179 protein-coding genes and 5 pseudogenes (2 of these 184 running past the window's edge) are annotated in these 230686 nt (G+C 70.8%); 94 read left to right on the top strand and 90 right to left on the bottom strand.

Features of this window, described 5'->3' with window-relative positions; translation table 11 throughout:
- Positions 1–1120: the 3' portion of a phosphoenolpyruvate carboxykinase (GTP) gene (locus AC4BEG_RS12205; RefSeq protein WP_490705912.1), read on the top strand. The gene continues 722 nt to the left of window position 1, outside the view; only the last 1120 of its 1842 coding nucleotides appear in the window; the start codon falls outside the window, past its left edge; its stop codon occupies positions 1118–1120.
- A 115-nt stretch (positions 1121–1235) separates the two neighbouring features.
- On the opposite strand, the gene AC4BEG_RS12200 is transcribed toward AC4BEG_RS12205, so the two are convergent.
- The 4 genes from AC4BEG_RS12200 to AC4BEG_RS12185 all read right to left on the bottom strand — a co-directional run bounded on the left by AC4BEG_RS12200 (position 1236) and on the right by AC4BEG_RS12185 (position 6128).
- The gene (locus AC4BEG_RS12200) at positions 1236–1646 is read right to left on the bottom strand and encodes an SCO4983 family protein (RefSeq protein WP_490705911.1); all 411 of its coding nucleotides are present in this window, start codon (positions 1644–1646) and stop codon (positions 1236–1238) included.
- Between the two features lie 109 nt (positions 1647–1755).
- A complete protein-coding gene (locus AC4BEG_RS12195; RefSeq protein WP_490705910.1) occupies positions 1756–2967 on the bottom strand; it encodes a pyridoxal phosphate-dependent aminotransferase in 1212 nt (403 codons plus the stop codon).
- A 128-nt stretch (positions 2968–3095) separates the two neighbouring features.
- On the bottom strand, positions 3096–4718 hold the full coding sequence (locus tag AC4BEG_RS12190; protein ID WP_490705909.1) for an N-acyl-D-amino-acid deacylase family protein: 1623 nt from the start codon (positions 4716–4718) through the stop codon (positions 3096–3098).
- 108 nt (positions 4719–4826) lie between these two features.
- The gene (locus tag AC4BEG_RS12185) at positions 4827–6128 is read right to left on the bottom strand and encodes an amino acid deaminase (RefSeq protein ID WP_490705908.1); all 1302 of its coding nucleotides are present in this window, start codon (positions 6126–6128) and stop codon (positions 4827–4829) included.
- Positions 6129–6261: 133 nt separating this feature from the next.
- Between AC4BEG_RS12185 and AC4BEG_RS12180 the strand changes: the two genes are divergently transcribed.
- From AC4BEG_RS12180 to AC4BEG_RS12170, 3 genes are read left to right on the top strand one after another with little or no spacing between them, the layout of a single operon-like run.
- Entirely contained in the window at positions 6262–7380 is a 1119-nt protein-coding gene (locus tag AC4BEG_RS12180; RefSeq protein ID WP_490705907.1) for a sugar kinase, read from the top strand.
- Positions 7377–8216 (top strand): IclR family transcriptional regulator, encoded by an 840-nt coding sequence (locus tag AC4BEG_RS12175; RefSeq protein ID WP_490705906.1) that lies wholly within the window; start codon positions 7377–7379, stop codon positions 8214–8216. The genes AC4BEG_RS12180 and AC4BEG_RS12175 overlap by 4 nt, the downstream gene beginning before the upstream one ends.
- On the top strand, positions 8213–8626 hold the full coding sequence (locus tag AC4BEG_RS12170) for a RidA family protein (protein ID WP_490705905.1): 414 nt from the start codon (positions 8213–8215) through the stop codon (positions 8624–8626). Before AC4BEG_RS12175 ends, AC4BEG_RS12170 begins: the two co-directional genes overlap by 4 nt.
- Before the next feature lie 58 nt (positions 8627–8684).
- On the opposite strand, the gene AC4BEG_RS12165 is transcribed toward AC4BEG_RS12170, so the two are convergent.
- Positions 8685–10040: a M14 family metallopeptidase gene (locus AC4BEG_RS12165; RefSeq protein ID WP_490705904.1), complete on the bottom strand. Its 1356-nt coding sequence runs from the start codon at positions 10038–10040 to the stop codon at positions 8685–8687.
- 146 nt (positions 10041–10186) lie between these two features.
- On the opposite strand from AC4BEG_RS12165, the gene AC4BEG_RS12160 reads away from it, so the two are divergent.
- Positions 10187–11074 carry a S1 family peptidase gene (locus tag AC4BEG_RS12160; RefSeq protein WP_490705903.1) on the top strand — a complete coding sequence of 296 codons (888 nt, stop codon included), beginning with the start codon at positions 10187–10189 and terminating at the stop codon, positions 11072–11074.
- Between the two features lie 118 nt (positions 11075–11192).
- Positions 11193–12476: a lipase gene (locus AC4BEG_RS12155; RefSeq protein WP_490705902.1), complete on the top strand. Its 1284-nt coding sequence runs from the start codon at positions 11193–11195 to the stop codon at positions 12474–12476.
- A gap of 58 nt (positions 12477–12534) precedes the next feature.
- Here the strand turns inward: AC4BEG_RS12155 and AC4BEG_RS12150 are convergent, their stop codons facing one another.
- Complete coding sequence (locus AC4BEG_RS12150) at positions 12535–13542, bottom strand: chitinase (protein WP_490705901.1); 1008 nt, start codon at positions 13540–13542, stop codon at positions 12535–12537.
- A gap of 246 nt (positions 13543–13788) precedes the next feature.
- Between AC4BEG_RS12150 and AC4BEG_RS12145 the strand changes: the two genes are divergently transcribed.
- The 11 genes from AC4BEG_RS12145 (at position 13789) to AC4BEG_RS12095 (ending at position 23423) form a co-directional block, all read left to right on the top strand.
- Positions 13789–14697: a hypothetical protein gene (locus AC4BEG_RS12145; RefSeq protein WP_490705900.1), complete on the top strand. Its 909-nt coding sequence runs from the start codon at positions 13789–13791 to the stop codon at positions 14695–14697.
- Positions 14698–14733: 36 nt separating this feature from the next.
- Positions 14734–15438, top strand: coding sequence for a Flp pilus assembly protein CpaB (cpaB, locus tag AC4BEG_RS12140; protein WP_490705899.1), 705 nt, complete (start codon positions 14734–14736; stop codon positions 15436–15438).
- A gap of 23 nt (positions 15439–15461) precedes the next feature.
- Complete coding sequence (locus AC4BEG_RS12135) at positions 15462–17255, top strand: CpaE/TadZ family protein (protein WP_490705898.1); 1794 nt, start codon at positions 15462–15464, stop codon at positions 17253–17255.
- A gap of 145 nt (positions 17256–17400) precedes the next feature.
- Complete coding sequence (locus AC4BEG_RS12130) at positions 17401–17772, top strand: TadE/TadG family type IV pilus assembly protein (RefSeq protein ID WP_490707066.1); 372 nt, start codon at positions 17401–17403, stop codon at positions 17770–17772.
- Positions 17769–19148 carry a TadA family conjugal transfer-associated ATPase gene (locus tag AC4BEG_RS12125; RefSeq protein ID WP_490705897.1) on the top strand — a complete coding sequence of 460 codons (1380 nt, stop codon included), beginning with the start codon at positions 17769–17771 and terminating at the stop codon, positions 19146–19148. The genes AC4BEG_RS12130 and AC4BEG_RS12125 overlap by 4 nt, the downstream gene beginning before the upstream one ends.
- Before the next feature lie 6 nt (positions 19149–19154).
- Positions 19155–20093, top strand: a complete 939-nt coding sequence (locus AC4BEG_RS12120) for a type II secretion system F family protein (protein WP_490705896.1) — start codon at positions 19155–19157, stop codon at positions 20091–20093.
- A 24-nt stretch (positions 20094–20117) separates the two neighbouring features.
- A complete protein-coding gene (locus AC4BEG_RS12115) occupies positions 20118–21011 on the top strand; it encodes a DUF5936 domain-containing protein (RefSeq protein ID WP_490705895.1) in 894 nt (297 codons plus the stop codon).
- 274 nt (positions 21012–21285) lie between these two features.
- Complete coding sequence (locus AC4BEG_RS12110) at positions 21286–21450, top strand: hypothetical protein (protein ID WP_490705894.1); 165 nt, start codon at positions 21286–21288, stop codon at positions 21448–21450.
- A gap of 8 nt (positions 21451–21458) precedes the next feature.
- On the top strand, positions 21459–22151 hold the full coding sequence (locus tag AC4BEG_RS12105) for a pilus assembly protein TadG-related protein (protein WP_490705893.1): 693 nt from the start codon (positions 21459–21461) through the stop codon (positions 22149–22151).
- 40 nt (positions 22152–22191) lie between these two features.
- A complete protein-coding gene (locus AC4BEG_RS12100; RefSeq protein WP_490705892.1) occupies positions 22192–22782 on the top strand; it encodes a hypothetical protein in 591 nt (196 codons plus the stop codon).
- 8 nt (positions 22783–22790) lie between these two features.
- Positions 22791–23423: an OmpA family protein gene (locus AC4BEG_RS12095; RefSeq protein ID WP_490705891.1), complete on the top strand. Its 633-nt coding sequence runs from the start codon at positions 22791–22793 to the stop codon at positions 23421–23423.
- A gap of 91 nt (positions 23424–23514) precedes the next feature.
- Here AC4BEG_RS12095 and AC4BEG_RS12090 read toward each other — a convergent pair whose 3' ends face one another.
- Positions 23515–23925: a cold-shock protein gene (locus tag AC4BEG_RS12090; protein WP_490705890.1), complete on the bottom strand. Its 411-nt coding sequence runs from the start codon at positions 23923–23925 to the stop codon at positions 23515–23517.
- Between the two features lie 88 nt (positions 23926–24013).
- The gene (locus AC4BEG_RS12085; RefSeq protein WP_490705889.1) at positions 24014–24421 is read right to left on the bottom strand and encodes a DUF192 domain-containing protein; all 408 of its coding nucleotides are present in this window, start codon (positions 24419–24421) and stop codon (positions 24014–24016) included.
- Positions 24422–24487: 66 nt separating this feature from the next.
- On the opposite strand from AC4BEG_RS12085, the gene AC4BEG_RS12080 reads away from it, so the two are divergent.
- Positions 24488–25234 (top strand): prepilin peptidase, encoded by a 747-nt coding sequence (locus tag AC4BEG_RS12080; RefSeq protein ID WP_490705888.1) that lies wholly within the window; start codon positions 24488–24490, stop codon positions 25232–25234.
- Positions 25235–25421: 187 nt separating this feature from the next.
- On the opposite strand, the gene mgrA is transcribed toward AC4BEG_RS12080, so the two are convergent.
- Complete coding sequence (mgrA, locus tag AC4BEG_RS12075; RefSeq protein ID WP_490707065.1) at positions 25422–26417, bottom strand: L-glyceraldehyde 3-phosphate reductase; 996 nt, start codon at positions 26415–26417, stop codon at positions 25422–25424.
- A 256-nt stretch (positions 26418–26673) separates the two neighbouring features.
- Between mgrA and AC4BEG_RS12070 the strand changes: the two genes are divergently transcribed.
- From AC4BEG_RS12070 to AC4BEG_RS12055, 4 genes are all read left to right on the top strand, one after another.
- Positions 26674–27435 (top strand): isoprenyl transferase, encoded by a 762-nt coding sequence (locus tag AC4BEG_RS12070; RefSeq protein ID WP_490705887.1) that lies wholly within the window; start codon positions 26674–26676, stop codon positions 27433–27435.
- A gap of 404 nt (positions 27436–27839) precedes the next feature.
- Positions 27840–29177: an RNA 5'-3' helicase PhoH2 gene (phoH2, locus tag AC4BEG_RS12065; protein ID WP_490705886.1), complete on the top strand. Its 1338-nt coding sequence runs from the start codon at positions 27840–27842 to the stop codon at positions 29175–29177.
- Positions 29178–29618: 441 nt separating this feature from the next.
- Positions 29619–30335: an aggregation-promoting factor C-terminal-like domain-containing protein gene (locus tag AC4BEG_RS12060; protein WP_490705885.1), complete on the top strand. Its 717-nt coding sequence runs from the start codon at positions 29619–29621 to the stop codon at positions 30333–30335.
- 136 nt (positions 30336–30471) lie between these two features.
- Positions 30472–31938 carry an AI-2E family transporter gene (locus tag AC4BEG_RS12055; protein ID WP_490705884.1) on the top strand — a complete coding sequence of 489 codons (1467 nt, stop codon included), beginning with the start codon at positions 30472–30474 and terminating at the stop codon, positions 31936–31938.
- Between the two features lie 127 nt (positions 31939–32065).
- On the opposite strand, the gene AC4BEG_RS12050 is transcribed toward AC4BEG_RS12055, so the two are convergent.
- Both AC4BEG_RS12050 and AC4BEG_RS12045 read right to left on the bottom strand, forming a co-directional pair.
- Positions 32066–32605 carry an alkyl hydroperoxide reductase gene (locus tag AC4BEG_RS12050; protein ID WP_490705883.1) on the bottom strand — a complete coding sequence of 180 codons (540 nt, stop codon included), beginning with the start codon at positions 32603–32605 and terminating at the stop codon, positions 32066–32068.
- Between the two features lie 11 nt (positions 32606–32616).
- The gene (locus AC4BEG_RS12045; RefSeq protein ID WP_201876514.1) at positions 32617–33171 is read right to left on the bottom strand and encodes a peroxiredoxin; all 555 of its coding nucleotides are present in this window, start codon (positions 33169–33171) and stop codon (positions 32617–32619) included.
- A 138-nt stretch (positions 33172–33309) separates the two neighbouring features.
- On the opposite strand from AC4BEG_RS12045, the gene AC4BEG_RS12040 reads away from it, so the two are divergent.
- Positions 33310–34263 (top strand): hydrogen peroxide-inducible genes activator, encoded by a 954-nt coding sequence (locus AC4BEG_RS12040; RefSeq protein ID WP_490705882.1) that lies wholly within the window; start codon positions 33310–33312, stop codon positions 34261–34263.
- Positions 34264–34293: 30 nt separating this feature from the next.
- Here the strand turns inward: AC4BEG_RS12040 and AC4BEG_RS12035 are convergent, their stop codons facing one another.
- From AC4BEG_RS12035 to AC4BEG_RS12015, 5 genes are all read right to left on the bottom strand, one after another.
- Complete coding sequence (locus tag AC4BEG_RS12035; RefSeq protein WP_490705881.1) at positions 34294–36705, bottom strand: FtsX-like permease family protein; 2412 nt, start codon at positions 36703–36705, stop codon at positions 34294–34296.
- Complete coding sequence (locus AC4BEG_RS12030; RefSeq protein WP_490705880.1) at positions 36702–37388, bottom strand: ABC transporter ATP-binding protein; 687 nt, start codon at positions 37386–37388, stop codon at positions 36702–36704. Before AC4BEG_RS12030 ends, AC4BEG_RS12035 begins: the two co-directional genes overlap by 4 nt.
- The gene (locus AC4BEG_RS12025; RefSeq protein ID WP_490705879.1) at positions 37385–37909 is read right to left on the bottom strand and encodes a PadR family transcriptional regulator; all 525 of its coding nucleotides are present in this window, start codon (positions 37907–37909) and stop codon (positions 37385–37387) included. The genes AC4BEG_RS12030 and AC4BEG_RS12025 overlap by 4 nt, the downstream gene beginning before the upstream one ends.
- A gap of 106 nt (positions 37910–38015) precedes the next feature.
- Positions 38016–38303, bottom strand: coding sequence for a type II toxin-antitoxin system antitoxin (locus AC4BEG_RS12020; RefSeq protein ID WP_490705878.1), 288 nt, complete (start codon positions 38301–38303; stop codon positions 38016–38018).
- Positions 38300–39229: an SPFH domain-containing protein gene (locus AC4BEG_RS12015; RefSeq protein ID WP_490705877.1), complete on the bottom strand. Its 930-nt coding sequence runs from the start codon at positions 39227–39229 to the stop codon at positions 38300–38302. The genes AC4BEG_RS12020 and AC4BEG_RS12015 overlap by 4 nt, the downstream gene beginning before the upstream one ends.
- A 236-nt stretch (positions 39230–39465) precedes the next feature.
- On the opposite strand from AC4BEG_RS12015, the gene AC4BEG_RS12010 reads away from it, so the two are divergent.
- A complete protein-coding gene (locus tag AC4BEG_RS12010) occupies positions 39466–41706 on the top strand; it encodes a transglycosylase domain-containing protein (protein WP_490705876.1) in 2241 nt (746 codons plus the stop codon).
- 69 nt (positions 41707–41775) lie between these two features.
- Here the strand turns inward: AC4BEG_RS12010 and AC4BEG_RS12005 are convergent, their stop codons facing one another.
- The 6 genes from AC4BEG_RS12005 to AC4BEG_RS11980 form a co-directional block, all read right to left on the bottom strand.
- Entirely contained in the window at positions 41776–43980 is a 2205-nt protein-coding gene (locus AC4BEG_RS12005; RefSeq protein ID WP_490705875.1) for a SpoIIE family protein phosphatase, read from the bottom strand.
- 57 nt (positions 43981–44037) lie between these two features.
- Positions 44038–44757 (bottom strand): class I SAM-dependent methyltransferase, encoded by a 720-nt coding sequence (locus AC4BEG_RS12000; protein WP_490705874.1) that lies wholly within the window; start codon positions 44755–44757, stop codon positions 44038–44040.
- Positions 44758–44890: 133 nt separating this feature from the next.
- Positions 44891–45592, bottom strand: a complete 702-nt coding sequence (gene fomD, locus AC4BEG_RS11995; protein ID WP_490705873.1) for a cytidylyl-2-hydroxypropylphosphonate hydrolase — start codon at positions 45590–45592, stop codon at positions 44891–44893.
- Positions 45593–45660: 68 nt separating this feature from the next.
- Positions 45661–47052 carry a class II fumarate hydratase gene (locus AC4BEG_RS11990; RefSeq protein WP_490705872.1) on the bottom strand — a complete coding sequence of 464 codons (1392 nt, stop codon included), beginning with the start codon at positions 47050–47052 and terminating at the stop codon, positions 45661–45663.
- A gap of 129 nt (positions 47053–47181) precedes the next feature.
- On the bottom strand, positions 47182–49446 hold the full coding sequence (locus AC4BEG_RS11985; protein WP_490705871.1) for a bifunctional polysaccharide deacetylase/glycosyltransferase family 2 protein: 2265 nt from the start codon (positions 49444–49446) through the stop codon (positions 47182–47184).
- Positions 49443–50402, bottom strand: coding sequence for a hypothetical protein (locus AC4BEG_RS11980; protein WP_490705870.1), 960 nt, complete (start codon positions 50400–50402; stop codon positions 49443–49445). The genes AC4BEG_RS11985 and AC4BEG_RS11980 overlap by 4 nt, the downstream gene beginning before the upstream one ends.
- 174 nt (positions 50403–50576) lie before the next feature.
- On the opposite strand from AC4BEG_RS11980, the gene AC4BEG_RS11975 reads away from it, so the two are divergent.
- Positions 50577–51701, top strand: a complete 1125-nt coding sequence (locus AC4BEG_RS11975) for a chitinase (RefSeq protein WP_490705869.1) — start codon at positions 50577–50579, stop codon at positions 51699–51701.
- Positions 51702–51794: 93 nt separating this feature from the next.
- Here the strand turns inward: AC4BEG_RS11975 and AC4BEG_RS11970 are convergent, their stop codons facing one another.
- The gene (locus tag AC4BEG_RS11970; protein WP_490705868.1) at positions 51795–53471 is read right to left on the bottom strand and encodes a fumarate hydratase; all 1677 of its coding nucleotides are present in this window, start codon (positions 53469–53471) and stop codon (positions 51795–51797) included.
- Between the two features lie 166 nt (positions 53472–53637).
- On the opposite strand from AC4BEG_RS11970, the gene AC4BEG_RS11965 reads away from it, so the two are divergent.
- Together AC4BEG_RS11965 and AC4BEG_RS11960 are read left to right on the top strand one after the other, a co-directional pair.
- Positions 53638–54354, top strand: coding sequence for a DUF1707 SHOCT-like domain-containing protein (locus AC4BEG_RS11965; protein ID WP_490705867.1), 717 nt, complete (start codon positions 53638–53640; stop codon positions 54352–54354).
- Between the two features lie 180 nt (positions 54355–54534).
- Entirely contained in the window at positions 54535–54891 is a 357-nt protein-coding gene (locus AC4BEG_RS11960; RefSeq protein ID WP_009715345.1) for a WhiB family transcriptional regulator, read from the top strand.
- A gap of 273 nt (positions 54892–55164) precedes the next feature.
- Here the strand turns inward: AC4BEG_RS11960 and glpX are convergent, their stop codons facing one another.
- The gene (gene glpX, locus AC4BEG_RS11955) at positions 55165–56196 is read right to left on the bottom strand and encodes a class II fructose-bisphosphatase (RefSeq protein ID WP_490705866.1); all 1032 of its coding nucleotides are present in this window, start codon (positions 56194–56196) and stop codon (positions 55165–55167) included.
- A 188-nt stretch (positions 56197–56384) separates the two neighbouring features.
- Between glpX and AC4BEG_RS11950 the strand changes: the two genes are divergently transcribed.
- Complete coding sequence (locus AC4BEG_RS11950; RefSeq protein WP_490707064.1) at positions 56385–56918, top strand: DUF4245 domain-containing protein; 534 nt, start codon at positions 56385–56387, stop codon at positions 56916–56918.
- Positions 56919–56966: 48 nt separating this feature from the next.
- On the opposite strand, the gene AC4BEG_RS11945 is transcribed toward AC4BEG_RS11950, so the two are convergent.
- The 3 genes from AC4BEG_RS11945 to xseA form a co-directional block, all read right to left on the bottom strand.
- Complete coding sequence (locus tag AC4BEG_RS11945) at positions 56967–57557, bottom strand: malonic semialdehyde reductase (RefSeq protein ID WP_490705865.1); 591 nt, start codon at positions 57555–57557, stop codon at positions 56967–56969.
- A 120-nt stretch (positions 57558–57677) separates the two neighbouring features.
- A complete protein-coding gene (locus tag AC4BEG_RS11940) occupies positions 57678–57968 on the bottom strand; it encodes an exodeoxyribonuclease VII small subunit (protein WP_490705864.1) in 291 nt (96 codons plus the stop codon).
- Between the two features lie 46 nt (positions 57969–58014).
- A complete protein-coding gene (gene xseA / locus AC4BEG_RS11935; protein ID WP_490705863.1) occupies positions 58015–59244 on the bottom strand; it encodes an exodeoxyribonuclease VII large subunit in 1230 nt (409 codons plus the stop codon).
- Positions 59245–59298: 54 nt separating this feature from the next.
- On the opposite strand from xseA, the gene AC4BEG_RS11930 reads away from it, so the two are divergent.
- Both AC4BEG_RS11930 and ppgK read left to right on the top strand, forming a co-directional pair.
- Positions 59299–60315, top strand: a complete 1017-nt coding sequence (locus tag AC4BEG_RS11930) for a 4-hydroxy-3-methylbut-2-enyl diphosphate reductase (protein WP_490705862.1) — start codon at positions 59299–59301, stop codon at positions 60313–60315.
- Positions 60312–61091: a polyphosphate--glucose phosphotransferase gene (gene ppgK / locus AC4BEG_RS11925; RefSeq protein ID WP_490705861.1), complete on the top strand. Its 780-nt coding sequence runs from the start codon at positions 60312–60314 to the stop codon at positions 61089–61091. Before AC4BEG_RS11930 ends, ppgK begins: the two co-directional genes overlap by 4 nt.
- Here ppgK and AC4BEG_RS11920 read toward each other — a convergent pair.
- On the bottom strand, positions 60997–61659 hold the full coding sequence (locus tag AC4BEG_RS11920) for a DUF6542 domain-containing protein (protein ID WP_490705860.1): 663 nt from the start codon (positions 61657–61659) through the stop codon (positions 60997–60999). The genes ppgK and AC4BEG_RS11920 overlap by 95 nt on opposite strands.
- A gap of 197 nt (positions 61660–61856) precedes the next feature.
- Between AC4BEG_RS11920 and ychF the strand changes: the two genes are divergently transcribed.
- The 4 genes and pseudogenes from ychF to AC4BEG_RS11900 all read left to right on the top strand — a co-directional run bounded on the left by ychF (position 61857) and on the right by AC4BEG_RS11900 (position 65874).
- A complete protein-coding gene (ychF, locus tag AC4BEG_RS11915) occupies positions 61857–62945 on the top strand; it encodes a redox-regulated ATPase YchF (protein ID WP_490705859.1) in 1089 nt (362 codons plus the stop codon).
- Between the two features lie 438 nt (positions 62946–63383).
- The gene (locus AC4BEG_RS11910; protein WP_490705858.1) at positions 63384–64802 is read left to right on the top strand and encodes an ATP-binding protein; all 1419 of its coding nucleotides are present in this window, start codon (positions 63384–63386) and stop codon (positions 64800–64802) included.
- 403 nt (positions 64803–65205) lie between these two features.
- Positions 65206–65457: a type II toxin-antitoxin system VapB family antitoxin gene (locus tag AC4BEG_RS11905; RefSeq protein ID WP_490705857.1), complete on the top strand. Its 252-nt coding sequence runs from the start codon at positions 65206–65208 to the stop codon at positions 65455–65457.
- A pseudogene (locus tag AC4BEG_RS11900) lies at positions 65454–65874 on the top strand (PIN domain nuclease). The gene AC4BEG_RS11905 and the pseudogene AC4BEG_RS11900 overlap by 4 nt, the downstream one beginning before the upstream one ends.
- 254 nt (positions 65875–66128) lie before the next feature.
- Here the strand turns inward: AC4BEG_RS11900 and AC4BEG_RS11895 are convergent.
- The 3 genes from AC4BEG_RS11895 to AC4BEG_RS11885 are packed head-to-tail and all read right to left on the bottom strand — an operon-like array spanning position 66129 to position 68662.
- Positions 66129–66854, bottom strand: a complete 726-nt coding sequence (locus tag AC4BEG_RS11895; RefSeq protein ID WP_490705856.1) for a WbqC family protein — start codon at positions 66852–66854, stop codon at positions 66129–66131.
- A 22-nt stretch (positions 66855–66876) separates the two neighbouring features.
- The gene (locus tag AC4BEG_RS11890; RefSeq protein ID WP_490705855.1) at positions 66877–67566 is read right to left on the bottom strand and encodes a YdcF family protein; all 690 of its coding nucleotides are present in this window, start codon (positions 67564–67566) and stop codon (positions 66877–66879) included.
- A gap of 13 nt (positions 67567–67579) precedes the next feature.
- The gene (locus tag AC4BEG_RS11885; RefSeq protein WP_490705854.1) at positions 67580–68662 is read right to left on the bottom strand and encodes a helix-turn-helix domain-containing protein; all 1083 of its coding nucleotides are present in this window, start codon (positions 68660–68662) and stop codon (positions 67580–67582) included.
- Positions 68663–68782: 120 nt separating this feature from the next.
- Between AC4BEG_RS11885 and AC4BEG_RS11880 the strand changes: the two genes are divergently transcribed.
- Genes AC4BEG_RS11880 through AC4BEG_RS11865 form a run of 4 tightly spaced genes read left to right on the top strand, consistent with a single transcriptional unit; the run spans position 68783 to position 71297 of the window.
- The gene (locus AC4BEG_RS11880; RefSeq protein WP_490705853.1) at positions 68783–69202 is read left to right on the top strand and encodes a hypothetical protein; all 420 of its coding nucleotides are present in this window, start codon (positions 68783–68785) and stop codon (positions 69200–69202) included.
- On the top strand, positions 69189–69647 hold the full coding sequence (locus tag AC4BEG_RS11875; RefSeq protein ID WP_490705852.1) for a hypothetical protein: 459 nt from the start codon (positions 69189–69191) through the stop codon (positions 69645–69647). The genes AC4BEG_RS11880 and AC4BEG_RS11875 overlap by 14 nt, the downstream gene beginning before the upstream one ends.
- Positions 69619–70743: an adenosylhomocysteinase gene (locus tag AC4BEG_RS11870; RefSeq protein WP_490705851.1), complete on the top strand. Its 1125-nt coding sequence runs from the start codon at positions 69619–69621 to the stop codon at positions 70741–70743. Before AC4BEG_RS11875 ends, AC4BEG_RS11870 begins: the two co-directional genes overlap by 29 nt.
- Before the next feature lie 11 nt (positions 70744–70754).
- Positions 70755–71297 carry an NUDIX hydrolase gene (locus tag AC4BEG_RS11865; protein ID WP_490705850.1) on the top strand — a complete coding sequence of 181 codons (543 nt, stop codon included), beginning with the start codon at positions 70755–70757 and terminating at the stop codon, positions 71295–71297.
- Positions 71298–71623: 326 nt separating this feature from the next.
- On the opposite strand, the gene AC4BEG_RS11860 is transcribed toward AC4BEG_RS11865, so the two are convergent.
- Complete coding sequence (locus AC4BEG_RS11860) at positions 71624–73108, bottom strand: aminotransferase class I/II-fold pyridoxal phosphate-dependent enzyme (protein WP_490705849.1); 1485 nt, start codon at positions 73106–73108, stop codon at positions 71624–71626.
- Positions 73109–73210: 102 nt separating this feature from the next.
- Here AC4BEG_RS11860 and AC4BEG_RS11855 point away from each other — a divergent pair, with 102 nt between their 5' ends.
- Positions 73211–74158: a LysR family transcriptional regulator gene (locus AC4BEG_RS11855; protein WP_490705848.1), complete on the top strand. Its 948-nt coding sequence runs from the start codon at positions 73211–73213 to the stop codon at positions 74156–74158.
- Between the two features lie 13 nt (positions 74159–74171).
- On the opposite strand, the gene AC4BEG_RS11850 is transcribed toward AC4BEG_RS11855, so the two are convergent.
- Positions 74172–74609, bottom strand: a complete 438-nt coding sequence (locus AC4BEG_RS11850) for an Lrp/AsnC family transcriptional regulator (RefSeq protein ID WP_490705847.1) — start codon at positions 74607–74609, stop codon at positions 74172–74174.
- Between the two features lie 171 nt (positions 74610–74780).
- Here AC4BEG_RS11850 and AC4BEG_RS11845 point away from each other — a divergent pair, with 171 nt between their 5' ends.
- Positions 74781–76055, top strand: coding sequence for an ArgE/DapE family deacylase (locus AC4BEG_RS11845; RefSeq protein ID WP_490705846.1), 1275 nt, complete (start codon positions 74781–74783; stop codon positions 76053–76055).
- Between the two features lie 143 nt (positions 76056–76198).
- Positions 76199–77626, top strand: coding sequence for an amino acid permease (locus AC4BEG_RS11840; protein ID WP_490705845.1), 1428 nt, complete (start codon positions 76199–76201; stop codon positions 77624–77626).
- A gap of 318 nt (positions 77627–77944) precedes the next feature.
- On the opposite strand, the gene AC4BEG_RS11835 is transcribed toward AC4BEG_RS11840, so the two are convergent.
- From AC4BEG_RS11835 to AC4BEG_RS11825, 3 genes are all read right to left on the bottom strand, one after another.
- A complete protein-coding gene (locus AC4BEG_RS11835; RefSeq protein ID WP_490705844.1) occupies positions 77945–79288 on the bottom strand; it encodes an MFS transporter in 1344 nt (447 codons plus the stop codon).
- Positions 79289–79462: 174 nt separating this feature from the next.
- Positions 79463–80485, bottom strand: coding sequence for an ornithine cyclodeaminase family protein (locus AC4BEG_RS11830; protein WP_490705843.1), 1023 nt, complete (start codon positions 80483–80485; stop codon positions 79463–79465).
- A gap of 94 nt (positions 80486–80579) precedes the next feature.
- Positions 80580–81812 (bottom strand): PucR family transcriptional regulator, encoded by a 1233-nt coding sequence (locus AC4BEG_RS11825; protein WP_490705842.1) that lies wholly within the window; start codon positions 81810–81812, stop codon positions 80580–80582.
- A gap of 651 nt (positions 81813–82463) precedes the next feature.
- Between AC4BEG_RS11825 and AC4BEG_RS11820 the strand changes: the two genes are divergently transcribed.
- Positions 82464–83024, top strand: coding sequence for a tetratricopeptide repeat protein (locus AC4BEG_RS11820; RefSeq protein WP_490705841.1), 561 nt, complete (start codon positions 82464–82466; stop codon positions 83022–83024).
- 133 nt (positions 83025–83157) lie between these two features.
- Here AC4BEG_RS11820 and putP read toward each other — a convergent pair whose 3' ends face one another.
- The 19 genes and pseudogenes from putP to AC4BEG_RS11725 all read right to left on the bottom strand — a co-directional run.
- Positions 83158–86739, bottom strand: coding sequence for a sodium/proline symporter PutP (gene putP, locus AC4BEG_RS11815; RefSeq protein WP_490705840.1), 3582 nt, complete (start codon positions 86737–86739; stop codon positions 83158–83160).
- A 126-nt stretch (positions 86740–86865) separates the two neighbouring features.
- Positions 86866–87174: a DUF4326 domain-containing protein gene (locus AC4BEG_RS11810; RefSeq protein ID WP_490705839.1), complete on the bottom strand. Its 309-nt coding sequence runs from the start codon at positions 87172–87174 to the stop codon at positions 86866–86868.
- Positions 87175–87508: 334 nt separating this feature from the next.
- Complete coding sequence (locus AC4BEG_RS11805) at positions 87509–88666, bottom strand: acyl-CoA dehydrogenase family protein (RefSeq protein ID WP_490705838.1); 1158 nt, start codon at positions 88664–88666, stop codon at positions 87509–87511.
- An 11-nt stretch (positions 88667–88677) separates the two neighbouring features.
- Positions 88678–96897, bottom strand: a complete 8220-nt coding sequence (locus AC4BEG_RS11800; protein ID WP_490705837.1) for a type I polyketide synthase — start codon at positions 96895–96897, stop codon at positions 88678–88680.
- 163 nt (positions 96898–97060) lie between these two features.
- Positions 97061–107686, bottom strand: coding sequence for an SDR family NAD(P)-dependent oxidoreductase (locus AC4BEG_RS11795; RefSeq protein WP_490705836.1), 10626 nt, complete (start codon positions 107684–107686; stop codon positions 97061–97063).
- Positions 107683–114054, bottom strand: a pseudogene (locus AC4BEG_RS11790) (type I polyketide synthase); the annotation flags it as partial. The gene AC4BEG_RS11795 and the pseudogene AC4BEG_RS11790, both read right to left, overlap by 4 nt.
- Before the next feature lie 615 nt (positions 114055–114669).
- Entirely contained in the window at positions 114670–115707 is a 1038-nt protein-coding gene (locus AC4BEG_RS11785) for a methyltransferase (RefSeq protein ID WP_490705835.1), read from the bottom strand.
- Positions 115704–116933, bottom strand: coding sequence for a cytochrome P450 family protein (locus AC4BEG_RS11780; RefSeq protein ID WP_490705834.1), 1230 nt, complete (start codon positions 116931–116933; stop codon positions 115704–115706). The genes AC4BEG_RS11785 and AC4BEG_RS11780 overlap by 4 nt, the downstream gene beginning before the upstream one ends.
- Positions 116934–116938: 5 nt before the next feature.
- Complete coding sequence (locus AC4BEG_RS11775) at positions 116939–117520, bottom strand: carboxymuconolactone decarboxylase family protein (RefSeq protein ID WP_490705833.1); 582 nt, start codon at positions 117518–117520, stop codon at positions 116939–116941.
- A 23-nt stretch (positions 117521–117543) separates the two neighbouring features.
- Complete coding sequence (locus tag AC4BEG_RS11770; protein ID WP_490705832.1) at positions 117544–118488, bottom strand: MBL fold metallo-hydrolase; 945 nt, start codon at positions 118486–118488, stop codon at positions 117544–117546.
- A gap of 31 nt (positions 118489–118519) precedes the next feature.
- Complete coding sequence (locus tag AC4BEG_RS11765; RefSeq protein ID WP_490705831.1) at positions 118520–119956, bottom strand: cytochrome P450; 1437 nt, start codon at positions 119954–119956, stop codon at positions 118520–118522.
- Entirely contained in the window at positions 119956–129213 is a 9258-nt protein-coding gene (locus tag AC4BEG_RS11760; protein WP_490705830.1) for an alpha/beta fold hydrolase, read from the bottom strand. Before AC4BEG_RS11760 ends, AC4BEG_RS11765 begins: the two co-directional genes overlap by 1 nt.
- Positions 129214–129221: 8 nt before the next feature.
- On the bottom strand, positions 129222–134708 hold the full coding sequence (locus AC4BEG_RS11755; protein ID WP_490707063.1) for a type I polyketide synthase: 5487 nt from the start codon (positions 134706–134708) through the stop codon (positions 129222–129224).
- Between the two features lie 5 nt (positions 134709–134713).
- Positions 134714–134878, bottom strand: a complete 165-nt coding sequence (locus tag AC4BEG_RS11750) for a hypothetical protein (RefSeq protein WP_490705829.1) — start codon at positions 134876–134878, stop codon at positions 134714–134716.
- A 513-nt stretch (positions 134879–135391) separates the two neighbouring features.
- The gene (locus AC4BEG_RS11745) at positions 135392–136498 is read right to left on the bottom strand and encodes an NAD(P)-dependent alcohol dehydrogenase (protein ID WP_490705828.1); all 1107 of its coding nucleotides are present in this window, start codon (positions 136496–136498) and stop codon (positions 135392–135394) included.
- Positions 136499–136895: 397 nt separating this feature from the next.
- A complete protein-coding gene (locus tag AC4BEG_RS11740; protein WP_490705827.1) occupies positions 136896–137291 on the bottom strand; it encodes an NUDIX hydrolase in 396 nt (131 codons plus the stop codon).
- Between the two features lie 76 nt (positions 137292–137367).
- A complete protein-coding gene (locus AC4BEG_RS11735; protein ID WP_490705826.1) occupies positions 137368–137637 on the bottom strand; it encodes an SDR family oxidoreductase in 270 nt (89 codons plus the stop codon).
- 602 nt (positions 137638–138239) lie between these two features.
- A complete protein-coding gene (locus tag AC4BEG_RS11730; RefSeq protein WP_490705825.1) occupies positions 138240–139019 on the bottom strand; it encodes a GntR family transcriptional regulator in 780 nt (259 codons plus the stop codon).
- A pseudogene (locus tag AC4BEG_RS11725) lies at positions 139016–139459 on the bottom strand (GntR family transcriptional regulator); the annotation flags it as partial. The pseudogene AC4BEG_RS11725 and the gene AC4BEG_RS11730, both read right to left, overlap by 4 nt.
- A gap of 55 nt (positions 139460–139514) precedes the next feature.
- On the opposite strand from AC4BEG_RS11725, the gene AC4BEG_RS11720 reads away from it, so the two are divergent.
- Complete coding sequence (locus AC4BEG_RS11720) at positions 139515–139805, top strand: hypothetical protein (RefSeq protein WP_490705824.1); 291 nt, start codon at positions 139515–139517, stop codon at positions 139803–139805.
- 226 nt (positions 139806–140031) lie between these two features.
- Here AC4BEG_RS11720 and AC4BEG_RS11715 read toward each other — a convergent pair whose 3' ends face one another.
- Together AC4BEG_RS11715 and AC4BEG_RS11710 are read right to left on the bottom strand one after the other, a co-directional pair.
- A complete protein-coding gene (locus AC4BEG_RS11715) occupies positions 140032–140211 on the bottom strand; it encodes a hypothetical protein (RefSeq protein WP_490705823.1) in 180 nt (59 codons plus the stop codon).
- A 498-nt stretch (positions 140212–140709) separates the two neighbouring features.
- Positions 140710–141345: a DUF2867 domain-containing protein gene (locus AC4BEG_RS11710; protein ID WP_490705822.1), complete on the bottom strand. Its 636-nt coding sequence runs from the start codon at positions 141343–141345 to the stop codon at positions 140710–140712.
- 171 nt (positions 141346–141516) lie between these two features.
- Between AC4BEG_RS11710 and AC4BEG_RS11705 the strand changes: the two genes are divergently transcribed.
- Positions 141517–142116 (top strand): TetR/AcrR family transcriptional regulator, encoded by a 600-nt coding sequence (locus AC4BEG_RS11705; RefSeq protein WP_490705821.1) that lies wholly within the window; start codon positions 141517–141519, stop codon positions 142114–142116.
- Between the two features lie 233 nt (positions 142117–142349).
- Here the strand turns inward: AC4BEG_RS11705 and AC4BEG_RS11700 are convergent, their stop codons facing one another.
- Entirely contained in the window at positions 142350–143765 is a 1416-nt protein-coding gene (locus tag AC4BEG_RS11700; RefSeq protein ID WP_490705820.1) for a M1 family metallopeptidase, read from the bottom strand.
- A gap of 187 nt (positions 143766–143952) precedes the next feature.
- Here AC4BEG_RS11700 and AC4BEG_RS11695 point away from each other — a divergent pair, with 187 nt between their 5' ends.
- From AC4BEG_RS11695 to AC4BEG_RS11670, 6 genes are all read left to right on the top strand, one after another.
- Positions 143953–144705: a GntR family transcriptional regulator gene (locus tag AC4BEG_RS11695; RefSeq protein ID WP_490705819.1), complete on the top strand. Its 753-nt coding sequence runs from the start codon at positions 143953–143955 to the stop codon at positions 144703–144705.
- 504 nt (positions 144706–145209) lie between these two features.
- Complete coding sequence (locus tag AC4BEG_RS11690; RefSeq protein ID WP_490705818.1) at positions 145210–146895, top strand: APC family permease; 1686 nt, start codon at positions 145210–145212, stop codon at positions 146893–146895.
- A 161-nt stretch (positions 146896–147056) separates the two neighbouring features.
- Positions 147057–147242, top strand: coding sequence for an SPOR domain-containing protein (locus AC4BEG_RS11685; RefSeq protein WP_490705817.1), 186 nt, complete (start codon positions 147057–147059; stop codon positions 147240–147242).
- 82 nt (positions 147243–147324) lie between these two features.
- Positions 147325–147744, top strand: a complete 420-nt coding sequence (locus AC4BEG_RS11680; protein ID WP_490705816.1) for a (deoxy)nucleoside triphosphate pyrophosphohydrolase — start codon at positions 147325–147327, stop codon at positions 147742–147744.
- 98 nt (positions 147745–147842) lie between these two features.
- On the top strand, positions 147843–148277 hold the full coding sequence (locus AC4BEG_RS11675) for an ATP-binding protein (protein ID WP_490705815.1): 435 nt from the start codon (positions 147843–147845) through the stop codon (positions 148275–148277).
- Between the two features lie 170 nt (positions 148278–148447).
- Positions 148448–151159 carry a SpoIIE family protein phosphatase gene (locus tag AC4BEG_RS11670; protein WP_490705814.1) on the top strand — a complete coding sequence of 904 codons (2712 nt, stop codon included), beginning with the start codon at positions 148448–148450 and terminating at the stop codon, positions 151157–151159.
- 40 nt (positions 151160–151199) lie between these two features.
- Here AC4BEG_RS11670 and AC4BEG_RS11665 read toward each other — a convergent pair whose 3' ends face one another.
- The 4 genes from AC4BEG_RS11665 to AC4BEG_RS11650 all read right to left on the bottom strand — a co-directional run bounded on the left by AC4BEG_RS11665 (position 151200) and on the right by AC4BEG_RS11650 (position 155380).
- Positions 151200–151970 (bottom strand): succinate dehydrogenase/fumarate reductase iron-sulfur subunit, encoded by a 771-nt coding sequence (locus AC4BEG_RS11665; protein WP_490705813.1) that lies wholly within the window; start codon positions 151968–151970, stop codon positions 151200–151202.
- 211 nt (positions 151971–152181) lie between these two features.
- Entirely contained in the window at positions 152182–154128 is a 1947-nt protein-coding gene (locus tag AC4BEG_RS11660) for a fumarate reductase/succinate dehydrogenase flavoprotein subunit (RefSeq protein WP_490705812.1), read from the bottom strand.
- Between the two features lie 16 nt (positions 154129–154144).
- On the bottom strand, positions 154145–154990 hold the full coding sequence (gene sdhC / locus AC4BEG_RS11655; protein WP_490705811.1) for a succinate dehydrogenase subunit SdhC: 846 nt from the start codon (positions 154988–154990) through the stop codon (positions 154145–154147).
- 105 nt (positions 154991–155095) lie between these two features.
- On the bottom strand, positions 155096–155380 hold the full coding sequence (locus AC4BEG_RS11650) for an Rv0250c family protein (protein WP_490705810.1): 285 nt from the start codon (positions 155378–155380) through the stop codon (positions 155096–155098).
- A 272-nt stretch (positions 155381–155652) separates the two neighbouring features.
- On the opposite strand from AC4BEG_RS11650, the gene AC4BEG_RS11645 reads away from it, so the two are divergent.
- From AC4BEG_RS11645 to AC4BEG_RS11585, 13 genes are all read left to right on the top strand, one after another.
- The gene (locus AC4BEG_RS11645; RefSeq protein ID WP_490705809.1) at positions 155653–157740 is read left to right on the top strand and encodes an ABC transporter family substrate-binding protein; all 2088 of its coding nucleotides are present in this window, start codon (positions 155653–155655) and stop codon (positions 157738–157740) included.
- 166 nt (positions 157741–157906) lie between these two features.
- Positions 157907–158527, top strand: coding sequence for a hypothetical protein (locus AC4BEG_RS11640; RefSeq protein WP_490705808.1), 621 nt, complete (start codon positions 157907–157909; stop codon positions 158525–158527).
- Between the two features lie 152 nt (positions 158528–158679).
- Positions 158680–160575 (top strand): translational GTPase TypA, encoded by a 1896-nt coding sequence (gene typA, locus AC4BEG_RS11635; RefSeq protein WP_490705807.1) that lies wholly within the window; start codon positions 158680–158682, stop codon positions 160573–160575.
- A gap of 471 nt (positions 160576–161046) precedes the next feature.
- Positions 161047–162693, top strand: coding sequence for a peptide ABC transporter substrate-binding protein (locus AC4BEG_RS11630; protein WP_490705806.1), 1647 nt, complete (start codon positions 161047–161049; stop codon positions 162691–162693).
- 152 nt (positions 162694–162845) lie between these two features.
- A complete protein-coding gene (locus AC4BEG_RS11625; RefSeq protein WP_490707062.1) occupies positions 162846–163772 on the top strand; it encodes an ABC transporter permease in 927 nt (308 codons plus the stop codon).
- Entirely contained in the window at positions 163765–164736 is a 972-nt protein-coding gene (locus AC4BEG_RS11620) for an ABC transporter permease (protein WP_490705805.1), read from the top strand. Before AC4BEG_RS11625 ends, AC4BEG_RS11620 begins: the two co-directional genes overlap by 8 nt.
- Before the next feature lie 11 nt (positions 164737–164747).
- Positions 164748–165806 carry an ABC transporter ATP-binding protein gene (locus AC4BEG_RS11615; RefSeq protein WP_490705804.1) on the top strand — a complete coding sequence of 353 codons (1059 nt, stop codon included), beginning with the start codon at positions 164748–164750 and terminating at the stop codon, positions 165804–165806.
- On the top strand, positions 165799–166962 hold the full coding sequence (locus tag AC4BEG_RS11610) for an ABC transporter ATP-binding protein (protein WP_490705803.1): 1164 nt from the start codon (positions 165799–165801) through the stop codon (positions 166960–166962). The genes AC4BEG_RS11615 and AC4BEG_RS11610 overlap by 8 nt, the downstream gene beginning before the upstream one ends.
- Before the next feature lie 203 nt (positions 166963–167165).
- Complete coding sequence (locus AC4BEG_RS11605) at positions 167166–168815, top strand: peptide ABC transporter substrate-binding protein (protein ID WP_490705802.1); 1650 nt, start codon at positions 167166–167168, stop codon at positions 168813–168815.
- 2 nt (positions 168816–168817) lie between these two features.
- Positions 168818–169741, top strand: coding sequence for an ABC transporter permease (locus AC4BEG_RS11600; protein ID WP_490705801.1), 924 nt, complete (start codon positions 168818–168820; stop codon positions 169739–169741).
- Positions 169734–170753 (top strand): ABC transporter permease, encoded by a 1020-nt coding sequence (locus AC4BEG_RS11595; protein WP_490705800.1) that lies wholly within the window; start codon positions 169734–169736, stop codon positions 170751–170753. Before AC4BEG_RS11600 ends, AC4BEG_RS11595 begins: the two co-directional genes overlap by 8 nt.
- A 103-nt stretch (positions 170754–170856) precedes the next feature.
- A complete protein-coding gene (locus AC4BEG_RS11590; RefSeq protein WP_490707061.1) occupies positions 170857–171858 on the top strand; it encodes an ABC transporter ATP-binding protein in 1002 nt (333 codons plus the stop codon).
- Positions 171851–172909 carry an ABC transporter ATP-binding protein gene (locus AC4BEG_RS11585; protein WP_490705799.1) on the top strand — a complete coding sequence of 353 codons (1059 nt, stop codon included), beginning with the start codon at positions 171851–171853 and terminating at the stop codon, positions 172907–172909. The genes AC4BEG_RS11590 and AC4BEG_RS11585 overlap by 8 nt, the downstream gene beginning before the upstream one ends.
- Before the next feature lie 84 nt (positions 172910–172993).
- Here AC4BEG_RS11585 and AC4BEG_RS11580 read toward each other — a convergent pair whose 3' ends face one another.
- The 3 genes from AC4BEG_RS11580 to AC4BEG_RS11570 form a co-directional block, all read right to left on the bottom strand.
- Positions 172994–173416: a hypothetical protein gene (locus AC4BEG_RS11580; RefSeq protein WP_490707060.1), complete on the bottom strand. Its 423-nt coding sequence runs from the start codon at positions 173414–173416 to the stop codon at positions 172994–172996.
- A gap of 157 nt (positions 173417–173573) precedes the next feature.
- Positions 173574–173939 (bottom strand): hypothetical protein, encoded by a 366-nt coding sequence (locus tag AC4BEG_RS11575; RefSeq protein ID WP_490705798.1) that lies wholly within the window; start codon positions 173937–173939, stop codon positions 173574–173576.
- Positions 173940–173953: 14 nt separating this feature from the next.
- On the bottom strand, positions 173954–175216 hold the full coding sequence (locus AC4BEG_RS11570) for a helix-turn-helix transcriptional regulator (RefSeq protein ID WP_490705797.1): 1263 nt from the start codon (positions 175214–175216) through the stop codon (positions 173954–173956).
- A 155-nt stretch (positions 175217–175371) separates the two neighbouring features.
- On the opposite strand from AC4BEG_RS11570, the gene AC4BEG_RS11565 reads away from it, so the two are divergent.
- The 3 genes from AC4BEG_RS11565 to AC4BEG_RS11555 all read left to right on the top strand — a co-directional run bounded on the left by AC4BEG_RS11565 (position 175372) and on the right by AC4BEG_RS11555 (position 177685).
- The gene (locus AC4BEG_RS11565; protein WP_490705796.1) at positions 175372–175551 is read left to right on the top strand and encodes a DUF6415 family natural product biosynthesis protein; all 180 of its coding nucleotides are present in this window, start codon (positions 175372–175374) and stop codon (positions 175549–175551) included.
- Positions 175552–176069: 518 nt separating this feature from the next.
- Positions 176070–177245: a methyltransferase domain-containing protein gene (locus AC4BEG_RS11560; RefSeq protein WP_490707059.1), complete on the top strand. Its 1176-nt coding sequence runs from the start codon at positions 176070–176072 to the stop codon at positions 177243–177245.
- 53 nt (positions 177246–177298) lie between these two features.
- Entirely contained in the window at positions 177299–177685 is a 387-nt protein-coding gene (locus AC4BEG_RS11555; RefSeq protein ID WP_490705795.1) for a hypothetical protein, read from the top strand.
- 25 nt (positions 177686–177710) lie between these two features.
- Here AC4BEG_RS11555 and AC4BEG_RS11550 read toward each other — a convergent pair whose 3' ends face one another.
- From AC4BEG_RS11550 to AC4BEG_RS11530, 5 genes are all read right to left on the bottom strand, one after another.
- A complete protein-coding gene (locus AC4BEG_RS11550) occupies positions 177711–178865 on the bottom strand; it encodes an ABC transporter ATP-binding protein (RefSeq protein ID WP_490705794.1) in 1155 nt (384 codons plus the stop codon).
- A gap of 13 nt (positions 178866–178878) precedes the next feature.
- Positions 178879–179955 carry an ABC transporter ATP-binding protein gene (locus AC4BEG_RS11545; protein ID WP_490705793.1) on the bottom strand — a complete coding sequence of 359 codons (1077 nt, stop codon included), beginning with the start codon at positions 179953–179955 and terminating at the stop codon, positions 178879–178881.
- A 12-nt stretch (positions 179956–179967) separates the two neighbouring features.
- Entirely contained in the window at positions 179968–180945 is a 978-nt protein-coding gene (locus AC4BEG_RS11540; protein ID WP_490705792.1) for an ABC transporter permease, read from the bottom strand.
- A 99-nt stretch (positions 180946–181044) separates the two neighbouring features.
- Complete coding sequence (locus AC4BEG_RS11535; protein ID WP_490705791.1) at positions 181045–182832, bottom strand: ABC transporter substrate-binding protein; 1788 nt, start codon at positions 182830–182832, stop codon at positions 181045–181047.
- A gap of 88 nt (positions 182833–182920) precedes the next feature.
- Positions 182921–183925, bottom strand: coding sequence for an ABC transporter permease (locus tag AC4BEG_RS11530; protein ID WP_490705790.1), 1005 nt, complete (start codon positions 183923–183925; stop codon positions 182921–182923).
- A 449-nt stretch (positions 183926–184374) separates the two neighbouring features.
- Between AC4BEG_RS11530 and AC4BEG_RS11525 the strand changes: the two genes are divergently transcribed.
- The gene (locus AC4BEG_RS11525; RefSeq protein WP_490705789.1) at positions 184375–185553 is read left to right on the top strand and encodes a hypothetical protein; all 1179 of its coding nucleotides are present in this window, start codon (positions 184375–184377) and stop codon (positions 185551–185553) included.
- Between the two features lie 39 nt (positions 185554–185592).
- Here AC4BEG_RS11525 and AC4BEG_RS11520 read toward each other — a convergent pair whose 3' ends face one another.
- Positions 185593–187755, bottom strand: coding sequence for a S9 family peptidase (locus AC4BEG_RS11520; protein ID WP_490705788.1), 2163 nt, complete (start codon positions 187753–187755; stop codon positions 185593–185595).
- A gap of 437 nt (positions 187756–188192) precedes the next feature.
- On the opposite strand from AC4BEG_RS11520, the gene AC4BEG_RS11515 reads away from it, so the two are divergent.
- The 4 genes from AC4BEG_RS11515 (at position 188193) to AC4BEG_RS11500 (ending at position 192139) form a co-directional block, all read left to right on the top strand.
- Complete coding sequence (locus tag AC4BEG_RS11515) at positions 188193–188387, top strand: hypothetical protein (protein ID WP_176180810.1); 195 nt, start codon at positions 188193–188195, stop codon at positions 188385–188387.
- Between the two features lie 116 nt (positions 188388–188503).
- Positions 188504–189388, top strand: a complete 885-nt coding sequence (gene mshB / locus AC4BEG_RS11510; RefSeq protein WP_490705787.1) for an N-acetyl-1-D-myo-inositol-2-amino-2-deoxy-alpha-D-glucopyranoside deacetylase — start codon at positions 188504–188506, stop codon at positions 189386–189388.
- Complete coding sequence (locus AC4BEG_RS11505; RefSeq protein ID WP_490705786.1) at positions 189385–189753, top strand: DUF6113 family protein; 369 nt, start codon at positions 189385–189387, stop codon at positions 189751–189753. Before mshB ends, AC4BEG_RS11505 begins: the two co-directional genes overlap by 4 nt.
- Positions 189754–189949: 196 nt before the next feature.
- A complete protein-coding gene (locus tag AC4BEG_RS11500) occupies positions 189950–192139 on the top strand; it encodes a peptidoglycan binding domain-containing protein (protein WP_490705785.1) in 2190 nt (729 codons plus the stop codon).
- 116 nt (positions 192140–192255) lie between these two features.
- Here the strand turns inward: AC4BEG_RS11500 and AC4BEG_RS11495 are convergent, their stop codons facing one another.
- Together AC4BEG_RS11495 and AC4BEG_RS11490 are read right to left on the bottom strand one after the other, a co-directional pair.
- The gene (locus AC4BEG_RS11495) at positions 192256–193095 is read right to left on the bottom strand and encodes a transglutaminase-like and tetratricopeptide repeat-containing protein (protein ID WP_490705784.1); all 840 of its coding nucleotides are present in this window, start codon (positions 193093–193095) and stop codon (positions 192256–192258) included.
- 17 nt (positions 193096–193112) lie between these two features.
- A complete protein-coding gene (locus tag AC4BEG_RS11490) occupies positions 193113–194129 on the bottom strand; it encodes a GNAT family N-acetyltransferase (RefSeq protein WP_490705783.1) in 1017 nt (338 codons plus the stop codon).
- 114 nt (positions 194130–194243) lie between these two features.
- Between AC4BEG_RS11490 and fdxA the strand changes: the two genes are divergently transcribed.
- Positions 194244–194570 (top strand): ferredoxin, encoded by a 327-nt coding sequence (gene fdxA, locus AC4BEG_RS11485; protein ID WP_014054705.1) that lies wholly within the window; start codon positions 194244–194246, stop codon positions 194568–194570.
- Positions 194571–194716: 146 nt separating this feature from the next.
- Positions 194717–195838 (top strand): succinyldiaminopimelate transaminase, encoded by a 1122-nt coding sequence (gene dapC, locus AC4BEG_RS11480; RefSeq protein WP_490705782.1) that lies wholly within the window; start codon positions 194717–194719, stop codon positions 195836–195838.
- A gap of 73 nt (positions 195839–195911) precedes the next feature.
- On the opposite strand, the gene AC4BEG_RS11475 is transcribed toward dapC, so the two are convergent.
- Positions 195912–196451 (bottom strand): ATP-binding protein, encoded by a 540-nt coding sequence (locus tag AC4BEG_RS11475; RefSeq protein WP_490705781.1) that lies wholly within the window; start codon positions 196449–196451, stop codon positions 195912–195914.
- A 215-nt stretch (positions 196452–196666) separates the two neighbouring features.
- Positions 196667–197575 (bottom strand): VldE C-terminal domain-containing protein, encoded by a 909-nt coding sequence (locus AC4BEG_RS11470; protein WP_490705780.1) that lies wholly within the window; start codon positions 197573–197575, stop codon positions 196667–196669.
- Positions 197576–197682: 107 nt separating this feature from the next.
- On the opposite strand from AC4BEG_RS11470, the gene dapE reads away from it, so the two are divergent.
- Together dapE and AC4BEG_RS11460 are read left to right on the top strand one after the other, a co-directional pair.
- Complete coding sequence (dapE, locus tag AC4BEG_RS11465) at positions 197683–198753, top strand: succinyl-diaminopimelate desuccinylase (RefSeq protein WP_490705779.1); 1071 nt, start codon at positions 197683–197685, stop codon at positions 198751–198753.
- A 169-nt stretch (positions 198754–198922) separates the two neighbouring features.
- The gene (locus AC4BEG_RS11460) at positions 198923–199672 is read left to right on the top strand and encodes an LOG family protein (RefSeq protein ID WP_490705778.1); all 750 of its coding nucleotides are present in this window, start codon (positions 198923–198925) and stop codon (positions 199670–199672) included.
- A gap of 13 nt (positions 199673–199685) precedes the next feature.
- On the opposite strand, the gene folP is transcribed toward AC4BEG_RS11460, so the two are convergent.
- On the bottom strand, positions 199686–200546 hold the full coding sequence (folP, locus tag AC4BEG_RS11455; protein WP_490705777.1) for a dihydropteroate synthase: 861 nt from the start codon (positions 200544–200546) through the stop codon (positions 199686–199688).
- 155 nt (positions 200547–200701) lie between these two features.
- Here folP and AC4BEG_RS11450 point away from each other — a divergent pair, with 155 nt between their 5' ends.
- Both AC4BEG_RS11450 and AC4BEG_RS11445 read left to right on the top strand, forming a co-directional pair.
- Positions 200702–201187, top strand: a complete 486-nt coding sequence (locus AC4BEG_RS11450; RefSeq protein ID WP_490705776.1) for a DivIVA domain-containing protein — start codon at positions 200702–200704, stop codon at positions 201185–201187.
- Positions 201184–201780: a DNA-3-methyladenine glycosylase I gene (locus AC4BEG_RS11445; protein ID WP_490705775.1), complete on the top strand. Its 597-nt coding sequence runs from the start codon at positions 201184–201186 to the stop codon at positions 201778–201780. The genes AC4BEG_RS11450 and AC4BEG_RS11445 overlap by 4 nt, the downstream gene beginning before the upstream one ends.
- A 65-nt stretch (positions 201781–201845) precedes the next feature.
- On the opposite strand, the gene AC4BEG_RS11440 is transcribed toward AC4BEG_RS11445, so the two are convergent.
- Complete coding sequence (locus AC4BEG_RS11440; protein WP_490705774.1) at positions 201846–202667, bottom strand: enoyl-CoA hydratase-related protein; 822 nt, start codon at positions 202665–202667, stop codon at positions 201846–201848.
- Between the two features lie 293 nt (positions 202668–202960).
- On the opposite strand from AC4BEG_RS11440, the gene AC4BEG_RS11435 reads away from it, so the two are divergent.
- Complete coding sequence (locus AC4BEG_RS11435; RefSeq protein ID WP_003966491.1) at positions 202961–203128, top strand: DUF3117 domain-containing protein; 168 nt, start codon at positions 202961–202963, stop codon at positions 203126–203128.
- Between the two features lie 127 nt (positions 203129–203255).
- Here AC4BEG_RS11435 and AC4BEG_RS11430 read toward each other — a convergent pair whose 3' ends face one another.
- A complete protein-coding gene (locus AC4BEG_RS11430) occupies positions 203256–203921 on the bottom strand; it encodes an O-methyltransferase (protein ID WP_201871509.1) in 666 nt (221 codons plus the stop codon).
- Positions 203922–204051: 130 nt separating this feature from the next.
- Here AC4BEG_RS11430 and sigE point away from each other — a divergent pair, with 130 nt between their 5' ends.
- From sigE to AC4BEG_RS11405, 5 genes are all read left to right on the top strand, one after another.
- Positions 204052–204837 carry an RNA polymerase sigma factor SigE gene (gene sigE, locus AC4BEG_RS11425; RefSeq protein ID WP_490705773.1) on the top strand — a complete coding sequence of 262 codons (786 nt, stop codon included), beginning with the start codon at positions 204052–204054 and terminating at the stop codon, positions 204835–204837.
- Entirely contained in the window at positions 204834–205796 is a 963-nt protein-coding gene (locus tag AC4BEG_RS11420) for an anti-sigma factor family protein (protein ID WP_490705772.1), read from the top strand. The genes sigE and AC4BEG_RS11420 overlap by 4 nt, the downstream gene beginning before the upstream one ends.
- Positions 205797–205966: 170 nt before the next feature.
- Positions 205967–207781 (top strand): S1C family serine protease, encoded by a 1815-nt coding sequence (locus AC4BEG_RS11415; protein WP_490705771.1) that lies wholly within the window; start codon positions 205967–205969, stop codon positions 207779–207781.
- A 101-nt stretch (positions 207782–207882) separates the two neighbouring features.
- The gene (locus tag AC4BEG_RS11410; protein ID WP_490705770.1) at positions 207883–208353 is read left to right on the top strand and encodes a sec-independent translocase; all 471 of its coding nucleotides are present in this window, start codon (positions 207883–207885) and stop codon (positions 208351–208353) included.
- A gap of 116 nt (positions 208354–208469) precedes the next feature.
- Positions 208470–209135, top strand: a complete 666-nt coding sequence (locus tag AC4BEG_RS11405; RefSeq protein WP_490705769.1) for a hypothetical protein — start codon at positions 208470–208472, stop codon at positions 209133–209135.
- Positions 209136–209262: 127 nt separating this feature from the next.
- Here AC4BEG_RS11405 and AC4BEG_RS11400 read toward each other — a convergent pair whose 3' ends face one another.
- From AC4BEG_RS11400 to AC4BEG_RS11390, 3 genes are read right to left on the bottom strand one after another with little or no spacing between them, the layout of a single operon-like run.
- Positions 209263–210417: an Mrp/NBP35 family ATP-binding protein gene (locus tag AC4BEG_RS11400; protein WP_490705768.1), complete on the bottom strand. Its 1155-nt coding sequence runs from the start codon at positions 210415–210417 to the stop codon at positions 209263–209265.
- 42 nt (positions 210418–210459) lie between these two features.
- Entirely contained in the window at positions 210460–210966 is a 507-nt protein-coding gene (locus tag AC4BEG_RS11395) for a DUF1003 domain-containing protein (RefSeq protein ID WP_490705767.1), read from the bottom strand.
- A complete protein-coding gene (locus tag AC4BEG_RS11390) occupies positions 210956–212239 on the bottom strand; it encodes a magnesium transporter MgtE N-terminal domain-containing protein (RefSeq protein WP_490705766.1) in 1284 nt (427 codons plus the stop codon). The genes AC4BEG_RS11395 and AC4BEG_RS11390 overlap by 11 nt, the downstream gene beginning before the upstream one ends.
- A 205-nt stretch (positions 212240–212444) precedes the next feature.
- Here AC4BEG_RS11390 and AC4BEG_RS11385 point away from each other — a divergent pair, with 205 nt between their 5' ends.
- Positions 212445–213203 (top strand): hypothetical protein, encoded by a 759-nt coding sequence (locus AC4BEG_RS11385; protein ID WP_490705765.1) that lies wholly within the window; start codon positions 212445–212447, stop codon positions 213201–213203.
- Positions 213204–213489: 286 nt separating this feature from the next.
- Here AC4BEG_RS11385 and AC4BEG_RS11380 read toward each other — a convergent pair whose 3' ends face one another.
- Positions 213490–214017: a hypothetical protein gene (locus tag AC4BEG_RS11380; protein WP_490705764.1), complete on the bottom strand. Its 528-nt coding sequence runs from the start codon at positions 214015–214017 to the stop codon at positions 213490–213492.
- Between the two features lie 38 nt (positions 214018–214055).
- Here AC4BEG_RS11380 and AC4BEG_RS11375 point away from each other — a divergent pair.
- Positions 214056–214547: pseudogene (locus AC4BEG_RS11375) on the top strand (EamA family transporter); the annotation flags it as partial.
- 525 nt (positions 214548–215072) lie between these two features.
- Here AC4BEG_RS11375 and AC4BEG_RS11370 read toward each other — a convergent pair.
- A complete protein-coding gene (locus AC4BEG_RS11370) occupies positions 215073–216173 on the bottom strand; it encodes a magnesium and cobalt transport protein CorA (protein ID WP_490705763.1) in 1101 nt (366 codons plus the stop codon).
- Between the two features lie 456 nt (positions 216174–216629).
- On the opposite strand from AC4BEG_RS11370, the gene AC4BEG_RS11365 reads away from it, so the two are divergent.
- From AC4BEG_RS11365 to AC4BEG_RS11350, 4 genes are all read left to right on the top strand, one after another.
- Positions 216630–217235, top strand: coding sequence for a suppressor of fused domain protein (locus tag AC4BEG_RS11365; RefSeq protein WP_490705762.1), 606 nt, complete (start codon positions 216630–216632; stop codon positions 217233–217235).
- A 154-nt stretch (positions 217236–217389) separates the two neighbouring features.
- Positions 217390–218028 (top strand): DUF6758 family protein, encoded by a 639-nt coding sequence (locus tag AC4BEG_RS11360; protein ID WP_490705761.1) that lies wholly within the window; start codon positions 217390–217392, stop codon positions 218026–218028.
- 131 nt (positions 218029–218159) lie between these two features.
- On the top strand, positions 218160–219014 hold the full coding sequence (locus tag AC4BEG_RS11355; protein ID WP_490705760.1) for a PHP domain-containing protein: 855 nt from the start codon (positions 218160–218162) through the stop codon (positions 219012–219014).
- A gap of 113 nt (positions 219015–219127) precedes the next feature.
- Complete coding sequence (locus tag AC4BEG_RS11350; RefSeq protein WP_490705759.1) at positions 219128–219733, top strand: MarC family protein; 606 nt, start codon at positions 219128–219130, stop codon at positions 219731–219733.
- Positions 219734–219824: 91 nt separating this feature from the next.
- On the opposite strand, the gene AC4BEG_RS11345 is transcribed toward AC4BEG_RS11350, so the two are convergent.
- Positions 219825–219977, bottom strand: a complete 153-nt coding sequence (locus AC4BEG_RS11345) for a DUF8834 family protein (protein WP_490705758.1) — start codon at positions 219975–219977, stop codon at positions 219825–219827.
- Between the two features lie 213 nt (positions 219978–220190).
- On the opposite strand from AC4BEG_RS11345, the gene AC4BEG_RS11340 reads away from it, so the two are divergent.
- Positions 220191–221120, top strand: a complete 930-nt coding sequence (locus AC4BEG_RS11340) for an NYN domain-containing protein (protein ID WP_490705757.1) — start codon at positions 220191–220193, stop codon at positions 221118–221120.
- 24 nt (positions 221121–221144) lie between these two features.
- Here the strand turns inward: AC4BEG_RS11340 and AC4BEG_RS11335 are convergent, their stop codons facing one another.
- Positions 221145–222011 (bottom strand): alpha/beta fold hydrolase, encoded by an 867-nt coding sequence (locus AC4BEG_RS11335; RefSeq protein WP_490705756.1) that lies wholly within the window; start codon positions 222009–222011, stop codon positions 221145–221147.
- Between the two features lie 105 nt (positions 222012–222116).
- A pseudogene (locus AC4BEG_RS11330) lies at positions 222117–224124 on the bottom strand (DEAD/DEAH box helicase).
- Between the two features lie 304 nt (positions 224125–224428).
- Between AC4BEG_RS11330 and AC4BEG_RS11325 the strand changes: the two are divergent.
- Positions 224429–225223 (top strand): ferritin-like fold-containing protein, encoded by a 795-nt coding sequence (locus tag AC4BEG_RS11325; protein WP_490705755.1) that lies wholly within the window; start codon positions 224429–224431, stop codon positions 225221–225223.
- Between the two features lie 87 nt (positions 225224–225310).
- Here AC4BEG_RS11325 and AC4BEG_RS11320 read toward each other — a convergent pair whose 3' ends face one another.
- From AC4BEG_RS11320 to AC4BEG_RS11305, 4 genes are all read right to left on the bottom strand, one after another.
- Positions 225311–225586: a hypothetical protein gene (locus AC4BEG_RS11320; protein WP_490705754.1), complete on the bottom strand. Its 276-nt coding sequence runs from the start codon at positions 225584–225586 to the stop codon at positions 225311–225313.
- A 274-nt stretch (positions 225587–225860) separates the two neighbouring features.
- A complete protein-coding gene (locus AC4BEG_RS11315; protein WP_490705753.1) occupies positions 225861–226088 on the bottom strand; it encodes a DUF3107 domain-containing protein in 228 nt (75 codons plus the stop codon).
- A 175-nt stretch (positions 226089–226263) separates the two neighbouring features.
- Positions 226264–226908 carry a TetR/AcrR family transcriptional regulator gene (locus AC4BEG_RS11310; protein ID WP_490705752.1) on the bottom strand — a complete coding sequence of 215 codons (645 nt, stop codon included), beginning with the start codon at positions 226906–226908 and terminating at the stop codon, positions 226264–226266.
- Between the two features lie 137 nt (positions 226909–227045).
- Complete coding sequence (locus tag AC4BEG_RS11305) at positions 227046–227267, bottom strand: Rv3202a family protein (RefSeq protein WP_490705751.1); 222 nt, start codon at positions 227265–227267, stop codon at positions 227046–227048.
- Positions 227268–227397: 130 nt separating this feature from the next.
- Between AC4BEG_RS11305 and AC4BEG_RS11300 the strand changes: the two genes are divergently transcribed.
- From AC4BEG_RS11300 to AC4BEG_RS11290, 3 genes are all read left to right on the top strand, one after another.
- The gene (locus AC4BEG_RS11300) at positions 227398–228432 is read left to right on the top strand and encodes an alpha/beta fold hydrolase (RefSeq protein WP_490705750.1); all 1035 of its coding nucleotides are present in this window, start codon (positions 227398–227400) and stop codon (positions 228430–228432) included.
- A complete protein-coding gene (locus AC4BEG_RS11295) occupies positions 228416–229849 on the top strand; it encodes a DUF3152 domain-containing protein (RefSeq protein WP_490707058.1) in 1434 nt (477 codons plus the stop codon). Before AC4BEG_RS11300 ends, AC4BEG_RS11295 begins: the two co-directional genes overlap by 17 nt.
- 225 nt (positions 229850–230074) lie before the next feature.
- Positions 230075–230686, top strand: partial view of a DUF3492 domain-containing protein gene (locus tag AC4BEG_RS11290; RefSeq protein ID WP_490705749.1) — the 5' end (the start) only. The gene runs 1227 nt beyond the window's last position; the window shows 612 of its 1839 coding nt (coding positions 1–612); the start codon lies at positions 230075–230077; the stop codon falls past the right edge of the window.

Raw genomic sequence — 230686 nt, 5'->3', positions numbered from 1 at the left:
CTCGGTCATGGCGCGTGACGAGGGCTGGCTCGCCGAGCACATGCTGATCCTCAAGCTCACCCCGCCGCGCGGTGAGGCCAAGTACGTCGCCGCGGCCTTCCCCAGCGCCTGCGGCAAGACCAACCTCGCGATGCTGGAGCCGACCATCCCCGGCTGGACGGTCGAGACCATCGGCGACGACATCGCCTGGATGCGGTTCGGTGAGGACGGCAGGCTGTACGCGATCAACCCCGAGGCGGGCTTCTTCGGCGTCGCGCCCGGCACCGGTGAGCACACCAACGCCAACGCGATGAAGACCCTGTGGGGCAACTCGGTCTTCACCAACGTCGCGCTCACCGACGACGGCGATGTGTGGTGGGAGGGCATGACCGAGGAGCAGCCCGCTCATCTGACCGACTGGAAGGGCAACGCGTGGACCCCGGCCAGCGGGACCCCCGCGGCCCACCCCAACGCCCGCTTCACCGTTCCCGCCGGTCAGTGCCCGATCATCGCGCCCGAGTGGGAGGACCCCAAGGGTGTGCCGATCTCGGCGATTCTCTTCGGCGGACGCCGCGCCAGCGCGGTCCCGCTGGTGACCGAGTCCTTCGACTGGCAGCACGGCGTCTTCCTGGGCGCCAACGTGGCCAGCGAGAAGACCGCGGCGGCCGAGGGCAAGGTCGGCGAGCTGCGCCGCGACCCGTTCGCCATGCTGCCGTTCTGCGGCTACAACATGGGCGACTACATGGCCCACTGGGTCAAGGTCGGCAAGACGGACGACCCGGAGACGGCGGCCAAGCTGCCGAAGATCTACTACGTCAACTGGTTCCGCAAGGATGCCGACGGCCGCTTCGTGTGGCCGGGCTTCGGTGAGAACAGCCGGGTGCTGAAGTGGATCGTCGACCGGCTGGACGGCAAGGCGGAGGGCGTGGAGACCCCGATCGGGGTGCTGCCGACCCGCGAGGCACTCGACACCGAGGGCCTGGGCATGGCCGACGCCGACCTCGATCTGCTGCTGACCGTCGACAAGGACGTCTGGCGCGAGGAGGCGGCGCTCGTTCCCGACCACCTCAACACCTTCGGTGACCACACGCCGAAGGAGATGTGGGACGAGTACCGCGCGCTGGTCGAGCGTCTGGGCTGACCGGGCTGAGACGCCGCGCGCATCGAAGGCCGGGGCCCGCACCGCACGGTGCGGGCCCCGGCCTCGTCCCGTCCCGGCCTCGTCCCCCCTCGTCCAGCCCCGCCCTCGGCCGAGCTCAGTCGGTCAGCCCCAGCGCCGCCGCGTGGACGTCCAGACGCTCGGCCGCCAGTGCCGTGCCCGCGGTGTTCTCGCGGGAGGCGGCCAGGACCAGGGCCCATCCGGCCAGGGTGTGCGCACGCTGGTGCAGGGCGCTGATCCGGGCCGGGTCGGGGGTGCTCGCCGAGGGGGCGGCCCGCAGCGGGGGGCGGCCGTCGCCGAGCCGTACGACCTGGGCGGCGATCCGCTCGGCGGCGTCGTCCAGGGCCGGGTCCGGGACGAGGGCGCGCAGCTCGTCGGTGACGGTCAGCAGCGCGGTCAGATGTCCGGCGAGCCGGATGTCGAGCTCCTCCCCGCGGGAGCGGTGGGGGAAGTCGGGCTCGGGCTCGGCCATGGTGTGGACCGACTTGGTGCGGATCGGCTCGTACATGGATGGCCTCCAAATGCTCAGGAGGCCATCCTAACTTAGACGCTGTCTAAAGTTGAGCTGTTGCTAAAAAGGATCAACAAATTCCGGTTCCGGCCCGGTGCGGCCCGGCTCAGGGCTGGCCGTAGCCGTCCAGGAAGGTGCCGATCCGGGTCACCGCGTCGGCCAGATCCTCCTTGGCCGGGAGCGTGACGATGCGGAAGTGATCAGGCTCCGACCAGTTGAAGCCCGTCCCGTGCACGATCATGATCTTCTCGGCGCGCAGCAGATCGAGCACCATCTGCCGGTCGTCCTTGATCTTGTAGACCTTGGGGTCCAGCTTGGGGAACGCGTACAGCGCGCCCTTGGGCTTGACGCAGGTCACGCCCGGGATCTGGGTCAGCAGCTCATAGGCGGTATCGCGCTGCTCCACCAGCCGCCCGCCCGGCAGCACCAGGTCGCTGATCGACTGACGGCCGCCGAGAGCGGTGGCCACCGCGTGCTGTGCGGGCATGTTGGCGCACAGCCGCATATTGGCCAGGATCGTCAGCCCCTCCAGATAGCTGCCCGCGTGGGCCTTCGGACCGCAGACCGCGAGCCAGCCGCTGCGGTAGCCCGCGACCCGGTACGCCTTGGAGAGCCCGTTGAAGGTGAGGGTCAGCAGATCCGGGGCGACCGAGGTGGTGGGGGTGTGGGTGGCGTCGTCGTAGAGGATCTTGTCGTAGATCTCGTCGGAGCAGACGATCAGCCGGTTGCGGCGGGCGATGTCGGTGATCCCGCGCAGCACCTCTTCGTTGTAGACCGCGCCCGTGGGGTTGTTCGGGTTGATGATCACGATCGCCTTGGTGCGGTCGGTCACCTTGCGCTCGATGTCGGCGAGGTCCGGCAGCCAGTCCGACTGCTCGTCGCAGCGGTAGTGCACGGCGGTGCCGCCGGAGAGCGAGACCGCGGCGGTCCACAGCGGATAGTCGGGGGAGGGGACCAGCACCTCGTCGCCGTCGTCCAGCAGCGCCTGCATGGACATCTGGATCAGCTCGGAGACGCCGTTGCCCAGGAAGATGTCCTCGACGTCGAGGTCGATCCCCTTGGTCTGGTAGTGCTGCATCACCGCGCGGCGGGCGGGCAGCAGGCCCTTGGCGTCGCCGTAGCCATGGGCGTCGCCGAGGTTGCGGAGCATGTCCTCGAGGATCTCCGGCGGGCACTCGAAGCCGAAGGTGGCCGGGTTGCCGGTGTTCAGCTTGAGGATGCGGTGCCCCGCTGCCTCCAGTCGCATCGCCTCCTCGAGCACCGGGCCACGGATTTCGTAGCAGACGTTGGCGAGCTTCGTGGACTGGATCACCTGCATGTCCGCCACCTTACGGCGGTGCCACTGGCGACGCTCGGTGTTTTTCACCACGTGGGACGGTGCGCGGAAGTGCGGGGCGGCGTGCGCCACCGTCGGCCCGGCGGCGGTGGAGCGGTTCGCCCGGCCGGTCAGACCGGGTGGCGCCGTACCGACCGGCCCGCCAGCACGCTGGTCCTGCGGCCCTCCTCCACCACGAACCGGCCGTCGATCAGGACGTGCGGAATCCCCACCGGAAGGGTGCGCGGCGCCTCGTACGTCGAGCCCGCCGCGACCGTCCGCGGATCGAAGAGCACCAGGTCCGCCCGGTACCCCTCGCGCACCAGACCCCGGTCCGGCAGCCGCAGCCGGGCCGCCGGGCGGCCGGTCAGATGGGCCACGCATTCCTCCAGTGGGAGCACCCCGAGCTCGCGCACATAGCGGCCCAGATAGTGGGGGAAGGTGCCGTACGCGCGCGGATGCGGTTTGGCGCCGTGCAGGATGCCGTCGCTGCCGCCGGTGTGCACCGGGTGCTTCATGATCGCCCGGACGTTCTCCTCATGGCCGACGTGCAGCAGGATCGTCGGCCCGAGCCGGTCCGCGAGCAGCAGCCGGCGCGCGGTGTCCCAGGGTGCCTCACCGCGCTCCCGCGCGCTCCGCGCGACCGTCCGGCCGATGTGGTCGCCGAGGCCCGGGTCGCTCACCCCGGAGATCTCGACGGTGTCCCAGTCGATCGGCACCCCGTGGCAGCCGTCCGCCCCCTCCTCCTCCAAGACCCGCCGGATCCGCTCCGCCGTCGCGTCGTCCCGCAGCCGGGCGAGCATCGCCTCCGGTCCGCCCTCGGCGGCCCAGCTCGGCAGCATCGCGGCGAGCGTGGTGCAGCCGGGGAGATAGGGATAGGTGTCCAGGGTGATGTCGGCGCCTTCGGCGAGCGCCGCGTCGAGCAGGGCGATCAGTGCGGGGGCGCGGCCCTCGTTCACCCCGAAGTTCAAGGTGGCGTGGGCCAGGTGCAGCGCACAGCCCGCCTCACGGGTGAGCGCCAGCATCTCCTCGTACGCGCGCAGGGCGCCCGCGCCGTACGAGCGGTGGTGCGGGCAGTAGTAGCCGCCGTACGCCGCGACGACCCGGCACAGCTCGGTGAGTTCCGCGTCCGAGGCGTACATCCCCGGGGTGTAGGTGAGCCCGGAGGACATCCCGACCGCGCCCTGTTCCAGCCCCTCGGCCACCAGCCGCTTCATCCGGGCGAGTTCACCGGGGTCCGCGGCGCGGTCCTCCCAGCCGAGCGCGAGCATCCGCACGGTGCCCTGCGGGACCAGATACGCGGCGTTGACCGCGATGCCCTCGCCGTCGAAGCCGCGGTCCAGACGGTCCAGGTAGCCGCCCACGTCGCGCCAGTCGAAGTCGATGTCGGTACTTCCTGGCGCACCGCCGTTCCAGCCGGTGATGGCGGTGCGGATCTGGGCGAGCGTGCGGTCGTCGACGGGCGCGTAGGAGAGCCCGTCCTGTCCGATGACCTCCAGGGTGACGCCCTGGGCGGCCTTCGCGGAGTGGTCGGGGTCGCGGAGCAGCGCGAGATCGCTGTGCGCGTGCATATCGATGAAGCCGGGGGAGAGGGCCAGGCCGTCGGCGTCCAGCACCCGCCGTCCGCCCGGCCGCGGGCCGCCGCCCTCTCGGACGACGGCGGCGATCCGGCCGCCGTCCACGGCCACATCGGCCCGGAAGGCGGCACCCCCGGTGCCGTCGATGACGTGTCCGTCGCGGATGACCAGGTCCATGGTGGATGCCGCCTCTCTTCCGTCCGCGCGGTGCGCGCGGACGGTCCGGTACGTGACGGTGCGCCCGGCCCTTGCGTACGGGGCCGGGCGGTTACCCGGGTCCCGAGGTCAGAAGAAGGTGCGGATGTAGTCCGTGACCGTCCCGTCCGCCTCGGCCACCGGGATCAGCTGCCACTTGTCGAAGTTGGTGCACGGATGGGAGAGACCGAGGCCCACCCAGTCGCCGACCTCCAGCTCCGTGCCGTCCGCGACCGCGATCCAGGCGTGCTGGTCGGAGAGGCCGGTGACGGTGAGGCCGGTGGCGGGGCGGGTGGACCCGTCCCGGGCGGAGCGGATGACCTGCGGCTCGGGCAGGTCCAGGTCGTACGCGACGTCCCGCTTGCCCGCGTTGAGGAACGCCTGGCCGGGTTCGGGGCGCGAGACGACCTGGGCCCACATCCGGAAGGCGGGGTGCAGCTCGCCCTCCGCCGGGATCCGGTTGAACGGGGTCCGCTTGCGGTAGTGGCCATCGTCGTGGGAGACGTACGCGCCCGAGCGCAGCAGCTTCAGCACCGGACGGGACAGCTCGGGAAGGTCCGCGAGGGCCTCCGCCACCACGTCGAACCACGCACTGCCGCCCGCGCTCACCACGATCTCGTCCGTCGCGCCGAGCCCCGCGAAGCGGCCCTCCGCGTCGAAGCCGGCGGCCAGCGCGGTGAGTCGGCGCATCCAGGTACGGACCCGCTCGGCGTCCGACTTCGGCACCTCGGCCTCGTATCCGGCGACGCCCACCAGCCGCAGGGTGGAGGTGGCCGCCACCGCGTCGGCGACCTCGACGCACTCGGCCTCGGTGCGCACCCCGGTCCGCGCGCCCTCGCCCGCGCCCAGTTCGATCACGACGTCCATCGGGCGGCGGGCGCCCGCCTCGCGCAGCGCCGCGTCCATCAGCTCGACACCGCGGGTGGAGTCGACGTAGGTGATGAGGTGGAAGCCGGGGTCGGCGTCGAGCTCGCCCGCGAGCCAGTGCAGGGCGGCGGCGTCCACGACCTCGTTGGCGAGGAAGATCCGCTGGATGCCGAAGGCCCGGTACATCCGCACATGGGAGGGGAGAGCGGCGGTGATCCCCCAGGCACCGTGGGCGAGTTGGCGCTCGAAGAGCTGCGGGGCCATCGAGGTCTTGCCGTGCGGGGCGAAAGCCAGCCCGTGGGCGGCGGAATAGCGCTCCATCTCCAGGAGGTTGTGCTCCAGGGCCTCGGCCGACAGAGCCAGCACCGGTGTGGTGAATCCGCCGGTGAACAGGGAGCGCCGCTCGGCGGCCAGTTCGCCGACCGTACGGCCTGCGGCGGTCGGGGGCAGCCCCTTGAAACGGTGGTCGACACGCTCCTCCGCGAGCCCCGCGAGGGGCGACGGGTCGCAGTGGTCGGTGGCCATGGAGGCTCCTCCATTTGGATCGATTGCAGCATGTGCAACATTCATTGCGTATGACGCACAGCGCTGTCTAACATCCCGCCCAGCACCCGGTCAACGGGTGGTCCCGTACCCCGACCAGCGAGGAGCGAGACCGATGGTGCCCCATGCCGTGAGCGTCGACATCGTGTGTCTCGGCGAGTCGTTAGTGACCTTCGTCCCGTCCCAGCCGGGCCGCCTCGCCGACGTCCTCTCCTTCGCGCGCGGTATCGGCGGGGCCGAATCCAATGTCGCATGTGGACTGGCCCGCAGCGGGCACAGCGCACGCTGGATCAGCAGGGTCGGCACGGACGGGTTCGGCGATCATCTGCTGACCGAGATCGCGGCCGCGGGGGTGGACGTCAGTCGGGTGCAGCGCGACCCCCGCCGCCCCACCGGTGTCTACTTCCGTACGGCCGGGGAGCGGGCGGTGGACCCCGCCCCTGTCGTCGCGCAGGACCCCGGCACCGGGGAGGGACCGGCCGGGGAGCCGCCGGCCGAAGTCCTCTACTACCGGGCCGGTTCCGCCGCCGCGGCCATGTCCCCCTCGCTGATGCCGCGGGAGCAGCTGTGGTCCGGCCGGATCCTCCATCTGACCGGGATCACCGCGGCCCTCTCCGACGGCTGTCTCGCCCTGATACGCGAACTGACCACCCCCGCGCCCGGCCGACCGCTGGTCTCCTTCGACGTCAACTACCGCATGGCGCTGTGGCAGGACGAGGAACGGCACGGCCCCGCCGTCCTCCTCGACCTCGCCCGCGGCTGCGATCTGGTCTTCGTCGGCGAGGACGAGGCGGAGGCCGCCTGGGGGGTGCGCGGTGCCGACGCGATCCGGGCGGCGCTGCCCGAACCGACGGTGCTGGTCGTCAAACGCGGCGCCGCCGGGGCCACCGCCTACGTGCGCGGGCCCGGCGGAGCGGACACCGTCACCGCCGAACCCGCCCCGCACGTCGAGGTCGTGGCGCCCGTCGGCGCGGGGGACGCCTTCGCCGCCGGGTTCCTCTCCGGTACGCTGCGCGGCCTGCCCGTCGCCGAACGGCTGCGCCACGGCCATCTGATGGCGGCCGCCGCGCTCACCGTCCCCGGCGACCTCGCCGTCCCGCCCTCCCGTGAGCGGGCCGATCGCCTGGTGGCACTCGATGCCGCCGCGTGGGGCACACTGCGATGCGGCCCCGGCCGGACGCATCCGGTGTCTTCGGGGCCCGAGACCGCAGCGGTGGAGGTACGCAACCCATGAGCCAGACCGTCGCCCGAGCGCTGTGCATCCTGCCCCTGCTGGCGGAGGGGCCCGCCAACCTGGAACAGGTCGCCACCCGGCTCGGGGTGCACAAGTCCACCGCGCTGCGGCTGCTGCGCACCTTGCACGAGCACGGCATGGTCTACCGTCAGCAGGACCAGCGCTACCGGCTCGGCGCCCGGCTGTTCGCGCTGGCGCAGCAGGCCGTGGAGAACCTGGACGTCCGGGAGATCGCCCATCCCCATCTGGCCGCGCTCAACGAACGGTGCGGGCACACCGTGCACCTCGCGGTGTACGAGGAGAACGAGGTCCTCTACATCGACAAGGTGGAGAGCCGTTACCCGGTGCGGATGTACTCGCGGATCGGCAAACCCGTCGCGATCACCGTGGCCGCAGTCGCCAAGCTGCTGCTGGCCGATCTGCCGGAGCCGGAGCGGCGCGCGGTGGCCGAGCGGCTCACCTACCCCGCGTACACGGCCCGTTCGACACCGAACGCCACCGCGTTCCTCAAGGAACTGGCCACCGTGCGCGAACAGGGCTGGGCCACCGACCTCGGCGGCCACGAGGAGTCGATCAACTGTGTGGCGGCACCCATCCGGGGAGTGGACGGCAGGGTCGTGGCCGCCTGCTCGGTGTCGGCGCCCAATGTGGTGATCACCGCGGACGAACTCCTCACCCTGCTCCCGCTGGTGCGCCGCACCGCGGAGGCGATCAGCCGGGAGTACTCCGGAAGTACTCCCGCACCGGCCCCACATGATGCGATGGCCGTAACACCCCGGGTCGCAGGGCCCGCGGGTGGCACACCCGAGACGAGAGCCGAGGAACCCCTTTCATGAGCGAGAAGCTGCACAAGACCGCGATCACTCCGGCCGGACACGCCACGCCGCCAGCCAAGTTCTCGCACGGCGTGAAAAAGGGCAACATCCTCCAGGTCGCCGGTCAGGTCGGCTTCGGCCCCGTGGCCCCGGGCCAGGCCCCGGCCCCCGTCGGACCGACCCTGCGCGAGCAGTCCCTCCAGACCCTGCGCAATGTGCAGGCCGTCCTCGAAGAGGGCGGGGCGAGCTGGGAGGACGTGATGATGCTGCGCATCTACCTCACCGACACCAGCCAGTTCGCCGAATTCAACGCCGTGTACGACGCGTTCTTCGCGGACCTCAAGGAGGCGCCGTCGGCCCGTACGACGGTGTACGTCGGCCTTCCCGCAGGACTGCTCGTCGAGATCGACGCGCTCGCCGTCCTCGGCTGATACCTGTCCCCCTCGAACCCCCGCGGTGAGCGGGGGTTCGAGGGGCGGTGTCACCGGCTCAGCCGGTGCAGTACTGGTCCTCCTTGCCGATCGACCGGTACATGCAGTCGGCGTTCTCCAGGAGTTGGAGCACCGCGTCCTTGTTGCGCTCGGTCTCGCGCTGGATCACCTCGTCGGGCGGGTAGAAACCGCCCCCGCCGAAGGACGAGGGATACATCTCGAAGGTGTAGGCGAACACCTTCTGGGTGCCCCACAGCCAGTCGTCGATGGAGCCGTCGGTGATGTAGAGGTCGCTCGACTGCTCGGGGGTGTAGCCGTTGCTCTCGGCCATCTTCTTGCCGACGGCCGCGAACGCGTCGTGGTCGTCCTGGGTCATCCCGGTGGTGGTGTCGCTGTCCGTCCAGCCGAACGGCCACAGCACCAGCTCGCTGTAGGTGTGGAAGTCGATGGCGGCCTTGAGCTGCTGCTTTCCGCCGACCACCCGGCTGCGGGCGAAGTCCGCGACCACCTTGACCTCGGGGGCGGACTCGGCGCTGGGTCCGCGGTACGTCTCGTCCCCGGGGGAGTCGGAGGAGCCGCCGCAGCAGCCCCATTTGAAGTCCCAGTTGCGGTTGAGGTCGGTGCCGACGGAGGAAGAGCCGGAATTGGGCTGGCGGTTCTTGCGCCAGCTCCGGTAATTGCCGGTGGCGATGTCGTACTCACCGCCGTCCGGATTGAGGTCGGGGACGATCCAGATCTCGCGCCCGTCGACCGCCTTGGTGACGCGGGAGTCGCTGCCGTAGCCGTTGGTCAGCTCATGCACCAGATAGAGGGCCATCTCCACCGTGAGGTGCTCGCGCGCGTGCTGGTGGGCGGTGAACAGCACCTCGGGCTCGTCCTCGTCGGTGGCCACATTGTCGCTGATCTTGAGCGCGACGATGTCCCGGCCCTCGTACGACTTTCCGATGACGCGCTTGCTCAGGATGTCGGGGTGCGCCTCGATCGCCTTGTCGATCTCGGCGTTGGCCTCGGCGTAGTTGTGGTACCCCGCATCGGAGGAGGGGAAGTCGAAGTGCTTGGCCCTGCCCTCGGCGCGGTTGGGCGGACCGCCCAGCCGGCTGAGCCGGTAGCCGAGCGCGCGCAGCCGTTGCGCCTGCGCGGCGTTGGCGGTGACCACGAGGGAGCGGGCGTCCACCTCATCGATGGATACGCCGGTGGCGGTGATGGCGGAACGCTCCGCCGGGGTGGCCGGGCCCGCGACCTCGTACTGGACGACCTGCTCGTCGTCCATGGCCGTGGATGTGCTCCCGGCCGTGGCCTCGGGCGCGTGGCCGGATGCCGGGTCGTCGGCCTGGGCGGCGATGGGGGCGGCGAGGGCGAGGGCCAGCAGGGCGGCGAGGGCGGTGGCCCGTTTGCCGCGGATGCGTCGTCGCATGAGTTCTCCTGTGGGGGGTGGTTTTCTCCTGTGGGGGTGAAAGACGAGCGATTGCTGCGCCAGTCTTCGACCATGTGCATGACACGGTCAAGGGTGGGAAATGGTCGTCGGGGAAGGAACTTCTCATCGAGGGAAGGAAACCCCCCATGAAAAGACCTCTCGCCGGTGCGCTGTCGGCCCTCTTACTCGCCGGGGCGGCCGTCCTGGGCGCCGGCGCCACCCCCACGGTGGCCGCGACCCCCACCGACTCCGCCGCCGCGTCCTCGTCATCGGTGGCCGCCCCGAAGGCGGCGGCGGCCCGCGCGGTCGACTTCGCGGGCACGGTGGCGCTCAGCAACTGCTCCGGCTCCGTGGTGCGGACCCCGGGCTCCGCCGACACCGACCCCGCGTTGGTGCTCTCCAACGGCCACTGTCTGTCCAGCGGCTTCCCGTCCGCGGGCGAGGTGATCGTCGACAAGCCGTCCAGCCGGAGCTTCACGCTGCTGAAGAGCTCGGGTGCCAGTGCGGGCACGCTCCGGGCCACCAAGGTCGCGTACGCGACGATGACCGACACCGACATCTCGCTGTACGAACTGAGCTCGACATACGCCCAGATCGAGCAGCGGTACGGCATCAAGGCCCTACAGCTGTCCGACAGCCACCCGGTCCAGGGCACCAGCATCAACGTGGTCTCCGGCTACTGGAAAAAGATCTACTCCTGCAATATCGACGGATTTGCATATCGTCTCAAGGAAGGTGAGTGGACCTGGAAGGATTCGGTCCGCTACACCTCCGCCTGTCACACGATTGGCGGAACGTCAGGGTCGCCCGTCGTGGACACCGCCTCCGGCAAGGTCGTGGCCGTCAACAACACCGGCAACGAGAGCGGCGGCCAATGCACCCTGAACAACCCCTGCGAGGTCGACGAGAACGGCACGGTGACGGTCCACCAGGGGATCAACTACGCCCAGCAGACCTACGGCATCACCACGTGCGTGACCACCGGCAACAAGATCGATCTCGGACTGCCGGGGTGTGAGCTGCCCAAGCCCTGACCGAACGGAACAGGGGTGCCGGCACCACCCCGGGCCCGGGGGCGGCCACCAGTGCGCCCCCGGAGTGCCGCGCGGAAGGCTGGGGTTCTCGTTACACCGCATCAGAAACGGGGACCCCATGCGCATCCATGTGAACCGCCGCACCACGACCCGCTCGGCCGCCCTCTGCGCCGCGCTGCTGCTGGCGGGCACCGCCGTCCCGGCCGTGGCCACGGCCGCCGCTCCCGCCGCCGGGACCTCGGTCTCCGCGGCCGACGGAAAGCGGCAGTTCGATGGACGAGGGACGCTGGTGTCGGCCGAACGGCTCTACCGGCTGGCCGGACCGGAGGACGTCGCCGACGAGCTGACCGCCGCCGGCTTCGACGCCGGGACCGTCCGCTACGGCGTGGACGCCTACCGGCTGGTCTACCGCACGGTCGACGCCCAGGGACGGCCCACCACCGCCAGCGGGCTGCTGGTCCTCCCGCGCGGCGCCGACGGCAGGCTGCGCCTGGTGTCGTTCGCCCATGGCACCGGCGCCCACAAGAGTGACGCCCCCTCGATGCGGCGGCGCGACTTCCTGACCGGCCCGCCCGTGACCTACGCCGCCGCCGGGTTCGCCGCGGTGGCCCCCGACTACCTCGGCATGGGCACCGGCCCTGGCCCCCACCCCTGGATGGACGTCCCCTCGGAGACCACCGCCTCCCTGGACATGCTCCGCGCCGCCCGCGCCTTCGCCCCGCGCACCGGCCACACCCTGGACCGCGAGGTGGCGGTCACCGGCTTCTCGCAGGGCGCCTCGGCCGCGCTCGGCCTCGCCCGCTCCCTCCAGGCGGGGGAGGACCGCTGGTTCCGGTTGGGCGCGCTGGCCCCGGTCAGCGGGGCGTACGACTTCGGCGGCAGCGAGCTGCGGGCGGTGCTCGACGGCAGGCTCGAGCCCAAGTCGAGCGTGATCTACGCGGCGTACACTCTCGTCGCCTTCAACCGGCTGTACCCGGTGTACGACAGCCCCGGCCAAGTGTTCCGGGCGCGCTACGCGAAGACCGTCGAGGCGCTGTTCGACGGAGCCCACACCGGGCAGCAGATCATGGAGGGCACCCCGGACACCCTCGACGAGCTGCTGACCCCGCACGGCCGCCGGATCCTCGGCAAACCCACCGGGGGGATGGCCGCCGCGCTGCGCACCACCGACAGCGTCTGCACCGACTGGGCGCCGCGGGCGCCCACCCGGCTCTACCTGGCGCGGGGCGACGAGCAGGCCGCGGTGGAGAACACCGCGGTCTGCCACGCCGCCCTGCGTCGTCAGGGAGTGGACGTGCCGGTCATCGACGTCGGGGCCGTCGACTACGAACGCTCCCGTCATCTGGGCTCGGGCGTCGCCGCGACCGCCGACATCGTCCGCTGGCTGCTCACCCTGCGGTAGGCCCTGGCCGGACCGCGGCGAACGGGAGCCCCGGCGGCCGTCAGCGGCAGGACAGGGCCTACAGCCCGTGGACGTGCGGGCCGACCGCCTTGGACCAGGCGTTCCCGTTCGCCGCGTCCCAGTTGGTGGACCAGGTCATCGCGCCCCGGATCCCCGGGTAGGTCCGGGAGGGCTTGAAGCTCCCACAGCTCGTGCCCGTGGCCAGACAGTCCAGCGCGGCGTTGACCACGCCCGGTTCGACATGGCCCGAGCCCGCGCCGCTCGGTGAGGCGGGGACGCCCAGGCCGACCTGCGACGGGTCGAGTCCGTTCTCCAGCTGGACACAGGCGAGGGCGGTGAGGAAGTCGACCGAGCCCTGGGAGTAGACCTTGCCGTCGCAGCCCACCATCGAACCGCTGTTGTAGTACTGCATGTTGACCACCGTCAGGAAGTCCTTGATGCCCAGGGCGGTCTTGAAGTAGGCGGTCGACGACGACTGCATGTCGATCGTCTGGGGCGCCATCGTGACCACGACATCGCTCTTCTTGTCGTGGATCGCCCGGAGCGCCTTGGTCATATAGGTGGCGTCGAGCCCGTTCTCCAGGTCGATGTCGACCCCGTCGAAGCCGTACTTGTCCATCAGCCCGGTGATCGAGGAGGCGAAGGCGTTCGCCGAGGCGTCGTCGCTGACCGACACGGCGCCGTTCTGGCCGCCGACGGAGACGATGACCCACTTCCCGGCCGCCTGCTTGGCCTTGATGTCGTCCTTGAACTGCTGCTCGTCGCTGTAGCCGACGGCCGGGTCGAGACGGAAGTCCACGGCGCCGGGCGTGCCGGTGGCGTCGGCGAAGGCGACCGCGATGATGTCGTAGTCGTCGGGTACGTCGGCGAGCTTCTGCACGGTCGCGCCGTTGTCGAAGTTCTGCCAGTAGCCGGTGACGGCGTGGGCGGGGACGGCCGCGGCGGGGTGCGCCTCGGCCGCGTCGGCGGTACCGGTCGCCAGCAGCCCGCCGGTGCCCAGCGCGATCGCGGCCGCCGCAGTGAGCAGCCTCTTCCCGAACCTTGCGCGAATCACGACTGCCTCCATACGTGGGGGGTGGGGGGAGGTGGTGCGAGTGCGCGTTCAGGGGCCCCTGAGGCATGCCGTACAAGGTGGTTCAGACCAATGCGGTTGTCAAGGGAAAGCGCGGCCCACCACTGGACCAGGTGGCGGTAGCGCAGAGGAACTGTTCACTCACGCGGCTTTCGTGGATAAAGTGACGATGCACCAGGACCGGCAGTAACGACCTGCGGCCGCGGCCGCTCGGTGCCGATGTGAGACGGGGTAGCCGACGTGCCCACCGCGATAGCAGTCACCGGCCGTGAGCTGGTGCTTCCGCCGCCCGACGGGCAGACCCCGTCGGCCGTTGTGCTCCGCCCGCCGGGGGAGCAGCCGCTCGACGACGCGCTCGCCGAGGTCGCCGCGCTGCTGGACCGGCAGGGCCATCTGGTGGTGCTCTATCCCGCCGCGACCGCACCGCCCGTCGTCCGTCGGCTGCACACCCTGCGCGCCGTGCTGGAGAGCGACCGGATGGCGCTGGTACCCCTCGAACTCCCGCCGCTGGCCGTCGCCGTGCTCGCCCGTCAGCTGCGCCAGCTCTCGCTGTCCGATTTCAGCCCCGGGGTGCTCGCCTGCTCCGCCCGGCTGCTGGCCCACTACATCCACGCCGGTGCGCTGCTCGGCAGTGTCGCCCGGCTGGACCGGGTGCCGGTCGGGCTCACCTCGCACGTCAAGTCCTGGCTGCCCGGCACCCATTTCGCGGTTCTCGCCCACCCCACCCCGCACCTGGTGAAGGCCGGTGGCGACGGGATGCTGCCCGCCCCCTCGTACACCACCCGGATGACCGTCGCCACCGGAGCGCTGAACAGCCATGGCTACCGGGACGGTTCGGTGGCCGGGCGGGAGGACTGGGTCACCGGGGCACTCGCGCCCGCCTGGGGTGTCCGGGATGTGGAGCTGGTGGAGCCGTCCGCCGACGCCGCCCGCTGGTGGGGCACGGCCAGGCTGATCGAGTTCGCGGCGGCCATCCCGGATCTGTCCGTCCTCTACCAGCTCGTGGCGTCCGTGCGCCGAGAGGAGTGCCACTGGTGCGGTTGCGAACTCATCGGGGACCGCTGTGCGTTCTGCTCCGCGCCGGTGCCGCGCGGCGATGACATCCCCGCCCTGATCCCGCCCCATCGCCCCGCCCTGACCAGCCGGTAAACATCCCCCGCGCCCCCGAACGAGGTTGTCCGTCCCATGAATTCACGCCAGCGCCGCGGAGTCGTTCTGCTGCTCCTGTCGGGCCTGTGCGCCATCGGTGCGTTCGCCGGGGTGCTCTCCGTCATCGACGACGTGGAGTCCAAGGTCGGACCCGAGACCACCGCCTACAAGCTCACCTCGGACATCCCCGCCTATCAGGCGCTGGACGCGGGGAATTTCGAGAAGGTCTCGATGCCGGAGCGGTGGGTGCCGTCCACCGCCGTCACCGATCTCGACGACCTCCGGGGCAAGATAGCGGTGACCCCACTGCGCAAGGGGTCGCTGCTCCAGAACGACATGATCGTGAACCGGCCCGCGCTCAAGGCCGGACAGCAGGAGATCGCCATCATGATCGACGCGGCGACGGGCGTCGCGGGCAAGATCAACCCCGGTGCGAAGGTGAACATCTACGCGACCTTCGAGGGCAAGGGGCAGGACGACAAACCGGTCTCCAAGCTCATCGTCGCGGGCGCCCGCGTCATCGACGTCGGCAAGCTCACCGCCTTGGAGCCGGACCAGGACGACGAACGGCGCATCGACAAGGCGGTACCGATCACCTTCGCGCTCGACACCAAGAACGCGCAGCGGGTCGCGTACGCCGAGTCCTTCGCCTCGCATGTGCGGCTGGCGCTGGTCGCCCCCGGCGGGGACGGCCCGATAGCCCCCGGCGACCGCACCTACACCCTCGACGGCGACAAATGAGTAATGAGTGAGGAGGTGCCGCGGTGACGATCAGGATTCTGCCGGCCGTCGGCGACCCCGACGCCGCCCGCTCCCTCGGCGGTCTGCTCGGCCAGCTGCCCGGTGTGGAGCCGTCGGCGCCCGTGGGCGACTCGACCCAGCTGCTCGACACCCTCGCCGCGCTGGCCGCCGCCTCCCTGGAGGAGCTGCCGGAGGTTGTCCTCGTCCATGAACGCATCGCCCCGGCACCCGCGCTGGAGGTGATCCGGGACATCGCGCTCCGCTTCCCGGCGGTGGGTGTGGTGCTGGTGACGGCGGACGCCGGGCCCGCGCTGTACTCGGCCGCCATGGACGCCGGAGCCCGCGGTATCGCCGGAATACCGCTGTCGTACGACGAGTTGGCGGCCCGTGTGCACGGCGCCGCCCAGTGGGCCGGCGGCGTACGGCGCCACCTGGGCGGCGGCGGGGACACCCTCGCCACCGGCCCCGGCGGACGGCTGGTCGCGGTGACGGGCGCCAAGGGCGGCGTCGGTACGACCGTGACCGCCGTGCAGCTCGCGCTCGCCGCTCGGGCCGCGGGCCGTACGGTCGCCCTCGTCGACCTGGACCTCCAGTCCGGCGACATCGCCTCCTACCTCGACGTCCAGTTCCGCCGCTCCATCGCCGACCTGGCGCAGATCACCGATATCTCCCCGCGGGTGCTCCAGGACGCGGTCTTCACCCACCAGACCGGCCTGGGGCTGCTGCTGGCGCCCGGCGAGGGCGAACGCGGCGAGGAGGTGACCGACCGCACCGCCCGGCAGGTCATCGGCGCGCTGCGGTCGCGGTTCGAGGTGGTCGTCGTCGACTGCGGCACCCAGATGACCTCGGCGGGCGCGGCCGCCGTCGAAACCGCGGATATCGCGCTGCTGGTCACCACCCCGGACGTGGTCGCGGTCCGTGCCGCCAAGCGCATGGTGCGGCTGTGGGACCGGCTCCAGATCCGCAAGGCGGAGGAGACGGTCACCGTCGTCAACCGCCATTCCCGACAGGCAGAGATCCAGCCGCAACTGGTCGCGCGCGCCACCGGCACCACGGTGGCGCGGACGGCGATCCCGGCCGGGTTCAAGGAGCTCCAGCCCGCCGTGGACTCCGGCCGGATGCAGGACCTGGACGCCAAGTCGGCCGTCAAACAGGCGCTGTGGGGGCTGGCCGGGGAACTCGGCCTGGTCGACGCGGCCTCCGGGAGCGGGGGTGGTGGCGGTGGCGGTGGCGGCCGCCGCGCCGCCCACCGGGGCGGCCACGCGGGCGGGTCCGGTGAGCGCACCCTGCCAGGGCTGCGGCGGCGCCGTGCCATCAGCGCGGGCGGCGCGGGCGGTGCCGGGGACTCCTCCGCGGGAGCGGAGCGAGCCACCGGTCCCGAGACGCTGAACGAGGTCCCGCCGTCCTCGTCGACGACCGGTTCCTTCCTCCGCAAGCGTGGCGACCGCGGCCAGGTCACGGTCGAATTCCTGGGCATCCTTCCGCTGGTCCTCACCGTGCTCGCGGTGATCTGGCAGTTCGTCCTCATCGGCTACACCTACTCACTGGCGGGCAACTCCGCGGACAAGGGCGCCCGCGCGGGCGCCGCCGCCGACGGTGGCCCGGCCGCCTGCCGGTCGGCGGCCGAGGAGGACATCCCGAGCGCCTGGCGGGGCAGTTCCTCGGTCTCCTGCGGAGCCGGTGCCGACGGCGTCTTCACCTCCACGGTCCGTATGAAGGTCCCCATCCTGTTCCCCGGCGGTGCCGACTTCCCCTTCACGGTCACCGGCACCGCGGGCGCGGCCGATGAATCGGGCCTGGCGGGCGGCGATGAGTAGCCCCCCGCCCGCCCCCGCACGTACGGTCCGGCCGCGCACCGGAGCGGAGCCCCCGACGAACGCCACCACGGCCGAACGGCCGGGCGGGCGCTGCGCCGCGCACCCCGCGGCGGCTCGGCGGGGCCGTGACCAGGGCTCCGCCTCCATCGAGTTCATCGGGTTCCTTCCGGTGCTGCTGATCGTCGCGCTCGCCGCCGTACAGCTCGGGCTCGCCGCGTACACCGCGCAGCAGGCCGGGACCGCGGCGCGGGCGGCCGCGCGGACCGCCTCGCTGGACGAGCCGCGGACCGGCCCGGCCGCCGCCGGGCAGGCGGCGATGAGCGGCTGGCTGGCCGACGGGGCGGAGATCACCAGCGGTGGCTGCGCGGGCGGGCAGGCGCGGGCCACCGTGACCGTGGAGATCCCTCCGGTGATCCCCGGGTTCGACTTCGGCAGTGCCAGGAGGAGCGCCACGATGCCCTGCGACGACGGTGCGGACGACATCGCCCGAGCCGGGGCCGGGGGAGAGGGCCGATGAGCCTGCGGGCCCGTATCACCGTGCCCGAGCGGCCCGGTGAGGGAAAGGGGCGTCAGGACGGACATCTCGTCTCCGTCTACCGCGCCAAGCTCCTCGAGGAGATCGACCTCGCGGAGATGTCCTCGCTCGCCGCGGCCGAGCGCCGCTCCCGGCTGGAGCGGGTGCTCGGGCACATCATCAGCCGCGAGGGCCCCGTGCTGTCCACCAGCGAACGGGCCCAGCTGATCCGGCGGGTGGTGGACGAGGCGCTCGGGCTCGGGGTGCTGGAACCGCTCCTGGAGGACGCCTCCATCACCGAGATCATGGTCAACGGACCGGACCAGATCTTCGTGGAGCGCGCGGGCCGGGTGGAGCAGGTGCCCGTCCGGTTCGCCTCCGAGGAGCAGCTGATGCAGACCATCGAGCGGATCGTCTCGACGGTCAACCGCCGGGTGGACGAGTCGAATCCGATGGTCGACGCCCGGCTGCCGTCCGGGGAGCGGGTCAACGTGATCATCCCGCCGCTCTCTCTCACCGGTGCCACCCTCACCATCCGCCGCTTCCCCCGCGCGTACACCCTGCACGAGCTGATCGGCATGGGCACCCTGGACGAGCAGATGCTGCTCCTGCTGTCCGCGCTGGTGCGGGCCAAGTGCAATGTGGTGGTCTCCGGTCCCACTGGTTCGGGGAAGACCACGCTGCTCAACGCCCTGTCCGGGCTGATCCCCGAGGGCGAGCGCATCATCACCGTGGAGGACGCCGCGGAACTCCAGCTCCAGCAGACGCATGTCATCCGGCTGGAGTCCCGCCCGCCGAATGTCGAGGGCAAGGGCCGGATCACCATCCGCGACCTGGTCCGCAACTCCCTGCGGATGCGCCCCGACCGGATCATCGTCGGCGAGGTGCGCGGCGGCGAGACCCTGGACATGCTCCAGGCCATGTCCACCGGTCACGATGGCTCACTCGCCACCGTCCACGCCAACAGTGCCGAGGACGCGCTGATGCGGCTCCAGACCCTCGCCTCCATGTCGGAAGTGGCCATTCCGTACGAGGCGCTGCGCGACCAGATCAACAGCGCCGTGGACTGTATCGTCCAGCTGGTCCGGCATGCTGACGGATCGCGCCGGATCAGCGAGATCGCGCTGCTCGACAGCCACGGCCACGAGGAGTACCGCATCGCCACCGTCTGCCGGTTCGAGGCCGAGCCGATGGCGGCGGACCGGGTGGTGCACGGCCGGTTCGGCTACTTCCCGCTGCCGGAGCGGATCGCGGGGCGGCTGCGGCTGGCGAACGAGTCGGTGCCCCCGGCGTTCGGGGTGGCCGCCTTCCCGGCCCAGCTGTCCACCCGCGGCGCCGTGTTCGACCGGTCCGCGTACGACCCGAGGGAACGGAGGTAGCCGGGCATGGACCGTCTGGCGACGGTGGCGCTCGGCGCGACGCTGGTGTGCGGGGCGCTGGGGGTCGTGGGGGCGCATACGTACGCCCGGGGCAAGGAGCAGCGACGCGCCCTGATCGACCGGCTGTCGGACTCCGGCCCGGTGGTGGCGTCCGGCCGTCCGCGCCGCTTCACCCGGATCGACCGGCGGCTGCGCGCGACCTCGGCGGGCAGTCGGCTGGAGCTGCGGCTGGCGGCGACCGGGCTGGCGCTGACACCCGGGGAGTTCGTGGTCTACACGGCCGCCGCGGCGGCCGGGCTGTGGGTGGTCGCGGCGTCCCTCCTCGCGTCGTTCTTCGGACCGATCGCGGCGGTGATCGCGGTCTGGGCCGCCTTCGCCTTCCTCAACTGGCAGCGCCAGAAGCGCATCGAACGCTTTATCAACCAACTGCCCGAGCTCTCCCGGATCCTGGCCAATGCCACCCAGGCCGGGCTGGCGCTGCGTACCGCGCTGGCGATGGCGGCGGACGAGATGGAGGCCCCGGCGGGCGAGGAACTGGCCAAGGTCGCCGCCAAGCTGGCCGTGGGCCACTCCATCGACGACGCACTGGAGGAGCTGGCGCAGCGGCTGCCGTCCCGGGAGCTGGTGGTGCTGGTCACCACCCTGGTGCTGTCCAACCGGGCGGGCGGGGCCGTGGTCACCTCGCTGCGCAATCTCACCCAGACGCTGGAGGAGCGGAAGGAGACGCGGCGCGAGGTCCGCACCCAGCTCTCCCAGGTGACCGTCACCGCCTATGTCGTCCCGCTCATGGGCATCGGGACACTGCTGCTGATGAACAGGATCTCGGCGGGCGCGCTGGACCGGATGACCTCGTCCTTCTGGGGCCAGGCCGCCGTGGTCGTGGCCTTCGTCCTCTACGGGATCGGCTTCTTCCTCATCCGCCGTATGTCGAAGATCGACGTCTGAGGATCCGAGGGAGAGGGGCGCACGATGGCAATCGCACTGCTGCTGGCGCTGGCGGCCGGGCTCTCGGTGGCGGGTATCGCCTACGGCATCGCGCTGTACCGCAGCGAGGCGAAACTGCCCTCCGATCTCGCGGTGGCGCTGGAGGTCGGCGCGACGCGCACCACCGTCGTCGGTTCGGCCGTCGACCGGCTGGGCATCCGCTACGCCCCGCTGGTGCTGCGCCTGATGGGCGAGAAGCGGGTGGCCCGGGTGCGCCGCCGGATCGATCTGGCCGGCAATCCGGGCGGGCTGACGGTCGACCGCTACGCCGCCCGGCGGGCGGTCTACGGCGCGCTCGGCTTCGGCGGTGCGCTGGTGATGCTGATGAAGGGACAGCTCCTGCTGGCGCTGCTGCTGGTGGCGTTCGGTCTGTTCTGGATCGAGGTCGGCATCTGGGCGGCGGTCCGCGAGCGCAGGGACGCGATCGAGCGCACGCTGCCGGACTTCCTGGACGTACTGGCGGTCGTGGTGAGCGCGGGGCTGAGCTTCCGTCAGGCGCTGGACCGGGTCGCGGAGAAGTACGAGGGTCCCTGGGCGGATGAACTCCGCATCACACTTCGGCAAATGGACATGGGAGTCAGCCGCCGCCAGGCCTTCGAGGAACTGCGTAAGCGCAATGACTCCGAACAGGTCGCGCAGTTCGTCACGGCCCTTCAGCAGGGGGAGGAACTGGGCGCTCCGATCGTTGAGACACTGATCGCCATCGCGAACGACATGCGCCGTACGGACGCCCAGAACGCCCGCCGCCGCGCGGCCCGCGCGGTACCGAAGGCGACCATGGTCATCACCACGTTCATGGTGCCGGGGACGATGCTGCTGCTCGTAGCCGGGTTCTTCATCGGCTCCGGCACGGACTTCGGCTCGATCACCGGTGACTGAGCTCCCAATTGAACCAATAGCCTTCGCGGTTGCAATCGGCTGTGGGACAGTCGTCGGGTGGCGGCTCCCCGGGGCCCGGAGGAGGTGAGATGGATGAGCCGTACCGGTCGCGGCGTACGGGAACGAATCGAACGCGGGGCAACGGGAAGGCAACGGAGCGTGAGGCACTGTTCCCGGGGTGGGGTTTCGGCGTACTTTGCTCCTGTCGCCTGCGACACCACGGGGGTTGAGTCGCCGGACCAGAGTGGGACGGCAGCCCATGGAGGGGAACACGATGGGGAAGCGTGCTGTGGGGAACGACCGGGGGCAGACCTCGATCGAATACCTGGGAATCATCGCCGTGGTGGTGGCCATCGTCCTGGTCCTGTCGACCACGGACTTCGGTACGGCGATCGCCAACGCGATCTCCGACAAGATCGCGCAGGTCGTCACCATCTGACCGGGCCCGTGACAGCCCGCAGGGACCTCAGAAGTGACGCGGGACAGGCCTTTCCCATCTACATCACCGCTGTGGCGGGCCTGCTCTTCCTGGCGCTCGCCCTGTTCGCGGTGGGCCAGGCCGGTGCGACCCGCAACGGCGGACAGACCGCCGCCGACGCCGCGGCGCTCGCCGCGGGCCAGGACTACCGCGACCAGTTGCGCACGGCGTTCCTCAAGGCGATCGCGGACGGCAGTGCCTGGGACGATCTGCTGAACGGCCGGGGGCTCGGCGCCGGGGGCGCCTGTGAGCAGGCCGGCTGGTTCGCGGCGCAGAACGACGCGGAGGTCACCGGCTGTACCCCGGGCTATCTGCCCGCCTCCTTCACGGTCACGGTCAGGACGCGTAAGCCCGTGGGCGACAGCGTCATCCCGGGCACCGAGAGCAAGCACGCCACGGCCAGGGCCAAGGCCGTGGTCACCCCGCGCTGCACCGCGCCCGCCGCCACGCCCGCGCCCACCACCCCGCCGCCCGCCGATGACCACGGCGAGGGCGGGAACGGCGGCGACGCCGGGGATGGTGGGAAGGACGACGGGGACGGGAAGGACAAGAAGCCCGCCGTCGACCTCCGGTGCGACGGCGAGGACGTCACGATCGACCCGGCGCACCCCGATCTCTTCCCCGACGCCAAAGACCTGTTCTCCGTGCACCTTGCCGATTGACGAGCCAATCCACCAGTAGCCGAGTGAGGGACAGCGAGCGATGAGCATGCGGCACACGACGAAGGCCCGGAGGGGGGCTGCCGCGGCGGCGCTCGTCGCGGGCTTGGCCCTCGCCGTGGCCGGATGCGGAAGCGGTGACGGCGGCGACGGGAAGAAGCCGGACGACGGCTCTCCCCCGAAGTCCACCGCGGCCAAGGACGACGGGCGCGCTCAGGAACCCGCGGCGGACTCGTCGAAGTCCATCGGCGAGCTGAAGGGCCCCAACGGAGTCGAGGTCACGTTGCATTCCGCGGTGCGCGACAGCGGTGGCTTCGTCACCGTGAGCGGCACCCTGACCAACCGTGGCAGCGAGATGTTCTTCGCCCTGAACTGGAGCTCCAAGGAACAGGAGCTGGCCAAGTCCCGCTCGTCCCTCTCCGGCGCGTCCCTCATCGACAAGGCGGGGAAGAAGCGCTATCTGGTTCTGCGTGACACCGACGGCCTCTGCCTGTGCACCACCGGGCTCTCCGGTATCAAGCCCAATGAGAGCCGCCCGGTGTTCGCCCAGTTCCCCGCCCCGCCCAAGGACGTCAAGGAAGTCGACTTCCAGATCCCCACGATGCCGTCCGTCAGCATCGAGCTCTCCGGGTGAGCCCCGCCATGACAACCCCTCCGCCCCTGCCCGCCGTCGCCCGCTACGCCCCCGTCCTCGCCGTACTGGCCTGCGCCGCGCTGTGGGTCACCGCCGTACCCGTCCCCGCGGCCCGTGCCGACACCGGCCCCGGCGCGCCCGCGGACACCACACCACCGGTCAGGATCGACGCCAAGGACCCCGATCTGCGGATGCCGGAGGGTGCCACACTGGCGCCCGGCCGGGTGCTGGACATCAAGTCGGTGGTGGAGACGGACAACGGCGACGAGCGGCGCGAGGACACCAACGCCAGGGTGAAGTTCGCCCTCCAGGCCGAGGTGCTCTTCGGCAAGGACAGCGCCAGGCTGAGCGGCGCGGCGACCGCCCGGATCGAGGAGATCGCCGAGGAGGCCGAGCGGCAGAAGGCGAAGACCGTCCGGGTCTTCGGCTTCACCGACAACCTCGGCTCCGCGGCCCACGGCGACACGCTGTCGAAGAAGCGGGCCAACGCGGTGCAGCGCGAGCTCTCCGAGAACCTCGACGCCTCCGTCAACTACGAGATCCGCGGCTACGGCGAGCAGTACCCGATCGCCGACAACGCCACCGAGGAGGGCCGCCGGAAGAACCGCCGGGTCGAGGTCAGCTTCCCCCGCACGGGCTGACGCGCACCGGCAAGCAGAACCGCCGCGCCGGGCGGACCCGGGGCGGCGGTGATGTCTGATGCTCAGGACCGGCCGGTCGGCCGGACCGGCCTCAGGACTCGATCCAGTTGTGTGCCTGCGCCAGCTCGATGATCCTCCGGCGGACCTGCTTGATCTGGTCGGCGGTCAGATTGCCGCCCACCTCGACCAGAGCCTCGGTCAGCTCGCTGCGGAACTCGGCGACCGACAGCACATCGCACATGGTGTCGTCACCCGTGTCCGGGCCCGCCGACCGCATCACCGACGGACCGGGGGCGCGCTCGACCACGCGGACCTCGGCCGCCTTGGGACCCTTGTCCCCGTACTCCGGGACGAACCGCACCTTGGATCCGGGCTGGAACAGCTGCTTGTCGTCCAGGAGGTCATTGGCGTGCATGAAGACGTCCTCGCCACCGTCGTCCGGCGCGATGAAGCCGTAGCCGCGAAACTCGTCGAACCGCAGAATCTTGCCCGTTGCCGTCAACGTGCCACCCCTACCCCTGTACCTCAACCTCGTTGACCTCGACCCTGAACGTCGAGGGATGTGTGTGCCCAACCATGACACCGACGGCTCAGCGTAGCGGAGGCGGGTGGGCCGGAGAAGGTCCGGGCGATACGGCGACCCGCGTCCCCGGCCGCAGCTCCCAGCGCTCCATCGCACCCGCCTCGGCCTCCAGCACATGGCGGGCGCGCAGCCGGGGCCGCCCGAGCCGTCCGGGCCGCAGGGTGTGAACGGCCAGTACGGTCAGCCGCCGGTCGAGATAGGCGATGTCGATGGCGAACCGCATCCGGAAGGTGTGCACCCCGCTCGCGGGGGTGAGCAGCATCGCGCCGGTCAGCCCGTCCCGGCCGAGCAGCCCGCGGGAGCGGGCCCGCCAGGAGGCGGCGATCAGCAGCGGAACGTCCTCGGCGACCCCCGGGACCCGCAGCGTCCCGGTGCCGTCCCGCAGACCGTCCGCACCGTGCGGTGCGTGCCCCATACCGCGCCCCTTTCCGCCCCTCCGGTGCAGTGTTCCACCCGAGGGGCGCTTCCGTAGGCTCGGGCCGTGCATCCGCTGCTGACCGCCCTCGCCGCCGTGTACGGCGCTGCCGCCGGGGCGCTGGTGCCCCGTCCTCTCTACCGGCTGGCCGTCGAACCCGACGAGCCCTGGCGCACCGCCTGCCCGCGCGGGCACACTCTTGCCGGCCCGGCCCGCGGCTGGCTCGGTCCCGCCCGCTGTCCGGGCTGCGGGGGCGGCGCATGGGACGGCGGGCCCGGGGCGGCGGCCGCGGTGGTGCTCACCGCGGCCGTATGCGCGGGGCTCGCGGCCGCGGTCGGCGCCCGTCCGGAGCTGGCGGTGTGGCTGCTGCTCGCCCCGCTGGGGGTGCTGCTGGCCGGGGTGGATCTGGCGGTGCACCGGCTGCCGGACGTCCTCACCCTGCCGATGGCGGCCGGGGCCGCGGCGCTGCTCGGCGCGGCGGCGCTGCTGCCGCACAGCGCCGGGTCGTGGCCGCGGGCGCTGCTGGGCGGGGCGGTGCTGGGTGGGGCGTATCTGGTGCTGTTCCTGATCAGCCCGAGCGGTATGGGATTCGGCGACGTCAAGCTGGCGCTGACGCTGGGGATCGCGCTCGGCTGGTACGGCTGGGACGTACTGGTGCTGGGTGCCCTCGCCGGGCTGCTGCTGGGTTCGTTCGCCGCGGCGGCCCTGGTCGTGACCCGGCGGGCACGGCGCGGGACGGCCATGGCGTTCGGCCCCTGCATGATCCTGGGGGCGTGCGCCGGGTTGGTACTGGGGGCCCTGGGGGCTGGATGACGTCAGCGCCGCGCTGATTGTCACCCTCGCCGATGCATGGACATCCCCTCACGAAGGGTTATGGTGGAACCCCCCCCTCGGGCCGGTCCGTACTCCCCCCCACGGACCGGCCCGCTCTATTACGGGGCCTGCGGATCCCGGCGGGCGTGGCCGCGGCCCACCGAGCCATGCGGATGATCACTGAGCGTTATGGCTTGCTGCGGGCCGCCCAGATGTTCACGCCCTCGGTGGTCTGTGCGAGGGAATCGATTTCGGCCAGCTCCTCGGCGGTGAGGGCGGGCGCGTCCAGCGCGGCGACGTTCGCCTCCAACTGCCGCACACTGGACGCCCCGCTGAGCGCCGAGGTCATCCGCGGGTCCCGCAGCACCCAGCTGAGGGCGAGCTGGGCCAGCGTCTGGCCGCGCCGCCGGGCGATCGCGTCCAGTCCGCGCAGCCGCCGGACGGTGTCCTCGGTCAGCAGCGCCGGGTCGAGCGACTTGCCCTGGGCGGCGCGCGACCCCTCGGGGATGCCCTTCAGATACTTGTCGGTCAGCAGCCCCTGGGCGAGCGGCGCGAAGCAGATGCAGCCCATGCCCTCGTCCTCCAGGGTGTCCAGCAGCCCGTCGTCCTCGGTCCAGCGGTTGATCATCGAGTACGAGGGCTGGTGGATCAGGGCCGGAACTCCCAGCTCGCGCAGAATCCGGGCGGCCTCGCGGGTGCGCTCGGAGTTGTAGGAGGAGACGCCCACGTACAGCGCCTTGCCCTGCTGGACGGCGGTGGCCAGCGCGCCCATCGTCTCCTCGAGCGGGGTGTCCGCGTCGAAGCGGTGGGAGTAGAAGATGTCCACGTAGTCGACGCCCATCCGGCGCAGCGAGGCGTCGAGGGAGGACAGCAGGTACGTGCGCGAACCCCATTCGCCGTACGGGCCGGGCTGCATCCGGTAGCCGGCCTTGGTGGAGAGGATGAGTTCGTCCCGGTACGGGCGGAAGTCGCGGGCGAAGATCTCCCCGAAGTTCTGCTCCGCGGACCCGGCGGGCGGACCGTAGTTGTTGGCCAGGTCGAAGTGGGTCACCCCGAGGTCGAAGGCGCGGCGCAGGATGGCGCGCTGGGTCTCGCGCGGGGTGTCGTCGCCGAAGTTGTGCCACAGGCCGAGCGAGAGGGCGGGCAGCAGCAGACCGCTGCGGCCGGTGCGCCGGTAGCGCATGGTGTCGTAGCGGCTCTCAGCGGCGCGATAGGGGGCGTGGATGTCGTTCACGGGGCTTCGTCCCAGGTCCGGGGATGGGAACGGATGACCCTATACGGCGCGTCCCGGGTGCGGGCTGGCCGGGAGGGGTGGCGCGTGCGCAACCCCTCCCGGCCGTGCAGCCGGGTTAGCCAGCCTCGCCGCCCCGCAGTAGTGTGTCGGACTTGGGCGGACTGCATGGCGAGCGCCATACGAGGCACTGAGGGGCTGGAAAGACGTGAAGTTGCGCGACCTGGTGTACGGGCTCTACGCACGCCGGGTGGAAGGCCGCCTCGACCACGATCAGGTGCCCAAGCACATCGGCGTCATCCTCGACGGCAACCGCCGCTGGGCCCGCGCGGCCGGCGGGACCACCGAGCAGGGCCACAAGGCCGGAGCCAGCAAGATCCAGGAGCTGCTCGGCTGGTGCAGCGAGACGGACGTCGAAGTCGTCACGCTCTGGATGCTCTCCACCGACAATCTGGACCGCCCCGAGGCGGAGCTGGTACCGCTGCTCGGCATCATCGAGGACGCGGTGCGCGACCTGGCGGCCGACGGCCGCTGGCGGGTGCACCACGTGGGCAACCGCGATCTGCTGCCCTCCCGCACCCAGACGGTGCTGAAGGAGGCCGAACAGGCCACCGAGCACATCGACGGAATACTGGTCAACGTCGCCATCGGCTACGGCGGTCGGCAGGAGATCGCCGACGCGGTGCGCTCACTGCTGCTGGACCACGCCAGCCGGGGCACCACCTTCGAGGAGCTCGCCGAGGTCGTCGACATCGACCTCATCTCCGAACACCTGTACACCCGCGGTCAGCCCGACCCGGACCTCGTCATCCGTACCAGCGGCGAGCAGCGGCTCTCCGGCTTCATGCTCTGGCAGAGCGCACATTCGGAGTACTACTTCTGCGAGGTTTTCTGGCCCGCCTTCCGCAAGGTGGACTTCCTGCGGGCGCTGCGCGACTACGCGGCCCGGCACCGCAGGTACGGCTTCTAGTTCCCTTCACTGTCAGCGCAGTTCACCGGCCGGGGCCGGACGCCGCGAAGCGTCCGGCCCCGGCCGGTGTGTGACGCTCTGGTCGCACAACGTTCATATACGCGCCGTCATATGCCGTTGCATGGCTCCGCACGTTCGAGGGAATATCCCTTGCAGGTCGACGCCCTGTCCCGGTGGACAGCGGGGACGGGGCATCGTCGGATTGCCAGCGGACGGCATCGGGCCGTCCGCCCGGGAGGCCCTTTGCACACGGACGACTGTGCGGATCGTGCGTATGACGCGGAGGGCCGGCGCACGGCCTTCCCCGGAGGGCTGAGCCCGGTCCGTTCCCTGTCTGCGGCGGGGAGACTCCACTCCCGCGACGCCGTCGCACCCCAACCTCTCCCGAGGGGGTACGTCCACCCGTGGTGACCAGCACAAAACGCCGCGAGCACGACCGGCGCACCTATGTCCTCGACACCAGCGTCCTGCTGGCCGACCCCAAAGCCATGGCCCGCTTCGACGAGCACGAAGTTGTGCTGCCCGTCGTGGTGGTCACGGAGCTGGAGGCCAAGCGGCACCACCCGGAGCTGGGGTACTTCGCCCGGCAGGCACTGCGCCTGCTGGATGAGTACCGCATCCGGTACGGCCGTCTGGACGCTCCGCTCCCGATCGGCGATCTGGGGGGCACCCTGCGTGTCGAGCTCAATCACTCCGACCCCGGTGTCCTGCCGGCCGCCTTTCTGAACCACGGCGGCCGGGTGGGGGACAACGACTCGCGGATCCTCGCGGTCGCCAGAAACCTCCAGGCCGAGGGGTACGACGTCACCGTTGTCTCCAAGGACCTGCCGCTGCGCATCAAGGCGTCCTCGGTGGGGCTGCTCGCCGAGGAGTACCGCGCGGAGCTGGCGATCACCGACTCGGGCTGGACCGGGATGGCGGAGCTCGCCATCTCCGCCGAGCAGGTGGACGACCTGTTCGCGGCCGAGACCGCGTACATCCCCGAGGCGGCCGAACTGCCGGTGCACACCGGGCTGGTCCTCCAGTCCGAGCGCGGCAAGGCGCTGGGCCGGGTCACCCCGGACGGGCAGGTGCGCCTGGTGCGCGGTGACCGCGAGGCGTTCGGGATCCACGGCCGAAGCGCCGAGCAGCGCATCGCGCTGGATCTGCTGCTGGACCAGGAGGTCGGCATCCTCTCCATGGGCGGCCGGGCCGGTACGGGCAAGTCGGCGCTGGCGCTGTGCGCGGGTCTTGAAGCGGTGCTGGAGCGGCGGCAGCACCGCAAGGTGATGATCTTCCGTCCCCTGTACGCCGTCGGCGGGCAGGAGTTGGGCTATCTGCCCGGCAGTGAGGCGGAGAAGATGAGCCCCTGGGCTCAAGCGGTCTTCGACACACTGTCCGCGGTGACCAGCTCCGAGGTGATCGAGGAGGTCGTGGAGCGCGGAATGCTGGAGGTGCTGCCGCTCACCCATATCCGCGGCCGTTCGCTCCATGACGCCTTTGTGATCGTCGACGAGGCGCAGTCGCTCGAACGGAACGTCCTGCTGACCGTTTTGTCCCGCATCGGCGCCAACTCCCGGGTGGTTCTCACCCATGATGTGGCACAGCGGGACAATCTCCGCGTCGGGCGCTACGACGGCGTGGTGGCGGTGGTCGAAAAGCTCAAGGGCCACCCGCTGTTCGCGCATGTCACCCTCAACCGCTCCGAGCGGTCGCCGATCGCGGCGCTGGTGACCGAAATGCTGGAGGACGGCCACATCTGAGCCGATAGCGGCCGGTTGGGACCGGCATGGGCGACGGGACGCCGCGCGCAAGGGCCAAGAAGCCTAGCCGCGCGGCGTCTTGCCGCGTAGGGATTTCCAGAAATCCCTAGGGGTAAACGAGGTGTGAGCTTTCACACCCAACGGGGAATTGCCTCCGGGCATGCGCGTCGGGCAGTGTGTGGGTCCTGTCAGGCCCCGCATACGGCACACCGGTACCCCCAGCGGTACCGAACCGCAGTAGCACCAGAATTGAAGAGCGTTCGCCGTATGCCGCCCGAGTACCTCAGGGCCCTCCCGTGGGAGGTCCCAGCGGGCCCGTGCCTCCCGTGGCCAGCCGACCCCACCGAGTACCACCGGGGGCGGAACAAGGGGAGGTCAGCGCCAGGGGGCACGATTGCGCCCGTGAGGTCACCTAAGCGGGCGATGCTGGAAGGAAACCGTGTGAGCCGGATTTCGGTCCGGGGATTCGCAGTGGCTTCGGCTACCGCGGTCACCACTGTGGGCGCCGTCGTCGGCGGTGTGGCTTCGGCCGGCGAGCAGAACGGCTCGTCCGACTCGATCGAGGCGACCGCTGCTGACTCGACGCTCCTCGCGGACATACCCGCCGGACAGCAGGCCGTGGCGCAGGGCGCGTCCCTGACGCAGCAGGCGGATGTGCAGTCCACCGCCGCCGACGCGGAGGCGAAGAAGTCCGCCGAGGAATCTGCCCGCAAGCAGGCGGCCAAGGACGCGCAGGCCAAGAAGGCCGCCGCGGACAAGGCAGCCGCCGAGAAGCTGGCCAAGGAGCGCGAGGAGAAGAAGCAGAAGGAGGTCGCCAGCCGTTCCGCGAAGCGTGACGCCGTCGACATCCCTCAGAAGGCTTCGTACACCATCGCCGAGACCCAGGCCATGGCGCGCCAGATGATGGCCGGCGATCAGTTCCAGTGCTTCAGCAACATCGTGGACCACGAGAGCGGGTGGAACTACAAGGCCACCAACGCCTCGTCGGGTGCCTACGGTCTGGTCCAGGCGCTGCCGGGCTCCAAGATGGCCTCGGCAGGTGCCGACTGGCAGACCAACCCGGCCACCCAGATCAAGTGGGGCCTGAACTACATGAACGACCGCTACGGCAGCCCGTGTGGCGCCTGGGACTTCTGGCAGGCCAACAACTGGTACTGATCGGGACCGGCCGCACGGCCGAACCGACCAACGCGCTTCGCGAAACCCCCGGCCGCACCCGGTCGGGGGTTTCGTCTTCCCTCAGCCGGTAACGTCGTCACGACGGCAGAGGGGAAACGGGGGTAGGAAAAGAACAATGTCCAGATTGCCGCAATGGGTGGGCAGGCTGGGAGCCGCACTGTCCCGGCTCGCCACCCGGCTCGAAACCCAGCAGGCCGCCGCCGGCGCCGACGAAGGCGCCGCGAGCGCCTCGTCCGCCGGTACGAGCGGCCCGGGTGGATCGGGCACGCCGGACGACGGCGCCGCGTCGTCGACCTCCGGGGCGCCCGGCTCCGGTACGGGGGAGGGCGGAACCGCCGGTCCGGAGCCGCCCGTCAGCGTTCCCGCTCCGCCCGCCTACGCGCCCGCCGTCACCGCCCGGCCCGATCCGGTGGCCACCGTGCCCTGGGGTGTGCGGGTCGCCGCCGAGGCCGGATGGCGGCTGCTGGTGCTCGCCGGAACGGTCTGGGTGCTGATGCGCGTCATCAGCTCCATCCAACTGGTGGTGCTCTCCTTCACGGTGGCCCTGCTCATCACCGCGCTGCTGGAGCCGACCGTCACCCGGTTCCGTAACCGCGGCGTACCCCGTGGCCTGGCGACGGCCATCACCTTCATCGGCGGCTTCGTCGTCATGGGGCTGGTGATCTGGTTTGTCGTCTGGCAGGTGATGGAGAACATCGACGAGGTCTCCAGCAAGGTCCAGGACGGTATCGACGATCTGCGCCGCTGGCTGCTGCACAGCCCGTTCCATGTGACCGAGGCCCAGATCAACCACATCGCCAAGTCGCTGCGCGAGGCGGTCGGGGCCAACACCGAGGAGATCACCTCGGCCGGTCTCGAGGGCGTGACGGTTGTTGTCGAGGTGCTGACCGGCATTCTGCTGACGATGTTCAGCACGCTGTTTCTGCTCTACGACGGACCGCGGATCTGGAACTGGACGCTGAAACTGGTCCCGGCCGCCGCCCGTGAGGGCGTGGCGGGCGCGGGCCCGCGGGCCTGGGCCACCCTGACCGCCTATGTGCGCGGCACCGTGATCGTGGCTCTGATCGACGCGATCTTCATCGGGGTGGGGCTGTTCGTCCTCCATGTGCCGATGGCGGTCCCGCTCGCCGTCTTCATCTTCCTCTTCGCCTTCATCCCGCTGGTGGGTGCGGTGGTCTCCGGCGCGCTGGCGGTCGTGGTCGCACTGGTCACGCAGGGCGTGTTCACCGGGGCGATGGTGCTGCTGGTGGTGCTGGCCGTCCAGCAGATCGAGGGCCATGTCCTCCAGCCGTTCATCCTCGGCCGGGCGGTGCGGGTCCATCCGCTGGCCGTGGTGCTCTCGGTCGCGGGCGGTTCGCTGATCGGCGGAATCGGTGGTGCGGTGGTCGCCGTACCGCTGGTGGCGGTGGCCAATACGGTCGTCGGCTATCTGCACGCGTACAACAAGGAGCATGCGATGCGGGCGGTCCCTGGACCGCACGGTGCCACCGCTGTCGCGTTGGCCCCCACCGCGCCACCGTCGGCCGCGCCGCCGGGGGAGGCAGCGGGCAAGAACGCGGGCAAGGACGACAGCGCGTCCTAGGGAAACGACGAAGAGGGGCGCCCCACCGACCGGTGGGGCGCCCCTCCTCGTATGCGCTAGTGCCGCGTCAGTCAGGGTTTGCCCGGGGCGAACCTTGGCTGATGCGGCGCTAGCGGCGCCGCTGGGCTCAGGCGCCCGCGGCGAGGGTGGCCTCGGCGTCCAGGGTGGCGCCGACGGCCTGGAGCACCGCAGCGATCTTGAAGGCTTCCTGGATCGTCTCGCGGTCCAGGCCCGCCTTGCGGAGCACCTGCTCATGCGAGTCCAGGCACATACCGCAGCCGTTGATCGCCGACACGGCCAGCGACCACAGCTCGAAGTCGACCTTCTCCACACCCGGGTTGCCGATGACGTTCATCCGCAGACCCGCGCGCAGGTTGTGGTACTCCGGGTCGGACAGCAGGTGCCGGGTCCGGTAGTAGACGTTGTTCATCGCCATGATGGCGGCGGCCGACTTGGCGGCGGTGTACGCCTCCGCCGAGAGGTTGGCCTTGGCCTCCGGCTCCAGCTCCGACAGCACCCGCGGCGAACGCGAGGCGATCGCGCAGGCGAGCACGGTGCCCCACAGCTGCTGCTGCGGCAGCTCGGAGTTGCCGATCACCGAACCGAGGTTCAGCTTCAGGTCCTTCGCGTAGTCCGGAAGCGCGGACTTCAGCGCATCGAGTGCCATATCAGCTCACCTTACTCGCCGGAGAGGAGCTTGACCGGGTCGAGGGTGTCCTCGCCCTTGCTCCAGTTGCACGGGCACAGCTCGTCGGTCTGGAGGGCGTCCAGCACCCGCAGGACCTCCTTGGGGTTACGGCCCACGGAACCGGCCGTCACCATGGTGAACTGGATCTCGTTGTTCGGGTCCACGATGAAGACGGCGCGCTGCGCGAAGCCGTCCTCGCCCTCGATGCCGAGGTCGCGCATCAGCTCGTGCTTGGAGTCGGCCAGCATCGGGAAGGGCAGGTCACGCAGGTCGGCGTGGTCCTTGCGCCAGGCGTGGTGGACGAACTCGGAGTCGCCGGAGAAGCCGAGGATCTGCGCGTCACGGTCGGCGAACTCGTCGTTCAGCTTGCCGAACGCCGCGATCTCGGTCGGGCACACGAAGGTGAAGTCCTTGGGCCACGCGAAGACGACCTTCCACTTGCCCTCGTAGGACTTGTGGTTGATCTGCTCGAACTCCTTGCCGCTCTCCAGCGAGACACAGGCGGTCAGATCGAACTGGGGGAACTTGTCACCGACAGTGAGCACGCGCTCTCCTTGCAGCTTTCGGATAGGAAACCCTTTTGATCTGGGATTCCATGGGGTTGGACGGCTCTCACCCTTGCACAGCTGACATTGATCAGTGAAATAGCTAGACTCGGTGCTGTTGATTGGAGGTGGCTATCAGTGGCTGTGCCCACCACACCCGGCAAGCCACGGCAGCCCAGCCTGTCCCAGCTCAGAGCCTTCGTGGCGGTCGCGGAGCAGCTGCACTTCCGGGACGCCGCGGCGGCCATCGGCATGAGTCAGCCCGCGCTCTCGGGGGCCGTCGCCGCCCTGGAGGAGACCCTCGGGGTGCAGCTGCTGGAGCGTACGACGCGGAAGGTGCTGCTGAGCCCGGCGGGGGAGCGGCTCGCGGCCCGGGCCCGTACGGTCCTGGAGGCGGTCGGTGAGCTGCTGGAGGAGGCGGAGGCGGCCCGAGCGCCGTTCACGGGGGTGCTGCGGCTCGGGGTGATCCCGACCGTGGCGCCGTATCTGCTGCCCACCGTGCTGCGGCTGGTGCACCGGAACTACCCCGACCTCGATCTCCAGGTGTACGAGGAGCAGACCGCCTCGCTGCTGGACGGGCTGGCCCACGGACGGCTGGATCTGCTGCTGCTCGCGGTGCCGCTCGGCGCCCCCGGCGTGGTCGAGCTGCCGCTTTTCGACGAGGACTTCGTGCTGGTCATGCCGCAGGACCACTGGCTGGGCGGGCGCAGCGACATCCCGCGCGAGGCGCTCAAGGAGCTGGATCTGCTGCTGCTGGACGAGGGCCACTGTCTGCGCGATCAGGCGCTGGACATCTGCCGGGAGGCGGGCCGGACCGAGGGCGCCCCGGTGACCACCAGCGCCGCCGGGTTGGCCACGCTGGTGCAGCTGGTCGCGGGCGGCCTCGGGGTGACCCTGCTGCCGCGCACCGCACTGCGGGTGGAGACCGGTCGCGGCGACCACCTGACCACCGGCTATTTCGCCGACCCGGCGCCTGCCCGGCGGATCGCCCTGGCCATGCGCGCGGGCGCCGCGCGGGCGGAGGAGTTCGAATCGTTCGCCTCCGCCCTGCGCGACGCCCTGCGCCCGCTGCCGGTGCGCATCACCCCGTAATGCGCACCGGCCCCTGTGGGGGGTCCACCGTCACTCGGTACGCAGCCCCTCCGGGCGCATCATCCGCCACAGGGGCGGCAGACTGACCAGGGTCACCAGGAGGATGACGCCCGCGCCCACGCCGTTCATCAGGGTCAGGCTCGACCAGTCCACGGCCCAGCGCTCGTTGACCATCTTCAGCAGCATCGTGCCCAGTGCGAGCCCGCCCGCGGTGGACAGGGCCAGGCCCAGGATCACGGGGACGGCGGTCTGCCACAGCACGGACCAGCTGAGCGTGGCGCGGCGGGTGCCGAAGGCCACCAGGACGGACAGCAGCCGCTTGCGATCGCGCAGTTGCTCCAGCATTGAGACGATCATGCTCGCCCCGATGAGCATCAGGGTCGCGGTGGCGCCGATGAACAGCCCCTTGCGGAGCATCGTGAACTGATTGGACGCCGAGGTGCTGACCAGCGTGAAGACGTCCATCGTCGGGGACAGCTCCGCACTGGTGTTGCGCGCGTACTCGATGGCATCCGGCACCTTCGGGTCCAGCCGCAGCAGGGCCTGGGCCGTGGGATCGGTGAACCGGGAGACATCGAAGGCGCCGGGTGTGGCCAGGACACCGGGGCTCTCGGCGCCCGATGCGTCCGGCTTCGTCGTCACGGTCTTGGCCGATCGTGGGACGGTCCACAGCCTCGGGTTCTTCGCGACCGGATAGCCCTCCTTGTCCAGCCGCAGATTGACCTGCGCACCGGGCTTGAGGAACGAGGGCTCATCCGCGGGGTAGGCATCGGACGTGGCCACGAAGACATCGCCGTCGGAGCAGCGGCGGAGGTTGGCCATCTCGCGCAGCGTGGCGCAGTCGGCGACCGTGACCGACTCCGTCGGGGCGTCCCTACGCACCTTCTTCTTGGGATGGGCCTCGCCCACGGACCCCGAGGTGCTGCCGAGCACCTGGCGCACACCCTTGGTGCCGCGGTACTTGGCGAAGACGGCGTTGGCCTGGGCCCCGTTGTCGACCCGGAGGCTCGCGACTATCTGGGCGCGGCGGGGGTCCTGACCGGTGGACTTCGTCTCGTGGCTCTGCACGCTGGCGAAGAGCATCTGGAGCGCGATCGCCCCGGCGACGGCGACGGTGATGCCGCTCACCGCACGGGCCGCCGTCCCGCTGCTGAGCTGGAGCCGACGGGTGGCGAGCTGCCAGGGCACCGGGCCCTTGCTGAACCGTTCGACGACCGCCTCGACCAGCCAGGGCAGCAGTGCGGTGATGCCGATCAGCAGCAGGACCGCGCCGGCCGCCGCCTGGTACCCCTCAAAGGTGCTGCTCCTGCTGGTGGCGCCGTAGCCGCCCGCGAGCGGCATCAGCAGACCGATGCCCAGCACCGGCAGCAGCAGCCGCCACCACAGCCTGCGCCGACGGGGTTTGGCATTGCGTACGACGCCCAGCGGCTCGATGGCGATGCCGCGCAGCGCGGCCAGGGTGACGAGCACGGCCGAGCTCGGCACGACAAGCGCGATCAGCAGCGCCAGCGGTACGGACGGACGGATGTCGGAGGCGAAGAAGCTGATGTCGTCCAGGGTGACCGTGCTGGCCAGCTCGCGCAGTCCCAGGAACAGCGCCGTACCGGTCAGCAGTCCGAGGAGCGAGCCGACGAGCGACTCCCCGGCCGCGACCCGCCGGGTCATCCGGCCGTCCGCGCCCACCAGGCGCAGCGCGGCCAGCCGCCGGTCGCGCCGCTCGCCGCCGAAGCGTGCGGCGGTGGCGATGAAGATCAGGACCGGCAGCAGCAACACCACACAGCCGATGATGACGAGCAGCAGGACCCCGGGGTTCAGCTGATGGGTCGCGGGAGGGGCGCCCCAGTGCTCGAGGCGTTGCCCGGTGTCGTTCCGGAACGCCGCGCCGTCGGCACCCGCGTAGTACCGCAGATCGCTCGGGCCGGACAGTCCGCTGTCGGCGATGGTGCCGACGACGCGGTAGGGCAGGCGCTGGCGGAGCAGGTCGTGGTCGGCGAGCAGCTTCTTCAGCGCGGGGGAGACCCACATCTCACCGGGGGCCGGGACGCGGTCCACCCCCGGGGGCTTGGCCGGGCTGTCCCCGTCGGGCGCGATCAACTCCCCCTCGATGTCGTCCGAGTGGAACGTGGTGTCCGCGCTGGCAACCCGTACGGTGTGCGGACCCGGCTTCGGGTGGGGGTCGATCCCCTCGCCCGAGATCGCGCGGGCCGCGCCCCGTTCGTCACGGAGGCTGTAGGCGTTGGGGGCGGAGGAGGCGAACAGCAGCAGCGCCACGCCGAGCCCCACCCCGACCGCTGTCATGATCGTCCTGGCCCAGCTCTCCCGGCCGCCGGTGACCGCGAAGCGGGCGCCCATGGCGAGATCGGCAGTCCAACGGGCGATGGCGCCGCGCGGCTCGGGCTCCAGGCGCTGAGGTGGTGCGGTGGCGGTCTCCTGGGCGGTCATCGGGCGCCCGCCATGTCCCGGGCCTTGCCGTCGCGCACCACGATCTCGCGGTCGGAGTAGGCGGCGACGCGGGCCTCATGGGTGACCAGGACCACGGCGGCGCGGGTCTCCCGGGCGGCCTCGGTGAGCAGCTCCATCACCCGCTCCCCGTTGAGGGAGTCCAGCGCGCCGGTGGGTTCGTCGGCGAACAGCACCCGCGGGTTGGTGACCAGCGAGCGGGCGACGGCGACGCGCTGCCCCTGACCGCCGGAGACCTCACCGGGGCGCTTGTCGCGGACATCCGCGACCTCCAGCCGCTCCAGCCAGGACAGCGCCCGCGCTTCGGCCTCCTTGCGCTTGACGCCGTTCAGCCGCAGCGGAAGCGCCACGTTCTCCACACAGTTGAGTTCCGGGACGAGCTGGCCGAACTGGAAGACGAAGCCGAACTCACCGCGGCGCAGCTTGCTGCGCTCGGCGTCCGACATCGCGGACAGATCGCGTCCGCCGTAGTGGACCGAGCCCGCGTCCGGGGTGACGATCCCGGCCAAGCAGTGCAGCAGGGTGGACTTGCCGGAGCCGGAGGGGCCCATGACGGCGACGACCTCGCCGGGGTGGATGGAGAAGTCCGCGCCGTCGAGCGCGGGGGTGGGGCCGTACGCCTTGTGGAGGCCGTCGGCGGTGAGGAGTGAGCCCGCGGGAGTCATGAACGTACCGCCTTGCCGAGTTGGCCGAGGCGGGCCGCGGTCAGCTCCAGCCAGCGCAGATCGGCCTCGAGATGGAACAGTGCGTGGTCGCAGATCAGTTGGTCGCTGAGATCGCCCGAGCGCTTGCGCTGGGTCAGCTCGCGCATCAGCCGCAGATGCTCGGCGCGTTGGACATCGAGCAGATCGGCGGCGTCGCGCCCGGTGAGCAGGGCGAGGACGACCTTGGTGTAGAGCACCGACTGGAGGTAGGGCTCGGGCTTCTCGGGCTGGGCGAGCCACTGTCCGACATCGGTGATGCCGGCGTCGGTGATGGCGTAGCGCTTGCGCTCGGGGCCCCCGCCGTGCTCGATGCCGTCGACCTCGACGAGACCGTTCTTCAGGAGGCGGGACATGGTCGAGTAGACCTGCCCGTAGTGGAGCGGGCGGTCATGACCGAATCGTTCGTCGAAGGCCCGCTTGAGGTCGTAGCCGTGGCGCGGGCCGGACTCCAGGAGTCCGAGCAGGGTGTGGCCGATGGACATGCGCGGCACTCTACACGACGGGTATACGTCGTGTGTATAGCTGCGGTGAATAGATCGTTTACGCAGGTCAACAAGGTGTGGAGGGTGGGGCCGCCTCGGGGCCCGGTCAGTCCGTCTGGTCGGGGGCGGTATCGCGCGGCGGGCGGCCGCGGCGCGGGATCGGCCGCGCGGAACCCGGCAGCCGGCCCGCGTCCGAGAGCGCCTTGCGCAGCAGGAACTCGATCTGTGCGTTGGCGCTGCGCAGTTCGTCGTTGGCCCAGCGCGCGAGCGCGTCGTGCACGGCCGGATCGAGCCGCAGCAGCATCTGCTTGCGCTGCTGCCGCGGCCGGCGCGGCTGCCGTTCGGGCGGCCGCTCCGGCTCGGCGGGCTCGGCGGGGCGCTCGTGTCCCGTCACTGGTAGAGGGTGCCGGTATTGAGGACGGGCTGCGGCGAACGGTCCCCGCACAGCACCACCATCAGATTGCTGACCATGGCGGCCTTGCGCTCCTCGTCCAGCTCCACGATCTGCTCCTCGGTGATCCGGGCCAGTGCGGCCTCGACCATGCCGACCGCGCCGTCCACGATATGGCGGCGCGCGGCGACCACGGCGCCCGCCTGCTGTCGCTGGAGCATCGCGGAGGCGATCTCCGGAGCGTAGGCGAGGTGGGTGAAGCGCGACTCGACGATGCGCACACCGGCCGCCTCGACCCGGGCGTGCAGCTCCGCGGCCAGCTTCTCGGTGATCTCCTCGGCGTTCCCGCGCAGCGACAGGCCGTCCTCGTCATGGGCGTCGTAGGGGTACTCGATGGCGATGTGCCGCACCGCCGCCTCGGTCTGGGTGGCGACGAACTCCAGGAAGTCGTCCACCGCGAACAGGGCCTGCGCGGTGTCCTCCACCTTCCATACGACCACCGCGGCCAGCTCGATCGGATTGCCGTACGCGTCGTTGACCTTGAGCACCGCGGTCTCGTGGTTGCGCACCCGGGTGGAGATCTTCTCCCGGCTGGTAAGCGGGTTCACCCAGCGCAGACCGTCGGTTCGGATGGTGCCGCGGTAGCGGCCGAAGAGCTGGACGACCCGGGCCTCACCCGGGGCGATGGTGTTCAGTCCGCACACGGTGATCAGCGCGGTGAGGGCCACCACGATCCCGGAGACGATCAGCGCGGTGGATCCGGCGCCCTTGTGCTCGGCGGCGACCGCCGCCCCGGCGAGGATCAGCCCGACCCCGGCGGCCAGCCCGGCCAGTCCGCCGAGCAGGGCGAGGCCGCCGCTGACATGGCGGGCGGGCCGCTCCGCTATCCGGGGTTCGGTGCGGGGTGCTGCGGATGTGACATCGGACATGTCGGTCCCCGTGTTCTCTCGAGGCCAGGCCGTGTGATGCAGCGACCGGCGGCTATCAAAGTGCTATCACTTTAACGCATCTGACAACCCTGCGCGCCCTTCGGCCGTCAGTTCCCTTGAGGTGGGTGCTCTTTGTCACCATCCGAAAATGCAAGATCGATGAGTATGTGAGGGTTGTCGCGGTGTTAGCTTCGTGAGCTGGGCTGGGGAGCTGACTGACGGGAACGGCAGGAGAGATGGGTAGAGCGGAAGAGCGGCGCGTACGGCAGCAGGGCGCCCGCAAGGCCAAGAAGGCCGGAACGAAGGGGGGCATACGCCGCTTCTTCACCTGGAAGAAGATCCTCGCGTATGTGGTCACCTTCTGCGCACTGCTTGTCGGAGCGTTCTTCGCGCTCTATTTCTGGGTGGATGTGCCCGGCGCCAATGCGGAGGCCAGGGCGCAGGCCAACATCTACAAGTACAGCGACGGCTCGATCATGGCGAAGACGGGCGACATCAACCGTGAGTCCGTACCGCTGTCGAAGATCCCCAAGGCGGTGCAGCACACCTTCGTCGCCGCGGAGAACAAGGACTTCTACACCGACTCCGGTGTCTCCTTCACGGGCACCGTCCGCGGCCTGATCAACACCGCGCTCGGCCGGGGCAAGCAGGGTGGCTCGACCATCACCCAGCAGTATGTGAAGAACTACTACCTCAGCCAGGAGCAGACGGTCAGCCGCAAGGCCAAGGAGCTGGTGATCTCGCTCAAGGTGGATCAGCAGAAGTCCAAGGACTACATCCTGGCCGGGTACATCAACACCAGCTACTACGGCCGGAACGCCTACGGCATCCAGGCCGCCGCCCGCGCGTACTACAACAAGGACGCCGAGAAACTCAGCGTGGCGGAGGGCGCCTATCTCGCCGCGCTGCTCCAGGCACCCAGCCAGTACGACTACTCGACCGCGGGTCCCAACGGCAAGAAGCTGGTCAAGGCCCGCTGGAACTACATCCTCAACAACATGGTCGAGAAGGGCTGGCTGTCCAAGAGCGATCGTGCGGGCATGAAGTTCAAGAAGCCCGGCGACCCCCGTCCCCTCCCCGGACTCGAAGGCCAGACCGGGTACTTCATCGCCGCCGCCAAGAAGGAGCTCTTCAAGGCCGGTGTGGACGAGAAGGAGTTCGAGGCCGGCGGCTGGACCATCACCCTCAACATCGACCGCAAGAAGCAGAAGTCGCTGGAGAAGGCGGTCCACACCCAGCTGACCGACAAACTCGACCCGAAAAAGCGCCAGGTCGACAAGCACGCCCAGGTCGGCGCGGTCTCGGTGGACCCCAAGACCGGTGGTGTGGTGGCCATGTACGGCGGCAAGGGCTACACCAAGCACTGGATCAACAACGCGACCCGTGAGGACTACCAGCCCGCCTCCACCTTCAAGCCGCTGATCCTCGCCTCCGCGCTGGAGAACGACTCCACCACCCAGGACGGCACCCCGATCACCGCCAACACCGAGTACGACGGCACCAGCAAGCGGCCGGTGAAGAGCAGCACCGGCCCCGTCGGCTTCTCCCCGCCCAACGAGGACAACATCTCCTACGGCCAGATCAGCGTCCAGAAGGCGATGAACCACTCGGTCAACTCCGTCTACGCGCAGATGGCCGTGGACGTGGGCCTGGCCAAGGTCAAGCAGACCGCCGTCGACCTCGGGATGAACGGGAAGGCCGGAGGCTTCGGCGAGAACCCGTCGATGTCGCTGGGGGTGATGGGCGCCAGCCCGTACGACATGGCCGGGGTCTACGCGACCCTCGACAACCACGGCAAGAAGGTCACCCCGGCGATCGTGAAGTCCGCCGAGAAGGGCGACGAGAAGGCCCAACTGCCCGACCCGACCACCGGTCAGGCGATCAGCCGCGGCGCCGCCGACTCCGTCACCTCCGTCCTCACCGGTGTGGTCGCCGACGGCACCGGTAAGGCCGTGCAGCGCCAGGGCATGGACGTGGCGGGCAAGACGGGCACCTCGGACGACAACAAGTCCGCCTGGTTCACCGGCTACACCCCGGGTCTGGTCACCTCCGTCGGTATGTTCGGCGAGGTGCCGGGCGGCAAGCAGACCACCCTCCGGGGCACCGCCGGCGGCGGTCGCGTCAACGGCGGCGACTTCCCGGCCTCGATCTGGGCGGCGTACATGGGCGTCGCGGCGGACGACACGAAGGACACCGAGTTCGACCTGGACACGGACATGGGGGCCGCGGTACCGCCGCCCACCTCGCAGTCCCCGTCCGAGTCGCCGACGGCGACACCGACCGAGTCGCCGTCCGAGTCGCCGTCCGAGTCGCCGACGGCGACACCGACCGAGTCGGAGACCAAGCCGTCGACCCCGACGGTGCCGCCTTCCCAGTCCACGACCACCCCGACCGGCGGGGGGACGCCGTCCACCCCGACGAGCCCGACCACCCCGACCGGCGAGAGCGGCACCGGTCACAATCGGCAGAAGCCGTAAACGCACCCCGGGCCCCGAACCGCTCCTCGCGGTTCGGGGCCCGATGGTTTCCGGGGGCGGCGGGTCAGGTCAGGACGGCAGCGCGAGCTCGAACCAGACCACCTTGCCGGTGCTCAGCCGGGTCGCGCCCCAGCGCCGCGCCATCCGGTTGACCAGGTACAGCCCGCGGCCGCCCTCGTCGGACGGCCGGGCCTGGCGCAGCCGCGGCAGCTGCGGCACATCGTCGCCGACCTCACAGCGCAGGACGTCCGTGCGCAGCAGCCGCAGGGTGATCGGCCGCTCCGCGTACCGCACCGCGTTGGTGACCACCTCGCTCACCAACAGTTCCACCGCGTCCGTCAGATCGTCCAGATCCCAGCGGGCCAGGGCGCGGCGGGCCAGCCGACGGGCCTGCCCGGCGGTCTGCGCCTTCGGATCCAGGAACCAGTACGCGACATCGCTGGGCGCGATGCCCTCGAACCGGGCCGCCAGCAGCGCCACATCGTCATCGCGGTCGCCGGGCCCGAGCATGTCCAGCACCTCGTCGCACAGCGGCTCCAGCGGCGGCGGGTTGGGGCCGGTGAGCCGCGCGGTGGCGGTCAGCCGCTCCCGCAGCTGCTCGATCCCGGTCCACACATCGCGCATCCGCGACTCGACCAGACCGTCGGTGTAGAGCATCAGCGTGGCCCCGGCCGGGGCGTCCAGCTCGACCGCCTCGAAGTCGACGCCGCCGACCCCGATCGGCGCGCCCGGCGGCACCCGCAGCACCTCGGCCCGGCCGCCGCGGTGCAGCAGCAGGGGCGGCGGATGGCCCGCGTTGGCCACCACGATGCGGTGCGCGACCGGGTCGTAGACCGCGTACATGCAGGTGGCCATGCGGTCGGTGCCCAGCCGCTGGGCCTGCTCGTCGAGGTGGTGCAGTACCTCCTGCGGCGGCAGATCGAGACCGGCCAGGGTCTGTGCGGTGGTGCGCAGCTGGCCCATGATCGCGGCAGAGGTCATGGAGTGGCCCATCACATCGCCGACCACCAGCGCCACCCGGTTGCCGGGCAGCGGGATCGCGTCGTACCAGTCGCCGCCGACCCGCGCGGTTTCCGCGGCGGGCAGATAGCGGCTGGCCAGCCGGACGCCGGTGGGCTGCGGCAGCGAGTCGGGCAGCATGGTGCGCTGCAACTCGTCCGCGATGTACACCTCGCGGCCGTAGAGCACCGCCTTGTCCACACCGAGCGCGGTATGGGTGGCGAGCTGGGCCGCGACCAGCAGATCGTCCGGTTCGAACGGCGGCCGGTCCGGGCGGCGGACGAACACCGCCGCGCCGATCACCCGGCGGCGGCCGCGCAGCGGCGCCAGCACGGTGCGCTGCCCGGTGGCCACCGAGGGCCCCTCGCCGAGGAGTTCGGGCAGCGCGGCCCGGGCGGCCTGGGAGTCGCCGAAGACCGGCCGCACCCCGCGCAGCACCTCGGCCAGCGGACCGCCCGCCTCCACCTCGCACAGCTCGGCCGCCGGGCCGCCGCCCACGGCGGGCGACAGATCCGGCTGGGAGGGCATCAGCGGCAGTCGGCCGCTGTCGGTGTCCGGGTCCAGCGGGATCCTGTCGGTACGGCGCAGCCGCAGCACCACCGGGCCCACCGGCCGCTCGTCGCCCACCGGCAGCGGATCGCGCAGATAGACCAGGATCGCGTCGGCGAAGGTGGGCACGGTGGCCCGGCACAGGCCGAGCACGATCTCGTCGAGGTCGATACCGCGCGCGATCCGCCGGGTCGCCGCGCCGACGAAGCGCAGCCGGTCCCCGCCGCGGTCCCGCGCGGCGGCCGTCTCGGCCGCGCCGGCGCCACCGGCGGGCGGCACCACCGCGGGCACCCCGCCGCCGGGCGCGGTGTACGCGACCTCACCGGCCGCCGTGACCACCGCGTCGGGCGACTCACCGGGCTGGGCGGGGTGTTCACCCGCGGCGGCGCCGGGGCGGCCGGAATCCCGGTGCCCGGCCTCCGGGGCGCGCGGCTCCCGGTCGGGGGAGCCGTCCCGCGCTCCGGGTCGGCGTGCCGCGCCTCTGGCGGCATTGCGGTCCGCGTCCCACACAGGCTCGCCCTCCGGTGTGCCGTGCTCCGGCTGTGCCGGGTGCTCGCTGTGCGCCGCGCTCCGGCGCTCGGTACCTCCGCCGCCGCGCGGGGCAGCCGTCTGCCGCACGGCGGTCCGCGGGTCCGGGACCGCGCCGTGCGTGTCCTCGGGCGTGCCCGAGGCGGCGGCAGGGGCGGCAGCCTGTCGCCTGTTGTGGGAGGTCGGGTGCTCCGTCACGCGTGGGTTTCCATCCGTCCGGGGCCGTGCGCCCTGGTGTGGGGGGCGCACCGAGTGTCAGGCACGTCGTCGGCAGTGCAGATACAGCTGGATCTCGGGTGGCACATCCGTGCTGGCCGGGGCGTACGCGTGCGATTCCTCCCCGGTGATCTCGAAGCCCGCGTCACTGACGACCTGTCGGAGATCCTCCCGCAGATAGCCGGATACCCGGATCGAGTTGCCGAGGAACGGGATCGCGAAGTCGTCCACGTCCGCCTCCACCATGCCGAGGGTCATCGGTCCGCCGGGTCTGAGTACCGCGTGCAGCGCCCGCAGCGCGTAGGGGATCTCCGGGCGGGGCAGCAGCACCAGCGCGAAGAAGGCGACGATGCCGTCGAAGGGGCCGAGCTCCCGTGCCCCTCCGGGGCCGTAGCGCCCACCGGCCCGCAGATCGACGATGTCCACCTGGTGGAACTCGGCGCCGGGGACGTTGTCCCGGGCCAGCTTGAGCATGCCCGGGGAGATGTCGATCCCGGTGACCCGGTGCCCGGCGTCGGTCAGCTGACGGGCCGTGGGCAGTCCGGTGCCGCAGCCGACATCGAGCACCCGGGAGCCGGGAGCGAGTGTGCCGGCCAGCCACTGACCGGCCTTGACCTGGCCCTCCTTGTGCGGAAAGGCTTCGTCGTAACGGTCGCCTATCGCGTCGAAGGCCTCGGCCTGGCCGCTGCGGTCCAGCGCCAGGCGGTCGAAGTCCTGGTACCCCTCGTAGCCGTCGCCGTAGTCGTCCTCACTGCTCACGACTCCGCCCCTCCTGTGACATTACGTCAGATCCTGTGCATCGTCCGTGAGTTGCGCCAGTGTCTGGTTTCCCGCGGGTGCGGTCTTCCGGACGACGATCCTACGTTTGAAACACCGGTGCACAACAAGAGGTTCAGGACCTCGAGTGCGCGGACGTATGCCCCCTGTCCTTACGGTCCCAGTCCGCCGGAAGCGCGGGGACCGGCCAGGCCGGGTCGGGCCGCCAGTCCTCCCAGCCGTCCCGGAACGGCGCTCCCCACGCTTCGATGAGTCCCACGGCCGCCCGGCCGGCGGCCCGGACCCGGCGCGCCTGTACCGCGTCCATCAGGCCGGCCCGCTGGGCCTGCGCGAACTCGTCCTCGTCCTTCCATTCCCAGCTGCGGTCCGGGTAGACCGCGAGGTCCAGGAAGTGGTCCTCGGAGTCCACCCCGCCGGCCCAGCGGGCCAGCGGCTCTTCCAGGTTCACGTACCAGTTCTTGAACTGCCAGCCGTGTTCCCAGAAAAGCCACACCGACCACGGTTCCCCGGGCCGCGCCAGCTTGAGCACTCCGGTGCCCAGCCACTGGCACAGCGCGGTGGTCCGCGGCTTGGTGTAGCGGGTGGACAGCGGCTCGCGGTGCACCGAGGTGCCGTCGGTCAGCTGCGGTTTGACGCAGGGGGTGCCCGGGGCGAGCCAGACGGCCAGCAGTTCGGGGGTGTCCTCGACGACGGTTACGGGGCGGCAGATGTGGATGCGGTCGGCGGCGTTGGCCCGGTAGCGCCACAGGATGTGGTCACCCGGCGCCCATCGGGCGGTACCCGCCGTCCCCGTCGTCTCCACGATGTCCGCTGTCATGAGCAGATCTTAGGTGTGAGCGGGCCGCGGTGCCGTGACCTATGCCGCAACGGTTGTCCCACACAAGGTTACGGATGCGTCATACGCAGCACGTCCAGCGCCTCGTCCAGCTGCTCCCGGGTCAGCAGCCCGCGCTCCACATAGCCAGACTCCAGCACCACCTGGCGGATGGTCTTCCGCTCGGCCAGGGACGTCTTGGCGACCTTGGCCGCCTCCTCGTAGCCGAGGTAGCGATTGAGCGGGGTGACGACGGACGGGGAGGACTCGGCGTACTCGCGGGCGCGCTCGGCGTCGGCCGTGATCCCGTCGACGGTGCGGTCGGCCAGCAGCCGGGAGGCGTTGGCCAGCAGCCGGATCGACTCCAGCAGGTTCTTCGCCATCACCGGGAGCATCACGTTGAGCTCGAAGTTCCCGGCGGCCCCGGCCGTGGCGACCGTGGTGTCATTGCCGGTGACCTGGGCGGCGACCATCAGCACCGCTTCGGGGATCACCGGGTTGACCTTCCCCGGCATGATCGACGAACCGGGCTGGAGGTCGGGCAGCGCGATCTCGGCCAGCCCGGTGCGCGGGCCCGAGGCCATCCAGCGCAGATCGTTGGCGATCTTGGTCAGCCCGACCGCGATGGTCCGCAGCTGCCCCGAGGTCTCCACCAGCCCGTCCCGGGCACCCTGGGCCTCGAAGTGGTCCCGGGCCTCGGTGAGCGGCAGCCCGGTGGTCCGCGTCAGCTCGGCGATCACGGCGGGGGCGAACCCGGGCGGGGTGTTGATGCCGGTGCCCACCGCCGTACCGCCCAGCGGCAGTTCGGCCAGCCGGGGCAGCGAGGAGCGCAGCCGCTCGATCCCGTACCGGACCTGCGCGGCATAACCGCCGAACTCCTGGCCCAGCGTCACCGGGGTGGCGTCCATCAGATGCGTGCGCCCCGCCTTGACCACCTCGGCGAACTCCGCGGCCTTGCGCTCCAGCGCCTCGGCGAGCCGGCTCAGCGCCGGGATCAGATCGGCGGTGACGGCGGCGGTGGCCGCGATGTGGATGGAGGAGGGGAAGACGTCGTTGGACGACTGGCTGGCGTTGACGTGGTCGTTGGGGTGCACCGCGCGGCCCAGCCGTTCGCTCGCCAGGGTGGCCAGCACCTCGTTGGTGTTCATATTGGACGAGGTGCCCGAGCCGGTCTGGAAGACGTCCACCGGGAAGTGGTCGTCCCAGCGGCCCTCGGCGACCTCCGCCGCCGCCTCCACGACGGCCGCGGCGATGTCCTCGTCGATCACGCCAAGACCGGCGTTGACGGTGGCCGCCGCGGCCTTGATCCGGGCCAGCGCCGCGATATGCGCCCGCTCCAGGCGCTGGCCGCTGACGGGGAAGTTCTCCACCGCCCGCTGGGTCTGGGCCCGCCACTTGGCGTGCGCGGGGACCCGCACCTCTCCCATGGAGTCGCGCTCGGTCCGGTAGCTCTCCTCGGCCATCGCGGCATACTGCCTTTCTTGTGGCTCGGTCTTTCTTGCGGCTCGGTTCGCCTCCGCCTTTCTCAGGGCTCAGCGCGTACGCGTCCCGGCGTGTTCCCGGTGACGGCCGGGGCGGGCGGGTGAGGCCGGTCACCGTACGGACTCCCGGGCCCGCTGGGAGTCCACCTCACCGGTGCGCTTGAGCTTCTGCCACGGCAGCAGCGCGCCGGTCGCGGCCGTGACACAGGAGTGCAGCAGCACCAGATACATCAGCTGGCGGTAGGCGATCTGCTGGAGCGGCAGCACCAGCAGCGCCCGGTAGCGCTCCCGGTCCAGCCGGAACGCGTACGCCGCGCCCAGCAGTTGCACCAGCATCAGCGCCCCCCAGGCCAGCAGGGAGCGCACCGGGTCCAGGAAGACCGCGCCGTACACGGTGAACAGGTCGATCAGCGGCGCGCACAGCGGGGTGACGATCTGGAAGAGCACCACCAGCGGCATCCCCACCCGGCCGAACCGTCCCGACGGGCCCCGGTCCACGATCGAGCGGCGGTGCTTCCAGAGCGCCTGCATGGTGCCGTAACTCCAGCGGTAGCGCTGCTTCCACAGCTGGCCGAGGGCGCCGGGCGCCTCCGTCCAGGCGCGGGCGTGCTCCTGGTAGACCACCCGCCAGCCGGCCCGGTGCAGCGCGATGGTGATGTCGGTGTCCTCGGCCAGGGTGTCCGCGCTCATGCCCCCGGCCTCCAGCACCGCCCGGCGGCGGAAGGCGCCGATCGCGCCGGGGATGGTCGGCATACAGCGCAGCAGGTCGTACATCCGCCGGTCCAGGTTGAACCCCATGACGTACTCGATGTGCTGCCAGGCGCCGATCAGCCGGTCGCGGTTGCCGACCTTGGCGTTGCCCGCGACCGCGCCGACGCGGACGTCGGCGAAGGGGCGGACCAACTCGCGGACGGTGGCCGGTTCGAAGACCGTGTCACCGTCCATCATCACGATCAGATCGTGGCGGGCGTGGGCGATGCCGTGGTTGAGGGCGGCGGGCTTGCCCGCGTTCGGCTGGCGCAGCACCCGGACGTTGGGCAGCGCCATGGCCTCCACGATGTCGGCGGTGCCGTCGGTGGAGCCGTCGTCCACCACCAGGATCTCGATCCGATGGGTGCTGGCGGCCAGCGAGGTCAGGGTGTTGGCGATGCACTCCTTCTCGTTGTACGCGGGCACGATCACGCTCACCGGGTCGTCCACCTGCTGTACCAACCGGTAGCGCCGCCGGGCCCGGCTGCGGTGGTGCCACCAGGCGAAGCCCACCATCAGCAGCAGCCGCCCGATCACGGCGGCACCGACCAGGCCCAGCAGCCCGGCCAGACACGGCAGGGCGGCCTGGGTGAGCGCCGCGGCCCAGATCAGCGCCCGGCCCTGCCAGACCCGGGCGGCTCCGGCCGGGTGGTTGGCGCTCCGGGCGCCGAGCGCGCCGGTGACGGTGGTGAAGGAGTAGCCCTTCTTCTTCATCCGGCCGATGTACTGATCCAGCGCCTTCACCGTGCGGGAGCGGTTGCCGCCCGCGTCGTGGAAGAGCACGGACGCGCCCTTCCGTCCGTCGGGGGTGGCGTTCTGGACGATCTCCTTGACCGGGGGCCGCTGCCAGTCCTCGCTGTCGGCGTCCACGAACGCGCTGAGGTAGCCCTTGGCCCCGACGTGCCGCTGGACCGGCCAGGTGCGGTCGTCCAGCGCGCGGACCTCGGAGGCGTACGGCGCCCGGAAGAGCGAGCTGGTGACGGACGCCGCGCCTGCCAAGGCCAGCTGGGACTGGGCCAGTTCGCGGTCGATCCGCCCGGTGTCCTGGTACGACAGATCGACATGGGAGAAGGTGTGCACCCCGATCTCATGGCCCGACTGCCGCATCCGGCGCACCAGTCCGGGATGACGGACCACCATCTGTCCCACGACGAAGAAGGTTCCGGGGACGTCGTGCTTGCGCAGCACCGCGAGGATCTCGGGGGTCCAGCGCGGATCCGGGCCGTCGTCGAAGGTGAGCGCCACGGTCCGGGAGGGGACGGAGTGCTCGGTCGCCCGGCCGTCCCGGTCGAAGGTGAGCACCGGTCCGCCGTGGCGCAGCCGGTCGGGGACGCTGTGTGAGGGGTGCGAGCGGTGGACACGGGCGTCATTGCCGACCTCGGCGTGCAGATAGCCGTCCAGCAGCAGTCCGCAGACCACCGCGAGCAGTGTCGCCGGCGCCAGCACCATCCGGGTGCTGGTCCTGGCGGCCCCGCGGCGGAACGGGCCCCGGCCGCGGAACCGGCCACCGTCACCGCGCCCCGGCCCGGTGGTCCGGGACACGGGGCGGGGCGCGGCGGCCGGGCGGGGCGAGGGAAGTCTGCGGCGGCGCGGCCGGGGGAGTCTCGGCTGTCTGCCGGAGGTCATGACGGTGCGTCCCCGTTCTGCGGGACGCCGGGACCGTTGGCCCCGGGGGCGGGCCCGGCCGGGTTCAGCGGACCCAGGGGGTTCAGCGGGGTCTTCGGCCCGGGGTTCCCGGGGAGTCCGGCCCCGGCGGCGGGCGGATCGGCGGCCGGGGGCTTACGGGCCGGGGGCTTACGGGCCGGGGGCTTACGGGCGGGGGGCTTGCGGGCCGGGGTGTGCGCCCCGCCCGCGCCCGGCTTCGCGGGCTTGCCGGACTTGCGGTGCTGGGCGGGCTTTCCGCGCTGCGTGGGCTTGGCGTGCTTGGCGTGCCGGGGGTGCTCGGCGCGGTGGCCCGGCTTCCGTCCGGCGGGGTGGGTGGGTGCGTGCTTGCGGTGCGCGGCGCGCTTCGTGCCGCCGGCCCCGTGGTGCGCCGGGGTGTGCTCCCGGGCCTGGTCCCGGTGCTGCTCCCGGGCCTGGCCCCGGGGCTCGGGGCGTACCCGGGCGCCGGGTTCGGCGGGTCCCGGGTGCCGCCGCTCCGGGGCGGGGTCGTCGAGCGTGACCGGCTCGCCGAGAGCCACCGCGCGTGCGTCCCGCGGGGCGTGGAGGCCGGTGTCCGCGCGGTCCTCGTGCGGACGGGGACCGGGGTGCGTCACGTCCCGGTGCGTCACGTCCTGGTGCGGCGGCCGCCGGTGCTCCGGGCGGTACCGCTCCGGACCGCCCTCCGGCTTCCGGCCGAACGCCTCGGTGGCGCTCGGGTGTCCCGGGATCAGGGTCTCGGGGGCGAAGGCGGTACCACCCGTGAAGCCCACCGCCAGGATCACCGAGTAGCTGAGGCAGGCGGCCCCCGCGACCACCCCCGCGTGCCGCACCAGACGGCCGCGTCGCCCGGAGAGATCGACGAACACGGGCCCCTTCCCGCCCACTTCGGGATGGAGGGGGCGCGAAGACGCTCGCTCGATCACATCTGACTGAGGATCCATGAACGAGAGGCTAGTCGAGAAAATATGACTTGAGACATATCAGTCAAACATGCGGTGTGTCATAGTTCGTTCCATTTCTCGGATATGCGAGGTTGGCGGTGGAGCGTGGCACGGGAGGCGGAGCCCCCGATGCCCCCACATCCCCGAACCGGACACCGAAGAGGAGCGAGAGCCATGAGGGCCAGCCCCCGCATGAGCGGAATCGCCGTGGCCGCCGCCGTGGTCTGCGCCGGCATCGCCGTTTGGGCCGGACAGCACGAGCCGTCGCCGGAACCGCGGGCGCGCATGGCCCCGCCGTCCGCGCGGAGCCCGCAACCGGCGCCGCCGCCCCCCGCCGACTTCGTTCCGTACGTCAGCGCCTGGTCCGAGTCGGGCTACGACATGGCCGCCGCGGCGGCGCGCGGTGTCAAGGAGTTCACCCTCGGCTTCGTCGTCGCGGGCGACGGCTGCGCCCCGGTGTGGGACGGTGGCACCACCCTCGACGATCAGGCGCTGGACGCCCGGATCGAGGCCGTGCGCCGGGCGGGCGGCGATGTCCGGGTCTCCTTCGGCGGCGCCGACGGCACCGAGCTGAGCACCGCGTGCACCGATGTCTCCGAACTCGCCGCGGCCTACACTCAGGTGATCGAGCGCTACCGGCTGACCAAGGCCGACTTCGACGTCGAGGGCGACAGCCTCGCCGACACCGAGGCGGCCGTGCGCCGCGCCCAGGCCATCGCCCTGCTCCAGCGCACCCATGAGGGCCTGGACGTCTCCTTCACGCTGCCCGCCATGCCCGACGGGCTGACGGCGGACAGCACCGCCCAACTGGAGGCGGCCAAGGACGAGGACGTCGCCCTCTCGGCGGTGAACATCATGGCGATGAACTACGGCGATGAGCTCACCGGCGACATGGGCGACTACGCGATCCGGGCCGCCACCGTCGCCCAGGCCCGGGTGCGTGGGGTGCTGGGGCTGTCCGACGACGCCGCCTGGAAGACCCTCGGTGTGACGCCGATGATCGGGCTCAACAATGTCTCCGGTGAGGTGTTCACGCTGGAGGACGCGGCCGGGCTGGCGCGGTTCGCCGCGGAGAAGGGGATCGGGCGGCTGTCGATGTGGTCCGCCGAACGCGACCGGCCGTGCGACAACGCCTCTGACGGGGAGCCGGGCGAGGAACCGGGCGAGGACGGTGCCACGGCCCAACCCGGCTCCGACCGCGCCGCGGCTCCAGGGGAGAGCCCCGGAGCCACCCCGGAGAACCGGTGCAGTGGAATCGCCCAGCGGCCGGGAGCCTTCGAGGCGGTGCTGCGGGGCTGACCCGGCGTACGGGCCCAGAGGGGCAACACGAGCGGGAACGGCCGGGGGCCGGGACGGCATCGCCGTCCCGGCCCCCCCGGATCCGTCGGCCCGTCAGGCCCCCGGGCGCACCGGGATGCTCGAGACGAAGGGCTGTGCCGGACCCGGGTCCGTGAAGAAGTCGTTGCCCTTGTCGTCCACCACGATGAACGCCGGGAAGTCCTCGACCTCGATCTTCCAGACCGCCTCCATGCCCAGCTCCTCGTACTCCAGGACCTCGACCTTCTTGATGCAGTCCTGGGCCAGCCGGGCCGCCGGGCCGCCGATGGAGCCCAGGTAGAAGCCGCCGTGCGCGGCGCAGGCGTCGGTGACCTGCTTCGAGCGGTTGCCCTTGGCGAGCATGACCTTCGAGCCGCCGGCCGCCTGGAACTGCTCGACGTAGGCGTCCATCCGGCCCGCCGTGGTCGGGCCGAACGAACCGGAGGCGTACCCCTCGGGGGTCTTGGCCGGGCCCGCGTAGTAGACCGGGTGGTTCTTCAGGTACTCCGGCATCTCCTCGCCCGCGTCCAGTCGCTCCTTGATCTTCGCGTGGGCGATGTCACGGGCGACGACCAGCGTGCCGGTCAGCGAGAGCCGGGTCTTGACCGGGTGCCTGGTCAGCTCGGCCAGGACCTCGTCCATGGGCCGGTCGAGGTCGATGGCGACCGCGTCCAGGTCCGGGCCCGCGCCCTTGGTCAGCTCCTCGTCCGTGGTGTCCGGGAGGAAGCGCGCCGGGTCGGTCTCCAACTGCTCCAGGAAGACGCCCTCGGGGGTGATCTTCGCGAGCGCCTGACGGTCGGCGGAGCAGGAGACGGCGATGGCCACCGGGCAGGACGCGCCGTGCCGGGGCAGCCGTACGACCCGGACGTCGTGGCAGAAATACTTGCCGCCGAACTGCGCGCCGATCCCGATCTTCTGGGTCAGCTCGAAGACCTTCTCCTCCAGCTCCTTGTCGCGGAAGCCGTGGCCGGTCGGGGAGCCTGAAGCGGGCAGCTCGTCGAGGTAGTGCGCCGAGGCGTACTTGGCGGTCTTGAGCGCGTACTCCGCGCTGGTGCCGCCGACCACGATGGCCAGGTGGTACGGCGGGCAGGCGGCGGTGCCCAGCGAGCGGATCTTCTCCTCCAGGAACTTCATCATCGATGCCTCGTTCAGCACCGCCTTCGTCTCCTGGTAGAGGAAGGACTTGTTGGCCGAGCCGCCGCCCTTGGCCATGAAGAGGAACTTGTAGGCGCCGCCGTCGGTCGCGTACAGCTCGATCTGCGCGGGCAGGTTGGAGCCGGTGTTCTTCTCCTCCCACATGGTCAGCGGGGCCATCTGGGAGTAGCGCAGATTGAGCTTGGTGTAGGCGTCGAAGACGCCGCGCGAGAGGGCCTCTTCGTCGCGCCCTTCCGTCAGCACGTGCTGCCCGCGCTTACCCATGACGATGGCGGTGCCGGTGTCCTGGCACATGGGCAGCACACCGGCCGCCGCGATGTTCGCGTTCTTCAGCAGGTCCAGTGCGACGAACCGGTCGTTGGCGCTGGCCTCGGGGTCGTCGAGGATCCGGCGCAGCTGGGCGAGGTGGGCCGGGCGCAGATAGTGCGAAATGTCGTGCATCGCCTCGGCCGCGAGTGTGCGCAGCGCCTCGGGCTCGACCTTCAGGAAGGTGCGCCCGTCGGCCTCGAAGGTGCTCACACCCTCCGAGGTCACCAGGCGGTACGGCGTGCTGTCCTCGCCCAGGGGCAGCAGATCCGTGTAGGCAAACTCAGGCATTCCGGCCATTCCTCACTCGGCAGACAGTGCTGGCATCGACGGCAGCGCCCACCAGCGTAGAACGGGGCGGTGAGCGGGGTCCCTGTGAGGTAGGGCTCAGTCACCTCGGGGAGGGAAGTGTCGCGACCCCTGGTCGCGATCTATCGCGACTGGGTACGCTGGCCGCGTGGATGAGCAGCAGCCGGTGCCCTTGACCAAGTCCCCTTCCGTTCCCGCGTCTTCCGTTCCCGCGTCTTCCGTTTCCGCGTCCGGGACCGTGGCGCCCGCCGCGTCCGCGCAGGCGCCGCTGCGCGCCTCCGACGCGGATCGTGACCGGATCGCGGACATCCTGCGGGACGCCCTCGCCGAGGGGCGGCTCGACCCCGAGGAGCACGCGGAGCGGATTGACGCGGTCTACCGCGCCAAAACCCTCGGCGAACTGGAGCCCCTGGTCCGCGATCTGCCCGTGACGCCGGGCCGCGGCGCCGGACCGGAGTCGGCCCGGGGCGGGGAGGACCCGTCCTGGGCCCGTACCGCCCCCGCGGCGGAGAACCTGGTGGCGATCTTCGGCGGGGCGGCGCGCAAGGGGCGCTGGCGGGTCCGCCGCCGGACCAACGCGCTGGCGGTCTTCGGCGGGGCCGAGATCGATCTGACCGAGGCGATCTTCGAGCAGCAGGAGGTCGTCATCCGTGTCTGGGCGCTCTTCGGCGGGGTGGAGATCAAGGTTCCGGAGAACGTCACCCTGCACGGCTCGGGTGCCGGGATCTTCGGCGGCTTCGATGTGACCCCCTGCGAGGCGCCGGATCCCCAGGCGCCGGTGGTCCATGTCGGCGGATTCGCTGTCTTCGGAGGGGTGGAAGCCCGGCCCAAGCGGGGTAAGCGACTGAAGAACCTGCGGTCGTGAGCCCGGCGAAGTCCGGGCGGACGCAGGGAATTTGCGGTCGGAACAACGGTGTGCATAAGCGCGCGCACAGCGGGTAAGGCTTGGTGCATCGTCTCTCGTACGGCTGATGGGGGTGCACACGGGGCCGTACGCCGCGAGGCGGGCAAGGGTGACCACCGGAGCCGTCGTCAGGAGTAGACCGTGCTGCAACCGCATCAGCCCCTGCTGGACGCCGCCGTGCCCCCGCAGCGCACCCCCGCTCGGGATCAGGCCGGCCCCTGGCACTCGGAGGCGGTGTGCCGCCGGGACGAGGCCGGGCTGTTCTTCGCTCCTTCCAAGGAGCCCACGGCTGCGCGGCTGTCGCGGGAAGAGGCCGCCAAGCGGGTCTGCGCGCGCTGCCCGGTCATGGTCGAGTGCCGCGAGCACGCGCTGTTGCAGCCCGAGCCGTACGGCGTGTGGGGCGGGCTGACCGCGGCCGAGCGCCGAGTGGTGCTGGCCCGCCGCCGTCGCCGGGAGGCCGAGCTCCAGCGCGCCGTGAGGGTGGCCGCCGCGGGCTGAGCGCTTCAGATCGCACAGGGCCGGGCCCCGCCAGGAAGGCGGGGCCCGGCCCTTGCGCGGAGCGCGGGTTGCGGGAGCGCGGGCGGACGCGCCGTGTGCGCCGGCGCCGGGGCGTGGCGCTTCTCAGCGGCCTCGCTGACGTCCGGTGCGGTTCGGTCGCGCGCCGAAGGGGCGCGGGGCTGTGTCGATGTGCGGCTCCGCCGCGTGGGCGCGACCGGCCACGACGCGGCCGCGGACGCACGGCGGCACCTCGCGGCCCTTCCCGCGGAGGGCTCAGCGGGCGCGCTCGAAGTCCACCGAGGCGTACGCGCGCAGCTTGGACAGCCGGTGAGTGGAGTCGATCTGCCGGATGGTCCCGGACTTGGACCGCATCACCAGCGACTGGGTGGTCGCGGTCTCCGCGCGGTACCGCACCCCGCGCAGCAGATCGCCGTCGGTGATACCGGTGGCGACGAAGAACACGTTGTCGCCCTTGACCAGGTCGTCGGTCTGGAGCACCCGGTCGAGGTCATGACCGGCGTCGAGGGCGCGCTGCTTCTCGTCGTCGTCCTTGGGCCACAGCTTGGCCTGGATGGTGCCGCCGAGGCACTTGATCGCACAGGCCGCGATGATGCCCTCCGGGGTACCGCCCACGCCCAGCAGCAGATCCACGCCGGTGCCCTCGCGCACCGCCATGATCGCTCCGGCCACGTCGCCGTCGGAGATGAACTTGATCCGGGCGCCCGCCTCGCGGATCTCCTTGACGATGCCCTCGTGACGGGGGCGGTCCAGCACCACCACGGTGACGTCCTCGGGGCTGGACTTCTTGGCCTTGGCGATCCGCCGGATGTTCACCCCGGGCGGCGCGGTGATGTCGACGAACTCGGCCGCCTCCGGGCCGGTGACCAGCTTGTCCATGTAGAACACGGCCGACGGGTCGAACATCGTGCCGCGCTCGGCGACCGCGAGCACCGAGACCGCGTTGGCCATGCCCTTGGCGGTGAGGGTGGTGCCGTCCACCGGGTCCACGGCCACATCGCACTCGGGGCCGGTGCCGTCGCCGACCCGCTCCCCGTTGTAGAGCATCGGCGCCTCGTCCTTCTCGCCCTCGCCGATGACCACGACACCGTTCATGGAGACGGTGTGCACCAGCGAACGCATGGCCTTGACGGCCGCACCGTCGGCGCCGTTCTTGTCGCCGCGGCCCACCCAGCGGCCGGAGGCCATGGCACCCGCCTCGGTGACCCGGACGAGCTCCAGGGCGAGGTTGCGGTCGGGAGCCTCGGGGCTGACCTCGAGCTGGGACGGCAGATGGTGCTCGGTCATCGGAGCGCACCTTTCTGTACGGCGACGGCCGGTGGGCCCCTCCTCGCCGCCGAAGGCGGGCGAGAAGGGAGAGGGTGCTCATGACTTTATCCGCTGAGTGCGAGTGTGAGCAGAGGACCCCACGCATGAGCGCGACCCTGTTGCCGGGTATGGCGGCGGGATGGGGGACGATGGGGGACGTGGCAGGTATGCGAGGCAAAGAGACGGTCCGGGACATGCTGCTGTCCATGGCGGCGATCGGCGCCGTCGCGGCGGGCATCTATATCCAGATCCCGCGCGACGACAGTGGCAAGGACGGGGGTGTCAGGACGGTCGACTACCGGGTGGAGCTTCAGACGACCCGCCGCGCCGCGCCGTACCCGGTGGCCGCCCCGAAGTCCGGCAGTCTGCCCAAGGGCTGGCGCGCGACCTCGGTCACCTACACCCCGGCGGCGGGCGGCGGCGGAGCCTGGCACCTGGGCTTCCTGGACGAGAAGCGGGAGTATGTGGCGATCGAGCAGAGCGACGCCAAGGCCGCGACGTTCATCGACAACGTCACCCAGCAGGCCCGGGAGACCAAGGACACCCAGCGGATCGACGGCAAGGAGTGGGTCCGCTACGAGGGTGACAAGTACGACGCCCTGGTGTGCCGGGAGCGGGGGGTGACCACGGTGGTCACCGGGACCGCGTCCCATGCCCATCTGACGAAGATGGCCGCCGCGCTCGAGGCCCGGAAGGGCTGAGCACGACGGCCGGAGTGCCACGCCGGGCGGACGGCCCGGAGGGCAGGGTCAGACGCTGGTGATGACCTCGTCGTAGTCCAGACGCGGGCTGCGCGGGCGGAAGGCGTCCTCGCCCGGCTTGCCGATGTTGACGACGATCAGCGGGGTGTGGTCGTCGTCCAGGAACTCCTTCTGCACCCCGGCGGCGTCGAAGCCGGTCATCGGGCCGGCGGCCAGACCGGCGGCGCGGATGCCCAGGATGAAGTAGCCCGCCTGGAGCGCGGCATTGAGCCCCGCAGCCTGCTCACGGGTGCCGCGCTCGGCGAAGAAGACATCCTTGGCCTGCGGGAAGTGCGGGAGGAGGGTGGGCAGTTCCTCGTGGAACTCATTGTCCGCGGCGAGGATCGCGACCAGCGGGGCGGCAGCCGTCTTGGGGCGGTTGCCCTCGGCCATATGCGGCACCAGACGCTCCCGGGCCTCGGCGGAGCGCACCAGAACCACCCGCAGCGGTGACTGGTTGAAGGCGGTCGGGGCGTACTTGACCAGGTCGTAGATCGCCCGCACCTGCTCCTCGGACACTGGCTCATCGGTGAAGGTGTTGGCGGTGTGCGCCTCACGGAAGAGCAGGTCCTGGGCGGCGGGGTCGAGGGCGAGAGTCATGGCACAACCTTCGGATCACAAGTGGGGAACGTGATGTCACCACCCACCGTATCGGCTTTATGTTAACTTTCAACTAAATCGTGGGGAAGGTGCTCCGCATCACAGCGCGGGCCGCCGCGCTCAGTCGCCCTCGACGGCGGACCCGCCGACCCCCGTACGCCCCCCGGCATCCCGCTCCCCGGCGCCCTCCGCCGCCGACTCCGCCAGCGCCGCGTCCAGCCGCGCCCGCGCCCCCTCCAGCCAGCGGCGGCACACCTTCGCCAGCTCCTCGCCGCGCTCCCACAGCGCGAGCGACTCCTCCAGGCTGGTGCCGCCCGCCTCCAGCCGGCGCACGACCTCGACCAGCTCGTCCCGCGCCTGCTCGTAGCCGAGCGCCGAGGTGTCGGTCACCTTCTCGTCCGTCTTCGCCATGCCGCACACCCTATGCACAGGAACCGACACCGCAGGGGCCGTCCGCTCAGTCGCCCTCGACGGCGGACCCGCCGACCGCGCGGACCGTGAACTCGCCCTCGGCCACCCGGGCCCTCAGCTCCTCCTCCCGCCCCACCTCGTCCGCCGACCGCACCACCGAACCGTCGGCGTGCTGGAGCACCGCATAGCCGCGGCGCAGCGTGGCGGCGGGGGAGAGGGCCACCACCCGGGCATGGGTGTGCGCCAGCTCGGATTCGGCCCGGTCCAGCAGATGGCCCAGACAACGGCGGCCGCGCTCCAGCACCGCGGCGATCTGCTCCTCGCGCTCGTCCACCATCCGCCGGGGCTGCTGGAAACACGGGCGGGCGAGCGCCGCCGCGAGCCCCCGCTCCTCCCGGTCCAGCAGCCCATGGACACTGCGCAGCGCGCGCTCGCGCAGCTGCTGGATCCGCAGCAGCTCCTCGCCCACATCCGGGACGATCTTCTTCGCCGCGTCGGTGGGGGTGGACGCCCGCAGATCGGCCACCAGGTCCAGCAGCGGGGAGTCCGGCTCATGGCCGATCGCGGAGACCACCGGCGTACGGCACGCGGCCACCGCCCGCACCAGCTGCTCGTCCGAGAACGGCAGCAGGTCCTCCACACTGCCGCCGCCGCGCGCCACCACGATCACATCCACCGCGGGCAGCGCGTCCAGCTCCTGGACCGCCTCGATCACCTGCGGCACCGCGTGCACCCCCTGCACCGCCACATTGCGCACCTCGAAGCGGACGGCGGGCCAGCGCAGCCGGGCGTTCTCCAGCACATCCCGCTCGGCGGCCGAGGCCCGTCCGCACACCAGCCCTATCAGCTGGGGCAGGAACGGCAGCCGCTTCTTGCGGTCGGCGGCGAACAGCCCCTCGGCCGTCAGTGCCTTCTTCAGCTGCTCCAGACGCGCCAGCAGCTCCCCGACCCCCACCGGGCGGATCTCGGTGGCCCGCAGCGACAGCTGACCGCGCGGGGCGTACCACTCCGGCTTGGCGTGCACCACCACGCGCGCGCCCTCGGAGACGGTGTCCGCGATCCGGTCGAATACGGCGCGGAAACAGGTGACGGTCAGCGAGATGTCGTAACTGGGGTCGCGCAGTGTCAGAAACACCACCCCCGCCCCGGGGCGCCGGGACAGCTGGGTGATCTGCCCCTCCACCCACACCGCCCCCAGCCGGTCGATCCATCCCCCGATCAGCCGGGACACCTCGCCGACCGGGATCGGCTCCTCCGCGGACGTGTTGACAGCCATGACCGCGAGCGTATCGGCCACCGCCGACAGGATCGCCGGGTCGGCGCCCCTACCATGGGGGTCATGACTGCAACCTCCGCCCGCCGGGTCCTGCTCGCCGCCCCGCGTGGCTACTGCGCCGGTGTCGACCGTGCCGTGATCGCCGTCGAGAAGGCCCTGGAGCAGTACGGCGCGCCGATCTATGTGCGCAAAGAGATCGTCCACAACAAATACGTCGTCCAGACCCTGGAGAAGAAGGGCGCGATCTTCGTCGACGAGACGGAGGAGGTGCCCCAGGGGTCGATCGTGATCTTCTCGGCCCACGGTGTCGCGCCGGTCGTCCACGAGGAGGCCAAGCAGCGCCAGTTGGCCACCATCGACGCCACCTGCCCCCTGGTGACCAAGGTCCACAAGGAGGCCGTCCGGTTCGCCAAGGAGGACTACGACATCCTCCTGATCGGTCACGAGGGCCATGAGGAGGTCATCGGGACCAGTGGTGAGGCACCCGACCACATCACACTGGTCGACGGCCCGGACGATGTGAAGAACGTCGAGGTCCGCGACGAGTCCAAGGTCGTCTGGCTCTCCCAGACCACCCTGTCGGTGGACGAGACCATGGAGACGGTGGACGCGCTCAAGGGGCGTTTCCCGCAGCTGATCAGCCCGCCCAGCGACGACATCTGCTACGCCACCCAGAACCGCCAGACCGCGGTGAAGCAGGTCGCCGCCGAGTCCGACCTCGTCATTGTCGTCGGCTCCAAGAACTCCTCCAACTCGGTAAGGCTGGTCGAGGTCGCTCTCGGCGCCGGTGCCAAGGCCGGTCATCTGGTCGACTTCGCCGATGAGATCGACGAGGCCTGGCTCGAGGGCGTGTCCACGGTCGGCGTGACCTCGGGCGCCTCGGTGCCGGACGTGCTCGTGGAGGGCGTCCTGGAGTGGCTGGCCGAGCGCGGCTTCGGTGATGTCGAGGTCGTCCAGCCCATGGAGGAGAGCCTGACGTTCTCGCTCCCCAAGGAACTGCGCCGCGATCTGCGGGCCGAGGCGGCCGCCGCCTCCGCCGAGGGCGCCGCGAACGGCGGCGCGGAGCGGTGACCGCCGCAGGCGGCTCCACAGCTCCGGTGTTCGGAGTGGACATCGGCGGGTCCGGTATCAAGGGCGCGCCGGTGGACCTGGACCGGGGCGATCTGGCCGAGGAGCGCCACAAGGTGCTCACCCCGCATCCGGCCACCCCCGAGGCGGTCGTGGAGGGACTGGTCGAGGTCGTCCAGCACTTCGGCTGGTCCGGGCGGCCGGTCGGGGTGACCTTCCCCGGGGTGGTGACGGACGGCACGACCCGTACCGCCGCCAATGTCGACAAGAGCTGGATCGGCACCGATCTGGCCACGGTGCTCCGCGGGCGGCTGGGCTGCCCGGTGACCGTGCTCAATGACGCGGACGCCGCCGGGGTCGCGGAGATGACCTTCGGCGCGGGCCAGGGCCGTCAGGGCACGGTCGTCCTGCTCACCCTGGGCACCGGCATCGGCAGCGCGGTCTTCACCGGCGGCACCCTGGTGCCCAACACCGAGCTGGGCCATCTGGAGCTGCACGGCCACGAGGCGGAGAAGCGCGCCTCGACCAAGGCCAAGGAGGACCACGACCTCAGCTGGGAGCACTGGGCGGACCGGGTGCAGAAGTACCTGGCCCATCTGGAGATGCTGTTCTCGCCCGAGCTGTTCGTGATCGGCGGCGGGGTGAGCCGCAAGGCCCACAAGTTCCTGCCGCTGATCGAGGACATCAGGGCCGAGATCGTGCCTGCGAGGCTCCAGAACAACGCGGGGATCGTGGGGGCCGCGATGGCTGCGTCGTCCGCTGCCGGTGACGCCGGCTGACCAGGGTCGCCCGGCGCACCAGGACGATCAGCACGGTGAGCAGCGTTCCGGAGTAGAGCCAGCCCGCGTGCAGCGCGAGCAGGGTGAACACGCCGACCGCCTGTCCCGCGAACCCCTCACCGCCGTCGTTGATCGGCAGCAGCCCGGCCGTGAAGGCGAGCGGCACCGTGATCGGTCCCGCCAGCAGATCGGCCGGCCGTACCCACAGGGCGCAGGCCGCGCAGGCGAACAGGAAGAACCAGCTGTACACAGTGGGTGAGCCGGCGAAAAGTAACGCGTCCAGACAGCCGAAGCCCAGCATGGCCAGCGTGGTCAGCAGCCCGGTGCCGAGCCCGGTGAGCCGGGGGTCCGGCCAGCTCAGGCCGCGGCCGCGCAGACCGGACAGCGCGGTGGCGGCGGCGCCGAGCGGTCCGTTCCGCCGTGCCGGCGCCCGCGCCGGGCGTGACGCCCGGTCCGCGCCGCCCCTGCCCGGCCCTCTGCCGCCTCGGCCCGTGTACGTGTCGTCCGCGGCCGGGCGCGGCGGCGGGGCCGCCGCCCGGCGGGGCGTCCGTGTGCTGTAGTGCTCCACCCGACCAACGTAGGTCGACGGAGGGCGGTAATCCGCCCTTGGACACGCCCTTCGCAGGACCTTGGCAGCGTGTTCGACTGATTATCAGCCCGGGTGGGTGATCGGGAGCGGCCCCGTAGACTGGTGGACCGGCCCCGTCAGGGGCCACGTCCCTGTCATCACATCCCCGCTACGGGAAGCTACGGGAAGTCGCCAACGTGTCGCTCACGATCGGAATCGTCGGTCTGCCCAATGTCGGCAAGTCGACCCTGTTCAACGCCCTGACCAAGAACGACGTGCTCGCGGCCAACTACCCGTTCGCCACCATCGAGCCCAACGTCGGTGTCGTCGGCGTCCCGGACCCCCGGCTCGACAAGCTCGCCGAGCTCTTCGGCTCCGCCCGCAAACTGCCCGCCACCGTCGACTTCGTCGACATCGCCGGGATTGTGAAGGGCGCCTCGGAGGGCGAGGGCCTGGGCAACAAGTTCCTGGCGAACATCCGTGAGTCCGATGCGATCTGCCAGGTCATCCGCGCCTTCAAGGACGAGAACGTCGTCCATGTCGACGGCAAGATCTCGCCCAAGAGCGATATCGAGACGATCAACACCGAGCTGATCCTCGCCGATCTCCAGACCATCGAGAAGGTGCTGCCCCGCCTGGTCAAGGAGTCCCGGATACAGAAGGACAAGCAGGCGCAGGTCAAGGCGGTCGAGGAGGCCAAGGCCATACTCGAGGACGGCCGCACCCTCTTCTCCGAGGGCATCGTCCAGGGCAGCGAGCGCGCCGCCCTCCTCCACGAGCTGCACCTGCTGACCACCAAGCCCTTCCTCTACGTCTTCAACGTCGACGAGGACGAGCTGACCGACGACTCCTTCAAGGCCGAGCAGCGTGCCCTGGTCGCCCCGGCCGAGGCGATCTTCCTCAACGCCAAGCTGGAAGCCGACCTCGCCGAGCTCGACGACGACGAGGCCCTGGAGCTCCTCCAGTCCGTCGGCCAGGACGAGCCGGGCCTGGCCACCCTCGCCCGCGTCGGCTTCGACACCCTGGGCCTCCAGACCTACCTCACGGCAGGCCCCAAGGAGTCCCGCGCCTGGACCATCAAGAAGGGCGCCACGGCCCCGGAGGCCGCCGGTGTGATCCACACCGACTTCCAGAAGGGCTTCATCAAGGCCGAGGTCATCTCCTTCGACGAACTGGTCGAGACCGGCTCCGTCGCCGACGCCCGCGCGGCGGGCAAGGCGCGTATGGAGGGCAAGGACTATGTGATGCGGGACGGGGACGTGGTGGAGTTCCGCTTCAATGTGTAGTGGCTGACGCATCACCACGTCGCTGATCTGGCAAACATGCAGGTCAGAAGGGGTCCGGCTCTTCAGGGTCGGGCCCCTGGTCATTTCCCCGCCGGGATGGTGCTGGGATGGCTGCCCCCTCGCCACCTGTCATCATCCCTGGTCATCCCTACCGTGCTGGGATGTTATGGGGACGCCGGTGCCGGGTCGCGCACTGTCCAGTGCCTGGCAGCAGGGAGCGCACGGACCAGCCCCCTCCCTTGGGATGCTTGGCGGAGGACGCGATCAGCCCGTCACCCGGGGCTGGGCCGCAGGTCTCGTCGTCGTTGTGTCCGGACGCGGCCGTCGTCCGCACCTCGCCCGCCCGGCGCGACGGCCTCGACGCATCCCGTCTGCAACAGCCGCACTAACATCAATGTTGCTAACATTGATGTTAGTATCGGGTGGAGGTTGGCAGGCATGGTGGACTTTGTAGGCCGTCGGCAGGAGCTGGCAACGCTGGAGCGAGAGCTGCAGAAGGTGGCGGCAGGGGTTGGCGGGGAGCGGCCCGGTCGGTGCGTGATGCTGCGTGGGCGGCGCCGGGTGGGCAAGTCGCGACTGGTCGAGCGGTTTGCGGAGCGCTCCGGAGCGCCCTTCTTGTTCTACGCCGCGACCGGCGCGTCCCCCAGGGATGATCTGGCACGGCTGGCCCGGGACGCCCAAGCATCGACGCTGCCGTTGGCGGGGCTGGTGGCCGCCGCGCGGCCGGAGAGCTGGGATGCCGCGTTCGATGTGCTGGCCGCGGCGCTGCCCGCCGACCGGGCGAGCGTGCTGGTCATCGACGAAGTGCCGTACTTGATGGATAGCGATGGCGCCTTTGAGGGGATGCTGCAGCGGGCCTGGGATCGGGTGCTGGAAACCAAGCCAGTGCTGCTGGTCCTCATCGGCTCCGATCTGTCGATGATGGAGGCACTGAACAGCTACGGACGACCCTTCCATCAGCGCGGCCGGGAGATGGTGCTGGGACCGCTCAATCCCGCCGAGGTGGGGCAGATGCTCGGGCTGGATCCGGCGGAAGCCTTCGACGCCGCGCTGGTCACCGGCGGGTTGCCGCTGATCTGTGCGGAGTGGCCGCGGGGCGCGGGGCTTTGGGACTTCCTGGGCGAGGCGCTGAGTGACCCGGTCTCGGCCCTGCTGGTGTCGGCCGAGCGCTCGCTGGCTGCCGAGTTCCCTCCGCAGGCTCAGGCGCGTACGGTGCTGGCGGCCATCGGCAGTGGCGAGCGAACCTTTACCAACATCGCCCGTGCGGCCGGCGGTATCGGGGCCACGCCCCTGCAGCGAGCGCTGGAGTTGCTCACGGACAAGCGGATCGTCGCCGCGGAACTGCCCGTGTCGCTGCGTCCGTCGAAGGATCGCCGCTACCGAGTGACAGATCCCTATCTGCGGTTTTGGCTGCACCTGCTCGGCCCGTCCATGGAGGAGATCGAGCGAGGGCGGGGCGATCTGACGTTGGCGCGGATCAGGGAGAACTGGACCAGCTGGCGTGGCCGAGCCGTCGAGCCCCTTGTCCGCGAGGCCCTGGCGCGGATACTGCCCGATGACGGGCTGCCCGCGGCCCCCGCAGTGGGCGGCTACTGGACCCGCACCAACGACGTCGAAATCGACATCGTCGGGGCGGACCGCGCCCCTATTGCCAAGGAGCTGCTCTTCGTCGGCTCCATCAAGTGGTTGGAGCAGTCCCCCTTCGACCGGCATGACCTGGCAGCTCTCCACCGACACCGGGCCGCCCTCACTGGCGAACCCGTTCCAGTCATGGCGGTCTCGCGCAGCGGAGTCGACTGCCCGGGCCTCGATGCCACCTACGACCCCGGCGATTTGCTGACCGCTTGGCCGCTGTGAGTAGCGGATGGCAGGCGCGGCACGGGAGTTGGGGAGCGCGGTCAGGCTGAACAGACGTCGCGGAGAAGTCCCTCGAACCTCGGCCCCCTGCTTACCGCTGTTGTGTAGCGTTGGCGATCCCGAGCCCTCTCGTATTTTGTCGCGAATCCCGTGCTGGGATCGTGCTGGGATGGGATGAGAGCGAAGTCGGGCGAAGGGCCTCCCCACGCCTTCTTTGTGGTTCCGGGGCCGAAGTGGATCTGCAACCGCCCGGGTGTGGCGTTCGAACTGGAAATTGAACGCTCCGGCTGGTGATCGATCTCCGGCGTCGTGCTCCCACCCCTGATCGAGGCGCCCTCGGATGCCGCGTCGAAAGACACCCGGTATCTATCGTTACTGCGTCGTCGGGCTATGGAGGGAACTGATGGCCAGGACTGTGATTGATCTGGACGAGGAGATCGTCGAGAAGGCGATGCGGGTGTACGGGGTGAAGACGAAGGCTGCCGCAGTGCGGGCGGCCATGGGGGAGGGGGTGAGGCTGCGGCTGCGCCGGGAGCTGTTCGATGCCATTGACGAGGGTGAGTTCGAGGACGCGTTCGCGGAGATCCGGTCGCAGACGGGGCCGCGGAATCTGGACGGCTCGCTCAAGCGTGAAGGCGGGGCCTCGGCGGCGTGAAGGGGCGCTACCTCATCGACAAGTCCGCGCTGGCCCGCCGGGGCAAGCCGGCTGTGCGGGCGCGGCGGGACGCTCTGGACCGCGACGGGCTCCTCGCGGTGTGCGCCCCGACCGAGTACGAGGTTCTGTACTCGGCGCGCGGAAAGCCCGAGGCGCTGCGACTGCGTACCCTGCTCCGCGGTTTCGACTACCTGCCCTGCAATGACGAGGAGTTCGAGCGGGCACTCGCTCGAGATCCAGGCCCTGGCCCCGAACGCTGGCTTTCACCGGGCGCTGTCGCTGGCCGACGTCCTCATCGCGGCAACCGCCGAGCGGCATCGGGCCATGGTCCTGCACTGAGACGGCGACTTCGACATGATTGCCTCGGTGAGCGAGCTGCAAGCCGAGTGGGTCGTGGAGCCCGGCACCGCCGACTGAGCCGGGAGCGCGCATGCCGTGCCAGCGCATGCCTCGACGGGTGAGGACAGGGCCTGCTCGTCGTCGGCCGGATCGTCGCGGATCTGCTCAACGGCGTGGTGCGGGTGCTGCGGCTGAAACTCAGGCCAGAGCTTCGAGGCCATCTTGCAGCATGCTGAGTTGCCGGAGCTTTCCTCTGAGGGCAGGGGGGCGATTGGCCGCAGTCGCTCCTGCCTCCGCTGTTCGTTTCTACCGCTGCGTCATAGCGGCTGGCCCTATGTGTGCGGCTCGGCTGCGCCTTGCTGTGCTGAGGCCACGCTGCACAGGGCCTCAGCAAGGCTGCTCGGCCCGATGGATGCGAGCGCCCACAGCGCACTGACTTCGCGGGCGAACTGCCAGACCGGGGCAACGGCGGGCATGCGGAAGGGCACAACGGTGATGCGGTGTTCTGCGAACGGCTCGACCTCGAGGTAGCGCATTCCACCCGTGCCGCAGAGGTAGACCGTGCTGCCCGTCGCCGCGGCGAGATCGGCGAGGCGCTGCGAGCGCCCGTCGCGGGCCGGTAGGGCGCTGCTGCGCAGGACCTCGCCGGGCCAGCCCAACGACGACAACAGGGCGAGGGCGGAAGCCTCGGTGATGTCCGCTGTATGGTCCGTGGTCCCGAAGCGGTCGAGAACGGGCTCGAGGGCCTCCTGTACGGCGTGCCAGTGGTGGCTACGGCCGTAGTGCTGGCGGACGAGCTCGGCAACCCGGCGCCGGCATCTGTGGGGCTCGGCGAGGCGCGCCTCGAGGATCAAGGTCGAGCGTCCTCGGGGGAGGTGCGTGGACAGCGACAGCCACTGTCGGGCGCGGGGCTCTCTCAAGCTGGCCAGTCGGGCGCGGTGCTGGTAGTCCCTTCGCGCGAACTGCACGTCGTCGAGGACGATCCACCGGTCGGCCGCGTACAGCTTCGCCAGGGTGGACAGCCGCGGGAACAGGTTCGGCTGATGGATGGCGCACACCGCGCCCGGTAGTGCAGGCGGCTCAGGATTTGAGGAGTCGGGTGTCGAATCCGGCGCGCAAGAGGCGCTCGTAGGCGGCATGGACATCATCGGGTACTTCCTGCTCGATGGCGAAGCCCAACTTCGGGTACTCGATCACTCGTTGCAGGTCGCCGACCATCGTGTCGATGACCAACTTCTCGTTGCCGATGCTCTTCACGTAATCGGCGAAGTCCAGCGGATCGGACGCACACACGGCCTCGACCTCGGGCCACACCTTGCGGCATGTCGCATAGGCGCGCCTCTCCATGTACGGCATGGCGATCAGCATCACGGACTCGACCTCGACGCCAGCCCCACGCAGGACCTCACGAGAGAACGTGATGTTCTGCCCGGTGTTGCCGGCGTTGGGCTCGAGGAGGATCGCGTCGTCGGGTACGCCCAGGTCGAGCGCGTGCTCACGGAAGTGCACGGCCTCGCCGCGAGGGTAGAGGGCTGCCGTGGTCGGACTGTTGCCGCCGCTGAACACGAGCACCGGGAACAGACCGGCGTGGTACTGCTTGGCCGCGAACGTCGCGGCTCCGAGATCGTGGCTGCCGAGGCAGATCGCTGCCGAGCAGGGGCGCGGCGCGTGCCCCATCTGGTGGTAGAGCCAAATCAGCTTGGCGTCGTGCCATTGCGCATCGGTGATCTCGTGCTGCTCGCGGTCCGGCACTGATACTCCCTGGTTCATCCTCGCTGGCCTCCTACCTCGATAGGACAGCCGACGGGCCATCGCAGGACCGTCGGATGCCCTCGATACTGCGAAGCTGGTGGCTCAGCCCGTACTGCCTCGCCACCTGCGCCGCGTCGTCGAGGACGGAAAGCCCATCATCCCGGGTGGCGGGGTCGGACAGAAGGATGTGTCCGTGTGCGGTGTCCAGACGCACATGCTGCATGGGAGAGTCGACCGTACCGGTAGAACGTGCGATGTCGATGTACTGGAGTGCTCGCGTAAGGTCGCCGGCCCCGCGGTAGGCGAGGGCGATCTTCTGGTGAGCGACAGACCAGTCCTCGGGTTCCGCGAGATCCTCGAAAGCGTGGGTGGCGGCCGTCATCACCTCGGCCGCGTAGTCGTTGTTGCCGTTCTTGCTGAGCGCCGTGCCCACCCACAGCCGGGCTCGGGCGCGGTCGCGCCCGCTCAGCCGCTCGTCGGTGGCCAGCCGCTCGTACTGTCGGGCAGACGTCTCGAGCTTCCCGGACATCTCGTCGACCACGGCGAGCGACAGCTCGATCTGCGCGACACGGCGTGGGATGTCGAACTCGACGAACAGCTCGCGTCCGGTGTTGTACGAGTGGTGCGCCGAGATGGGGCCGAGGGTCGCGCCCTGGTCGCGTTGCAGGTCGCCGAGGATGACGAGCGACCGGCCGTAGAGGTACAGGCCTTTGTCGTCGAGCGCACGCGGGTTGTGGCTGCCGAGCCACCGGTTCAACAGATGTGAGGCGAACGAGAAGTCCTGACGGCTCAGACACACGATGGCGCGGTCGAGGTCCTCCGCCCATGTCTCATAGTCCGCTGGGCGAACTGGGCTGTGCTCTGCCCGGCCGTCCGCGGAACCGGAGAGCAGCGCATTGAAACGGCCTCGCGCCAACGTGTCAGCACGTGCGAGCGCGGTATCGAGGATGGCCTGCGTATCCGGTCGGGGAACGGTGTCCGCACTGAGCTTCTCCCACTTCGCCACGGTGCGCAGAGCGACGCCCAGGTGCTCAGCGAATGCGCGCGTACTCATCCGGAGCGCAGCGCGCAGGGCGCTCGCTTCGCGGCCGGTCCACTGCTGCACGCTGATCACGGGCTGCCTCCCTCTTGTCACGTATGGAAGCACGCTGCGTGGTGGCCGCGAGCCGGAAGTGCAACGGAAGTGCAACGCCCGGTCATTTCGAGGCCGTTGGTCCGCCACGACGCTCGAGCCATGGAACAGATCACAGAGCGACGACCGGTGAACGGCCCCCATGCGTATGGCTACTTGCGTCGTACGAGCAGCGAGGCCCGGCACGCTGCCCTTACCAACTCCCTCGTCGAATACTGCCGACAGCACGAGCTGACGCTGTGCGGCCTCTTCACTGAGTGGGGAAGGGTCGCCGAGGTACGGTCGGCGGCTTTCGTGGGGTTGCTCGACGTCCTCGCGCTGCCGGACACGTACGGCGTCGTCATGCCCGCTTGTAGCCACCTCGGGCCCAAACGCATCGCTGCGGAGCGCGAACGGCAGATAGCCCAGACGAATGCGCGCCTGATCGTGGTCCGCTCCGCCAAGCCGAGGCACGGCGATCTGCGCACCGTCGACCCCGGCCCTGTGGCCCCGTGGAAAGGGGCGCCTGATGTCCCTGCGTGATGCGCTGCGCGCCGCACCGCTCGTCGAGGATGTCCCTGGTGTGCACCTGCTCGCCATTGGCCACGGGTGGGACGTCGTACGGGTGTCCGCCGATGCCGGATTCCTCGCGCTCGCACGGCTCAGAACGGCCGAGGAACGGCTCGGCCCGGTGCTATACGACCGTCCGGGCGAGCTCCTCTACTTCGCCGTTCCGACCGGGAGCCGAGGCGCGTGGGACGGCCTGCCGGTGCGGCTGCTGTCCAAGGGCTCATGGCTCGTCGCCCCGAACCCGTACCGCTGCGGCGAGTGGTTCGGCGGATGGTGCGAGCTGCCCGACGACGAGAGGCTCACCGCCCCCGAGACGCTGCGCCGCGCCCTCGAGCAACCACAGATCGACTCAGCGCAACGCCTGATCGTTGCAAGGGAGGAGAGGCAGAATGGAAACCTTCGAACGTGCCCGTCTTGATGCCTACTTCGGGTGCATCGCCACGCGCTTCGCTCCCCAGGAACGCCCCGCATCGTTCCTGATCACGCACCTGTTGCCGGAGCGCCCGGCGTTCGTGCGGGGCGTGGCGAGCGTGACCGACCTGCGGGCCGTACTGCCCAAGCCGAAGTCGGTACAGGCCGAGGCGCGGCGCCAGGTCGAGGCCGACGGGCACGCGTGCGACAGGCTGACGCGCGAGATGTTCGCCGACCCCGAACGCGCCGTGCTGTACGTCGAGGCGCGCGCCGTCGGCCGCCCGGTCGTGCTGCTCGACGTCGGCGGGTACTTCGCTCCGGCCCTCGACGCGCTGTGCGATCGCTTCTCGGGTCGCATCCTGGGCGTGGTCGAGGACACCGAGAACGGGCACAAGCGGTACGCCGAGCGCGACAAGCTGCCCTGCCCGGTCGTCTCCGTCGCCCGCTCGCCGCTCAAGGGCCCCGAGGACTTCCTCGTCGGGCAGTCCGTGGTGTTCTCCACCGAGGCTCTGATGCGCAGCCGCGGCGACATCCTGCACGGCCGTACCGCGCTCGTGATCGGCTTTGGCAAGCTGGGCAGCTCCATCGCCCGCCTGTTGCACGCCAAGGGCGTACGAGTGACCGTCTACGACATCGACCCCGTGCGCCGCACACAGGCCCTCTCGCAGGGCTTCACGGTGGCTCGTGATCGCACGAGCGGTCTCAAGGACGCCGGGCTCGTACTGTGCGCTACCGGTTCGCTGGCGCTGCGCGGCGAGGACTTCCCGCAGCTGCGTAACGGCGCGTACGTGGCGACCGTGACCAGCAGCGAGGACGAGCTCGAGCTCAACGGCCTGCCGGACATCTACGAGCGCGCCCACATCGGCGAGCACGTCACCCGGTACCTGACGACCGGCCATTACTTCTACCTGCTCAACGGCGGTAACGCCGTCAACTTCCTGCACGGGGCGAGCGTGGGACCGTTCATCTTCCTCGTGCAGGCCGAGATACTCGCGGCTTCCGCCATGCTCGCCCGCGGCGAGCTGGACCCCGACATGCACGAGATCAGCCCGACCGACCGCGCCGCCATCGCGGCGACGTGGCTCGACTACTTCAACCGATAGGAGACCTGCCCGTGCCCATCACGGCCGAGCACATCCGTGAGACCGTCGACGACTACCTCGACGCTCACCCCGACGAGAAGGGGACGCTGGCACTCATCCTCGACCTTCTCGACGCTGGGGCCGACCTCACCTCGCGGAAGGAATTCCGAGGACACGCCACGGCGGGTGCGATCCTCGCCGACCCCGCCGGCCGCGTGCTCCACATCCGGCATCTGGCCCTCGACCGCTGGTTGCTGCCCGGCGGGCACCTCGAGGCCGATGACGCCCGGCTCGTCGACGCGGCGCAGCGCGAGCTCACCGAGGAGACCGGCATCCCCGCGTCCGTCGTCGTCCCGGCAGTGCTGCGCCCGCTCCACATCGACGTGCACCCCATCCCGGCGAACGATGCCAAGGGGGAGCCGGAGCACCAGCACGTCGACTTCCGGTTCCTCTTCCGGACCTCGGCCGATGTCGGCGAGCTCCAGACCGAGGAGGTCACGGCCGCCGCGTGGCGCGACGCCGAGACTCTCGCGGAGGAGACGCTGCGCAGCCGCGTCATGCAGGCCCTGCGCTGACCAGACAGACCGCAGCGGCGCTGCGATCCCCTGCGCGCGCCCCGGCAGCCTCGTAATGCGAACGCCCCGACTCGCGCCCTCCCCGGCGAGTCGGGGTGCTCGTTCGCCGGGGTTCAAATCATCGTCGGCCGAGAGCAGATCGCCGTAGGCACTGGTTTGGTCGGTACGAGCGGCTGACTCCCTTGGGCCAGAGAGACATCGCCCGATGGCGGGCACCGGGCGACGCCAGTCCCCGGCCCGTCGCTTCCCGGCATCGCCGTAGCGATCACGCCGAACGGGGTCGACCTCCCGCGGGGTCGGACCCGCTGTCGTTCGCCGCGGATGCCTCACGCACCAGCGGGTCCGTCCACGACCCTCAACGTCGTCACGGCCGGGTCGGCGGCGCCCCGTACGTGGCCGTTGGGGACGGCCGCGGTGTGGTGGAAGAAGTCGACGAGTTCGGCGGTGATGACCTCGCCCGGCAGGACATTGGGGATACCGGGTGGGTACGCGGCGAGCGTGTCGGCGGATATCCGTCCGATGGCCTCGTGGGCCGGGACGCTGCGGCTGGGTGCGAGGAACGCGGTGCGGGTGGTCAGGGCGACCGGGCCGGGGGCGGGCAGTCGTAGGCGGCTTGGCGGAGCCTGTTCGCCGAGGGGGGCCGGGAGTGCGTGCAGGGCCTGGAGGAAGCGGTCGGTGTCCGGCTCCGCGCCCGCGCCGATCACGGCGACGATCGCCGAGTCGGTGGCGACCTCCACCATGATGCGGTGGTCGTGCATCAGACGGCGCCGGGCCTCGTGGCCGGAGATCCCGCCGACCCGGGTGTTGACCGGAACCCGCAGCGGATCGGCGTCCACGACGTCGGGGAAGCGCTCGAAGTCGTCGTTGACCAGGCGGAACCGGTCGGCGGAGCGGACCTGGGAGCGTATCTCGGCTGCCGTGTCCAGCGAGGCGCCGATCCGGTCCTTGCCGGTCACCAGGGCCTGGCGGGCCATGTCGAGGGAGGTCAGCAGCAGCGCGCTGGCGCTGGTGGACTGGGTCAGGTGGAAGACCCGGTGGATCAGTGGCTCCAGGGTGTCGGCGAACGGCCCCTCGCCGAGGTGCAGCATCGCGGACTGGGTGAGGCTGCCGGCCAGTTTGTGCGTGCTGGAGATGACGATGTCGGCTCCCTGCGCGAGGGCGTTCGCGGGGAGGCCGGGGTGGAAGCCGAAATGCGATCCCCATGCCTCGTCGACGATGAGCGGGATCCCGGCGGCGTGCGCCACGTCGGCCAGGGCGCGTACGTCGGCGACCGCACCGAAGTAGCTCGGCGTCACCACGTAGGCGGCAGCCCCCTCCGGGTGGGCGGCGAGGGTCCGGGCGAGGTCCGCCGGGGCCACCCCGTGCGCGATGCCCAGGTCGGCGTCGACCGACGGGTGCACGAAGGCGGCCTTCTGGCCGGAGAGCACCAGGCCGTCGATGACGCTGGAGTGGACGCTGCGCTGCACGATCAGCGTGTCGCCGAGCGACCGGGTGACCAGGGTCGCCATCCGGTTTCCCTGGGAGGCGCCGTTGGTGAGGAACCAGGTCCTGCGCGCGCCCCACGCCTGCGCGGCGAGATCGAGTGCCTGGGTCATCGGGCTGGCGGTGCCGAGGTCGATGCCCGCCAGCAGTGGTGGCACGTCCATGCGCAGCGGCGCGTCACCGACCAGCCGCGCCAGCGGACCGAAGCGGCTGGGGTCGGCGGAGTGGCCGGGGACGTTCAGCCGCAGCCAGTCCTGGCCGGCGTAGGCCCGGACGGCCTCGGCGTAGGGGGCGGTGTGCTGGGCGGCGAGCGTGGTTCGGTGGGTCACGTGGAGCAGCGTCACAAGGGTGGGCCCTTAGAGGAACCCTCTGTTTATATGGATGGCTCCAGAGTTCTTCTATAGACCCTGACCGAGACCGAGGGGATGCTCATGCTGGAGCTGCGCCATTTCCAGGTCCTGCGTGCCATCGCCCGCGAAGGCTCCCTCGCCGGCGCCGCACGCGTGCTGCGCTACACCCAGCCGACGGTCACGTACCACCTCGCCACCCTCGAATCCCACTTCGGCGCCCCGCTGTTCCACCGGAGCTCCCGCGGGGCCGCGCTCACCGAGGTCGGGGAGGCGCTGCTGCCGCACGCCGAGGCGGTTCTGGAACGCGTCCGGCTCGCTGAGCAGGAGGTGCGCGGCATGGTGCGGCGCGGCACCGCGACCCTGCGCGTCGGCACCTTCCCCACGGCCGGTGCCCTGCTGCTCCCTCCGGCGGTCCGCAGGCTCCACCGCCAGGGAGTCCATGTCACGCTGCGGGAGGGAGAGCTCCCCACCCTGCTCACCGGGCTCCGCTCCCGGGAGCTGCACCTCGCCCTGGTCTTCTCCCAGCCGGGTGACCGCCTCGATCTGGAGGAGGACTTCATCGTCCACCCCCTGCTCGAGGACCCCCTGATGCTCGTGCTGCCCGCCGACCACCCGCAAGCCCAAAGGGAAAGCGTCCCGCTGACCGCGCTGCGCGAGGACGGCTGGATCATGGGCACCACCGACTGGGACCCGTGCGACCGCCTGCTCTCCTGGGCCTGCGCCCAGGAGGGGTTCGAGCCGGTGCGGGTGATGCGCACCGACGACTACGGAGTGCTCCAGGGCTTTGTCGCCGCGGGGCTGGGTGTCGCCCTCGTCCCCGGCCTGGGGCTGGGCAGCCCCCGGGACGACATCGCGGTCCGCCCGATCGACGGCCGGGCGCTGGCCCGGCAGATCGGTGTCGCCGTGCTGCGCACCACCACGGTGGGCAGCGCCGGCGAACTGCTGGCCGAGCTGCGGAAGGAAGCCGAACGGATCCAGGCCGAGCGCCGCGGGCCGGGGCTCACGCCACCGGGCGTCGCTCCGCGCTGAGCGTGCGGGCAGCTCACAGCCGGGGCCTGTTGAACAGCCGGGACAGCACGATCACACTCTCGGTGCGGTCGATGACGGGGACCTCACGGACCCGCTGAATGGCCTGTTCCAGGTGTGCGATGTCCCGGGCGAGCATGTGCAGCATCGCGTCTGCCGCACCGGAGACGGTGCAGGCTTCGACGACTTCCGGGATCTCCTCCAGGGCCTGGTGCAGTTCGGCGGGGGTGGGATGGCCCTTGCAGTACACCTCGACGAACGCCTCGGTCCGCCAGCCCAGCGCCTGGGTGTCGATGAGCGCGGTGAACCCGCGAATGGCCCCGTTGGCAATGAGCCGGTCGAGCCGCCGTTTGGCCGCCGGCGCGGAGAGCCCGGCCGCCTCACCGATCTCGGCGTAGGTGCTCCGGGCGTTCCGTAGAACGCAACGGATGATCTCTTCGTCGATGGCGTCCACGCCGCTACCTCCACGGGAGGGGCAGCCACTGCGCGTGCAAGAAAACTCCGCAGCGGCTGGAAGTAAGCAAGAAATCGAATTCAGAAGACAAGATTTGGCAATTGATTGCGCTGATCGCCTGAACATAGCATCCGGAGCCATCCGCTTGGCCCCGATGACGGGAGTGACCCCATGGCCGCAGCGCTCAAGCCCGAGGAGTCCGCCGCTCTGGAGGCGATCGACGAGGCCGCGATCGCCCGGATGCTCCTGGAACTGCTCGCGATCCCCAGCGTGACCGGGAGCGCCGCCGAGTCCGACCTACAGCACCGCCTGGCAAAACATCTGGGCCGACTCGGTCTGGACGTCGATCTGTGGTCCATGGACCTGCCCACGCTGCGTGCGCATCCCGGCTTTCCCGGGACCGAGGCGCCGCGCGAGGAAGGGTGGGGGCTGGTGGCGACCACGTCGGATGGCGGCGATGGACCCACGATGATCCTTCAGGGGCATGTCGATGTGGTGCCGCCCGGCGACCTTCGGGCGTGGGAGGGCGACCCCTTTGTCCCGCGAGTGGCCGGGAACGTCGTCCACGCCCGTGGCGCCTGCGATATGAAGGCCGGGCTGGTGGCCAACCTGGCCGCCCTGGCGGCGATCCGCGCGAGCGGGGCCAGGCTGCGCGGCCGGGTGGCCGCCCACTGCGTGGTCGGTGAAGAGGACGGCGGGCTCGGCGCCTTCGCCACCCTCCAGCGCGGACACACCGGTGACGCCTGCATCATCACCGAACCGACCAGCGGCACGCTGGTGACCGCGAACGCCGGCGCGCTGACCTTCCGTATCGAGGTTCCGGGCCGGGCCACGCACGCGAGTACCCGCGACGCGGGCGTCAGCGCCATCGATACGTACCTGCCCATCCACCAGGCACTGGCCCGTCTGGAAACCCGGCGCAACACGGACATCGACCCGCTGATGGCGGAGTCCAGGATTCCGTACGCGCTCTCCGTCGGTACGCTCCGCGCGGGTGACTGGGCGAGCAGCGTGCCGGACTGCCTGGTCGCCGAGGGCAGGCTGGGCGTCCGGCTCGGTGAGGATCCGGCCGCGGCCGTCGCCGACTTCGAGACCTGTGTGGCCCAGGCGTGCGCGGACGATCCGTGGCTGCGCGCTCATCCGGCGACCGTGAGCTGGCCCGGCGGCCGGTTCGCCAGCGGTCGGCTGCCGAGCGGCCATCCGCTCACGGCTCTGGTCCGGGACGCACACGCCGACGCCGTCGGCGGGCCGCGGCTGCGCGAGCGCGGCGCGCCCTACGGAAGCGACCTGAGGCTGTACGCCGCCGCGGACATCCCGACCCTCCAATTCGGTCCCGGCGATGTGCGCCTGGCGCACAGCCCCCGGGAGCAGATCTCCCTCCCCGAGATCGTCGCGGTGACCCGCACCCTCGTCCTCGCGGTACTGCGCACCGTCGGCACCGCGTAGGACGCACAAGACGCCTGCCCGGAGCGGGCGTTCGGGCCACCTCCCTCGGGCGGGACGGTGGCCGCACGACGGGCCGGACACGTCGGCCACACGGAGCGGGACCGGCACCTGGAGCATCGAGCCGTGGAGCGAAAGGCACCATCATGACCTCAGCGAAGACCGCACCACCTCGTGTCGGCGGCGACGTTGGCACAGCGACGCCCGACGAGGGCTACCAGCGGGGACTCAGTGCCCGCCAGATCCAGATGATGGCCATCGGAGGCGCGATCGGCACCGGGCTCTTCTACGGTTCCAGCACGGGCATCGCCGCGGTCGGGCCGAGCCTGGTGGCGTGTTACGCCGCCGCGGGCATCGTCATCTTCTTCGTCATGCGGGCGCTGGGGGAACTCCTCACCTACCGCCCCACGTCGGGCAGTTTCGCGGACTACGCGCGCGAGTTCTGCGGCCCGTTCGCGGGCTTTGTCACCGGCTGGTCGTACTGGGCCGCATGGGTCGCCGCGTGCATGGGCGAGGTGACCGCGGCCGGCCACTACATCGCCTACTGGTGGCCCGCCGTCCCGGTCTGGGCCACGGCCGCGGTCGCCCTGGTCGTGCTCTTCGTCGCGAACCTGGTCTCCGTCAAGCTCTTCGGCGAGCTGGAGTTCTGGTTCGCCACCATCAAGGTCGTGGCGATCACCGCCCTGATCGTGATCGGCGTCGGCGTGCTGACCTTCGGCTTCTCCTCCCTCGGACAGGGCGCCTCGGTCCAGCATCTGTGGGCCGACGGCGGCTTCGCGCCGCACGGTGCCTGGCAGACCATGGCCGCCATGCAGGGTGTCGTCTTCGCGTACCTGGGCATCGAGCTCATCGGCCTCACCGCCGGTGAGGCGGAGAACCCCAAGGAGACGCTCCGCAAGGCGATCAACACCCTTCCGGTCCGTATCGCGGTCTTCTACGTCGGCGCGCTGATCGTCCTGCTCTCCGTCCTCAGCTGGACCGAGTACACCCCCGGAGTCAGCCCCTTCGTCCAGGTCCTCGCCCAGGTCGGCATCCCCGGAGCCGCCGGGATCATGAACTTCGTCGTTCTCACCGCCGCCCTGTCCTCCTGCAACTCCGGTATCTACTCCGCCGGCCGGATGGTCCGCGGACTGGCCGTCAACGGTGAGGCCCCGAGCGCCATGAAGAACCTCAGCAGCCGCCATCTCCCGCTGCCCGCACTGGTGCTGTCCGCTCTCGTCATGGGCCTCGGCGTCATCGTGAACGTCGTCTCCCCGGACAAGGCGTTCGTCTACGTCACCTCGGTCAGCGCCTGCGCCGGTCTGTGGACCTGGGCCATGATCCTCATCGCGCATCTGCGCTACCGGTCCAAGGCACGCGCCGGACTCCTGCCCACGGCCGACTTCCGGATGCCCGGTGCCCCGGTCACCAACTGGGTCGCCCTCGCGGCCCTCGTCTTCGTGGTGGTCCTGATGGCCACCTCCAGCGACACCCGCCTCGGACTGTACGTATGGGCCGTGTGGTTCACGATCCTCGCCATCGGCTACCAGGCCACCAAGCGGCGCACCGCGCGGTCGGCCGCCACCCGCCCCTAAGGCGGGGCACTTCCCGATGCCCGGCGAGCCACGCCGTTGGGTGACGTACTCATTCCAGAACAGCCGCGGTGCGATTGCTTGGTGTCCCGCGGCAGAGATCAGCAGACTTCTGGCTCCGGGGCACAGGCGGACTGCTGCCGCCGCCGGTACAGCCGGCACCGAGGTGTTCACTGCCCACGCGGTTGGCGACGATCTGCCGCGGGGTGTCCCTCGCCCGTGGTTTCCACCAGAGTTCAGAGGGCCTCTGCCCGCAGTGACGGACAGAGGCCCTCTTCGTTCCGGCAGGGAGCGCGCCGCGCCGGGTGGTACCCGTGGGCGCTATCCGACCTTGACGGTGGCCGGCTTGTTCAGGGCGGCGGATTCATGGAGGGCCAGGCCACGGGTCTCCGGGGCCCACCGTATCGAGATGACGGCCCCGAAGAGCGTGATGGCCGCCGCGACGAGCATCGTCGTGCCGATTCCCCACGAGGTGAGGGCGAGCGGGACGAGATACGTACCGACCGCCGCGCCGATCCGGCTCAGTGACGAGGCGAGGCCGACGGCGGTTCCCCGGATCTCGGTGGGGAACAGCTCGTTGGGGTAGATCCACTGGAGGTTCTGGGTGCCTCCGATGAGGACGGCGTAGGCGGCGAACAAGGTCATGATCACGGGGGCAGGGGCGGAGGGGAACAGGCCGAGCAGCAGGAGTGCCAGGCCGGACCAGGCGAAACTGTGGATGATCAGGGCACGCCGGCCCATGCGGTTGATGACCACCATGGCGAGTACACAGCCGACCACGAAGAAGACCGTGATCAGGGCCGAACCGATGTTGGCCAGGCTGCCGTTGAGGTTGAGCGCGCCGAGGATACGTGGCCCGAAGGCGTACACCGCGAAGAGCGGCACGATCGAGCAGGTCCAGAAGGCACTGACGAACAGCATGCGTCCGACGTAGCCGGACCGCCACAGCAGCGTCAGACCGGCGGTCTCGGTTTCTTCTTCGGGGAGGTCCGAGATGCTGGCCTCGCTGCCGAACACCTTGCGCATGACGGCGTTGGCCTCGTCGACGCGTCCCTTCTTGGCCAGCCAGCGCGGCGACTCGGGGGTGCCCAGCCGCAGCAGCACGATGACGGTGGCGGGCAGCGCGGCGCTGGCGAGCATCCACCGCCAGCCGGTGTCGTCGACGGACAGCAGGGCCTCGCCGACGACATAGGCGGTCGCCGCGCCGACGAACCACATCACCATCAGGCCGCCGAGGAGCGGTCCCCGGTAGCGGCGCGGGGTGAACTCGGCCAGCAGTGAGGTGGCGATCGGGTAGTCGGCGCCCACGGCCATGCCGATCAGCAGGCGCAGGACGAACAGCCACACCGGATCGGAGGCCCAGAACTGCGCGATGGAACATCCGATGATGGCGATGAGGTCGATGGTGTACAGCACCTGCCTGCCGAACTTGTCGGTCAGGTATCCGCCGAGGAAGGCACCGCAGAAGATGCCTATGAGGGCGGAAGCGCCGATCAGGCCCTGGGCGGTGTCGGAGAGATCCATCTGCGGCCCCAGTTGCACCAGGGCGACGCCGACGATGCTCAGGACGTAGCCGTCGAGGAAGGGGCCTCCGGAGGAGTACAGGGCGAGTCTCTTGTGGAATCTGCTCAGTGGGGCGTCGTCCAGGACGCTTGATGCGGTCATGGGAATCTCCTGTGCTGGCCCGCGCGGCGCGAGCCGGCTCGGTGGGGCGGGGGAGGCGGGGAAGGCGGGGGTACGGGGGTGTCGGTGCTTCGGCGGTGTCTCGTGCGGGCCCTGAACGGGGCAGGTGCTCAGGCCCACGGCCCCGGCCACCGCCGCCGCCCGCCCACCTGGAGGTCAGAGGGGGAGTCGCACCCCGGCACCGTGCTCGAGCGCGCGGTGCATGATCGCGTGACCCACCGCGATGTCGCAGACGGCCATGCCGATGTTGCTGTTGACGATGATCTCGTCGGCGTTCTCACGGCCGGGCTTCACACCGGCCAGCACCTCGCCGGTTTCGGCAGCCACCTCGGGCAGGCCGTCGGGGAAGTACCCCATCGACGCGAACAGCTCGTGCTCCTCGACGCTGTCGACGATGTACTTGTCAGCCCGTCGCGAAGTGCGGGGATCCCAGAAGGTGTTCAGGTCGCACGGGAGGATCGTCTGCCCCGCGGTGACCCACTCGTCCTTCACCACCGCGAGCGGCTCTCGCAGGATGACCGTCGCCGAGCTCAGCACCTCCGCGCTCTTGGTGACCGCCTCGGGCGACTCGCCCTTGGCGATCCGCACGCCCAGTTCGGGTTGCAGCTTCGCGATCAGGGCGTCCGCGGCGGCCTCGTTGGTGTCGTAGACGTAGATGGTCTCCAGCTTGGGCATCGCCAGGACCGCGTAGCGGACATGCTCGATTCCCTGCACACCGCAGCCGAACATCCCGAACGTGGTGGCGCCGGGGTGCAGTGCCGCGGCGGCCAGAACCGTCACCGCCGGGGTACGCATCGCGGTCAGCCACGCCGAGTCCATGACAGCCAGCGGCACACCGGATTCCACGTCATTGAGCACCAGCAGCCCGGTGGTCTGCGGAAGACCGAAGGTGCGCGGGTTGTCCGGGTAGCACTCGATCCACTTCGCGCCCACGATCCCCGGCCCCGGCAAGTAGGCCGGCATGGCGTGGTAGAAGACGTTGTCGTACGGGTGGACACCGATCTTGGCCGGCATCTCGTAGCGGCGGTGACCGTGCTCGACCAGGGCCTGTCGGGTCAGCTCCAAAATGGCGTCCCGCGTCAGCCCAAGCTGTTCGACGTCCTGGCGGGAGAGGTAGAGCAGCTCCGAGCCGAGCTTCAGCTGGTCCGCGACGCGCTGTCGGTCAGTGGGGAAGGTCATGTGAGGGTTCCTTCACGGTCGGTCCTCACCCGGGGCCATCTTCCGGGTTCCGCGAAGTCTCCGTCCGGCCGGTCCCCGCCGACATCGTCACGGGTCAGGAACTTCCCCGGTGCTCTTCCTCTCCCCGTAGCAAAGCCGGGATGTCGCTGTTGAGGAGGCGCTGCATCTTCAGCCCCAGATGCAGGGTCAACCGGTGGCGGCCGTTCTTCAGGTCCCACCCGGTCTTGTTCTCGACCTGGGCCAGCCGGTAGTAGAGCGTCGTCCGGTGGATCATCAGTTGCTCGGACGAGGCCGCGGTGTCCCCCGCGGCATCCAGGAACACCTCGGCGGTGTGGGCCAGGGAGTCGGTGCGCGCACCGGTGCTGAGATCGGCGATCTGCTGCGGTACCACCAGCTCGGGAGATGTCGTCGCGGCGAGCATGAGCGGGCCGTAGACACCGGTGTCCCGCCAGGAGACGACCGGTGCCAGCTCCGGCAGTTCGGCAGCGGCGAACGCCGCCAGCACGGCCTGACGCAACAGACCATGAGCCTCGTCGAGACGGCCGGTGTTGCTCAGACCGACGAAGACGCCGCCACCTTCCGCATCCCGCTGCGGCACACCCCGCCGCACCGCCTCGGCCAACCATGCCGCTTCCCGCTCCACCCCGTGTCGGCCGGCGACGAGGACCACGCCGCGATCCCCCACCGCGGCGGCGAGCGCCCGGACCGATGGCTCGTCGCGGCCACCCCGACTGGTGGCGTCCGCGATCACGGCGGCGACCGCCTCGGGGTCCGTGCCCGCCCCGGCCACGATGACCACGACCTCGTCCTCCGCACCGACCAGCCCCTGGTCGACCAGGTCCGCCGCGGCGCGAGCGGAGCCCTCACCCCCGTGCAGCAGGTCGGTCACCAAAGCCCGGCGCAGCTGCTCCTCCTCGGTCACCTGGAGCGACCGCTCCCGAAGCCGCGCCGACAACTGGACCACGCAGTCGCCCACCACCTCATCGAAGCGCTCTGCGTGCGCGTCGATCAGCCACAGATAACCGAGCAGCCGCCCATGATCACGAATCGGATAGCACCGCCGGTCCTTGAGCCCGAGAGACGGCCTGGCGGGAATCGACTGGGGTGTCTCAGAAGCGGCGATGCCGAAGCTGTTGAGGTACTCGGCGACGGGGGCCGGCAGCCGCCGGGACAGCACCACGTCGATACGGAGCTGATCCTCGTCCCCGTAATGGCGGCTGCACACGATGAGGCTGCCGCGCCCGTCGTCCACGGCGACCGAATGCTGGATGCGGGCGGCGAGCGAGTCGACCAGCCGCTGGATCGCATCGATGTAGGGCAGGACCACTGGGACTCCCGCTATGGATGAACGTCGTACACAGTTGCAACATAGCCCCTGCGGACGGCTCCCGGCCGCGCGTGAACACGTTCCGTAGCGCGAGGTCGCGCACCGTGTCCCGTCGTGCGTCGAACGGGCCACCGCCAACGGCGTCGAAGCCCGTGCGAGCAGCCGCATTCTGCCCCGGCCGACGCGGACGGCATGTGAGTCGTTCCGAATCCGTTATGAGCGTGCACGGCTTCCGTCGCTTTCCGCGGTTAGCTTCCGTCTTACCGATCGCGTCCGGTGGGCATCCGGGCGGCTCCGGTGGCACCGCGAGACGAGGGGGAAGACCACCGCCGACGGGCGGCCCCCTCCAGAGCAAAGGGCTTGAAGCATGGCGCGTTCGGGGGTACCGGAGGGCAATCTTCCGGCGGAGCTGAAGAGTTTCGTCGGACGCCGCAGCGAAGTGCGCGAGGTGCGGCGGTTGCTCACCGAAGCCAGGCTGCTGACGCTGACGGGTGCCGGCGGTCTCGGCAAGACGCGCCTGGCCCTGCGGGTCGCCTCTGATGTGTGCCGGACCTTCTCCGACGGTGCGTGGTTGGTGGACCTGGCTCCGCTGGACTGGGGCGTGCGCTGGCACGGTCAGGTCCCACGCCTGCCAGGGCGAAGGCCCTGTGGGTGGACGGCTGGCTGGCCTATCTGCGCGGCGAGATCGCCGTCGGGCGGAGCCGACTGGCCGAATGCCAGGCCCTGGCCGAGGAGTTGGGCGATCCCGAGGTCATGGCCCAGGCCGTGCAGTTCGCCGGCCTGGTGGCAATCTTCGAGGACGACCACCTCCAGGCCATCGAGCATGTGGAGCAGGCGCTCGTCCTCCACCGTGCGGGCGGCGACCGCGGTGCGGAGTGGACCGATCTGTTCCTGCTGGCCCTTTCCTGCTGTCTGTCCGGGGATCCCCGCTCCTCGGTGCTGGGGGAGGAGTGTCTGGCCCTCTGCGACGCCCATGACGCGCGCTGGTCCCGCCCGTTCGCGCTGTGGCTCCTGGGACTCCACCGATGGCTGTCCGGCGACGCCGACGGCGCGACCACCTGCTGCGGGAAGGGCTGCGTATCGAGCGGCCCACCCACCATATGCTCGCCGTCACCCAGTGCCTGGAAGTGCTGGCCTGGGCCGAGGCGACGGTCGGACGCCACACACAGGCCGCCAGACTGTTCGGTGCGGCCCAGAACGTCAGGCATCTGATGGGTGCCGGCACCTCGGCCGGCTGGGCCGGTGCGCCCCATGTGAAGCTGTTGCCCGGTCCGGCTCGCGAGGCGGACCGGGCAACAGCGCCGGTCAGCGGTTTCGTGCCGGATCGGCGCCGGATGTCCTGGCATCACGTCACCATGGCGGCGGGAAGGGGCAGTTCGGTCCAGATGATCTTGCCGGTCTTGGTGTAGCGAGTGCCCCATCGTCCGGTGAGCTGTGCGACGATCAGCAGCCCTCGCCCTCCCTCGTCCGTGGTCCGGGCGTGGCGCAGGCGCGGCGAGGTGCTGCTGGCGTCGGAGACCTCGCAGATCAGGGTGCGGTCCCGGATCAGGCGCAGTTCGATCGGTCCGGTCGCATGGCGGATGGCGTTGGTGACCAGTTCGCTGACGATCAGCTCCATGGTGAACGTCAGATCCTCCATGCCCCACTCCGACAGCTGCCGGCCGGCGACGTTGCGGGCATGCGCGACGGCGGCCGGGTCGACGGGCAGGTCCCAGGAGGCGACCTGGTTCGAGCCCAGGACGTGGGTCCGGGCGAGGAGCAGGGCGACGTCGTCGGACGGCAGACCGGTCAGCAGGGCGTTGACCACGTCGTCGCCGGTCTCCCGCAGGGTCGGCCTGGGTACCGTGAGGGCATTGCTCAACCGGTCGAGTCCCACGCCGATGTCCCGGTCGTAGGTTTCGACGAGGCCGTCGGTGTAGAGCGCGATCAGGCTGCCCTCGGCAAGCTCCAGCTCGACGGACTCGAAGGGCAGAGCCCCGAGGCCGAGCGGTGGTCCGGCGGGCAGTTCCAGGAAGTCGACGGCGCCGTCCGGGCCGACGATCACGGGCGGGAGGTGACCGGCCCGCGCCAGTGTGCACTGCCCGCCGACCGGGTCGTACACGGCGTACAGGCAGGTGGCCCCCATGAACGCGGCGCCCACGCGCTCGTTCCCAGCCGCCGAGGGCTCATCTCCGCCGGGCGCCTCCATGAGGCCGATGACCAGGTCGTCCAGGTGGGCCAGCAGTTCATCGGGGGGCAGATCCAGATTGGCGAGCGTGCGCACGGCCGTGCGCAGCCGCCCCATGGTCGCCGCGGCATCGATGCCATGTCCGACCACGTCTCCGACGACCAGTGCGACCCGGGCCCCGGAGAGCGGAATCACATCGAACCAGTCACCCCCCACACCGCTGGGCGCGTCCGCCGGGAAGTACCACGACGCCACCTCCAGAGCGGATCCCGGTGTCAGCTCTTGCGGCAGCAGGCTGCTCTGCATCGAACGGGCCGCGGTGCGCTCGCGGGTGAAGCGGCGCGCGTTGTCGACGCACACCGCCGCACGCGAGACGATTTCCTCGGCGAGACGCACATCGTCCTCTTCGAAGGGACCCAGCCGCCGGGACCGGACGAATGTCGCCGCGCCCAGGGAGATACCGCGAGCCTGCACCGGTACCACCATGATCGAGCGGAACTTGAACTCACGGATCACGGCGGCCTGTGACGGGTCTTCGGCCACCCACGCACTGCGCGAGGGGTCCAGGATCGGTTCCACCAAGGTCCTGCCCTCCAGCAGGCAGCGGGCCACGGGCGACGAGGGGGAGCGCTGGACCGCCTCACCCACGGCCAGACTTGCCTCCGGACAGCCCTCACGCACCGACTTCTGCCCCGCGCGGCGCATGACGGGAGTGGTGTCGACCGGTCCGGGGGCCGGTTCCTCGCCTTTGATGACCGAGTCCAACAGGTCGACGGCGACGAAGTCGGCGAGGGACGGAACGGCGTCGTCGGCCAGTTCCTGCGCGGTCAGCGTCACATCCAGCGTGCTGCCGATACGGGCACCGGCGTTGTTCAGCAGGGCCAGGCGTTCCTGGGCCCGCCAGCGCTCGGTCACGTCGATGACCATGTACCAGATGCCCACGTGCCGACCGTGGCGGTCTTCCATACCGAAGAAGGAGGCCGAGTAGGCGCGCTCCCGGTTGGGGTCGGCGTAACTGGGGCCGCGGAACTCGTGGTCCATCACCGGAGTCCCGGTGCGCAGGACCGTCTGCATCTTCTCCTCGAACGCCTCCGCTTCCAGTCTCGGCAGCACTTCCTTCACCTGCCGCCCCAGCCGTCGCTCGAGGGGGATCAGTCGCCCCAGTGCGTTGTTCACCCAGACGTAGCGCAGATCCGTGTCCAGGATGGCCACACCGACCGGTGCGTGGGCGAGAAACGGCTCGAGCATCAGCTGGCTCACCCCGCCTCCCGGCAGGCGCCAGAAGGCGGTTTCCGGTGCCCGGCCGACGAATCTGCCGAAGATCAGCGCGGCGGCCGTGGCGACCAGCACGCCCGGGACCATCTCGTAGATGCCCGACTGAAGCGGGCCGAGCAGCGGATTGATCTTCTTCCAGAGAAGCACCGTGGCCGCGCCCGAAACGATGCCGGCCATGGCTCCCGCCCAGGTCATACGTGGCCAGTACAGGGAGAGGAGGACGACCGGCCCGAAGGCGGCTCCGAAGCCCGCCCAGGCATAGCCGACGATGTTCAGCAACCCGCCGCCCTTGAGCGCGATCACATAGGCGACCAGGATCACCAGCACGACGGTGCAGCGGCCGACCGTCACCAGCACCTTGTCCGCGGCCCGTCGGCTGAGGAACGCGTGGTAGAAGTCCTCCGTGAGGGCGACGGACGACACCATGAGCTGGCTGTCCGCGGTCGACATGATCGCGGCCAGGATGGCGATCAGCATCGCCCCGGCGATCCAGGGACTGAACAGGGTCTCGCTCAGCGCGATGAACACCGTCTCCGGGTTGTCGAGCGGTGTGCGGAGCCGCCCGATTCCCACCAGGCCGACGAGCGTGGCGCCCGCGAGCACCACAAGCACCCAGCCTGTTCCGATACGCCGGGCCGCGGGAATGGCACGGGTGCTGCGGATACCCATGAAGCGGGCCAGGATGTGCGGCTGACCGAAGTACCCCAGGCCCCAGGCGAGCAGCGAGATGACGGAGACGGCACTGAGCGCCCCGCCTGCCGACCAGTGGCCGCCGGCGAAGCCGGCCTTTGCCCCCATGTCGACCAGGCTCGGTGTCTTGTGCCTGAGGGCGTCGTCCAGCGCTCCGAAGCCCCCGAGCGCCGCGATACCGACCACAGGGAGCACAACCAGCGCCAGGAACATCAGCGTGGCCTGCACCACGTGGGTCAGGCTCACGGCGAGAAAACCACCGAGGCACGAGTAGACCATGATCACCAGGGCGGTCAGGGTCACCGCGAGCGCGAAGTTGACGTTGAAGACCTGCTCGAACAGCAACCCCCCGGCCACCAGACCACTGGCGATGTAGACGGTGAAGAACACGATGGTGACGGCCGCCGAGACGATCCGGAGCAGCCGGGTGCGGTCCTCGAACCGCTCCTCCAGGTAGGCCGACAGGCTCACGGCGTTACCGGCGCGCTCGGTGTAGGTGCGCAGCCGGGGCGCGACGAAGAGCCAGTTGAGGTAGGTGCCGATCGCCAGACCGATGGCGATCCAGCTGGCGCCGAGCCCGGCCGCGTACACGGCTCCGGGGAGCGCCAGGAACAGCCAGCCGGACATGTCACTGGCCCCTGCGGAGAGGGCGGCGACCAGCGCGCTGAGCCGACGGCCGCCCAGGGCGAAGTCGGCGAAGGTGTGGGTGCGGGTGTAGGCCCAGACACCCACGCCGATCATGGCAGCCACATAGATCACGAACGTGATCACGATGGGCGCGCTCAACTGGAACATGTTTCCCTCGCTCGCCAGGGCCGCAGCCGTCGGCATGCTGCGGCCTGGACCCCTACCAAACAGAATGCCGGATTTCGGCCGGAGTGGGCCGGTCATGGCTTCCCGGAAGGCGGAGGTGCCGGGGGATCAGCCCTGGTCAGCCAGTTCCGCGATGATCTCCGCGTGGCACGGCAGCGGGGCGCACCAGCAGCCCAGGCGGCGGCCGCGGAGGGCGGGGAGGAGGGCGAGGAGGCCGGGGCGGGCGAGGAGGTGGGCGCGGTACTTCTCGAGGACCTCCTCGCGGGTGCCGTCCGGGCCGGGGCGGTACGGGCTGGCGAGCGGGGAGGCGTCGAGGTGCCAGCCGCCGCGGTGCATGGCCCGGCCGACGTAGACCACATCCGCGTAGGCCGGGTCGTCGCGGTGGCCCTTGAGGTTGACCACGGTCGTCCTGGGCATGGCGTTCGCTCCGTCCCGCTGGTGTCAGCCGCTCGGGGGGCCGCCGATGATCGCGCAGGTGGTGCTGGCGTGTGCGTACCACATGCCGTCGGCGGCGCCGGTGACCCGTGCCTCGGTGGTCGCGGTCGTCCGGCCCGTGTGCAGGACCGTAGGTGATCGGGACGCCCTCACACCAGCATGGATGGCGCGGTGTCCCCAGGGCGCCTGGGCCCACCACGTCGCTGATCCAGCAAACGTGAAGGTCAGAAGGGGCCCGACGGTTTCGGGTCGGACCCCTCGTCGTTCCGGCTGGCGCGCCCCGGAGGTGCTGACCGGCCCGCGCGGCGCGCGTGCGCTACGAGCGTCGCGGCACGGGGATGACGTAGCGGCTGAAGAGCAGGTCGCGCATCACGTCGTCGCCGCCTTCGACGATCGAGACGTAGCGCACGTCCCGGACGAGCTTTCCGATGGGGTGATCGTTGGTGTAGCCCAGTCCGCCGAACATCTCCGATCCGACGGAGGCCACGTCCCAGGCCGCCTGGCCGCAGAACATCTTCGCGGTCAGGGCCGTCTTGAGCGTGCCCTGCCGGGCGAAGACCGCCGGTGCCTCCGGGTTCGACATGACCGTGTCGTAGTCGCGGGCCGCGCGGAGACAGTGGCCCTTCATGACGTCGATCAGCATCTCCATCTGCCCCAGCTTCTGCGCGAAGACCGGGCTCTGAAGGAGCGTGCCGCCGCGGAACGGCTTCGTCTTGGCGTAGGTCATGCAGTGGTCGCGGATGCGCCGGGCGATGCCGACCGCCGTCGTGGCGATGAGGATGCGGCTCGCGTTGAGGCCGATCTCCAGCAGCCGCAGCCCCGAGCCCGCCAGCCGGTTGGCCTGCGGTACGCGGCAGTCGTCCAGCCGCACCTGGTAGGTGTGCGAGGCCCTCAGGCCGATCACGTCCCACCGCTTGACGATCTCGATGCCCGGGGTGTCCCGGGGTACGAGGATCGCGTGGTGCTCCTCGGGGTTGTCCGCGTCCCGGGCCACGACCACGATGAAGTCCGCGAAGTCGGTGTTGGTGGAGAGGAACTTGTCACCGGTGATGACGAGTTCGTCCCCGTCCCGGGAGACGACCGTCTCGATCTTGTCCAGTTCGCTGCCGGCGTTCCGCTCGCTCCCCAGCGTGGCGCAGAACGAGCCGCGGGCGGCCATCGGCTCCAGGTAACGGGCCTTCAGCACGTCCGATCCGTAGAGCTGGACCATGCTGGTGGTCAGGACCGAGATGAACAGCGTGAAGGCCACCCCGGCGTCCCCGTAGGAGATCTCGTTCACGACCTCGACGCTGTCCTCCAGGGACATCCCGCGACCGCCGAGTTCCTCGGGCAGCCACCAGTTGGCGAGCCCCGTCTCGCGGAACGCGTCGTACACCTGGTGCGGCTTGTCCGCCAGCGTGTCCATCTGCTCGGTGTCGCCGGCCAGATGCTCCTTGACGAACCGGCGAACGGTCTTCAGGTCCTCAGTCTTCATCGTCCTTGTCCTCACTCGGCGAGAGCTCGCTCGATCAGGTCCGCGACATCCATCGAGTCGAACTCCTCTTCGACCTCGTCCGCGGCTGTGTCCTCGTCGTCCCGCTCCTCCGTGTCCGGGGTGTCCTGCGTGAACAGCAGCTCCCACAGGCGTTCGGCCAGGGCCGCCGGGGTCGGGTAGTTGAAGATGACGGTCGGCGGGATCTGGATCCCGGTGTCCTGCCTGACCTGGTTGCGGAACTCCACACCGCTCAGCGAGTCGAAGCCGATCTCCTGGAAGGTCATATCGGCGTCGATGTCGTCGGCGTCGGGGTAGCCCAGCACTACCGCCGCGGTGGACAGCAGCAGGGCCCGGAGTTCGTCCACCTGCTCCTCCCGCGACAGCCCCGCCAGCCGCTTGAGGACCGGGGGCTCGGCGCTCTCCTCGACGCGCTCGGGCCGCGGCTCGACCATGCCGCGCAGCAGCACCGGCACGCTGTCCTGCTGCCGCAGGGCCGCCCGGTCCAGCACGACGGGAACGGTCGACGCCGCCTGCCGGGTGAGCGCCGCGTCGAACAGTTCCACGCCCTGCTCCGCGGACAGCGGCACCATCCCGTTGCGCCGGAAGCGGCGCAGGTCGGCCTCGGCGAGCTTGCCCGCCATACCCACCTGCCACGGGCCCCACGCCAGTGAGTGCGCGGGCAGTCCGGCGGCCTTGCGCCCGGCCGCCAGGGCGTCCAGGAAGGCGTTGGCCGCGGCGTAGTTGGCCTGCCCCGCGTTGCCCAGCGTCCCGACGATCGAGGAGTAGAGGATGAACGAGGACAGCCCCGTCTCCCGCGTCAGCTCGTGCAGATGCCACGCGGCGTCAGCCTTCGGACCGAACACCCGGTCCAGATGTTCCGGCGTCATGGACTCCGAGGCCGCGTCGTCCAGCACGCCCGCCAGGTGGACGACCGCGGTCAGCGGGGCCGTCCGGGGGATGCGTGCCAGCTGCTCGGCGAGTGCCGCACGGTCGGAGACGTCGCAGGACACTTGTGTGACATCGGCTCCGAGCGCGGTCAGTTCCTCCGCCAGCTCGGCCGCGCCCGGGGTCTGCGGGCTGCGCCGGCTGAGCAGCAGCAGGTTCCGCGCCCCGTACTCGGTGACGAGGTGCCGGGCGACCAGCTCACCGAGGGCACCGGTGGCGCCGGTGAGCAGCACGGTGCCCCGCGGGTCCCACTCCGGCCGCTCCACCGTCGTCGCCTCCGCCGCCACCAGGCGCGGGACGTGGACGGTGCCGCTGCGGACGGCGAGCTGCGGTTCGCCGGAGACGTCCAGTGACTTGAGCGCGGCCCAGGACTCCTCGGTGCCGTCGGCGTCGACGAGTGCGAACCGGCCGGGATGCTCGGCCATGACCGCGCGCACCAGACCCCAGACCGCCGCGCCCGCCGGGTCGGGTGTCTCTTCGCCGGTCACCGCCACCGCCCGCCGGGTGACGAACACCAGCGGCCCGTCCGCGGCGGTCTCCTCGAGCAGCCTCTCCTGGACGCGGGCGAGCACCTCCTGTGCGTGCCGCCGGGCCGCCGCCGGAACGTTCTCGTCCGCCTCCGGCTCGACGTACACGAACTCCGCGTTGGCGGGGTGCGCGGCGTCGGCCGCCTCGGGCCGGGCCGTCCACGCCACGGTGAACAGGCCGCTCTCCCCGGCCCCACCGGTCAACTGCTCCGCGGAGGCGGGCATGAGGGCGAGGGAGTCGACGGAGAGCACCGGCTGCCCGTCCTCGCCCGTGAGCGTGAGTGACACCTCGCGCGGGCCCTTCCGCGCGATCCGCACCCGCAGCCGGGTACCGGCGTGGCTGTGCAGCGACACCCCCGACCAGGCGTAGGGCAGCAGGGCCGCCGCGCCCGCGTCCTCGGACTCCGCGAAGAACGACAGCATCGGGTGCAGCGCGGCGTCGAACGCCGCGGGGTGGACGCCGAACCCGCCGGTGGCGTACGGGACGTCCGCGGGGAGCTGGATCTCGCCGTAGACCTCCTCGTCCGTGGCCCACAGGGCAGCCAGCCCCTGGAAGGCCGGTCCGTAGTCGTAACCCCGTCCGGTCAGCTCCGGGTAGAAGTCCGCGAGTTCGACCTCGGCGGCGTCCTGCGGGGGCCACACCTGCGGACGGGCGTCCCGCGGGGCCGGTGCCGCCGCGGACAGGTAGCCGGTCGCGTGCCGGGTCCAGGCGCGGGCCGGGCCGGACGCGGCCCGTGAGTAGATCCCGATCTCGCGCCGTCCGGATTCCTCGGGCCCGCCGAGGACGATCTGGAGGCGCACCGGGTCCGCACCGAGGATCAGGGGTGCCTGGAGGGTGAGTTCCTCCACGCCCCCGCCCGCGCCGCCGAGTTGGCCGTCCGGGTCCGCGGCACGGAGCGCCATCTCGACGAAGGCCGTGCCGGGGAGGACCGTGGTGCCGAAGATGGCGTGGTCGGCCAGCCACGGTGCGTCGGCCAGGGAGAGCTGACCGGTGAGGACGATCTGATCGCCGACCGCGAGGTCGGTGGACGCCATGAGGAACGGGTGCTCGACGGGGGCGATCGCACCGGCGGCATCGCCCACCGCGGCCGGACGCTCCGCCCAGTACCGCTGCCGGTCGAAGGCGTAGCCGGGCAGCTCGGCGTGGCCCGCGGTGACCCCGAGCGCGCCGAGGCAGGCACGCCAGTCGACTGGTGTCCCCTCGACGTGGAGGCGGGCCAGCGCCTCCACGACCGACCGGGCCTCGGAGCGGTCCTTGCGCACCAGGGGGACGGCCTTCACCTGCGGTGCGGTCTCGGCCAGGCTCTCCTGCGCCATGGCGGACAGCACCCCGTCCGGGCCGACCTCCACCAGCACCTCTGCACCGGCCCCGACCGCGGCGTGGATGCCGTCGGCGAACCGGACGGTGTCCCGCACATGCCGCACCCAGTACTCGGGCCGCTCCAGCTCGCCGTCCTCCGCAACACCGCCGGTGACGTTCGAGACGACCGGGAGGCGCGGCGGCGCGTAGGTCACCGACCGGGCGACCTCGGCGAACTCCGCCAGCATGGGCTCCATCAAGGGCGAGTGGAAGGCGTGCGAGACTCGCAGCCGGGTCGTCTTGCGGCCCTGCGAGGCGAAGAGCGACTCGATCGCGACGACCGCGTCCTCGTTCCCCGAGACGACGGTGGACAGGGGGCCGTTGACGGCGGCGATCGACACCGGTCCGTCCTGGCCGTCGAGCGCGTCGCGGACCTCGTCCTCGGCGGCCTGGAGGGCCACCATCGCCCCGCCCCTGGGCAGGGCCTGCATCAGCCTGCCCCGGGCGGCCACCAGCCGGGCGGCGTCGGCGAGCGAGAACACACCGGCCACATGGGCGGCGGCCAGTTCACCGATCGAGTGCCCCACCAGCACCGCGGGGGTGATCCCCAGCGATTCCAGCAGCCGGAACGCGGCCACCTCGAACGCGAAGAGCGCCGGCTGTGTCATCCCCGTCTCGTCCAGCAGCGACGCCGCCTCGGAGCCCTTCTCGGCCGTCACCACCTCGTCGATCCGGTGCTCCAGCACGGGGTCGAGTGCGGCGCAGACCTCCTGCCACGCCTGGGCGAACACGGGGAACGTGCCGACGAGTTCACCGCTCATGCCCAGCCGCTGGCTGCCCTGTCCGGAGAACAGCACGCCGACGGCCGAGGCCAGGGGCCCGCCACTTCCGGTGATCACGCCTGCCGCCCGCTCGCCCTTGGCCAGCGCCTCCAGGCCGGCCAGCAGTTCGGCCCGCCCGGCGCCCAGGACCACCGCACGGGTGTCGAAGTGGGTTCGCCGCGTGGCCAGGGACAGCGCCACCCCGGCCACGGAGGGCGCGGGTTCGGCGGACGCCGCCGTCAGCAGCCGCTCCGCCTGGCCGGTCAGGGTCCGGGAGCCGCGTGCGGACAGCAGCCAGGGCAGCACGCCGGCCGGCTCCTGCTCGTCGCCGCTGTCCGGGGCCGGAACGACATCGCCCTGCTCGATGACGACGTGGGCGTTGGTGCCGCTGATCCCGAACGAGGAGACAGCCGCCCGCCGAGGCCGCCCGGACTCCGGCCAGGTCCGCTCCTCGGTGAGCAGTTCCACCGCTCCCGAGGACCAGTCGATGTGCCGGGACGGCTCCTCGATGTGCAGCGTGCGCGGCAGCACGCCATGACGCATGGCCATGATCATCTTGATGATGCCGGCGGCGCCCGCGGCGGCCTGGGTGTGCCCGATGTTGGACTTCACCGAGCCCAGCCACAGGGGCTCGGCCCGCTCCTGGCCGTAGGTCGCCAGCAATGCCTGGGCCTCGATCGGGTCGCCCAGCGCGGTGCCGGTGCCATGCGCCTCGACCGCGTCGACGTCCGACGGGGCCAGCCCGGCGCTCGCCAGCGCCTGCCGGATCACCCGTTGCTGCGAGGGGCCGTTGGGGGCGGTGAGCCCGTTGCTCTCACCGTCCTGGTTGATCGCACTGCCGCGCAGCTCGGCCAGCACCCGGCGGCCGTTGCGCCGGGCGTCCGACAGCCGCTCCAGCACCAGCACGCCCACGCCCTCGGACCAGCCGGTGCCGTCGGCGGCGTCGGAGAACGCCTTGCAGCGGCCGTCTGGCGACAGCCCGCCCTGCCGCGCGAACTCCACGAACATGCCCGGTGTCGACATCACCGTGACACCGCCCGCCAGCGCCAGGGAGCAGTCACCCGCACGCAGCGACTGCGCGGCGAGGTGCAGCGCCACCAGCGACGAGGAGCACGCGGTGTCCACCGAGACCGCCGGGCCCTCCAGGCCCAGGGTGTAGGCGACCCGTCCGGAGACCACACTGGTCGCGCTCCCCGTCAGGGCGTGGCCGCCGAGGTCGCCGGGCACGTCGTTCAGCTGCGGCAGATAGTCCTGGGCCATGGCGCCCATGAAGACGCCCGTCCGGCTGCGGCGCAGCGCCGTGGGGTCCTGACCGGCGTGCTCCAGGGCCTCCCACACCGCTTCCAGCACCAGTCGCTGCTGCGGGTCCATCGCCAGCGCCTCACGCGGGCTGATGCGGAAGAAGGCCGCGTCGAAGTCCCCGGCGTCGGCCAGGAAGCCGCCCTTGCGCGGAAAGTCCGTACGGGGGTCCAGCCGCCAGCCCCGGTCCTCGGGGAACCCGGAGATCGCGTCGGCGCCTTCGGAGACCAGCCGCCACAGGTCCTCCGGGGAGGAGACACCGCCGGGCAGCCGGCAACTCATACCGACGATCACCACCGGGTCGTCCGTGACGGCTGCCGCGGCGGCGTCCTGCGGGCGCTGGTCCTCGTCCGGACCGGAGAGCCGGTCGCGCAGGTGCCCCACGAGCAGCGTGGGAGTGGGGTGGTCGAACAGCAGCGAGGACGGCAGCCGCAGGCCGGTCGCCGGGTTCAGCCGGTCCCGCAGCTCCACGGCGGTCACCGAGTCGAAGCCCAGCTCCTTGAACGTGACGTCCGCCTCGACCGCCCGGGGGTCGCTCAGCCCCAGCACGGCCGCCGCCTGCGAGCGGACCAGCGTCCACAGCTCCTTGTCGCCCGGCACGGCCCGACCGCTGTCGTCGGTCGGCGGGGCGTCGGCCGCGCCGGTCACCGGCGTGGCCGGTCCGCCGTCGGCGGCCCCGGGGTTTCCCGGCGAGGGCAGTCCCTGCGGCAGGGCCCCCTGACCGGTGACCCAGTACGGCTGGCGCTGGAAGGCGTAGGTGGGCAGCTCCACGCGGCGCGCGCCGGTGAAGAGGTGAGCCCAGTCCACCTCGACGCCCTTGGCGTACAGCTCGGCCATGGACAGCAGCAGCCGCCGCGCCTCGTCCTCCCGACGGCGCAGCGTCCCTTGGACCACCGCGTCCGCCACGGTGTCCGAGATGGCCATGGTCACCACCGGATGCGGGCTGATTTCGATGAACACCCCGTGGCCCGCTTCGGCCAGCCGCTCGATGGTCTCCGAGAACCGCACCTCCTGGCGAAGGTTGCGGTACCAGTACTCGGCGTCCATGGTCGCCACGTCGATCGGGCCACCGGTGACCGTGGAGTAGAACGCGACACCGGTGTCGGTCGTCTCGATGCCCTCGGCGGCGCGCAGCACCTCGTCCCGGATGGCCTCCACATGCGGCGAGTGGGAGGCGTAGTCGACGGGGAGGACCTTCGCGCGGATGCCGCGTGCCTGGCAGTCGGCGACGACGGTGTGCACCGCCGCCACGTCGCCCGAGACGACCACCGCGTTCGGGCCGTTGACGGCCGCGATCGACACCCTGTCCTGGTCCACGTCGGCGGCGGGCATGGCGAGCGAGGCCAGTGCGCCCTTGCCGGAGAGACCGGCGTCGATGGCCAGGCTGCGCCCCACCGAGAGCCGCAGCCCGTGGGCCAGCGAGATGATGCCCGCCGCGCAGGCGGCGGCGATCTCGCCCTGGGAGTGTCCGACGACGGCGTCCGGCAGGACGCCCGCCGAACGCCACACCTCGGCCAGCGAGACCATCACGGCGAACAGTGCGGGCTGCACCACGTCCACGCGCTCCAGCGCCGCCTCGTCCGCCAGCACCTCCCGGAGCGACCAGTCCACCAGGCCGCTCAGCACCTGCTCGCACTCCGTCATGCGGGCGGCGAAGACCGGGGAGGAATCCCACAGGCCGCGTGCCATGCCGGCCCATTGGGACCCCTGGCCGGGGAAGACCCACACCACGCCCGCGGGGGTCGCGGCCGAGCCCTCGGCGACGTGCGCCGCGGGCTCACCCGAGGACAACGCCGAGAGACCGGCGAGCAGTTCGGCGCGGTCGGCGGCGAGGACGACGCCGCGGTGCTTGAGCGCCGAGCGGGTCGTCACGGTGGAGAAGCCGACGTCCGACGGGCGCAGGGCGTCGTCGTTCGCCACCCACTCCCGCAGCCGGCCGGCCTGGGCGCGCAGGGCGGCCGTCGACTTGCCGGAGACCACCACCGGAACCACTTCGTCCGGGCCGGTGGCGTCCTGAGCGGAGTCCGGCTCCGGCACGGTGGCCACGGGTGGGGCGCCGACCACCAGATGGCAGTTGGTGCCGCCGACGCCGAACGAACTGACCCCGGCGACCCGGTCGTCACCGGCCCACGCGCGCCCGGCCGTGTTGACCCGCAGCCGCCAGGTGTCCATGGGGATGGCGGGGTGTGGCTCGGCGTAGTTGAGGCTCGCCGGGAGGACGCCGTGCCGCATCGACAGGCCGACCTTGATCAGTCCCACGACGCCCGAAGCCGCGTCGAGGTGACCGATGTTGGTCTTCACCGAGCCGACGAGCAGCGGATCGTCACTCGGCCGGGCCGCGGCGAAGACGGAGCCGAGGGCCCCGGCCTCCACCGGATCACCGGCCCGGGTGCCGGTGCCGTGCAGTTCGACGTATCCCACCTGCTCCGGCGTCACCCCAGCCCGGACGTGGGCCTCGCGGAGCAGGGCCTGCTGCGCGAGGCTGTCGGGGACGGTCAGCGCCTGCCCGTCACCGTCGTGGTTCACCGCGCCGCCCAGCAGTACGCAGTAGACGCGGTCGCCGTCGGCGACGGCGTCCTCCAGGCGCTTGAGGACGACCATGCCCGCGCCCTCGCCCCGCACGAAGCCATTGGCGCGCGCGTCGAAGGTGTAGCTGCGGCAGTCCGGGGACAGGGCGCCGGCCCGCGCCAGCGCGAGGGTGCTGTCCGGCACCAGGTTCAGATGCACCCCGCCCGCCAGAGCCAGCCCGGTCGCGCCCGACAGGAGGCTCTGGCACGCCATGTGGACGGCGACGAGCGAGGAGGACTGGGCGGTGTCCACCGTCATGCTCGGTCCGTGGAACCCCAGTTGGTGGGAGATCCGGTTGGAGATCAGGCCCCGGCTCAGCCCGGCGAGGGAGTGGTGCGAGACCGCGTCCAGGCCGTGCCGGGGGACGAGCGAGGCGTAGTCGTCGCCGGTGGCGCCGAGGAAGACCGCGGTGGAGGTCCCGCGCAGGGACTCCGGTGCGGTACGGGCGTCTTCCAGGGCCTCCCAGCTCAGCTCCAGCGCGAGGCGCTGGCGGGGGTCCATCGCCGCGGCCTCGCGCGGGGATATGCCGAAGAAGGCGGCGTCGAAGTCGGCCACCCGCTCGACGAATCCACCCCGGCGGTACGGCGCGAGATCCTCGACGTCGTACCACCGGTCGGCGGGCGCCTCGGCGATGGCGTCCTCGCCGTCGCGCAACAGCTTCCAGAAGCCCCGGAGATGGTCCGCCCCGGGAACCCGGCACCCCATCCCGACGACGGCGACGGCGCCCCCGACCGGGGCATCCTGCCCCCGCTCGACCTGGTTCACGTGCATCAGTTCAGACCTTTCCCCGTCAGAAAGCTCAAGCGTTGTCGTCGGATTCGAACGTGGTGACCGGCGGGCCCCGGTGACCGTCAGGGGGTGGCGCCCCTCAGAACAGGCCCTGGGCGCGCGGCGTCATCGCCACCCCGTCCGCGAACCCGGGCCCCGTCTCGTGTCATGCCTCACCGAACTCGCCGTCGAGCAGCTGGAAGACCTCGTCCATGGTCGAGGCGGCCTCGATCAGCCCGCTCGTGCCCTGCCCGCCGTCCATGAGCGCGGCGGCCATCGCGCGCAGCCGCCCGGCCACGCGCTGCTTCTCCTCCGCGGCGGTCGCGGCGAGCAGGTCTTCGAGCTTCGTCAGCTCCCCGTCGATGGATGGCGTCGCGTCGTCGCCCACCGCGCTGCCACCGCCCAGCTCCGTGAGCAGCAGCCGGGTGACGGCCGCCGGAGTCGGATGGTCGAAGATGAGCGTCGCGGGCAGCTGCAAGCCGGTGGTCTGGGTGAGCCGGTTGCGCAGCCCGACGGCGCCGAGCGAGTCGAACCCGAGCTGCCTGAACGGCCGTTCGGCATCGATCGCGGCGGCGGAGTCGTGTCCGAGGACAGCTGCCACCTGCGTCAGGACCAGCTCCAGCACGACCTTCTCGCGGTCCGCCTCATCCGCCTCCGCCAGCCGCTGCGCGAGCGACCCACCCGTCGGCTCCGCGGGCCGGGCCGGTGCCCTGACCAGACCACGCAGCAGTGCGGGCAGCAGCCCGGCCTGTGCCTGGACGCGCAGGGCACCGGGGTTGAGCCGTACGGGAGCCAGCAGTGCGGTGTCCGCCCCGAGCGCCTGGTCGAACAGCGCCAGACCCTCCTGGTCGGACAGCGGCACCGCGCCCATCTGCCCCAGCCGGGCCAGTTCCGCTTCGCCCAGCTCGCCCGCCATGCCGGCGGTGTTCTCCCACAGGCCCCATGCCAGGGACGTGGCGGGCAGTCCCGCCGCTGTGCGTACCTGTGCGAGCGCGTCCAACGAGGCGTTGGCGGCCGCGTAGTTTGCCTGTCCGGGGCTGCCGATCAGCGCCGCCACGGAGGAGAACAGCACGAATGCCGACAGGTCGCTGTCCGCCGTGAGCTCATGCAGATGCCAGGCGGCGTCGACCTTCGGCCGCATCACCCGTTCCACCTGCTCCGGGCTCAACGACTCCAGCACGCCGTCGTCCAGCACACCGGCCGCGTGCACCACGGCGCTCAGCGGGCCGTCGAGCGCGTCCAGCACACCCGCCAGCTGCTCACGGTCGGCCACATCGCACGCCGCCACCCGGACATCGGCGCCCTGTGCCTCCAGGCCGGCCACCAGCTCACCGGCCCCCTCGGCCGCCGGGCCACGTCGGCTGACCAGCACCAGGCGCTTCACGCCGTGCCGCTGAACCAGATGACGTGCGAACACCGCACCCAGGCCACCGGTACCACCAGTGATCAGAACGGTGCCGTCCAGCTCCACCGCGCGCGTGGTGCCGACCGTGGCACGGCCCAGCCGGGGAGCCAGCAAACGACCCTGACGCACCGCGAGTTGCGGCTCGTCCACGCCGAGCACGGCGCCGAAGTCGGGCAGTCCGCTGCCGTCGTAGTCGACGAGCGCGAACCGTCCCGGGTGCTCGGACTGGGCGCTGCGCAGCAGCCCCCACACCGGTGCCTGCGTGAGGTCCGGTGTCTCGTCGCCCGCGACCGCGACCGCCTTGTTCGTCACCACCATCAGCAGCGTCTCGCTCAGCGAGGCGCTGTCCAGCCAGCGCTGGACCAGCGTCAGAGCTTCCAGGGCCGTCGCCCGCGCGCTCGCGGCCGGGTCCGCCCCGGCGGCGGTTCCGACGGTGGTGACGACGACCTGCGGCGCCGGTGCGCCCGCGGCGATCGCCTTCTCCAGGTCCGCCAGGTCGGCGTACCGGTCACCCGGCACCTGCACCTCACCGAGCACGGACACGTCCGCGGACCCCACGGTTCCGGCCGGCACGTCCACCCAGCCGACCTGGTGGAGGGAGCGCCGGCCGCTCCGCCGTGCGGCCTCGAGCCGTGACTGTTCCACCGGGCGGACGTCCATCCGGGCCACGCGCGCGATCGCCGTGCCGTCCTCCCCGGCGATCTCCATTCGCAGCGCGGTCTCGTCCGCCAGACCGATCCGCACCCGCAGCCGGGTGCCGCCGGTTCGGTCCAGCCGGACGCCCGACCAGGAGAACGGCAGTCCGCCCGGGGACCCGGGCCGGTACAGCAGGCCGAGGCCCCCGTGCAGCGCCGAGTCGAGCAGCGCCGGGTGGACGGCGAAGCCCCGCTCGGAGCCGGCGACCTCGGGCAGCTCCAGCTCGGTGCAGACGTCGTCCCCGACCTGCCAGGCCGACCGAACGCCCCGGAACGCGGGGCCGTAGTCGAACCCGGCGTCGGTCAGATGTGCGTGCTTGTTCACCCGTCGGTACAGCTCGGCCACGTCGATCGGCTCGGCACCCACGGGCGGCCACTGGGCCGGGAAGGGCGTCAGCGGTTCGCTGTCCGGGGCCAGTCGGCCGCGCGCGTGGCAGGTGGCCTCGCCGGGCTCGTCGCCGCTCTCCGGTCCGGTGAAGACGGCGACCTCGCGCCGGCCGTCGGCGTCGGCCGGTCCGACGGTTACCTGCACTCGCACCGCCGTGTCCTCGTCCAGCAGGAGCGGGGACTCGATCACCAGCTCGTCGACGACCGGGCAGCCGACCTCGCGTCCGGCGGTCAGCGCCAGCTCGACCAGCGCCGCACCGGGCACCAGCACCATGCCGAACACGATGTGGTCCCGGGTCCAGGGCTGGGTGTCCTGGGAGATCCGGCCGGTGAAGATCCATTCGTCGCGGTCGCCGACGGGTATGGCGGCGGCGAGTACGGGGTGGTCGATGGGTGTTTGGCCGGCGGTGGTCATGTCGCCGGTGGGTGTGCTGGGGGTTGCCCAGTAGCGCTGGTGTTGGAAGGGGTAGGTGGGCAGGGGGATGTGGTGTGCGCCGGTTCCGGTGTGGAGGGCGGGCCAGTCGATGGTGACGCCTGCGGTGTGTGCTTCGGCCAGGGAGGTCATGAAGCGCTGGGGGCCGCCGTCGTCGCGGCGCAGGGAGCCCACCACGGCTGTGCGGCCTTGGGTGGTGTCCTCGATGGCCATGGTGAGGACGGGGTGGGGGGACATTTCCAGGAAGCAGCCGGCGCCGTTGTCGGTCAGGGCTCGTACGGCGGGTTCGAAGCCGACGGTGGCGCGGAGGTTGTGGTACCAGTAGGCGGCGTCCAGGGATGCGGTGTCGATGAAGCGGTTCTCGGTGGTGGAGTAGAAGCGGATCTGGCCCGAGTGGGGGGTGACCGGTGCGAGGATCTGGTGCAGTTCGGTCTTGATGGTCTCCACTTGGGCGGAGTGTGAGGCGTAGTCGACCGCGATGCGGCGGGTGCGGATGTCTTCGCTCTCGCACTGTGTTGCGAGGTTGTCCAGGGCGGTGGGTTCGCCTGCGACGACGGTGGCGGTGGGTCCGTTGATGGCGGCGATGGAGATGCGTCCCTGGTGGGGGGTGAGGAGTTTCTCCACCTGTTCGGCGGGGGCGGCGATGGACATCATGCCGCCGTGTCCCGCGAGTCGTTCACGGACCAGGCGGCTGCGCAGGGCCACGATGCGGGCGCCGTCTTCCAGGGAGAGTCCGCCGGCGACGCATGCGGCGGCGATCTCGCCCTGGGAGTGGCCGATGACGGCGGAGGGTTCGACGCCCAGGGAGCGCCACAGTCCGGCCAGTGAGACCATCACGGCCCACAGTGCGGGTTGGACGACGTCCACGCGGTCCAGTGAGGGGGCGTCCTCGGCCGTTCGCAGTACTTCGTCCAGGGACCAGTCCACGAAGGGTTCGAGTGCCTGGGCGCAGGCGGCCATGTGCTCGGCGAAGACCGGCGAGGAGTCCAGCAACTCGACCGCCATTCCGGCCCACTGCGAACCCTGACCCGGGAAGACGAACACCGTCTCGCCGCTCACCGGGCGGCCCACCACCACATCATCGGCCGGCTCACCCGCCGCCAGCGCACCCAGTCCGGCCAGCAACCCTTCTCGGTCACGGGCCACCACTGCCGCACGGTGGTCCAGGTGTGCCCGGGTGGTCGCGGCCGAGTAGGCGATGTCCGCGACGGAGATCTCCGGGCGGGCGATCAGCAGGGCACGCAGGCGGTCGGCCTGCTCCCGCAGTGCCGCCTCGCTCCGGGCCGAGAGCGGTACCGGCAGCACCGGGAACGGCGCCGCCGCGACCTGCTCCTCCGCCGGTTCCTCGGCGGGTGCCTCCTCCAGGATCACATGGGCGTTGGTGCCGCTCACGCCGAAGGACGACACACCCGCACGCCGCGGCCTGTCGGAGGCGGGCCACTGTCGGGCCTCCGTCAGCAGCTCCACGCCGCCGTCCTGCCAGTCGATGTGCGGGGACGGCTCGTCCACGTGCAAGGTGCGCGGCAGTTCGCCGTGGAGCATCGCCTGCACCATCTTGATCACACCCGCCACACCGGCCGCCGCCGAGCTGTGACCGATGTTCGACTTGATCGAGCCGAGCCAGAGCGGCTCGCCGTCGCGCTCGCGGCCGTACGTGGCCAGGAGCGCCTGCGCTTCGATCGGGTCGCCCAGGGTCGTGCCGGTGCCGTGGCCCTCGACCGCGTCCACCTCGGAGGGGCTCAGGCCCGCGTTGGCCAGGGCCGCGCGGATCACGCGCTCCTGCGACGGCCCGTTCGGCGCCGTCAGTCCGTTGCTCGCGCCGTCCTGGTTCACCGCGCTGCCCCGCAGCACCGCCAGTACGCGGTGCCCCTTGCGGCGCGCCTCCGACAGCCGCTCCAGCACGACCAGCCCGACGCCGTCGGAGAACCCGGTGCCGTCCGCCGCGGCGGCGTACGCCTTGCACCGGCCGTCGGGCGACAGCGCCCGCTGCCGGCTGAACTCGGTGAGCAGGTACGGACCGGCCATCAGGGTCACGCCGCCGGCCAGTGCCATCGAGCACTCGCCGTCCCGCAGCGCCCGCGCGGCCAGATGCAGCGCGACCAGCGAGGAGGAGCACGCGGTGTCCACCGACACGGCCGGGCCCTCCAGCCCCAGGGTGTAGGAGATCCGGCCGGACAGCACGCTCGTCGTGGTGCCCGTCAGGCGGTAACCCTCCTGCTCCGAGGAGGTCATGCCCGCGTAGTCCGTCGTGACCGCGCCGCAGAAGACCCCGGTGTCGCTGCCGCGCAACGAGGTCGGATCGATCCCGGCGTTCTCGAACGCCTCCCAGGCGCCTTCCAGGATCAGCCGCTGCTGCGGGTCCATCGCGGTGGCCTCGTGCGGGCTGATGCCGAAGAACTCGGCGTCGAACCCGTCCGGCCGCTGGAGGAAGCCGCCGCCGCGCGTGTAGATGGTGCCCTCGTGGTCGGGGTCCGGGTCGTAGAGCCGCTCCAGGTCCCAACCGCGGTCGGTGGGCAGTCCGGTGATCGCGTCACGCCCCTCGGCCACCAGCTCCCACAGCTCCTCGGGCGCCGTCACGCCCCCCGGGTAGCGGCAGCTCATGCCCACGATCGCCAGCGGCTCGTCGACCCGGGCGGTCCGCCGGGGCCGGGCGGCCGGGAGTGGCTGCGCCACCTGGCCGACCTCCGTGAGCAGGAGCCGAGCGACGGCCGCCGGGGTGGGGTGGTCGAAGATGAGCGTCGCGGGCAGCCGCACCCCTCCGCTCTGGGTGAGCCGGTTGCGCAGCTCGACCGCGCCGAGCGAGTCGAAACCGAGGTCCTTGAACGACCGTTGCGGATCGACGGCGGCTGCTGAGGCGTGCCCGAGAACGGCCGCCACCTGCGTCAGCACGAACTCCCGCACCACCCGCTCACGGTCCTCGGCGTCCACCGAGGCCAGGCGCTGGGCCAGCGAGCCGTCACCGCCGCGGTGCGCCGGAAGGCGGACGAGACCACGCAGCAGGGCGGGCAGGGTTCCGGTGCGCGCCTGGTCGCGCAGGACCGCGAGGTCGAGCACGACCGGGGCCAGCAGCGCGGTGTCCGCCCCGAGCGCCTGGTCGAACAGGTCCAGAGCCAGGTCGTCGGAGAGCGCGCCGACACCCTGGCGCTCCAGCCGGGCCAGTTCCGCTTCGCCCAGCTCGCCCGCCATGCCGGCGGTGTTCTCCCACAGGCCCCATGCCAGGGACGTGGCGGGCAGTCCCGCCGCTGTGCGTACCTGTGCGAGCGCGTCCAACGAGGCGTTGGCGGCCGCGTAGTTCGCCTGTCCGGGGCTGCCGATCAGCGCCGCCACGGAGGAGAACAGCACGAATGCCGACAGGTCGCTGTCCGCCGTGAGCTCATGCAGGTGCCAGGCGGCGTCGACCTTCGGCCGCATCACCCGTTCCACCTGCTCCGGGCTCAACGACTCCAGCACGCTGTCGTCCAGCACACCGGCCGCGTGCACCACGGCGCTCAGCGGGCCGTCGAGCGCGTCCAGCACACCCGCCAGCTGCTCACGGTCGGCCACATCGCACGCCGCCACCCGGACATCGGCGCCCTGTGCCTCCAGGCCGGCCACCAGCTCACCGGCCCCCTCGGCCGCCGGGCCGCGCCGGCTGACCAGCACCAGGCGCTTCACGCCGTGCCGCTGAACCAGATGACGTGCGAACACCGCACCCAGGCCACCGGTACCACCAGTGATCAGAACGGTGCCGTCCAGCTCCACCGCGCGCGTGGTGCCGACCGTGGCACGGCCCAGCCGGGGAGCCAGCAAACGACCCTGACGCACCGCGAGTTGCGGCTCGTCCACCCCGACCACGGCACCCCAGTCGGGCAGCTCGCCCTCGTGTCCGAGATCGACCAGCGCGAACCGTCCCGGGTGCTCGGACTGGGCGCTGCGCAGCAGGCCGTGCACCGACGCCTGAGCGATGTCGGGCGTCTCGTCCCCCACCGCGACCGCGCCGCGGGTCGCCACGACCAGCCGGGCCTGACCCAGGTGCGGCGCGGCCAGCCAGCGGCGCAGCAGTGCGAGGACGTCCGGCACGAGTGCGCGCGCCGCCTCGCCCGGGTCGCCGGCCGGGGTCCCGACGGGCGCCACGACGACGTCGGGTGCCTCGGTCACCCCCTCGGCCAGTGCGCTTTCCAGGGCCGCCAGGTCGGCGTGGCCGTCCTCCCCGAGGACGACGACCCGCACCGCGGCGGTCCCGTCGGGGGCGACCGGAGCCCAGTCCAGTGCGTACAGCGGGTTGCGGGAACCGCGCCGGGCACCGTCGATGCGGGCCTGCTCGACCGCTCGGACGGTGAGGGAACCGATCGACACGACCGGAGCACCTGTCTCGTCCACCGCGTCCAGCCGGATCGCGGTGTCTCCGGTCGCGATCGAACGGACGCGCAGCCGGGTGGCGCCGGGGCGGTCGAGCCGCACACCGGTCCAGCTGAACGGCATCCGGTGCGCACCGCGTTCGCCGTCGGTCACGAGGGTGACACCGCTCTGGAGCGCGGCGTCGAACAGCGCGGGGTGGATGCCGAACCCGGCGGCCTCGCCGTTCTCGGGCAGTTCGACCTCGGCGTAGGACGTGTCGCCGTCCCGCCAGGCCGAGCGCACTCCCTGGAAGACGGGGCCGTAGTCGTAGCCGATCTGGGCCAGCTTGCCGTACAGCTCGTCGACGTCCACGGGTTCGGCATCCGCGGGCGGCCACTGGGCGGGCCAGTCCTCCTCCGGAGCCCGGTCCGGGGCGAGCGACCCGCGCGCGTGGCAGACGGTTTCCCCGCCGGACTCCGGGCGGGTGTAGACCGCGACCTCGCGGTGGCCGTCCTCGGCCGCCTCTCCGACGGTGACCTGGACCTGGACGGTGAGCCCGTCCTCCAGGACCAGGGGTGCCTCCAGTACGAGTTCGTCCAGCACCGGGGTCCCGGTGCGCTGTCCGGCGGCGAGCGCCAGCTCGACCAGCCCGGTGCCGGGCACCACGATCGTGCCCAGGAGCAGATGCTCGGCGGCCCACGGCTGGGTGTCGGTGGACAGCCGGCCGGTGAACAGCCACTCGTCGCGGTCGCCCACCTGCGCCGCACCGGCCAGGATCGGGTGCCCGACCGCGCCCAGTCCGGCCGCGCCGGGGTCCGCGCGCCCGGTGTCGGGGGCCAGCCAGTACCGCTCGTGCTGGAACGCGTACGTCGGCAGCGGCACCGTCCGGGCGCCGGTGTTCCGGTAGAACGCCGGCCAGTCCACCGTCGCGCCGGCGGTGTACGCCCGGCCGAGGAAACCGGCGAAGACCGTGGTCTCGGCCCGCTCGGCACGCAGCGCGGGCAGCAGCGCCGCGTCCACGCCCTCCGTCAGCCGCTCGTCGAGGCACTGGCGCGCCATCGCGGTCAGCACCGAGTCCGGCCCCAGCTCCAGGAAACGGCGGACGCCCAGGTCCCACAGGGTGGTCACCCCGTCGGCGAACCGCACGGCCTGTCGCACATGCCGCACCCAGTAGCCGGGGTCGGTCAGCTCGGCCGACACCGGCCGGCCGGTCACGTTGGAGACGATCGGGATGGTGGGTTCCGCGAACCGAAGACCCCGGGCCACCGCCTCGAACTCGGCCAGCATGGGCTCCATACGAGGCGAGTGGAAGGCGTGCGACACCCGCAGCCGGGAGGTCTTGCGCCCCTCCCACCGCGGCAGCCACTCCTCGGCGGCGTCCGCGTCGCCGGACACCACGACGGCGCGCGGGCCGTTGACGGCGGCGATCTCCAACCGCCCCTGGAACTCGGCGAGGGACGCGGTCACCTCGGCCTCGTCGGCCTGCACGGCCACCATCGCGCCACCGGCCGGGAGCGCACCCATCAACCGGCCGCGCGCCACCACCAGTGCGCACGCGTCGCGCAGCGACAGCACTCCGGAGACGTGCGCCGCGGCCAGTTCGCCCACCGAGTGACCGATGAGGTAGTCGGGGCGCAGCCCGAGGGAGCCGACCAGCCGGAACAGCGCCACCTCGACCGCGAACAGGGCGGCCTGTGTGAACTCCGTCGAGTCCAGGCTGCCGTCCCGCGCGGCCAGCAACTCCCGGACCGAGCGGCCCAGCAGCGGGTCCAGCTCCGCGCACACCTCGTCCAGCGCTTCCGAGAACCGCGGGAACTCCTGGGCGAGTTCCAGGCCCATCCCCGCGCGCTGTGAGCCCTGGCCGGTGAACAGGAACGCGGTCTTGCCCCCGAGAGCCCGGTGGCCGGGTTCACCGGCGGCGAGGGCCGCCAGACCGGACAGCAGCGTGTCCCGGTCCGGGGCCGCGACCACGGCCCGCTCCTCGAGCAGCGCCCGGGTCGTCGTCGCCGAGTACCCGACGTCCGCCGGGGACAGGTCCGGGTGGGCGGCCAGATGCGACCGCAGCCGCTCCGCCTGCGCCCGCAGCGCGGCCCCGCCACGCGCGGACACCAGCACCGGGACGGCGGCCGGCGGCCGCGTCTCCCGCGTCTCTTCGACGGGCTCGGCCTCCGCGGTGGGCGCCTCTTCCAGGATCACGTGTGCGTTGGTGCCGCTGATGCCGAACGACGAGACGCCGGCCCGGCGCGGCCGCCCGGCGCGCGCGGCCCACTCGCGCTTCCCGGTCAGCAGCTCGACCTGGCCCGAGGCCCAGTCGACGTGCGGGGAGGGCTCGTCCACGTGCAGGGTCGGCGGCAGTTCGCCGTGGCGCATGGCCTGCACCATCTTGATCACGCCGGCGACACCGGCCGCGGCCGACGTGTGACCGATGTTCGACTTGATCGACCCGAGGAAGAGCGGATCGTCGATCCGCTCACTTCCGTAGGTCGCGAGCAGCGCCCGCGCCTCGATGGGGTCGCCCAGCGTGGTGCCCGTGCCATGGCCCTCGACCGCGTCGATCTCGGCCGGGCTCAGGCCCGCGTTGGCCAGGGCCGCCCGGATCACGCGCTCCTGCGACGGCCCGTTCGGCGCCGTCAGCCCGTTGCTCGCGCCGTCCTGGTTGGTCGCGCTGCCCCGCACGACCGCGAGCACGCGGTGCCCCTTGCGGCGGGCGTCGGAGAGCCGCTCGACGACGAGCAGACCGACGCCGTCCGCGAACCCGGTGCCGTCCGCGGCGGCGGAGTACGCCTTGCACCGGCCGTCGGGGGCCAGCCCCCGTTGCCGGCTGAACTCGATGAACAGGAACGGACCGGCGATCACCGTCACACCGCCCACCAGGGCCAGCGAGCACTCCCCGGACCGCAGCGCCTGCGCGGCCAGATGGATCGCCACGAGCGAGGAGGAACAGGCCGTGTCGACGGTGACCGCGGGGCCCTCGAGGCCCAGGCTGTAGGCGACCCGGCCGGAGATCACGCTGCTCTGTGTTCCGCTGAGCCGGAAGCCCTCCAGCTCGGGCACCCCCGAACCGCCGTAGTCCGAGGTGACCGCCCCGCAGAAGACGCCGGTGTCGCTGCCGCGCAGCGACGTCGGGTCGATGCCCGCGTTCTCGAACGCCTCCCAGGCGCCCTCCAGCGCCAGCCGCTGCATGGGGTCGATCGCCAGCGCCTCGCGCGGGCTGATCCCGAAGAACTCCGCGTCGAAGTCACCGATCCCGTCGACGAACCCGCCGGTGCGGGTGGACACCGTGCCCGGCTGTTCCGGGTCGGCGCCGTGCAGCCGCTCCAGGTCCCAGCCGCGATCGGTCGGGAAGGAGGACATCGCGTCCTTCCCCGAAGCCACCAGCTCCCACAGCTCGTCCGGCGAGGACGCGCCGGGGTACCGGCAGCTCATACCGACGATCGCCAGCGGCTCGCTGTTGCGGTCCTCCAGCTCCCGCACACGGCGGTTGGCCGTACGCAGCTCCGTGGTGACCTTCTTGAGGTAGCTGCGGAGCTTCTGCTCGTCTGTGTTCGTGCTCATGCTGACCCGAGCTCCTTGTCGATCAGATCAAACATCTCGTCGTCGGAAACCGGGTCCAGGTCACCGTCCGATTCCACGTCCATGCCGGACGCCCCACCGCCGACGCCGCTGAGCACGGCCCGCAGCCGGTTGCCCAGGTAACGCAGCCGGGGCTCGATCCGGGCCAGCCCGACTTCGTCGTCGGCCACCCTGATCAACAGCTCCTCAAGACCGCGCAGTTCGTCGTCGTACGGCGGGCGCTGCTCCTCGGCCTCCACACCCCCGACCTCCTTGAGGAGCAGCAGCGAGACCTCCATCGGGGTGGGATGGTCGAAGACGAGGGTGGCGGGCAGCCGCACGCCGGTGGTCCGGCTGAGCCGGTTGCGCAGCTCCACCGCGGCCAGCGAGTCGAACCCCAGCTCCTTGAAGGCCCGCTCGGGCTCGATCTCGGCCCCGGACGCGTTGCCGCGGACGGCCGCGACCTGCGCCTGCACCAGCTCCAGAACGATCTGCTCGCGGTCCGACTCGGAGACTCCCACGAGCTGTTGCGACAGCGACCGGCTCACCGACTCCGCCCGCCGGGCGGGCGCGCGGACCAGACCGCGCAGCAGGGTGGGCAGCATGCCGTCCCGGGCCTGGACACGCAGTGCCGCCAAGTCCAGCCGTATGGGCACCAGGAGGGTCGCGTCCGAGCCGAGGCTCTCGTCGAAGAGTTCCAGGCCGAGTTCGGCGGAGAGCGCACCGATGCCGGTCCGCTGCATCCGGGCGAGGTCGGCCTCGCCCAGCTCCCCGGTCATGCCGGTGGAGTCGGCCCACAGGCCCCAGGCCAGCGAGGTGGCGGGCAGTCCCGCGGCCCGGCGGACGTGGGCGAGCGCGTCGACGGCGGCGTTCGCGGCCGCGTAGTTCGCCTGTCCGGGGTTGCCCAGCTGCGCCGCGGCCGAGGAGAACATGACGAACGCCGACAGGTCCATCCCGGCGGTCAGCTCGTGCAGGTTCCACGCCGCGGTGAACTTGGGCCGCATCACCCGGTCGAACTGTTCCGGCGTCAGGGACTCGATCACCCCGTCGTCGAGCACGCCCGCGGAGTGGACGACCGCGGTCAGCGGCCGGTCCAGCGAGGCGAGCAGACCGGCCACCTGCTCCCGGTCGGCGACGTCGCAGGCCGCGACCCGTACCTCGGCGCCGCGCGCCTCCAGGTCGGCGACCAGCTCCGCCACCCCGTCGGCCGCCGCGCCCCGACGGCTGACCAGCAGCAACCGGCGCGCGCCGTGCCGCTCGGTCAGGTGCCGTGCGAACAGCGCGCCCAGACCGCCGGTACCGCCCGTGATCAGGACCGTGCCGTCCGGGTCCAGCGGCGCCGGAACGGTGAGTACGACCTTGCCGACGTTGCGGCCCTCGCGTAGGAAGCGGAACGCCTCCCGACCGCGACGCACGTCCCAGGTCCGGATCGGGGACGGCTGGAGCACTCCACGCTCGAACAGACCCGTGATCTCGGTCAGCATCTCCTGGATCCGTTCCGGGCCCGCCTCGATGAGGTCGTAGGACCGGTACCCGACGCCAGGGTGGGTGCTCGCCACGGCCTCCGGGTCGCGGATGTCGGTCTTGCCCATCTCGATGAACCGGCCGCCCCGCGGCAGCAGTTCCAGGGAGGCGTCGACGAACTCGTGGGCGAGCGAGTTCAGCACCACGTCCATTCCGGAGCCGTCGGTCGCGGCCATGAACGTCTGTCGGAAGTCCAGGTCGCGCGAGGACGCGATGCGCTCCCCGGCGACGCCCAGGGCGCGTACCGCGTCCCACTTGGCCGGGCTCGCGGTGGCGAACACCTCCGCGCCGAAGTGCGCGGCCAGCTGGACGGCCGCCATGCCGACGCCACCGGCGGCGGCGTGCACCAGCAGCCGCTGCCCCGGGCGGAGCCCCGCGAGGTCCACCAGTCCGTAGTAGGCGGTCAGATAGACCACCGGCACCGCCGCGGCCTCGGCGAAGCCGAGGCACTCGGGCATCGGCACGACAGTCCGGCGGTCGGCGATGGCCACCGGTCCGAACGCGTCGGTGACCAGGCCGAAGACCCGGTCGCCCGGCTCCAGATCCGTCACCCCGGAGCCCACTTCGAGCACCACACCCGCGGCCTCGCTGCCCAGCGGCGCGTCGCCCGGGTACATGCCGAGCGCGATCAGCACGTCGCGGAAGTTCAGGCCGGCGGCCCGCACCGCGATCCGCACCTCGCCGACGCCCAGCGGACGGCTGCCCTCCGAGGGCATGACGGCCAGGTCCTCCAGCGAGCCCTTCCGCTTGATGCCCAGCCGCCAGGCCCCGTCTGGCGTACCGCCGGCGACGCGGTTCAGCCGGGGCACGAGCACCCGGCCCGCACGCACGGCGAACTGCGGCTCGTCCAGGGCCGCCAGCGCGTCCCAGCCGGGGGCGTCACCCTCGTCCAGGTCCACCAGGACGAAGCGGCCCGGGTGCTCCGACTGCGCGCTGCGCACCATGCCCCACACCGGGGACTGCGCCGTGTCGGGCGCCTCGTCGCCCACGGCGACGCCGCCCCGGGTCACGATGACCAGCCGGGACTGCTCGAGCCGCTCCTCGGACAGCCACCGCTGCACCAGAGCCAGTACGTCGGCGCAGACCGAACCGGACGCGCCGACCTCGGCGACGACCAGGTCCGGCCGCTGCTCCCCTTCAGACAGGGCGCGTCCCAGCGCGCCCACGTCCGCGTGCTCGACGCCGAGCCGCACCACCCGCGCGGGCTCCGGCCGCGGGACGGTGACCTCGGTCCAGTCCACCTGGAACAGCGCGTTCTTCGCGTCCCGGGTGCCGTCGAGCCGTGCGGGGTCGAGCGGGCGCAGCCCCAGGGCGTCCACCGCCGCGATCAGCCCCCCGGTGTCGTCCGAGACCTCGATCTTCAGGGCGGAGCCGGTGGGCCTGATGCGCACCCGGGCCGCGGTGGCACCGGACTGTCCGATACGCACGCCCGACCAGGAGAACGGCAGCTCCACCGGGGAGTCGGCCGTCTTGGACAGCAGCGCGCCGTGCAGCGCGGCGTCGAGCAGCGCCGGGTGCACGCCGAACCCGCCGGCCGAGGTGTCTTCGTCCAGCGCGACCTCGGTGTAGATCTCGTCGCCCCGGCGCCAGGCCGCCCGGACGCCCTGGAACAGGGGGCCGTAGTCGAGGCCGATGTCCGCCAGCCGCTCGTAGAAGGTGCCCACGGCCACGGACTCCGCGCCCGCGGGCGGCCACTGCGCCGGGAACGGCTCGGTGGGCTCCGCGTCGGCGACCAGCCGACCGCGTCCGTGACAGACCGTCTCCGGGGCCTCGTCCTCGCCCCCCTCGGCGCGGCTGTAGATCGCCAGTTCGCGGTGGCCGTCGGCGTCGGCGGGGCCGACGGTGAGCTGGACCCGGACGCCGTCGGTGTCGGTCAGGACGAGCGGCGCCTCGAGGACGAGGTCGTCCAGTGCGGCGCAGCCGAGTTCGCGCCCCGCGGTCAGGGCCATGTCGACCAGCGCCGTCCCCGGTACGAGAACGGTCCCCAGCACCGCGTGGTCCCGGGTCCAGGGCTGGGTGTCCTGGGAGATCCGGCCGGTGAAGATCCATTCGTCGCGGTCGCCGACGGGTATGGCGGCGGCGAGTACGGGGTGGTCGATGGGTGTTTGGCCGGCGGTGGTCATGTCGCCGGTGGGTGTGCTGGGGGTTGCCCAGTAGCGCTGGTGTTGGAAGGGGTAGGTGGGCAGGGGGATGTGGTGTGCGCCGGTTCCGGTGTGGAGGGTGGGCCAGTCGATGGTGACGCCTGCGGTGTGTGCTTCGGCCAGGGAGGTCATGAAGCGCTGGGGGCCGCCGTCGTCGCGGCGCAGGGAGCCCACCACGGCTGTGCGGCCTTGGGTGGTGTCCTCGATGGCCATGGTGAGGACGGGGTGGGGGGAGATTTCCAGGAAGCAGCCGGCGCCGTTGTCGGTCAGGGCTCGTACGGCGGGTTCGAAGCCGACGGTGGCGCGGAGGTTGTGGTACCAGTAGGCGGCGTCCAGGGATGCGGTGTCGATGAAGCGGTTCTCGGTGGTGGAGTAGAAGCGGATCTGGCCCGAGTGGGGGGTGACCGGTGCGAGGATCTGGTGCAGTTCGGTCTTGATGGTCTCCACTTGGGCGGAGTGTGAGGCGTAGTCGACCGCGATGCGGCGGGTGCGGATGTCTTCGCTCTCGCACTGTGTTGCGAGGTTGTCCAGGGCTTCGGGTTCGCCTGCGACGACGGTGGCGGTGGGTCCGTTGATGGCGGCGATGGAGATGCGTCCCTGGTGGGGGGTGAGGAGTTTCTCCACCTGTTCGGCGGGGGCGGCGATGGACATCATGCCGCCGTGTCCCGCGAGTCGTTCACGGACCAGGCGGCTGCGCAGGGCCACGATGCGGGCGCCGTCTTCCAGGGAGAGTCCGCCGGCGACGCATGCGGCGGCGATCTCGCCCTGGGAGTGGCCGATGACGGCGGAGGGTTCGACGCCCAGGGAGCGCCACAGTCCGGCCAGTGAGACCATTACGGCCCACAGTGCGGGTTGGACGACGTCCACGCGGTCCAGTGAGGGGGCGTCCTCGGCCGTTCGCAGTACTTCGTCCAGGGACCAGTCCACGAAGGGTTCGAGTGCCTGGGCGCATGCGGCCATGTGCTCGGCGAAGACCGGCGAGGAGTCCAGCAACTCGACCGCCATTCCGGCCCACTGCGAACCCTGACCCGGGAAGACGAACACCGTCTTGCCACTCACCGGGCGGCCCTCGACGACATTCGCCGCGGCCTCGGCCGAGGACAGATCACTCAGCCCGGTCAGCAGCGTGCCGCGGTCGGTGGCCACGACCACCGCACGGTGGTCCAGGTGTGCCCGGGCGGTCGCGGCCGAGTAGGCGATGTCCGCGACGGAGATCTCCGGGCGGGCGATCAGCAGGGCACGCAGGCGGTCGGCCTGCTCCCGCAGTGCCGCCTCGCTCCGGGCCGAGAGCGGTACCGGCAGCACCGGGAACGGCGCCGCCGCGGCCTCCTCCTCCGCCGGTTCCTCGGCGGGTGCCTCCTCCAGGATCACATGGGCGTTGGTGCCGCTGATACCGAACGAGGACACACCGGCCCGGCGGGGGCGCTCGGAGGCCGGCCACGCGTGCGCCTCGGTCGGCAGCCGGATGGCGCCCGATTCCCAGTTGACGTGCGGCGACGGCTTGTCCACGTGCAGTGTGGGAGGCACCACGCTGTTCCGCATGGCCATCACCATCTTGATCACACCGGCCACTCCGGCGGCGGCCTGCGTGTGTCCGATGTTGGACTTGACCGAGCCGAGCCAGAGCGGCTCGCCGTCGCGCTCGCGGCCGTACGTGGCCAGCAGGGCTTCGGCCTCGATCGGGTCACCCAGGTTCGTGCCGGTGCCGTGGCCCTCGACCGCGTCCACGTCGGTGGGGCGCAGGCCCGCGTTGGCCAGGGCCGCGCGGATCACCCGCTCCTGCGACGGCCCGTTCGGCGCCGTGAGCCCGTTGCTCGCGCCGTCCTGGTTCACCGCCGCGCCGCGCACCAGGCCCAGGATCCGGTGACCGTTGCGGCGCGCGTCCGACAGCCGCTCCAGCAGGAGCAGGCCCGAGCCCTCGGCCCAGCCGACCCCGTCCGCGGCGGCGCTGTATGCCTTGCACCGGCCGTCCGCCGAGATCGCGCGCTGACGGCTGAACTCGGTGAAGATGTTCGGCCGGGAGAGCACCGTGACGCCGCCGGTGACGGCGAGGGAGCATTCCCTGGACCGGAGGGACGCGCACGCCTGGGCGATCGCGACCAGCGAGGCCGAGCACGCGGTGTCCACGGTGACGGCAGGGCCCTCGAAGCCGAACGTATAGCTGATACGGCCGGACGCGACACTGGCCGCCGAGGAGATCATGAGGTAGCCCTCGATCTCCTCGTGCCGGTCGCTCATCCCGGCGATGTACTGGTAGTCCGAGTGCATCGTGCCGATGAAGACGCCGGTGTCGCTGCCGCGCAGCGTCGTCGGGTCGATTCCGGCGTTCTCGAACGCCTCCCAGGCGCCCTCCAGCAGAACCCGCTGCTGCGGGTCCATGGACAGGGCCTCACGGGGGGTGATGCCGAAGAACTCGGCGTCGAAGTCGGCGATCCGGGGGGCGAATCCGCCCTCGCGCGTGTAGGCGGTGCCGGGGTGGTCCGGGTCGGGGTGGTACAGCCGGTCGAGGTCCCAGCCGCGGTCGTCGGGGAACTCCGAGATCGCGTCACGGCCGGAGGCCACCAGGTCCCACAGCTCCTCCGGCGATGTCACCCCGCCCGGGAACCGGCAGCTCATGCCCACGATCGCCAGCGGCTCGCTCGCCCTGTCGACGAGCATCTGGTTCTGCCTCCGCAGGCGCTCCGTCTCCTTGACCGACTTCCGGAGCGCTCCGACGAGATCGTGCTTGTCGGTGGCCACAGTTACGCCTCCCCGTCCGGACGCGGCGAGGCGACCGGGTTCTCGACTGCTTTCATGCCACGTCTTCCGTTTCGGGCCACCGGATCGCCGTCGCCAACAGCACGGCTTCCGGGCCACGTCGTCCATCGGTCAAGAAACGCTCGGCTACGGATTTTTCTCAATCCGGAACATGCCGACGGTCTGTGTACAGCACTGCCTCAGCCATGACTCATCCCCGTTATGAATCGTCGACGCGCGGCGAGCAGTGCTGCTCAAGCCGAGCTGAGAATCAGCATGCCGCACGACCGGAGCAGGCCGGCGATTTACGGGGGTGTGGAGCCAGCAACCTGCCACCGACCCAACCGGGCCGTTACGTATCGTCAGCAAAACTGTTCAGTGCATCACCGGTTTGCGAAATCCGTGCACCAAGCTGCCACGCCTATGGCGGTTCCCCCAATGGCCATCAATGTCCGCAGGCTGCCGTCGAGAGCCCAACGGAAAGCCGGGACAGGCCACATGGGCCAAATCCCGGCTTTCTCGTGGCAGTAAGCGGACGGCTTCTGCCGATGGTCCGGCGTGGACGTGGCTGTTGCCCGTTGGTTGTCAGTGGCCGCTGTCCCCGGGGACCGCCTCGATCAGTGAGAAGGCCATCGGAGCGGGCAGCAGGGCGAACTCGGTCACGGTGAAGCCGGCACGGGCACAGAGGCTTTCGAACTCGGCCTTGGTACGTCCCTGGCCGGCGCCGATGAGCCGCATGTGGAGATCGCTGAGATACATCGTGTCCGGGAGAGAGCCGTCGACGGTGTCGGGCATGACCGGATCCACGATGAGCAGCCGTCCCTGCGGCGGAATCACTCGCCTGATGTTGCCGAGAATCGTGACGGCGCGATCGTCATCGGCGTAGTGCACGACGTTCTTGATCAGGTAGAGGTCGGCACCGGCGGGTACCTCGGTCGTGATGTCGCCGGAGGTCACGGTGGAGCGGTCGGCGACTCCGGCCGCCGTCAGGGTCGCTTCGGCCGTGCCGGCCGCCGCGACGGTGTCGTACAGGATGCCGCGCAGGCCGGGATGGGCGGCGAGGACGGCGGCGAGCACCGTGCCGTTGCCGCCACCGATATCGGCCACGGTGTCGAAAGCGGCGAAATCGTAGTGATGCGGTAGCGCTTCCGCGGTCTGCATGGCGCTTTGCCGCAAGGCGGCGGGGAAGTGGGCCGACAGTTCCGGATCGCCCGCGACGTACTCGAAGAACGACTTTCCGAATACGGTGTCGAAGGTAGCGCTTCCGGTGCGTACGGCGGTGTCCAGTTCACGCCACGCCCCCTGCACCGCCGGATCGGTGAACACCCGTGTGAAGGAATGCAGCGAATCGGCCCGGTCCGTACGCAGCAGGGCGCCGACCTCGGTCAGCCGGAACTCCCCGGACACCGCCTGGGTCAGTATCCCGAGCGCGGTGAGCGCACTGCACAACTGGGTGGTCACCGCTGCGTCCGTGCCGAGCGCGGCGGCGAGCTCGGTGCCGGTCCGCTCACCGTCGCCGAGGGTGTCGGCCACCCCCAGACGCATCGCGGTGGCCACCGTCTGCGTGGCCATATGCCCGAATGCCAATTCGAACAGTCGTTGCTTGTTTTTCGCTTCGGTCATGACGTCAACTCCGAATTCAGGCGCACGGGCAGGGAACCGAAACCGCGCATGAAGCCGATGCGCCAATCGGGGAAGAAGTCGGGATCCGCCAGCCGCAGCCCACCGAACCGCTGGAGCAGCTGGGTGAACGCGACGTTCGCCTCCAGCCGGCCCAGCGGGGCACCGAGGCAGAAGTGGATTCCGTGCCCGAAGGCCAAGTGCTTGGGGCTCTCTTCCACCTGGTGCAGCCGGGGGGGCTCCTCGTTGTACGCGGGGTCGTGATTGGCCGCGTCGAGCGAGATGCACACGAGCTCTCCGGCCGGGATGTCGACACCACCGAGGCTGACGTCCTCACCGGTGTACCGCATCGTTGCCCAGCCGACCGGACCGAACCGACGGAGCACCTCCTCGGTCGCGGCGGGAATCCGGTCCGGGTATGCCCGCAGGGCCTCGAACGCCTCCCGGTCCCGCAACATCATGTAGACACCGTTGCCGATCAGGTGCAGCGCCGTCTCGTGCCCCGCGACCAGCAACAGGAACGCCATCGCGATCAGTTCATCCACGCTGAGCTGATCACCGTCCTCGTCGGCGGCGACCAGCCCGGACAACAGGTCGTTACCGGGTGCGGCCCGCTTGGCCTCCAGCAGGGCGGCCAGATAGTCGCTCATCTGCTTCGAGACCGCGGCCATGTCGACACTGGGGTCGGCATCCAGCAGGACCTTGGACCACTCCTGGAAGTTCTCCCGGTCGTCGAACGGCACCCCGAGCAATTCGCAGATCACCATGACCGGCAACGGCGCCGCCAACCCCTCGATCAGGTCGACTTCGTCCTGGCCGTCCAGCTGGTCGAGCAGGTCCTTGGTGATGTGCTCGATGCGCGGCCGCAGGGCGGCGACACGTCGACCGGTGAACTCCCGGCCGACGAGCTTCCGCAGCCGGGTGTGCTCGGGCGGATCACTGTTCAGCATGTGCGAGGACAGCAGTTCCGAGGCGCCGGCGCCCCTGCCGTCCGGGGCGGCCTGGCGCAGGATCTCGTAGAGATCGGTGACGTTCTTGCGCATCCGCGGATCCGCGAGTGCGGCACGGGCCTCGTCGTAACCGGTGATCAGCCAGTGCGGCAGACCATTGGGCCGACGGACCCGGAGAACGGGACCGTTCTTGCGCCAGCGGCGGTAGTACTTGTGCGGATCGTCGAAGAAGTCCGTTCCGATTACTTCTTCCTGCACGGGTCTGGTGGCCGGGGTCATGGTCCTCACCCTCCTTGGGATTCCGGCAGGTCCGCCGGATCGGTGAGCCAGTCGTCGATGGCGACGTCGCAGGAATTGAGGATGTAGGCGAGCATCGAATACGCGCCGACAATCGCCAGCACTTCCAGCATCTGCTGTTCGTCGTACGCGGACGAGAGCTGCTGCCACGTCCGGTCGGACAGCTTGGCCTCCGGGCCGCGCAGCTCGTCGACCGCCCGCAGCAGGGCCGCGTCGTGCTCGGACCAGCCAGGGGCGTCCGGGCCCGCGGGGACCCGGGCGATCTCCTCCTCGGTGAGACCGGCCTTGGAGCCGATCGCCACATGATGGGCCCACTCGTAGTGCGACCGCAGGAGGTACCCCACCCGCAGCACCATCAGCTCTCTGTCGCGCAAGGTCAGCTTCCCCTGGCCGAGCGCGGAGAGCATCGGGTTCATCCCGGACAGCAGCGCGGGGTGGTTGCCGAGCACGCCCAGGACGTTGAGCACGGGTTGGCCGACCATGTGCGACAGCGGACCGTCGGGGTCGGACTGGACGGCGGCGGGCATCCCGAGCAGCGGACGGACCTGGTCCGCGGGCGCGGGGGCCATGCGGGGAACAGTGTTCCGAACCGTCATGCCGTCACCTTGGCTTCCAGGGACTCCTTCAGCTCCACCATGTCGTGCAGCAGCGGGCTCGGTCCCGGCGTGCCGTCACCGTTGAGTTCGCGATAGACGGCACCGATGTTGAGGACGACGCGTTCGACGTTGTCGAGGTCGGCGAACTCGGTGAGATCGAATTCCCGTGCGGCCTCCAGATGGGACTTGCCCTGCTGGTGGGCGGCGGTGGCGTGGGCCTTCACCCGCTCGAGGTAGTCGCGGACCCGGACCACATCCTGTGTGCCGCCCACCGGGCCGTGGCCGGGGACGACGGTCCCGGCATCGAGGTCGAGAATCGTGTCGCAGGCACGGATGCAGTTGTCGATGGGGCCGGAGTGGATGACACCGTGGCTGTCGAACATCAGGATGTCGCCGGCGTACACGACGCCTTCATCGGGAACGTGGACGATGACATCGCCTGCGGTGTGGGCAGGGCCGACCTCGATCAGCCGCACGGTCCGCTTGCCCACGGTCAACTCGAGCTCCCCGCCGAACGTGATCGTCGGGTAGGTCGGGGTGATGCCGGAGAAGTCGAAGGGCTCCAGGTACGCGCGCATCCGAGGATCGGTGCCGGGGGACAGGATCGGGGCCGTGGTCTCCGGACCGGCCTGGCGCATCGTCCGCGCCGCCGCGATGGAGGACACGATCATGGCGTCCCCCACGAGCTGGTTGCCCCACCAGTGATCACCGTCGTGGTGGGTGTTCACCACCCAGCAGATGTCGGTCGTAGGCACCGCTTCGGCGATGGCGGACAGCATCTTCCGCGTCTGGTCGAGCGTGAACAACGTATCCACCAGCAACGCTTCGTCACCACTGCACACCAGGCCCGCGTTGCCGTACCCGGTGGCGCGACTGCCTTGCAGATAGGCGAACGTCTCCGGCGCGAGCCGGTGCACACCGGTGGTAAAGGGAACAGACACAAAAATCTCCTTGTTCACTGAATATCCGCGGTCAGTTCCCGGCCGCTACCGCGGTCCGGGGGCGCAGCACCATCCGCGGACCGCGCTCGGGCACCACGACCGGACCCCGCGGCACCGCCCTCGCCGGATCCGCCTCGGCAGGCTCGAAGTCGACGTGGGTCACCAGCTCGCGCAGCATGACCTTGATCTCGTGGATCGCTATCCGGTCGCCCATGCAGCGGGTGTGCCCGCCGCCGAACGGGATCCACGTGTACTGGCCGGGCTGCACGCCGAGGAACCGCTCCGGGCGGTACTTCTCCGGCTCGGGGTAGCGCTCCGGGTCGTTGTTCATCAACTCCGCGCTCGGCACCAGCAGTTGACCGGGCTCGTACCGCACGCCGCCGATCACGATCGGCTCCATGACCTGACGCGCCAGATTGTTCGGCAGCGGCGGGTTGAGCCGCAGCACCTCGTGCACCGCGGCGGTGAGGTACTCCTCGGAGGCTCCCTCGGCGATCTCGGCACGCAGCCTGCCGAGCCGCTCCGGATCCCGGGAGAAGTGCTCCACCGACCAGCAGACCGCGGACACGGTCGTCACGGTGCCGGCGACGAACATGGTCATGATCTCGTCGCGCATTTCCGAGCCCGACAGGGACGAGCCGTCCTCGCGCTCGATGCCGAGCAGGACCGACAGCATGTCGTTGCCGAGCTCACCGCGCTCCACGCGCTCGGCCACCGCCTGGGCGATCAGTGCGTCGACCCGGGGCCGGTTCCTCCAGAAGTCCTTGAGCCCGGTGCCGGGCCGCTTCTTCATGAGCCGCTTCTTCGCCGGTGACCACCGGTCGATCATCAGCATCGCCGTCGGATAGGTGTTGAGCTCCAGCAGATCCATCAGCGCGTCGAGCAGCTGAGGCCAGCAGGTCGGGGTCACCTTGCCGAACACGACTTCCCGGATCACGTTCATCGCCCAGCGGTGCACCAGCGGGTGCATGTCGACGACCTCGTCACGCGGCCACTGCGCGACCGCGTCCACCGTGATCTGCTCCACCGCTTCGGTGATGCGGGAGAACGCCGCACCCTTGAAGCTGCGGGTGAGCGCCTTGCGGCGGGCCAGATGCTCGCCCTCGTCGAGGAAGGCCAGCCCGGTGTTGCCGAAGTACTTCTCCAGCGCACCGTTCGAGTTTCCGCAGTGCAGGCTGGTGCGCGGTGCCTGGTAGACGGCCCGCACCTCGTCCGGGTCGGTGAGCACGAAGAACTCGACGCCCGGCAGGAAGCCCAGCCGGAACCGGGGACCGTACAGCCGCTTGCACTCGATCAGGAAATCGGTGCGCGAGTTGGCCCACCGCGCCATTTGCTCCCGCTGGCCCAGTGCCGGACCCGGCACCTCCGAGGAGGGGATCACCGTCTCCTCCGGCTGCGCGGTGTGGTCGACCGGGCAGCGCCCGGTGCCGTCCTCGACCGCTGTGTCGTTCACGTCGGGAGGGGTCATCACTTCTCCTTGTCGTACAAAGCTGAGTCAGCAGAGAATCCGCACCGGACCCACTTTTCGACGGCCCCCGCGCACTCCGGGTCATTGATCAGTTCGAAGTGGCCGGCATCGAGGTGCACCAGATCGCCGCCGACGTCCCACGCGGGCCAGGAATGCGTGTCGTTGGCCCGGAGGTACAGGCGCGGAGTCTCGACGCCGGTGTCGCCGCGCTCGGCCAGCAGGCGCAGATAGGCGCCCATCGCCAGCCAGCCGGAGTCGTCGAAGGCGAGGTCGCGGTCGCCGCCCAGCAACGCGTCCATGCTCGACTCGAACGCGCCGCCCTCGTTCTCGACGACGGACCGCGGATCCGGTGAGTCGAGCAGGACCAGGCCCGCCGCGGGCCGACCCGTGCGTTCGAGTTCGGCGGCCAGCGCATGCGCGACGGCGCCGCCGATGGAGTAGCCGACGAGAACCACCTCGGTGTCACCGACGGTCCGCCTGATCCCGTCCGCGAGCATCCCGATGACGGTGTTCCAGGACCCGGGCAGCGGCTCGCCGTCGCGGAAGCCGGGCAGCGAGCAGGAGAACACGTCACGGCCGGACAGCCCTCCGGCGAGCGCCAGGAACAGGTGCGGGCCCGAACCGACGGCGAACGACGGCACGCAGACGATGGCCGCCTGCTCCGCATCGCCCTTGGCGAGCCGCACCACCCGGCCGCTGTTCTCCGGCAGTTCCGCGGGCGAGGTGAAGGCCGGGCGGAATCGGGAAGCCTCCATCAGCCAGCTCATCGCCCGGTTGAGCTCGCCCTCGGCGTGGGCGTGCCGGACCAGCGACGTGAACGTACCGCGGCTGTCCGGGGCGAGGCCGGTGGCCGTGGACCTCCCGGATCCGGTGGCCGCGGACCCGCGGGACGCGGAACCGTCCGGTGCGGACTCGGCACGCGCGGCCACCCCGCTCGGCTCACGCTCGCCGGTGTCGCCGGACGCGGGATCCGCCTCGGCCGCCGCCACCTCGTCCGCCAGATGCGTGACGAGCCAGCGGGCCAAGCCGATGACGTCGGGGTGTTCGAAGATGACGGTCGATGCCACCTGCACGCCGGTCACCCGGTGCAGGCGATTGCACAACCGGACCACGCCGACCGAGTTGAAGCCCATCTCCCAGAAGCCCTGGTCCGATTCGACCGCGTCGCCGGACTCGTGTCCCAGTACCGCCGCGACCTGCGTCCGGATCACCTTCTGCGTCAGCGCCTCCCGCTCGTCCGCGGGAACGGCGGCCAACTGCCGCACCAGCACTCCGCCCTCGTCGTCCGCGTCCTCGTCGCCGTGTTCGGCGGGCAGCGCCGCGCTCGGGGCACCCGGTCCGGACACGGCCGGCGCCAGCCAGTACCGCTTCCGCTGGAACGCGTAGGTCGGCAGGGACACCCGCGCGGCCCCGGTCCCGGCGTAGAAGCCGGCCCAGTCCACTGCGACACCGGCCGTGTGCGCCTCGGCCAGCGACAGCGCGAACCGGTCCAGGCCGCCTTCGTCGCGCCGGAGCGTCCCGATCGTCGCGACCGTCGCGACCCGGCCCTCGGTGTCGTGCGCCGTGGCGGTCTGCTCGATCGCGGTCGCCAGCACCGGATGGGGCGACACCTCCACGAAGCGGGCCGCGCCGTCGTCGATCAGCGCGCAGACCGCGGATTCGAAACCGACCTGGTTCCGGATGTTCTTGTACCAGTAGGTCGCGTCCAGGCCGACGGTGTCGACGTATCCGTCGACCGCCGTGGAGTAGAACGGCACCCGGCTCGCCCGGGGGGCCACCGATGCCAGCGACTCCACCAGCTCCGCTTCGATGGCGTCGACCGCGGCGGTGTGCGAGGCGAACGCCGAACCGAGCGCCCGGGTCCGCAGCCCGTCGCGCTCGCACTCGGCCTGTACCTCTACCAGGACGTCGGCGTCACCGGCGAGCACCACGGAGACCGGGCTGTTCACCACGGCGACCGAGGCCCGCCCGGCGTATCCGGCGACACGCCGCTCGACCTCGTCGTCCGATGCCCCGATCCACAGCAGGCCCGCGTCGTTGGGCAACCGGTCGTGCGCGAGCCGGTTGCGCATCGCCACGATCCGGGCGGCGTCCTCGAGCGACAGTGCACCGGCGACATAGGCGGCGGCGACCTCACCCTGTGAGTGACCGACCACCACGTCCGGTTCCACACCGTGGGCTCGCCACAACGCCGCCAGCGAGACCATCACCGAGAACATCGCCAGTTGCAGCACGTTCAGCGGGATCACCCCGTCGACCACGTCCATCGACGGCGCACCCGGCGCACCACGCAGCACGTCCTCCAGGTTCCAGTCCACATACGGCTCGAACGCCTGTCCGCAGGCCGCGATCTCTTCCGCGAACGGTGGTGCGGTGTCCAGCAGCCGCACCGCCATCTCGGTCCAGTGCGAACCGTGGCCCGGGAACACGAACACCGTCTTGCCGTCCAGCACCTTGCCGTCGACGGTGTGCTCGGCCGGTTTGTCGCCGGCCAGCGCCGCCAGCCCGTCGAGCAGCTCGTCCCGGTCCCGGGCCGCGACCGCGGCCCGCCGCGGCAGTGCCGCACGGGTCGTCGCCATCGAGAAGCCGATGTCGACCAGGTCGAGGCCGGGGTTGTCGAGCAGAGCGGTGTGCAGCCGATCTGCCTGCGCCCGCAGCGCGGCCCGGGAACGCGCCGAGATCAGCACCGGCACGGCGGGCGGCTGCCCGCCGGTGGACCGCGGCACCGGATCCGGTGCCGGGGCCTCCTCCAGAATCACGTGCGCGTTGGTGCCGCTCATGCCGAAGGCCGAGACACCGGCCCGGCGTGGCCGGCCGTCAGTCTTCCAGGGCTGGTCCTCGAGGAGCAGCTCGACCTCGCCGGCCTCCCAGTCGACGTGCGGGGACGGCTCGTCCACGTGCAGCGTGCGCGGGAGCAGTTCATGCCGCATCGCCTGCACCATCTTGATCACTCCGGCGACACCGGCGGCGGGGCCGGCATGCCCGATGTTCGACTTGACCGACCCCAGCCGCAGCGGGTCCCCGGCACGGTCCTGGCCGTAGGTCGCCAACAGCGCCTGCGCTTCGATGGGATCGCCCAGCTTGGTGCCGGTACCGTGCGCCTCCACCGCGTCCACCTGCGCCGGCTGAAGTCCCGATGCGGCCAGGGCCGCCCGGATCACCCGCTCCTGGGAGGGGCCGTTCGGCGCGGTGAGGCCGTTGGTGGCGCCGTCCTGGTTGATCGCACTGCCGCGCAGCACCGCCAGCACCTGGTGGCCGTTGCGGCGGGCGTCCGAAAGCCGTTCCAGTACGAGCAGACCCATGCCGTCGGAGAACGATGTGCCGTCCGCGGCCGCCGAGAACGCCTTGCACCGGCCGTCCGGTGACAGGCCGTGGATGCGTGCGGTGTCGGACAGGGCCACCGGGGTGGACATCACCGTCACACCGCCCGCCAGGGCGAGCGAACACTCGCCCGCCCGCAGCGCCTGCATCGCCAGGTGCAGTGCCACCAGTGACGCGGAGCAGGCCGTGTCCACGGTGATCGCCGGGCCCTCCAACCCCAGGGTGTAGGCGATCCGCCCGGACAGCACACTCGACATCACACCGGTCATGTGGAACTGCTCGAGCTCGGGCGGTACCGCGGTGCCGTAGTCCGGGTTGACCGCACCGCAGTACACGCCGGTGTCACTGCCACGCAACGCGGTCGGATCGATGCCCGCGTGCTCGAACGCCTCCCACGCACCCTCCAGCAACCAGCGCTGCTGGGGATCCATCGCCCGCGCCTCGTGCGGGCCGATACCGAAGAACCCGGCGTCGAAGTCGCCCGCACCCTCGATGAACCCGCCGATCCGCGCATAGGTGGTGCCGGGGTGCTCGGGGTCGGGGTGGTACAGGTCGTCGATGTTCCAGCCGCGGTCGGTGGGGAATTCCGTCATCCCGTCCCGACCGGCCGCGATGAACTCCCACAGTTCGTCCGGTGAGTTCACCCCGCCCGGATACCGGCAGCTCATCCCGACGATCGCCAGCGGTTCATCGACCGCCCCGCGGCGCGACCGCACCGCCGGCCGTGAGGTGTCGCCGGCCTCGGCCAGTTCGCCGACGATCAGCCGCGCGATCGCCGCCGGAGTCGGGTGGTCGAAGACCGTGGTCGCCGCCAGCCGCAGGCCGGTGACCCGGGTCAGCCGGTTGCGCAGCTCAACGGCGCCCATGGAATCAAGTCCCACGTCCTTGAACGGCCGTTCGGGGTCGATCGCGGTGTGGGTGTCGTGCCCGAGCACCGCGGCGACCTGCGCGCGGACCAGATCGAGTACGACCCGCACACGATCCGCCTCGGGCGTCTGGGCGAGCGTGCGCGCCAGTGACCCGCCGCCGCGGCCACGCCGGGCGGGCGTCCGGACCAGTCCGCGCAGGCGCGGGGCCAGCGTTCCCTGATGGGCCTGGGCCCGCAGTTCGGCCGAGTCCAGATGGATCGGCGTGAGGAGGGACGATGTCGCCGCGCCCATCCGGTCGACCAACTCCCGCACCAGACCCGGCTCCTGGGCAGCGTCCACCCAGGTGCTCCATACCAGTGCGGTCACCGGCACGCCCTCGGTACGCAACCGGTGGCCGACGGCGTCCAGGGCCGCGTCGGCGGCGGCGTTGGCGACGTGCCCGGAGGTGCCGAAGAGTCCGGCGTCGGAACAGACCAGCGCGAACGCCGCCAGGTCCTGCCCGGCGGTCAGCTCACGCAGCCGCAGTGCGACATCGAGCTTCGCGCCGACCGCCCGGTCGAGCCGGTCGCCGGTGTGCGTCTCGAGGGTGCCGTCGTCGACGACCCCAGGTGCGTGGATGACCGCGGTCAGCGGACCCTCCACGGAGGACAGCACATCGGCGAGCCCGTCGGGGGTGTCACAGACCACGGCGCGAGCACCCGACCCGGCCAGCTCGGCGACCACCGCGTCGACGGCCTCGTCCGGGCCGCCGAAGGTCACCAGCAGCAGCTGCCCGGTGTCGTACCGCTCGGCCAGCTGCCTGGCGAGTACCGGACCGGCACCCCCTGGACCGCAGGTGATCAGTACCGTCCCGGCCGGATCCCACACCGGTCCGGCCCCGGCCGGGGGAGCGGGGGCGAGGCGGGGCACGAACAGCGCACCGTCGCGGACCGCCACCTCGGGCTCGTCCAGCTCACCGAGCACGGTCCAGTCCGGATCGGCGTGCTCGTCGAGATCGACGAGCACCACGGTGTCCGGATGTTCGGTCTGGGCGACGCGTATCGCACCCCAGACCGCTGCCGGTGCGGGATCGGGCGCGAGGTCGCCGGCCGCGACCGCGCCACGGGTCACCAGCACCAGTCGCGCGTCGGCCGACAAGGGGCTCGACACCCAGCGACGCACCGTGTCGATCGCCTGCCCGCACAGTTCCCGTACCCCGGTGGCGCCGTTCGGCGCCATGACCGAAGTCAGTACGAGGGTGGGCGCCTCCGCGCCGCCGGCCAGAGCCGACTCCAGGGCGTCGAGATCGGCGAACCTCTCGCCAACGGCCTCCAGTTCACCCAGGACCGCGATCCTCGCCGCCGGTGACGGCTCCGCGTCCACCGTCGTCCAGGTCAGCTCGAACAGTGAGTCCGTACCGTGCCGCGGCGCACCGTCGAGTTGCGGCGCCGGACGGTAGCCGACCCGGCCGACCGACAGCACGGGCTCGCCGTCGAGATCCACCGCGTCCACGCGCAGCACCGAGTCCGCCGCCGTGACCCGTACTCGGGCGCGCGCCGCGGTGGTCTGTCCGAACGACACGTTGGACCACGAGACCGGCAGGTTCGGCGCGGCACCCGGCTCGACATCGAGCAGGCCGCCCTGGAGCGCCGCGTCGAACAGTCCGGGGTGGAGTCCGTATCCGGTGCCGTCGATGTCGTCGGGCAGCGCGATGTCGGTGTAGATCTCCTCACCGCGGCGCCAGGCCGCCTGCACGCCCTGGAACAGCGGACCGTAGTCGGCCCCGGCCTCCGCGAGGCGTGCGTAGAGGTCGTCGACCGGCACGGGCTCGGCGTCCACCGGCGGCCACTCCGCGTCGAACGGCAGCGGCGGCGCCGGGTCGGCCCCAAGTCGTCCCCTGGCGTGGCAGATTACCTCCGGCCCATCGCCGGCGGTGGCGTCGGCGGTGGCGCGCGAGTAGATCGCGATCTCGCGGCGGCCGTCGGCGTCGGCGGCACCGACGGTCACCTGTACCTGGCGCGGCTCGTCGGTGAGGACCAGCTGCGCGGTGATCTCCAGCTCCTCCAGCGCCGGGCAGCCGATCGCCGTTCCGGCCGTCACCGCCACGTCGACCAGTGCGGCACCGGGGACCACCAGCGCCCCGAGAACGACATGATCGGCGATCCAGGGCTGCGTACCGGCCGCGATGCGCCCGGTGAACACCCATTCGTCGCGGTCGGCCACCGGTACCGCGGCGGTGAGGATCGCGTGATCCAGCCCGACCTGACCGGCCGCGGACGCATCCGCCGACCCGGTACCGGGCGCCAGCCAGAACCGCTCCCGCTGGAACGCGTACGTCGGCAGATCCACCCGGGCCGCCGAGGTTCCGGCGTAGTAGGCCGTCCAGTCGACATCGACTCCGGCCATCCGCGCTCCGCCGAGAAAGCGGGCGAACGTCTCGGCCTCGTCGTGCCGCGCGCGCAGTGCCGGAACCAGCAACGCGTCGTCGGCGCTGTCGGCGTCGTCGAGAGTCTGCCCGGCCATCGCGGTCAGCACCGCGTCCGGACCCAGCTCCAGGAACCGCCGGGCACCCAACCGGTACAGGGTCCGCACACCGTCGGCGAACCGCACCGCCCGCCGGACATGCCGCACCCAGTACATCGGGTCAGCGATCTCGTCGGTCACCCGCTCACCGGTCACGTTCGACACGATCGCGATCTTCGGCGTGGAGAACCGCAGTCCCCGTGCGACCGAGGCGAACTCGGCCAGCATCGGCTCCATGCGGGGCGAGTGGAACGCGTGCGACACCTTCAACCGCGAGGTCTTCCGGTCCGCGAAGTTCGGCAACCACTCCTCTGCGGCGTCGGCGTCACCGGACACCACCACCGCCCGCGGACCGTTCACCGCGGCGATCTCGAGCCTGCCTTCGTAGCCACGCAGTGTCGCGGTGACCTCGTCCTCGGTGGCCTGTACCGCCACCATCGCGCCGCCTTCGGGCAGCGCCCCCATCAACCGGCCACGCGCCACCACCAGTGCGGCGGCGTCCTCCAGCGACAGCACCCCGGCCACATGAGCCGCGGCGATCTCGCCCACCGAGTGCCCGATCAGGTAGTCGGCTCGCACACCGAACGATGCGATCAGCCGGTACAGCGCCACCTCGACGGCGAACAACGCCACCTGCGTGTACGCGGTGGCGTCGAGCAGCGCCGCCTCGGCGGAGCCGGGCGCCGCGCTCAGCAAGGCCCGCATCGACCGGCCGACCAGCGGATCCACCGCCGCGCACACCTCGTCCAGCGCGGTGGAGAACGTCGGGTACGCCTCCGCCAGATCGATGCCCATCCGGGCCCGCTGGGCGCCCTGACCGGTGAACAGCACCGCCGTCTTCCCGGCGACCGCCCGCCCGTCGACCGCCCCGGGTTCCCCGGCCGCCAGGGCGGTCAACGCGGCCATCAGCTCGTCCCGATCGGATGCCGGGACCACCGCGCGCCGTTCCAGGAGCGCGCGCGTGGTCGCCATCGAGTACCCGATGTCGGCGGGCGTCAACTCCGGCCGCTCCGCGAGGTGGTCGCACAACCGCCTGGCCTGCGCCCGCAGCGCCGCCTCGGTGCGCCCCGACACCAGCACCGGCACGACGCCCGAGGGCCGTCGCACCGCATCCGGATCCGTGGTCTCGCCGGACGCCCCGGACGCGGAAGACGCCCCGGACGCGGAAGAGGCAGAGGACGCGGCGGGCGCCGAGGGCGCCTCCTCCAGGATGACGTGCGCGTTGGTGCCGCTCACTCCGAACGACGAGACACCCGCCCGCCGCGGCCTGCCGTCCGACCGCCACGGCCGCGACCGTGACAGTACGGCGACCTGGCCGCGATCCCAGTCCACATTCGGGGACGGGGTGTCCGCGTGCAGAGTGGCCGGCAGCGTCTCGTGCCGCATCGCCAGCACCATCTTGATCACACCGGCGATACCGGCGGCCGCCGAGGTGTGCCCGATGTTGGACTTGATCGACCCCAGCCACAGCGGGCCGTTCGTACGATCCCGGCCGTAGGTGTCCAGCAGCGCGTGCGCCTCGATCGGATCGCCGAGCTCCGTTCCGGTGCCGTGGCCTTCCACGGCGTCCACGTCCGCCGCCGACAGACCCGAGTTGGCCAACGCCGCCCGGATCACCCGCCCTTGCGCCGGGCCGCTCGGCGCGGTCAACCCGTTGCTGGCACCGTCCTGGTTCACGGCGCTGCCGCGCACGACGGCCAGCACGGTGTGCCCGCGCCGCCGCGCGTCCGAGAGCCGCTCCAGCACGATGAGACCGCAGCCGTCGGCGAAGCCGGTGCCGTCGGCGCCCTCCGCGTACGCCTTGCACCGGCCGTCGGGCGCCAGCCCACGCTGCCGGCTGAACTCGACCAGCAGGGTCGGGCTCGACAGCACGGTCACTCCGCCGACCAGCGCCGTCGAGCACTCACCGGCCCGCAGCGCCTGCGCGGCCTGGTGCAGCGCCACCAACGACGACGAACACGCGGTGTCCACGGTGACCGCCGGGCCTTCCAGCCCCAGCAGGTACGAGATCCGCCCGGCCAGCACGCTGGTCAGGATGCCGAGCCGGTACCCGCCCAGCTCCGGGGGCATCGTGGCGCCGTACTCGGAGCTGATCGCACCGCAGAAGACGCCGGTGTCGCTGCCGCGCAAGGTCGTGGGGTCGATCCCGGCGTTCTCGAAGGCCTCCCACGCACCTTCCAGGATCAGCCGCTGCTGCGGATCCATCGCCAGCGCCTCACGCGGACCGATCCCGAAGAAGTCGGCGTCGAACTCCGCGACCCCGTCGACGAATCCGCCCGTCCGGGCATACGTGGTGCCAGGGTGATCCGGGTCCGGGTGGTACAGGCGCTCGACGTTCCAGCCGCGGTCCTCGGGCAGCGGCACCATGGCGTCGCGGCCCTCCGACAGCAGCTCCCACAGGCGCTCCGGAGATGTCGCGCCGCCGCCGAACCGGCAGCTCATGCCCACGATCGCCAGGGGCTCGGCCGCTCGCGTCAGCAACTGCCGGTTCTGCTTGCGAAGCTGCTCGTTTTCCTTGATCGACATCCGCAGGGCGTCGACAAGATCGTTCGTCTGTGCAGTCATGCTTGTCCCTACCGGTCCCCTCGAGCCATCCGGATCAGTGCTTCCGCGTCGAGGTCGTCGACCGACTCCTCGCCACCGTCCCGGGTCTCCTCCTCAGCCACGTCGCCGCGCGCCAGATCGAACAAGGTGTCCAGCAGCCTCGCCTGGCGCAGCCGTTCGATCGGGATCGAGGCGAGAACCGCGCGGATCTCGGCGGTGTCGTCATCGGTCCGGCCGCCGGTCACGGCCTCCGGTTCGACGGATTCGAGGAGATACCCGGCCACCGCCGCCGCGTTCGGGTGGTCGAAGACGAGGGTGGCGGGCAATCGCAGACCGGTGATCTTGCTGAGCCGGTTCCGCAACCCGACGCTGGCGAGCGAATCGAATCCCATGTCCGTGAACGTCCGGCCGGGGTCGATCGCCGACGCCGATTCGTGTCCGAGCACGGCCGACACCTGCGCCTGCACCACCTCCAGGACCACCTGCTCGCGGTCCTCGTCGGCGACCCCGGCCAGCCGTTGCGCGAGCGAACCGCCGGTGGGCTCAGCGGTCCGTGCCGGAACCCGAACCAGTCCGCGCAGCAGCGGGGGCAGCGCCCCCGTCCGGGCCTGGGCCCGCAGTCCGGCCATGTCCAGCTGCACCGGAGCCAGGAGTCCGGTGTCGAGACCCAGTGCGTAGTCGAACAGCTCCAGGCCACGATCGACCGGCAGCAGTGCCACACCGGCGCTCTCGATACGGGCCACATTGGTGCTGTCGAGGCGGCCGGCCATCCCGGCCCCGTCGCCCCACACACCCCAGGCCAGGGAGGTGGCGGGCACTCCGGCGGCCCGCAGCCGCTGAGCCATCGCGTCGAGCCCGGCGTTCGCGGCGGCGTAGCAGGCCTGCCCCGGGTTGCCGAACAGCGAGGCGCCCGAGGAGAACAGCACGAACGCCGACAGGTCCGCGTCCGCGGTCAGCTCGTGCAGCAGCCACGCCGCGTCCACCTTCGGTCGCATGACCTCGGCGAGCTGGTCCGGGGTGACCGACTCGACCACCCCGTCGGCGAGCACACCGGCGGTGTGCACGACCGCCGTGAGCGGGGCCTCCAGCGAGTCCAGCACGGCGACGACCTGGTCCCGGTCGCCGATGTCGCAGGCCACGATCCGCACCCGCGCACCGAGCGCGGTCAGCTCGGCCTCCAGTTCGGCGGCGCCGTCGGCGTCGGGGCCGCGCCGGCTGACCAGCACCAGGTTCTTCACGCGGTGCGTGGCGGCCAGATGACGGGCGAACACCACACCCAGGCCGCCGGTGCCGCCGGTGACCAGCACGGTGCCGTCCGGGTCGAGCGAGCGCATCGCGTCCTCGGCGACCGCGGGCACCCGCGCCAGTCGCGGCGCCGACACCTGGCCCGCCCGCACGGCCAGCTGCGGTTCGCCGACTGCCAGCAAGGTCTCCCACGGCACGTCGGCACCGTCGTCGTCGAGGTCGACGAGCAGGATCCGGCCCGGATGCTCGGACTGGACACTTCGCCCGAGACCCCAGGCCGCGGCCTGGGCGATGTCGGGTGTCTCCCCGCCGAGCGCCACCGCGCCGCGGGTGACCGCGACCAGCCGGGTCGCGCCCAGACGTTCGCTTGCCAGCCACCGTTGCAGCGTGGTGAGCATCTGTTCGGCGGCTTCACGGGCTGCCGAGGCCGGAGCGTCCGAGGTGAGATCCGGGGCGATCCGGACCAGGACCGCGTCAGGGACCGCGTCGCCCTCGGCGACCGCCCGTTCCACCGCGTCCAGATCGGTGAAACCGTCAGCGCCCCAGCCCACGCGGACCAGCCGCGCCGGTTCCGCCGGCCCCATCGGTACCGGCACCCACTCGACCTCGTACAGCGAGTCCGGTCCTCCGCCGCGCGCCGCCTCGAGCTGCGCCGGGTCCACCGTTCGGTACACCAGGCCGCCGATGCTCATCACCGGCTCGCCGGTCTCGTCCACCATGTCGACGTGCAGTCCGGTCTCGGCGGAGGTGACGATCCGCACCCGTGCCGACCGCACACGCCGCCCCGGGCGCACCCCCGACCACGTGAACGGCATCTCCACCGACGCGTTCGGGTCCTTGTCCACCAGCGCGCCCTGCAACGCGGCGTCGAACAGGCCGGGATGCAGCACGAAGCCCGCATCGTCGGCATCATCGGGCAGCGCTACTTCGGTGCAGATCTCGGTCCCGGCCCGCCAGGCGGCACGGATGCCCTTGAACAGCGGCCCGTAGTCGAGTCCGGCCAGCTCCATCCGCTCGTACAGCGCGTCGACCGCGATCGGCTCGGCACCCGCCGGCGGCCACTGCGCCGGAGCCGGTGCGGGCGAAGCGGACTCGGCGGTCAGCCAGCCGCGCACGTGGCAGATCGGTTCGGGGGCTTCGTCGTCCGGCCCGGCGTCCGGGGTCGAGTACACCGCGACCTCGCGGCGCCCGTCGTCCTCCAGAGCGCCGACGGTCACCTGGATCCGGCAGCCCGCCTCGTCGTCGAGAACGAGCGGTGCCTCCAGCACCGCTTCATCCAGGGCTCCGCAGCCGACCCCGGCGCCCGCGGCCAACGCCAGTTCCACCAGTGCGGTGCCTGGAGCGATGGGGATGCCGAAAACCACGTGGTCACGGATCCACGGCTGGGAGTCCGTGGTGAGCCGTCCGGTGTACACCCACTCGTCCCGGTCACCGACCCGCGATGCCGCCGCGAGGACGGGGTGGTTCACCGTGTGCATCCCGATGGCCGCGGCATCCCCGGCGCTGGTGCCCGACGTCAGCCAGTACCTGTTGCGCTGGAAGGCGTAGGTCGGCAAGGGCACCGCACGCGCACCGCTGCCCGCGTAGAACGCCGACCAGTCCACCGTCACACCGGCGACATGGGCTTCGGCCGCCGACAACGCGAACCGCTCGAAGCCGCCCTCATCACGCCGCAACGACCCGACGACACCCACCCGGGAGCCGGCGCCGTGATCAGCGACGGTGTCCTCCACCGCCATGGTCAGCACCGGATGCGGCGACATCTCCACGAAACACCCGGCGCCGTTGTCGACCAACGCCCGGACCGCCGGCTCGAACCCGACCCGCCCGCGCAGATTCCGGTACCAGTACGCGCCGTCGAGCACGGCGGTATCGACGAACCCACCCACCGTCGTGGAATAGAACGGGACCGACCCCGACGTCGGGGCCACCGGACCCAACACCTGCGCCAGCTCGTCCTCGATGCTCTCCACCTGCGCCGAGTGCGAGGCGTAGTCCACCGCGATCCGCCGGGCCCACACCTCCTCGCGCTCGCACGCCACGATCAACTCCTCCAGGGCGCCAGGCTCCCCGGAGACCACCACGGCCGCCGGACCGTTCACCGCCGCCACCGACGCCCGTCCCTCGTACGGGGCGATCAGCTCCTCGACCCGCTCGACCGACGCGGCGACCGACACCATGCCCCCGAACCCGGCGAGCCGCTCCGCGAGAGCCCGCGACCGCAGAGCCACCACCCGCGCGCCGTCGGCCGGCGACAACCCACCGGCCACCACGGCCGCGGCGATCTCACCCTGCGAATGGCCGACCACCGCCATCGGCTCCACGCCATAGGAGCGCCACAGCGCCGCGAGGCTCACCATCACCGCGAACAGAGCGGGCTGCACCACGTCCACCCGCTCCAACGACGGCGCGCCCGCTGCCCCGCGCAGTACGTCCTCGAGCCGCCAGTCGACGAACTCGCCGAGCGCGTCACCACACGCCGCGATCTCCCGCGCGAACACCGGGGACGAGTCGAGCAGTTCGACAGCCATCCCCTCCCACTGCGCTCCCTGTCCCGGAAACACGAACACGGGACGCGCATCGGGGGTGAGCACCTTGCCCTCGGCCACGGTCGCTGACGCTTCGCCCGCGCCCAGCTCGGCCAGCCCGGACAGCAGCGTGGCGCGATCGGATGCCAGGACCACGGCACGCTGATCGAGATGGGCCCGAGTGGTCGCCGACGAGAACCCGACCTCGGCCACCGTGAGCTCCGGACGGGCCAGCACACTGGCCCGCAACCGGTCCGCCTGGGCACGCAACGCGGCCGTTCCACGACCGGACACCAGGACCGGAACCGCCGGTGGATCGGTGACCGGGCCTGGTTCGACGGCGTCGGCGGACACGTCGAACGGCTCTTCCTCCAGGATCACATGGCAGTTGGTGCCGCTGACCCCGAACGAGGACACCCCGGCCCGGCGCGGACGACCGTTCGTCTTCCACGGCCGCATCTCGGTCAGCAGCTCGACGCCGCCGGACTCCCAGTTCACGTGCGGCGAAGGCCGATCCACGTGCAGGGTGGCGGGCAACGCCTCGTTGCGCAGCGCCTGCACCATCTTGATCACGCCGGCCATTCCGGCGCCCGCGGAGCTGTGCCCGATGTTCGACTTGATCGACCCCAACCACAGGGGGCCGTGTTCGCGTTCCTGACCGTAGGTGGCCAGCAGGGCCTGAACCTCGATCGGGTCGCCCAGTTTGGTGCCCGTGCCGTGGCCCTCCACCGCGTCCACATCCGCCGCTGACAACCCGGCGTTGGACAGCGCCTGGCGGATCACCCGTTCCTGCGACGGGCCGTTGGGGGCCGTCAGACCGTTGCTCAGCCCGTCCTGGTTCACCGCGCTGCCGCGCATCACCGCCAGCACCCGGTGCCCGTTGCGCCGCGCGTCCGACAGCCGCTCCAGCATCACCACACCCGCGCCGTCGGCGAAACCGGTGCCGTCAGCGGCAGCCGCGTAGGGCTTGCACCGGCCGTCCGGTGCCAGACCGCGCTGCCGGCTGAAGTCCAGGAACAGCGTCGGCCCGGCCAGCACCGTCACGCCGCCGACGAGTGCCAGGGAACATTCCCCGGCGCGCAGAGCCTGTGCGGCCAGATGCAGGGCCACCAACGACGACGAACACGCGGTGTCCACCGACAGCGCGGGCCCCTCCAGGCCGAAGGTGTAGGCGACCCGGCCCGACACCACGCTGGTGGTGCCGCCGGTCAGCCGTAGCCCCTCGATCTGCGGTGCCGCACCGGCCGGTACCGACGCGTAGTCCGACGGGCCGACACCGCAGTAGACCCCGGTGTCGCTGCCGCGCAACGAGGCCGGGTCGATGCCCGCGTCCTCGAACGCCTCCCAGGACAGCTCCAGCAGCAGCCGCTGCTGCGGGTCCATGGACAGCGCCTCACGCGGGCTGATCGCGAAGAAGTCGGCATCGAACATCGTGGCGCCGGGGACGAATCCACCCGCGCGTGTGTAGCTGGTGCCGAGCTGGTCCGGGTCCGGGTCGTAGAGCCGCTCCAGATCCCAGCCACGATCGAGTGGGAAACCGGATATCGCGTCCCGGCCCTCGGCGACCACCTCCCACAGTTCCTCCGGGGAGTCCGCGCCAGGGTAGCGACAGCTCATACCGACCACCGCGAGCGGCTCGGTGGCGCGTTCTTCCGTCTCCCGCAGCAGAGCCCGCGTTTCGTTGAGTTCAATCGCGGAATTCTTGAGGTAACGGAGAAGCTTCTCCTGCTGCTCGCCAGTCACCGTACTCATGCCTTCCCTCGCACCTCACTGAACTCGGCTTCGATGACCTCAACGACGTTCCGCGCTACCGCGGCCTCGACCGGATTGCGAGCGGTCCCGATCCCGGTCCTGCGCGGGACCCATTCGGGCTCCGCGTCCGGTATCAGGGCAAAGAAGTCGTCATTGGTCACGCCTCGCTCCGGTACATAAGATCCCGTGCCTGAAAAGCCAATGGTCAAGGCACTCCCCGTATCCCCCGAATCCGGTCTTTCGCTGTCTGCCGCGCGGGTCTGCGTCGGCACGTTCGGGGTCATTTACCCCCAGTCACCGGAGCCGGCGTCATGCTGCGACAAAGCACTTCGCCCAAGAGGACTGGCCAATCAATGGACTTTTCCACAGCGCCAACCCAGCGAGACGATATACGTAAGGTCTAGCTGATTCGCGCGGATACCTGCTCTCCTATGTCCAGAACCTGCCAGCACGGATTCTTGTGTGTCCTCCACCTGTAACCCGGGAATCGTCGAGCACGCCGAGTGGCTGCTGGTGGACCGGGGACGCGGATCGGCAACGCGGTCGGCCGAGGAGGCCCCGGAGGCCGGTGTCGGCGAGATCACCGGTCCACGACAGGTACGGGGCCGGCGTGCCCTCGGCCGCCGACCGGATCACCTGACGGCACTCCGCGGGTTCGCGCGGTGCGAACCCGGTTACCCGCTCCGGTCCATGATGAGTACGGGCTTTACCGCCCGGCCCGTCAGTGCCGCCTGCTCGGCTTCGTTGATGGCGGTGAACGGAAAGGTCTCGAGCAGGCGGTCGAAGGGGAACTGTCCGTCGCGCCAGAGCTGGATCAAGTGCGGAATGAGTGACGTGGGATCCACGTCCCCCTCGACCACCGCCACCAGCTGTTTGCCGGGAAGCGTGTTCCGTTGCAGTACGACCTCGCCGGCCTGGATGCCGACGGAGGCACAGGTGCCCCGGGCCCGCAGGCTGTGGATGGCGGAAAGAATGACGTCGGGCACCCCTGTGGTGTCGATGCTGTAGTGCGTTCCCTGCCCGGCATGCTTCCGGACCTGTTCCACGACGGCCTCGTTGTCACCACCCAGCACTGTCGCGTCGGCGCCGAGTTCGGCTGCCAGCTCCAGCCGGGACGGATGGAGGTCGATCGCGATAATCGACTCCACCCCCACCGCTTTCGCGGCGAGCAGCGCGGCGAGCCCGACGGCGCCGACACCGAAAATGGCCAGGGACTCTCCTGGCCGCACGCCGAGCACGTTCAGCACGGTTCCGGCCCCGGTGATGATCCCGCAGCCCAGCGGGGCCAGCACCGCCAGCGGGAGGTCGCGGTCGACCACCACGGCACTCCGCGCGTCGACAATGGTCCTGGTGGCGAACGTCGACTGCCCGAACCACCGGGCCATGATCGGCTCACCGGCACTGCCGGTGGCACCGGAACCACCGGTGGCGAACTGCCCGAAAACGTTGCGCTCGACGAAGGTCTCGCAGTACGCGGGATGGTTTTCCGAGCACTGCGAACAACTGCCGCAGTAGGAAAAGGTCAGCACGACGTGATCGCCGACATCGACCCCGGATACGTCGGGTCCGACCCACTCCACCACGCCGGCGGCCTCATGACCGGTGATCATGGGGAGTCCGTCGGCGAATTCCGGGCCGCGGGCCATCGTGTCGCTGTGACAGAAACCGGTCGCGGTCACTCGCACGACGAGCTGGTCGTCACCGGGTTGGTCGAGCGTCACCTCTTCGATCGTGTAGGGCTGGTCGCCAGCACGGAGCACGGCGGCGGAGGCGCTGAGCATGGGCTGATCCCTTTGCAAGATGTGCGCGATGCCACGATGTTGAGAACGACGGAAACGTTAATGGGTGTTCAGGCGGTCGATGGGGCCTGTCGCCCATAGCTGGCATAAACCTGCCTGCGGACCAGTGGACGTGGCAGCCTTGCGTTTGACCGGCTCGAAGGCGGGTGGGAGAAGAATCCACTCCACCTCGTGAAGGATTGTTAAACGATCTCTACCTGTTCCCCATTTTTCATGGCGAGTACCGTGCCAGGGTCACGAGGTAGGCGATGACGAGCCGGATATGAGTGCCGCTCACACCCGTGCCTGCGCTGATCGCATCGGTCAGCGGGCCGCCGCGTGCTGGCCCTCGGCGGGCCAGGTGGTGTGGGGGCGGCACCTGACCAGCAAGACTCGCAGGTCAAGCCGTAGTCCCGTCGGCGGCGAGGGGCCCGTCAGCGATGGCACCCCGCAGGACGTGGGCGATCTCCTCAGGCTTGAGGTCGATGCCGTCGATCCCCTCCACAGTCAGCGGGACCTCCTCCAGCGCGTATTCGCCCCGGCCTTCGGCGCTGAACTCGGGCCCGGTGCGGTCTTCGAAGGACCACGTCGCGATGCGGGCGAGATAGAAAAGCTGGCGCTCGTCCTCGGTCTCCAGCGTGTGCAGGAGGCGGACGATCTCGGCTTTGCCCGCGATCTCCTCGTGGATCTCCCGGTGGAGGGCGGCCTCCCGGGACACGTCATGGGCTTCGACGCCGCCGCCGGGCAGCACCCAGTACACGGGGACGCCGGGCTTGGTGCGGCGGAGGACCAACATGGTCTCGTCCGCGGTGACCGAGGACGGCTCGGACTCGTTCGTTCATTTGGCCTTGTCTCCTTGGTCGTTGACGGTCTCAGTGCAGCAGCCAGCCGCCGTCGACGTGGACGGGTTGTCCCGTGATGAAGGACGCGGTGGGTCCCACGAGGGACGCCACCAGGACCGCCACGTCTTCGGGCCGTCCACGGCGGGGAACGCACTGGCGGTTGATCTGGTCCTCCGGGCGGACACGGTGGCGGGCGGGGATGACGGTCTCGGCCTCGACTTGGATGGCCCCCGGCAGGACCGTGTTGACGCAGACCCCGTACGGGCCCAGTTCGCGGGCGAGGGAACGGGTGAGGCCCAAAGGCCGGCTTTTGCGGTGCTGTAGACGACGAGGTTGGTCCGGCCCACCCGGGCGTTGACGCTGCCGAAGTTCACGATCCGGCCCCAGCGGCGTTCGACCATGCCGGGGGTCACTGCGTGGCAGGCGCGGTAGTGGGCGGTGAGGTTCATTCATGAGGAGCGCATTCGAGGGTGCAATCCGCGTGGCGCCCAGCGGCGCCGCCCGTGGCGCGCACCGCTCCGGCGCCTGCGGGAACGCTCGCGTTCCGAGGCCGCTCCACCCGCCGTGCCAGTGCCGTGCCAGAGAGGCCGGTAAGCCACGGTCAACAAGGGGCAGAAATCAGCTGGCCCCACCCGCCCCAGACTCGGTGTCTTCGCTGTTCAGAGAAGTATTGGGCACCCGGAGGCGCCCTCATTCCCAAGCTCGGAACGCGAGTTCGATTCCCGTCACCCGCTCCACAGCGAATGCCCGGGTCATAGACCCGGGCCTTGTTTGTTGTCTAGACCTCTCTGGTCGTCTCGCACCACTTCCGCTCCAGATGGCTTCGCGCTTCCCGCCCTCCGCAGCGGTTTCGGCGGTTTCGGCGTCGCGCTCGATTGCCGAACCCGCTTCTCAGGAGACGGTCAGGAGGGGGTGAACTCGTACTGCAGCTCATAGAGGTGACCGGCCTTGGCCATCACCGTGGCCTCGATGGGGCGCTCGCCGTCGCTGTAGACGACCCGCAGCGTCCGCAGCACCGGAAGATTCCCGGGCAGGCCGAGGACCGTGTACTGCTCCTGGGTCGGCACGCGGGCGGACACCTTGTCGACGCTGAGGCGGGGCGGATAGCCCAGTTCCGCGAGGAGGGCCGGGGTGCCACCTTTGATCTTGCGGCGGCCCATCATCGCTGTCCCGCGGGCCAGTTCCAGGGGGTAGTAGGACTTCACCAGCTCAACCGGCTCGTCATCCATGAGCAGCACCTGCGTCCGCAGCAGCGCCGTGCCGTCCTCCGGGAGACGCAGCGCCTCGGCGACGTCGGCGGGCGGGCGGACCTCGGCCACGTCCAGGAGTCGGCTGCTCCCGCGCGTCTGATGGCTGACGGCCTCGCTGATCCACCGATACGGCTCGCCGGGCGCGGCCGGGGCCATGTACGAGGCGGGGCGCATGGTGCGCTGCCGATGTTCGCGCACGGTGACGGCCGCTCCGGCGCGGCCCACCGCCAGGCCCTCGTCCTTGAGTAGCTGCAGCGCTTTCTGCACGGTCGCGTTCGACGCGGTGAACCGCTCCTTGAGCTGAGCGGTCGAGGGCAGCTTGGCGCCGGGACCGAAGTCACCGGACATGATCTCGTCCCGTAGATCGGCGGCGATCCGCTCGTGCAGTGACCGTCGGTCGGCTGCGTCCTGTTCGGCCTTCGGCACGGTCATCCCATCGTGAGTTCGTAGCGCAGACGCTGTCGGTGGGCGGGCATGGTGATCAGGTCGGCCTGGATGGCCCGCTCATCCCCGTCGAGGATCATCCGCTCCAGTCGCAGCACCGGTTCGTCGGGGCCGGCCCGCAACAGCTCGCGCTCTTCCTCGCTTGGCATCCGGGCCGTCACATCCTCCTGCACGCGCTGCCCCACGTAACCCAGTTCAGCGAGCAATGCCACCGCTCCGCCACGGATCTTCGCGGTGCCCGCGAGCGCGGTCCCTGCCGCGATATGGGCCGGGTAGTAGGAGTCGGTCAGCTCACACGGCTGCTCGTCCAGGTACATGATCCGGCGCCGGACGACGACCTGTTCCCCCTCCGCAAGCCCAAGCAGCCGGGCCACCACCCCCGGTGCGGGTACCTCCTCCGCCCCAACGATCCGCTGAGTACCCCGGCGCGGGCAAGACGGTCTGGTTCACCGTGAAGTCGACGCCAACCGCAGGGCACACCAAGTGACACCCCGGCCTGACAACAACGACGGCTGGGACCTGGACCAGCTACACCGCGCCGAGATCACGATCGCGATGAACTGGGTGATCCGCACCTGCCAGGACATCGTCCGCGAGTGCAGCCACAAGACGTTCTGGGTCCCCAGCGGAACGGACACCGGCACCGCGCCGACTACGGACCACCTCATCAAGTCGGCCCGCACCGACGTACTCAACAAGCTCCGCCAACAGATCAATGGCGTCGAGCGCATCATCACCATCGCCGAGCGCGAACGAGCCAAGCGCAAGAGGTGAGTTACAACCTTCTCTACGGGTTCAAGGCGGCTCGCATCCGCTCGCCGCGCGGCCCGGCCCCCCGCCGGGCCTGCGGGGCGAGTCTCTAAGATCATGGCCCCAACGTCGTGCTTTACCGGGCGGTTCCACACACTGCCCGACGCGCCGGAAGCTTACGGGGCCATGATCACTCGCCCCAAAGCAGCTCCAGCCCAAAGCCGCTCCGCCGAGCTTGACGTCCGACACTTCAGCCGAGTTTGCCGAAGCTCGACAGAACAGCGAGAGAGAAGATCGCGAGGCCGAGAAGGATGAACGCCATCAGCTTCCTGCTGAACTGTCGCTCCCAACGCCTCTCGGCGGCCCTTCGCTGCTGCTCGTACTGGTGCAATCCTTGACTGACCGCACGCGCCATCTCTTCCTCGTTCATCCTGCCCCTTCGCAGTCGCAACCCTCGGTGTACCCCTCCCAGCCCCACCTGTGGGGCACAGGAAGCAGCACAGTCTCTAGCAGCCACATCAACGTAAACAACCCCCGCCCATATGTACTGGTCAGTCGCCAGACGACGACGGATCCCGGCGGCCGGGACTGGATTCCGAACCGCCCGGCGAGCACGAGTGCGAACTGCCTGCAGGACCGAACCTGTAAGGGGTGATCACCGCGCGAGGGGCCGTGCCAGATGCGTGCCAGAACGAACGGTAAACCACGGTCAACACGAGCCAACCGTAGCCGGTATTGAAGATCGCTTCAGATGTTGTTTGCGCAGGTCGGCGGGGTGGTCAACCCCAATCAACCCGTGATTCCCAAGCTCAGAGCGCGGGTTCGATTCCCGTCACCCGCTCCACCACAAACCCCCAGGCCATCGGCCCGGGGGCGGTGTGTCAGTCCGCGGCGACTTCACGCGGTTGTCGTTCGGCCGTGGTCCGGGTTATTCCGGGTCGGCGGTTTCTCCGTGCGCGGCGTCTCCGGCGTGCCGGTTCGGGCGGCCGTAGTCGAGCCAGGCGCGTTCCCATTGGCGGGTCAGTGCCGGGTAGATGATGACGTACCGGAACGGAAGGATGGCGGCCATGTAGAGCCGTCCGAACAGTCCGTTGGGTTTGACCAGCGCCGCCATGCGCAGTTCGTATTCGCCGCCGTCGGTCTGCACCCAGCCCAGGTGCATGATGGTGTGGACGGTTTTGTTGCCCAGTTCGCGGGCCGCTTCGTTGTCGAGCTGGTACACCTCGGAGAACGGGTCGGCGCAAGGGACGGCGTCGTTGGCGGTCTGGGCGAGATCGAGGGGGAGGCGGTCGCACAGCGAGGCGACCCGCTTGCCCAGGCCCGCCCCGGAGGTGTCCCAGCCGAGCAGGGCACCGAGCTTCCAGCGCACCGCGAACAGGAACCGGACCGCGGCGGGATCCTTGCGGTTGTCGTAAGCCGTCTTCAGCGCTTTGGCCATCACGGGGAAGTCGTCGGGCCCGGCGTCGGGTGTGCGGAAGGACCACACGTCCTCGATCCGGAAGTCGTGGGTGAACTCGTGGATCCGCCACGGCTGTGCGGTGTGGGCGGCTTTCGGGATTCGCATCGGTCATTCCTTCCGAGCCGGTGTGCCCTGTCGGTCAGGCCGGGACCCGGCAATGGCGTCGCCGGCCATCAACGCGGACGGCGCGCCAGGTTGCGGTCACGCCAGAGAACACGGAACCGTTAGTTTTGGAACTATTGATTTCGATACTCATGGTTCCGTATGATCGCACCCATGTCTGCTCGAAAGCAAGCTCGCAACCCCGGGGGCCGCCCCCGGGACAGCCGCGTCGACGACGCCATCGCCTCCGCCGTTCGAGAGCTGCTGACCGAGGTGGGATACACGCGGCTCACGATGGCCGAGGTGGCCGCGCGAGCCGGCGTGGGCAAGGCGGCGATCTACCGGCGTCACGCCACCAAACAAGAGATGATCTTCGAGGTTCTGCTGCCGGATCAGTTCCTGGCCGTGGCACCCGACCGCGGGTCGCTCCGTGCCGACCTGGCCGCCGTGCTCGCCGAGATCGCGGACACCATGGCCTCTCCGCCGCAGGGGACGGTCCCCGGCCTGCTGGCCGATGTCCACGCCGACCCCGCACTACGTGACCGGTTCGACGAGAAATACCTGGGAGTCCAGCGCCGGACCCTTACGGAGATCCTGGACCGCGCGACCGCACGCGGCGAACTCACCACCCGCCCCGACCCGGCCATGCTCAACGCCCTGCTTGTCGGCCCCGTCTTCGCCTGGCTGTTCCTGCTGACCGAATCCCCCGACCAACTCCCCGCCCTGACCTCCGCACTTCTCGACGCGGCACTCGCCCTCACCAGCCCCGGATGAACGAGAGGGGCGCCCTGCTGGTCACATGCGGTGCCCGGCCGGGGAGTCCGGCGGGCGCTGGTGGCCCGGACCCGGGAGCGGGGCGCCCGCGTGGCCTCGGCGTGCACGGGGACGCCGTTCGGACATGCCGATCTCGCCCTCGCGGTGGTCCGGATGACCGCGGGTGCTGCTGCGGGAGCGCACCGGCGCGACGGCCGGGGCGTTGCGCTCCCGCTGAACGTCCCGGACCCTGGTCAGGGCTTCGCGGGCTTGTCCTTGCCGAACAGCCAGACGTCGTAGAGCTTCGTCAGGTCCTTGCCCGAGATCCGCTCGGACAGCGCGATGAACTGCTTGGTGTCGGCGTTGCCGTGCCGGTGCTCCTTGACCCAGGTGCGCACGATGGTGAAGAACGCCTTGTCACCGACGGTGCGGCGCAGCTTGTGCAGCACCATTGCCCCGCGCCCGTACACCGGGGAGTCCGAGACCCGGGCGGCGCTCGGCGGATCGGCGGGCGGGAAGTCCCAGATGCCGTCGCTCTCGTCGTCGGTGCCGTCGTAGAAGTCGCGGAAGGTCCGGTCGGTGCTCCGGCCGCCGTGCTGCTCCTCCCACAGCCACTCGGCGTAGGTGGCGAACCCCTCGTTGAGCCACATGTCCTTCCAGGCGCGGGGGGTGACCGAGTTGCCGAACCACTGGTGGGCCAGTTCATGGACGAGCAGGATCTCGTCCGGCGCGAAGGGGAAGTACGGCTTGGTCTGGGTCTCCAGGGCGTAGCCGAGACCGGACAGCCGGTCGACGATCGCGCCGGTGGAGGAGAACGGGTAGCGGCCGAAGGTCTTGTTCTCCCAGTCGATGACCTTGCCGACCTGGTCGGGAACCTTGGTGGACTGACCGGCCAGGTGCGGATCGACCGCGACGTACTGGGGGAGTCCGCGGTGGGTGGTCTTGTGGACGTCGAAGCGGCCGATGGCGACGGTGGCCAGGTAGGAGGCCATCGGCTCCCCGGAGTGCCAACGGAACGTGGTACGGCTGCCGTTGGTGCTGCGCTGCTTCAACTCCCCGTTGGATACGGCCGTCAGGCCCTTGGGGACGGTCATGGTGATGTCGTAGCGGGCCTTGTCGGAGGGGTGGTGGTTCCCGGGGAACCAGGCCATGGAGCCGGTCGGCTCGCCGAGTCCGACGGCGCCGTCGTCGGTCCTGATCCAGCCCTCCTCGGAGCCGTCCGGGTCCTTGATGGTCTTCGGCTTGCCGTCGTAGACGACCGTGGTGGTGAAGGCGCGGCCCTTGGGGAGGTCGGCCGCGGGGGTGAGCACCAGCTCGGTGCCCTGCCGTTCGGCCTCCGCCGTGCGCCCGTTCACCGTGGCCTTGCGCACGTGCAGCCCGGCGAAGTCCAGGTGGAAGGAGCTCAGGGCGCTGGTGGCGCGGGCGGTGATCGTGGCGGTGCCCTTGAGGCGCTTGGAGCGCGGCGTGTAGTCGAGCTTCAGCCGGTAGTCGGTGACGTCGTAGCCGCCGTTGCCCATCTTCGGGAAGAGCCGGTCACCGACGCCCGCGGCGCCCGGTTTCGCCCCTTGGGCGCCGGGTGGGGCCTCACTCCCGGAGGCCCCGGTGCAGGCCGTGCTCAGGGCGAGCAGCAGGACGGTGGACACGACGCATGGACGGCGACGATGGGACACGGGCGCTCCTTGGTCAGGTGAGCTGTTGATCGCCAATGAAACCGGCAGCACCGGGCATTGTCGAAGGAGATCAAGTAAACGTCGTTGAACTGGGGTTCACCACTTCTGGTGAAGCTCTGGCCTTCAGTTGCAATCGGCAACCCTGGGTTGCCAAGCTGTTGCTGACTGTCAACCACTGGGAGTGCACGTGGCCTTTGGTGACCAGCCCGCATACCTCCGCGTCGCCGACGATCTCCGCAAGAAGATCGCCGCGGGCGAGCTGCCACCCCATGCGCGCCTCCCCTCCCAGGCCCGGATCCGCGAGGAGTACGGAGTCTCCGACACCGTCGCCCTCGAGGCCCGCAAGGTGCTGATGGCCGAGGGGCTGGTGGAGGGCCGTTCCGGCTCGGGCACGTATGTACGCGCCCAGCCCGTTGCCCGGCTGCTCGCCCGCACCGGCTATCACGGCGCGGGCGATTCCTCCCCGTTCCGGCAGGAGCAGGCCGACGAGCGGGTCGCGGGCACCTGGGACGCGTTGAGCGAGCGGGAGGAGGCCGGGCGGGAGATCGCCGAGCGGCTGGAGATCGAGCCCGGCGACCGTGTGATGCGCACCCGCTATCTCTTCCGGTCCGGAGGAGAGGCGCTGATGCTCTCCACCTCCTGGGAGCCGCTCGCCATCACCGGCCGCACCCCGGTGATGCTGCCCGAGGAAGGCCCGCTGGCCGGGCGCGGGGTGGTCGCGCGGATGGCCGCGCTCGACCTGGTGGTGGACAACGTGACCGAGGAGGTCGCCGCGCGCCCCGGGCAGGCGGAGGAGGTGCTGGCGCTCGGCGGGGTGCCGGGCCATGTGGTGCTCGTCGTCTCCCGTACGTACCGCGCGGGCGGCCGCCCGGTCGAGACGGCGGATGTGGTGGTGCTGGCCGAGCGCTATCGGGTCGCGTACCACCTGCCGGTGAAGTGACCGCCTGCCGGTGAAGTGACCGCGGATGCCGTCGAGTTGAGGCGGTGCGACCGGATCGAGCGCTTTCCGGGCCCAACTAGGAGAATCCCAGGGGGATTTGAGCTCGATTTGAGCTCCTCTGAAATTGAGGTAGATTTGAGCCGCACAACTGCTGCGCACCGTGGCTCAAAGCCCGGCACACCGGACTCAACTCGCGTCACTCAACCATCGCGGTTCATTTGAGATAACCGGGTACGAACATTCCTCAAGAGCCCTCGCTTCCTTTGTGGGTTACGCAGGATTACCGGAGCGCTACAGGTTTTCCTGGGGTGATTCGTAGAGATTTCGCGAAGGTGCCGCCCGGCGGTGCTCGCTTCTGCTTCCCGTGGTTTTACCAGTCGTTGACCAGCGGTGATGTGTTGCGCACATCACATGGGCGGCCCAGAGCTCAAGATCAGCTCAAACCCGTGAAACTGCCCTTCAATTCGCTTGTACGATGACGCGCGTTTGCATGCAGGTACAGGTATGGGGGTCGAAAGGAGCGTCAGGGCGTTGAGCACTGAACAAGGAGCCCACACGCATTACAAACGGTCGCTGGGCACGGTGGCCCTGACTGCCGTGGGTCTCGGATCCATTATTGGCTCCGGGTGGCTGTTCGGCGCCGAGCGGGCCGCGGTGCTCGCCGGTCCCGCCGCTATCCTGGCCTGGGTGATCGGTGCCGCGGTGGCGCTGACCATCGCCCTGACCTATTCCGAGCTCGGCTCGATGTTCCCCAAGGCCGGCGGCATGGTCCGCTACGGTCAGTACTCGCACGGTTCGCTCGCCGGATATCTGGCGGCCTGGGCCAACTGGATCGCGATCGTCTCCGTGATCCCCGGTGAGGCCACCGCCTCGGTCCAGTACATGAGCTCCTGGGACTTCGGCTGGGCCAAGGCGCTGTACGACGGCAAGGAGCTGACCGGCAGCGGTGTCGCCCTCGCCTCCGTGCTGCTGGTGTTCTACTTCTTCCTGAACTGGTTCGCGATCACGCTCTTCGCGAAGACCAACACCGCGATCACCGTCTTCAAGCTGGTCGTCCCGGCCCTGACCGCGGGCGCCCTGCTGCTGGCGCACTTCGACACCGGCAATGTCACCGACCACGGCGGCTTCGCGCCCAACGGCTGGAGCTCGGTGTTCACCGCGGTGGCCGTCTCCGGCATCGTCTGGGCCTACAACGGCTTCCAGTCCCCGCTGAACATGGCGGGTGAGGCGCGCAACCCCGGCAAGTCGCTCCCCAAGGCCGTCATCAGCTCGATCCTGATCGCCCTGGTGATCTACGTCGCGCTCCAGATCGCCTTCCTGACCGCGGTTCCGGCGGCCGACCTGGCGGACGGCGGCTGGTCCGGCCTGTCCTACAACTCCCCGCTCGCCGACCTCTCCGTCGCCTGGGGTCTGAACTGGCTGGCGCTGCTGCTCTACGCCGACGCCTTCGTCTCCCCGTCCGGCACCGGCATGATCTACGCGGCCACCACCTCCCGCATGATCCAGGGTGTCCAGGAGAACGGCCATCTGCCGGGGATCTTCGGCAAGGTCGACCCCAAGACCGGTATCCCGCGTCCGGCGCTGCTGCTCAACCTGGGGATCGCCTTCCTCTTCCTCGCCGTCTTCCGCGGCTGGGGCTCGCTGGCCGAGATCGTCTCGGTGGCCACCGTGATCTCCTACATCACCGGCCCGGTCGCCGTGATGTCGCTGCGCCGCCTCTCCCCGGACCTGCCGCGTCCGGTCAAGCTGCGCGCGATGCCGGTCATCGCCCCGATCGCGATGGTCTTCGGCTCGCTGGTGCTCTACTGGGCCCGCTGGCCGCTCACCGGCAAGGTGATCTTCATCATGGCGATCGGGCTGCCGGTCTGGGCCTGGTACGAGCTGCGCAAGCCGTGGGCCGAGCTGCGCCCGCACCTTGTCGCCGGTGCCTGGATGGTGGGGTACCTGCTGGTCATGGCGGCTGTCTCCTGGGCCGGCGGTAAGGAGTTCGGCGGCCGCGGCTATCTGCCCGAGGGCTGGGACATCCTGGTCGTCGCCGCGATCGGCCTCGGCTTCTACTACCTGGGCGTACGCAGCGCCTGGCGCAACCCGACGCTGCTGGAGGCGGAGCAGGAGATGGCCGCCGCCGCTGCCGAGGAGGCCGGCGAGGACGAGGACGAGGACCGGGAGAAGACGCCGGTCGGCGTCTGAGCGCAACCGGCCGCATGGCCGGATGCGTGCCTCCACGTGAGAACACGTATCCGCTGCGTGAAGGTTGGGCGTAGGCTCGGGCATATGCGGACCGGGAATTCCTTGATGGTCCCGCGGCGGCAGACGCCGTCGCGGGACCGGATGACGGAGGGGGCGGGGAGATGAGTGACGGCAACGCGGTACTGCCATGGCTCGTGGTCCGCCAGGACGGCAACGGCAACCGCTATCGCGTCGGCCGGTACGCCACGCGGACGGAGGCCCAGGAGGTGGCCGACCGGCTCGACGCCCAGGGCCCGGAACACCTCTACGTCGTGGAGCGCACCGCGGCCTCCCGGCAGACCCAGTAGCGCGCTCGGCCCCGGCACCCCCTCTCCCAGGGTCCGTCTCTGTGAAGACGGGGCCTATGACGGGCCCTATAGGGTTCCCCGCATGAGTGTGCGCGTTGTGGTGGGCGGAGCGGTGTTCGACCGGGGACGGCTGCTGGCCGCCCGGCGCAGCGCCCCGCCGGAGCTCGCGGGCCGCTGGGAGCTCCCGGGCGGCAAGGCCGAGCCCGGGGAGACCGCGCCGCAGGCCCTGGTCCGCGAGCTGCGGGAGGAGCTCGGCGTCGAGGTCGAGCCGCTGGAGCCGCTGGCCGGCGAATGGCCGCTGAAACCGGGTTATGTGCTGCGGGTGTGGACCGCGCGGCTGCGCTCCGGCGAACCCCGGCCGCTCCAGGACCACGACGAGCTTCGCTGGCTCACCCCCGACCGGGTGGACGAGGTCGACTGGCTGGACCAGGACCGCCCCGCGGTGGCGCAGGCCGTCCGCCTGCTGCACGCCGCCGAACACACCCCTCCGCGCGCCCGCTGAGGCCCGTTCGGACGATATGACGTCCCGGATATCGGGTATGTGCTGATTAACCTCCCTGAATCCATACATTCCGGCAGGGGCTGCACCGGGGCTGGGAAGTGATCGGCGTGAGTGACAGCGCAGGGTCGGCCGGGCCGACGCCCGGCTTCGCCGAGTGGATCTTCCCTGCCGAGCCGGGGACGGTGCGCAGCGCCCGCTGCCGGGTTCAGGCCGTGCTGGAGCAGTGGGGGCTGTCCGGTATGAGCGATGTCACCACGCTCCTGGTGAGCGAACTGGTCACCAATTCACTGCGGTACGCCAGCGGTCCGATCGGGCTGCGGGTGTACGCCCGCCGCGAAAACTCACAGCCCGGATCCGTACTGGTGGTCGAGGTGTCGGATCCGCTGGCCGATCCGCCGCGGGCGCGGACCGCCTCGGCCGAGGACGAAGGCGGCCGTGGCCTGGAGTTGGTGGCCCGGACAGCGCGGCGTTGGGGGACCCGGCGCAGGCATGCGGGAAAAACTGTGTGGTTCGAGTTGGCTCTGCCCGGTTAGGAGTGCAGGGGGAGCGCTGATCTTGAGCGCTTAACCAAAAGCCGGGACGGAACCTGATCGCAGGCTGAGATAGTGCTGTGATCGTGAAGACCGTGCTCCGGATGGCCGAGGTGCTGGATACTCGGCTATCTGTAGCCGGTCGGAGCACCTGAGCCGGAGGGGACGGGCGCATGAGCGAGAAGCCAGCGGGGGCAGAGATGCCCGAGGAGTCGGTTGGTTCGCAGGTGTCGCCGGTGTCGGAAGTGTCGCCGGAGACGCAGGTGTCGCAAGTGTCGCCGGTGTCACCGGTATCGCAGATGTCGTCGATGTCGGCCATGTGGCAGAGCAGTCCTCCCGGATCGATCTACGACTACATCCGTGTCGCCTCGTTCGCGCTGGGCTCCGACGGACGGATCACCCAGTGGAGCGAGCGGGCCCAGGAGCTACTGGGGCTGACGGCCCGGCAGGCGATCGGCAGGGATCCGGTCGACGCCTTCGTACCCTCCGAACTGCGCGACACCGGACACCGCAAGGTCGCCGACATCCTGGACGGCCGGGAGTGGACCGGACTGGTTCCCTACCGCAACCCCGAGGCGCCGCACGGCCATGGGGTGGCCGAGGTCTATGTGATGCCCGCTCAGGACGAGGACGGTGGGCGGTCGGCGCTGTGCGTCGCCGTCGATGTGAGCGCGCTCCGTGGTCTCGAAACCGACCTTGCCGCGTCGCAGGCCGTTTTCGGTCAATCTCCGCTCGGTTTCTTTCTCTTCGGCACCGATCTCCGCATGCTCCGGGTCAACGAGCGCTTCGCGAAGGTTTTCGGCCGTCCGGCCGAGGCATACCGCGGCGCCACCGCGCACGATCTGCTGCCGCGCGGCGAGGCCGAACGGCTCGGCGCCGCCCTGCGCCAGGTCCTGGACACCGGCAAGTCGCTGACCGATATGCCGATCGTGGGCACCGTGCCCGGCAGCCCCGACCGCCGCCGCTGGTCGGTGTCGCTGTACCGGCTGCACAGCAGCTCCGGCCGCCCCATCGGGGTCGCCGGGCTCGCCACCGACGTCACCCGCCGCCGCCGCGCCGAACAGGAGGCCGCGGGCGTACGGCGCAATCTGGCGCTGCTCAACGAGGCGGGCGCCCGAATAGGCACCTCGCTGGATCTGGAGACCACCGCCCGCGAGCTGCTCGACGTGGCCGTCCCCCAGTTCTGCGACCTGGCCTCCGTCGACCTCTACCAGGCGCTGCTGTCCGGCGACGAGACGCCGCCGGGCCTGGCCGACGGCAGCGCCGAACTGCGCCGTGTGGCGTTCGCCTCCGCGGTCTCCGACGGCCCGGTCGCCTTCGGCGACATCTGCCGCGCCGTCGCCGACGACGGACCGCCCAAGCCCATCCAGGTCGGCGAGGTGCACCGCTATCCCTTCCACTCCCTGTGCGCCGGGGTGCTGCGCACCGCCCAGGTCAAGGTGGTCCCCGGCCGGGACAGCGGTGAGGGCCCCGAGCTCGGTGCCATGCTCCAGTCCACGCTGGTGGTGCCGATGGTGGCCCGCGACACCGTGGTGGGCCTGGCCCAGTTCTCCCGCACCAAGGGCAGTGAGCCCTTCGGCGAGCGGGACCGCGCCCTCGCCGTCGAACTGGCCGCCCGCGCGGCGGTCAGCATCGACAACGCCCGTCTCTACCGCAGAGAGCACGAACGGGCGCTGATACTCCAGCGCAGCCTGCTGCCGCCCGGCGACCCCGAGGCCGCCGGACTCGACATCGCCTGCCGCTATCTGCCGGGGAACGCGGCGACCGAGGTGGGCGGCGACTGGTTCGACGTCATCGAGCTGCCCGGACACCGCACCGCGCTGGTGGTCGGCGATGTGATGGGACGGGGGCTGCGCGCCGCGGTCGCGATGGGCGAACTGCGCACCGCCGTACGCACCCTGGCCCTGCTGGATCTGGAGCCCGCCGAAGTGCTCTCCGCGCTCGACGAGATCGCCCAGGGGCTCGGCGCACCCAGCGGTTCGCACACCTCCAGCCGTTCCGGCGCGCGGACCCGCCCCGGCGCCCAGGACTCTTCCGACCTGTCCGAGGTCTACCTCGCCACCTGCGTGTACGCCGTCTACGACCCGGTCACCCGCCGCTGCACCTTCGCCAACGCCGGGCATCTGCCCCCTGTCCTCGTCGAACCCGGTGAGGACGCGCTGCTGATGGAGGTGCCGCCGGGGATGCCGCTCGGGGTGGGCGGTGAGCCGTTCGAGGAGATCGAGGTCGAGCTGCCCGACGGCGCCCTGCTGGCCCTGTACACCGACGGCCTCGTCGAGTCCCGCGACCACCCGCTGGACGAGGGGCTCCAGAACTTCCGGGCGGCTCTGTCCTCGCACGACGGCACCCGTGTCCCGGACAGTTCCCTGGAGGACATCTGCGATCACGTGCTGAGCGGTCTGGACACCCACCACGGCGAGGACGACATCGCGCTGCTGATGGCCCGGGTGCAGGGACTGCCCCCGGGGTCGGTCGGCGACTGGAACCTGCCGAGCGCGCCCCAGTCGGTGGGGCGCGCCCGCGAACTGGCCCGGGAGCAGCTGGAGTCCTGGAACATGGACGATCTGGTGGACACCACCGAGCTGCTGGTCAGCGAGCTGGTCACCAACGCGCTGCGGTACGGCGAGGGGGAGATCCGGCTGCGGCTGCTGCTGGACCGCACCCTGGTCTGCGAGGTCTGGGACGGCGGTCTGGTGCAGCCCCGGCGGCGGCGCGCGAGAGACACCGACGAGGGCGGCCGCGGACTCCAGCTGGTGGGGCTGCTCAGCGCGGCCTGGGGCAGCCGCCGCACTCCGCACGGCAAGACGGTCTGGTTCGAACTGGCCCTCCCCGACGGCCGGTCCAGCGGACCGGACTCGGTCGAGGCACTGCTGAGCCTGTGGTGACGGCGCGGGCCCGCCGGCCGGCGGACCCGCACCGCCACGGCTAGCCTTCCCGTCGGCGGATCTTATTGCCCAGCCAGACCAGCGGGTCGTACTTACGGTCCACCGCCCGCTCCTTGAGCGGGATCAGCGCATTGTCGGTGATCTTGATCTGCTCCGGGCAGACCTCCGTACAGCACTTGGTGATGTTGCAGTAGCCCAGGCCGTGGTCCTCCTGAGCACCGCGCTTGCGGTCGATCCCGGCGTCGGCCGCCGCGTCCAGCGGATGCATGTCCAGTTCGGCGACGCGCATCAGGAAGCGCGGTCCGGCGAACGCCTCCTTGTTCTGCTCGAAGTCACGCACCACATGGCAGGTGTCCTGGCACAGGAAGCACTCGATGCACTTGCGGAACTCCTGCGAGCGCCCCACGTCCTCCTGCCGCATCCGGTACTCACCCGGTTTGAGGTCCGCGGGCGGAACGAAGGACGGCACCTCCCGCGCCTTGGCGTAGTTGAAGGACACATCCGTCACCAGATCCCGGACCACCGGGAACGCGCGCAGCGGGGTGATGGTGATCGTCTCGTCACGGCCGAAAACCGACATCCTGGTCATGCACAACAGCCGGGGGCGGCCGTTGATCTCGGCACTGCACGAACCGCATTTGCCCGCCTTGCAGTTCCAGCGGACGGCCAGGTCCGGTGCCTGGGTCGCCTGGAGCCGGTGGACGATGTCCAAAACGACCTCGCCGTCATTGACCTCCACATGGAAGTCCTTGAGACCGCCGCCGTCCACGTCGCCCCGCCACACCCGGAAGTGGGCCTCGTACGCCGTCACCGTGAACCTCCGAGGACGACCGCCAACGAGACGGCTGGTACGACTTCTGACGTGCTGAGCGAGAACCAAGCCAGCACAGCAACTCCTTTGCTTGCAGTGCCAAACCGGGCTGGTTCCAACCCGGCTGGTGTTGATCGTGTAAGACCTGCCGGTCCGCAGGGCCGCAGGCGACGTGAGCCAGGAATCCCCCTGCCTTCAGCTGGGGGAGGGTTCAATGGGTCAGCTCCTCGTCCGTCAGGTACTTCACCAGCTCGTCCTTCTCGAACAGGTCGATCAGATCGGGGCGGATCGGCGGCATCTCGCGCCGCTCCAGACGGATCTGCCCATGGCCCGCGTCGGGCGCGGCAAGACCGCCGGAGGGGTCGGAGAGCCGGCACACCAGATTGACCCGCCGCCATTCGCGGTCCATCTGCGGACAGTCGTCCCGGGTGTGCCCGCCGCGGCTCTCGGTCCGCTCCAGCGCGGCCCGCGCCACACACTCGCTGGCCAGCAGCATGTTGCGCAGATCGATGGCCAGATGCCAGCCGGGGTTGAACTGCCGGTGGCCCTCCACGCCCGCGCGCCGCGCCCGCGTCCGCAGGCCCGCCAGCCGGTGCAGCGCCTCCTCCATCTCCCCGGCCTTCCGGATGATCCCCACCAGGTCGTTCATCGCCTGCTGGAGCTCCTGGTGCAGGGTGTACGGGTTCTCGGCCGGGCCCGCGGAGCCGGCGGCCTCACCACCCTCGGCGCTGAACGGGCGCAGCGCCTCGGCCGCCGCGAGGTCCAGCTGCACCTCGTCCGGGACGGCCGGTCTGCCCGACCGGGCGCTGTCCTGGGCGTACTTGGCGGCGTAGAGCCCGGCCCGCCGTCCGAAGACCAGCAGATCGGAGAGGGAGTTGCCGCCCAGCCGGTTGGAGCCGTGCATCCCGCCCGCGACCTCGCCCGCGGCGAACAGCCCGGGGACGCCGGTGGCGGCCGCGGTGTCCGGGTCGACATCCACCCCGCCCATCACATAGTGGCAGGTGGGGCCGACCTCCATGGGCTCGGCGGTGATGTCCACGTCCGCCAGCTCCTTGAACTGGTGGTGCATGGAGGGCAGCCGCCGCTTGATCACCTCGGCCGGCATCCGGGTGGAGACGTCCAGGAAGACCCCGCCGTGCGGGGAGCCGCGGCCCGCCTTCACCTCGGCGTTGATGGCGCGGGCCACCTCGTCGCGGGGGAGCAGCTCGGGCGGGCGGCGGTTGTGGTCCGGGTCCTCGTACCAGCGGTCGCCCTCGTCCTCGGTCTGGGCGTACTTCTCCTTGAAGACGTCCGGGATGTAGTCGAACATGAACCGCTTGCCCTCGCTGTTGCGCAGCACCCCGCCGTCCCCGCGCACTGACTCGGTGACCAGGATCCCCTTGACCGAAGGCGGCCAGACCATACCGGTGGGGTGGAACTGCACGAACTCCATGTTGATCAGCGGGGCCCCGGCGAGCAGTGCCAGCGCGTGGCCGTCCCCGGTGTACTCCCAGGAGTTGGAGGTCACCTTGAAGGACTTGCCGATACCGCCGGTGGCCAGCACCACGGCCGGGGCGTCGATCGCGAAGAAGCGGCCGGACTCGCGCTCGTAGCCGAAGACCCCGCAGACGCGGTCGCCGTCCTTGAGGATCCGAGTGACCGTGCACTCCTGGAAGACCTTCAGCCGTGCCTCGTAGTCCCCGGTCTCGGCCTTGTCCTCCTGCTGGAGGGAGACGATCTTCTGCTGGAGGGTGCGGATCAGCTCCAGTCCGGTGCGGTCGCCGACATGGGCGAGCCGGGGGTACTCATGGCCGCCGAAGTTGCGCTGGGAGATCCTGCCGTCGGGGGTGCGGTCGAAGAGCGCGCCCCAGGTCTCCAGTTCCCAGACCCGGTCCGGGGCCTCCTGGGCGTGCAGCTCGGCCATCCGCCAGTGGTTGAGGAACTTGCCGCCGCGCATGGTGTCCCGGAAGTGCACCTGCCAGTTGTCGCCCTCGTTGACATTGCCCATGCTGGCGGCGATGCCGCCCTCGGCCATCACCGTATGGGCCTTGCCGAAGAGCGACTTGCAGATGACGGCGCAGCGCATGCCCTGTTCCCGGGCCTCGATCGCGGCCCGCAGCCCGGCGCCCCCGGCGCCGACCACGACCACGTCCCACGCCTGCCGCTCGACTTGCGTCATCGGTTGAGCACCTCTCCTAGAAAAAGCGCGGATCGTCGAAGGCGCCGGTCGCGAGCAGATAGACGTAGAAGTCCGCGACGGCGACGCTGATCAGGGACGCCCAGGCCAGCAGCGCGTGGCGGGCGTTGAGGGCGCTGACCCAGCCCCAGAGCCGGTAGCGCACCGGATGCCGGGAGAAGTGCTTGAGCCGGCCGCCGACGATATGGCGGCAGGAGTGGCAGGAGAGGGTGTACGCCCAGATCAGCGCGATGTTGACGAGCAGGATCAGCGTCCCGAGGCCCATATGGCCCCAGCCGCCGTGCTCGTCCCGGAAGCCGAGCACCGCGTCATAGGTGAGGATCCCGGCGACGATCAGCGCGAAGTAGAAGAAGTAGCGGTGGACGTTCTGGAGGATCAGCGGGAGGCGGGTCTCACCGGTGTAGCGGGAGCGCGGCTCGGCGACGGCGCAGGCGGGTGGTGAGGCCCAGAAGCCCCGGTAGTACGCCTTGCGGTAGTAGTAGCAGGTGAGCCGGAAGCCGAGCGGGAAGATCAGGATCAGCAGGGCGGGGGAGAGCCCCCACCACGCGCCGAAGATCTCCCAGTTGGCGCCGCCCTTCATGGGTACGCAGTTCTGCGCGATACAGGGCGAGTAGAACGGCGAGACATACGGCTCGGCGTAGTAGTCGTCACCGGCGAAGGCCCGCCAGGTGGAATAGACGATGAACGCGAGCAGCCCGGCGGCGGTCACCGCGGGCGCCAGCCACCAGCGGTCGGTGCGCAGATGGCGGGTGGGGATGGCAGCCCTCGACGGGCTGTGCACGCCGCCGGGGGGCGCTTCCCGGCCGGCGGACGTGCGGGGTTGGGGGTCGGTGCCTGTGGACAAAGTGGAACTCCGCGGTGGAGTGGTGTGGGGGACGGTTGGGACGAGCACCCGTGCCGGTGCACCGGCGGCCCGTTCACAGGGGTGGCCGGTGTGCTGTCTCTGTCGTCAGGGCGCGTGGCGATCGCGCGCGCCGAGGCCCTCGTCGTCGACGTCGGACCACAGCGCACTGTCGTACGGAGCGTCGGGGACCGGGACCATTTCGGGGCGTGGTCGCTCCTGGGGAGCCGTGTCGCGCAGCAGGGCGAGGCTCTCGCGGAGGTGGTCCGCGTCGGTGCGGACCCGTCGTATCTCCAGCCCGCCCGGACCCATCTGCTGTTCCAGCCGGGTGACCGAGCGGACCAGGTCATCGAGGCAGCGCTGGACGGCCGTCAGGTCGTCGTTCAAGGACATGACTTGCCCTCACTTCCGCGGTTGCGGTTGGCGACGGTCATGCGACAGCGAGTGTTGCGCGCCGCGGTCGCGATTGGGAAGGGATCTGCCGCGATTCGCCGTGCCGCCGGTGCGATTCCGCCTTTCGGGTGATCCTTTCCCCTCATGGCCGTCTCCGTGGCCGTCCTGGCGTGCTGTCCGGTGAACCGTCGCTTTGAGTGAGCAGTATATGCGATAAGCGTCACAACATGCCAAAGACGCACATTTCTGGCACACCCCGGAGGTTCGTCGCCATGTCCATCGCCAAGCGCCGCTGTGCCTTGCTGCTCGCCGCGGGTGTGATGCTGCCGCTGCCCGTACTGACCGGATGCAGCTCCGATGACGAGGGCGCCCCGCCGCCCGCCTCCCGGGACATCGCCACGGCGCCCCGCGCCCGGACGGCCGGGACCGGCACCCTGCGCTGGGCCCTGGACGCGACCCCCAAGACTTTCAACGCCTTCCAGTCGGCCGCTGACACCGGCACCCAGCGGGTCGCGGGCGCGGTGCTGCCCGCGTTGTACACGCTGGACGCCCGGGGCAAGCCCCAGCGCAACCCGGACTTCCTGGAGTCCGCCGACGTCACCTCGACCGATCCCAAGCAGGTCGTGGTCTACAAGCTCAACCCCAAGGCGGTCTGGAGCGACGGCCGTCCGCTGAGCGCGGAGGACTTCGCCGCTCAGTGGAAGGCGCTGCGCGGTACGGAGAACGCGTACTGGACGGCGCGGAACGCCGGGTACGACCGCATCGCCAAGATCGAGCCGGGTGAGAAGGACCACGAGGTCAAGGTCACGTTCGCCAAGCGCTACACCGACTGGCGCTCGCTGTTCACCCCGCTCTACCCGAAGAGCGTGATGGACAACCCGGCGGTCTTCAACGCCGCGGCGAACAAGGGGCTCGCGGTCGGCGCCGGCCCCTTCATGGTGCGCGACGTCACCGACGGCTCCGTCACCCTGGTCCGCAACCCCCGCTGGTGGGGCGACCGGTCGCGGCTGAGCCGGATGGTCTTCCGGACGGTGCCCGCCGACCAGCGCGCCGATGCCCTGATCTCCGGCGAGGTCGATCTCGCCGAAGTCGACCGGGCCACCGCCCGGCGGATCCAGGCCACCGCCCCGTCCCGCAAGAAGCAGGCCGCCGGGGCCAAGGCCCACACCACCGGGGCCAACGCACCGGACCTGGGCCGGGACGGGCAGCGGGCCGCGGACGCGCTGCACACCTGGGCGGCCGAGAACGCCTCGGACAAGAAGCGGGCCGAGACCGTGGCCCTGAGCCGGTTCACCCTGCGCAAGGCGCTGGAGCCCGCGTACACCCAGCTCGCCCTGAACGGCACCAAGGGCCCGCTCGCGGATGAGCGGGTGCGCCGCGCGGTGGCCCGCGCGATCGACCGCAAGGCGCTGGCGAAGCTGGTCCTGAAGCCGCTCGGGCTGCCGGACCAACCGCTCGGCAACCATCTGCTGATGGCGGCGCAGAAGGGATACAAGGACCACAGCGGCGCCCTCGGCAACTCCGACACCGAGGCCGCGCAGTCGCTGCTGGCGGACGCGGGCTGGCACGCCGACAGCCGTCAGAAGGGGCTCGACGGCAAGACCGACGACCTCGGCATCCGGCGCGCGGTGCCCACCGACGCGGGTGCGGGCAGCGCGAGCGGCACCGCCTCGGCCGACGCCACCGCCTCGGCCACTACCTCCGGTGACGCGTCCGCCACCGCCTCCGGTGACGCGTCCGCCACCGGCTCGCCCTCCGCCACCGCGAGCGGCGCCTCCCCCGCGGCGGGCGACGCGGGCCGCTCCAGGAACCTCCCCGACTCGGCGGTGGTCCGGAAGAAGGGCCGTCCGCTGGTCCTGCGCTTCGTCCTCCCGGACGACAGCGGCAGCGCCTCACTGCGCGCCGTCGGCGGGCGCATCGCGCGGATGCTGGAGTCGATCGGCGTCCGCACCGAGATCACCAAGGTCGGGGGCGAGGGCTACTTCAAGAACTACATCGCCTCCGGCAAGTACGACCTGGCCCTCTACTCCTGGCCCGCCACCGCCTACCCGGCCACCGACGGCCGTCCGATCTACGCCAAGCCGCAGCCGGCGGCGGACGGCTCGCTGGTGGTCGAGCAGAACTACACCCGGGTGGGCACCGACCAGATCGACCAGCTCTTCGACGAGGCGGTCGCCGAACTCGACGGCGGCGCCTCCCGCTCCCTGGTCGGCCGGGCGGACGCCCGGATCTGGGCGGCGGCCGGTTCGGTCCCGCTCTATCAGCGGCCGCAGCTGGTCGCGATGCGCAAGGGCGTGGTCAACGCCGGAGCCTTCGGCTTCGCCACTCCGCGCTACCAGGACATCGGCTTCCGTAAGTGAGCCCCCGGTCCGCCCGGCCCGGCACCTCCTGCCGGGCCGGGCGGACCGTGCTCGCTACAGATGGCGCTCAACTCCCTTGTGAGGCCCGTTCCCCCTGCGGGACCATGATCGCGATCATGACCCACCGTGGCGACACGGTGACCGCACGGGAATCGGGGAACGGAAGATGAAGCGCGCACTGCGCACGGCGATCGCCATGGCCGTGATCGCCGCGACGGCGGCCGGATGCACCTCCGGTGGTGGGGCCGAGACGGCGTCGGCTTTAGGGAAGAGCTGTGACCGCCCCTCCTACACCTGGCTGAACGTCTCCCAGCGGCCGGTGGTGACCGATCTGAGGAAGCGCCGCTACACCAAGGGACAGCTGGTCAGCACCAGGAAACTGACCGAGTACGCCCGCTACCGCGTCTCCGTCCACGCCGAGGGCCCCGGGGTGCCCGTCGAGGAGGTGCTGCGCTCCCTGGAACGCCGTCTGGGCCCCGCCGGCGGACTGGCCCTGGGCGCCGAAAAACCCGGTGCGGTCACCCACGACGATCCGGGCGCCTACGCCTCGCGCACGGCCGAGAAGTCCGGGACCTATGTCTCCGCCCGCGCGATCGACCTGGTCGACGCCGATTTCCGCTACACCTGCGCGAACAGTTCCTCGGCGAGCCTGGGTCATGCCGTGAGCTGGCAGTCCGCCCAGGAGATCATGGTCACCTGCGGAGCCGCCCCGCGGGCGGGCCGTGACGAGGCCGAGGCCGAGGCGGCCCGGCTGGGCTGCCGGAAGGGCGATCCCGCCGTCGTCTGAGACCCGGATCACGCTGCGGGGACGGGCTGCGGCGCCCGTTCCCGGGGCGTCCCCGTACCATGGGGGAGAGGCCGTGGCGTGATCTGCCCGGCGGACGGGCGTACCGGACCGGACGCGCCGTCATCCACGACTCCGGGAGAAGCGCCGCAAGTATGCCCACGCGTCACGACATTCGTAACGTCGCCATCGTCGCCCACGTCGACCACGGCAAGACGACCCTGGTCGACGCCATGCTCAAGCAGGCCGGCGCGTTCGCCGCCCACCAGCAGGTGGACGACCGGGTGATGGACTCCAACGACCTGGAGCGCGAGAAGGGGATCACCATTCTCGCCAAGAACACCGCCGTGAAGTACCACCCGGCGGACGGCGGCGACCCCGTCACCATCAACATCATCGATACCCCGGGCCACGCCGACTTCGGTGGTGAGGTCGAGCGCGGGCTGTCCATGGTCGACGCGGTGGTGCTGCTGGTGGACGCCTCCGAGGGCCCGCTGCCGCAGACCCGCTTCGTGCTGCGCAAGGCGCTCCAGGCCAAGCTGCCGGTCATCCTGTGCATCAACAAGACGGACCGTCCGGACTCCCGGATCGACGCCGTGGTCAACGAGGCCTACGACCTCTTCCTGGACCTGGACGCCACCGAGGAGCAGATCGAGTTCCCGATCGTCTACGCCTGCGCCCGGGACGGCGTGGCCTCGCTGAACAAGCCGGAGGACGGGACCGTCCCGGCCGACAGCGACAACCTCCAGCCGTTCTTCACCACCCTGCTGGAGACCGTCCCCGCGCCCGAGTACGACGCCGCCGCCCCGCTCCAGGCGCATGTCACCAACCTGGACGCGGACAACTTCCTCGGCCGTATCGCGCTGCTCCGGGTCGAGCAGGGCGAGCTGAAGAAGGGGCAGACGGTCGCCTGGATCAAGCGGGACGGCTCGATCTCCAACGTCCGGATCACCGAGCTGATGATGACCGAGGCGCTCACCCGCAAGCCCGCCGAGGTGGCCGGCCCCGGTGACATCTGCGCCGTCGCGGGCATCCCGGAGATCATGATCGGCGAGACGCTGGCCGATCCGGAGAACCCGATTGCGCTGCCGCTGATCACCGTCGACGAGCCCGCGATCTCGATGACCATCGGCACCAACACCTCGCCGCTGGTCGGCCGGGGCCCCGGCGGCAAGGGCGCCGACAAGTCGGCCGTGAAGGACCGCAAGGTCACCGCCCGGCTGGTCAAGGACCGGCTGGACCGTGAGCTGATCGGCAATGTCTCGCTGCGGGTGCTGCCCACCGACCGCCCGGACGCCTGGGAGGTGCAGGGCCGCGGTGAGCTGGCGCTGGCGATCCTGGTGGAGACCATGCGCCGGGAGGGCTTCGAGCTGACCGTCGGCAAGCCCCAGGTGGTCACCCGGGAGATCGACGGCAAGGTCCATGAGCCGGTCGAGCGCATCACCATCGATGTGCCCGAGGAGCACATGGGTGCGGTGACCCAGCTGATGGGCACCCGCAAGGGCCGGATGGACAACATGTCCAACCACGGCTCCGGCTGGGTGCGGATGGAGTTCGTCGTGCCGTCCCGCGGTCTGATCGGCTTCCGTACCGAGTTCCTGACCCAGACCCGTGGCACCGGCATCGCCCACTCCATCCACGAGGGCCATGAGCCGTGGTTCGGGGAGCTGAAGACCCGGAACAACGGCTCGCTGGTGGCCGACCGTTCGGGCGCGGTGACCGCCTTCGCGATGATCAACCTCCAGGAGCGCGGCGTGCTGTTCGTCTCGCCGGGCACCGAGGTCTACGAGGGCATGATCGTCGGTGAGAACTCCCGCACCGACGACATGGACGTGAACATCACCAAGGAGAAGAAGCTCACCAACATGCGGTCCTCCACCGCGGATGTGACCGAGTCCCTGGTGCCGCCGCGGATGCTCTCGCTGGAGCAGTCCCTGGAGTTCTGCCGCGACGACGAATGCGTCGAGGTGACCCCGGAGACGGTGCGCATCCGCAAGCTGGTGCTGGACCAGAAGGAGCGCGGGCGCGCCGCCTCCCGCGCCAAGCGCTGACGCGTACGCGGGCGCCCGTCACCCAGCGTGAGCGCTGGGGTGCGCGTCCGTGAGCCCGCCGACAGCCCGGACCCCCCTCTTCCGTGAGGGGGGTCCGGGCTGTCGGCATGTCAGGAAGGTGTCAGTCAACAAATTATCCGGGGGGCAGCGTCCGGATATCGACACGATGGCTCCGCATGATGGGTTAACAGTCCGTTTCGCGGGTGTCTGTCAGTGGCGCTTTTGTCCGGATTTCGAAGCTCCGCGCGTAGATGATGTGACCAAAGCGAGACCCGGAGGGTGTGGTTTACGGGACGAGCGTGCTCAATCATGGGGTCCATTGAGCTCGGGTCAATGGGTCACACGCTGTGGGGAGCGCGGACCTACGAGCACATCTGGGGGGTTTCCGGTCCCTTTCGCTGTCAGGGGTGTCAGCGTGCTTTCCGGACGCCCCCTCTCGTAGTGACAGAGGACTCCTGAGGAGGCAAACCCATGCGCGGTGCCAAGAGCGCCAAGTGGGTCGCACTGGCTGCGGTTGTGGCGCTGGCCGCAACCGCCTGTGGTGGCGGCGACGACAGCGACAGCGGTAGCAACGACATGAACAAGGGGACGGCGGACCCGAACGGGATCCTGTCCGCCCAGCTGAGCGAGCCGCAGAACCCGCTGCAGCCGGCGAACGCCAAGGAGAGCCAGGGCAGTCGTGTCCTGAGGACGATTTTCTCCCAGCTTGTGGATTACGAGCCGGGCACCGGCAAGCTCGAGTACATCAACGCCGAGTCCGTCACGCCCAACAAGGACTCCTCCGTCTGGACCATCAAGCTCAAGCCGGGCTGGAAGTTCCACAACGGCGAGACCGTGACCGCCAAGTCCTACGTGGACGCGTGGAACTGGTCGGCCAACGTCAAGAACAACCAGACCAACTCCAGCTGGTTCCAGGACATCAAGGGCTACGGGGATGTCCACCCGGATAAGGGCAAGCCCACGGCCGACAAGATGTCCGGCCTCAAGATCGTCAATGATAACGAGTTCAAGGTCGAACTCACCAGCTCGGTCTCGTACTTCTCCTACAAGCTCGGGTACGACGTGTGGTCGCCGCTGCCCAGCGGCTTCTTCAAGGACCCCAAGGGCTACGGCGAGAAGCCGGTCGGCAACGGCCCCTACAAGTTCGTCTCCTGGGACCACAAGAAGCTGATCAAGGTCCGTAAGTTCGACGGCTACAAGGGTCCGAACAAGGCCAAGAACGGCGGCATCGACTTCAAGAACTACACCACCGCCGACGCCGCCTACTCGGACCTGCGCTCGAACAACCTCGACTGGATCGAGCAGATTCCGAACAATGCGCTGACCAACTACAAGACGGACCTGGGCAAGCGCGCGATCGACCAGGAGTACTCGGCCGTCCAGTCGATCGTCCCGGCCTTCTACACCGATCAGTTCAAGGACATCGACCCCAAGGTCATCCAGGGTCTGTCGATGGCGATCGACCGTGCCACCATCACCAAGACCGTGCTGCACGGCTCCCGTACCCCGGCCGACAGCTTTGTCGCCCGCGGTGTGCTCGGCTACAAGGCCGGCGCGCTGAAGGAGCAGGTCACCTACGACCCGAAGAAGGCCAAGGCCCTCATCAAGGAGGGTGGCGGCGTTCCCGGGAACAAGATCTCGATCCAGTACAACGCCGACCAGCCTCACAAGGACTGGGTCGACGCGGTCTGCAACAGCATCCGCAAGGCCGTCGGTGTCGACTGCGTCGGCGACTCCAAGCCCGACTTCCAGGCCGACCTGAACGCGCGTGACAAGCACCAGGTCAAGTCGATGTACCGCGGTGGCTGGGTGCTCGACTACCCGGTCAACTCCAACTTCATGAGGGACTTGTACGGCTCCAAGGCCGCCGGTAACACCAGCGGTTACGACAACAAGGAGTTCGACAAGCTCGCCAACAAGGCCGACAAGGCCGCGACCCTCGACGAGACCGTGAAGCTCTACCAGCAGGCGGAGCAGGTTCTCGCCAAGGACATGCCGGCGATCCCGCTGTGGTTCTACAAGGTCAACAGCGGCCAGTCCAACAAGATCCTGGGGAAGATTCCCTACGGTCAGGACGGCGACCCCATCTTCACCAACGTCCAGGTGAAGAAGAAGTAAGCATCGGGACCGCCGGCCGGTGCCGCCGCATCCTCTCCCCGGGGAGCGCGGCGGCACCGGCCCGCAGGCGTGAGGCCCGCGACCCTCTCCCCCCACCCCCGTGGAGCAGATGAGCCGTGGCCTCCGCCGCCCCCCAACGGCATGGAGGCATGATGGGGCGCTACGTCGCCAGGCGACTGCTCCAGATGATCCCGGTGTTCATCGGGACTACTCTGATCATTTTCCTCATGGTCCACGTCCTCCCGGGTGATCCCATCCGGGCGATGTGGGGAGACAAGGCCGCTGACCCCGCTCAGGTCGCGGCACTCCGCCATGAGTTCGGGCTCGACCAGCCCCTGTGGAAGCAGTACATCGATTACATGGCCGATCTCTTCCAGGGAGACTTCGGCAAGACCTTCGGCGGCCGTCCGGTCTCCGAGGAAATGAACATGGCCTTCCCGGTGACCCTCCGTCTCGCGGCGGTGGCCCTCACCATCGAGATGGTCATCGGCATCGGGCTGGGCGCCTGGGCAGGTCTCAAGGCGGGCAAGGCCGTTGACACCGGCGTGCTGATCTTCACGCTGATCGTCATCTCGATGCCGGTCTTCGTGATGGGCTATCTGGCCAGGTTCATCTTCGCCGATGAACTCGGCTGGCTGCCGCCCAACGTCCAGGACTCGGAGGACATCCAGCAGCTGCTGCTGCCGGGCTTTGTACTCGCGATGCTCTCGCTGGCGTACGTGGCCCGGTTGACCCGGACCACCTTCGCGGAGAACCTGCGCGCCGACTACATGCGCACCGCGCTGGCCAAGGGCCTGCCGCGGCGCCGGATCGTCGGTGTGCACCTGCTGCGCAACTCGCTCATCCCGGTGATCACCTTCCTCGGCACCGACATCGGCGCGCTCATCGGCGGCGCGGTGGTGACCGAGGGCATCTTCAACATCCAGGGCGTCGGCAACCTGCTGTACAAGGCGCTCGGACAGCGGGAGGGCACCACGATCGTCGGTGTGGTGACGATCCTGGTCCTCGTCATCCTGGTGATCAACCTGATCGTCGACCTGCTGTACGCGGTCCTGGACCCGAGGATTCGATATGTCTGAGCCGACGACAGGCACGGGACTCTCTCTCGGTGCCCCCGCTTCCCACGCCGACGCGGCGGCGGTCGGCACGGGCCTCTCGAAGAAGGACTCCGGACCCGGCAAGCCCCGCTCGCTGTGGGGCGACGCCTGGTACGAGCTGCGCCACCGGCCGCTGTTCTGGGTCTCCGCGGTGCTGCTCGTCGTGCTGCTGACCATCGCGGCGTTCCCCGGTCTCTTCACAGGGGCCGACCCGCGGGACGGCGATCTGACCAACCACTTCCTGACCAAGCCGGAGCTGACGCACTTCTTCCAGGCCGACTGGTTCGGCTACGACGTGCAGGGCCGCTCCATCTACGCCCGGGTCATCTACGGCACCCGCGCCTCGATCCTGGTCGGGGTCGGTGTGACAGCCATGGTCACCCTCTTCGGCGGTCTGGTGGGCATGCTGGCCGGATACTTCGGCGGCTGGCTCGACGCGATCGTCTCCCGTATCGTCGACGTCTTCTTCGGTCTGCCGTTCCTGCTCGGCTCGATGGTCGTGCTGAACGCGTTCACCGAGCGCAAGGTGTATGTGGTGATCGCGGCACTGGCCTTCCTGGGCTGGACCACCATCGCCCGGGTGATGCGCAGTTCGGTGATCACGGCCAAGCAGGCGGACTACGTCACCGCGGCGCGCGCGCTCGGCGCGGGCACCAGCCGGATCCTGTTCCGGCACGTCCTGCCCAACGCGCTCGCGCCCACCATCGTGGTCGCGACCATCTCGCTCGGCGCCTACATCTCCGCCGAGGCCACGCTGTCGTACCTGGGTCTTGGTCTGTCCGACCCGACGATCTCGTGGGGCATCGACATCTCGTCGGCCAAGGACGCCATCCGTGACAACCCGCACGTGATGCTGTTCCCGGCGGGGATGCTGAGCCTGACCGTGTTCGCATTCATCACGCTCGGCGACGCGGTGCGCGACGCCCTCGACCCCAAGCTGCGCTGAGGAGGGCGTACGTGACCACCATCGAGAAGACCACGAGCGCCACCGCCCGCACGGGCGAGGGTGACGACAGCACCCCGCTGCTGGAAGTCCGCGATCTGCATGTGGAGTTCCACACCCGGGAGGGCCTGGCCAAGGCCGTCAATGGCGTCAACTACAGCGTCCGCGCCGGTGAGACGCTCGCCGTGCTCGGCGAGTCCGGTTCCGGCAAGTCGGTGACCGCCCAGGCCATCATGGGCATCCTCGACATGCCGCCGGGGAAGATTCCGCAGGGTCAGATCCTGTACCGCGGCGAGGACATGCTCACCATGTCCAACGAGGAGCGCCGTAAGATCCGCGGCCGGAAGATCGCCATGATCTTCCAGGACGCGCTCTCGGCGCTCAACCCGGTGCTCTCCGTGGGCTACCAGCTGGGCGAGATGTTCCGCGTCCACCAGGGGCTGTCCAAGAAGGAGGCCAAGGCCAAGGCCATCGAGCTGATGGACCGGGTCCGTATCCCGGCGGCGAAGGAGCGGGTGAACGACTATCCGCACCAGTTCTCCGGCGGTATGCGCCAGCGCATCATGATCGCCATGGCGCTGGCCCTGGAGCCGGACCTGATCATCGCCGACGAGCCCACCACCGCCCTGGACGTCACCGTCCAGGCCCAGGTGATGGATCTGCTCGCCGAGCTCCAGCGCGAGTACAACATGGGCCTGATCCTCATCACCCATGACCTGGGTGTGGTGGCGGACGTCGCCGACAAGATCGCGGTGATGTACGCGGGCCGGATCGTGGAGACCGCGCCGGTGCACGAGCTCTACAAGCGCCCGGCCCACCCCTACACCCGGGGTCTGCTGGAATCCATCCCGCGGCTGGACCGCAAGGGCCAGGAGCTCTACGCGATCAAGGGTCTGCCGCCCAATCTGCTCAAGATCCCCTCGGGCTGTGCCTTCAACCCGCGCTGCCCCAAGGCGCAGGACATCTGCACCACCGAGATCCCGACGCTGGACCCGGTCACCGAGCAGGACGGCACGGAACTGCCGGGGCGCGGCAGCGCGTGCCACTTCTGGAAGGAGACCATCCATGGCTGACATCAAGAAGAACGCGGCCGCGGACCGGTCCGACGACGTCCAGGACGCCACCCCCAATGTCACGGAGGTGGACACGGTCGACGCGGCCACCGAAGAGGCGGCCGTGGAGGCCATCGAGGCGCCCGTCGAGCGCGGTGAGCCGATCCTCCAGGTGCGCAATCTGGTCAAGCACTTCCCGCTGACCCAGGGCATCCTGTTCAAGCGGCAGATCGGTGCGGTCAAGGCGGTCGACGGGATCTCCTTCGACCTCTACCAGGGCGAGACCCTGGGCATCGTGGGCGAGTCCGGCTGTGGCAAGTCCACCGTCGCCAAGCTGCTGATGACCCTGGAGACCGCCACCGCCGGTGAGGTCTTCTACAAGGGCCAGGACATCACCAGGCTGTCCGGCCGTGCGCTGCGGGCCGTCCGGCGCAACATCCAGATGGTCTTCCAGGACCCGTACACCTCGCTCAACCCCCGGATGACGGTGGGTGACATCATCGGTGAGCCGTACGAGATCCACCCGGAGGTCGCGCCCAAGGGCGACCGGCGGCGCCGGGTCCAGGAACTGCTGGACGTCGTGGGCCTCAACCCGGAGTACATCAACCGCTATCCGCACCAGTTCTCCGGCGGTCAGCGGCAGCGCATCGGGATCGCGCGCGGTCTCGCGCTCAACCCCGAGATCATCATCTGCGACGAGCCGGTCTCGGCGCTGGACGTCTCGGTGCAGGCGCAGGTGATCAACCTGATGGAGAAGCTCCAGGACGAGTTCAACCTGTCCTACGTCTTCATCGCGCACGACCTGTCCATCGTCCGGCACATCTCCGACCGGGTCGGTGTGATGTACCTGGGCAAGATGGCCGAGATCGGCAGCGACACCGAGATCTACGACCACCCGACGCACCCCTACACCCAGGCGCTGCTGTCGGCGGTCCCGGTCCCGGACCCGGAGTCGCGCGAGGGCCGGGAGCGGATCATCCTCGCGGGCGATGTGCCCTCGCCGGCCAACCCGCCCTCTGGCTGCCGCTTCCGCACCCGCTGCTGGAAGGCGGAGGACAAGTGCGCCAAGGAGGTGCCGCTGCTCGCCGTCCCGGAGCGGTTCGCGGGCACTGACACCCCGGCCGCCCACGAGTCGGCGTGCCACTTCGCGGAGGAGAAGGACGTCGTGCACGCCTGATCCGCGCTGAGCGACATCGCACGAGGGCGCCCGGACCGTATCGACACGGTCCGGGCGCCCTCGTTGCGTCGTCCGGAAGACGTCCCCGCCCCGCCGGTTCCCGGGCGGTGCCACGGACAGCCGCGGTGGAGGTGCGGGCCGTCCGGCCCCGGGATGTCATAGGGGCCTAAGGCGGATCTTGGACCGGATCCTCGGGAGGCGCCATGCGCACCGCATCGCACCGCAGGCGTACCCGTCGCACGCTGGCCGCCGGATGTGCGACGGCTCTCGTGGGAGTGGTCGCGCTGACCGCCACGGGCTGCGGCGGCGGGGACAGCGGCTCCGGCTCGGGAATCGTCCGCTCCTCCTGGGGCGACCCGCCCAATCCCCTGGAACCGGCGAACACCAATGAGGTCCAGGGCGGCAAGGTGCTGGATATGATCTTCCGCGGGCTCAAGACGTACGACCCGGGGACCGGTGCGGCCAAGGACGCGCTCGCGGACCGGATCACTACCTCCGACCAGCGCAACTACACCGTCACCATCAAGGCCGGCCGGCGCTTCGCCAACGGCGAGAAGGTGACCGCCCGGTCCTTCGTGGACGCGTGGAACTACGGCGCCCTGCTCGACAACAAGCAGCGCAACGCCTACTTCTTCGAGTACATCGAGGGGTACGACAAGGTCCACCCCGCAGCCGGCTCCCCGACCGCGAAAACACTCTCCGGACTGCGGGTCAAGGACGACCGCACCTTCACCGTCCGGCTCACCCAGAAGTTCTCCACCTGGCCGAAGACGCTCGGCTACAACGCCTATGTACCGCTGCCCCGGGCGTTCTTCACCCACCACGCCGCCTGGCTGAAGCGTCCCGTCGGCAACGGCCCGTACAAGGTGGCGTCCTACACCAAGGGCGCGGTGATGAAGCTGCGCGCCTGGGACGGCTACTCCGGCCCCGACAAAGCCCGGAACAAGGGCGTCGACCTGCGGGTCTACACCGACTCCAACACCGCCTACACCGATCTCCAGGCGGGCAATCTCGACCTGGTGGACGATGTCCCGGCGCAAGCGCTGAAGTTCGTCCGCAACGACCTCGGCGACCGCTACATCAACCAGCCCGCCGGGATCATCCAGACCCTCACCTTCCCGATGTACGACAGCGCCTGGCGCGGCCCCGCCAAGGCGAAGCTGCGCCGTGGCATCTCGATGGCCATCAACCGGAAGCAGATCACCGAACGGATCTTCCGCAACACCCGTACCCCCGCCACCGACTGGACCTCACCGGTGCTGCGGCGCGAGGGCGGCTACCGGCCGGGGCTGTGCGGTGACGCCTGCACCTACGACCCGAAGCGCGCCCGCAAGCTGATCGAGGCGGCGGGCGGGCTGCCCGGCGGCCGGATGACCATCACGTACAACGCGGACACCGGCTCGCACAAGGACTGGATCGACGCGATCTGCAACAGTGTCAACAACACGCTCCACAGCGACCGGGCGTGTGTCGGCAAGCCGGTCGGCACCTTCGCGGACTACCGCAACAAGATGGCCGGGAAGCAGATGACCGGGCCGTTCCGCGCGGGCTGGCAGATGGACTACCCGCTGATCCAGAACTTCCTCCAGCCCCTGTACTACACCGGTGCCTCCTCCAATGACGGCCACTGGAGCGACACCGCCTTCGACAAGCTGGTCAACCAGGCCAACGCCGCCTCCGCCACGGGCGCGGCGATCAGCTCCTTCCAGGACGCGGAGAAGATCCTCGCCGAGCAGATGCCCGCCATCCCGCTGTGGTACCAGAACGGCAGCGCGGGCTACTCGGAGCGGCTGAGCGAGGTGGCCCTCAACCAGTTCAGCGTCCCGGTCTACCACCAGATCAAGGTCAGCTGACCATGGGCCGCTATGTGCTCCGGCGGCTGTTGCAGATGATCCCGGTGTTCATCGGCAGTACCTTCCTGATCTTCTTCATGGTCTACGCGCTCGGCGACCCGGTGGCCGCGCTCTTCGGCGACAAGGCCCCCGACCCGGCCACCGCCGCCCGTATCCGCAAGGACCTCTACCTCGACGAGCCGCTGTGGAGCCAGTACGTCCACTACATGGGGCAGGTGTTCAGCGGGAACTTCGGCACCGCCTTCAACGGACAGCCGGTCACCGAGCTGATGGCCGGGGCCTTTCCGGTCACCTTGCGGCTGACCGTGGTGGCCGTCGTCTTCGAGATGGCGCTCGGCGTCACCCTCGGCGTCCTCAGCGGACTGCGCCGCGGCCGGGGCCTGGACACCTCGGTCCTGCTGCTCACCCTGGTCGTGGTCGCCATCCCGACCTTCGTCAGCGGCACCGTGCTCCAGTATCTGGTCGGGGTGCGGTGGGGGCTGGCCCCGCCGTCGGTCTCGCCGGAGGCGCCGTTCACCCAACTGCTGCTGCCCGGTGTGGTGCTGGGGCTGGTCTCGCTCGCGTACACCACCCGGCTCACCCGCACCTCCGTGGTGGAGAACGCCCGCGCCGACTACGTGCGGACCGCCGTTGCCAAGGGGTTGCCACGGCACCGGATCGTCACCCGCCATCTGCTGCGCAACTCGCTGATCCCGGTGGTGACCTTCCTCGGCATCGACATCGGCGCGCTGATGGGCGGGGCCATCGTCACCGAGCGGATCTTCAACATCCACGGTGTGGGCTACCAGCTCTACCAGGGCATCCTGCGCCAGAACTCACCGACCGTGGTCGGCTTCGTCACCATCCTGGTGATCGTCTTCCTGCTCGCCAACCTCTTTGTCGACCTCCTCTACGCCGTGCTCGACCCGAGGATCCGCTATGCCTGAGCCCTTTGAGACGCAGCTCGACATGACCGAGGCGCTCGCGCCGGCCGGGGGCGGCGGCGGGCCGGTGGCCGCCTCCGGCGCCGACACCCTCCAGGGCGGCGGCCCCCCGCGGACACCGCGCGGGCTGCCCTGGCGCCGCCCCTTCCGCACCGGCGGCGGCCTGCCCGGCAGCCGCGGGCTGTGGTCGGACGCCTGGCACGATCTGCGCCGCAACCCGGTCTTCATCGTCTCCGCGCTGGTGATCCTCTTCCTCGTCACCATCGCCATCTGGCCGCAGCTGATCGCCGACGGCAATCCCTACCAGGGGGATCTGTCCAAGGCCCAGGAGGGCCCGGCGCCCGGCCACCCCTTCGGCTACGACCTCCAGGGCCGCGACGTCTACACCCGCACCGTCTACGGCGCCCGCGCCTCCATCACCGTCGGTATCTGCGCCACCGCCGGGGCCGCCCTGCTCGGCAGTGTGCTGGGCGGGCTCGCCGGATTCTTCGGCGGCTGGTGGGACGCGCTGCTCTCCCGGCTCGCCGATGTCTTCTTCGGCATCCCGATCCTGCTGGGCGGACTGGTCTTCCTGTCCGTCGTCACCAGCGGCTCGGTCTGGCCGGTGGTCGGCTTCATCGTGCTGCTGGGCTGGCCGCAGATCTCCCGGATCGCCCGCGGCTCGGTGGTCACCGTCAAACAGCACGACTACGTACAGGCGGCGCGGGCCCTGGGGGCGAGCAGCGGACGGACCCTGCTGCGCCATATCGCGCCCAACGCGGTCGCCCCGGTGATCGTGGTGGCGACCATCGCCCTGGGCACCTACATCGCCCTGGAGGCGACGCTGTCCTTCCTCGGCGTGGGACTCAAACCGCCCACCGTCTCCTGGGGGATCGACATCTCCTCCGCCTCCTCCCAGATCCGCAACGCCCCGCACATGCTGCTGTGGCCCGCGGGCGCGCTCAGCGTCACCGTGCTCGCCTTCATCATGCTCGGCGACGCCGTGCGCGACGCCCTGGACCCCAAGCTGCGCTGAGCGCGCCGAGCCGACCTGAGCGGCGCCGCGCCGAGGAGCCCCCACCACGCGTCAGGAGCCCGCCGACCGCCCCGAGGAGCCGAACGTGACCCAAGCGCCGGACGTGACCCGCCTGCTGGACGTACGCGACCTCCGGGTCGAATTCCGCACCCGGGACGGCGTCGCCGAGGCCGTCGGCGGGGTCAGCTACGGCGTGGACGCGGGCCGGACGCTGGCCGTGCTGGGCGAGTCCGGCTCCGGCAAGTCGGTGACCGCCCAGGCCGTCATGGGCATCCTCGACTCCCCGCCCGCCTTCGTCACCGGCGGCCAGGTCCTCTTCCGCGGGCGGGACCTGCTGACCATGAGCCCGCGGGAGCGGCGCTCGGTACGCGGCGCCTCGATGGCGATGATCTTCCAGGACGCGCTGTCGGCCCTCAACCCGGTGCTGACGGTGGGCGCCCAGCTCGCCGAGATGTACGAGGTGCACCGCGGGATGTCCCGCAAGGACGCCCGGACGCGGGCGGTCGAGCTGATGGACCGGGTCCGCATCCCCGCGGCGAAGGCGCGGGTGAACGACTATCCGCACCAGTTCTCCGGCGGGATGCGCCAGCGCATCATGATCGCCATGGCGATCGCCCTGGAGCCCGAGCTGATCATCGCCGATGAACCCACCACCGCCCTCGATGTCACCGTCCAGGCCCAGGTGATGGATCTCCTCGACGAACTGCGCCGCGAGTACGCGATGGGGCTGATCCTCATCACCCATGACCTCGGGGTGGTCGCGGACGTCGCCGACGAGATCGCGGTGATGTACGCGGGCCGGATCGTGGAGACCGCGCCGGTCCAGGAGCTCTACCGGCGCCCGGCCCATCCGTACACCCGCGGACTGCTGGACTCCATTCCCCGTGTGGACCACAAGGGCAAGGAGCTGTACGCGATCAAGGGCCTGCCGCCCAGCCTGCTCACCGTCCCCACCGGCTGCCCCTTCCACCCGCGCTGCCCGCGCGCCCAGGACATCTGCCGCACCGAACGCCCGCCGCTGTACGAGGTGCCGGACGCGACGGACACCGTCGCACCTGGCCGGGCCAGCGCCTGCCACTTCTGGAAGGACGAACTCGATGCCTGAGCAGCCCGCCGAGCCCGCCGAGCCCGCCGAGCCCGTTCTCGAGGTGCGCGACCTCGCCAAGCACTATCCGCTCACCCGGGGCGTCCTGTTCAAACGGCGGATCGGCGCGGTCCGGGCCGTCGACACCGTCTCCTTCGACCTGCGGCGCGGCGAGACGCTCGGCATCGTCGGCGAATCCGGCTGCGGCAAATCCACCGTCGCCCGGCTGCTGGTCAACCTGGAGCGGCCGACCGCCGGGGCGATCCGCTACCGCGGCGAGGACATCAGCCGGCTCTCCGGCCGGGCGCTCAGCCAGGTCCGGCGCAACATCCAGATGGTCTTCCAGGACCCGTACACCTCGCTCAACCCCCGGATGACCGTGGGCGACATCATCGGCGAGCCGTACGAGATCCACCCCGACGCCGCGCCCAAGGGCGACCGCCGACGCCGGGTCCAGGAACTGCTGGACGTCGTCGGCCTCAACCCCGAGCACATCAACCGCTATCCGCACCAGTTCTCCGGCGGCCAGCGGCAGCGCGTCGGCATCGCCCGCGGCCTCGCCCTCCGGCCGGAGGTCATCGTCGCCGACGAACCGGTCTCCGCGCTCGATGTCTCCATCCAGGCACAGGTGGTGAACCTGATGGAGCGGCTCCAGGACGAGTTCGGCCTCTCCTACGTCTTCATCGCCCACGACCTGTCGGTGGTGCGGCACATCTGCGACCGGGTGGCGGTGATGTACCTGGGCCGCTTCGCGGAGACCGGCACCGACACCGAGATCTACGAGCATCCGACCCACCCCTACACCCAGGCCCTGCTGTCCGCCGTCCCGGTCCCCGACCCCGCCGCCCGCGCCCGCCGCACCCGCATCCTGCTCTCCGGCGACGTCCCCTCCCCGGCCGCCCCACCCTCCGGCTGCCGCTTCCGCACCCGCTGCTGGAAGGCCCAGGACCGCTGCGCCGTGGAGGTACCGGCATTGGCCGTCCCCGAGGCGTTCCGCACCACCGACGGCCCGGCCGCCCACGCCTCGGCCTGCCACTTCGCGGAGGAGCGCGTCGCTGTGGCGCACCGTTAGCCCCAGCGCACCCGGCGGAACGCGCCCGGGACGCCCGCGGCGAAGGGTCCACCTGCCACCGGACCAGCGCCGGGCTCGCTGTGGTCAGTCCCGGGTTGCGCCCTCTGGCCAGATCACCCGGGTGCGGACACCGGTGCGCTCGGCGTAGGACACGACGTCAGCCGTGCCGCCATACCCGCGCGCGGGCTGCCCGTCCCAGACCGCCACCAGTTCGTCCACGACGCCCACCAGGATTTCGCTCCCCGCCATATGAGCCTGCGAGTCCGACTCCACCAGCCCGGCGTGGTGGAGATCGGCGGCCCGTTGAATCAGACGGTCGTAGGTCTGGTGGTGCTCCTCCGGCAGCCCCTCGCGGTACTTCTCCGCGGGGATCACCACCTCGAGTGAGCCGTCGGCGTCAAGCACCATCTCAGCAAACCAGCAGTCGGGGCCATCGGCGATGCATGAGACCGCCACCAGATCAGGCCCATGGCGCTCGACTTCTTCGCGGAGTGCTCGGCGGACCAGTCGCTCAGTCTGTGGGGGCAGGCCGCGGTGTCCGGTGATGCCGACTCGCATGGTCCGTTCCTCTCGTGATCACAGGTAGATGCCGTGCAGACGGTCGTCGATGTGCAGGACCGTCTGAGCCCGCGGGCACGCTCGATGATCCGGCTGCACATCTGTCTCAGTTCAGAGCCTTCTCGATAGCCTCGAAGATGTCGGCGTCAGTCTCCTGCTGCCAGTCGGGCATCTCCGGCCAGTCCGCCACGTATCCCGGCTTGGGGTTCTCGAAGTGCTTGAACATCTGCGCGGTCCAGCACGTCGCGACGAACCGGCTCTTCTGCTCGCGTGACAGTCGCGAGGCTTGACCACCACTCACAGAGAGGAACTGGCGGACCTGTTCGTACACGGCTCCAGCGGCTTCACGTTCCCACTCGGGTGTGTCCTCCCACGGGGTCACATAGCCGGCCTTCGGTTCACCGGGGAAGTGGGCCCGCACCCCAGCGATCCACGCCTCGCGGAACACCTGTGCGCCTTCGATCTGAGACATGTGTATTCCTCCCATCACGTCCTGCTCAATGCGTCGATCTCTGCCCCCAGCGCGGCCACCCGGCCATCGCGGACCACGTGGTCGAGCTCGGCTCGCAGCATGCGGAGTCTACGGGCGACATAGCCGGAGGAAGATTCTTGCGCAAGCTGCACGGCTTCACGGCCGAATGAGACGACCTGGTCAGGATCGCGACGCCGCGCACCGATGAGAGCGAGATCGACGAGGACAGCCCCTCGGCGACGGAAGGACTGCCCGGCGGCCAGCGCGTCTTGGTCAAGGGCGGCAGTGAGGGTCTTTTCGGCGAGATCGAGGCGTCCGAGCTGTGCGTAGCGGGCTCCTCGCTCTTCAGCCAGACGTGCGCCGTCGAACCGTAGCCAGCCGCCGTTGTGCCCGCAGTCGGCCAGATGAACGACGTTCTCAGCCTCGTCCAAGGCGCGTTCACACGCCGTGAGGTCGCCCAAGCCTGCATGGACCTCGGCCTGCACGGATGCGACCCAATGGCGCGTCGACAGCGTGCTGTCGCCCCGCCTGGCGACCCTTTCGGCAGCCGACAGGAGGTCCGCAGCCTCCCTGTAGCGACGCTCGTAGACATCGACATAGGCGTGCCGGACCAGTGCACAGGCCCAGAGATCGAAGTCTCCCGCCTCTTTGCTCGCCGACGCGGCGGCGGAGTATGAAGCGACCGCATCCGTGTATCGGTTGTTGTCGAAGGCCAGTTCTCCGGCGAGTTGGAAGAGATCGCCCGCAGCGCTGCACAGTGCCTGAGACTGTGTGGCTGAACGCCCGGTGAGCGCCTTGTTCATGGCGGCGAGCTGGTCACGCACGACCGGTACGACCGACCCCTTGGCGCGTGCGAGCTGGTACACCTGCCACAGGTGCCCATTCATCCGTAAGAAATCCGCGGCCCCTCGGCTCACCCCCTCGTCGAGCCTTTCGGCCTCGTCGGGAGGGAGGGGTGTGTCTGCTCCAATTACCGCTATCGCGCGCAGGAATTCGCGTCGGATCATGTCCTCGGTGTCTCCCGGGCTGTCGTCGTCGCTGAGCGGCGCCCCTACGGACTCCTGGGGCAAAGGTTCCGGCTGCGCTCCGTGCGTTACTAAGGCGTCCAGGTCGGCGAGGTCGACTTGTAGCACCTCTGCCAGCTGGGGGCGTAAGGGAGGCTGAGGCGCGTTCCTTCCGCTCTCCCAGCGGCTGACCGTCGTGCGGTCGACGCCGAGCGCATGTGCAAGCGATTCCTGACTGTAGCCCAGGACCTTCCGCCGTTGAGCAAGGTCCACTCCCAGCCCCCTCCCGTCTGTGTGGCCGGTGCATCCGGTGCACGGATGTGCATCAAGAGTGCCGCATCGATGCCGTGGAGGTATTCCTCTCGCGGCGGTTCCCTTGACGGTGTCAGCGATGCCGACAAGGGCAAGGGCAGCGAGGGGTGCAAGCTATGGAGAAGCAGAGCCTCAGAGTATCTGACTCCGTTGATTTGGACGCGATCAAGACGGCGATCAGCGGAGCCCTGGCCGAGCAGTCGGTGTTGCCGCCGTACGACGAACTGTGTGAATTACACAGGGCCTTGGTGGGACACATTGAGGTACTGATGCCTGTCGCGGGCCAAGCGGATTGATGGCATGTGGCATGGCTCGGTGGAGTGGTACCAGAGGCGTAGCAAACTGGACACCATTCCACACGAGGTGACGCAGGGGCTCGGCGCCGGATTGCAGTCCGCCGCGTGGCGTGCGAAGACCTTGGGCTACACCTGTAGGTGGCTCCTGGAGGTCTCCGGGCTGTCGAGCTCCGGAGAAGCGGAGGGGGCGTGACACGGCTCGTCGGCTTCGTGTGCCGCTTCGCCGGCCCGCTCTACGTCTTCGTGATCGCCGTCAGTATCGGCCTGGTCTTGGCCCTGGCGGCTGCCCAATGACTCTCGTCTCCGGTCGCTGTTGCGACTGGGGCCGGGGGAGTTGTTCCACCACCGCAGTGACACCACAACCGAGGGAGTAGTTATGGCATGGGGTACCGGCAAGGGTGACAGTGGCGGCGACGGGAAGCATGCGGGGAAGAAGGACCCGGGTACGTCGGCGCCGTCACCGGACACGGCCCAGCCCAAGCAGCCGCCGAAGCACGGGAAGTAGAGCGCGCCTGGTGATGGTGAACAACGGAGCTGAGCAGATCGCCATGCGCGGTCTGCTCGGCACTCTCGAGGAAACGCTGTCCGGGGCGCTCGCGCCGGAGTGGGAACGGGCATTCTGGGCTGTGCCCCGGCACGCGTTCTTGCCGGAGAAGGTGTGGGTGGGGGATGACCTGGCAGCCTGCACCAAGAGTGCGGATCCGTCGGCTTGGCTCCATGCGGCCTACGCGGACGGCCCGGTGGTGACGCAGATCAACGACGGTGTCGATCCGGGCGATGGCGAGCGTTGGCCCTCGTCGTCGGCGTCGGCACCTTCCATCGTCTTCCGCATGCTCACCATGGCGCGCGTGGCGAACGGGCACCGCGTGCTGGAGATCGGGACGGGCACGGGCTGGAACGCCGCCCTCCTGTCGCATCGGCTGGGTGCGGGGTTGGTGACCACGGTAGAGGTGGATCCCGCTCTGGCCGCGCAGGCTGCGACCAGCCTCAAGGCTGCTGGCCTGGAGCCGCGGGTCGTCACCGGTGACGGCGCGGCCGGATGCGCGGCAAGCGCTCGGTATGACCGGGTGATTGCCACCTGTTCGGTGCGGCAGGTGCCCCGTGCGTGGGTGGAGCAGACGAGACCGGGCGGGGTGATCCTGACCCCGTGGGAGTCGCCGTGGTTCTGCTACGGCCTGTTGCGGCTGACGGTGGACGGGCGGGGGCTGGCATCGGGGTGGTTCTCTCCGCACTCGGCGTTCATGCTCATGCGCAACCAGCGCACCGACCTGCGGATCTACCGGGATGTGGTCCGGGACGAGCACGTACCTGCCGAGTCGGTCACCCGCCTGTCGCCATGGGCAGTGACTGGGGACGATTGGGCGGCGCAGTTCGCCATCGGGCTTCAGCTCCGGAACGTATGGCGGACCTGGCACAACAACCCCGACGTGGACGGGGTGGTTTCCCGGCTGTGGCTGGCCACCACCGACGCCGCGTCCTGGGCGGCCGTCGACTGGGACGGCCGGAGCGCTGATCGGTTCACGGTCTGGGAGCACGGCCCCCGTCGCCTGTGGGCCGTGGTCGAGGCCGCTTATGAATGGTGGCGGTCCATGGGCAGCCCAGGGCCGGACCGCTTCGGCATGACGATCACGCCCGAAGGCAAGCACACGGCTTGGCTGGATTTCCCGGAGCAGCTGGTGCCCGACCTGAGCTGACCGGAATCATCCGAGGCTTCACCCTCGCCGTCACAACAATTACCGTCGCGGGCATGGGCGATGACCAATCCGTGGAGATCCGGCTCGGCATCTACGCGACCGAGGAGACCGCCGCCGGGCTGGCCGCGGCCTGTGGGCGGCTGCTGGGGGCTCGGGGGCTGGGGTACCGGGTGTCGGTGGTTGGGGCGGGGGAGTTGACGGGCGGGGGCGACGGGATGTCGCTCGGGGCGTTCTACGAGGACCTCGTCGAGCAGTGGCGGCTGAGCCATCCCGGGGCGGACCCCGGGGCGCGGGCCGTGTGGGAGATCCGGGTGGCGCTGTCCTCCGTCCCGGCGGCCGGGACGGAGGGACTGCGCGCCGAGCTGGCGCGGGTCATCTGCCCGGATCCCGGGCACCGTTCGCCCTGTGAGGTGCCCTGGGCCTCGTACGCCACCGGGTGAACCGCGTCCACCACATAAGCCCGGGTCAGTCCTTGCTGACGTCCTCCGCCGCGATCAGTGCCGGGTCCAGGACGATGTCCTGGCCGCGGGCCTCCAGGGTGGGGTCCTCGGGGAAGTGGCAGGCGGACAGATGGCCTTCGCGGTTGCCGGGGATCCGCAGCAGTGGGGGCTCTTCCCGGGCGCACTTGTCCTGCGCCTTCCAGCAGCGGGTGCGGAAGCGGCAGCCCGAGGGCGGCTGGATGGGGGAGGGGACGTCCCCGGCGAGCCGGATGCGCTCCCGGCGGGCCGCCGCTGAACCGTTGTCTTCCCCGGCGTCCTCGCCCGCGTCCATGACGGCCGCCGCGTCCGGGACCGCGGAGAGCAGGGCGTGGGTGTACGGGTGGCGGGGGCGGCGGTAGATGGAGTCGCGGTCGCCGACCTCCACCACCTTGCCCAGGTACATCACCGCGACCCGCTGTGAGAAGTGTCGTACGACCGCCAGGTCATGGGCGATGAACAGGAAGGCGATGCCCAGCTCGCGCTGGAGCTGCCGGAGCAGATTGACGACCTGCGCCTGGATGGAGACATCGAGCGCGGAGACCGGTTCATCGGCCACGATCAGCTTGGGTTCGAGGGCGAGCGCGCGGGCGACCCCGATGCGCTGCCGCTGGCCGCCGGAGAACTCGTGCGGAAACCGGTTGTAGTGCTCGGGGTTGAGCCCGACGGTCTCCAGCAGCTCCCGTACCCGCGCCTCCCGGCCGCCCGGCGGACGGATGCCGTTGATCTCCATCGGGCCGGAGATGATGGTGCCCACGGTCTGCCGGGGGTTCAGCGAGGAGTACGGATCCTGGAAGATCATCTGGATCTCGGAGCGGATCGGCGCCAGCTGTTTGCGGTCCGCGTGGGTGATGTCCCGGCCCCGGTAGTGGAGCGTCCCGGCGGTGGGCTCCAGCAGCCGGGTCAGCAGTCGCCCGGTGGTGGACTTGCCGCAGCCGGACTCGCCGACCAGGCCGAAGCTCTCGCCCGCGCGTACGGCCAGATCCACCCCGTCGACCGCCTGGACGGCCCCGACCTTCCGCCGGATCGGAAAGCCGCCCATGATCGGGAAGTGTTTGGTCAGCTTCTCGGCGACCAGGAGGGGTTCTCCTGCCAGGAGGGGTTCCCCGGCCGCGATCGGCGAAGCGTCGGGCACAGTGCTCATGGTCAACGGCTCCCTAGCCCCGGCCAAGACGGGGCTTGATCTGCTCGGTGAAGAGGGTCTGCTTCCGCTCGTCCGTGAGGTGGCAGGCGCCGCCCCGCCGCTCCGGCAGCACCGGCCGCTCGGTCCGGCAGCGGTCGCCGTCCACCTCGCCGGTGAAGGCGCACCGCGGATGGAACGGACAGCCCGGGGGCGGGCTGAGCAGGCTGGGCGGGGTGCCGGGGATGGGGCTCAGCGGTTCGTCGACGTCGGAGGAGAGCCGTGGCATCGACCCCAGCAGCCCCCAGGTGTACGGATGCCGGGGCGCCCGCAGCACCTCGCGGACGGTGCCCCGCTCCACCGCCCGGCCCGCGTACATCACCAGCAGATCGTCGGCGGTGTTGGCGACCACGCCCAGATCGTGGGTGATGAGGATGATCGCGGAGCCGAACTCCTGCTGGAGGTCCTTGAGCAGATCCAGGATCTGGGCCTGGACGGTGACATCGAGGGCGGTGGTCGGCTCGTCGGCGATCAGCAGATCGGGGTTGCAGACCAGCGACATGGCGATCATTGCGCGCTGCCGCATCCCGCCGGAGAACTGGTGCGGATAGTCGTCCACCCGCAGTGCGGGGTTGGGGATGCCGACCTTCCGCAGCATCTCCACCGCCCGCGCGCGGGCCTCGCGCTTGGAGGCGCCGGTGTGTTTGCGGAACGGCTCGGCGATCTGGCGGCCCACCGTGTAGTACGGGGACAGCGCGGTCAGCGGATCCTGGAAGATCATTGCCATGGTGTTGCCGCGCAGGGTCTCCAGGGTGCGTTCCGGCGCGCCGGTCAGCTCCCGGCCGTCGAGCAGGATCTCGCCGCGGACCTCGGTGGTGCGCGGATCGTGCAGTCCGAGCACGGTGAGGTTGGTGACGGACTTGCCGGAGCCGGACTCGCCGACGATGCCGAGCGTCCGGCCGCGTTCGAGGTCGAAGGAGAGTCCATCGACGGCCTTGACGACGCCGTCCTCGGTGGAGAAGCGGACGTACAGGTCGCGCACCGACAGAAAGGCGGAGCCGGGGTCGGCCGGTGGCGTCGTGCCGCCGTCGTCGGGTTTGGTGAGGGTGGTCATCTCGGCAGGCTCCTAGGCGAGGCGCACGCGCGGGTCGATGAAGGCGTAGGCGGCGTCGACCAGGATGTTGAACACCACGATGGCCGCGGCGCTGACCAGCATCACCCCCATCAGCATGGGCAGATCGGTCAGCTGGACGGACTCCACCGCCAGCCGTCCGATGCCGTGCAGGGTGAAGGTGTACTCGGTGACCATCGCCCCGCCGAAGAGCGATCCGAGGTCGATGCCGAAGATGGTGACGATGGGGGCGATGGCGCCGCGCCAGGCGTAGCGGAAGAACACCGTGCGGCTGGACAGCCCCTTGGCGCGGGCCGTGCGGACGTGGTCCTCCTGCAACTGCTCGACCATCTGGGAGCGGGTCATCCGGCTGTAGTTGGCCATGAAGATCAGCGACAGCACCAGCCAGGGCAGCAGCATCCCGCTGAACCACTTCGCCGGATCGTCGGTGATGGCGTGGTACGCGGGCTGCTCCATGATGCCGAGGCCGCTGACGAACCAGGCCAGACAGAGCACCCCGACGAAGTAGATCTGCATGGACGCGCCGAGCAGCGACAGCGAGCTGACGAACTTGTCCACCCAGGTGCCGCGCCGCCAGGCCGCGATCATGCCGATGCCGACGCCGAACACCAGGAACACCGCGGCGCCGCCGACGGCCAGCGAGAGGGTGGTGGGGAAGCGGTCCACGATGGTGCCCCAGACCTGTTCCTGGCTGACGAAGGAGTAGCCGAAGCAGGGGGCGTCACAGTGGCCGACGGCGAAGTCGCGCCCCACGAAGATCCCCACCATGAACTTCGCGTACTGGACCGGGACCGGCTGGTCCAGGCCGAGGTTCTTGTTGATGATCGCGAGCGATGTCGGGTCGCAGTTCTTGCCGCAGGCGAGCCGCGCGGGTTCGGCGGGCAGGGCGAAGAAGAGGAAGAACGTGATCGCGCTGATCAGGAGGAGGATCACGATCGCGCCGAGGGTCCGGCGGGCGAGGAATCTCAACATGGCGTCGGGGATCTTCCGGTAAGGGCGGGCCCCGGCCGCGCCGCGCGGGCGCCGGTGACGGCGTGGTACGCGGCGCGGCCGGGTTCCGTGCGGCCGCTGCTACTTGACGAAGACGGCCGTGGGGTCCACGGCTCCGTAGACCGCGTGGTACTTCACTCCGCCGAGACCCGGGCCCCAGAGGGTGAACAGCCGGTTGTAGAAGGTCGGCACCGCGGGTACCTCTTCGGTGAAGATCTTCTCGCTGAGCTTGATCCACTCGGTGGTGGCCTTGTTCAGATCGCTGAGCTTCTCGACCCGGGCGATGTCCTTGTTGATCCACGGGACATCGAGGTGGGAGTAGTTCGGGGAGTCGTTGTAGACGTTCTTGCCGTCGTACAGCGGCGGGACCACGGTCGAGGCGGAAGGCCAGTCGGCACCCCACGAGGACCGGTAGAGGTCGTACTTGTTGTCGACCTTGCCGACCTGTGTGTAGTAGGTGGTCTGGTCGATCTCCTTCTTCTGGACCTTGAATCCGGCGCGTTCCAGGGCCCGTTCGACGACCAGCGAGGCGTCCTGGTGGGCGTCGCCGTTGCCGTAGCCGTAGACCAGTTCGTAGCCGTCCTTGCCCGCTTCCTTCAGCAGCTGCCGGGCCTTCTTGGCGTTGCCGCCGGGGTACTTGCGCTTCTGGAACGGGTCGAAGGAGGGGTCGTAGCCCTTGAGGGTCGGCCCGACCAGACCGCCGCCGATCTCACCGGCCTTCGGACCGCCGAACTGCTGGAGGTACTGACCGCTGGGGAACGCCCAGGCGATCGCCTCGCGCACCTTCTTGTCTTTGACGCGATCGGTGTTGATCGAGACGACATCCACATAGGGCTGCGTTTTGGTCAGCGACCGGGCCATCGCCTCCTTGTTCTTGAGGACCGAGGAGATCTGCGAGGGGTCGACCGGGTTGGTGAACGTCATCCCGTTCCGGTCGCCGCCCTTGGCGGCCTGGAGCCGGCGGGTGGAGTCCACCCACTGGTGGCCGAAGTTGACGTCGAAGGTGTCGACGTACTGATGGCGTATCGAGTCGGTCTTGGGGTCCCACTGCGTGTTCTTGACGAACTCGATGCCCTTGCCCGGCTTGAAGTTCCGGATCTTGTAAGGGCCGGAGGCCAACGGCGCCTTGTCGTACTTCTCCTTGGTGTCCTTCTCGGGCGGGACCGCGCCGATGTTGGGCATGGCCACCGCGAAGGGCACCTCGGCGCGCGGCTGGTCGAAGTGGAAGATGACGGTCTTGTCGTCCGGGGTGTCCAGCACCGTCTTCGGCAGATGCTTGCCCTTGTACGGGCCGTCCGGCAGCGCCTTGCGGTACTTCTGGCCGTCCCCGGAGAGCCACTGCTGGAGATAGGTCGGGCCGTTGGTCTCGAAGGGGGCGTAGAGCCGCTCGATGGCGTGCCGCACGTCCTTGGAGGTGATCGGCGAGCCGTCCTCGAACTTCAGCCCGTCCTTGAGGGTGTAGGTCCAGGTACGGCCGCCGTCGGAGGACTTGCCGGTGTCGGTGGCGAGGTCGCCGACCAGCGTGACCTTGCCCGTCTTGTCGTCGATCCGGTAGTTGGTCAGGGTGCGGTTGTAGAGGGTCTGCATGATCAGCTCATCGCTGACATAGATCTGCCCCGGGTCCAGATGCTCGAACGCGTCCCGCTGGAGCACCGTCACCGTGCCGCCCTTCTTGGCGCCCGGCAGGTCCTTGGCGGGGCCCGTGGAGTCGGCGGTGGTGCCCAGGGTGATGTCCTGGGACTTCATCTTCGGCTCCGTGGACTCCTTGGGGTCCGAGCCGCCCCCGCTGCTGCATCCGGCCAGCGCCAGGGCCCCCGCGGCCAGGGCGACGGCGATGGTGCGGGCTCTGCGCCGGTGGTTCAACGTCATGGTGGTCATGCACCTGCCTCGTCGAAACGGAACACTCTGCCGTTATCTGCCTCTGCCGTTCTGCCTCTGCCGTATCTCCGGCCCCGGATCAGCGGGTGGTCTTCGGGTCCATCGCGTCCCGGACCGAGTCCCCGAGCAGGTTGAAGGCGACCACGAAGACCACCATGGCGATGCCGGGGAAGAACATGTAGGTGATGTCGCCCTCGTAGAAGTTGGCGCCCTTGGCGAACATCCGGCCCCAGTCGGGGGTCGGTTCGACCACCCCGACCCCGAGGAAGGACAGCGCCGCCTCGGCCGTCACGAAGTTCGGCAGCATCAGCGTGGCCTGCACCAGGATCGGGGTGCCGAGGTTGGGCAGCAGCTCCTTGCGGACGATCCGCCACGGTGAGGCACCGGTCACCTTGGCCGCCTCGACGAACTCCCGCTCCCTCAGCGAGAGCACCTGCCCGCGCAGCAGCCGGGCCAGCTGCATCCAGCCCAGCAGCCACAACACCACCACCAGGGCGGTCACCCGGAAATAGGTGGGCGTCTCCTTCTGCGGGCTGACGAACAGCGCGGTGACCACCGGCATGAAGGCGACGAAGAACAGCTGCTGCGGAAAGGACAGCAGCAGATCGATGAGTCGGCCCAGGAGGTAGTCGGTACGGCCGCCCATATAGCCCGCGAGCACGCCGATCACGATGCCGGTGAGCGTGGACAGCACGGTCGCGGCCAGCCCGATCAGCAGCGAGGTGCGGATGCCGTACACCAGCTGCATCAGCACATCGCGGCCCAGCTTGGGTTCGATACCGAACCAGAACTCGCCGTCGATACCGCCGTTGGGCTTCATCGGATAGCCGGTGAGCGGGTCCAGCAGCTCGGGGCGGTCCAGGCCGTAGGTGGTGTACGCATCCTTGCCGTACAGCGACGCGATCAGCGGCGCCAGCAGGGCGACGACGAAGAAGAACAGCACCACACCGGCGGAGATCACACCGGCCCGGTCCCGCCGGAAACGCCGCCACATCAGCTGACGGGGTGACAGACCGGCCGGAGTCTTGCCCTCCGCGGCCGGGGCGGCTTTCTCGGCCACGGTGGTCTGGGATGGACTCGTCATCGCGTAGCGACCCCCCGCACTGGTGTCACACCGTCAACTCGCGTTGTTTACGCGCGTCTATCGCTGCCCGCCCGCTGTGGTCGTGCGTGCGTGCCGGGTTGAGCGGACTGTCGCAACCCTTGAACTGCCCAGTCAAGATGCGTACGAGGGCGGATGTGCCGGTCATCCCAGTCTTGAGCGAACATTTGGCAGATCGACGTGACCACGTGCTTGACAGTGATCGGTCACCCCGGGCAAACCATGGCCTTTGCGCCGTAACTGCCGTCACACACAGGCAACTTCACTGTCCCAACACCGAAATGAGGACGCGTCAGACTGGATCGCGTACGGGCCGTGCGGGTGCCGTAAACCGGCCGGGGTGCGCCATGTCGCCCCGGCCGGTCACGATCCGTGGGTCACTTCCTGCCATGGCGGTTGACCGGGGTGTGAGGTGGGGCAGACCTACGGCTATGGGGCAGGGACGGATACTTACCCGCGGAGCGCGCGTCTTCGGCGCGCTCGTCTGCGCGGTGCTCGGGTTGATCTCGCTGGCGTGGATCATCCACGACCTGGACAAGGCCGAAGAGCCGGACCATCTGTGGTGGACCTGGGCGGGGATGCCGTTCCGGGCCTCGGGCTCGGTCTTCGGCTCCTCGCTGCTGGATCTTGTCCTGCTGGCGCTCTACGCGGCCGTCGGGGTCACCGCCCTGCGCTCCTCGTCCGCCGCGGGCGCGCTGGGGACGGTGGCGGTGGTGACCGTGGTGGTGCGGCTGCCGAGTCTGTGGAACCTCGACGCCGACTGGATGCAGGGCATCCCCGACGATCTCAAGACCCGCGCCGAGCTGACCGCGTGGGCCGGGGTGGTGCTCGGCGGGCTGCTGCTGGCCACGGTGGCCGCGGCGCGCCGCCCGGCCGACCTCGACCCGCCCGGCGGCCTCCACACCACCGCCGACCAGCCGCCGGGGCGGCCCGCGCCGGGCGCGGCGGTCACCGCCGCGCTGTTCCTGGGGGCCATCGCGGTGGCCCTGGGCGGCTGGCAGATCTACTGGGCCCAGGAGCGCGGCTGGGACGTCTACAAGCATCTGCTGAGCGGCAAGCACACCCTGATCACCCTGCTGGCCGCGCCCGCCGCCTGGACGGTGTGGGCGGTGATCGCCCTGGCGCTGACCGCCGCCGGTACCGCGCTGGCGCGGGCGCCGCTGTCCCGTCCGCTGGGTATGACGGCGGGGGCGCTGCTGCTGGGCGACGGCATCAGTGAAGCCTCGCTCTACATCAAGCTGGACTACGTCGACCACATCGACGACCTGCCGACGGTGGGGGTGCTCAGCGTGCTCACCGCCTTCGTCGAGGCGCTGGCGGGGCTGGTCGCGCTCCTTGTGCTGGCGCGGCGGCCGTGGGGCGACCCCTCGCCCCCGCTCCCGGCGTACGGCGGCTACGGCTACGGCTACGGAGACGGGTACGGGTACCCGGGCGGGTACGCCGACGCCGCGCCCGGGGGTTACGGCGCCGGTCCCGGGGGTTACGGCGACGGCGGTCCCGGCGGGGGCTACGACGGCGGCCACGGCGGCGGCTACGCCCCGCCGCCGCCCGTCACCCCGCCGTCCGCCCCGCCGCCGCCCGCCGCGCCCCCGCCGCCCCCGGGCTGGTAGCGGTAGCGGCGGGCCGGCTGCGGCGGGCGGCGGCACCCGCTAACGCAGCCCCAGGGACCGCTTGAGGAAGTCCACCTGGAGCAGCAGCAGATTCTCCGCGACCTGCTCCTGTGGGGTCATATGGGTCACTCCGGACAGCGGAAGCACCTCGTGCGGACGGCCCGCGGCCAGCAGCGCCGAGGAGAGCCGCAGGCTGTGCGCGACGACCACGTTGTCGTCCGCCAGCCCGTGGACGATCAACATCGGCCGTACGGTCTCCGCCGCGCCGGACAACCCCTCGTCGGTCACCAGGGAGTTGGCGGCGTAGACCTCGGGCTGCTGGTCCGGCAGGCCCAGATACCGCTCCATGTAGTGGGTGTCGTACAGCCGCAGATCGGTGACCGGGGCGCCGACCACCCCCGCGTGGAAGACGTCGGGGCGGCGCAGCACCGCGAGACCGGCGAGATAGCCGCCGTAGGACCAGCCGCGGATGGCCACCTTCGTCAGATCCAGCGGATAGCGTCCGGCCAGCGCCGTGAGCGCTTCCACCTGGTCCTCCAGCGAGACGGCCGCGAGATCGTCGCGCACCGCCTTCTCCCAGCCGGGGGAGCGGCCGGGGGTGCCGCGGCCGTCGGCCACGATCACCGCGAAGCCCTGGTCGGCGAACCACTGCGAGGTCAGATGGGCGTTGTGGGAGGCCACCACGCGCTGGCCGTGCGGACCGCCGTACGGATCCATCAGCACCGGCAGCGGCCCGTCGCCCTCGCGGTAGCCGGTGGGCAGCAGGACGGCGCACGGGATGTCGTGCTTGCCCGCGAACACCAGCTGCGGACGGGCGGTGAGCACCGGCGCTTCCGCGTACGAGGCGATCTCCGCGAGCGTTTCGGCCGTGCCGTGGTCCCCGGGCCGGAAGATCTCCACCCGGCTCCCGGGCCGGTCCAGACCCGCGTACGACAGGGCGATCACCTCGCCGCCGCGCGCGGCGGAGTGCACCGCGGGGAACGGCCGCTTGCCGACCGGCTCCCAGCCGCCCTGGTCGCCGCTGCCGCGGAACCAGGCGCGGTGGACGTCGATCTCACCGGGGAGTTCGGGAAGGCCCGCGCCGGCCCCGGGGGAGGCGGAGAACAGCACGTCCTCCTCACCGATGCCGAGGACCGCGCGCACCTGGAGGGCGCCGGAGGTGAGTTTGCGGTCGCCGACCATCAGCACCCGGGCGCCGGCCTCGTCCGCGATCCGCACGAGCCGACCATCCTGCGTCCACGCCGGAACCCCAGGGAAAAGATCCAGCCAAACCGCGTCCTCGTCGACATGGACCGTGCTGGTGCGTCCGGACTCGGTGTCCACGGCCAGATAGAGCTGGCTGCGCTGGTCCCGCGCCTGGACCAGGAGGAGCGGCGGACCGTAGGCCGACCAGTGCACCCGGGCGAGGTAGGGATAGCGCTGCCGGTCCCACTCGACCTCCGTACGGGTGCCGTCGAGACCCAGCAGCATCAGCCGCACCTCGGCGTTGGAGGTGCCCGCGGCCGGGTAGGCGATCTCGGCGGGCTCCCGGTGGGGGTGTGCGGGGTCGGCGATCCACCAGCGCCGTACGGGGGCGTCGTCGACCCGCGCGACCAGCAGGGCGTCCCCGTCGGGCGACCACCAGAAGCCGCGCGAACGGTCCATCTCCTCGGCCGCGATGAACTCCGCGAGGCCGTAGGTGATGGTGTCACCCTCCGGTTCGGCGAGCGCCCGGTCGCCCTCGCCGTCGGCGCCGACCACCCGCAGCGCACCGCCCGCCGCATAGGCGACATGGCGGCCGTCGGGGGAGGGGCGCGGATCCACGACCGGGCCCGGCACCGGCAGTTCACGGCTGGTGCCGTCGGTCAGATCGGCGGTGAACAGCCGCCCGGAGAGGGCGAAGGCGGCCAGCTCCACGGCCGCGTCCACCGCGTAGCCGACCACTCCGGCCGACCCTTCGCGGCTGCGCTCGCGCCGTGCCCGCTCCTCGGCGGACAGCTCCTCCGCGGCGCCGCCGAGCAGCTTCTCGGGGTCCGCGACCGGGTACTCCCGGTGTCCGTGCAGGTCGTACACCCACAGCAGGCCCGTCCGGTCGGTGCCGGTGCGGGACCGCAGGAAGACGACGCGCGAGTCGTCGGGGGCCACGGCGAGGGCCCGGGGCGCCCCGAGGGTGAAACGCTGGGTGCGCGCATGCTGCCGAGGGAACGAGAGCTGTCCGGTCATAGGGCGAGCGTACGGGTCCGGTTGATCTCCAGGGAGCGGATGGGCGGATCCGCGCGGACCGTGGACCCCGGCGGGGCCGGCCGGAACTCGCGGTGGAACCCGCGCCGGAACCCGCGGTGGAACCCCCGCCGGAACTCGCGGTGGCATCGTGCCGGGACGCCCGGTCCGGACCGGCGCCGTGTGCCGACGGCACAGTCCGGCCCCACGGTCAGCAGGATCAAGCCAGCCCGGAAGTCGCCGATATGGCGCATAACCAGCGTGAAGTGGTGCTGCCAGCAGGGCAGTTCGTGCAATCAGGCATGCGCCCCTGTCATGCTCCCATGCACCGAGTCGTGCGCACGCGCCCATAGTTATGATCGATTGCGCATAGTGGGTAGGGCCCCCGTGGCATCAATAATGTTGTCCGTCCGAGCGCGTGTACCTGGAGGTGAGCCGCTGTGGCGCTCTCGATTTCGCTGGTAGTGCTGCTGCTGATCATCGTCTTCATGCTCGTCAACAAGGCAGGGCTGAAGGCGGGGCACGCGATCATCTGTGTGCTCCTCGGCTTCTATCTCGCCAGCTCGTCGGTCGCGCCGACGATTGACGACCTCACCACCAATGTGGCGGACATGATCGGCGACGTGGATCTCTGACCCCGGGAGCGCACGACCGCGCGGTCGTCCGGGGTGGGGTGGCGTACGGCCGCCGGAGCGGAGGGGCGCCATGCCGCGCCCTATGGGCACGGGTGTGCGAATCGTAGGCTGTGCCCATGACCGCTCTTCCCGTCCGTCGTCTGCTCCTGGTGCATGCGCATCCGGACGACGAGTCGATCAACAACGGCGCCACCATGGCGAAGTACGCCGCCGAGGGTGCTCATGTCACGCTGGTGACCTGCACCCTCGGTGAAGAGGGCGAGGTCATCCCACCCGACCTGGCGCATCTCGCCGCCGACCGCGACGACGCGCTCGGCTCGCACCGGATCGGTGAACTGGCCGCGGCGATGGCGGCCTTGGGTGTCGAGGATCACCGTTTCCTCGGCGGGCCCGGCCGCTACCGCGACTCGGGGATGATGGGCGCCCCGCAGAACGACCGCCCGGACTGCTTCTGGCAGGCCGACGTCGACGAGGCCGCGGGCCATCTGGTGACCGTGATCCGTGAGCTCCGGCCCCAGGTCATGATCGCGTACGACCGGAACGGGGGCTACGGCCACCCCGACCACATCCAGGCCCACCGGGTCGCGATGCGCGCCTTCGAGCTGGCGTCCGACACCGGTTTCCGCCCCGATCTGGGCGCCCCCCACGAGATCGCCAAGGTCTACTGGAACTGTGTGCCGCGCTCGGCGGTCGAGAAGGGCTTCGCCCGGCTGCGGGCGGCGGGCCGGAAGTCGCTCTTCCCGGGCATCGCGTCGGTCGACGACGTCCCCGGGGTGGTGGACGACACCGAGGTGACCGCCGCCGTCGACGGCAGCGACTACGCCGGGGCCAAAACCGCGGCCATGCGCGCCCATGCCAGCCAGATCGCGGTGGACGGCCCCTTCTTCGCCCTCTCCAACGACCTCGGCCAGCCGCTCTTCGTCCACGAGCACTACCGGCTCGTCCGGGGCGAGGCCGGGGCGGACCGCGAGGGCGACCTGTTCGCGGGGGTGACCGGATGAGTGCCGCACGCCTGGGTGCCTACGCGCTGCTCGCGGTGGTGGGGGTGCTGGTGGGCGCCGCCGGTGCGCTGATCCAAGCCGCCTGGTTCCCCGGCGGTTTGCTGCTGGCGCTGCTCGGCGTCGTGGCGCTGTGCTACGGCGGCGTCAAGGCCACCGGCACCCGGATGGGCGGCGGAGTGCCCGCGGGTGCCTGGACGGTCACCGTGCTGCTGCTCACCTCCACCCGCCCGGAGGGCGACTTCCTCTTCGGCGCGGGCCTGGGGTCGTATGTCTTCCTGCTGGGAGGGATGTTCGCGGGTGTGATCTGTGCCACGTTGCCGCTGGTCCCGCAACCGGCCGCGCGGTCCGCCCGACTTGGTAAGTGACGTGACGTTTCCGTCGCGTAAGTCCCCCTGGGTGTCGTGACGCATCCACGCCGCCGGACGCTGTCCCAAGAGGGTGTGACGACGGCGATATGGCTGCCGTCAAGTGCGCCACCGCGGCGCCCAGTAAGGTGGTGCGCGCCGCCGAGCCGCCCGCGCGAGGTCTGACGGGCGGCGGAGCTAACTGGGAGAACCTGCTTTGAGCCGTGAATCTGACAGTTCGTCCTCCGGGCCCCGAGGGGGAAGCGGTGGTGCCGCCTACCCGTCCGGAACCCCGCCGTACGGATCGCGCCAGTCCCCGTCGCTGAACCGCACGCAGGAGGCCCCGCAGGGCGCATCCGGCGACGGCGACGCGCGTGCCGCGGCAAAGCCGGAGGAGCCGAAGACCGAGACCACGCTGACCACCCGGATCCGGATCAACATCCCCGGTTCCCGGCCGATCCCGCCGGTGGTCATGCGCAAGCCCGTCGGGGAGGAGGGCGTTCCGGCCCCCCGCTCCGGCGAGGACGACAGCCCCAACGAGCGCACCGGCGCCACGCCGCGGCCCGAGGCCGCCGCCGCGCCGGAAGCCGCTCCGGCCGAGACCGGTGCCGAGGGCCCGGACGGCAAGGGCGCGAAGGGTGACGGCGAGCGCACCAGCGACTGGTTCGCGCCCCGTAAGTCGAAGGGCAACGCGTCGACCGCGAACACCCCGCAGCCGCCCGCGCCCTCGTCGCCCGAGACCACTCAGGCGTTCCCCGCGCCACCGGGGCCGGAGACCACGCAGGGTTTCCCCATGCCGACGGGGCCGGAGACCACCCAGGGGTTCCCCGTGCCGTCCGGGCCGGAGACGACCCAGGGTTTCCCCGCGCCCCCGATGGGCGGTGACCCCACCGCCGATCTGCCGTACTTCACCGACGCCCCGGCGGGCGGCGGCGGTCTTCCGGGCGACCCGGAGCCGAACGGCGCGACCACCGGCCCGGCCACCGGCGACATGCTGATGCCGCCCGGCCTCGGCGGCGGACCGCACGACGACGAACTGCCGCCCCCGCCGGGCGCCCACGTCCCCGGTCCGTTCGACACGCCCCCCGGCGGGGTGGGCCCGCTCGGCGGCGCCGGTCCGGCCGCGCAGCCCCCGACCCCGCCCGGCGGCTCGCCGATGTCCGGCAGCCTGGGCGCCACCACCGGCACCGGCCCGCTGAGCGGGTTCGGCGGGGTGCCCGGAGCGGACGCGGACACCGCCCGTCCGCTGTTCCGCGACCCCGACCCCACTCCGGGCGGCGGGGTGCCGCCCGAGCAGATCTCCAGCGACACGCTGGTCAGCGGGGTGCCCGTGGTGCCCCCGGCGGAGAACCTGCCGCCGTCCCCGCCCATCGGAGGCGGCCCCGCCGCACCCGCCGGGGACAGCGCCCCGCCGAGCAACACGGCACCGTCCGCCCCGGCGGCCGGGAAGCCGAAGAAGAAGGGCCGCTCCAAGTTGGTCATGGTGGGCGTCCTGCTGTTCGTGGTCGCCGGTGGCGCCTACAGTGCGGGCCTGGTGATGAACCACGCCGATGTCCCCAACGGCACCACCGTGCTCGGTGTCGACATCGGCGGCACCGCGCAGGAGGCCGCCGTCGACAAGCTGGACGCCGAGCTGGGCAAGCGCACCACCGCCCCGCTGAAGGTGTCGGTGGACGGTGAGCAGAAGGAGATCAAGCCGTCCGTCGCGGGCCTGGCCGTGGACACCGAGACCACCGTCCGCAATGTCGCCGGCCGCGACTACAACCCGGTCACGGTCATCGGCTCGCTCTTCGGCGGCACCCACGAGGCCGACCCCGAGGTGACGGTCGACGAGGAGAAGCTCCGGGACGCTCTGGAGCGGCTCGCGGGCACCTCGGGCACCGCCCGCGAGGGCACCATCACCTTCACCTCCGGCCGGGCGGTCGCGGTGTACGGCAGGGCGGGCAAGGCGCTGGACGTCGACAAGGCGGTCACGGCCGTCTCCGACGCCTACCGGGAGCGGGCCGAGACCGGCAAGGAGAAGGTCATCGAGCTGCCGGTCAGCGTCAAGCAGCCGACGGTGAGCAAGGCCGAGGTCGACAACAAGATGAAGACCTTCGCCAAGCCCGCGATGTCCGACCTGGTGACGGTGCAGACCGACCCCCAGCACTCGCTGCCGCTCAGCCCTGCGAAGTCGCTGCCGAAGATCCTCTCGATGCGGGTGGTCAACGGCAAGCTGGTGGAGCACTACGACCTCGCCGTCCTCAAGCAGCTCTACGGCTCGACCTTCAACGGGGTGCTGATCGAGCGCGGCAACGGCAGCAAGAAGCCCGTCAGCCCGCAGGACGTGGTCGTGGCGCTCAGCAAGGCGCTGGTCGGCAAGACGGCCTCCGAGCGCATCGGGGTCATCAACACCAGCCCCAACTGAGCCCCTGCGGCAGGCTCCGCAACGGCCCCCGCCCGGCACCGGGCGGGGGCCGTCGCATTCCCGGCCGTGCCTTACCCCGGCCGTGTCTTACCCCGTCCGTGTCATGCCCGTTCGCGTCAGTTGAGCATCGCGCGGGCCGCGCGCGCCTGTCGGCGTACCGCCTCCGCCGCCTCGGGGTCCACCGCGGCCACCACCTCCGCGTACGTCTCCAGCTCCTTCGCCCCGGCGATGAACTCCCCGCGCTCCACCAGCAGTTGGGCCCGTTCGTAGCGCAGCCGGGCCGGGTGGCTGGGCAGCAGCAGCGACAACTCGATCGCCCACAGCTGGACATCGGTGCGCTCGGGGCGGGCGGCTGCCCAGGCGCGGATGTTGTTCAGGATCCGCAGCACGATCTCCAGCGGTGTGGAGGGGGTGAGCATCGACGGCGCCAGCGGGGTGCCCGTGGCGCCCGCCACCAGCATCGCCGCGTCCTCGTCCGACAGCGTCCGGCCCCCGTCGTACGGATCGACCAGCACATGCTGTCCGTACGGGTCGCCGAAGCCCACCACGAAGTGGCCCGGCAGCCCCACCCCGTACACCGGCGCCCCCGCCCGCCGCGCGACCTCGATCCACACCACCGACAGCAGGATCGGCAGCCCGCGGCGGCGCCGCAGCACCTCGTGCAGCAGTGAGGACTCCAGCCGCCGGTAGTCGGCCGCGGAGCCCCGGAAGTCATGGCCCTCGCCGAGCACCCGGGCCAGCGCGGCGGCCCAGCCCTCGGGTCCGCCGGGGGAGAAGGGCAGCAGCCCGGCCAGCCGGTCCAGCTCGATCTGTGCCCGGTCCACGCCGTCCTCGTCGAGTCCGGCGTCCGCCTCCATGCCCACCAGCAGGCACAGCAGCGCCAGATCGGGGCGCTCCTCGCGGGCCGCCTCGGCGAATCTCCGGCGTCGGGAGGCGGTGTCGTTCATTCGTGGCATGGTGGTCCGGTACCCGCTCAGCGGGCGTCGCCGTGCGGGGCGCGCCAGTGGTGGTAGCTGTGGTGGACGGTGAAGCCCATGCCCTCGTACAGCGCGTGGGCACCGCCATTGTCCGTCTCGACCTGGAGGTACGCGGCCGAGGCGCCCTCGTCCAGCGCCCTGCGGGCCAGCGCGGTCATCACGGCTCCGGCCAGACCCTGCCGCCGCCGTTCCGGGGCGACCTCCACTGCCGCGAACCCGGCCCAGCGGCCGTCCACCACCACCCGCCCGATCGCGGCCGGGACCTCGTCCCCGGCCGCGCCGCCTATCGTCGCGAACCACACCGAGGGGCCGCCGGAGAGCACCGCCCGCACCTCGGGGGAGGGGGCGGCGGAGCGCTGGTAGCGGGCCAGCCAGGCGTCGTCGATCCGGCGGGAGAGCGCCACGGCCGAGATGTCGGCGTCCTGGTCGGCGACCGGGGCCAGGCCCGCGATCCGCATCTGCGCGGAGACCTCCTTGGTCCAGCCGCGCGCGGCCAGCTCCCCGGCCAGCAGCTCCTGGGTGTCCTCGGCGCCGGTGCTGAGCTGGAGGTACGCGGGCAGTCCGCGCCCGGCGTACCAGCCGGTCACCCGGTCCAGCGCGGCGTCCAGCGGCAGCCCCGGATCGCCCAAGGCCAGCACCGAGTTGGCCCGCCGGGTGAAGCCGCCGGACGCCCGCAGCTCCCACTCGCCCAGGGGTTCGCTCTCCACCGCGGGCCAGCCCCGCGCTGCGACCCGGTCCAGCTCCCGGGCGCTCGCGGCCGGGCCGCGACGGCGGGCCGGTGCGGCGGGTACCACCTTGCCCGCCACCAGCGAGGACCGTGCGATCCGCACCGTCTCACCGGTGCGCCGAGTGACACACAGCACATCGCCGGTCCACGATGTGAGAACCCCGATCACGTCGGTGAATCTCATGTGCGGGTCGGGCTCCCCGGTCAAAAGCCGCACCGAAACGCGTTTGCCCACGTCAGCCGGGGTGATCCGGACCTCGAGACGTCCGCCGGTGGTGAAATCCACAGCTGTGTCAGCCCCTCATGTGCGTCTGGTGCCCTGGAACGGCGATACTAGGTGCGGGCATCGACGACGCCGCGCTCCCGCGCGATAGCAGCCCTAACGAGGAGGAACGACAGCGTGACCTACGTCATCGCGCAGCCTTGTGTCGACCTGAAGGACAAGGCGTGCATCGAGGAGTGCCCCGTCGACTGTATCTACGAGGGCCAGCGGTCCTTGTACATTCACCCGGACGAATGCGTCGACTGCGGGGCCTGTGAGCCGGTCTGCCCGGTCGAGGCCATCTTCTACGAGGATGACACTCCGGAGGAGTGGAAGGACTACTACAAGGCGAACGTCGAGTTCTTCGACGAGCTGGGCTCGCCCGGTGGCGCGAGCAAGCTCGGTCTGATCGAGCGCGACCACCCCTTCATCGCCGCGCTGCCCCCGCAGGAGCACGACGAGTGACCCTGCTCCAGGGCCCCGTGCGGGCCCTGGGCGCAGCCCTCGGTCCCGTACGGCCTGTGGCCTGCGGGACCGGTCTGTTTTCCCGGGCGGCCGCCGGGTTTTCCGGTCGGCCGGCCGGGCTGCTCCGATACGAAAGCGAGCCACCCGTGCCACCCGTCTCCGCCCGCCTTCCGGTCTTCCCCTGGGACCGGCTCGAACCGTACAAGGCGACCGCCGCGGCCCATCCCGACGGCATCGTCGACCTCTCGGTGGGTACGCCGGTCGATCCGGTCCCCGAGCCGATCCAGCGGGCGCTGGCCGGCGCCGCCGACAGCCCCGGCTATCCCACCGTGTGGGGCACCACCGCGCTGCGGGACGCGCTCACCGGCTGGGTCGAGCGGCGCCTGGGTGCCACCGGGGTCCGGCACACCGAGGTGCTGCCGTTGGTCGGTTCCAAGGAGCTGGTGGCCTCGCTCCCCACTCAGCTGGGGCTCGGCCCCGGGGACCGGGTCGCGTTCCCGCGGCTGGCGTACCCGACCTACGAGGTGGGCGTGCGGCTGGCGGGCGCCGAGCCGGTGCCGTACGACGTGGAGGTGTTCGCGGGCGGCGCCGAGGGCGTCGGGCTGGACCCGGCCGGGCTCAAGCTGCTGTGGCTGAACTCCCCGTCCAACCCCACCGGCCGGGTGCTCACCCCCGACGAGCTGCGCACGGCCGTCGCCTGGGCCCGGGAACACGATGTGCTGCTGGTCAGCGACGAGTGCTATCTCGAACTGGGCTGGGAGGCCGATCCGCGGTCCGTCCTGCACCCGGAGATCTCCGGCGGCAGCTTCGCGGGGCTGGTCTCGGTCCACTCGCTGTCCAAGCGGTCCAACCTGGCGGGCTACCGCGCGGCGTTCCTCGCCGGTGACGAGACCGTGCTCGGCGAACTGCTGAAGATCCGCAAGCACGGCGGGATGATCGTGCCCGCGCCGGTGCAGGCCGCCACGATCGCGGCGCTCGCCGACGACAAGCACGTGGCCGAGCAGCGCGAGCGCTACGAGCGGCGCCGTACCGCGCTCCGCTCGGCGCTGGAGGGCTTCGGCTTCCGGATCGAGCACAGCGAGGCGTCGCTATATCTGTGGGCCACCCGGGACGAGCCGTGCTGGGAGACCGTCGGCGCCCTCGCCGACCTGGGCATCCTGGTGGCGCCCGGCGACTTCTACGGTCCGGCGGGCGAGCGGCACGTCCGGGTCGCGTTCACCGCGACCGACGAGCGGGTGGCCGCCGCGGTCCGCCGTCTGACGGCCTGAGCCGCACCGCGTAGAGGACATGCGCAGGGGTCCGGGGAGTGTCACTCCCCGGACCCCGAGCTGTGTGGTGCGGTCAGCCGCCGAGGACCGGCAGGCCGCCGATCGGAAGGCCCTTGATCGGCAGGTCCTGGCCCTGCGGGCCCGGCGCGGCCTGCTGCGGGGCGGTGGGGGCCGTGGGGGCCTGCGGGGTGGCCTTGCCGCCCTTGCCCTTGGCGTGCGCACCGCCCTTGCCCTTGGCGTGGGCGCCCTTGACCGCCTTGCCCTTGACCGGGGTGGCCTTCGCGGCGGCGCCCTTGGCGTGCGTGCCCTTGGCCTTGGCCGGGAGGGTCTTGGCCGGCTGGGCGGGCTTGGCCGGAGCCTTGCCCGGCAGCACCTCCGTGACGGTCCGTCCGGCCTTGCCGCTGACGTCACCCGCCGCGCTCCCGACCTGCTGCGAGGCGGCGTCCGCGACCTGGCCGACGGAGGCGGTGTCCAGGGCGCTCAGCCCGCCCAGCTTGGGCTGCGGCAGGGCTTCCGCCGCACTCGCGGCGCCGGCGGTGGCGACCACGGGAGCGGCGCCGGCGGCGACCAGCAGCGCGGCCCGAGCGATCCGACGCGTGAGAGGGAGGGACATGATGCTCCTTTGACGGAGGGACAATTGGCGTGCAGCATCCGGTGATCGGACGTTGTGCATACCGATAGGGGCCGGGCGAAGGTTGCGGTGACCCCAGGCAAAGAATTGGCAATGCGTCGCATAATCCGCTTCCGCGCGTGTTCCTGGTGCGCGCGGTGCCGCGGATCGGTCACAGGTGCCCGGCCGACCGGGATGAGCTGCGGTGATCCGCCGCGCTAACGGGTGAGGACGAGTCCGACGTCCGGCCCGGAACTCTCCTCGGAGGTGCGCCAGCCGTCGTCGGAATTCCCCGCGCTCCAGACGCGCTTGCCATAAGAGACGCGTTCGATGCGCAACTCGTCCGAGTGAGCCACGGCCCAGTGCGCCAGTTCCCAGCCGCGCTCCGTCGTCCCGCCCCCAGCGGTCGCGGGCCGGACCGGCACCAGGACCCGGCGCGCGGAGGCGGCGTGCTTGCCGCCGCCCTGCCCGGCGGTGTCGAGCCGGGGCCGCACCTCCCGGCCGAACTCCCGCGCCAGCGCCGAGCGGACCCGCTCCGGATCGCCCACGGTGCCGTCGTCCGGCGGCCCGGGGCAGCTGAACGCGGCCTTCGCCCGGCCGGTGAGCGCGGCGGTCAGCACCACCGCTTCGGTCTCGTGCTTGGCGTACGCCTGGGGAAAACCGCTGAACTGCACCCGCTGCGCGGCCACCGTGAGGGGCAGCCGGGAGTAGCCGGGCACCTTCACCAGGTGGTCGTAGAACTTCTCCGCCGCGTAGACCGGATCCCGGACCTGCTCCGCGGTGCCCCAGCCCTGGGAGGGCCGCTGCTGGAACAGGCCGAGGGAATCCCGGTCGCCGTGGCGGATGTTGCGCAGCCCCGACTCCTGGAACGCGGTGGCCAGCGCGATGGTGACCGCGCGCTCCGGCAGCCCGCGGGCGGCGGCCACGGCCTCGACGGTGGCGGCGTTCACCGCCTGTTCCGGAGTGATCAGCACCTCCTCGCCGCCCGCGCGCACGGCGCAGCGCGGCGGGCTGCCGCCACCGGTGAGCAGGTGTGCCGTCACATACCCGGCCAGGCCCAGCAGCACGGCACAGGCGACCGCGGCCCGGAGCAGACGGGCGCGGCTGAAGATGACGGACAGGGGCACGCGGACACGTTACTGGAGGGCCCCGAGCCGCTGCCGGGGAAGTGGCGAGGGGTGGGGAAGACCACGTGCGCCGGGGCCGGGAAGACCCGCGGGTTAGGGTCGCGGGTATGGACTACCCTGCACTCGACCTGTCCCTGGACGCGGCCCGGCTCACCGCCCGGCTCGTCGACTTCCCCTCGGTCAGCGGGGACGAGAAGGCCCTCGCCGACGCCGTCGAGCAGGTGCTGCGGGCCCTTCCGCACCTGACCGTCGACCGTGACGGGGACGCCGTCGTCGCCCGGACGAACCTGGGGCGCGCGGAGCGGGTCGTACTGGCCGGGCATCTGGACACCGTGCCGATCGCCGACAACGTGCCCTCCCGGCTCGACGAGAACGGCGTGCTGTGGGGCTGTGGCACCTCCGACATGAAGTCCGGCGTCGCGGTCCAGCTGCGCGTCGCGGCGACCGTGCCGGAGCCCAACCGCGACCTCACCTTCGTCTTCTACGACCACGAGGAGGTCGCCGCCGAGCTCAACGGGCTGGGGCGGCTGGTCAGGAACCACCCCGAGTGGCTGGCCGGTGACTTCGCCGTGCTGCTGGAGGGCACCGAGGGCCAGGTCGAGGCAGGCTGCCAGGGCACGCTGCGGGTCCGGGTGACCACCCAGGGGCACCGCGCGCACTCCGCGCGCGGCTGGCTGGGGCGGAACGCCATCCACGAGGCCGCCCCGGTCCTCGAGCGGCTGGCCGCGTACACCGCGCGGCAGGTGGACATCGACGGGCTCGTCTACCGCGAAGGGCTCAACGCGGTGGGGATCGAGGGCGGTCACGCCACCAACGTCATCCCGGACTCCTGCGCGGTGACCGTGAACTACCGCTTCGCGCCCGACCGTTCCGAGGAGGAGGCGCTCGCCCACGTCCGCGAGGTGTTCGACGGCTTCGCGGTCGAGGTCACCGACAGCGCGCCCGGCGCCCTCCCCGGGCTGAGCCACCCCTCGGCCGCCGCGTTCGTGGACACCCTCGGGGTGGCGGTGGCCCCCAAGTTCGGCTGGACCGATGTCGCCCGCTTCTCGGCGCTCGGCGTGCCCGCGGTGAACTACGGCCCCGGTGACCCGAAGCTGGCGCACACCCGCGAGGAGCATGTGTCGACCGAGGCCATCCTGCTGGCCGAGGAGCGGCTGCGGGCCTGGCTGACCCGCTGACGCCGCGCGTCTGCCGTTGACCGGACACCGCCCGCCCTGGAGCGGGCGGTGATCAACGGCTGCTCAGCGGACCGCCGGGTGAGCGTGGCCCCGATGTCGGCTGTTCGCCGCCCTGGGGGCCTACGCTGAACGACAGATCTTTGGCAGATCTTGGCGAAGGGAGCACACAGTGGGCAACGCCGAGGAAGAGCGAGCGCTGCACGAGCAGCGTCTGGGCCCGGTCGTGCGCCGTCGCCACCAGATGCGACCCGGTACCACCGACCAGCGGCTGCTGGACACCCAGGGCGCCACGCACTGGGTGCACGAGGACCCGTTCCGCGTGCTGCGCATCCAGTCCGAGTTCGTCGAGGGCTTCGGCACCCTCGCGGAGCTCGGCAAGGCGGTCAGCGTCTTCGGATCCGCCCGCACCCCGGTGGGAACGCCGGAGTACGAGGCCGGGGTGCGGATCGGGCGGGCCCTCGCCGAAGCGGGGTTCGGAGTGATCACCGGCGGCGGGCCCGGTGCCATGGAGGCCGCCAACCGCGGCGCGAGCGAGGCGGGCGGCGTCTCCGTCGGCCTCGGGATCGAGCTGCCGTACGAGCAGGGGCTCAATCCGTACGTCGACATCGGGGTCAACTTCCGCTACTTCTTCGTCCGCAAGACGATGTTCGTGAAGTACGCGCAGGGCTTTGTGGTGCTCCCCGGCGGGCTCGGCACCCTCGACGAATGCTTCGAGGCGCTGACTCTGGTGCAGACCAAGAAAGTGACCCGCTTCCCGATCGTGCTCTTCGGCACCTCCTACTGGCGGGGGCTGGTCGACTGGCTGGAGGGCACACTGATCGCCCAGGGCAAGGCGTCCGCGCAGGACCTGGAGCTGTTCCACCTCACCGACGACATCGACGAGGTGGTCGACCTGGTGACCAAGGAGTCCGGCGGCTGACCGACCGCGGCCCTCAGGCCAGTCCCCGGCGGGCGACCGCCGGGGGCCGGTGGCCCGCGATGGACGACACCATGTCCAGCACCTGACGGGTCTCCGCCACCTCGTGCACCCGGTAGACCCGCGCGCCGAGCCAGGCCGACACCGCGGTGGTGGCCAGGGTGCCCAGCACCCGCTCCTTGACCGGGCGGTCCAGCGTCTCGCCCACGAAGTCCTTGTTGGACAGCGACACCAGCACCGGCCAGCCGCTCTCGGTCAGCTCACCGAGCCGCCGCGTCGCCTCCAGCGAGTGCCGGGTGTTCTTCCCGAAGTCATGGCCCGGGTCGATCAGAATCCCGTCCCGCCGCACTCCCAGCTCCGCGGCGCGGTCGGCCAGCCCCAGGGTGACCCGCAGGATGTCCGCCACCACGTCGTCGTAGGTGATCCGGTGCGGCCGGGTGCGCGGCTCGGCCCCGCCCGCGTGGGTGCACACCAGCCCGGCCCCGTACCGCGCGGCGACCTCGGCCAGCCGGGGATCGACCCCGCCCCACGCGTCGTTGAGCAGATCGGCGCCCGCCTCGCAGACCGCCTCGCCGACCTCGTGCCGCCAGGTGTCCACGCTGATCACCACATCCGGATGGCGCCTGCGGACCTCGGCCACGAAGCCGACGGTGCGCCGCGCCTCCTCCTCGGCGCTCACCTCGTCCCCGGGACCCGCCTTGACCCCGCCGATGTCGATGATGGCCGCGCCGTCGGCGACCGCCTGCTCGACGCGGGCGAGCGCGGGCTCGTCGTGGAAGGTCGCCCCCTGGTCGTAGAAGGAGTCGGGCGTCCGGTTCACGATCGCCATGATCACCCGCTCATCGGCGCCGAACTCACGTCGTCCCAGCCGCAGCATGCTTCTTCCTCGCGTTCTTCGCGTTCTCCGCGCACTTCCGTCCAGGGGGCGCGCAGCGACGATAACTGTCGTGGGGGCATGGCACGATCGAGTCAGACAGATCTCGAGGCCATCGGGCACAGACTCAACCATGCACCCCCGGGGAGACGATCACCGTGTTCTTGTTCTTGCTGATCGCGCTGGTCGTAGTGGTCGGCGGGGTCACGCTCGCCGTCGTCGGGGGCGGTCAGGGCGGGACGCTGAGCGAGGCACCTCCGGACCGGCTGGACGACCGGCTGCCCGCCGACCGCCCCCTGGAGCGCGCGGATGTGGAGGCCCTGCGGCTTCCGATGACCCTGCGCGGCTACCGGATGGCCGACGTCGACGACGCTCTCGGCCGCCTCGGCGCCGAGCTCGCCGAGCGCGACGCCCGGATCGCCGAGCTGGAGGAGGCGCTCGCCGGGGCGCGGGGCGCCGGTCACGGCGGGCCCGCACCGCTGGCCGGGCCGGACCCCGAGGAGCACCCCGCGCTGCCCGGCGGCTTCGGCGACCTGGAGTCCGACGAGGACGGGCGTGACGACGACATGTTCCGGCCCTCTCGGCGCCCCGGCGAGCACGGCGAGCACGGGGACCGCGGCGGCCGTGACGGGTTCGGCGCATGAGCGGCCAGGGCCCGGTCACGGGGCCGGACGGGCTGCCGCGCTGCCCCTGGGGGCTGGAGTCCGCCGACCGGGCCGACTACCGCGCCTACCATGACACCGAATGGGGCAGCCCGGTCCACGGCGACGACGCGCTCTACGAGCGGATCTGTCTGGAGGCGTTCCAGTCCGGGCTGTCCTGGCTGACGATCCTGCGCCGCCGTGAGGGCTTCCGCGCCGCCTTCGCCGATTTCCGGATCGCGAAGGTCGCGGCGTTCACCGAAGCCGACGAGCAGCGGCTGCTCGCCGACCCCGGCATCATCCGCAACCGGGCCAAGATCGAGGCCACGATCGCCAACGCCCGCGCCGCGGCGGAGCTGGACCCCGGCGAGCTGGACGCGCTGATCTGGTCCTACGCCCCCGACTCCGACGGCCGCCCGGTGCCGCGGACCACCGCGGATGTCCCGGCGATCACCGAGGAGTCGACGGCGCTCAGCCGTGCCCTCAAAAAGCGCGGCTTCCGCTTCGTCGGGCCCACCACGGCCTATGCCCTGATGCAGGCGTGCGGCCTGGTCGACGACCATCTCGCGGGCTGTCATCTGCGCCGCGCGGGCTGAGGTACGGGGCCGCGGGCCGGGGCACCGGGGCCGCGCGGGTTCGGGCACCGGGCGGCGCGGCCGGCTCAGCGGCCGGTGAACCGCGGCTTCTCCTTCTTCACGAAGGCGTCGACGGCGGCGAGATGGTCGTCCGAGGCGCCCAACCGCCGCTGCAACTCGTCCTCCTTGGCCAGCGCGTCGGTCAGGGTGTGCCCGGCCGCGTAGGCCAGCGACTCCTTCATCGCCGCATAGGCCGCGGTGGGGCCCTGGGCCAGCGTGCGGGCGACCGCCGTCGCCTCGGCCGCCAACTCCGCGGCCGGTACCACTCGGTTGGCGATGCCCAGCTCCAGCGCCTCCTGGGCGCCGACATTGCGGGGGAAGAGCAGCAGATCGGCGGCGCGGCCGTGGCCGACCAGCCGCTGGAGGGTCCAGGAGATCCCGGAGTCGCCGGTGAGCGCCACCGCGGCGAACGAGGTGTTGAAGCTCGCGGTGTCCGCGACGATCCGGTAGTCGGCGGCCATGGCGAAGCCCGCCCCGGCACCGGCCGCGACCCCGTTGACCGCGGCGATCACCGGCTTGGGCATCCCGGCGATCGTGGTCACGATCGGGTTGTAGTGCAGCGCGACCGTGCTCATGGTCGAGCCCTCGGTGGCCGCCTCACCCCGGGCGTGGGCCTCGCGGTCCGCCGCCAGCAGCCCGATGTGCTCCTTGAGGTCCTGGCCGACACAGAAGGCGCGGCCGGATCCGGTGAGGAGCACGGCCCGCACGGCCGGATCCTCAGCGGCTTGGAGCAGCGCGTCACGCAGCGCGACCTTGATGTCGAGGTTGAGCGCGTTCATGGCGTCGGGACGATTCAGGGTGATCGTCGCGAGCCCGTCGGTCAGCTCGTAGAGCACGATGTCGGCCATGGGCGGTCCTCCGGGAGGGGGCTGGTCGCGGCTGAGGGCGGTGCCGCGCGGCCGGGCCGCGGAACAGGGCCGCTGCGGCGGTCAGCGCTCAGCATGCCGGAGATCATGACCCGGCGACATGCCCCCCTCCCCGAATTGAGTGGATTTGGGGGAGTGGCTCCCGCAGGGGTTGCCGACCGATGTTGGTCATCGGGTCGTGCCATGCGGGATAATGGCAGAGAAGCAACGTGTTCGATGCCGGTGACACCTGGGTTGTCGGCTGCGATGAGCTGGTTTCAGGAAGGGGAACGAGCATGGCGGCCATGAAGCCGCGGACGGGCGACGGCCCGCTCGAGGTGACCAAGGAGGGGCGGGGCATCGTCATGCGCGTTCCGCTCGAAGGCGGCGGTCGGCTCGTCGTCGAGCTGACACCCGACGAGGCCGACGCCCTCGGCGACGCCCTGAAGAAGGTTGTCGGCTGAAGGATCGGCCCCACGATCACCCGAGTGCTGCCCCGGCGTCCGGTACACAGGTACCGGCCGCCGGGGCAGTGCTGTACCCGGGGCCGGGCCGGGGACGCGATCCGGCCGGGACGGGGCCGTACGGCGGTCAGCCGCGCTTGACGGCGCAGAGCAGCCCGTCGCCCACCGGCAGCAGGGAGGACTGGAGCACCGTCGACTCCCGTACGGTGCGCAGCAGCTCCCGCAGCCGCAGCACCTCCTGCGGCTGGGCGGCGGAGTCCACGGTCCGGCCGCCCGCGAAGACCCCCTCGAAGCAGACCAGGCCCCCCGGCCGCAGCAGCCGCATGGCCTCGCCGAGGTAGTCCAGGCACTCCAGCCGGTCGCCGTCGCAGAAGACGAGGTCGTATCCGCCGTCGGCGAGCCGGGGCAGGACGTCGAGGGCGTGGCCGGGGATGAAGCGCGCCCGGTTCCCCGCGAACCCGGCCGCCCGGAACGCCTGCCGGGCGAACTGCTGCATCTCCGGTTCGATGTCCACGGTGGTCAGCACCCCGTCCGGGCGCATCCCGTGCAGCAGATGGATACCGGAGACACCGGTCCCGGTGCCGATCTCGGCGACGGCCTTGGCGTCCGCGGCGGCGGCGAGCAGCCGCAGCGCCGCGCCGGTGCCCGCCGACACCGAGCGCAGCCCTGCCTCCCGGGCCCGGTCACGGGCCCAGTGCAGGGCTTCGTCCTCGGCGACGAACGCGTCGGCGAACGCCCAGCTCGTCTGCCGGTTGCCGGTAATGGCCCTCTCCTGTCCCCGTAGTTCGCGCAACCGTGACTGTATCCGCTGTGCCCGGGAACCCGCAGATGGGACCAGCCGTTGGTGGGGGAGGGGGGATCGTATGGATCACGACCAAATGCAGGTCAAAAATACTTATCCGGAGCTAACGGGCGAGGTGGATATGGTAGGGGCTCTACTGGAGACCACCAGAGCCGACAGGGGAGGTGCGGCTGCGGCTGGCGACCGGCGAGTGCTGAGGCGCTTTCGCAGGTCGGCGGGCGAGCCGAAATCCGTGACCAACACCGCTGACCGTTCCCGTTCCGCCCACTCCGCCATGACCGCGACTTTCGCCAGTGATGCGGATGCCTCGGCGTGGACGCCTCCCACCTGGGAGGAGATCGTCAGCACCCACAGCGCACGGGTCTACCGCCTCGCGTACCGGCTCACCGGCAACCAGCACGACGCCGAGGACCTCACCCAGGAGGTCTTCGTCCGGGTCTTCCGCTCGCTGTCGACGTACACCCCGGGCACCTTCGAGGGCTGGCTGCACCGCATCACCACCAATCTCTTCCTCGACATGGTCCGGCGTCGTCAGCGCATCCGCTTCGACGCCCTCGCCGAGGACGCGGCGGAGCGGCTGCCCAGCCGTGAGCCCTCCCCCCAGCAGCACTTCAACGACACCCATTTCGACGCCGATGTGCAGCAGGCGCTCGACACCCTCGCGCCGGAGTTCCGTGCGGCGGTGGTGCTCTGTGACATCGAGGGGCTGTCGTACGAGGAGATCGCCGCGACGCTCGGTGTGAAGCTCGGCACGGTGCGCAGCCGCATTCACCGCGGCCGCTCGCATCTGCGCAAGGCGCTGCGCCACCGCGCCCCCGCGGCACGGGCCGAGCAGCAGCACGAGGTGACCGCCGTCGCCCCGCGCGTCGCCGGTCCCCGGGTGAGCGGGGAGGTCGGATTCGCGTGACCCGATCAGGCGGTCCGTCCCCCGCCGAGCAGCATCTCGGCGACCGCCTTGCGGCTCTCGTCGATGGTGAGCTCGGGCATGACGCCCGGGAGCGCGTTCTCGCGCATCTCGCCACGTGCTGCAAGTGCAAGGCGGAGGCCGACGCACAGCGTCGGCTCAAACGTGTGTTCGCCCAGGCGGCGCCCCCGGCTCCGTCCGAGGGCTTTTTGGCACGTCTCCAGGGGCTGCCCGGCGGCTCCGGTGACGACAGCGGCGGTTCCCCCTTCGGCGGTTCCGACGTCTTCGGCGGTTCTGGTGTCTTCGGCGGTTCCGATGTCTTCGGCATGCGGGACATGCCCGGCGGTGCCCGGGACGCTCGGGAGGTGCCGGACCCGCGGGAAAGACGCGAGCGGGCGTTCGGGTTGCTGCCCTCGGTCGCACCGGGCACCGCGATCGCCCCGGCGGCCTCCGCCGCGGCCTCTCGGGAGCGCGGTTTCCGTATCCATGAGGTCGAGCGGTCCGCGCCGCGCCGCCGGTTCGCCTTCGCGGCCGCGGGCGCGGTGTCGCTGGCGGCCTTCGCGCTCGGCGCCGCCCTTCCGCTGGACGCCGCGGTCGACCCCCCGAGCCGGATGGCCGAGGGGCCGGACTCGACCGTCAGCCCGGCCCGCGCCGACAGCGCCGATGCCACGGCCGCGGGGGTGCGTGAGCGCACCCGCCGTGAGGTGGGTCTGCTGTCCGCCGGGGACTCCCGCGCGGAGGTCCCGTTCCCGGCCGCCACACCCCAGCCGCAGGCCCTGAGCCAGACCGCCGGAGTGGCGGCGCTGAACCCGCTGATACAGCCGCTGCTGTCGGCCACCGAGCTGCTGCGCGCCCGGTCCTCCGCCACCCCGCCGGCCCCCGCGCCGACGCTGATGGAGGGCCCGACCCAGCCCACGACGCACACCTTGCCCTCGCTCGGGGTCAGCGCGTCGCCGGACTAGTCCGGGCCGGCGGGAGCCGGGTGCGCGCACCTGACACCGTCCATCCGTCCGCGCTGCGCCGGTATCGGCGGACCTGATTGAATCGCCTCCGGGCAGCGCGCCCCGGCGGCGGTGATCTATGCCCTCGCGGTGGCGCTGTTCGTGCCGTGTCGCGGGAACTTGGGGAGATCATGGACGAGCGGAAGGCCCCCGGGCCCAAGCCGAAACCGAAGTGGTGGAGCCGTCCGGCCGCACGCCCCGGAGACGAGCGGCCGACGGCCGGGGCCGAGGAGACCCCGGCCGGGGCCGAGGAGACCACCGGAGCGGCGGACGAGGCCGCCGGGCAGGACAGCGCACGGCGGGACGGCCGTCCGGCCGCGGAGCGGACCTCCGGGACCGCTGAGACCGCCGGGGCCGCCGGACCGGGTGGTGAGCCCGAGGGCGCCGCGCCGCCCGCGGAACCGACCCCTCGCCCGCTGCACGAGCCCGACCCGTACAGCACCCCGCCCTACGGCGGCCCCGGGCCCTGGGCCCCCGCACCACCCGTCCAGCACCCCGTGGCCACCCCGGCCCATGGCACCCCGGTTCCGCCGGGGGCGACCCCAGGGCATGGCACCCCGGTCCCGCCGGGGGCCACGCCGGGTCATGGCACTCCCGTCCCGCCCGGAGCCACGCCAGGCCACGGCACCCCGCTGCCGCCGGGCGCCGCGGCCGTACCGCCGCAGGCGGCGCCCGCGCCCATGGCGCACCCCGGGATGACCCCGCCCCACGGCACCCAGCTTCCGCCGTCCCCCGCCGAGGCCATGGCCCCGCCTTCCCACGGCGGCCCCGTGGCGGCCCAGTGGCGGCAGTACGACCCCTGGGGCGCGCCCCAGCCACCTGCCGGGCCCCGGATGGTCACCCGCCGCCGGGCCTGGATCGCGGTGCTGCTGATCGCGCTGATCGCCGGATGCCTCGGCGGCGCCATCGGCGGCTATCTGGCGCGCGACAGCGCCACCGGCGGCGACGACGTCAAGCTGCCGCAGGCGCCGGTGGACACCGGGTCGCGGGCCCCGGGCTCCATCGCGGGCATCGCCGCCCGCGCGCTGCCGGGCGTGGTGACCATCCATGTCCGGGGCGGCTCGGCCGAGGGCACCGGCACCGGCTTCGTCGTCGACAAGCGCGGCCACATCCTCACCAACAACCACGTCGTGGAGCCCGCGGGCGAGGGCGGCGACATAACGGTGACGTTCAACGGCGGCCAGACCGCCGACGCCGAGGTGATCGGCCGGGACGCCGGTTACGACCTCGCCGTGATCAAGGTCGAGGGGGTCAGCGGGCTCCGCCCGCTGCCGCTGGGCAACTCCGACTCGGTGCGGGTGGGTGACCCCGTCGTGGCCATCGGTGCCCCGTTCGACCTCGAGGGCACCGTCACCTCCGGCATCATCAGCGCCAAGGAGCGCCCCATCACCGCGGGTGGGGAGAAGGGCGACGGCAGCGACGTCAGCTATGTCGACGCGCTCCAGACCGACGCCCCGATCAACCCGGGCAACTCCGGCGGTCCGCTGATGGACGGCAAGGCCCGTGTCATCGGCATCAACAGCGCGATCCGCGCCGCCGACGACGGTTCCGAGCTCGGTGGCCAGGGCGGCAGCATCGGCCTGGGCTTCGCGATCCCGATCAACCAGGGCAAGCGGGTGGCCGAGGAGCTGATCAACACCGGCAAGGCCACCCACCCCGTGATCGGCGTCACGCTGGACATGGAGTACCGGGGTGACGGCGCACGGGTGAACACCAAGGGTGTCGGCGGCCCGCCGGTGAAGCCGGGTGGACCGGGCGACGAGGCCGGGATCGAGGCCGGTGATGTGATCACCGCGGTGGACGGGGTACGGGTGCACAGCGCCCAGGAGCTGATCGTCAAGATCCGCAGCCACCGCCCCGGTGACCGGCTGAGGCTCACCGTGGAGCGGGACGGCGACAAGCGCTCGGTGGAGCTGTCCCTGGGCTCGGCGAGCAGCGCGGGCTGACCCTTGATGTTGGCCCTGCTGTCTCCCACGCCGCACCCGCCGACAGGTACCGTGTGGAGTGGCCTGGACCTCGGCCACGGGACACCTATAGGAGCTGCACGGTGTTGGACATAGGACCTCTCGAGTTCGTCGCGCTCGTCGTCCTCGCGGTGCTCGTCTTCGGCCCGGACAAGCTGCCGAAGGTGGTCCGGGATGTGTCGCAGTTCATCCGTAAGATCCGGGAGTTCTCCGACAGCGCCAAGGAGGACATCCGCACCGAGCTGGGGCCGGAGTTCAAGGACTTCGAGTTCGAGGACCTCAATCCCAAGACGTTCGTCCGCAAGCATGTGATGGACTCGGACGAGCTGGGCCTGAAGGAGATCCGTAACGGATTCGACCTGCGCAAGGAGATGGCGGAGGTCGCCGACGCGGTGCACGGCCGGGAGAGTGAGTCCGCCCAGGGCTCTTCAGGCGCTTCCGACTCCTCCTCGCAGTCGGCTTCGTCGTCCGGTTCCGGCACCCCTGACCTGCTGCGCAAGCGGGAAGAGCCGCGTCGTGAGGACCGTGCGCCTTTCGACTCCGACGCCACTTGAGCCCACCTATGCCCGGCGTGGTTGACCCGTATGGCTATCCTCCCTTTGTCCGGGGTGAGGTCGCCTGAGGGGGGCGGGCCGCCCACGACGCAGGGCAACGAGGAGGCCGCGCGCACATGGAGACGACGAGTCGGCTAGGGGTGCAGGGAGTGGGCGCAGCCGCGCAGGGAATGCCCGCCGACGCCCGGCGGAGCGTCGATGGCTATCTGATGGCCGCTTTCCCCTGGTACGGACTTGACGAGGCGTTCAACGGCCCCCGCTGGCTGATGCAGGTGGGCGCCGCGGCGGACGGCACCGTCGAATACGGCTCCACCGGCCACGGCGAGGAGCCGTCGCTGCGGGTCGAGACCGATATGGACCAGCAGCGCTTCACCGTGGTGGTCACCGTCGCCAGCCGCCCGGTGCGGGACAGCGCGGACGGCACGGGCGTCCTGGAGGCCACCTCGGTCTCCTCGGCCGCCTGGCTGGCGGGCTCGGGCCTGCTGTCGTGCACCTGGCCGACCCGGATGGAGCGGGCGCTGCGCCAGGACTGGCTGGACCAGCAGACCGCGATCGCCTGGGAGCTGGCGGACGACCTCGAGGGCGAGAGCTGGACGGCGCTGTCGCTGCCGGTGGACGGGGTGCCGACCGACTTCCACTACCGCGAGTCCGAGTACGGCTGGGTGCTGGCCGGATCGGCCCGCGACGGGGTGCACATCGGGGCGTACGGACGCGGGATGAGCGCCTATGGGCTCGGCTTCTCGGTGATCAAGGACATCACCGGGTACGACACCGACGGGTGAGCGGCCCCGGCCGCTGAGGCCGACGGAAGCGAGCGGCGGGGGCGGCCGGTCTTCTCGGGAAGACCGGCCGCCCCCGCCGTGTGACATGGTGGCGAGCCGGCCCACGGAAAACCGCGGGCCCGGGGGCTCAGAACTTGTTGCGCGGCGTCACACCCAGCGACATGCCCGCGAGCCCGCGCTGACGGCCGCCGATCTTGCCCGCGATCGCCTTGAGCGCGGCGCCCGCCGGGGAGTCGGGGTCGGTCAGCACAACCGGCTTGCCCTCGTCGCCGCCCTCGCGCAGCCGGACGTCGATCGGGATGGAGCCGAGGACCGGCACCGTGGTGCCGGTGGTCCGGCTGAGCCCGTCCGCGACCACCTGGCCGCCGCCGGTGCCGAAGACGTCGACCATCTCGTCGCAGTGCGGGCAGGGCAGCCCGGACATGTTCTCCACCACGCCGACGATCTTCTGATGCGTCTGCACGGCGATCGCCCCGGCCCGCTCGGCCACCTCGGCGGCGGCCTGCTGCGGCGTGGTCACCACCAGGATCTCGGCGTTGGGTACCAGCTGGGCCACGGAGATGGCGATATCGCCGGTGCCCGGGGGCAGGTCCAGCAGCAGGACGTCGAGGTCGCCCCAGTAGACATCGGCCAGGAACTGCTGGAGCGCGCGGTGCAGCATCGGCCCGCGCCACACCACCGGGGCGTTGCCCGGCGTGAACATCCCGATCGAGATCACCTTCACACCGTTCGCGGACGGCGGCATGATCATGTTCTCGACCTGGGTGGGCCGTCCGTCGGCGCCCAGCATGCGCGGCACGGAGTGGCCGTAGATGTCGGCGTCCACCACGCCGACCTTCAGACCGTCGGCGGCCATCGCCGCGGCCAGGTTCACCGTGACCGAGGACTTGCCGACGCCGCCCTTGCCGGAGGCCACCGCGTAGACCCGGGTGAGCGAACCGGGCTGGGCGAAGGGCACCTCGCGCTCGGCCTGCCCGCCGCGCAGCGAGGCGGCCAGCTCACGGCGCTGCTCATCGCTCATCACATCGAGTTCGACCGTGACCGAGGTCACACCGTCGACCCGGGTGACCGCGTCCCGCACATTGGTGGTGATCGTCTCCCGCATCGGACAGCCGGAGACCGTGAGGTAGACCACCACCGCGACGGCGCCGTCGGCGGCGATGTCCACGGATTTGACCATGCCGAGGTCGGTGATCGGCTTGTGGATCTCCGGGTCGTTGACCGTGGCGAGCGCGGCGCGGACCGCGTCCTCGCTCGGCGATGGGGGAGTGTCGGTAGCCATACGGAGATGGTACGGCGCCATGGGTGAGCCACGGAAAGGCCGTCAGCGGTCGCGTTCCTCACTCCGGGCGGGGGCGGCCCGCCCCTCGTCCAGCTCTCTGATCAGGTCCTCGAACTCCGAGCGGATCCAGTCCCGGGTGGCGACCTCGCCCAGACCCGCGCGCAGCGACGCGATCTCCCGGGTCAGGAACTCGGTGTCGGCGATGGACCGTTCGTTCTGCTTGCGGTCCCGTTCGAGGTTGACGCGGTCGCGGTCGGCCTGCCGGTACTGGGAGAGCAGGATCAGCGGCGCCGAGTACGACGCCTGGAGCGACAGCATCAGCGTCAGCAAGATGAACGGGAACGGGTCGAACCGCAGCCGGTCGGGGGCCAGGGTGTTCCAGGCCACCCAGAGGACGACGAAGCCCGTCATCCAGGCGATGAAGCGGCCGGTGCCCAGGAAGCGCGCGATCCGCTCCGACGCCTTCCCGAACGCCTCGGGGTCCCAGGCCGGCAGCGGACTGCGGCGGCGCGGTTTGGGCCGGTCCAGCCGGCTTCCCTCACCGTCCATCGACGGCCTCCGGCATGGTCACCCCGGTGTGCAGCTCCCGCTCCCGCCAGTCGGACGGCAGCAGATGGTCCAGTACGTCGTCGACGGTCACCGCGCCCAGCAGCGATCCGCTCTCGTCCACCACCGGCGCCGCCAGCAGGTTGTAGACCGCCAGATGACTGGCGACCACGGGCAGCTGGGTGTCCGGCGGCAGCGGTGGCAGATCGGTGTCGACGATCGAGGCGACAAGGGTGAAAGGCGGGTCGCGCAGCAGCCGTTGGAAGTGGATGGTGCCCAGATACCGCCCGGTGGGGGTCTCGTCCGGCGGGCGGCACACATAGACCTGGGCGGCCAGTGCCGGGGTCAGATCCTGGTTGCGCACCCGGGACAGCGCGTCCGCCACCGTGGCGTCCGGCCGCAGCACGATCGGCTCGGTGGTCATCAGACCGCCGGCCGAGCCCTCCTCGTACGACATCAGCCGTCGCATGTCGGCGGCGTCGCGCGGGCGCATCAGGCCCAGCAGCCGTTCCTTGTCCTCCTCGGGCAGCTCGGAGAGCAGATCGGCGGCGTCATCGGGGTCCATGGCCTCCAGGACATCGGCCGCGCGCTCCTCCTTGAGCTTGCCGAGGATCTCCACCTGGTCGTCGTCGGGCAGCTCCTCCAGGACGTCCGCGAGCCGGTCGTCGTCCAGCGCCGCCGCGACCTCGCCGCGCCGCTTGGCGGAGAGGTGGTGCAGCACATTGGCGAGGTCGGCGGGGCGCAGTTGCTCGAAGGTGGCGAGCAGGTTCTCCGCACCCTGGCCGTGCTCCTCCAGCGAGAAGCCGGTGACGGCCGACCACTCGACGGTCAGCGTCTCGCCGCGGCGGCGCAGCGCACCGGCCTTGCCGCGCCGGACATGGACCTTGTCGATCTGCCAGTCGCGGCGGGCGGGCAGCTGGGTCATCGCCACGTCCAGGACCGTGACCTCTTCGCCCGTCTCCACCACCCGCACCCGGCGGTCGAGCAGCTCACCGAGGACGAGGGTCTCGGTGGGGCGCTGTTCGAAGCGCCGCATGTTGATCACGCCGGTGGTGATGACCTGGCCGGACTCGACCCCGGTCACCCGGGTCATGGGCAGGAAGATCCGGCGGCGGCCGACCACCTCGACCACCAGACCGAGCACCCGCGGCGGTCGTCCGGCCAGTCGCAGCATCGCCACCAGATCGCGGACCCGCCCCACCTGGTCGCCGTTCGGATCGAAGACGGAGACGCCCGCGAGGTGCGAGACAAAGACCCTGGGGGAGCCTGCCGGCATGTCATGCCCCTCCTCGTCCGTGGCCCTTCCCGGGCTTACTGCTTTTGTCGCCTTTCATGCTGTTTCCATGCTGTTTCGCCTGGTTCAGGCTAACGTGCCCTGACTCACCGTGCGCAGGACGAGGGGCCGTCCGGCACCCTGCGGACACCCGTGGACGGCACCGGTACGCTGCCGTACTGCACCGGCATCAGGAGGCAGAGCGGACGTGCGCACCCGGAAGAGCGCTCTCGTCGTAGCGATGTGCGCGGGGTTGGCCGCGACGCTCACGGCGTGCGGCGGCGAGGGGGACAAGGACCCCGACGCGGGCACCAACGGCGTGGGCAAACTGCCCCCGGTCAAGATCGAGAGCAAGGCCCGTACGGTCGCCGGGAGCGCGACGGCGGTACGGCTGTCCGGCAAGCTCGTCACCAAGGGGCGCACCTACACGCTGGACATGCGGCTCAAGGAGGACGGCGGCACCGGCCAGGTCTCCACCCAGGGCAGCACCTTCCAGCTGCTGCGCGTCGGCAAGGACCTCTACCTCAAGGCGGACGCGGGCTTCTGGTCGCACGAGGGCAACGACGCGGCCGGGAAGGGGAGCCAGGGGGCTTCCGGAGACGCCGCGAACAAGCTGGACGACAAATATGTGAAGGTCCCCTCCGGCGACCCCTCCTACCGGCGGCTCACCGGCTTCACCGACAAGAAGGTGCTGCTGGACGGGTTGCTCGGACTGCACGGTGCGGTCACCGCCGGGGACCGCGGCGAGGTGGGCGGCGTGCGCACCATCCGTGTCCTCGGTGGCAAGGGCGGTGAGGGCGGCTCGCTGGACGTCTCCCTGGAGGGCCGTCCGTACCCGCTGCGGTTGCAGCGGGCCGGACGCGCCGGGGTGATCCGGCTCGCCGACTGGAACAAGGACTTCACGCTGTCCGCTCCGGACAAGGACCACGTCCTCGACTACGGCCGGCAGATCCCCGAGGGGCCCTGACGCTCCGCGCCCGGAAGGAACGCGGGGCTGTGTCGATGTGCGGCTCCGCCGGATGGGCGCGGCAGGCCACGACGCGGCCGCGGACGAACGACGGCACCTCGCGGCCGTCCCGCGGAGTGCTTAGGCCCTGTCCGGTGGGTCTTTGAGGAGCAGCCCGCGGCGTCTGGTGCCGTGGATCGCAAGGCGGAGGATCGCCCTCGTGCTGGGCGTACTCGGGCGACTTTCGACAACGCAGCGAGGTGCGGTGCCAGGCGTCGCGGGCCCGATAAGACCCGCCGGACAGGGCCTAGCGCTTTCGGGCCCGCCGGCCGCGCGCCAGCAGCTTGGGCAGTGCCTCAGGCATCGGGCGGCGAGTGACCGCCGAGGACGGCAGCGGGGCCGCCGCCAGCGAGCCGGTGGGCTGTTCGGCGAGCGCCCCGGGCGCGGGCTCCAGCCGCAGCACCCGGCTGCCGCTCGCCCACCGCTCGGCGATCCGCTCGGCGTCCGCCGCGTTCAGCCGCTTGCCCTTGAGCTCGTCGACCGCCGCGGTCCACGCCTCGCTGCCCGGGGCCAGCTCCACCACTCGCGCGGGAAAGCCGGCCAGCCGCCCGCCCTTGTCCTTGCTGCGCACGGTCACCGTGGCGGTGCCACCGTGGTCGAGGCCGAGCCCGGTGAGGGGCTGTTCGTCGGGGCCGTCCCCGACCAGGCAGACGGCGCCCTCGTGCCAGATGTGCCACAGGGGGCGGGCGGGGCCCTCGCTGCCCTGCACCCAGATGAGGGCGGACTTCTTGGCCGCCTCCTCGACAAGGGCACGGTCCATCGGCGTCTGCGTCATAGGCACAGCCTAGGACCTGTACGCGGGGCCGCCGGCGGGTGGCCGGGGCCGTCCCAGCCCGCGGGACGACAGTTCCCTGGCCCGCCCAAGCGCCTTACGCTGAGGGGGTGGTCACTGCCCGCCCAGCCGGTAGCTCCGCCGCCACCGGCACTCCGGTCGGGACCGGCGGCGACGGCTCCCGTACCCCGCTTCCGTTGGACGCCGTACTGCTCACGGTGGCCGTGACCGGGGTCTCGTTCTCCGCGCCGCTCGCCGCCGTCACGGCCGCGCCCGCCCTCGCCATCGCCTTCTGGCGGAACGCCATGGGGGTCGGCGCGCTGGCCCCGTTCGCGCTCTGGCGCCACCGGAGTGAGCTGCGCGGGATGGGACGCCGGGCGGTGCTGCTGTCGGCCGCGTCCGGGGCGCTGCTCGCGGTGCACTTCGGCGCCTGGCTGCCGAGTCTGCGGATGACCTCCGTCGCCTCGTCCACCGCGCTGGTCACCACCACCCCGATCTGGACCGCGCTGCTGCTGCGGCTGCGCGGCCACCGCCAGTCCGCCCGGGTGTGGCTGGGCATGGCGCTCGCCCTGCTCGGTGTGGTGATCCTCACCGGTGTCGATCTGTCGGCCTCGCCCCGCGCGCTGCTGGGCGACGCGCTGGCGCTGGTGGGCGGGGTGGCCGCGGCCGGGTATGTGGTGCTCGGGGCGGAGGTGCGCCGTTCGGTGAGCACCACCGCGTACACCCTCGTCTGCTACGCCACCACCAGCGCGCTGCTGCTGGCCGTCTGTCTGGGCTCGGGCGTCGCGCTCGGCGGCTACGAAGGCGTCACCTGGCTCCAGCTGGCGGCGCTGACGGTCACCGCCCAGCTGTTGGGGCACACCCTGATCAACCGGGTGGTGCGGGGCCTCGGCCCGTCCGTCACCTCCACCGCGGTGCTGCTGGAGACACCGGGGGCGGCCCTGATCGCGGCGCTCTGGCTCGGCCAGACCCCGCCGGTGGCCGCCTACCCGGCGCTCGCGGTGATCCTCGGCGGGCTCACCGTGGTGATCCTGGCGGACCGCCGGAAGGCCGACGGGCTACAGCCAGCCGTTGCGCTTGAAGCCGCGGTGGATGGCGAAGCAGATCCCGACGGTGACCAGCAGGACGGCCGGGTAGCCGAACTTCCAGCGCAGCTCCGGCATGTAGTCGAAGTTCATGCCGTAGATCCCCGCGATCATCGTGGGGACGGCGAAGATCGCCGCCCATGATGTGATCTTGCGCATGTCCTCGTTCTGCGCGACGGTCGCCTGCGCCAGGTTGGCCTGGAGGATCGAGTTCAGCAGGTCGTCGAAGGACAGCACCTGCTCATTGACCCGCGCCAGGTGGTCGGCGACATCCCGGAAGTACTTCTGGATGTCCGGGTCCACCAGCCGCATCGGACGCTCGCTCAGCAGCTGCATCGGCCGCAGCAGCGGCGAGACCGCCCGCTTGAACTCCAGCACCTCACGCTTGAGCTGGTAGATCCGGCCCGCGTCACCGCCGCGCCGGGAGGTCACAGCCGAGAAGACGTCGATCTCCACCTCGTCGATGTCGTCCTGGACGGCGTCGGCGACCGCGAGATAGCCGTCGACCACCTGGTCGGCGATGGCGTGCAGCACCGCCGAGGGGCCCTTGGCCAGCAGCTCCGGGTCCTGCTGGAGACGGTGGCGCAGCGCGCGCAGCGAGCCCTGGCCGCCGTGCCGGACGGTCACGATGAAGTTGCGGCCGGTGAAGCACATCACCTCGCCGGTCTCCACCACCTCGCTGGTCGCGGTGAGTTGGGCGTGCTCGACGTAGTGGATGGTCTTGAAGACGGTGAAGAGGGTGTCGTCGTACCGCTCCAGCTTGGGCCGCTGATGGGCCTGGACCGCGTCCTCGACGGCCAGCGGGTGCAGCCCGAACTCCCGCGCGATACCGGCGAACTCGCGCTCGTTCGGCTCGTGCAGACCGATCCAGGCGAACCCGCCCTCGGCGCGCACCCGCTCCATCGCCTCCACCGGGCTGACATGGTCACTGACCCGGTGCCCGTCCCGGTAGACCGCGCAGTCGACCACGGCGCTGCTGGCCGACGGGTCACGCGTGGCGTCGTAGTTGTGGGCGGTGCGGGTCCGGCGCAGAGCGGGGCGGACGGCTGCGCGCAGGTCACGGATCATCGACATGACGGGCTCCTTCACGGGCCGGCCGTCAGCGGCGGGCGCGGGGCGCAGCGCGGCACCCGGAAGGTGGACGTACAGCGGGGTGGGCCCCGGATACGTCCGCAAAGCGGGCGGCGCTCCGTGCGATGGCGCTGACGGAAGTTCGCGTAAGAAAACTGAACAAAGCGGGACGAAGGCGCTCTGCCGTCACATGCCCTGGATGCGAACCGACTTCACGTGTTTCACCGCGGCGCGGTGGGGTACGCAAGGCGTCAGATCATGCGTGCGCATTCCCAAGGGAATCGACGGGAGAACTGTCGGTACTGCACGGTCGACTTGGATCCACCGCAGCCCCACCTCCTCCGGCCGGTCCCCCGTGGGGGACGACGTGTAACTCCCTGGGCAGGGATAAAGGCTATCAGTCGGCAGAAGCGTTACGTCGCCGCTTTGCCTGTTCGATACGCGATCTATGCTCACCGCATGTCAGACGTTCTTCAGCTGGTCGAGGCCCGGTTGATCACCACGCTGGGTGAGCCCGACGGCCGCGCGGCCGTCACCTTCGTCGGCACGAACCGCATCGAGGTGCTGCGGTTCCGGGGGGAGGAGGACGTCGTCCGCTACGCCACCCTCGGCATGTCGGAGACCCCGATGACCGATCCCACCGCCTCCGTCGCCGACTCCCTGCGCGGTCCGCGCGCCGAGCTGGTGCTCACCGTGCGTACCGGCGGCGCGGGACCCGGGCTCGGCGTTCTGGACGAGGTGCTGCGCCCGCTCGCCGTGCTGGCCGCCTCGCCCCAGGTCGAGGGCCTGGTGGTGGCGCCGGGCGGCTCGCTGGACATCGGCGCGCCGCTGTGGACCGGCGCCCCCTTCACCTCGGTGCTGGTCGCCGAACCGGGCGGACTGGTGGAGGACTTGGAGCTCCTGGAGCCGATGGAACCGGTGCGCTTCCTGCCGCTGCTGCCGATGACGGGGAACGAGGCGGCGTGGAAGCGGGTCCACGGCGCGGGCGCGCTCCAGGACCGCTGGCTGCGGCACGGTACGGATCTGCGCGACCCGATGCGCTCCGCGGTTCCGCTGGACGGCTGACCGCGCGGCCGCCCCCGGCGGTCGGCCCGGTGCGTGCAACGCCGGATCGCGGCGTACCGCACCTGCCGTAGGGGCGGAAACGCTTCGACCGTACGACCTCCGGACGGGTGATCGTCCTTGACGCGAGGACGACCGGGGAGGACCGTGGGGCCCTATGAGGGGCGAACCCAGTTGCCCGAAGTGCGGTGGCCGGGTGCGAGCGCCCGGTCTCTTCGCCGACACCTGGCAGTGCGGTATCCACGGCACCGTGCATCCGCTCCAGCCTGTCGTCCCGCCGAGCGTCGAAGCACTCGTGGTGGTCACCAACCGCGCCCGGGTCCCGGTCTGGATGCCGTGGCCGCTGCCCGTGGGCTGGCTGTTCACCGGTGTGGCGTGCGCGGGCGACGACCGCAGCGGCGGCCGCGCCACCGCCGTGGCCTGCTCCGGGCCGGGCCCGCTGGGCGGCCCCGGTGAGCTGCTGCTGGTGGCCGAGGAGCTCGGCGTCGGTCTCGGCGCGCGCTACGCGGGCATCCCGGGGCCCGACCCCGGGCCGGGGATGCGGGTGGACAAACCGCCGCATGTGAAGGTGCTGGCCGCCGGACGGCCGACCCCCCTGTGGCATGTCGAGGGCACCCCGGACGACCGGGCGGTCTTCGCGGGCGAGGCATGCGGGCTCTGGCTGTGGGCGATCGTCTGGCCCGAGCAGACCGGGCTGTTGATGTACGACGAGATGGTGCTCACCGATCTGCGGGACGCCGGGGCCGAGGTGGACCTGGTGCCCTGTGGTGCGCTCTCGCCGCGAATCCTGTCCTGACCGCCGAGCTCCCGCCGCCTGACCACCGCGCTCCCGCCGCAGGATCGTTGCCCCTGACACGGGCATGCCCGGGGCGCCGGTTATCCTGAAGCGTCCCCTCCGTTCCTTCCCTCGCAGCTTGGAGCCGTGTCGTGCGCATCGACCTGCACACCCACTCCACTGCCTCGGACGGTACGGACACCCCCGCCGAGCTGGTGCGGAACGCCGCCGCGGCCGGGCTGGACGTTGTCGCGCTGACCGACCACGACACCGTCGGCGGCCACCAGGAAGCGCTACGGGCGCTGCCGGAGGGCCTCACCCTGATCACCGGCGCCGAACTGTCCTGCCGGCTGAACGGTGTGAGCCTGCACATGCTGGCGTACCTCTTCGACCCGGCCGAGCCGGCGTTCGCGCGCGAACGCGAGCTGGTGCGCGACGACCGGGTACCCCGTGCCCAGGGGATGGTCGCCAAGCTGCGGGAGCTGGGAGTGCCGGTCACCTGGGAGCGGGTGGCGGAGATCGCCGGGGGCGGGGCCGTCGGGCGGCCGCATGTGGCCACCGCCCTCGTCGAACTGGGCGTCGTGGACAGCGTCTCGGACGCCTTCACCCCCGAATGGCTCGCCGATGGCGGCCGTGCCTACGTCGAGAAGCACGAGCTGGACCCCTTCGAGGCGATCCGGCTGGTCAAGGCGGCGGGCGGGGTCACCGTCTTCGCGCATCCCCTGGCGCTCAAGCGCGGTCAGTGCGTACCGGAGAGCGCGATCGGCGAGCTGGCCGCCGCGGGCCTGGACGGTATCGAGGTCGACCACATGGACCACGACGGGCCCACCCGCGCCCGGCTGCGCGGCCTCGCCGCCGAGCACGCTCTGCTCACCACCGGCTCCAGCGACTACCACGGCAGCCGCAAGAGCTGCCGTCTGGGCGAGTACACCACCGACCCCGAGATCTACGGCGAGATCGTGCGCCGGGCCGCCGGTGCGTTCCCGGTGCCGGGCGCGGGCGGCTGAGCCCCACCCCGCCCCGCCGTTCTGCACACCTCACCCCACCTCACTTCACCCTCTCCCTCCCCGTCCCCTTCGCGAGCCGTCGCTCGCTCAACGTCTGCGCAAGGCCCTTCACCGTGTTCGACACCGCTGTCTTCGGATCCCTTTTTCTCACCCTTTTCGTGATCATGGACCCTCCGGGGATCACGCCGATCTTCCTGGCGCTGACCTCCGGCCGCCCCGTCAAGGTCCAGCGCCGGATGGCGGGCCAGGCCGCCGCCGTCGCCTTCGGGGTCATCGCCGTCTTCGGCGTCGCGGGTCAGCAGATCCTCGACTATCTGCATGTCTCGGTCCCCGCGCTGATGATCGCGGGCGGACTGCTTCTGCTGCTGATCGCGCTCGCGCTGCTCACCGGCAAGAACGACGAGCCGACCCAGACCAAGGACGTCAATGTGGCGCTGGTCCCACTCGGGATGCCGCTGCTGGCCGGGCCGGGGGCGATCGTCTCGGTGATCCTCGCGGTGCAGCATGCGAAGGGCGTCGCTGACCAGATCTCGGTGTGGGCCGCCATCGTGGCCATGCACATCGTGCTGTGGGTCACCATGCGCTACTCGCTGCTGATCATCCGTGTGATCAAGGAAGGCGGAGTGGTGCTGGTCACCCGACTGGCCGGAATGATGCTCTCCGCCCTGGCGGTGCAGCAGATCATCAACGGTGTCATCCAGGTGGTCCACAACGCCTGACGCCTCTGAGCGCGAAGGCGCCCCCGTACGTCCGTGTACGGGGGCGCCTTCGCGTTCAGCGTCAGTCGTGCGTCAGGAGCTTCTTACGGCACTACCGGACAACGGTTTCGGCTGGGCGGATGTAGATGCGCTGGCCGATCGCGGCGGCCTGCTGCACGATCCGGTTGACGGAGGCGGCGTCCACGACAGTGCTGTCCACGGCGTTGCCGTCGATGTCGTCAAGACGCATGATCTCGAAGCGCAAGGCTTCTCCCTTCGTCTGATCCTCCTGAGGAGAACTGATGTGTACGGAGGCTGCGCGGCCTCGCTGCCGCACGCTCCTGTACGTGTTCAACGAGAGTGTGCCCCGAAAACATTCCCTACGCTAATGAAATTTTTCGCCAGACTAAGTACCTGCTGGTGGCGGAGGAGGGTCCGGTTGTGATCCCCGAGCGCCCGCCCGGAGAATGAACCGCGTATGAGTGACCTGCCGCCTCCGGGCCAACCAGACCTCGCCTCGATCGTCGCGGGCATCGAGCGCACCAACGAGCTGCTGCAACGCGTGCTCGCCGAGGTCGCCACCACCCCGTCCACCCACGCGATCTTCGTGGACGCGGGGTATGTGTACGCGGCCGCGGGACGGCTGGTCGCGGGCACGGAGGACCGCCGGGCCTTCGAGCTGGACGCCGAGGGGCTGATCGAGGCGTTCATCGACAAGGCCCGCACGATCTTCCCGGACAGCAGACTGCTGCGGGTCTACTGGTTCGACGGTGCCCGGCGCCGGATCCACACCCCCGAGCAGCAGAGCATCGCGGAGCTGCCCGACGTCAAGGTCCGGCTGGGCAACCTCAACGCCAACAACCAGCAGAAGGGCGTCGACTCCCTCATCCGCTCCGACCTCGAGTCCCTCGCCCGGCACCGCGCCATCGGCGACGCCGTGCTGATCGGCGGCGACGAGGACCTGGTCTCCGCCGTCGAGGCGGCCCAGGGCTACGGGGCACGGGTCCATCTGTGGGGCATCGAGGCCGTGGACGGGCGCAATCAGGCCGAACCGCTGCTGTGGGAGGTCGACAGTCAGCGCACCTTCGACCTCGACTTCTGCAAGCCGTACGTCACCCGCCGGGCCACCGGCTACGAGCTGAACGGCGAGACGGCGCTGTCCGGGCCCGCGCCGAGCCGGGACGAGGTGCGCTTCATCGGAGCGCAGATCGCCGCCCAGTGGCTGTCCTCACGCGGCCGGGAGACGCTTGCCGAGCTGCTGCCGGGCCACCCCTATCTGCCCGGTTCGGTCGACCAGGAGCTGCTGATCGACGCGGAGGGGCTGCTGCGGCTGTCGCTGCGCGCCCACGCCGATCTGCGCCGGGCCCTGCGGGATGGCTTCTGGGAGCACCTCCAGGCCCAGTACTGAGCGCCCTCTACGCGTAGCGGGCGCTCAGCCCAGGCTCCGCCAGAACGCGAGCAGCGCCTCGACCGTGGCCCGCGGCCGCTCGGCGTTGGGGGAGTGCTCGGCTCCCTCGATCACGGTCCGGCGTGCCGACAGCCGCTCGGCCATCTCGTCCATCAGCGGCACCGGCCAGGCGTAGTCGAGCTCGCCGGACAGCACATGTATGGGCACCCCGGACGCCGCCAGTTCGCCGACCCGGTCCGGCTCGGCGTTCAGCTGCCGCCCGGTCGCGATCAGCTGCTCCGGCACGGTGTCCAGCCAGCGACGGTGGAGGAACTCCCGTACGCCGGGCGGGGTCGCCGCGTCGGCCGCCTCGGGCGGATCCAGTTCGCGCATCGCCTGCCAGACGGACTCCATGTCCATCACGGTCAGCGCGTCGATGAGCAGCTTGGTGCGGGCCTGCTGCGCGGCCGAGATGGCCGCGGGGCCGGAACTCATGATCGTCAACGAGCTGAACGCGCCCGGGTCCCGCAGCACGGCGGCGCGTGCGATCAGCCCGCCCAGTGAATGCCCGAGCAGATGGACGGGATCCTCGGTGGCGGCGCTGACCGCCGTGGCCTGCGCGAGGACGTCGAGCACCAACTCGGCTTGGGTGTACGCGGCCTGGTCCCGGGGCCCGGGGCTCTCGTACTGGCCGCGGCCGTCGACCGCGACGGCCCGGAAACCCGCCGCGGCCAGTGGCTCCAGCAGTGCGATGAAGTCTTCCTTGCTGCCCGTGAATCCCGGCACCAGCAGCACTGTGCCGCGTGCGGCCGAGCCGGGCCGCGCGTCGTGCACGGCGAACTCCCCGCGTGCGGTCCCCAGTCGGTATGCGCGGACGCCCGCGGGCAGGGTGAGAAACGGCGGCCTGCTCATGGGGATGAGGCTATACAGGGCATGGGAAACGGACCATGAACACCGGGCCCCGTTCCGCGGTGTCGCGGAACGGGGCCCGGTGGCGCTCGGTTGTGCCGGGTGCCGTCAGCTCTCGGTCACAGCCTCGGGCTGGGCCGCCGCACGGGTGCGGCGACGGCGGCGGACCGGCTTGGCCTCACCGTCGGCGGTCTGCTCCGCGGTCGCATCGGTTTCCACGGCATCGGCGGCCTTGGTGCGGGTGCGGCGACGGGCGGGCTTGGCGTCCGCGGTGTCGGTGCCCTCGGAGGTCGCGACGGCCGCCTCGGCGGGGGCGTCGGCCTTGGCCCGGGTGCGGCGGCGGCGCGGCTTGGCCGCGGCCTCCTCGCCCTCGGCGGTCTGCTCCGCGGTCGCATCGGTTTCCACGGCATCGGCGGCCTTGGCCCGGGTGCGACGGCGGCGCGGCTTGGCCGCGGCCTCCTCGGCCGGAGCCTCAGCCGCTGCCGGGGCGGCCTCGGCGGTCTCCGCCGCGTCGACCGCGGCGGTGGCCGCCTCGCCCGCGCTCGCCGCACCACCGCGCGTACGGCGGCGGCGACGGGGCTGACGCGGCTCGGTGGCGCCCTCGGCGGAGTCGGCGGCGGCCTCGGCGGCCGGAGTCCCCTCCGCCGCGCTCGAGCCCTCCGCGGACACACCGCCGCGGGTGCGGCGCCGGACCCGCGGGGTGCGGGTGCGCGCCGGGCGCTCCTCCGGGGCACCGGAGGACCGGCGGCCACGGCCGCCCCGGCCGCCGGTCTCACCGAGGTCCTCGATCTCCTCGGCGGCCAGTCCGGCCCGGGTGCGCTCGGCACGCGGCAGGACACCGGTGGTGCCCTCCGGGATGCTCAGCAGCTCGTAGAGGTGCCCGGAGGTGGAGTAGGTCTCCTCCGGGTCGTTGAACGGCAGGTCCAGCGCCTTGTTGATCAGCTGCCAGCGCGGGATGTCGTCCCAGTCGACGAGGGTGACGGCGGTACCCGACGCACCCGCCCGGCCGGTGCGGCCGATGCGGTGCAGATAGGTCTTCTCGTCCTCCGGCGACTGGTAATTGATCACATGGGTTACGCCCTCGACATCGATACCGCGCGCGGCGACATCGGTGCAGACCAGCACATCGACCTTGCCGTTGCGGAAGGCGCGCAGCGCCTGCTCGCGTGCCCCCTGGCCGAGGTCGCCGTGGACCGCTCCGGAGGCGAAACCGCGCCGGGCGAGCTGGTCGGCGATGTCGGCGGCGGTCCGCTTGGTGCGGCAGAAGATCATCGCGAGACCGCGGCCCTCGGCCTGGAGCACCCGCGCCACGACCTCCGGCTTGTCCAGCGAGTGGGCACGGAAGACATGCTGGGTGATGTTGGCCACGGTCGCGCCCTCGTCATCCGGCGCGGTGGCGCGGATGTGGGTCGGCTGCGACATGTAGCGCCGGGCCAGGGAGATGACCTGCCCCGGCATGGTCGCCGAGAACAGCATGGTCTGGCGCTTGGCGGGCAGCAGCTGGATGATCTTCTCGACGTCGGGCAGGAAGCCCAGGTCGAGCATCTCGTCGGCCTCGTCGAGGACGAGCACCTTGACGGCGGAGAGCCGCAGCTTCTTCTGGCCCGCCAGGTCCAGCAGGCGGCCGGGGGTGCCGACGACCACGTCGACGCCCTTCTTCAACGCCTCGACCTGCGGTTCGTAGGCGCGGCCGCCGTAGATCGACAGAACGCGGACGTCGCGGACCTTGCCGGCGGTGAGCAGATCGTTGGTGACCTGCTGGCAGAGCTCGCGGGTGGGGACGACCACAAGCGCCTGCGGGGCTTCGGTGAGCTGCTCGGGCTTGGCCCGGCCGGCCTCGACGTCCACGGGGACGACGACGCGCTCCAGCAGCGGGAGGCCGAAGCCCAGCGTCTTGCCGGTGCCGGTCTTGGCCTGGCCGATGACGTCGGTGCCGGAGAGGGCGACCGGAAGCGTCATTTCCTGGATGGGGAACGGGGACGTGATGCCGACGGCTTCCAGGGCCTCGGCTGTCTCGGGGAGGATCCCGAGTTCTCGGAAGGTGGTCAGGATGTTTGCCTCTTCTGTGAGACGCGGCGGGAGGCGGCGAAGGGGATCGCACAGCGCCCGGGTGCACCGGCCTTGGGGCGGCCGGTTCGGCGCGGGACCACTGCCCTCGCTCGAGCGCTCTCGCCGCGAGCGGGTCCCTCCTGCCGTGCGCATGAACGATGCGCGCCGCGCGGAGGGCGGTCGGTTTGGAGCCGATCGGGCCACCGACCGGGCATCCGCATTCGTGGAACGACCCGCCGGTATGCGACGGGTGCAAATACCACTGTACCCCGGAAGCGCGCATCTGTGACCGTGGAACCGGATGCGCGGCACCGCAGGTCATGGCTGACCAGGGCCTTCCCCATGGCGCTGAGCGGGCTATTGTGCGCTGCATGGAGACGCCTGACACGCCTGAGAACGCCGCAGCCACCGCCGAGGACCGCGCCGGGGAGAGCGCGGCGGACCATCCCGAGGAGCCCGACGCCGAAGCCACCGGGATCGCCGCCCAGGACTGGGACACGGCCGCCGCCGATCCGCAGTACCGGGCCGCCGTCGTGGATCTGCTCGGCGCCCTCGCCTATGGCGAGCTGGCCGCCTTCGAGCGGCTGGCCGAGGACGCCAAGCTGGCGCCCACGCTGGAGGACAAGGCCGAGCTGGCGAAGATGGCGTCCGCCGAGTTCCACCACTTCGAGCGGCTGCGGGACCGGCTGGCGGCGGTCGGCGAGCGGCCGACGGAGGCAATGGAGCCGTTCGCCGCCGCACTGGACGGCTTCCACCGCCAGACCGCGCCGTCGGACTGGCTGGAGGGCCTGGTCAAGGCGTATGTGGGCGACTCGATCGCCAGCGACTTCTACCGCGAGGTGGCCGTCCGGCTCGACGCGGACACCCGCGATCTGGTGCTCCAGGTGCTCGACGACACCGGCCACGCCAGCTTCGCGGTGGAGAAGGTGCGCGCCGCGATCGAGGCCGATCCGCGGGTCGGCGGACGGCTGGCGCTGTGGGCGCGGCGGCTGATGGGCGAGGCGCTGTCGCAGGCGCAGCGGGTGGTCGCGGACCGCGACGCGCTCTCCACGATGCTGGTGGGCGGCTTGGCCGACGGCTTCGACCTGGCGGAGGTGGGCCGGATGTTCTCCCGGATCACTGAGGCGCACACCAAGCGGATGGCGGCGCTGGGCCTGGCGGCCTAGCGAAGAACGGTCTCGCGAAGAGCGGCTTCGCGAAGAGCGGCCGGGCCCGGTCCGGGTCCGGCCGCCCCGGGCCGGTCGTGGGCGGCCTCAGGCCGTGACCGAGCGCCTGCGGCGGGTACGGCCCGCCGGGCGGATGAGCAGCGACAGCAGCGCCGCCGTGAACCCGAGCGCGACGATCAGCACCGCCGCGGACTGGCCCGAGCCCAGCACCGTATGGGCGAGCAGAGCGCCGAAGAGCGCGGCGCCGGGGCCGGTGGACAGCACCAGGGGGCGTGCGGGCAGCCTTCGGGGGCGCCAGCGGCTCGCTCCATACGCGACGGCGAGACCGATCAGTACCGAGCCGAGCGCTTCCCAGAGGATCATGGCGCGTCCTTCCCGTGAGCGGACCGGGACCGGCACGCGATCACGTGTCGGTCGTGCCCGTCCTACCCCTGCCGGAGAGCGGGCAACCCTGTGACCCGGTTGTGCCGAGGGAGACGGTGGAGTGCGCGGCGGGCGGGCGCACACGGCACGTGGGGGAGACGCGGGAAAAGTCAGGCCCAGGGGCGCGCACCACGGGGCGCAGAAGCGCGTACAACGGCGGCGGGGCCCGGTGGATGGATCTCCACCGGGCCCCGCCGCCGTCGCTTGCGACCGCTCAGAGCGCGCCGAATCCGACCTTGCGGGCGGTCGGCTCGCCGATCTCGACATACGCGAGCCGGTCGGCCGGGATGAGGATCTTGCGGCCGTGCTCGTCCACCAGGGTCAGCACCTGAGCCTTGCCACCGAGCGCGTCGGCCACCGCGCGCTCGACCTCCTCGGCAGACTGCCCGCTCTCCAAGATGATCTCGCGGGGCGCGTGCTGCACGCCGATCTTGACCTCCACGGCTTTGTCCCTCCGACGGTCAGTTTGGGGTGCGCGGCCATCCGCGCCGTACGCAGCACACATTAGCCGGGGTGGGCGACCTGCCGGGCGGCCCGGGCACACGCCAGCAGCGAACACGCCCGCCCACGTGAACGCGCGCCCGCGCGGCCGGAGATGCCGCGGATGGCAGAGCGGCTCAGTGCTGCCCGCCGTCGGCCCCGTGCAGCGGGAACCCCGCGATGCCCCGCCAGGTGAGCGAGGTGAGCAACTGCACCGCGGTGTCCCGCGGCACCGTGCTTCCGCTGGAGAGCCAGTAACGCGCGACGACCTGCGAGACTCCGCCGAGGCCGACGGCCAGGAGCATCGACTCGTCCTTGGACAGGCCGGTGTCCTCGGCGATCACCTCACTGATCGCCTCGGCGCACTGGAGCGAGACCCGGTCCACACGCTCGCGCACGGCCGGCTCGTTGGTCAGGTCGGACTCGAAGACGAGACGGAAGGCGCCGCCCTCCTCCTCGACGTACGCGAAGTACGCGTCCATGGTCGCGGCGACGCGCTGCTTGTTCTCGGTCGTCGAGGCGAGCGCGGTGCGCACCGCCTGCAACAGTGCCTCGCAGTGCTGGTCGAGCAGGGCGAGATAGAGCTCCAGCTTGCCCGGGAAGTGCTGGTAGAGCACGGGCTTGCTGACCCCGGCGCGCTCGGCGATGTCATCCATCGCCGCCGCGTGGTAGCCCTGTGCGACGAAAACCTCCTGGGCAGCCCCCAGGAGCTGATTGCGTCGGGCTCGGCGCGGCAGGCGCGTACCTCGCGGGCGCGCCTCGGTCTGCTCGATGGCTGTCACGCCGCCTCCCAATTCGAATGTTCTGTGCACGATGTCCACCGCGCCCGCCATCGTACTTTTGGGTAACAGGGCAGCGCGCGGTTCGTGCGGAGAATTTCACGGACCGGACACTATGAAAAGCCCACCATCGGCGCTGGTCACCGGTAGTCCTCCTCACTCACCTCGACGACACGGGCCTGCTCCGCCCGGTCGGCCTCGTTCGCTTCGAGGAGCTCACCGGAGGATGGCTGGTCGTCGCGGTGGGGGACCAGGTCATGGTGTTGCTCGGCGGCGTCCGCCTCGGGGGCCTCGACGTCGAACTCCACGGAGTTGTTGTTGTTGTTCTCGAAGGTCTCGGGGTCGCTCGGGTCGATGGACATGTACTCACCTTCCCGGAGGCAGCAGAGCACCTCCCTGGTAACGAGCCTAGGAGAGGTCACTTTCGGACGCTACGTCGCCTGTGAGTGCGAACACACGGTCAGCGGCGTGATCGTCTCGTAACATTGCCGCATGTCTGCGACCGAGCCGCCGGAAGCCCGCGTTATCGCGGCCGTCCCACCCGCGCGGCCCGCGCGCGTCGGAGCCGGGGAGGAGCTGCGTACCGTCCGGCTGCCCGGACTCACTCTGACCGTGCGCTCCCGCCCCCCGGCCGCCTCCGGTCTGCCGCCCGCACTCTTCGTCCACGGCCTCGGCGGCTCCTCGCTGAACTGGTCCGCGCTGATGGAGGGGCTCGCCGACCGGGTGGACGGCGAGGCGGTCGACCTCCCCGGCTTCGGGGACTCCCCGCCGCCGGACGACGGCGACTACTCGATCACCGGCCACGCCCGCGCCGTGATCCGCCATCTCGACGCCGGTGACCGCGGCCCGGTCCATCTGGTGGGCAACTCGATGGGCGGCGCGATCACCACCCGCGTCGCCGCGCTGCGGCCCGATCTGGTGCGCACCCTCACCCTCGTCTCGCCCGCCCTGCCCGAGCTGCGGCCGCCGCGTACCGCGCTGCCCACCGGACTGCTCGCGATACCCGGGGTGACCCGGCTGTTCACCCGGCTGACCCGGGACTGGGACGCCGAGCGGCGCACCCGCGAGGTGATGATGCTCACCTACGGCGACCCGGGGCGGGTCGGCCCGGAGGACTTCGCGCTGGCCGTGGAGGAGTTCCAGCGCCGCCTCGACCTCCCGTATTTCTGGGACGCGCTCGCGCGGTCGGCGCGCGGTGTCGTCGACTCGTACACCCTGGGCGGCCAGCACTCCCTGTGGCGGCAGGCCGAGCGGGTGCTCGCGCCCACGCTCCTCGTCTACGGTATGCGCGACCAACTGGTGTCCATCCGGATGGCACGGCGGGCGAACGCCACCTTCCGTGACTCCCGTCTGTTGACACTGTTGGACGCCGGACACGTCGCGATGATGGAGTATCCGGAAGCAGTGGCTCACGCCATGCGTGAGCTGCTCGATGACGTTGACGGACAAGAAGGCCGGGAGAGCCGGGCGGTACGGGGCGCCGTACCGGCAGCCGGCGTGGACGGGAGCGGTGCGGCGCGTGGGTAAACACAGCGCACGTGGCAGCCAGGAGGGACGGGGGCACCGGCCCTCAGGCGCGGGCTCCGGTTCCGGCCCCGCGTTCGTCGAGCACAACGCCCCCGGCGCGGCCGGAGCGCCCTCGGGAGCCCCGGGCACCGGGCGCCGCAGGCGCGCCGCACCGGGCGCGGCCGACCCGGCGATGACACCCCCGCAGGGCGTACCGCGGCCGGCGTACGGACCGCAGCCCCCGCCGCCGCACACCCGGGGCGGCCATCCGGAGCACCATGAGCCCGGCGGTGGCTGGGGCGCCCTCGGCAGCCCCCGCGCCTCCACGGGGGCCACGACGATGAACCCGCCGTCGCGCCCCACGGTCTCCGGTGCGGGCGGACTGATGCCCGGCCCGCGCAGGGAGTACCTCGACGCGTTCGACGCACCGGACGCGACGGACGACGGCGAGGACGTCTTCGCCGCCGGAGCGCCGGGAGCGGTCCCGGCGCCGCGCCGCGTGCGGCAGCCGTCCGGTGCCGGTGCGGACGGCGGAAGCCGTGGTGAGCCGCGCGCCGATGACTATGCCGACTATGCCGACGACGCCGGGGACGACGAACCCGAGGGCGGCGCGGGCGGCACCAAGGGCGGCAGGGGCCGGACCTTCACCGGTGTCGCCGCGGCTGCCGTGACCACCGTTCTGGCGGTCGTGGTGGCCGGGCAGGTGGCCGGCGGGTCACTGGAGGACAAGAAGCAGCCGCGCGCCCAGGGCGGCGCGGAGCGCGGCCGCTCCGACAGCGTCTCGCGCGGTGACGACCGGCCCGCGCCGGCCCAGTCCGTCGGTGCGAGGGCCCACCTGTCGTACAGCGAGAAGATGGCGGCCGTCTTTCCGCTCGACCCGAAGCTGCGCGGCCCCGGTGCGTTCACGACCGTCGGCGGGCACGACAAGGCACCCGGCCGGGGTGAGGTGCTGCGCTACCGGGTGGACGTGGAGAAGGAGCTGCCGCTCGACGGCGAGCTGTTCGCCGAGGCCGTCCACAAGACGCTGAACGACGACCGGAGTTGGGGTCACGGCGGCACCCGCACCTTCGAGCGGGTCTCCTCCGGGCACGCCGACTTCGTGATCACCCTCGCAAGCCCCGGGACCACCGCGGCCTGGTGCGCCAAGTCCGGACTCGACGTCGCTGAGCTCAACGTGTCCTGCGACTCGGCGCAGACCCAGCGCGTCATGATCAACGCCTATCGGTGGGCGCAGGGCGCCAAGACCTTCGGCGACGACAAGATGCACATGTACCGGCAGATGCTCATCAACCACGAGGTCGGCCACCGGCTCGGGCACAACCACGAGGTGTGCGGGCGGGACGGCGCGCTCGCTCCGGTGATGATGCAGCAGACGAAGTTCCTGTCGACCGACGGCGCGACCTGCCGCCCCAACGCCTGGCCGTTCCCCAAGCGATAGCCCAACCGTTCCTGCGCGGGCGGCACTCCGCCGGTGGCCCGGAACGGGCCTTCCGGCCGCTATAGCGCCAACAACGCCTCAGCGCGGGGAAGGTCACGGGCGTTCACCCCTTCTGGTGGTGCGACGGACAACCGTCCGTCGCGCTGCCGTCATGCGCGCATAACGTGCTCACGCCGCACGTCGGCGGCATCACGGCTTGCCCACAGGAAGATCGGGGGTGCGCTCATGCGCGTGGCACTGCTCACGGAGGGTGGTTATCCGTATGCGACTGGTGAGGCGCGGGTGTGGTGCGACCGGCTCGTCCGGGGCCTGGACCAGCATGAGTTCGAGGTCTACGCGCTGAGCCGCAGCGCCCGCCAGGACGCCGAGGGCTGGGCCGAACTCCCCGCCCAGGTGCGGCGGGTGCGCACCGCCCCGCTGTGGGGCGCCCCGCCCGCGCGGCGCGCGGGCCGCAGGCAGCGGCGGCGGTTCGCCGGGCACTTCGGTGAACTGGCCGCCGCGATCGCCTCTCCAGGTGGCCCGGAGCCGGGCACCGGACATCAGGCGGACCGTTTCGCCAACGGTCTCTACGGGCTCGCCGAACTCGCCCTCGAGCACGGCGGACTCCCCGCCGCGCTCCGCTCCGAGGACGCCGTCCGCCTGCTGGAGCGCGCGTGCCACCTCCCCGGTGCCGCGCGCGGCGCCCAGCAGGCGCGGGTCGCCGATCTGCTGACGGTCACCGAGGCGCTGGAGCGCGCGCTGCGGCCCCTGTCCCTGGACTGGTACGGCCCCGGCGGCCTCGGCGGGGCCGATCTGTGCCATGCCACCTCCGGCGGCGCGGCCGCCCTCCCGGGGCTG

Source organism: Streptomyces sp. JLBJ103, assembly GCF_058215575.1.
The sequence above is the reverse complement of the archived record's forward strand: the minus strand, read 5'-3'. Positions and strand labels throughout refer to the sequence as shown.

Bases quoted from the DNA above. Each gene is read 5' to 3' on its own strand.
- AC4BEG_RS12200 (WP_490705911.1), bottom strand. From the start codon at position 1,646: ATGTACGAGCCGATCCGCACCAAGTCGGTCCACACCATGGCCGAGCCC.
- AC4BEG_RS12195 (WP_490705910.1), bottom strand. From the start codon at position 2,967: ATGCAGGTGATCCAGTCCACGAAGCTCGCCAACGTCTGCTACGAAATC.
- AC4BEG_RS12190 (WP_490705909.1), bottom strand. From the start codon at position 4,718: ATGGACCTGGTCATCCGCGACGGACACGTCATCGACGGCACCGGGGGT.
- AC4BEG_RS12185 (WP_490705908.1), bottom strand. From the start codon at position 6,128: ATGGCCACCGACCACTGCGACCCGTCGCCCCTCGCGGGGCTCGCGGAG.
- AC4BEG_RS12180 (WP_490705907.1), top strand. From the start codon at position 6,262: ATGGTGCCCCATGCCGTGAGCGTCGACATCGTGTGTCTCGGCGAGTCG.
- AC4BEG_RS12175 (WP_490705906.1), top strand. From the start codon at position 7,377: ATGAGCCAGACCGTCGCCCGAGCGCTGTGCATCCTGCCCCTGCTGGCG.
- AC4BEG_RS12170 (WP_490705905.1), top strand. From the start codon at position 8,213: ATGAGCGAGAAGCTGCACAAGACCGCGATCACTCCGGCCGGACACGCC.
- AC4BEG_RS12165 (WP_490705904.1), bottom strand. From the start codon at position 10,040: ATGCGACGACGCATCCGCGGCAAACGGGCCACCGCCCTCGCCGCCCTG.
- AC4BEG_RS12160 (WP_490705903.1), top strand. From the start codon at position 10,187: ATGAAAAGACCTCTCGCCGGTGCGCTGTCGGCCCTCTTACTCGCCGGG.
- AC4BEG_RS12155 (WP_490705902.1), top strand. From the start codon at position 11,193: ATGCGCATCCATGTGAACCGCCGCACCACGACCCGCTCGGCCGCCCTC.
- AC4BEG_RS12150 (WP_490705901.1), bottom strand. From the start codon at position 13,542: ATGGAGGCAGTCGTGATTCGCGCAAGGTTCGGGAAGAGGCTGCTCACT.
- cpaB (WP_490705899.1), top strand. From the start codon at position 14,734: ATGAATTCACGCCAGCGCCGCGGAGTCGTTCTGCTGCTCCTGTCGGGC.
- AC4BEG_RS12125 (WP_490705897.1), top strand. From the start codon at position 17,769: ATGAGCCTGCGGGCCCGTATCACCGTGCCCGAGCGGCCCGGTGAGGGA.
- AC4BEG_RS12120 (WP_490705896.1), top strand. From the start codon at position 19,155: ATGGACCGTCTGGCGACGGTGGCGCTCGGCGCGACGCTGGTGTGCGGG.
- AC4BEG_RS12115 (WP_490705895.1), top strand. From the start codon at position 20,118: ATGGCAATCGCACTGCTGCTGGCGCTGGCGGCCGGGCTCTCGGTGGCG.
- AC4BEG_RS12110 (WP_490705894.1), top strand. From the start codon at position 21,286: ATGGGGAAGCGTGCTGTGGGGAACGACCGGGGGCAGACCTCGATCGAA.
- AC4BEG_RS12100 (WP_490705892.1), top strand. From the start codon at position 22,192: ATGAGCATGCGGCACACGACGAAGGCCCGGAGGGGGGCTGCCGCGGCG.
- AC4BEG_RS12095 (WP_490705891.1), top strand. From the start codon at position 22,791: ATGACAACCCCTCCGCCCCTGCCCGCCGTCGCCCGCTACGCCCCCGTC.
- AC4BEG_RS12085 (WP_490705889.1), bottom strand. From the start codon at position 24,421: ATGGGGCACGCACCGCACGGTGCGGACGGTCTGCGGGACGGCACCGGG.
- mgrA (WP_490707065.1), bottom strand. From the start codon at position 26,417: ATGCGCTACCGGCGCACCGGCCGCAGCGGTCTGCTGCTGCCCGCCCTC.
- AC4BEG_RS12055 (WP_490705884.1), top strand. From the start codon at position 30,472: ATGTCCAGATTGCCGCAATGGGTGGGCAGGCTGGGAGCCGCACTGTCC.
- AC4BEG_RS12050 (WP_490705883.1), bottom strand. From the start codon at position 32,605: ATGGCACTCGATGCGCTGAAGTCCGCGCTTCCGGACTACGCGAAGGAC.
- AC4BEG_RS12035 (WP_490705881.1), bottom strand. From the start codon at position 36,705: ATGACCGCCCAGGAGACCGCCACCGCACCACCTCAGCGCCTGGAGCCC.
- AC4BEG_RS12030 (WP_490705880.1), bottom strand. From the start codon at position 37,388: ATGACTCCCGCGGGCTCACTCCTCACCGCCGACGGCCTCCACAAGGCG.
- AC4BEG_RS12025 (WP_490705879.1), bottom strand. From the start codon at position 37,909: ATGTCCATCGGCCACACCCTGCTCGGACTCCTGGAGTCCGGCCCGCGC.
- AC4BEG_RS12015 (WP_490705877.1), bottom strand. From the start codon at position 39,229: ATGTCCGATGTCACATCCGCAGCACCCCGCACCGAACCCCGGATAGCG.
- AC4BEG_RS12010 (WP_490705876.1), top strand. From the start codon at position 39,466: ATGGGTAGAGCGGAAGAGCGGCGCGTACGGCAGCAGGGCGCCCGCAAG.
- fomD (WP_490705873.1), bottom strand. From the start codon at position 45,592: ATGACAGCGGACATCGTGGAGACGACGGGGACGGCGGGTACCGCCCGA.
- AC4BEG_RS11990 (WP_490705872.1), bottom strand. From the start codon at position 47,052: ATGGCCGAGGAGAGCTACCGGACCGAGCGCGACTCCATGGGAGAGGTG.
- AC4BEG_RS11985 (WP_490705871.1), bottom strand. From the start codon at position 49,446: ATGACCTCCGGCAGACAGCCGAGACTCCCCCGGCCGCGCCGCCGCAGA.
- AC4BEG_RS11980 (WP_490705870.1), bottom strand. From the start codon at position 50,402: ATGGATCCTCAGTCAGATGTGATCGAGCGAGCGTCTTCGCGCCCCCTC.
- AC4BEG_RS11975 (WP_490705869.1), top strand. From the start codon at position 50,577: ATGAGGGCCAGCCCCCGCATGAGCGGAATCGCCGTGGCCGCCGCCGTG.
- AC4BEG_RS11970 (WP_490705868.1), bottom strand. From the start codon at position 53,471: ATGCCTGAGTTTGCCTACACGGATCTGCTGCCCCTGGGCGAGGACAGC.
- glpX (WP_490705866.1), bottom strand. From the start codon at position 56,196: ATGACCGAGCACCATCTGCCGTCCCAGCTCGAGGTCAGCCCCGAGGCT.
- AC4BEG_RS11950 (WP_490707064.1), top strand. From the start codon at position 56,385: ATGCGAGGCAAAGAGACGGTCCGGGACATGCTGCTGTCCATGGCGGCG.
- AC4BEG_RS11945 (WP_490705865.1), bottom strand. From the start codon at position 57,557: ATGACTCTCGCCCTCGACCCCGCCGCCCAGGACCTGCTCTTCCGTGAG.
- AC4BEG_RS11940 (WP_490705864.1), bottom strand. From the start codon at position 57,968: ATGGCGAAGACGGACGAGAAGGTGACCGACACCTCGGCGCTCGGCTAC.
- xseA (WP_490705863.1), bottom strand. From the start codon at position 59,244: ATGGCTGTCAACACGTCCGCGGAGGAGCCGATCCCGGTCGGCGAGGTG.
- AC4BEG_RS11930 (WP_490705862.1), top strand. From the start codon at position 59,299: ATGGGGGTCATGACTGCAACCTCCGCCCGCCGGGTCCTGCTCGCCGCC.
- AC4BEG_RS11910 (WP_490705858.1), top strand. From the start codon at position 63,384: ATGGTGGACTTTGTAGGCCGTCGGCAGGAGCTGGCAACGCTGGAGCGA.
- AC4BEG_RS11905 (WP_490705857.1), top strand. From the start codon at position 65,206: ATGGCCAGGACTGTGATTGATCTGGACGAGGAGATCGTCGAGAAGGCG.
- AC4BEG_RS11890 (WP_490705855.1), bottom strand. From the start codon at position 67,566: ATGAACCAGGGAGTATCAGTGCCGGACCGCGAGCAGCACGAGATCACC.
- AC4BEG_RS11880 (WP_490705853.1), top strand. From the start codon at position 68,783: ATGGAACAGATCACAGAGCGACGACCGGTGAACGGCCCCCATGCGTAT.
- AC4BEG_RS11875 (WP_490705852.1), top strand. From the start codon at position 69,189: ATGTCCCTGCGTGATGCGCTGCGCGCCGCACCGCTCGTCGAGGATGTC.
- AC4BEG_RS11870 (WP_490705851.1), top strand. From the start codon at position 69,619: ATGGAAACCTTCGAACGTGCCCGTCTTGATGCCTACTTCGGGTGCATC.
- AC4BEG_RS11855 (WP_490705848.1), top strand. From the start codon at position 73,211: ATGCTGGAGCTGCGCCATTTCCAGGTCCTGCGTGCCATCGCCCGCGAA.
- AC4BEG_RS11845 (WP_490705846.1), top strand. From the start codon at position 74,781: ATGGCCGCAGCGCTCAAGCCCGAGGAGTCCGCCGCTCTGGAGGCGATC.
- AC4BEG_RS11840 (WP_490705845.1), top strand. From the start codon at position 76,199: ATGACCTCAGCGAAGACCGCACCACCTCGTGTCGGCGGCGACGTTGGC.
- AC4BEG_RS11835 (WP_490705844.1), bottom strand. From the start codon at position 79,288: ATGACCGCATCAAGCGTCCTGGACGACGCCCCACTGAGCAGATTCCAC.
- AC4BEG_RS11830 (WP_490705843.1), bottom strand. From the start codon at position 80,485: ATGACCTTCCCCACTGACCGACAGCGCGTCGCGGACCAGCTGAAGCTC.
- putP (WP_490705840.1), bottom strand. From the start codon at position 86,739: ATGTTCCAGTTGAGCGCGCCCATCGTGATCACGTTCGTGATCTATGTG.
- AC4BEG_RS11810 (WP_490705839.1), bottom strand. From the start codon at position 87,174: ATGCCCAGGACGACCGTGGTCAACCTCAAGGGCCACCGCGACGACCCG.
- AC4BEG_RS11805 (WP_490705838.1), bottom strand. From the start codon at position 88,666: ATGAAGACTGAGGACCTGAAGACCGTTCGCCGGTTCGTCAAGGAGCAT.
- AC4BEG_RS11800 (WP_490705837.1), bottom strand. From the start codon at position 96,897: ATGCACGTGAACCAGGTCGAGCGGGGGCAGGATGCCCCGGTCGGGGGC.
- AC4BEG_RS11795 (WP_490705836.1), bottom strand. From the start codon at position 107,686: ATGAGCACGAACACAGACGAGCAGAAGCTCCGCAGCTACCTCAAGAAG.
- AC4BEG_RS11785 (WP_490705835.1), bottom strand. From the start codon at position 115,707: ATGACCGAAGCGAAAAACAAGCAACGACTGTTCGAATTGGCATTCGGG.
- AC4BEG_RS11780 (WP_490705834.1), bottom strand. From the start codon at position 116,933: ATGACCCCGGCCACCAGACCCGTGCAGGAAGAAGTAATCGGAACGGAC.
- AC4BEG_RS11775 (WP_490705833.1), bottom strand. From the start codon at position 117,520: ATGGCCCCCGCGCCCGCGGACCAGGTCCGTCCGCTGCTCGGGATGCCC.
- AC4BEG_RS11765 (WP_490705831.1), bottom strand. From the start codon at position 119,956: ATGACCCCTCCCGACGTGAACGACACAGCGGTCGAGGACGGCACCGGG.
- AC4BEG_RS11760 (WP_490705830.1), bottom strand. From the start codon at position 129,213: ATGACTGCACAGACGAACGATCTTGTCGACGCCCTGCGGATGTCGATC.
- AC4BEG_RS11745 (WP_490705828.1), bottom strand. From the start codon at position 136,498: ATGCTCAGCGCCTCCGCCGCCGTGCTCCGTGCTGGCGACCAGCCCTAC.
- AC4BEG_RS11740 (WP_490705827.1), bottom strand. From the start codon at position 137,291: ATGTTGGTCCTCCGCCGCACCAAGCCCGGCGTCCCCGTGTACTGGGTG.
- AC4BEG_RS11730 (WP_490705825.1), bottom strand. From the start codon at position 139,019: ATGACCGTGCCGAAGGCCGAACAGGACGCAGCCGACCGACGGTCACTG.
- AC4BEG_RS11715 (WP_490705823.1), bottom strand. From the start codon at position 140,211: ATGAACGAGGAAGAGATGGCGCGTGCGGTCAGTCAAGGATTGCACCAG.
- AC4BEG_RS11710 (WP_490705822.1), bottom strand. From the start codon at position 141,345: ATGCGAATCCCGAAAGCCGCCCACACCGCACAGCCGTGGCGGATCCAC.
- AC4BEG_RS11705 (WP_490705821.1), top strand. From the start codon at position 141,517: ATGTCTGCTCGAAAGCAAGCTCGCAACCCCGGGGGCCGCCCCCGGGAC.
- AC4BEG_RS11690 (WP_490705818.1), top strand. From the start codon at position 145,210: ATGGGGGTCGAAAGGAGCGTCAGGGCGTTGAGCACTGAACAAGGAGCC.
- AC4BEG_RS11685 (WP_490705817.1), top strand. From the start codon at position 147,057: ATGAGTGACGGCAACGCGGTACTGCCATGGCTCGTGGTCCGCCAGGAC.
- AC4BEG_RS11680 (WP_490705816.1), top strand. From the start codon at position 147,325: ATGAGTGTGCGCGTTGTGGTGGGCGGAGCGGTGTTCGACCGGGGACGG.
- AC4BEG_RS11670 (WP_490705814.1), top strand. From the start codon at position 148,448: ATGAGCGAGAAGCCAGCGGGGGCAGAGATGCCCGAGGAGTCGGTTGGT.
- AC4BEG_RS11660 (WP_490705812.1), bottom strand. From the start codon at position 154,128: ATGACGCAAGTCGAGCGGCAGGCGTGGGACGTGGTCGTGGTCGGCGCC.
- AC4BEG_RS11650 (WP_490705810.1), bottom strand. From the start codon at position 155,380: ATGTCCTTGAACGACGACCTGACGGCCGTCCAGCGCTGCCTCGATGAC.
- AC4BEG_RS11645 (WP_490705809.1), top strand. From the start codon at position 155,653: ATGTCCATCGCCAAGCGCCGCTGTGCCTTGCTGCTCGCCGCGGGTGTG.
- AC4BEG_RS11640 (WP_490705808.1), top strand. From the start codon at position 157,907: ATGAAGCGCGCACTGCGCACGGCGATCGCCATGGCCGTGATCGCCGCG.
- typA (WP_490705807.1), top strand. From the start codon at position 158,680: ATGCCCACGCGTCACGACATTCGTAACGTCGCCATCGTCGCCCACGTC.
- AC4BEG_RS11630 (WP_490705806.1), top strand. From the start codon at position 161,047: ATGCGCGGTGCCAAGAGCGCCAAGTGGGTCGCACTGGCTGCGGTTGTG.
- AC4BEG_RS11625 (WP_490707062.1), top strand. From the start codon at position 162,846: ATGGGGCGCTACGTCGCCAGGCGACTGCTCCAGATGATCCCGGTGTTC.
- AC4BEG_RS11620 (WP_490705805.1), top strand. From the start codon at position 163,765: ATGTCTGAGCCGACGACAGGCACGGGACTCTCTCTCGGTGCCCCCGCT.
- AC4BEG_RS11610 (WP_490705803.1), top strand. From the start codon at position 165,799: ATGGCTGACATCAAGAAGAACGCGGCCGCGGACCGGTCCGACGACGTC.
- AC4BEG_RS11605 (WP_490705802.1), top strand. From the start codon at position 167,166: ATGCGCACCGCATCGCACCGCAGGCGTACCCGTCGCACGCTGGCCGCC.
- AC4BEG_RS11600 (WP_490705801.1), top strand. From the start codon at position 168,818: ATGGGCCGCTATGTGCTCCGGCGGCTGTTGCAGATGATCCCGGTGTTC.
- AC4BEG_RS11595 (WP_490705800.1), top strand. From the start codon at position 169,734: ATGCCTGAGCCCTTTGAGACGCAGCTCGACATGACCGAGGCGCTCGCG.
- AC4BEG_RS11585 (WP_490705799.1), top strand. From the start codon at position 171,851: ATGCCTGAGCAGCCCGCCGAGCCCGCCGAGCCCGCCGAGCCCGTTCTC.
- AC4BEG_RS11575 (WP_490705798.1), bottom strand. From the start codon at position 173,939: ATGTCTCAGATCGAAGGCGCACAGGTGTTCCGCGAGGCGTGGATCGCT.
- AC4BEG_RS11565 (WP_490705796.1), top strand. From the start codon at position 175,372: ATGGAGAAGCAGAGCCTCAGAGTATCTGACTCCGTTGATTTGGACGCG.
- AC4BEG_RS11560 (WP_490707059.1), top strand. From the start codon at position 176,070: ATGGTGAACAACGGAGCTGAGCAGATCGCCATGCGCGGTCTGCTCGGC.
- AC4BEG_RS11555 (WP_490705795.1), top strand. From the start codon at position 177,299: ATGGGCGATGACCAATCCGTGGAGATCCGGCTCGGCATCTACGCGACC.
- AC4BEG_RS11550 (WP_490705794.1), bottom strand. From the start codon at position 178,865: ATGAGCACTGTGCCCGACGCTTCGCCGATCGCGGCCGGGGAACCCCTC.
- AC4BEG_RS11545 (WP_490705793.1), bottom strand. From the start codon at position 179,955: ATGACCACCCTCACCAAACCCGACGACGGCGGCACGACGCCACCGGCC.
- AC4BEG_RS11540 (WP_490705792.1), bottom strand. From the start codon at position 180,945: ATGTTGAGATTCCTCGCCCGCCGGACCCTCGGCGCGATCGTGATCCTC.
- AC4BEG_RS11535 (WP_490705791.1), bottom strand. From the start codon at position 182,832: ATGACGTTGAACCACCGGCGCAGAGCCCGCACCATCGCCGTCGCCCTG.
- AC4BEG_RS11530 (WP_490705790.1), bottom strand. From the start codon at position 183,925: ATGACGAGTCCATCCCAGACCACCGTGGCCGAGAAAGCCGCCCCGGCC.
- AC4BEG_RS11525 (WP_490705789.1), top strand. From the start codon at position 184,375: ATGGGGCAGGGACGGATACTTACCCGCGGAGCGCGCGTCTTCGGCGCG.
- AC4BEG_RS11520 (WP_490705788.1), bottom strand. From the start codon at position 187,755: ATGACCGGACAGCTCTCGTTCCCTCGGCAGCATGCGCGCACCCAGCGT.
- mshB (WP_490705787.1), top strand. From the start codon at position 188,504: ATGACCGCTCTTCCCGTCCGTCGTCTGCTCCTGGTGCATGCGCATCCG.
- AC4BEG_RS11505 (WP_490705786.1), top strand. From the start codon at position 189,385: ATGAGTGCCGCACGCCTGGGTGCCTACGCGCTGCTCGCGGTGGTGGGG.
- AC4BEG_RS11495 (WP_490705784.1), bottom strand. From the start codon at position 193,095: ATGCCACGAATGAACGACACCGCCTCCCGACGCCGGAGATTCGCCGAG.
- AC4BEG_RS11475 (WP_490705781.1), bottom strand. From the start codon at position 196,451: ATGTCCCTCCCTCTCACGCGTCGGATCGCTCGGGCCGCGCTGCTGGTC.
- dapE (WP_490705779.1), top strand. From the start codon at position 197,683: ATGGACTACCCTGCACTCGACCTGTCCCTGGACGCGGCCCGGCTCACC.
- folP (WP_490705777.1), bottom strand. From the start codon at position 200,546: ATGCTGCGGCTGGGACGACGTGAGTTCGGCGCCGATGAGCGGGTGATC.
- AC4BEG_RS11445 (WP_490705775.1), top strand. From the start codon at position 201,184: ATGAGCGGCCAGGGCCCGGTCACGGGGCCGGACGGGCTGCCGCGCTGC.
- AC4BEG_RS11440 (WP_490705774.1), bottom strand. From the start codon at position 202,667: ATGGCCGACATCGTGCTCTACGAGCTGACCGACGGGCTCGCGACGATC.
- AC4BEG_RS11435 (WP_003966491.1), top strand. From the start codon at position 202,961: ATGGCGGCCATGAAGCCGCGGACGGGCGACGGCCCGCTCGAGGTGACC.
- sigE (WP_490705773.1), top strand. From the start codon at position 204,052: ATGGTAGGGGCTCTACTGGAGACCACCAGAGCCGACAGGGGAGGTGCG.
- AC4BEG_RS11415 (WP_490705771.1), top strand. From the start codon at position 205,967: ATGGACGAGCGGAAGGCCCCCGGGCCCAAGCCGAAACCGAAGTGGTGG.
- AC4BEG_RS11405 (WP_490705769.1), top strand. From the start codon at position 208,470: ATGGAGACGACGAGTCGGCTAGGGGTGCAGGGAGTGGGCGCAGCCGCG.
- AC4BEG_RS11400 (WP_490705768.1), bottom strand. From the start codon at position 210,417: ATGGCTACCGACACTCCCCCATCGCCGAGCGAGGACGCGGTCCGCGCC.
- AC4BEG_RS11395 (WP_490705767.1), bottom strand. From the start codon at position 210,966: ATGGACGGTGAGGGAAGCCGGCTGGACCGGCCCAAACCGCGCCGCCGC.
- AC4BEG_RS11390 (WP_490705766.1), bottom strand. From the start codon at position 212,239: ATGCCGGCAGGCTCCCCCAGGGTCTTTGTCTCGCACCTCGCGGGCGTC.
- AC4BEG_RS11380 (WP_490705764.1), bottom strand. From the start codon at position 214,017: ATGACGCAGACGCCGATGGACCGTGCCCTTGTCGAGGAGGCGGCCAAG.
- AC4BEG_RS11370 (WP_490705763.1), bottom strand. From the start codon at position 216,173: ATGTCGATGATCCGTGACCTGCGCGCAGCCGTCCGCCCCGCTCTGCGC.
- AC4BEG_RS11365 (WP_490705762.1), top strand. From the start codon at position 216,630: ATGTCAGACGTTCTTCAGCTGGTCGAGGCCCGGTTGATCACCACGCTG.
- AC4BEG_RS11360 (WP_490705761.1), top strand. From the start codon at position 217,390: ATGAGGGGCGAACCCAGTTGCCCGAAGTGCGGTGGCCGGGTGCGAGCG.
- AC4BEG_RS11340 (WP_490705757.1), top strand. From the start codon at position 220,191: ATGAGTGACCTGCCGCCTCCGGGCCAACCAGACCTCGCCTCGATCGTC.
- AC4BEG_RS11335 (WP_490705756.1), bottom strand. From the start codon at position 222,011: ATGAGCAGGCCGCCGTTTCTCACCCTGCCCGCGGGCGTCCGCGCATAC.
- AC4BEG_RS11325 (WP_490705755.1), top strand. From the start codon at position 224,429: ATGGAGACGCCTGACACGCCTGAGAACGCCGCAGCCACCGCCGAGGAC.
- AC4BEG_RS11320 (WP_490705754.1), bottom strand. From the start codon at position 225,586: ATGATCCTCTGGGAAGCGCTCGGCTCGGTACTGATCGGTCTCGCCGTC.
- AC4BEG_RS11305 (WP_490705751.1), bottom strand. From the start codon at position 227,267: ATGTCCATCGACCCGAGCGACCCCGAGACCTTCGAGAACAACAACAAC.
- AC4BEG_RS11300 (WP_490705750.1), top strand. From the start codon at position 227,398: ATGTCTGCGACCGAGCCGCCGGAAGCCCGCGTTATCGCGGCCGTCCCA.